Here is a 221,533-nt window from a genome sequence, read left to right as displayed (position 1 = left end):
TTTATAATAAAACAGGGAATTTTTATGTTAAGCTTGATTTAGCTAGAGCTTTAAAGAAATATAAACTAGATGATGATTATAGTTCTAAAGCTTATGTAAGCTTTGGGAAGTATTTTTGAGTTTTAGCAAGAAGTTTTTCTTGCTAAGGGTGAATTTATAGAATTTAAAATAAATTCCATAAATTCATCACTATCATTAGGGCAACTTATCAAATCATAATCACATTTTGCTAAATGTTTATACTCCATACCTAGTTCAAAAATCGTTTCAGAACAATCAATGCAAAAAGAAATAGGATAAATCAAAGCTTTATCGTTTAAATTTGCCAAAACATCGCTTGTATTTGGTTCAAGCCATTTTACAGGGCCTAGTTTAGACTGATAAGCTAAAATAAATTCATCAAAATGATCTTTTAGTTTTTCTTTTAAAATTTCTACATGATCATTTACATGTTTTTCGTATAAATCACCTTTGTCAATAATGCTTTGTGGTAAAGAATGTGCTGAAAAAATCAAAATTTTGGCATCAAATTTACTTTTTTTAGCCAAAATGTGCGAAACTATCATCTCATTATAAAGCTCATTTTTGTAAAAAATATCTATAGTTTTTACTTTTGCTTGAATTTTTTGCTTTGAAATTTCATTTTGCAGAACTTCTAAAGATGAAGTTACTGTGGTGCAAGAATGGTGCGGATAAAGTGGAAAAAGAATGATTTCATCACTTTCATTTAAAGTGTATTTTTGCAAAATTTCTGTGGCAAAAGGAGGCACATAAAGATTTACAAAATCAAATTTAAATTCATCTTGTTTTAAATTAAGCTTGTTACACAGGCTTTGAGTAAGTTCATTTAAAGGGGATTTTCCACCCATTTTTCTATAGTTTTCTTGCATGGCTTTAACGCGAGCCTTTGTTATGATCCATGCTACAAATTTTCTTAAAAATCGATTTTTGATTCCTAAAATATAAGGATCATTAAACATATTTTTTAAAAAAACTTCACAATCTTGTAAATTCGTAGCTCCGCCCATATTTAAAAATAAAACTAATTTCACGCAAACCTTTCTAAAATTTCTTGAACTTTGTAAGCATCGCTTGTGCTGGCTAGATGATTGGGTTGATTATCGATAAGTTTTAACAAAGCTTCGTGTTCTGAAAAAAGTGGACTTTGTTGAGTAAGTTCTATAAAATTTCCATCTTTTAATAAAGAAAAGTCATTTAAATTGGCTTCATAAAAATGATTTTTAGTAATAAGATGAATTTTTCTTAGTTTTTGTGTGCTATTCCAACTTTGATGTATGCTAGCAATACATTTTTCAAGCTCACATAGAATAATGCTTTCACTTTCTCTTGTTTGATCTTGGGTGTATTTTTTAAGCAAATTGGTTTTTGTTATTTCTTGTTTGCTTAAAAAACAAAGCAAATCAAGATCATGCACAGCCAAATCTTGCAAAATCCCTACATCGCTGATTCTTTGCGGGTAGAGTGAAAATCTTTGTATGTTAATGCTGATAATTTCTTCATTTTCAAGCTCTTTTTTTAGGGCTAAAACCGCAGGATTAAATCTTTCACAAAAACCTACGCCTACTTTTACGCTGTATTCTTTAGCTAAATTTGAAATTTCGTCTATTTCTTTTAAATTTAGAGCTAAAGGCTTTTCGATTAAAACGCATTTGCATTGTTTAAAAACTTTTTTTGCTATTGCTAAATGTGAATTTGTAGGTGTTGCTATGATGATAATATCATTATTTTGATTTAAAAATTTATCCAAATCATCATAAAAAATATCATCAAAAATATTTAGATTTGGATTTTTGCAAAGATCAAAAAGTGCATTAAGTTTAAAATGAGAATTTTTACTAAGTTCATTTAAGTGGTTTTGCCCCATTTTTCCAAGGCCTATGATACCTATTTTCATGGAATTAATCTTTAAAAATACAAATAACTTGCTCTTGCTCTTCTTCACTTAAAAAAGGTGAAAAAGGCAAAGATAAGATGTGTTCGCTTGCGTATTCTGAATTTTTAAGTTCTAAATTTGAAAACTCACTAAAGCAAGGTTGTTTATGCAAAGGGGTTGGATAGTGTATAGCATAAGGTATATTAGTTTTTTCAAATTTTTGCAATACACTAGCTCTATCTTCAACTAAAACGCTGTATTGTGCATAAGCGCTAAAAGCATTTGGATCAATTTGCGGAATTTGGCAGTTTTTTAAATTTGCATTATAAATTTGTGCTAATTTTTGTCTTTTGTCTAATTCTTTTTCTAGGTATTTTAACTTAACATTTAAAATCGCCGCTTGCAAGGTATCAAGGCGTCCATTTATACCTATAAATTCATGTTTATAACGCTGAGTTTGTCCGTGATTGAGTAAAATTCTTATTTTTTTAGCAATTTCATCATCATGGCAAAAAATAGCCCCACCATCGCCATAAGCTCCCAAAGGTTTTGAAGGAAAAAAGCTCGTACATGAAATTTTAGCTATAGAGCATGATTTTTCTCCTTTGAAACTTGCACCAAAACTTTGTGCACCATCTTCGATCAAAGTGATATTTTTATCTTTTAAAATTTCTTCTAAAGCCCTTAAATCACTCATTTGTCCAAACATACTTACTGCTATAACAGCTTTAGTTTTTGGGGTTATTGCTTTTTGCACTGCTTCAAAATCAAGATTGTAATTTGATAAATTTATATCTACAAAAACAGGTTTTGCGCCTACTAAGGCCACAACTTCAGCTGTTGCTATGAAAGTAAAACTAGGCACTATAACTTCATCATCTTTGCCAATATCTAAGGCTCTTAAGGCAAGATATAAAGCACTGGTTCCACTTGAACAACCTATAGCGTGTTTAACACCTAAAAAATGAGCTAAATTTTGCTCAAATTCGTTAAGCTTTGCACCGCCTATAAAAGAAGAGCTTGATAAAACGCTTTCAATTTCAGCATTGATTTCATCTTTGTATGCGAGATATTGGGCTTGAAGATTGATAAAATTCATAAAAAACCTTAGAGAAATAAAATTAAATAAAAATGTTTATTGTATTTTAGTTTTACTTAATTTAAAGTAATTTTGGTATGATATGTTTTTATAAAAATTTCTTTAGGAAAATTCATGGATATTAGAAAAGCTTATTTGGATTTTTTTGCATCAAAAGGACATGAGATAACCCCGTCAAGTCCTTTAGTTCCTGATGATGCAACTTTACTTTTTACTAATGCGGGTATGGTGCCTTTTAAAAGCATATTTACAGGAGAAATTCCACGCCCAAACCCTCCACGCAAAACAAGCTGTCAAACTTGTATAAGAGCGGGTGGAAAGCACAATGACTTAGATAATGTAGGATATACCGCACGCCATCATACTTTTTTTGAAATGCTTGGGAATTTTAGTTTTGGAGATTATTTTAAAGAACAAGCCATAGCTTATGCTTGGGAATTTGTAACTGAAGTTTTAAAACTACCTAAAGACAGACTTTATGTAACCGTGCATGAAAACGATGATGAAGCTTTTAATCTATGGCAAAAACACATTCAAAAAGAAAGAATTTACAAATTCGGCGATAAAGATAACTTCTGGCAAATGGGTGATACTGGTCCTTGTGGTCCTTGTAGTGAGATTTTTTATGACCAAGGAGAAGAGCATTTTAACTCAAGCGAAGATTATATGGGCGGAGATGGAGATAGATTTTTAGAAATCTGGAATCTTGTTTTTATGCAATACGAAAGAAGTGCTGATGGAGTGCTTAGCCCACTGCCAAAGCCAAGCATTGATACGGGAATGGGACTTGAAAGAGTAACAGCGATTAAAGAAGGTAAATTTAGCAATTTTGATAGCTCGCTTTTTATGCCAATCATCAATGAAATTTCAAAACTTTGTAATAAAACTTATATTTATGAAAGCGGAGCAAGTTTTAGAGTCATAGCTGATCATATAAGATCAAGTGTATTTTTACTTGCGCAAGGGGTAAGTTTTGATAAAGAAGGTAGAGGTTATGTTTTGCGTCGTATTTTGCGTCGTGCTTTAAGACATGGATATTTGCTAGGTTTTAAACAAGCTTTTATGTATAAACTAGTTGATGTTGTATGCGATTTAATGGGCGGACATTATACCTATCTTAATGAGAAAAAAGATTTTATAAAAGAACAAATTCGCCTTGAAGAAGAAAGATTTTTAAGCACTATAGAAAATGGGATTGAAATTTTTAATGAAGAGCTTAAAAACACCAAAGAAATTTTTAGCGGAGAAGTAGCCTTTAAGCTTTATGATACTTATGGTTTTCCGCTTGATTTAACGGCTGATATGCTAAGAGAAAAAAATCTTAAAGTTGATGAAGAAAAATTTGAACTTTTAATGAATGAGCAAAAAGCACGCGCTAAGGCTTCTTGGAAAGGAAGTGGAGATAAAACTGCAAGCGGAGATTTTAAAAACTTGCTTGAAAAATTTGGAGAAAATCATTTCGTAGGTTATGAAAAAGCAGAATGCGAAAGTAAAATTTTAGCCCTTTTAGATGAAGATTTTAAAGAAGTTTCCACCCTTAAAGATGTGGGTTGGGTGATGCTTGAAAACACACCTTTTTATGCAACAAGTGGGGGGCAAAGTGCTGATAGTGGATTTATAGTTAAGCGTGAAGTTTTAGATACGCAAAAGTTTTTTAATCTCAATCTTAGCTTTGTAAAAGCAGGCGAAGAACTAAAAGTTGGCGATATAGTTCATGCAAGAATCGATACAGAAAAAAGAGAGCAAATCGCACGCCACCACTCAGCCACTCATCTTTTACATCATGCTTTAAGAGAAATTTTAGGTTCTCATGTAAGCCAAGCAGGATCTTTGGTTGAAAGCAATAAACTAAGATTTGATTTTACTCATCATAAAGCTTTAAGCAAAGAAGAGCTAGAAAGTATTGAAAAAAGAGTCAATGAAATGATTATAAACTCAAGCGAAGCTATCTTAGAAAATATGCCTTTAGAAGAAGCTAAAAAAAGCGGTGCTATAGCATTGTTTAATGAAAAATACCAAGGCAATGTGCGTGTTTTAACTCTAGGTGAAAGCAAAGAACTTTGCGGGGGGACTCATGTTAAAAATACTGCTCAAATAGGAAGTTTTTACATAGTTAAAGAAAGTGGTGTGAGTGCTGGAGTTAGACGCATTGAAGCTGTGGTTTCTAAAGCGGCTTTAGAATTTGTAAAAAATCAACTTGAAGAACTTTCTAAAGCAAAAGATGAACTTAAAAATAATGATATTTTAAGCGGGGTTAAAAAGCTTAAAAATGAAATTTTAAGTTTAAAAAATGAACTTAAAAATTCAAGTAAAACCGAGCTTGATTCTAAAAATATCCAAGGTGTTGAAATTTGTGTAAAACGCGTAGATAATGGCGATATTAAAGCTATGATTGATGATTTTAAAAACAAATTTGCTAAAGCGGTGATTTTACTTATCCAAGTAAAAGATGAAAAAATCACTTTAGCAGCTGGCGTTAAAGATGTGCCTTTAAAAGCAGGAGCTTTGGTTAAAGAAGCGGCGCAAATTTTAGGTGGAAATGGTGGCGGAAGAGATGATTTTGCTACTGCAGGTGGAAAAGATTTAAGCAAAATCAATGAAGCTTTAAAACAAAGCTTAGAAACGATAGAAAAAGCACTTTAATGTTAATTCTTGCTTCAAGTTCCATTTCAAGAGCTAACTTGCTTAAAACCGCAAAGATTGATTTTAGGCAAGTTAGTTTTGATTATGATGAAAATTTAAATAAAAATATTTCACCTTTTTTATATGTTCAAAAAATAGTTCTTGAAAAAGAAAGACAATTTTTAAGTACTTTAGGCAAAGATTTTCAAAACCAAAATTTGCTTTTTGCAGATAGTATAGTTTGTATAGATGAAAAAATTCTTACCAAAGCAAAGGATAAAAAAGAAGCTTATGAAATGCTTGCCTTGCAAAATGGCAAGTATGCAAGTATTTTATCGGCTTTTTTGCTTGTAAAACCTGAAAAAAGAGTTTTTTCTCTTTCAAAAACTACGCTTTATTTTAAAAATTTTGATGAAAATGCTTTAAGAGATTATGTAGAAAATGATCTTTATAAAGGCAAGGCGGGTTGTATTATGTGTGAGGGTTTTCATCAAAATTTCATCACCCAACAAGTAGGAAATCTAAGCACTGCTTTAGGGCTTGATATCCAAACTTTAAAGGCTTATTTATGAAAATATTAAAATATATTTTTTCATTTTTTACTCTTTTGTTTATAGCTGGATTTATTTATGTGGCTTATCTTTTCACAAGTGCTGATACTGAGGGTTATACTTTTAAAGAATACAAACCTCCTCTTACAACACAAATTTACGATAGAAATGGCAAGCTTGTGGCTAATATTTTTGAACAGCATCGTTTTTACGCTCCTTATGAAGAGCTTCCTCCACGCCTTATAGAAGCTTTAGTTGCTATAGAAGATACAAGCTTTTTTGAACATAATGGAGTTAATATCGATGCCATTTTTAGAGCTGCTGTAAAAATCATAAAAAGCGGTGGAAAAACCATGGAAGGAGCTTCCACTCTTACCCAGCAATTTATTAAAAACACAGAATTAACCCCAGAAAGAACTATTACGCGTAAAATTCGCGAAGCTTTGCTTGCTTATAAAATGGAAACCATTTTAACTAAAGAGCAAATTTTAGAAAGGTATTTAAATTTTATCTTTTTTGGACATGGGTATTATGGAGTAAAAACCGCAGCTTTGGGGTATTTTCATAAAAATTTAAATGAATTAAGCCTTAAAGAGATTGCTATGTTAGTAGGTATGCCAAAAGCACCTAGCAGTTATGATCCTACAAAGCATTTAGATCTTTCCATCTCAAGAGCAAATAATGTTATTTCAAGAATGTATAATCTAGGTTGGATTTCAAAAGCAGATTATGATACAGCCATTAAAGAAATTCCGCAAGTTTATGATGATACGCTTACTCAAAATGCTGCTCCTTATGTCGTAGATGAAGTGATTAAACAATTAAGCCCTAATATCAAAGACTTAAAAACAGGTGGATATAAAATCATTTTAAATATAGACTTAGATGTTCAAAATATGGCGCAGAATGCTTTGAAATTTGGTTATGATGAGATAGTAAAACGCGATAAAGATGCAAATTTAAGCACTTTAAACGGAGCTATGGTCGTGGTAAATCATCAAAGTGGCGATGTTTTAGCTTTGGTAGGTGGGGTTGATTATGAAAAAAGTAATTATAACCGTGCTACTCAAAGTATGCGTCAACCTGGAAGCTCTTTTAAACCTTTTGTGTATCAAGTGGCGATTAATTTAGGATATTCGCCTATGAGTGAAATTGCTGATATTTCTAGAATTTTTGAGGGTGGAGCGGGTAATAATGAGGATTGGAAACCTAAAAATGAAGGGGGTAAATTTTTAGGTTTAATTACCTTAAAAGAAGCTTTAACAAGATCAAGAAATTTAGCTACCATTAATCTCGCACTCGATATGGGGCTTGATGTTCTTTACTCTAAACTAATGGAATTTGGATTTAAAGATATACCGCCTAATTTATCAATCGTATTGGGAAGTTTTGGTATTTCTCCTTTGGAGTATTCGAAATTTTATACCATGTTTGGGAACTATGGTACGATTAAAGATCCTCAAATTATCAGACAAGTTCAGGATAAAACCGGTAAAACCATCATGGAATTTAACTCAAATGAGCGTAAAGTCAGCGATGAAGCGCAAAGTTTTCTGGTTTTAGATATGATGAGAAATGTTGTTGAAAAAGGCACAGGGCGTAATGCAAGAGTAAAAGATATAGAAATAGCAGGAAAAACAGGAACAACGAATAAAAGTGTTGATGCTTGGTTTTGTGGACTTACGCCTGAAATAGAAGCAATCATTTGGTATGGAAATGATAATAACAAGCCTATGCGTTATACAGAAGGTGGGGCTAGAACAGCTGCTCCTGTGTTTAGAGAATTTTTAACTCAATATATAGAAAAATTTCCTGATACAACTAGAAAATTTAGCATTCCTAATGGGGTTTATCGTGGAAATTATAAAGGAGAAAGTGCTTATTATACCACCAAATCACCATTACCAAAAGCAAATATGAAATTTAATGAAAGCGAGATTATATTTTGAAAGTAGAAAGATCTACTTTCAAAATGATTAAGCTTTTTTGATGATTATTTCGTCATCTTTTGCATCAATGATAATGCTATCATTTTCATGAAGTTCATCAGCAAGTATCATATCGCTTAATTTATCTTCTATAAGATCATAAATAGCTCTTCTTAAAGGTCTAGCACCAAAATCAGGGTCAAAACCATCTTTAGCGATTAAAAGGGCTGCATTTTCGCTTAAACTTGCTTTTATGCCTTTGTTTTCTAAGCTCATTTGTAAATCTTTAAATAAAAGCTTGACTATTTCATAAGCTTCATCTTTTCCAAGTGGATTAAAGGTGATAATATCATCTAAGCGGTTTAAAAACTCAGGTTTAAAGAAATTTTTTAACTCATTTTTTACCGCATCTTCTTGTTCTTTTCCGCTTAAATTCATAATAGCGCTTGAGGCAATATTAGAAGTTAAAATGATAATGGTATTTTTAAAATCCACTGTTACACCTTTGCTATCGGTTGCTCTACCATCATCTAAAATCCCTAAAAGCACATTAAATACATCTTTATGTGCTTTTTCAACTTCATCAAACAAAAGCACGCTATAAGGTTTTCTTCGCACAGCTTCAGTAAGCTCTCCACCTTCTTCATGTCCTATGTACCCTGGAGGTGCGCCTAAGAGTCTTGAAACACTATGTTTTTCCATAAATTCACTCATATCAAAGCGAATCATTGCTTTTTCATCGTCAAATAAAAATTTTGCCAAAGCTTTAGCTGATTGTGTTTTTCCTACCCCTGTTGGCCCTAAAAATAAAAAGCTTCCTATAGGTTTATTGTCCGCATTAAGTCCTGCTTTATTGCGTTTAATGGCTCTAGCTAAAGCACTTAAGGCCTTATCTTGTCCTATGACACTTTCTTTTAAATGTTTTTCCACTTCTAAGAATTTTTGTTTTTCAGAAGTTAACATTTTTTGCACGCTAATACCCGTCCATTTGCTTAAAATTCCAGCAACCAAATCCTCATCCACTTGATTTTTAAGTAAAACTCCATTTTCACTCATTTTTTTCCATTTATCTTCTAAAATTTCTACTTCTTTTTCAAGACTTGGAATTTTTCCATACTCTAGCTCGGCTGCTTTTTGAAATTCACCTCTAGCTTTAGCCAAAGAAGCTTCATTTTTAAGCAGATCAATTTCTTTTTTCTTAGCACTTATGCCATCAAAAACACTTTTTTCATTTTCAAACTGTGAATTTAAGGCATTTTGTTTTTCTTTTAAATTGGCTAGTTCTTTTGCGATTTCATCAAGTCTTTTTTGATTTTTCTCGTCATTTTCCATTTTTAAAGCTTCATTTTCAACTTCTAAAGTTTCTATATCTTTGCGTACTTTTCTTAAAGAACTTGGTTCGCTTTCAATTTGCATTTTCAGTTCAGCTGCAGCTTCATCGATTAAATCAATGGCCTTATCAGGTAAAAAACGATCCGCTATATAACGCTTTGAAAGTTTAGCTGCAGCTACTAAAGCGCTATCATTTATAGTTACATTATGATGAATTTCAAGCTTTTCTTTTATACCCCTTAACATAGCCAAAGCCTCATTAACACTTGGCTCACCTACATTTACAGGTTGAAAACGGCGTTGCAAGGCTGCATCTTTTTCAAAATATTTACGATATTCTTTTAAAGTAGTTGCGCCTATAGTATGGAGTTCACCTCTTGCAAGAGCGGGTTTTAAAATATTTGCCGCATCCATACTGCCTTCACTTGCTCCAGCTCCCACTATAGTGTGAATTTCATCGATAAAAAGAATGATATTTTCACTTTTTATCACTTCATTAACGACAGCTTTTAATCTGTCTTCAAATTCTCCTCTGTATTTTGCACCTGCAATTAAAGCACTCATGTCAAGAGCGATAACTTTTTTATTTTGCAAAGATTTTGGAACATCTTTTTTAATAATTCTTTGTGCTAAAGCTTCTACTATAGCTGTTTTTCCTACGCCTGGTTCACCTAAAAGTATAGGGTTATTTTTGGTTTTGCGTATTAAAATTTGCATTAAACGTTCGATTTCTTCTTCTCTGCCTATAACAGGATCAAGTTTACCTTCGCTTGCTTTTAAGGTTAAATCTATACCAAATTTATTTAAGCTGTCTAAGGTTTCATCGCTTGTTTTGCTATCGATTTTGCGTCCCGCTCTTAGACTTTCAAGCTCTTTTTGAAATTCTCTTAAATCTAAAAATTGCGCCAAAATTTCTTTAATAGGACTTTTTTGACTTTCACTTATAAGCCAAGTATCCACACTTAAATAACTATCTCCATTAGCACTCATTAATCCTTTAGCATTTTCTAATGAATTTATAAGTTCATTGGAAAAGCGTATATTTTCACGGTTTACATTTGAACTCGTTGCAAGTTTTGAAATTCTGCTTTTAATTTCAAGTTCTAAGGCTTCTTTGGAAATATTTAATTTATTTAAAATTTGATTTAAAATACTTGTACTATCTACGCTTAAAGCCCATAAAAGATGTAAAGGTACAACTTCATTATTTTTAGAATGTATAGCTAAAGATGCTGCACTTTCAAGGTTTGAAAGCATATTATCAGTTAAAAAATCTTGTATATTTGTCATGTTTTATCCTTTATTTAGTTTATATACTTGCTATTATATAACTTTAGTCATATAATGTCAAGTTAATTGAGTAAAATTTTTTAAATAATAGGACAAATGACTAATTTTAGATTATTTCATAAACATATCTATAGCCTTGTTTAATTCTTCTATACTTTGAATATCATTTTCTTCTACAGCATGTACCATACAATGAGCTAAATGTTCTTTTAAAACTACTTTTGCAGTATTGTTAACTTCGGCTTTTACGGCAGCAAGCTGGATTAAAATTTCACTACAGTCTTTGTCATTTTCAACCATTCTTTTAATAGCGCTTAAATGCCCTATGGTTCTACTTAGACGATTGCAAACTGCTTTAAGATGTTTTTGAGAATGTGTATGAGTATGTTTTTCTTGGCACATTGTATTAACTTTCTTTTTGGAATTTTTAGTCTATTTTAACATATTTTTAAGAATTTAAATTTATTTACGAAGTTTTAAGCAATTTTTATTAAAATTTACTCTTTAAACTAAAACTCAATGATGGAGCTTATTTTGAAAACAAAACGATTTTTTGCGGGTCTTGCAGGCTTTGCCACTACTTTTATTTTATGTCTATTTTTAACAAGTCATTTACAAGCTAAAGTTGATCAAAAAGAAGAGCAGGTTCAAAAACGCCTAGAAGCTTTAGATAAGCTTACAAAAACTCTTGCCATAGTAGAGCAATACTATGTGGATGATCAAAATATCAGCGATTTGGTGGATAAATCTTTATCAGGACTTTTAAGCAATCTTGATGCGCATTCTTCTTTTTTAAATGAAAAAGATTTTAATGATATGAAAATTCAAACCAATGGCGAATTTGGTGGCCTTGGTATAACCGTAGGTATGAAAGATGGCGCTTTAACAGTTGTTTCTCCTATAGAAGGAACACCAGCAGATAAAGCAGGGATAAAATCAGGAGATATTATTTTAAAAATTAATGATGAGGCCACTTTAGGAATTAATCTCAATGATGCTGTAGATAAAATGCGTGGTAAGCCAAAAACTCAAATCACTTTAACCATTTTTAGAAAAGGTGCAACAAAACCTTTTGATGTTACACTTACAAGAGAAATTATTAAGATAGAAAGTGTTTATGCAAAAATGATAGAAAATGAAAACATTCTTTATCTTAGGGTTACAAATTTTGATAAAAATGTTGTAGATGTGGCAAGTAAAGAACTTAAAAAATATCCTAATGTTAAAGGAGTTATTTTAGATCTTAGAAATAATCCTGGTGGACTTTTAAATCAAGCCATAGGACTTGTAAATTTATTTGTAGATAAAGGTGTTATTGTTTCTCAAAAAGGACGCATCGCAAGTGAAAATCAAGAATATAAAGCCGATCCTAAAAACAAAATTTCTAATGCTTCTTTGGTTGTGCTTGTAAATGGTGGAAGTGCTAGTGCAAGTGAAATTGTAAGTGGAGCTTTACAAGATCTTAAACGCGGTGTTATTGTGGGTGAAAATACTTTTGGAAAAGGTAGTGTTCAGCAAATCATACCTATTAATAAAACTGAAGCTTTAAGGCTTACTATTGCAAGATATTATCTTCCAAGCGGGCGTACTATTCAAGCAGTGGGTGTAAAACCTGATATTGAAGTTTTTCCAGGTAAAGTAAATACTCAAGAAGATGGTTTTTCTATAAAAGAAAGCGACTTAAAACAACATTTAGAAAGTGAGCTTGAAAAAATAGATAAAAATAAAAAAGAAGATAAACAAGAAAATAAAGACAATAAAAATCTAATCAGTCAAAAACAAATCAATGATGACGCACAGTTAAAATCAGCTATTGATACTATTAAAATTTTAAATATCAAACAAGGACAATAAAATGACAAAAAAAGAAATGCTCTACGAAGGAAAAGGTAAAAAACTTTTCAAAACTGATGATGAAAATTTACTAATTAGTGAGTTTAAAGATGATTTAACTGCTTTTAATGCAGAAAAAAGAGGCAATGAAAGTGGAAAAGGTGCATTAAACTGTAAAATCAGTACTGAAATTTTTCATTTGCTCGAAAAAAATGGGATTAAAACCCATTTGGTAGAAACTATAAGCGATACAGAACAAGTGGTTAAAAAATGTAAAATTGTTCCTATTGAAGTTATAGTACGCAATGTTGCAACAGGTTCTCTTACAAAAAGACTGGGTATTAAAGATGGTACTGTGCTACCTTTTGCTTTGGTGGAATTTTGTCTTAAAGATGATGCCTTAGGCGATCCTTTTATCAATGATGAGCATTGTTTGATTTTAAATTTAGTGCAAAATGAAGCTCAAATTAGTGAAATTAAAAATATGGCTAGAAAGATTAACTCTATTTTAACTCCATTTTTTGATAATAAAAATTTAAGGCTGATTGACTTTAAAATCGAACTAGGTTTAACTAAAGATAATGAACTTGTTTTAGCTGATGAAATAAGCCCTGATAGTTGTAGATTTTGGGATAAATTTAGTAATGAAAAATTAGATAAAGATAGATTTCGTCAAGATCTAGGTAATGTAAAAATGGCTTATGAAGAAGTTTTAAAAAGAATATTAAATTAAGGAAAAATATGGAAGTTATTGTAAATATTTCTTTAAAAAATGGGGTTTTAGATCCACAAGGCAAAGCGGTGGAAAAAGCTTTGCATTCTTTAAATTTTAATAGTGTTAAAGAAGTAAAAATAGCAAAACAAATCAAAATTTCTCTTGATGAGAAAGATGAAAAATTAGCCAAAGAACAAGTAAAAAAAATGTGTGAAGAGTTGTTGGTAAATGGCGTCATTGAAGATTATGAGCTTGTAATTGAGAAAGAGTAAAATGAAAGTTGCTATTATTAGATTTCCAGGGACAAATTGTGAATTTGATACAGCTTATGCCTTTGAAAAACTTGGAGTAAAAACGCAGATTGTTTGGCATGAAGAAAAAGAATTTGATGCAGATTTAGTTGTTTTGCCAGGCGGATTTTCTTATGGAGATTATCTAAGATGTGCAGCTATTGCAAAACTTGCTCCTGCTATGCAAGGTGTTTTTAATCATGCAAAAAAGGGAGGATATATCTTAGGTATTTGCAATGGTTTTCAAATTTTACTTGAAAGCGGTCTTTTAAAAGGTGCAATGAAGCATAACAACAATCTTAGCTTTATCTCAAAAAACCAAAATTTAAGAGTAGTTTCTAATGATAATGCCTTTTTGAAAAATTTCAAAAAAGATGAAATTATTAATTTACCAATTGCTCATGGAGAGGGAAATTATTACGCTGATGAGACTACTTTAAAAGAATTACAAGATAAAGATCTTATTACTCTAAAATACGAGCCAAATCCAAATGGTTCTGTATTTGATATCGCAGGAATTTGTGATGAAAACAAAAAAATCTTTGGACTCATGCCACATCCTGAGCGTGCTTGTGAAAAAGTCCTAGGTAATGATGTAGGTTTAAAAATGCTTAAAGGCTTTTTATTTTGAAAATTTTATTAACTTTAATTTTTAGTGTTGTTGTATTATTTGGCAGGGGTGAAATTTCTGTATTTGGCGGCCAAGATGAAAATATGCAAAAAGAATTACAAAAATTACCCCAAGAAGAACAAAAAATTTATCAAAATATTCCGCCAAGTGATGAAAACAATGACTTTGAAAGCAATGTAGATGATCCTTTTGTAGCTAAAGGGAGTTTGGTTCTTACAAATGATGAATATCCAAGCAGGGTATATGTTGGAGAAGTTTTTCCTATTACGATCTATGCTCGCACTACGGAAAATACAAAATTTGATTTTAACATAAGCGTAGAAAAAACTAATTTATCTTTTTTAAATCCAGATGCAAAATGGGAATTTATCAATAACGAATATAAAACAACTTTATGGTTTGAAGCCAAAAATTCAAATGCTAGTTTGAGTAAAATTTCTATCAAACTTCTTAGAAATAATGAAGCTTTTCAAGAGGCCGATATCAATCTTAATCCTATCAAATTTGAAAATACTTTATCCAATAAAGATTTTTCACACCTTGTGGCAAGTTCTTTGGAAATTAAAAAAGTTAAAGCGAGTTATTTTGATGATGCTAATATCATTATGATGGTAGAACTAAACGCAACCAATACAAATCTTAAAAGCTTTTTTATAGAAGGAATTCAAAAGCAAGGTATTGAAAATTTAAAAGGGGATTTTAATGCTTCTAGTGCTTTTTATTATGCTATTTTGCCATTAAGTAAAACAAATTTTGAATTTTCGTATTTCAATAAGGACAGTAAAAAGCTTGAAAATATAAATTTAAAACTAAAAATTAGTGACGATGAGATCAGCACTCAGAGTGATTTAAATCCTGTAAATAAAGACTTAAATATTTATAAACAATATACCTTATGGTTTTTAGCGGTTTTATTTGGAGCTTTATTTGTATGGAGAAAAAATTACATTATTCTGGCTTTGGCAGTTGTTTGTTTTGCACTTAGTTTTCTTGTAGATACCAATACTCAAAATGCAATTATCAAGGCTGGTTCTAGGGCTAAAATTTTACCTACAGAGCCTTCAACTTATTTTTATACGGCAAATGCAGATGAAAAAGTAGAAGTTTTAGGCAAACGACAAAATTATATTAAAGTACTGTTTTCCGATGGAAAAATAGGTTGGGTTAATAAAGATGATTTACAAAAAAATTAAAGCTCTTTATTTTTGGATTTTTTTTGTTTTAAGCGTTGCTTTGGTGGTTTTTTGTTTTTGCTTTACAAAATCTCAAAACACACTTTGGAAAATCCGCAAAATTTGGGCTAAATTTCAAAGATATACCATCTCTTATAAACAAGAAATCATTGGCGCTTTTAATCCGCAAGCTCAGATGATTTTAATGAATCATCAAAGTGCTTTAGATATCATCGCTTTAGAAGAATTATATCCAAAAAATTTATGCTGGATTGCCAAAAAAGAATTAGGAGAAATTCCTATTTTCAAAGTTGCTATGAAAAAACCAAAACTTCTTTGTATAGATAGAAAAAATCCGCGTGATTTGGTACGAGTTTTAAAAGAAGCAAAAGAAAGAATTAGTGAAGACAGGGTTTTGGCTATTTTTCCAGAAGGAACTAGATCTAAAAATGAAAAAATGCTTAAATTTCAAAGTGGAGCAAAAATTTTAAGTGAAAAATTAAATCTTAAAGTTCAACCCATTTTAATTGTGGATTCTGCAAAAATTTTAGATACTAAAAGTTTTAGCGCAAAAAGTGGAACACTTAAGATTATTTGCATGGAATTAGTCGATACAAATGATGACAAATGGCTTGAAAACACCAGAAAAAAAATGCAAGAATTACTCGATCAAGAAAGAGCTAAGCTTTGCTAAATACCCTTTTAGTTGTTGGTTTTGGGGGATTTATAGGAGCAATCTTAAGAATGCTTTCTATAAATTTAGTGAATAAATTTTTTCCTTATTCTATCAGCCTTGGAACTCTTTTTGTTAATGTTTTGGGTTCTTTTATCATAGGACTTTTGTTTTCTTATGCACAAAATAAAGGTTTATCTCCTTTACTTAAAAGCTTTATAAGCACAGGATTTTTAGGGGCTTTTACAACTTTTTCTACTTTTTCTTATGAAAATTTACTTCTTTTGCAAAGTGGAAATTATCTTCATTTTGTGTTAAATATTATCTTAAATGTCTTTCTTTGCTTATTTGCCGCATGGCTTGGTTTTATAATTTTCAAATAAATCTTTAAATTTACTTTAGAATTTGTATTTTTTGCTAAAATACCACTTTAAAAAATTACAAAGGAAATTAAAATGCAATTTCAAACCGAAGTCAATCAGCTTTTACAGCTTATGATACATTCTTTATATTCTAATAAAGAAATTTTTTTAAGAGAGCTTATTTCAAACGCAAGCGATGCTTTAGATAAGCTTAATTTTTTGAGCGTAAGTGATGATAAATATAAAAGCTTAAAATTCGAACCTAAAATTGAAATCAAAATCGACAAAGATAAAAAAACTTTAAGCATTAGTGATAATGGTATAGGTATGGATAAAGATGATCTTATTAACAACCTTGGAACCATAGCAAAAAGCGGTACTAAAAGTTTTTTAGAAAATTTGAGTGGTGATGCTAAAAAAGATTCTCAACTCATAGGACAATTTGGAGTAGGTTTTTATTCTGCTTTTATGGTGGCTAGTAAAATCGAAGTTTTAAGCAAAAAAGCTTTAGATGATAAAGCTTATCTTTGGAGTTCTGATGCAAATGGTTATGAGATTGATGACGCAAACAAAGAAGAACAAGGAACAAGCATTACTTTATACTTAAAAGATGATGAGTTTGCTAATACTTATAAAATCGAAAGCATTATAGAAAAATATTCTAATCATATTCAATTTCCAATTTTCATGGAAAAAGAAGAATTTACTCCTGCTAAAGAAGGCGAAGAAGAAGGAAAAACTGAACTTAAAATTTCTCAAATCAATAAAGCCAACGCTTTATGGAGAATGCAAAAATCAAGCCTTAAAGTAGAAGATTATGAAAGATTTTATGAGCAAAATTTTCATGATTCAAACAAACCTTTACTTTATCTTCACACTAAAAGTGAAGGAAAATTAGAATACAATTCTTTATTTTTCATACCACAAAATGCACCTTTTGATTTATTCCGTGTGGATTATCAAAGTGGCTTAAAACTTTATGTAAAACGCGTATTTATCAGCGATGACGATAAAGAACTTTTACCAACTTATTTGCGTTTTGTGCGTGGGATTATCGATGTAGAAGATTTACCACTTAATGTAAGTCGTGAAATTTTACAAGAAAATCAAATTTTAAAAGGCGTTAAAGAAGCTAGCGTTAAAAAGATTTTAGGCGAACTTGAAAAACTCAAAAACAATGATAAAGAAAAATACTTATCTTTCTTTAAAACCTTTGGTAAGGTATTAAAAGAAGGACTTTATGGTTTTGGCGGAGAAAAAGATAGTCTTTTAAAACTTATGCTTTATAAAAGCACTAAAGGTGAAAATTTACGCTCTTTAGAGGAGTATAAAAATGACCTTCAAGGCGAACAAAAGGAAATTTTTTATATAGCAGGAAATAATGAAAGTTTATTAAGAACCTCTCCTTTGCTTGAAGAGTATAAACAAAAAAATATAGAAGTTTTACTCATGGATGATGAGATTGATTCTTTAGTAACTCCTATGCTAGAATTTGAAGGTTTGAAATTTGTAGCCATTAATCAAGTAGAAGATAAAAATGAACTAAGTGATGAAGAAAAAAATACTTTTGCTCCACTTGTAGCTAAATTTAAAGAACTTCTAAAAGATCAAGTTGAAGATGTAAGACTAACCAGTCGTTTGAAAGATAGCCCAAGTTGTATAGTTTATGATAAAAATAAACCTGATTTTGCTATGCAACAACTCTTAAAACAAATGGGTCAAGAGCAAAATTTCAAACCTATTTTAGAAATCAATCCAAAACACGCTATTTTTACAGGTCTTAAAAACAACGAAAGTTTTAGTGCAGATATAGCAACCCTAGTTTTAAATATGGCAAAACTAAGCGAAGGTATGGGAGTGGATAATCCTGCTGAATTTAATGCAAGCCTTACAAAAATTATCAATAAGGCTTTTTCATGATAGAAAATATCCCTGCAAGTCTTTGGACAAAGCAAGATTTAAACGCATATCAAATTTTTGATGTGCGTACTCCTTTAGAATGGGAAGAAGGTATTTTACCTAATGCGCAATGTGTGGCTTTATATGATAATCAAGGGCTTTTAAATGCTAAATTTTTAGATGAATTTCAAAGCAAAAGAGATGAAAGTAAAAAACTTGCTTTTATTTGTCGTAGTGGCCATAGAAGCATGGTTGCAGCTGAATTTATAGCTGAAAGATTGGGACTTGAAAGTATCAATTTAGATGGCGGAATGCTAGCCCTTAAGGGTTATTAATGCTAGGAATTTATTTACTCATAGCAGCTTTGTCTTTTTTAGCTCTTTATTTTGCTGTTAAAAAGCTTACTTTAAATATAGATGAGCAAACCCTTTTAGAGCCTATTAAAATGGATATTTATCCGAAATTTTGCGATTTAATCGATGAAAAAATCAGAGAATTTAAAGAAAATGTCCAAAATGCTAATTTAGCATTAAAAAATTCTGATCAAAAAGATGAATTTTTAGAAAAACTTGGGGATTTAAGCAGAGAGTTGACTTTCATACAAACCATGAATTTAAGCAATAAAAACGATAGTATCTGGCAAAATGAACTTTTTTCTTTTTTAAAGGAATTAGAAAATTTATTGCTTGAGTATCTAGAAAAAGGCGAAGAAGAAGCCGAAAATTTAAGAGAATTTCTGATGAATGAATTTGAAAAACTAAAAGGTTAGGCATTGCAAGAGGAAAGAAATTCTTTAAAATATTTTAAATTTATTTCATGGAGTATTTTTACTTTAGTTCTGATTTTTATTTTAATTCGTTATGACGAGCTTGCCAATCTTTTAGCAGGAGTGGCAATACTTCTTATTGGAATGACTAATTTAGGTATAGGTTTTAAAGCTTTTAGTGGTGGTTTGCTTGAAAAAATTTTAGCGAAGTCAACCGATACAAAGATAAAAAGTATACTTTTTGGTACTTTAAGTACTTTAATTATGCAATCTTCAACTTTAGTTTCTATTATTACGATTTCTTTTTTGAGCGCAGGGCTTATTTCTTTGGGTGCGGGCATAGGGATTATTTTTGGAGCAAATTTAGGAAATACGGCAAGTTCTTGGCTGATTGTTGGTTTGACAAATATTAAAATTTCAATGCTAGCTATCCCACTTTTGATTATTGGAGTATTATTTTTCTTTCAAAAAGATAGTGTTTTAAAAGGTTTAGGTAATATTTTTATTGGTATAGGATTTTTCTTTTTGGGTGTGGATTATATTAAAAGTGGTTTTGAAAATTTTAAACATATAATTGATCTTTCTCGTTTTGATTTTGCTGGGTTTAAAGGAGTTTTTGTTTTTTTAGGATTAGGTGCTTTGCTTACAGGAGTTATACAATCAAGCACAGCTACAATGGCTATTATTGTCGCTGCTTTACTTGCAGGACAAATCAGTTTGGAAAATTCCTTAGCAGCAACTTTAGGTACTAGTGTTGGAGGAGTTGTAACGGCTGTTTTAGCTTCTTTAAGTACCAATATTGAAGGAAAGAAATTAGCGTTTGCAAATTGTATTTTTAATTTTGGTATAGCTTTTTTAATAGTGCTTATTTTTCCTTATTTTATACATTTTCTTAATTTTTTATCCATTGTATTAAACATAGAAGATATAGCTTTGAAAGTAGCATTATTTCACACTTTGTTTAATTTAATTGGTGTTGTGCTTTTTTCATTCTTTACTCCTCAAATTGTTCTTTTTTTAAATAAGATAGTAAAAGCTCCTAAAGATAAGAATAAAGACAAGCCTTTATATCTTGATAGTAGTTTGGTTAAGTTTAGTGACACAGCCATCGAAGCTTTAAGGAAAGAAAGCGAGCATCTTTATAACAATACCTATGCAATTGTTGCTCATGCTATAGGTTTTAGTCGTAAAGATATACAAAGTGATAAAAGTTTTAAAGAAATTTTAGAAAATAAAAAGTGGTTTAGTAAAAATGTGGATTTGGACTATTTGTATCAAACTAGGATAAAGGTTCTTTTTGAAGCTATTATCGATTTTTCAACTAAAGCACAAGTTTATATTAACGATGAAACAAAGAATCATAAAATTTTTACCTTTAAGATGGCAGCTAAAAATTTAGCCGAAACAACTAAAAATTTAAAAATTATCCAAGCAAATATTAAGAAATATTCTAGTTCTTCTAATGAATTTTTGGCTTTAGAGTACAATAAAATTAGATCGAATTTAGGAGAGCTTTTAAGAAGTATAGAAGAGCTTAGAGTGGTTGAAGATCGTGAAAAGCTTTATTTGATTATTAAAAATCTTCAAAAAGGAAAAGAAATTTTAAAAGAAATCGATACTTTAACCTTGAGCAATGTTGAACATCTTATTTCAGTAAGAAAAATCACAACAGCTGAAGGAATTTCAATACTTAATGATACAACTTTTGCTGCTAAGATTGCTGAAGAACTTATAGGTGCTGTTGAGGTGATATTTTCTAAAGATATATCAAACTAGTTGTTTGTGCTAGTTTGGTTATTGTCTTGTATAGGCGTTAGAAATTCTTCATTGATTAAAATATCAACAACATCTTTAAACATAGGCAAAGCACTTTGTGCAGCATAATAACTATAAGGTTTAGTAGGATGTCTTACGAGAACTCCTATGGTATAGGCGTGATTTAAATCATTTGCAAAACCAAAAAAGGATGCATTGTAGCGATTTGAGGTGTAACCTTGTCTTTCGGCTATTCTTGCCGTTCCTGTTTTACCTCCTGCAATAATACCTTGCGTAATTGCCTTTTTTCCTGTTCCTTTTTCTATAACATTTATAAGAACATTTTGCATCGTTTTAGCGGCTTCGCTAGAAAGAATTTTTTCTTTTTTTACATCATCATCAAGATTTGTAAAGCGTCCATTTTGATAGAATTTTTCAGCTAAACGTGGTGTGATATAAAACCCATCATTGTTGAAAACATTATAAGCTGCAAGGAGTTGTATAAAGGTTGTTTTAAGTCCATAACCATAACTTAAAACAGATTTTTCTATATCTCTTAAGCGCTTAGGATTTGGAATTTCTCCTTTTTGTTCATAGGGTAGATCAATACCACTTTTTTCGCCAAATTTAAATATTTTAAGTCCTGATACGATTTCTATATTGTTAAGTCTTTTGGCAATTTGTATCATGCCTATATTTGAAGAATATCTTATAACTTCCTCCATAGTCATTTTGTCCATTTTGTGATCGTCTTTGATGGTAAAACGTCCTAGCTTGTAAGAACCGCCATAAGTATTAATCACTTCATCCATTTTTATTTTACCAAGTCTTAAGGCTGTTGTAAAGATAAAAGGTTTGATAACAGAACCTGCTTCATAACCGTATTCTATAGCGCTTGCATTAAGAACTGATAGATCTTTTCCACGATTTTGCGGATCATAGCGCCTTGAGCTTGCTAGAGCTAAAATTCTTCCTGTTTTGCTTTCCATTACTCCAACTATGATTTCATTGGCTTTTAAATCCTCATTTCTTTGATCTATAGCTTTCTCTATACTTTTTTGCAGTTTTAAAGAAAGATTTAAATATAAATCACAACCATTGATCTTTTTTTGTTGTAGTGAATTTAGATTTAAAATAATATTTCCACCTATATCTTTAAGTCCTTGAATTTTTTCATTTTGAACAGGGCTTAGACATTCATCGTAGTATTTTTCTAAACCTTTAACTCCTATATTTTTTAAAATTCCACTTTCTGGATCTAATATCATTTTGGTATAACCGATAATAGGAGTAAAAGAATCTTTTGACATGTAAATTCTATCTTCTTCATGTTCGATGATATTTAATCCTCTTGTTTCAACTCTTCCAGAGTTGTTTGTAAAAGCTTTGAAAAAACCTTGTATATAAAGTTTTTTAGCAAGGTCTTTAAGATAGCTTGCTTGCTTGGAATCTAAGTTTTGCAAAAGAACAAAATTATAAGAGCGTTTTTTTTGATTTTGCATTCTTTTTTTAATATCTGCTACTTGATCGTTACTTATTCCACTATAAATTTGAAAAAGCTTTAAAAATAGATCAAATTTATCTTTGTTAATACTTCTAAGATCAATTTCAGCGCGATAAATTTGTTTAGAACTTGTGATAGTAAAATTATCTTTGGTTATAATCGATCCTCTTAGAGCAAGAGCGTATTGATCTTTTTCAGTGTTAGGTATATGACGTTTTGATGTAAGAAAAAAAGTAGAGCTGATAAAAATAATCATAAACAAAAGTGCCATGCAGTAGGCAAAGGCAACTTTTGAAACCCTATTTTTTTTATATTCTTGCATTAGGGTTTAAATTTGAGTTCTTGTGATTTCTTTATAAGCACTGATCGCTTTATTTCTTACTTCTAGCATAAATTTCATACTGCTTTCAGCTTTAGTGATAGCTATAGCTGCTTGATGTAAATCTTTTACTTGTCCTGTGGCAATGTCTGTCATTGCAGCTTCTCCACTTTCTTGTGCTTTATTTAAATCATCGATTTCATTTTTAAGCATCTTGGCAAATTCATCACCAATTCCTGTGGAATTTTGACTTTTGTTGGTATTTGAAATATTATTATTTAATCTTAAATCATTAATATTGTTCATTTTTTATTATCCTCTTAATAAATCAATCGCACTTTGAGCTATAGTTTTTGCACTTGTAAAAGCGCTTACATTGGCTTGATAAGCTCTTGTAGCTTCAATCAAATCTGCCATTTCAATGACAGGGTTTACATTTGGATACGCTACATAACCTTCAGCATTTGCATCAGGATGGCTTGGATCATACTTCATACGAAAATCTTTGTCATCTCTGACCACTTTATCCACTACAACACTTTGAATAGCAGGTTTAGCTTCTTCTGGCGAACTTGGATCATTTAAAGGATTTTCATATTTTAAAAAATTATTATCTTTGTTAATTTGCTCATTTAAAAGTTTATCAAAATCTGTTGCTTTAAAGATCACTTCGCGTCTTCTATAAGGCCCACCTTCAGCTGTTCTTGTAGTATTTGCATTAGCTATATTAGAGCTAATAACATTCATTCTAAAACGTTGAGCACTTAAACCATAACCACTAATATCAAAATCACTTAAGTATGCCATAATTTACCTTTAACTTAATTTAGAGCTTGCATCAAGTATAGAACTAAAGATATTGCTTTGTCTTCTTAAAACTCCATCAAGAGCTGTTATCATAACTGTATTTTTACTCATTTCTGTGGTTTCTACATCTAGATCAACAGTATTTGCATCATTTCTTGCTAAATGACCATCTCTTAAGTAAATAGTAGATTTACTAGGATCAGGGAATTTCCAAGGTTTTTGATGCCCTTCTTCAGTTACGGCTAATTGCAATTCTTTATTATCATTTTTTTTGAAAATTTCATTTGCACGATTTACCAAAGCTGTTTCAAATTCAATATCTCTTGCTTTATAAAAAGGAGTATCAACATTTGCAAGATTGGCATTGATGAGTTGATTTCTTAGATTTCTACCCGCTAAAGCACCAGTGACCAGTTCTTTTGATTTAAATGGGTTAATCATTTTTTATCCTTTTTATAATTTTTTAATATTAACAAGCAAATACTGTTCCAATTTAACTATTTTGTATAAAAATATCAAAATTATTTTCCTTTTTGTAAATTTATGGCTTTATTGTGATCATCTATATTTGTGCTAAAAATATGAACTCCAGTATTTTTATCACGCACAAAATATAAATAATCTGTCTTTAAAGGAAAAATAGCTGCACGAATAGCAGCTAAAGAAACATTACAAACCGCTTCTTTAGGCAATCCTGTAAATTTATAGGTATTATAAGAGCTATTATCTTGTCTTATTCTTTGTGGGGTAACTTTTACATGGGAGTAAATTCCATAATTTAAAGTTCCATCCATTTGAAGCTTCATACCTTTTTTAAGTCGATTATAAATTACGCTTGCAACTATAGGCATTTCATTGTCATTAGCAGCTTCTTTTTGTATTACAGAAGCGATGATGATATATTGGTGCCATTTTTTTGGATTATAATCACCAAAAATTTTCTCAGAAGTTTTTTTATTGGAAATTTCAGCATGGTTTAAAAGCATTTGAATGAGTAGATTTTCTGTAATGCCTTTTGGGATTTTATAAGTTTCTGGTAAAAAAACTCCTTCATCATAAGGAGCTTGAGCTTGAAATTCTTTTAAAAGCATATCTTTATCAAGTTCAAGTTGTTTGGCTGCTTGTTCTAAAAAGATTACGCTTGTTTCTCCTGGGATAAGAGTAATGGTTTGAAGTGCTGCTTTAGCAATAGTGAGTTTATGTAGAAATTCAGCCCTATTTAAATCTTTTGTGCCTATGTTGATCCAGCCTGATTGAGGGTGTCCTAAAAAAAATAAAATATATTTATCAATACTACTCATCTGATATTTATTTTGCTTTAAATATGTTATAATTTGAGAAATTGAACCTTGGGGAATAAATACCACAGAATTGCTTTTTAAAGGCTGAGTTAGATAATAAAAAATCCCCAAAATAAATATCAAAAAGAAGTTGCGTATGAAAAAGAAAATTTTATATATTGTTGTATTTTTTGTTGTGCTTATATTAGCTTTGTTTATAGTGCTTAAAAATGGGATTGTCATCTCTAGTATCCAATTTGATTTTTTAAAATTGGAACAATTATATATTAAATTAGATAAAAAATTAATTGTACGAGCAAAAAATATCACTATAAATGAGACTCAAAATTCCGAAATTTCATCACAAACTCACTCTTCTGATAATGCTTCAACAGAGATTTTAAAAATAACAAAAAATTTAAAATATCTATATACTTTTGTTGAAGAGATTGATATACAAAATTTAAATATAAAAGATAATCATGTGAGTATTTTATTTAGAGATAATGAATTTTTTATAGATAATGATTTATTATTTTTAAAATTAACATTACAGCGTCAAAATAAAGAACTTATAGCTGATATTAAAAAACTTTTATTAAAAGATTATGATTTAAATATTGATGGAAATTTAAGTATCAATACTAAGAGCGAGTTTTATTATTTTCAAGGTAGAGCAAGTGGAGAATTGCTTGACTTTAACGCAAGTATCTCTTATAAAGATAAAAATTTAGCTTATAAAATAGAAGATTTAAATATTAGAAATATTACGGAAATTTTTAAAAGAGTTAATAAAAGAATAGAACTTCCGCAGAGTTTAAATCTTTGGGTAGCATATAGGGCTAAGGGAGAATTTTATCATTTAGATTATTTGCAGGGCTTTATAGATTTTGCTAAAGATAATTATTATTTAGACAATATTAGTGCATCAGGTTATGTTAATAATGTCAAAGTTCGCTTGGATGATAAAATGAATGCTATTGAAATTCCAAAGCTTGATTTAAATTTAAACAAACAAAAGCTTGATTTTGTCTTTAATAAAGCTTTCTATAATGGTGCTGATTTAAGTTCTAGTAAGGTTTATCTATATGATTTATTTGATGAAAAAAAAGCTGGGATTTATTTGCGCATTAAATCTGATAATCTAAAATTTGACGAAAAACTTGCTAAAGCTTTAGAGGATTATCATTTTTCATTACCTTTTTATCAAAAAAGCGGAAAAATTAAAAGTGATTTAGAGCTTAAAATTGATTTTCATGATAAGGGTGAAATTTCTTATAGTGGTATTTTAGCTTTAGAGAATGCTAGTATTTCTTTGGCTGATTTTAATATTACAAAAGCATTTGTAAAATTAAATCAAAATGATTTAAATATAGAAAATGCTAGTGTTAAAAATGGCTTTTTAGAGGCTGATTTTAATGCTAAATTTGACTTGCAAAAACAACAAGGAAATTTCAATACTCAGATTTCAAGGCTTTATTTTGACAATGGGGAGCTTTTAGATTTAAAAAATCAAAATGTAGAAGTAAAATTAGATTATTCGCAAAATGTTAACATTAGCATTCCTCAGTGGAATTTGATTTTAAATTTTAAAGATGGGCTTGAGGCTAATCTTAATAATCCTAAGATATTATTTTCATTTTCTCCATTACTTAAAAAGTTTGGGTTTATCGATGCTAAAAATGTTTATTATAAAACTTTAAATTTCGAAGATTTTAATGCAAGCGTTAATGATGCTTATTTTAAAAATAATTTACTTATCAACGGTCAAACTCCTTATGAAAATGATAGCTTTGATATTGTAAAAAATAAGGGCATTATGGAAATTCATACTCAAAGTGATATTGCAAGTGCTAAAATAAGTTCTGATAATAAAGAAATTCATTTGAAAAATTTAAGTTATATTTATAGAAAAGATTCCAACTCTTCAAATTCAACATTTGATATTTCTACTAATACCCAAAATATTAGTTTTGGTGGAGCAAATGTAGCTTTAATTTTGCCAGATTCTAATAAAACTTTGGCTTTTGATAGGGTAGAGGCTGATTTAAAAGGCAATGCTTTGGATCTTAAAGGTTCTAGAGGAAATGCAAAATTTGATCTTTATTATTCTTCTAATGATTTAAATTTAAACGTTAGCAATATTGATGATAATTATTTAAATGAGTTTTTACAAAAACAAGCTGTTCAAGATGGAGTGTTTAACTTAAGTATAAAAGGAAGTGGATTGGAGTATTTTGATGGACAGATCGATTTTAAAAATACTTATGTGAAGGATTTAAGAGGTATAAATCAGCTTATTTCCTTTATCGATACTGTACCAAGTTTATTGATGTTTAAATCTCCAACTTTTAATCAAAAAGGTTTAAGCCTACATGATGGAAAGATTATTTTTAATAGAAAAAAAGATCTTTTAAGTGTTTCAGCTATTAATTTAAATGGCGATAGTGTAGATATATATGGTTTAGGATCAGCAAATTTAAGATTAAATACAGTGGATTTTAGTTTAGAGCTTAAAACTTTAAAATCAGCTTCAGAAGCTATATCCAAGGTTCCAATTTTAAATTATGTAATTTTAGGTAAAAATCAAGAAATTAGCACAAACTTAAAAATAGATGGAAGTATAGATGACCCTAAATTTCATACCGAAATTTTAACAGATACTCTAAAAACCCCTTTTAATCTTATTAAAAATATCATACAACTTCCTGCTAATTTACTTAATTAAAAATATTTAAAGTTTGTTTGAAAACTAAAACAAACTTTAAACTTACTCTTGCATTTTTTTTTATTTGTAATATACTTAAAAATGAAAATAAAAATAAGTATTTTAAAGGACTAAAAATGCAAATTACTTATACCTTAACAGATGAGTCCCCAGCTCTTGCGACTTATTCGTTTTTGCCTATAGTGAAAGCTTTTTTAAGTAGGGCACATATAGGAGTAAAAACCTCGGATATTTCTTTGTCTGGAAGGATTTTAGCTACTTTTAGTGAGTATTTAAAAGAGGAACAAAGATGTGAAGATGCTTTAGAGCTTTTAGGCGAGCTTGTCAAAAGATCGGATGCAAATCTTATTAAAACCCCAAATATTTCAGCTTCTATTCCTCAGCTTAAGGCGGCGATTAAAGAATTGCAAGATAAGGGTTATATGTTACCAAATTACCCAGATGAGCCAAAAAATGATGAAGAATTGCAAATTAAAACAAAATATCAAAAAGTTTTAGGTTCAGCGGTTAATCCTGTATTAAGACAAGGAAATTCGGATCGTCGTTCAACAAAAGCGGTAAAAGACTATGCAAAAAACAATCCTTATCGTGTGGTTGAGTTTAATCCAAACTCAAAAACTCGTGTTTCTTACATGAAAGAAGGGGATTTTTTCTCTAATGAAAAAGCGGTTTTAATCGATCAAGATTGTGTGGCTAATATAGAATTTACAAGCGTTGATGGTAAAAAAGAAATTTTAAAAGAGGGCTTAAAACTTGAAAAAAATGAAATTTTAGACGCTACTTTTATGGATGTGCAAAAACTTCAGGAATTTTATGCAAAAGAAATTAAAGCAAGCAAAGATGATGATGTGCTTTTTTCTTTGCATTTAAAAGCTACAATGATGAAAGTAAGTGATCCTATACTTTTTGGTTATGCGGTAAAAGTATTTTTTAAAGAATTATTTATCGAATTTCAAGATGAATTTGAAAAATTAGGTATTAATCCAAATAATGGTTTAAGTGAGCTTTTAAGTAAGATCGAAAATTCAAGCAAAAAAGATGAAATTTTAAAAAAATACAATGAAATTTTAGCTAAATCTGCAGATATTTCTATGGTAAATTCAGATAAAGGCATCACAAATCTTCATGTTCCAAGCGATGTTATCGTTGATGCTTCTATGCCTGCAATGCTTAAAAATGGCGCAAGATTGTGGGATAAGGAAGGTAAGGAAAAGGACACAAATGCCGTAATTCCTGATCAAACTTACGCAACTATTTATGAGGCGGTTATTGAAGATTTGCATAAAAATGGTACTTTAAATCCTTCAAAACTTGGCAGTGTATCTAATGTAGGTTTAATGGCTAAAAAAGCTCAAGAATATGGATCGCACGATAAAACCTTTGTGGCTAAGGAGGAGGGGACTTTTAAAATAGTTTCTAACGGTAAAGTTTTATTAGAACATAAGGTTAGAAAAGGTGATATTTATAGAGCTAATCAGGCTAAATTTGATGCGGTGTTAAATTGGATTGATTTAGGTATAGAAAGATCAGAACTTAGTGGAGCCGAAGCTATTTTTTGGTTAGATAGCAAAAGAGCTAGTAATAAAATCATGATAACTTTGGTACAAAATCGTTTAAAAGAAAAGGGTAAAAATATAGCCATTTTAACTCCAAAAGAAGCTTGTTTAAGAAGTTTAGAGTTAATCCGAGAAGGTAAAGATGTTATTTCTATCACGGGTAATGTTTTAAGGGATTATTTAACCGATCTTTTTCCTATTTTAGAGCTTGGAACAAGTGCAAAAATGCTTTCTGTTGTGCCTATGTTAAATGGTGGAGCTATGTTTGAAACAGGAGCAGGGGGTTCAGCACCTAAACAAGTAGAACAATTAGTCGAAGAAAATCATCTGCGTTGGGATAGTTTGGGTGAATTTTTGGCTTTGCAAGCAAGTTTGGAATTTTATGCAAATAAGTGTAGCAATCATAAAGCTAAGGTTTTAGCAGAATGTCTTGATGAGGCTATAGGCGAATGGCTTGAAAATAATAAAGCTCCATCAAGAAAAGTTAAAGAAGATGACAATAGAACAAGTCATTTTTACTTAGCAATGTATTTTGCAAATCATTTAGCAAGACAGGCAAGTGATATGGAGCTTCAAAGCTTTTTTAAAGATATTGCCCTAGAGCTTTCTTCTAATCAAGAAAAAATCAGAGCCGAATTTAACGATGCGCAAGGTGTGAAAGTGGATTTGGGTGGGTATTATAAATTTGATGATGAAAAAGCAAATAAAATCATGCGTCCAAGTGCAACTTTTAACGCTATTTTAGAAAAAATAGGACAAAGATGAAAATCACTGTTATAGGGGCTGGCAATGTAGGCTCAAGCGTAGCTTATGCTTTGATTTTAAGAGAAATAGCAAATGAAATTGTTTTAGTAGATATCAATGAGGATTTGCTTTACGCAAAAGAACTAGAGCTTACTCAAAGCATAGCTGCTTTAAATTTAAATATAGATTTACTTTGCACTAAAGATTATACTCATACCAAAAATTCAGATATAGTGCTTTTTAGTGCAGGTTTTGCTAGAAAAGATGGGCAAAGTAGAGAAGAATTGCTTCAGTTAAATACAAGCATTATGCTTGATTGCGCTAAAAAAATTAAAGATTTTACAGAAGATCCGCTTTTTATTATTTTAACTAATCCTGTGGATTTTCTACTTAATACTCTTTATGAAAGCGGAATTTTTTCATCAAAGAAAATTATAGCCATGGCAGGAGTTTTAGACAATGCAAGATTTAAGTATGAGCTTGCCAAAAAACTTAATGTCAAAATGTCAAGCGTGGATACAAGACTTATTGGTTTTCATAATGATGATATGGTTTTGGTAAAATCTTACGCAAGTGTTAAAAATAAAAATATAAGCGAATTTTTAAATGAAGAAGAATTTGAGGATTTAGAAAATGAAGTTAAAACAGGTGGAGCTAAAGTAATCAAACATCTTAAAACTTCAGCTTATTTAGCCCCTGCTAGTGCTTGTATAAGAATGCTTGAGTCCATAAGAAGTGGCGAGTTTTTACCCATGAGTGTGATTTTACATGGGGAATTTGGAGTGCAAAACAAAGCCTTAGGAGTTATGGCAAGATTAGGACTTGAAGGTGTAATTGAAATCATGAAAATGGATCTTAGTTTGCAAGAAAAAGACAAATTAGAAAAATCTTTAATCAAATATCAATATAAAGGAGAATAAATGAACATACATGAGTATCAAGCAAAAGCAATTTTTGCAGACAATGGCATCCCTACCTTAAAGGGAAAAGTTGCATTTAGCGTAGATGAAGCTGTATCTAATGCTAAAGAATTAGGCGGTAGTGTTTGGGCAGTTAAAGCTCAAATTCACGCAGGAGGCCGTGGTCTTGGTGGTGGTGTTAAAATCGCTAAGAATTTAGATGAGGTAAAAGATTACGCAAGTAAAATTTTAGGAATGAATTTAGTAACTCATCAAACAGGACCTGAAGGTAAGCTCGTGCAAAAACTTTATATAGAAAGTGGCGCTAATATAGTAAAAGAGTATTATTTGGCTATTTTATTTAATAGAATGGCAGAGCAAATTACCATTATCGCTTCAAGTGAAGGAGGGATGGATATAGAAAAAGTAGCCAAAGAAAGCCCTGAAAAAATTGCAAAAGTAGGTATTGATCCACAAATTGGATTTAAAATGTTTCATGGACTTGAAGTAGCGAGAGTTTTAGGACTTGATAAAGATGAAGGCAAAAAACTCATTTCTATGATAGCTAAACTTTATAAGCTTTACATGGATAAAGATATGAATATGCTTGAAATCAATCCTTTAATTAAAACTGCAGAAGGGGATTTTTATGCCCTTGATGCAAAATGCAGTTTTGATGATAGTGCGCTTTATCGTCATCCTGAGATTGCTGAACTTAGAGATATTACTGAAGAAAATCCTGCTGAAAGAGAAGCGGCTGAATTTGGCTTAAGCTATGTGAAATTAGATGGAGATGTAGCTTGTATGGTAAATGGTGCGGGTCTAGCAATGGCAACTATGGATATTATTAATTATAGTGGTGCAAAACCTGCAAATTTCTTAGATGTAGGTGGGGGAGCTTCTCCTGAAACTGTTGCAAAGGCTTTTGAAATCATTTTAAGAGATAAGAATGTAAAAGTTATATTTATCAATATCTTTGGTGGTATTGTTCGTTGTGATAGGATAGCAAATGGAATTTTAGAAGCTACTAAGAATGTTGAGGTAAATATTCCAATTGTAGTGCGTCTTGATGGCACTAACGCAGCAGAAGCAAAGACAATTTTAGATAATTCAAATCTTAAAAATATCAAAGCAGCAACCAATCTTAAAAACGGTGCAGAGCTTGTAAAAAGTTTAGTAGGATAAGGATAGAAAATGAGTATATTGGTTAATAAAAATACAAAAGTAATAGTTCAAGGTTTTACGGGTAAAGAAGCAACTTTTCACGCTGAGCAATGCATGGCTTATGGTACAAATATAGTTGGAGGTGTCACCCCTCATAAAGGCGGACAAACTCATTTAGGTAAACCAGTTTTTGATACCGTTGCAGATGCGGTTAAAGCAACAAAGGCTGATGTGAGCTTGATCTTTGTACCTGCTTTTGCTGTGGGTGATAGCGTGATTGAAGCAGCTGATGCGGGTATTAAGCTTGCAGTTGTAATCACAGAGCATACGCCTGTAAAGGATATGATGTTTGCTAAGCAATATGCTAATAAAAAGGGTATGAAAATCATTGGACCAAATTGTCCAGGTATTATCACTTCTGAAGAATGTAAGTTAGGTATTATGCCAGGTTTTATTTTTAAAAAAGGTTGCGTGGGGCTTATTTCAAAAAGTGGAACTTTAACTTATGAAGCTGCTAATCAGGTAGTTCAAGGTGGTTATGGAATTTCTACTGCAGTAGGAATTGGTGGTGATCCTATCATAGGTCTTGCTTATAAAGAACTTTTAAGTGAATTCCAAAAAGATGATGAAACTAAAGCTATTGTAATGATAGGTGAAATTGGTGGTAGTTTGGAAGTGGAAGCGGCTAAATTTATTAAAGAAAATATTAGCAAACCTGTGGTAGCATTCATTGCAGGTGCAACTGCTCCAAAAGGTAAAAGAATGGGGCATGCAGGTGCCATAGTAGGAAGTGCTGATGAAAGCGCTGCAGCTAAAAAAGAAGCTTTGAAAAGTTATGGAATTCATGTGGTGGATTCTCCGGCTTTAATTGGTGAAGAAATTCAAAAAATATTAGGTTAATAAAGGAAAAAACATGAGTATGACAGCTCCAAAAGATACCCCTGTTTGGGTAGATGAGCATAGATGTAAAGCATGTAATATTTGTGTTAGCTATTGCCCCGCTGGGGTTTTAGCTATGCGTGATGATGTGCATGCGGTTTTAGGACAAATGATAGAGGTGGTACACCCTGAATCCTGTATAGGCTGTACTGAGTGTGAGACACATTGCCCTGATTTTGCTATTATGGTGGCAAAAAGAGATGAATTTAAATTTGCCAAACTTACTGCTGAGGCTAAAGATAGAGCCGTAGCCGTAAAAAATAACAAATACAAAAAATTAGCATAGGAAAAATAATGAGAGAAGTTATAGCAACAGGTAATGTTTTAATCGCCAAAGCTGCGATTGATTGTGGATGTAAATTTTTTGGAGGTTATCCTATTACTCCTAGTAGTGAGATAGCTCATGAATTAAGCCATATGCTTCCTGCAAATGATGGAACTTTTATACAAATGGAAGATGAAATTTCAGGTATTAGCGTGGCTATTGGTGCGGCAATGAGTGGCGTAAAATCCATGACTGCAAGTAGTGGTCCTGGAATTTCTTTAAAGGCAGAGCAAATAGGACTTGCATTTATTGCTGAAATTCCACTTGTGATTGTAAATGTTATGAGAGGTGGTCCTTCGACAGGTCTTCCAACTCGTGTAGCACAAGGAGATTTGTTTCAAGCTAAAGCACCAACTCATGGGGATTTTGCAAGTATTGCTATTGCTCCTGCAAGTCTTGAAGAAGCTTATACAGAAACCATTAGAGCATTTAATTTAGCTGAAAAATATATGACTCCAGTATTTTTACTTATGGATGAAACTGTAGGGCACATGAATGGTAAAGCAGTTTTACCTGATTTAAAAGATATTAAAATTTATAACCGCAAAAAATTTGAAGGAGATAAAAAGGATTACAAGCCTTATGCAGCAGGAGAAAATGAGCCTGCAACTTTAAATCCTTTCTTTACAGGTTATCGTTATCATGTTACGGGACTTCATCATGGAGACATAGGTTTTCCAACTGAAGATGGAGTCATAGTGAAAAAAAATATAGAAAGACTCATAGGTAAAATTAAAAACAATCAAGAAGATATTTGCACTTATGAAGAATATATGCTTGATGATGCTGAATTTTTAATCATTGCTTATGGAAGCGTAAGTCGTTCAGCAAAAGAAGCTATACAAAGATTAAGAGAGCAAGGGATTAAAGTGGGACTTTTCCGTCCAATTACTCTTTATCCAGTGGCTGAGAAAAAAATTGCTGAAGTTGTAAGCAAATTTAAAAAAGTAATGGTAAGCGAGCTTAATATGGGACAATATCTTGAAGAGATTGAAAGAGTAACTTCGCGTCGCGATTTTATTAGCTTGCACCGTGCAAATGGTCGTCCTATCACTCCAAGTGAAATTATTGCTAAGGTAAAGGAGAATATATAAATGGCTTTTAATTATGATGAATATCTAAGAGTAGATAAAATGCCTACTCAGTGGTGCTGGGGATGTGGCGATGGTGTTGTTTTAAAATGTATTATCCGTGCAATAGAAAAACTTGGTTGGAATATGGATGATGTTTGTCTTGTTTCGGGTATAGGTTGTAGTGGTAGAATGAGTTCTTATGTAAATTGTAATACAGTTCATACAACTCATGGTAGAGCAATAGCTTATGCAACAGGTATTAAATTAGCCAATCCTAGTAAACATGTTATTGTAGTAAGCGGAGATGGGGATACTTTAGCAATTGGTGGAAATCATACTATACATGGTTGTCGTAGAAATATTGATTTAACCCACATTGTGATCAATAACTTTATCTATGGACTTACGAATTCTCAAACAAGCCCAACCACCCCAAAAGGTTTTTATACAGTAACAGCTCAATTTGGAAATATTGACCCTAATTTTGATGCGTGTGAATTAACTAAAGCTGCAGGGGCTTCTTTTGTGGCAAGGGGTAATGTGATCGAAGCTAATAAGCTTGAAAATTTAATTTATAAGGCTTTAGCGCATAAGGGTTATAGTTTTGTAGATGTTTTTTCAAATTGTCATATCAATCTAGGTAGAAAAAACAAAATGGGTGAAGCTGTAGCTATGCTTGATTGGATTAAAAATCGTGTTGTGGATAAAGCTAAATTTGAAAGCATGGATTTTAAAGAAAGAAAAGATAAATTTCCAACAGGAATTTTACATGAAGATAATTCTCAGCCAGAATACTGCCATGCTTATGAAGAAGTGCGTCGTGCGGCTAAAGAAAAAAGAATGGTGGATTTAGGAGCTTTAAAATGAAATATCAATTAAGATTTGGTGGTGAAGGCGGACAAGGTGTTATCACCGCAGGAGAAATTTTGGCAGAAGCAGCCATTAAAGAAGGTCGTCAAGCTTTTAAGGCTTCTACTTACACTTCACAAGTGCGTGGCGGTCCTACTAAGGTGGATATTATCATCGATGATAAAGAAATTTTATTTCCTTATGCTGTAGAAGGGGAAGTAGATTTTATGCTTTCGACTGCAGATAAGGGTTATAAAGGTTTTCGTGGGGGTGTAAAAGAAGGAGGTATCATAGTTGTAGAGCCAAATTTAGTACATCCTGAAAGCGAAGATTATAAAAAATGGCAAATTTTTGAAATTCCTATTATTACCATAGCTAAAGATGAGGTAGGAAATGTGGCTACTCAATCAGTTGTAGCACTTGCAATTGCTGCTTATATGAGTAAATGTATAGATTTAGATGTTTTAAAAGACACTATGCTTCATATGGTTCCTGCAAAAACTCGTGATGCAAATGCTAAAGCTTTTGATCTGGGTGTAAAATACGCTACTCAAGCAAAACCACATTCATAATAAATTCCGCACCATGCGGAATTTAACTTCAAAATTTTACACATTGCAAATAAAATTTAAATTTTAATTATTTTAATTTAGCTACTTTTAACGATTAAAATTTTATAATCAAAAACTTATATTTTCAAGGAAAATTAATGGATTTTTTTGATGAAATGTTTAATAAAACTCCAAAAGAAAAATTTATAGAAATTATACAAAATGGAAATTTAGGAGCCTTAGAAAAAGTTTTTGAGGAATTTTTTGCTGATCATATTGCTATGGTGGAACTTTTGGAAAAACAAGGTCTAACAGAAATGGATGTAAAAAATTTCATATTAGAAAATGGTGATTTCATAGAAGAAAGGCAAAATGATATTTATATAGAATTAGGTGCAAAAATTTTAGGACACGAAGGCTAAAATTGTTTAAAATAAGCCCCTATTTAATTTGTATTTTTTTTATTTTTAGTAATGTTTTAGCATCTGAACCAACTTTTGATTATACTTATAAATTTATACTTAAAAAAGATGAGAGAGCTAGTGTGCAGATTAAAGAAATAGGCTATGAAGATAAGGTACAAAATTTTGATTTTTATTGGACTTTGTTTGATAATACTAATATCATCGTACATTCGAAATTTCGCAAATATCCGCGTCAATTTGTGATGAGTTTAAGAAGAAATTTAGATTGGGTAACTCAAACTTTAATACCTGATTATACTAATCCACATATTGATAGAGCAAGGCTTATTTTAGAATTTAGTGGTTATAATAAAGGTTTGGCAACTTTTACGGTTTATATAGAAGATAAGGAATCTCGCTTAATGGTAGAATTTTTAGATCCGAGAAAAAAAGCTTTACAAAATCCACCTCAAAATAATCAGGTTGTTCCTATGATTAATTTTAACGAACCTCAGGTAAAACCATTAACAAACAAAGAAAATAATAATAGCAATTAACAAGGAAAAGATAGTGCAAAAAATAGATGAATTAATAAAACAGTTTTTACAAGAGCTTGGCTATGAACCTATTTTAAATATGCTTTCAAATGTAAAATCAGGAAAGAAATTACGTTCTAAATTATTATTAGCTATCGCAGATGAGAGTGAGATTGCTTTTAAAATTTGTGCAGCTATAGAATTGATACATCTTGCTAGTTTGTTACATGATGATATTATCGATGAGAGTGAATTAAGGCGTGGGGCAAGATCTGTTAATGCTGAATTTGGTACAAAAAATGCTCTTATGTTGGGCGATATTTTGTATTCAAAAGCCTTTTATGAATTAAGCAAAATGGATGCTAGATTTGCAAGTATTATTTCAGATGCTGTTGTAAAGCTTGCTATAGGCGAACTTATGGATGTTGATTTGGGAGAGAAATTTAATATCAATAAAGAAGCTTATTTGAAAATGATCTATAATAAAACAGCTGTTTTGATCGAAGCAAGTGCGAGATGCGGAGCTATTTTGGCTGGATTATATGAAAGAGATTTTGCAGAATATGGAAAAAATTTAGGACTCGCTTTTCAGATGATTGATGATATTTTAGATATTAAGAGTGATGAAAAAATTCTTGGAAAACCTGCTATGAATGATTTTAAAGAGGGTAAGACTACCTTACCTTATATTTATCTTTATGAAAATTTACAAGAACAAGATAGGATATATTTGCAGACTTTATTTAAAAAAGATTTAAATGAAAATGAAAAAGAGTGGGTAAAAATTAAATTTGAAGAACAAAAAGCTTTAGAAAAAGCTATTTTAGAAGCTAAAACTTATGCAAAAAAGGCTAGTAAAGCGATTGAAAAATATGATAATAACAAGCTTAATGATATTATTAAAGCTATGATAGATAGGGAATTTTAATGTATTATTGTATATCTTTTACTCATAAAAATACAGATATTGCCTTAAGGGAAAAGTTAAGCTTTTCCAATGAAGCTAAAAAAAGTGAGTTTTTAAAAATCATTAGCACTCATGAAAATATTGAAGAATGTTTGGTTATAAGTACTTGCAATCGTGTTGAAATTGTTGCTTTTGTAAAAATGGCCTGTGCGGAGTTTATTGTTAAATCTTTGGCTTTGCTTTGTGATGTGGATAAAGATATTTTACTTGAAAAAGCTGATATTTTTGAAGATAGTGGAGCAATCCATCATCTTTTTTCCGTAGCAAGTTCTTTGGATAGTTTGGTGGTTGGAGAAACTCAGATAGCGGGGCAATTAAAAGATGCCTTTGCTTTTGCCGTAAAAAATAATTTTTGCGGAGTACATCTTTCAAGAGCAGTGCATAGTGCTTTTAAATGTGCTGCTAAGGTACGCAATGAAACTCAAATTTCTAAAAATCCTATTTCTGTAGCTAGCGTTGCCGTGGCAAAAGCAAAAGAACTTGCAGATTTAACGCAAAAAAAAGCTGTTGTTATTGGAGCTGGAGAGATGGGAGAACTTGCGGCAAAACATTTAATTGCTGCGGGTGCTAAAGTGATTATTTTAAATCGTGATTTACAAAAAGCTAAAGATTTGTGTGAGAGACTTGGTGTTTTAAGCGAATATGATAGTTTAGAAAATTTAAAAAAATATTTAAATCAATACGAGTTTTTTTTCTCAGCTACCAATGCACCAAATGCTATTATTACAAATTCTCTAATAGAAGAACTTCCTTATAAGAGGTATTTTTTTGATATTGCAGTTCCAAGGGATATTGATATCAATGAAAATGAAAATATATCTGTTTTTGCCGTAGATGATCTTGAGATTGTGGTTCAAAAAAATTTAGCGCTAAGAGAACAAGAAGCTCGTATGGCTTATGGGATAATAGGTCGTGAAACAAGTGAATTTTTTAGATATTTAAACGATTTGGCTTTGATGCCTATTATCAAAGCTATACGCTTGCAAGCTAAAGAATATGCAGATAAACAACTTGAAATTGCGTTAAAAAAAGGATATTTGAAAAAATCTGATAAAGAAGAAGCTAGAAAGTTGATTCATCAAGTTTTTAAGGCTTTTTTACACACACCTACTGTGAATTTGAAACATTTACAAGGTAAAATGCAAAGCGATACAGTGATTAATGCTATGCGTTATGTTTTTGATTTGCAAAATAATCTTGAAGGTTTAAATCAATATAAATGTGAATTTGATATGGAGAATAATGATGAGATTTACTAAATTTTATGCACCAAGTTTAAAAGAAGCGCCAAAAGATGCGAGTTTGCCTAGTCATATTTTTTTAACGCGTGCGGGTTTTGTAGAACAAATTGGTAGCGGACTTTATAATTTCTTGCCTTTAGGAAAAAGAGTTTTAGACAAGATTAAAAATATAGTTAAAGAAGAAATGGATAAGGCTGGAGCACAAGAAGTAAATCTTAGTTTTATCACTCCTGCAAGTTTGTGGCAAGAAAGTGGGCGTTATAATGTTTTTGGAAAAGAGCTTTTGCGTTTTAAAGACAGAAAAGAAAATGAATTTGTTTTAGGTCCAACACATGAAGAAGCTATGCTTTCTTTGGTAAAAAACAAAATCACAAGCTATAAACAACTTCCTTTGCATTTATATCAAATTGGACTTAAATTTCGTGATGAAGCAAGACCTAGATTTGGGCTTTTAAGATGTCGTGAATTTTTAATGAAAGATGGATATAGTTTTCATGCCAATGAAGAAGATTTAGGGCGTGAGTTTGAGCTTATGTATAAAACTTATTCTCAAATTTTACAAAGAATGGGGCTTGATTTTAGAGCAGTTGAAGCTGATAGTGGGGCTATTGGTGGAAGTGGTTCTAAGGAATTTATGGTTTTGGCAAAAAATGGGGAAGATGATATTTTAATTTGTGAAAATTGTGATTATGCGGCCAATGTTGAAGCTGCAAAAAGAGCTAAAAAAACTTGTCAAGATGAGCGTCCTGAAGCAAATTATGCAAGTAAATTTCACACTCCAAATATTAAAACTATAGATTCTTTAGCACAATTTTTTAAAATCAATGCTTTTTATACGATTAAAGCAGTGGTAAAAAAAGCTATTTATGAAAATGAAAGCAAATTAGTTGTGTTTTTTATAAGAGGAAGTGATGATTTACAAGAAATCAAGGCACAAAATGCTTGTAGTGCCCTTGAACTAGTCGATGCGAGCGAAGAAGAATTGGAAAAAGCTGGTTTAGCAGCTGGTTTTATAGGTTTTGTGGGATTAAAAGATATAGATTTTTATATAGATTTTGAGCTTGAAAATGAAAAGCAAATGATTATGGGTGCGAATGAAAAAGATTATCATTTAATCGGTATTGATGTTGTAAATTTAAACAAAGATCGTTTTAAAGATTTGATTGAAGTTAAAGAAGGGGATTGCTGTGCTAAATGTGGAGCAAAATTAAAACAAAGCAAAGGTATAGAAGTAGGGCATATTTTTAAACTAGGACAAAAATATTCTAAAGCGATGAATGCAAATTTTTTAGATGAAAATGGCAAAAGTCAGCCTTTTTACATGGGATGTTATGGCATAGGTGTTTCACGCTTATTGGCTGTAGCTATTGAAGCAAGTCATGATGAAAAAGGATGTATTTGGAATAAAACTTTAGCTCCTTTTGTGCTTGAAATTATTGTTTCAAATCTCAAAGATGAAAAGGCTTTAGAGTTTGCTAATAAGCTTTATGAGGATTTAATTAATCTTGGATTAGAAGTATTGCTTGATGATAGAAATGAGCGTTTTGGGGTTAAAATGAATGATTTTGAACTTATGGGCTTTCCTTATGCGTTAGTTATTGGTAAAGGATTAGAAAATAATGAAATAGAGCTTATCCAAAGAGAAGGTTTGATAAAAGAACTTATAAAAACTGATGAACTTATGGAAATTCTTAAAAAGAAAGTGTTATGAATTATAAATTAAGTTTAAGTCCTTTATTTGTACTTGAAATTATTGCAAGTATACTTTTTATAGTGTTTTTTGGTTTTGGTAATTTTTTATTTTTCATACTTTTGAGTATGATTTTTGGGGTGGTTTTATTGGGAATTTTTTGGAAAAATATGCTTGAATTTCAAATGGGTGGCTTAAAGGATATGTTAACACAATTTTCTTTTGTTATCGCAGGGTTTTTGCTTATTTTTCCAGGGATTATTACAAGTGTTTTTGGAATTTTTGTATTTTTCTTTGGTATTGCTTTAAAATTAATAACTAAATCAAAATATCAATACACTAAGCAAGAGTATCAAAATTCTAATGAAGAAATCATTGATGTTGAAATTATAGAGGATAGAAAATGAAGCTTATTATCGCAACAAGAAAAAGTCAATTAGCTCTTTGGCAAAGTGAACATGTAGCCCAAATTTTAAAAAATACACATCAAATTGAAGTGCTTTTAGAAGGTTTTAAAACAAAAGGTGATGTTTTGCTTGATTCTCCTTTGGCAAAAATTGGTGGTAAAGGACTTTTTACAAAAGAACTTGAAGAAAGTATGTTAAGAAAAGAAGCACATTTAGCGGTGCATAGTTTAAAAGATGTACCTAGTTTTTTTCCTCAAGGTTTAGTTTTGGCAGCGGTAAGTAAAAGAGAGCAAAGCAATGATGCCATGCTAAGTCAAAATTATAAAGATTTTCTTTCTTTGCCAAAAGGTGCAAAAATAGGCACTACTAGTCTTAGACGCAAGATGCAGCTTTTATTATTAAGACCTGATTTAGAGATTATTTCTTTGCGTGGTAATGTTAATTCTCGTATAGAGAAATTAAAAAATAATGATTTTGATGCGATTATTTTAGCTATGGCGGGAATTAAACGCTTAAATTTAGATAAGCAAGTGAATTTTGTTTATGAATTTAGCAAGGATGAGCTTATTCCTGCGGCTTCTCAAGGAGCTTTAGGTATAGAAAGCATAAATGATGAAAAAATTTTAGAACTTTTAAAATGTTTAAATGATGAAAATGCTTTGATTGAAACAAGCATTGAAAGAGAATTTATTGCTACTTTAGAAGGGGGTTGTCAAGTTCCTATAGGTATTAATGCAGAGCTTTTAGGAGACGAAATTTGTGTGCGTGCGGTACTTGGACTACCCGATGGAAGTGAAATTTTAAAAGATAAAAGAATGATTAAAAAGAATGATTTTAAAGGTTTTGGAGAGAGTTTGGCTAAAGAATTTATTACTAAAGGTGCTAAAGAACTTTTAAAAAAAGCTGAGAGTATGATATGAAAGAATTTATTCAAATTTTAAAAGAAAATGATCTTTTAAGGGTAATTGAAGAGCCTGTAGATGTAGATCTTGAAATCGCTCATTTAGCTTATATAGAAGCCAAAAAAGGAGAAAAAGGTAAGGCTTTATTGTTCAAAAACCCTATAGATAAAAAATTAAACAAACAATATAAATTTCCTGTTCTGATGAATACTTTTTGTAGTGAAAAGGCTTTAAATTTGGCTTTTGGGCGTGATTATGAAGAGGTGGCTGAAGAAATTTCAAAACTCACCAAGCTTCACATTCCTACAAGTTTTAAAGCAAAAATGGATTTTTTTATGAATTTGTTAAGTTTTAAAAATGTTCCTCCTAAAAGACTGAAAAAAAATAAAGCCTTGTATGATTATGAAATTTTAAACTCACTTGAAGAACTTCCAGTGCTTAAAACTTGGGAAGATGATGCGGGTAAATTTATCACCATGGGGCAAGTTTATACACAAAATTTAGATAAAACTCAAAATAATCTTGGAATGTATCGTTTGCAAATGAGTGATAAAAATGAACTTTTAATGCATTGGCAAATTCATAAAGATGGAGCAAATTTTTATCACGAATACAAAAATGCTGGTTTTAAAAAAATGCCTGTAAGTATAGCCATAGGTGGAGATCCGCTTTATATTTGGTGTTCTCAAGCACCTTTACCTAAGGGAATTTTTGAACTTTTGCTTTATGGTTTTATTAAAAAAACTCCTGTAAAACTTACTCCTTGTGAAAATGGTATTTTTGTACCTTATGATAGTGATGTGGTTATTGAAGGTTATGTGGATTTAGAAGAGTTTAAAATCGAAGGTCCTTTTGGAGATCATACAGGTTTTTATACTCCTGCTGAACTTTTTCCTGTAATGAAAGTAGAAAAAATTTATGCTAAAAAAGATGCGATATATCAAGCAACGGTTGTAGGAAAGCCTCCTTTAGAAGATAAGATTATGGGGCTTGGTACCGAAAGAATTTTTTTACCCTTGCTTCAAACTTCGGTGCCTGATTTACTTGATTATAATATGCCCGAAAACGGAGTTTTTCATAATCTTATCTTAGCAAAAATCGATGCAAAATATCCTGCTCATGCGCAACAAATCATGCATGCATTTTGGGGAGTGGGACAAATGAGTTTTGTTAAACATGCAATTTTTGTGGATAAAAATGCACCTTCTTTGAAAGATTATGATGCTTTAATTCCTTATATTTTAGATCGTTTTAATACAAATAAAATTTTAATTTCAGAAGGAATTTGTGATCAATTAGATCATGCTTCACCTAATTCTTGTTTTGGAGGTAAAGCAGGACTTGATGCTTGTAAAGAAACACAAGTGGAAGAGCTTGAAATTTTAGAAGATGAAAAATTACTAGAGCTTTTTAAAACTAAGGTAGAGCTTTTAAATTTAAAGCAATTTTATAAAGAAAGTAAAAGTCCTATAGTTTGTATTTTGCTTGATAAAAAAGAAAAAATCGAACAAAGTTTTGATAAACTTTTAGAATTTAAAAAACATTTTAGGATTTTAGTATTTTTAGATGCTGAAAATAGGCTTGAAAATCCTTATATGCTTGTTTGGCGTGTGGTAAATAACATAGATGCTAAAAGAGATATTTTTATCAAAGAAGAAAGACTTGGAGTAGATGCAAGTGCTAAGGGTGAGGCTGAGGGTTATTTAAGAGCTTGGCCTAAGCAAACAGATTGCACTAAAAGCGTGATAGAAGATTTAATCTTGCGTAATATTTTAGAAAACAATCCAGATCTTTTTAATAAATTTGAAATTTTTTAAGATAATTGAGATTTTTTTAAAATTTTGGCACAGTTTTTGCTTATTGTTTTTTATATTGAAAAATAAATTTTTCTTTATAGGGTGTTCATAATTTTATAAATTTGTCGATATAAGCTTTTAACTAGCAATAGGAAATTTTAAAAAGGATTTTAAAATGGAAATATCGAAGGCAAATGGACAAATGGATACAACTTTGACAAATATCAGTCAAAGATCAAATGGGGCGCAGGCTAGTTCAAACATTCAAACCGATAGAAGTCAAGGCCAAGGAGGCGATGATGGACAACAACAAGGTATGGGTGAAAAGTTAGCTGATATTGCAAAAAAACTAAATGAGCAAATGGACTCTTTAGATACTAATGTTCGTTTTGGTTATAGCGATAAAATTGGTTCTATGTATATTAGCGTGACTGAAAAAAGTACTGGAAGGGAAATTCGTCAAATTCCTAGTGAAGAAGCTATGAGATTAGCTGAATATTTTAGGGATGTGATAGGAATGATATTTGATAAGGAGAGTTAAAAATGGCATTTGGTAGTCTATCTAGTTTAGGATTTGGTTCTGGGGTTTTAACTCAGGATACTATAGATAAATTAAAAGAAGCAGAGCAAAAAGCTCGTATAGATCCTTATACTAAAAAAATTGAAGAAAATACAACCAAACAAAAAGATTTAACAGAAATTAAAACTAAACTTTCCACTTTTCAAACAGCTGTATCATCTTTAGGGGATTCTACAGCTTTTGCTAAAAGAAAGGTTATAGCGAGTATTACTGATAATCCTCCTGCAAGTCTTACGGCAACTTCAGGTGTTGCTTTGCAAAGTATGAATATCAATGTAACTCAACTTGCTCAAAAAGATGTGTATCAAAGCAAGGGTTTGGCAAATGATACAGGTATAATTAATGCAAATTTGCAAAATCCTACTAATTTAACTTTTTTTTCTAATGGGAAAGAATATACAGTTACTATAGATAAAAATACAACCTACAGTGATTTAGTTGATAAGATCAATGATGCTTCGGGTGGAGAAATTGTCGCTAAGATGGTAAATACAGGTGAAAAAGATGCACCTTATCGTTTAACTTTAACTAGCAAGGAAACAGGTGAAGACAGTGCCATAAGTTTTTATCCAGGTAAAAAGGATGCTGATGGGAAATATCAAGTTGATGAAAATGCTAAAGGTGTTTTTGAAAGTCTTGGTTGGAAACTCGATGATAAAGCCTTAGGTGCTGAAGGCTTTGATCCTGCTAAAAGTAAAAAAGGCGTTGGTATTATTGATGACGAAGAAAACCCTTTGCATATTCAAACAGCGCAGGATGCTAAATTTACCATGGATGGTATTAAGATGACAAGATCGAGTAATACTATAACCGATCTTGGTGTTGGTATGACCCTGACTTTAAACAAAACAGGTGAAATTAATTTTAACATTGAACAGGATACTGAATCTATTACTAAAGCTATGCAAGATATGGTTGATGCTTATAATGATTTAGTGTTAAATCTTAATGCCGCTACAGATTATAACAGTGAAACAGGAACTAAAGGTTCTTTACAAGGCGTAACTGAAGTAAATTCTATACGTTCAAGTATTATTTCAAAACTTTTTGAATCTCAATCTGTTGATGGTACTGTTGAAGATGATAATGGAAATAAAGTAAGTGCTAAAGTAATGCTTTCTTTACAAGATTATGGTTTAAGCATGACTGAGTCAGGAACTTTAAATTTTGATTCTTCGGCTTTTGAAAGTAAAATGAAAGAAGATCCGGATATAGCCGAGAGCTTTTTTTCAGGTGTTACTCAATATAAAGATATAAATTATACTGGTGATTTGATTAAAGAAGGTAGTCTTAATAAATATTTAGGCACAGAAGAGGAAGAAGGTAAGGGTATAAGTTTTTCTTCGGGAAAATTTCAAATAGTTACAAATTTTGAAACTTATGATTTATCTAAAAATGCCGATGGAACTGATTTTAAATTAACAGGAAAAACCGAACAAGAGATGCTCCAAAATCTAGCTGATCATATCAATAGTAAAGGCATTGAAGGTTTAACGGTTAAAGTTGAAACCTATAATCAAAATGGTGAAAAGGGATATAAGCTTAATTTTAAAACAGATGGAAGTTCTGATTTTGCTATTAAAGGGGATAATGAATTTCTTAAACAATTTGGCTTAAGTCAAACAAATATCACAGCTGAAGCAGTTGAAGGTGTAGGTGTTTTTGCTCAGCTTAAAACAACCTTGCAAGGCATAACAGGCACAGATGGCTCCTTAACAAAATATGATGAGAGTTTGACCAATGATACTAAATCTTTAAATGAAACTAAGGATTCAACTCAAGCTATGATTGATACAAGATATGAAACCATGGCAAATCAATGGTTGCAATATGAGAGTATCTTAAATAAACTCAATCAACAGTTATCAACTGTAACTAATATGATCAATGCAGCAAATAATTCAAGCAATAGTTAAGGATAAAAAAGATGCAAAATAGTTTAGCTTACAATGCTTATTCTCAAAATCAAGCGGGGATAGAATCTCCGCAAAAACTTATTGAAATGCTTTATGAAGGGATTTTGCGTTTTTGTGCAAGAGCTAAAGTGGCAATAAGAAATGAGGATATAGAGCAAAGAGTGTATTTTGTAAAAAGAACCACAGCTATTTTTATAGAGCTCATTAATACTTTAGATTATGAAAAAGGCGGAGAAGTGGCGCATTATTTAAGCGGACTTTATACAAGAGAAATTCAACTTTTATCTTTGGCAAATTTAGAAAATAACGAAGAGAGAATCAATGAAGTTATAAATGTAACCAAAGGTTTACTAGAAGCTTGGAGAGAAGTGCATAGCAATGAAACAGTGGCTCAGTGATTTTAAACTTGCATTAATCCAAGAAGATGTCAATAAACTTGAAAATTTACTTGATGAACTTGATATGAAAGCTTTTATTAAAAATTTAGCCAAAAAATCGCCTTCAGAAGATTTTTTAAAAGAAAATGCAAATGATGTATTTTATCAAGTTCAAGCTCTTTTGCAAGAAGCTGTTATACTGATTGAACAAAAGAAAAAAACAAAAGCCGTTGAAATTCAAAAATTTCAAAAAGCGTTGACATATTTTAAATCTTAAAAAAGCATAGCGATAAGCCGAGTTCTGTCTTGAATGCTCATTTATCTAGTTTTGTTTTTGCAAACAAAATCAAGCGAAGGGTTAAAACAAAGACGCTAACCATCCCTTCTTGCTGCACATTGGGTTTACATAGCCGAAATTGTTACCAAAATCGCTGGTGGGCTTTTACCCCGCCGTTTCACCTTTTCCACTTGCGTGGTAGTTTTCTTTCTGTTGCACTATCCCTTAGGTTACCCTAGCCATCTGTTAGATGGAATGTTTGTCTTTAGCAGCCCGGACTTTCCTCTTCTAAAAAGAAGCGAGCATTTACTATGCTTTAAATTTGGATTTTAACGTAATTTTACTTATTTTTTCATCAAATAAAATAATTTTATTGTGATATCAATCAAAATTTGATAAAATTATTTTTTATTTTTTAACAAAGGAAATTTATGGCATCTTATTCAATGGGTGATTTAAAAAAGGGACTTAAAATAGAAATCGATGGAATTCCTTTTAAAATAGTTGAGTATCAACATGTAAAACCAGGCAAAGGTCCTGCTTTTGTGCGTATTAAAATCAAATCTTTTATTGATGGTAAAGTACTTGAAAAAACTTTCCATGCAGGTGATAAATGTGAAGCTCCAAATTTAGAAGATAAAACTATGCAGTATCTTTATGATGATGGTGAAAATTGCCAATTTATGGATACACAAACATATGAACAAGTAGCTATCAGTGATGATGATGTAGGTGAGGCAAAAAAATGGATGCTTGATGGTATGATGGTAGATGTGCTTTTCCACAATGGTAAAGCTATCGGCGTAGAAGTTCCACAAGTTGTTGAACTCAAAATCATCGAAACAGCTCCAAATTTTAAGGGTGATACTCAAGGATCAAATAAAAAACCAGCTACATTAGAAACAGGTGCAGTAGTGCAAATTCCTTTTCACGTGCTAGAAGGTGAAGTTATACGCGTTGATACTGTGCGTGGTGAGTATATAGAAAGAGCGAACAAGTAATACAAAAAAGCTTTTGGACTATTCCAAGGCTTTTTTAAATTTATATAAAATTTATTTTGTTACTTAATTTCTCATTCCATTCTTAAAAATATTTTTTTAAACTTTTCTTCAATTTAAAATTTCTATAATATTTCTAATTTATATTGTGGAGATGGTTGATGGAATGGTTACTTCTTGCTTCTATACCTTTGATTGTTTTAGGTTTTGCTTTAAAGATTAACCCCTTTTTAGTGGTAACTTCAGTTGGAATTTATGCTGGACTTGTTTCAGGTTTTGATTTTGTTAAGGTTGTTAGTGATATAGGAAAATCTTTTGTAGATAATCGCTATGTTGCTATAATTTGGCTTATTTTACCTTTACTTGCTGTTTTGGAACGCAAAGGCTTAAGAGAGCAGGCTAAAAATTTAATATCCAAAATAAAAGTTGCCAGTACAGGACGAATTTTAATGTGTTATTTTGTTTTTAGACAAGTTACTGCAGCTTTAGGGCTTTTATCTTTAGGTGGACATGCGCAGATGATAAGACCTTTAATAGCCCCTATGGCGGAAGCTGCAGCTAAGCTTAAATTTAAAAACTTAACACATAAAGATAGTCAAAAAATCAAAGCTTTTTCTGCGGGAACGGATAATGTTGCTGTATTTTTTGGAGAGGATATTTTTATAGCCGTGCATTCTATTTTATTTATTAAAGCTTTTTATGAGAGCAATGGTATTATTGTTGAGCCATTGCATTTATCAGTTTGGGCTATACCAACTGGAATTTTGGCTTTAATTATCCATTGTTCTAGACTTTATTTATTTGATAAAAGATTAGAAAAAACTTATAAAGGGTTGAGTGATGATAAGTCTTGATTTGCTTTATTATATTGTAGGAATTTTATTTTTAGTTTTTGGAATTTTAAGTTTTTCTAATCAAGCTAAAGATATAAAATCAAGAATAAGCGGCGGGGTATTCTGGATAAGTTATAGTTTTACTTTTTTACTAGCAGGAGTTTTGCCTCATTTTGTGATGGGTTGTATAGTGATTTTACTAGCACTTATAGCAGGATTTAATTTATTAAAACCAGCAAAGATTGAAGTTAGCAAAGAAGAAAAAGAATATGAGATAAAACATGCAAATATTTATAAAAATAAACTTTTTATTCCTGCTTTAATGGTTCCTTTGATTACACTTATTGGGACTTTTTTATTTCCCTATTTGAGTTTTTTTGAAAATAAAAATGCTACATTGATGGCTTTGATTATAGGTATAATTATTTCTTCAGTGGTTGCTTGTTTTATGTTTAAGGCTTCTCCTAAAAGAGCCGTTAAGGATGCAGCACATACTATGGATCACATTAGTTGGGCGGCGCTTTTGCCGCAAATTTTGGCTACACTTGGAGTAGTTTTTGTTTCTACGGGAATGGGCGATCAAGTATCTAAACTTTTATCTAGTTATATTAGTTTAGATAATGCTTTTATTGCAGTAGCTGTGTATTGTATTGCTATGGCGCTTTTTACTATAGTAATGGGCAATGCTTTTGCAGCCTTTCCTGTGATTACTGCTGCTATTGCTTTGCCGATTTTAATCATACAAATGCATGCAAATCCTGCTATTATAGGTGCGATTGGAATGCTTAGTGGATTTTGCGGAACTTTAATGACGCCTATGGCTGCAAATTTTAATATAGTTCCTGCGGCACTTTTAAATTTAGATGATAAAAATGGCGTAATTAAAGCCCAGTTTATGTCAGGACTTGTTTTGCTTGTAGCTAATATCTTTTTAATGTATTTTTTAGCTTTTAGATTTTAAGGAGAAACAATGGAAAAATTTATAAAACAATTTAGCTTTATTGCACTAGAAAATATTTTTAGAGAATTGCCAAATAAAATCACACATTCTTTTAATGATATCAATGATATTAAACCGCCAAAACTTATGTATCCTATATTTTATGGTTCTTATGATTGGCATTCTAGCGTGCATTCTCACTGGCTTTTGGTGAAAATTTTAAAAGATTTTTCTCATTTTGCCCCAAAGGATGAAATCATCAAAGCCTTAGATTCTCAATTTAGCAAAGAAAAAGCAGAAGGAGAGCTTAAGTATCTTCAAAACCCTGCGCACAAAGGTTTTGAAAGACCTTATGGATGGGGATGGTTTTTAAAACTGGCTTTGGAGATAAATTTACTTGCTAAGGAAAATGACAAAGCTGAAATTTGGGCTAAAAATTTAGAAGGCATAGCTGATTTTTTTGTTAAAGAATTTAAGGAGTTTTTGCCTAAGATGGATTATCCTATACGAGTTGGAACTCATTTTAATAGCTCTTTTGCTTTGTATTTTGCTTTAGAATATGCAAGATTTAAAAAAGATCAAGAATTGGAGTATTGCATCATCCAAAGTGCTAAAAAGTGGTTTTTAAATGATAAAAATATGCAAGCTTTAGAGCCTTGTGGAGATGAGTTTTTATCTCCTGTTTTGATGGAAGCAGTGCTTTTAAGTGCTGTTTTACCTAAAAATGATTTTGTAAAATTTTTTAAAGCATATTTGCCAAATTTAGAAGCAAAAGAGCCTGCAACTTTATTTACTCCTGTGAGTGTGAGTGATAGGAGCGATGGTAAAATAGCACATCTAGATGGGCTAAATTTAAGTCGTGCTTGGTGTTTTAAAATACTTTCAAATTTTTGCGATGAAAATTTAAAAATTCTTTTAAGAAGTAATGCTACAGAGCATTTTGATAAAGCCATAGCTCATATAGAAGATGATTATCTTGGGTCGCATTGGCTAGGAAGCTTTGCTTTGCTTGCTATGGATGTGGATATTTTATAAAAATTTCATAAGATGAGTAAATTTGTTACTAAATAGATATTTTTTAAATTTAGATTTTGTTTTTATGCTTTGAAAAATATATTTTTTGATATTATAAGCCCTATAATATTTTAAAGGATGATAATGGTTTTTTTAATCATCTCTAGTATTATAGTGGCTATTATTTTGGGCTATATTACTAGACATAATGTTGGAATTTTTGCTATGATTTTTGCTTATATTATAGGAGCTTTTTTTATGGATTTAGCTCCTAAAAAAATCATAGCTTTTTGGCCTATTTCTATATTTTTTGTTATTTTTGCTGTTTCATTGTTTTATAATTTTGCAACCGTAAATGGAACTCTTGAAAAATTAGCTGGACATTTGATGTATCGTTTTGCTAATCATCCTTATTTGCTTCCTTTTGTTATTTTTGTGGTTAGTGCTATTATAGCTGCTTTAGGAGCAGGTTTTTATACGGTTTTGGCTTTTATGGCACCACTTACTTTTTTACTTTGTGATAAAATCGGTTTAAGCAAAATTGCTGGAGCTATGGCTATAAACTATGGTGCTTTGGGAGGAGCAAATTTTATGACTTCTCAAAGTGGGATTATTTTTCGAGGATTAATGGAAAATTCAGGCATTGAAGCAAATGAAGCTTTTGTAAATTCTAGTATTATTTTTGCTTTTACTATAATTTTGCCTATTGTGGTATTATCTTTTTTTGTGTTTAATGCTTTTAAAAATAATATAAAAATCAGTGTTATTTCAAAACCTGATTCATTTGATTATAAACAAAAAACTACTTTAATTCTTATGTTTATAATGATTGTTGTTGTTTTAATCTTTCCTGTGCTAAATATTATTTTTCCACATAATGAGACAATTAGTTATTTTAATAAAAAAATAGATATAGCTATGATAGCCATGATTTTTGTTGCCATTGCTTTATTTTTAAAATTGGCCGATGAGAAACAAGTTGTTGCTTTAATTCCTTGGGGAACCTTGATAATGATTTGTGGAGTAGGGATGTTAATTAGCATAGCGGTTGAAGCAGGGGCTATAAAATTATTTTCAGATCTTGTAGAAAATGAGATTAATGTAATTTTTATTCCGTTAATAATGTGCGCTATTGCAGCTTTTATGTCGCTTTTTTCAAGTACTTTGGGCGTGGTTACTCCAGCGCTTTTTCCTATAGTTCCAAGCATTGCTGCAAGCAGTGGGTTAAGCGAGGTATTGCTTTTTTCTTGTATTGTTGTAGGGGCTCAAGCTTCTGCTATTTCTCCTTTTTCTTCTGGAGGAAGTTTAATTTTAGGATCTTGTCCTGATAAATATAAGGAAAAATTATTTAAAGATTTGCTTATTAAGGCTGTGCCTATAGGATTTATAGCGGCGATTTTAGCTACTATTATAATGAGTTTTATTTTATAAGGATAATTTAATGAAGATTGATACTCACGCACATATATTTTTGAAAAAGTTAAATACGGTTGCAAATGCAAGATATAAGCCTGATTATGACGCTAGTTTTAAAGATTATAAAGCAAATTTAGATCATTATGATTTTGATAAAGGGGTTTTAGTTCAGCCAAGTTTTTTAGGTGTTGATAATGAATTTTTGCTTCAGAGTATCGAAAAAGATGAAAATATAAAAGCTATAGTTGTAGTTGATGAAGGTATTAAATTTGATGAGCTTAAAAAACTAAAAGAAAGAAAAGCTTGTGGAGTTAGATTAAATTTAATTGGCAAAGAATTGCCAAATTTTAAAAGTATGGTTTGGACTCAATTTTTTGAAAATTTAAGTAAGCTTAAAATGCAAATAGAAATTCAAAGAGATTTAGATAATAATCTTGTTGATATTGTTGAAAATTTAATTCCTTATGGTTGTAATATCGTTATCGATCATTTAGCAAGAGCTAATGCAAACTTAACAAATTTAGAGGATCTAATTTGTTTAAAAAACTCTAGAATATTTTTTAAAATTAGCGGTTTTTATAGAGCAAAAATAGACTATGTTAATAATGAACAAGCTGTAAAATTTGCAAAGAAAATATATGAAATTTTAAAAGAACATTTTCCACTTAGCAATTTTGTTTTTGGAAGCGATTGGCCACATACAAATTTTGAATCAAATGTTAATTTTTTATCGGCTCTAGTAGCTTTTAATGAAGTTGTCGTATCTAAAAAAGAACAAGAGCAAATTTTAGGGGATAATGCTTGTGCTTTATTTGACTTTTAAGCTTTTTGTTTTATCCTAAAGATGTATTTTGCAATGCGTTCAAAATGCACTCTTAGATAAGGTTTGTAAATTACAAAACCACCTAAAAGTCCTAAAATGCTTCCTATTACGACATCAATTAAACGAGCGAGTATTAATGTATCTGCATTTTCACTCATAAAATTAGCTGCTTCTGAAAGATAAGTAGCATAAGGAGTAAAGAAAATCATAGCCAAAGCATAGTTTCGATTGACTAAAAATTGTCCTATAAAAAACAAAGACATCATAAGTAAAACAAGCTCTATATCGTGAAATTGTTTAGATAAAAGCCACCATGCAAAACATACTCCTAAGGCCGTTCCTATGATGCGTTGAATTTGTTTAATCCATATAGAATTTAAAGTTACACCTTGCATAATAGCTGTGCAAGAAATGGCTATCCAATAACTTCTTTCAAGTTCTAAAAAAGTTCCTATAAATATAGAAAAAGCCACAAAAGAACCCATGATCAAAGAATCCACAAAAACTGCATCAAAACCTATGTATTCTCTAGGTGGAATTTCGCTAGGTAAAGCATTTTTAAATCCATAAATCACAACGATAGAATATAACAAAGCCATTAAATTAGCTACCATTGCCCCAAGAAAAACAAGACCCACTAAAAAGATAAAATCCTTAGCTTCAAAAGGAGAATAAGCTCCTAAAACACAAGAAAATACAAAGAAAAAATATCCAGGTGCACCAATGTTATAATATCTAATTAAAATAGAACTTCCCATGGCCACAAGTCCTATAGGGATGAAGACAAAAATTGCAGGCAAAAAATGGGTTAAAATTCCTAAGAAAAAACTAGAAACTATGCCAAAAGAACAGCACATCACAACAGCCATTCTATGATATAAAGGAGTGTTTGGAACATATAAAAAAGACAAAGCTCCTATCATGGCAATGAGTCCATAGTTTAATTTTCCAAAAAATACACTAAGCCCTAAAACTATACCCACGCCTAAAGCCGCAAAAAAAGGCATTTGCCAAACTTGTTCGCTTGAATTTAATTTAGCAATTTCTTTAAAGTGTTGCTTTAGCATTTCTATTTTATTCACTCTCGAATTTGTCCTTCCCCACTGATTATATATTTATAAGTGCAAATATCTTCAACTCCCATAGGACCTCTTGCATGCAATTTGCTGGTTGAAATTCCAACTTCTCCACCAAAGCCAAATTCTCCTCCATCGCTAAAACGCGTTGAAGTATTAGCATAAATACAAGATGAGTTTATAAGGCGTTGAAATTTAGCGATATTTGAAGCATCATTTGAGATAATGGTTTCAGAATGCAAGGAGCTGTGTTTATTGATATGCTCTATAGCTTCATCGCAATCTTTTACTAATTTTACACTTAAAGCAAAATCAAGCCATTCTGTATCAAAGGTATTTTCATCTGCTTTAAAAACTTCTAAATTTGAGTTGTTAAAATAAGCCAAAGCGTTTTCATGGGCGTGAATTTTTACCTTAAATTTTTCAAATTCAGGGATTAAAAGACTTATAAAATTTTTAGCAATTTTTTCATGGATTAAAAGCGTTTCTAAAGCGTTACAAACACTTACTCTTTGACACTTTGCATTAAGGATTATTTTTAAAGCCATATCTAAGTTAGCACTTTGATCTACAAAAGCATGGCACAAGCCTTTATCTTGCCTTATGAGAGGAATTTTAGTATTGTTTGCAATTTCTTGTATCATGTTTGAACTTCCGCGAGGTATGATCACATCGATTAAATCATCAAAAGCTAGAATTTGCAAGATCTCATCTCTTTGAGTAAACATAGCAAAACAATCTTGCAAATCAAATTCCTTAAGTACTTTATTAATAAGAGTAAATATAGCTTCATTTGTAAATTTTGCTTCACTTCCACCTTTAAATACACAAGCATTGGAACTTTTTATCATTAAAGCTGCGATTTCAGCACTAAGACTAGGTCTTGCTTCATAAATAACACAAATGAGTCCTAAAGGAATGCTTATTTTTTGTATGCTCAAACCTGCATAATTTTTCCAGCCTTTAGAAATTTTGCCTATAGGATCTTCGATGTGAGCGATTTTTTCTAGGCCTTCACAAAGAGCTAAAATACGTTTTTCATCTAATAAAAGCCTATCTTTCATTGCTCCGCTTTTTGTGAAATTTGCCATATCTTTTTTATTTGCTTCTAGGATAATTTTGAAATTATCTCTTAAAATTTGAGCTAATTTTAGAATAATTTTTTCTTTATCTTTGGGTGTTAAGTTAAGTAGTTTTTGAGAATTTTTCTTAATATTTTCAAGCAAATTTCGCATTTTTAATCCTTTATTTACAAAAAACTTGATAAATTATACAAAAAAATTTAGAATTGAAAGGTAAATATAAATGAAAAAAATAGATTTAATTGTAGTAGGTGCAGGTCCAACAGGGATAGGCTGTGCAGTTGAAGCCAAGCTTAAAAACAAAGAAGTTTTGATACTAGAAAAATCAAATAACATTTGCCAAACTTTAATGCAATTTTATAAAGATGGCAAAAGAGTAGATAAAGCTTATAAGGGATGTGAAGGAACCAATCACGGACATGTTCCTTTTGAAGATGGCACCAAAGAAAGCACTATAGAAACTTTTCAAAACGCTTTAAAAGAGCGCAATATAGAAGTTGAATTTGGCTCTGAAGTTGAGAGCGTTAAAAATGAAAATGGAGTTTTTTTAGTAAGCACAGCTAAAGGTGTTTATGAGTGTAAAAACATTATTGTTGCTATAGGTAGAATGGGTAAACCTAATAAACCTGATTACAAACTTCCTATGACTTTAACAAAAATTATTAATTTTAATGCCAATTCAGTTTTAGCAAATGAAAAAATTCTTGTTGTAGGTGGTGGAAATTCAGCAGCAGAATACGCTGTGGGTTTGGCTAATTCAAATCAAGTTAGCCTTTGTTATCGTAAAAAAGAATTTACAAGATTAAATGATATAAATCTTAAAGATATTCACGAAGCTGGAAATTTGGGTAAGGTAGAGTTAAAACTAGGAATTGACATTAATGAAGTAGAAGATGATAATGGCAAAGCTAAAGTAAATTTTACCGATGGTACAAGCGATATTTATGATAGAATCATTTATGCTATTGGTGGTTCTACTCCACTTGATTTTTTACAAAAATGTGGGATTAATGTTGATGATAAAGGCGTGCCTTTAATGGATGAAAATAAACAAAGCAATGTTAAAGGCATCTTTGTAGCAGGAGATATTGCTACTAAAAATGGAGCAAGTATAGTTACAGGGTTAAATGACGCTGTGAAAATTCTTTCTGTGCTTTAAAATTTAGCCTTTGGGCTAAATTTTTATTTTAGTTTAATCTAGAAAATTCATATGCAAAATAAAATAAATATTAATAAACTTATTGCGAAATTACTTTATTTAAATTCTTACATACTAGGACTTTTGGCATTTTATTAGCGGTTTAAAATATTTTTAATTTTAAATATTTTAAGGATTATCATGTCAAGTATTTTTAGCACCTTAAGCCCTTTTAGGCTTTTTGTAAAATGTGCCGTGCCAAATGTTATAAGCATGGCTTTTATTTCTTTTTATTATATAGTTGATGGAATTTTTGTTGGAAAATATCTAGGAAGTGATGCTTTAGCGGCACTAGCTTTGATTATTCCCTTTATCATGATGTCTTTTGCTTTGGCTGATATGATAGCTATAGGATCAGCAGTGCAAATTTCGATGCATTTAGGTTTAGGCAAGAAGAATTTAGCTAGAAAGATATTTAGCTCAAGTATGTTGATTATTTTTATAATCTCTTGTTTTATTGGAATTTTGGAGTATTTTTTAGGTCCTGTTTTGATTGATTGTTTAAATGTTAGCAATGAGATTAAAACGATGGCTAAAGAATGTATGTTTGTTTTTGCTTTGTTTGCACCCTTTACTATGCTTTCTTTTGCTTTGGATAATTATTTAAGAATTTGTGGAAAAACTGCTTATAGTATGGTAATGAATGTGATTATAGCATTGAGCAATATAGTGCTTGATTTTATTTTTATAGTCGAGTTGGGTTGGGGCTTATTTTCAGCTGCTCTTGCAACTTGTTTGGGACTTGTTTTAGGTGGTATTTTTGGAATTTTTCCTTTCTTGTTTCAAAATTTAGAGCTTAAAATTTCGAGCCTATATATGAATTTAAAAATTTTTAAAAATATTCTTTATAACGGAAGCAGTGAGTTTTTTGGCAATATTTCAGGATCTTTATATAGTATTTTTGCAAATTTTGTTTTATTAAAAATTTCTAATACTCAAGCCGTGGCAGCCTTTTCTATAGTTTTATATATTGATAGTTTTATTATAATGCTTATTATTGCTATGGGTGATGCAATGCAGCCTGCGCTTAGTTACAACTATGCTAAAAAAGATTTTTCAAGAATCAAAGCTATTATAAAAGTGGTATTTTTTGCAGGGGGATTTTTATCTTTATTCTCTATAGTGCTTATATTGATATTTGGAGAAAATTTAATCACGCTTTTTACAAAAGAAAACAATCAAGAATTTAAAACTTTTGCTTATACAGCTTTGATGCTTTTTGCTTTTAATTATTTTTTTGCATGGTTTAATGTTTTAAGTGGTTCTTTTTTGACAGCTTTTAATAAGGCAAGCTTTTCTTTGGTTTTAAGTTTGGCGCAAAATTTATTTATACCTTTGTTTTTTCTTTTGTTTTTATCTTATTTTATAGGTTTAAATGGAGTATGGCTAAGTCCATTTTTTGCTGAATTTTGTGTTTTGATTTTAGCTTGGATTTTTCTTAAAAGAATTTTTAAAGATCTATCTTTATAGGAGATAGATCTTTTTTAAATTTTATCAAAGGAGCTTTTTTATAATTTTTAGAATTTATATCCTATACCAGTTAGGACAATTTGATAGGTTTCATCATAAAATCCTATATCACTATTTCTTTTTTCTATGCCATAATTTGCAAAACCATAAAGTCCGTTATAACCCAAAAATTGATTTTTAACAACTTTTAGATTAAGCTTAACTATATTACCATCTTGTTTTTTATGGAAGATAGGATCAGTTCCTACTGCTTCATATTTACTAAGATTTAAATTTGGAGTGAAGATGTAATCATTAGCAAAAGCCAAATTTGTCCCTATGCTAAAACCATATCTTGAATAGCTTTGAGCTTTTCCGTCTGCATCATTGTAATCATAATTTAACCCTAGGTTTAATAAGCTATAATTATAGTTTAATTCAAATTCGTGATAATACCCCTCCCTTTTTAAAGAGCTTTGTGCGATAGTATCTTTATCATATTTGTTTTTGCTAAATAAATATGAAGTGGTAAATTTCCCAAAATCACTTTCATAAAGTTGAGAGATTTTAAAACCATATCTATCAACATCAGTTTCTTCTCTATTTCCTTCATGATAAGGATTTGCATAAGCTTTTTCTCTTAAAGAGGAAATCACAGAAAAAGAAGTGCTAAAACGCTCTAAATAAGCTCTTTCGTAGCCTAAAGCTATACCGCTGATATCTCTTCCATTGTAGTTTTTAATAAAAATTCTATCATTATCTATAAGGTTGCCATAGTAAAGTTCTACACCGATAAAAGGAATGAAAGAGGAGTCTGAATTATCAGCATTGTAACTGCTTAGATAATCACTGTTTGTCAAGGTTGAAATATTACTTTTAATATCCCTTGCACCCACACCTATGCTTAAATTTCCACTAAAACCTTCTTGAAATTCTACAGCCGTAGCTGATTGGGTTAAAATGGAGGCTAAAACACAGGAAAATAAATATTTTTTCAAATGTTCTCCTTGAAATGTTTGTTGTTTGTAATTAAATTACATTTATAATTGTAACTAATATTACATTAAATATTTATAAAAAAATTAAGTTTTATAATTTAAGTTTTTTTAGATAGAATTTTTAGAATTAATTTATACTTATAAGGAAATTTAGTGCAGCAAGAGTATTATGACTTGGATTTAGAACGAGCTATTTTAAGCAGTTGTATCATGAGTGAAGAAGCTTATGCTAGTATAGCAGGCGATATTAGCCCAAAAGATTTTAGTCTTAAAGCTCACCAAGATATTTTTAAAGCGGTTATAGCTTGTAGCAATAACAAAGAGCCCATTTCTGTAAGTTTTTTAAGAAAACATAAAAAAATAGATGAGCAAATTTTAGCAGAAATTCTTGCTACTCCTTCTATGATAGATTTACCTGCTTATGTAAATGAACTTCGCGAAAAGTCTGTAAAAAGACAGCTCTTGAGTTTTGCGCATCTTTTGCCAACTCGTATCAATGAAGATCGTGCTGTAAGTGAAATCGCAGATGAAATTGGTAAAGAAATTTTTAGCATTACAAATCGTGTGAATTCTAGGGATATTAAAGATGTTGATATGGTAATATCAGAACTTTTTGAAGAATTTAAAAAGCAAAAAACTTTAGAAAATAAAGGTATTATAGGGCTTGATACAGGTTTTGAAGGTCTAAATAAAATGACAAAAGGTTTTAAAGGGGGTGAACTTATAATAATCGCTGCGCGCCCAGGTATGGGAAAGACAACTCTTTGTTTAAATTTCATTGACAAGATTTTAAGACAAAAAAAAGGCGTGGCTTTGTTTTCTCTTGAAATGCCTGCAACTCAAATTATGCAAAGAATGCTATCTTCCAAAACTTCCATTCCTTTGCAAAAAATTTTAACTGCAGATTTAAACGATGATGAATGGGAGCGTTTAGGAGATGCTTGTAATGATTATAGTCAAAAGAAATTATATATTTACGATAGTGGTTATGCAACTATCGCTGATGTAAGGGCTATTTTAAGGCGTTTAAAATCTCAAGATGAAAGTATAGGACTTTGTGTGATTGACTATATAGGACTTATGATGAGTAATTCAAATTTTAATGATAGACATTTGCAAGTTAGTGAAATTTCAAGAGGACTTAAGCTTTTGGCTAGGGAGCTTGATATGCCTATTATCGCACTTTCACAACTTAATCGTGGCTTAGAGCAAAGGGCAAATAAGCGTCCTTTGATGAGTGATTTGCGAGAAAGTGGAGCTATAGAGCAAGATGCGGATGCTATTTTGTTTGTATATCGCGATGAGGTTTATAGAGAACAAGAAGAAAAAGAAAGAGAGAATAAAGCTAAAGCTGAAGGCAAAGCTTATCAAAGGCTTTTTATACCAAATCCTATGCAAGAAAATGCTGAAATTATTGTTGGAAAAAATAGAAATGGGCCTGTTGGAACTATAGAAGTTGTATTTTTAAAAGAAAAATCTTGTTTTGTAGATAAACCTATAGGCTATGAAACTACTGAATTTACAGGCTAGCTTTAATAAAATAAGTTTTTAATATTTTAAAGTTATTTTTTACGACACAACCTGTCGCAAGGGTGTTTTATACTTTCTTTGTTATTTTAAAACAAGGAGAGAAAATGTTAAAACAAATCGCATTTGGTGGTATAGCTCTTACAGCTACAGGATATGGCATAAAAAAATTATACGAAAAATTATCCAAGCCAGAAAGAAAATTTGATACACATGCTATTGTTCCAAGCTGTAAGGATGTAATCAATACCGAAGAATACAAACTCAAAAGAGAGCTTGAAGTCGAACAAAAGAAAAATCAAATTCAAGAATTTCTTTGCGAATGCATGGAGTGTTATAGCGGCTTTTCAAAATATTTTAATTCTAAGGAATTTTTAGAATTTGAGCAAAATTTTACCTCTAAAAATAATCATAAAACAGAATTTCTTTTGTCGTCTTATAAAGATCAAATGATAAAAGTGATCGACTATGCTAAAAAATTTGAATGCTTGAGTGCTTTTTTGGAAACACAAAGCGAAAAAAATGACTTAGTGGTTGTAAAAATGATAAGTGAAAGTATGGAGAGAAAAACACAGAGATTTTATCTGCAAACAAAATTTCAAACTTTTCCTCAGTATATTTTTCCTTCTGTGTGGAGTTCTCCTATGTGGAATAAACAATGGGAATAATACTTGGAATTTTAAGTCTTATAGCCGGCTTTGTTGCTATAGTGTTGATGTGTAGTTTGTATTTTATAGTGTTTATGGTTTTTGTTGGCATAGCGATACTTATTTTTCTTTCTATGCAACCTTATCCTTACAATATAATATTTTGTGCTATATATTTAATCACAATTTTAGCGCTAGTGCTATGGCGTAAATATTAAAAATTTATTTAATATTATTGATAATTATATAAAATTTTTGATAGAATATAAATAAAATTACAAAGGAGGAAAAATAAAAACTAATAATTTTCCTTGTACTATTTGTGGAGTTTGTTGTAAAAGTATTGATGGTATACCGGAATTACAAAAATTTAACAATGGCGGAATTTGCATCCATCTCACAAAAAATAATACTTGCGCAATTTACGATACAAGACCTTTAATTTGCAGAATTGATGAAATGTATAACATGTATTTTGCACAATATTATACAAAAAATCAATTTTACAATGAAAATATAAAAATATGCAACAAATTGCAAAAAAAATTAAAATTAAATAAACGATTTAGAATTAAATTAATACAGGAGGATTAATATGCCAGTACCATTTATTTTAGGAGGAATTGCATTAGCAGCAGGTGCTTTTGGAGCAAAAAAAGTCTACGATGGTCATCAAGACAAGAATAAAGCTAAAAAAAATCAACCATACAGCTGATTATGTTTATAACAATGCAAGAGAAGAGCTTGAAATTTCCAAAGAACAAGCTCAACAAAATTTGGAAAATTTTGGTCGAGCAAAACTTCACATACATGAAAATTCATTAAAAGAATTTATAGAAATTTTTTCAAAAATTAAAAATGTTCAAATTAATGATTTTGCAAAAGATGATTTTAAATTTAATATTAAAGAATTCATAAAAACGTTAGATTCGGTTTGTATTGATTTTGCTAAATTAACAGGAGGTGGAATTGCATCTCTTGGAGCTGGAGCTTTGGCAGGCATTGGAGCTTATGGAAGTGTGGGATTACTAGCTAGCGCATCAACAGGAACAGCAATAGCATCTTTAAGCGGTGCAGCAGCTACAAATGCAACTCTAGCTTGGCTTGGAGGAGGTAGTCTAGCAGCCGGTGGTTTTGGTATGGCTGGAGGAATGGCGGTTTCAGGAGGCATTGTCGCGGCTCCAGTTTTGGCAGTTGGAGGATTTTTATATGCAAAAAACGCTGAAAAAACCTTACATGACGCAAACAGTAACTTAAGCAAAGCGCAAACAATAGCTAAAGAATTTCAAACTGCAAAAATCGTTACTGACGCAATTAGTGAAATTTTAACACATACTTTGCAAATTATCGAACAAATTGATGAAAAACTTATCAAAGAATTGCAAACACTTAAACTAATAGTTATTAGAGAAAATGATTATAATAAATACTCAACAGGTGAAAAAGAATATCTACTTTTTATTGTTAATCTTGTAAAAGTTTTAACAGGAATTTGCAAATTAAATGTCTTAACAGAAGACGGTGTAGTAAATCAAGAATTTAAAAAAGCAATTGAATTTGCACAGCAACAAACAAATGAATTAATTAATAAATAAATTTAGATGGCATTATCGCCATCTAAACTAAGGAGTGTGTAATGAATAATCGGGCTTTATTTGACGAATTAATGGACGAGTTAAATACTCAAAGTTTGGCAAGATTTAATTTTAATATTTTTAATTTAAATACATATGCTGCAATGGTTGAAAGCGCAAAGTTAACAACAAACATGCAAAAAGATATCAAACAACACGGCAAAAATCCAAATGGTTTTGGGCAATTTTTTGAAACCCTAGAAGTTGGAAAAAAAATATAAAATCTGCTTATTTTCAAACCGGAGAACAAACTTACACCACAGACGAATTAGCAGCAATTAACCACTTTCAACAAAATAAAAATTTTAACACTTTAAATGACGAAAAAACGCAAACAATTATGGCAAATTATAGCGATGAAGAAATTCAAAATATCGCAAAAAATCAAAATTTATTTCAAGAAGCAAAAACAAATCATCCTTTGATTGATATTATTACCATAGATGAAAATGGAAAAGTTACCCAAAGTTCCCAATTAAAAGCAATTGGACATAGTATTTTTTCTAGCAAATATAATAAATATTACGATGGAATAAAAAATAATCAACTAACCTCTATTATTGTTGATGAACAAACCTATAACAATGCAGAGCTAGAAATCCAAAATTTAAAAGATAGAATCAAAAATGCACCAAAAGAAAAGCAAGAAATTTTAAGAAAACAATTGCAAGAAAAAGAATGGAAATTTAAATGTCTAGAAAAAGGTAGTAATAAAGAAAAAGCGGGATATCAAAAAAATACAAACCATACAAATACTAAAAGCCCTATAAATGAAACCATAAAAACACAAGCAATGCAAACAGGTATCCATATAGCACAAACAGGAATTAGCGAAGCAACTATTGTAGCGCTAAGTACATTTGCAAGTGGTGTCATTTATGAAATGCATTCAGAGTTTATCAAAAAAAATCACGAAAACATTGAAATCAGAATTAAAAGAATATTAAATATAGTTATACAAAAATCACTCGATGCCTTTCAAAGAGGAGCTAGCTTTGGCGTTTTAGATAGCATAATAACAATTATAAGTCAGATTTTTAAAAAAATAGGCGGCCATCTCAAATCTCTATGGAGCAATATACGAAAATCCTTAAAATCAATATGGAATGCCATTTGGGATTTTATAAATGGAAAAATTAAATCAAAAAAAGATTTAATTAAAATAATATTAAAATCCTTATTTTCTGCAATAATAATTACCTTTAGTATTACAGTAGAAGAGCAAATTTCAGCATTATTAAGCCCAATTTTAACACCTTTAATTGCATCACCATTAGCAATCGCTGTTTCAATATTTCTTTGTTCTTTTGCTGTTGTTGCATTTGCTCACACCATTGATGTTACCTTGGATGCTTTTTTTAGTATCTGTGCCTCTGTCGAAATGGCTAAAAAACGCAAAGAAGAAATTGAAGCGATTTATAATTGCATTATGCCCAAGATGATAGAAAATCAAAACAAGCTTGAAAAATTTATTTCTAATTATCTTGACAAATTAAAAATAAATAGTCATTCAAATTTCAAAGCAATATGCGAATCTATGCAAAAACACAACTACGCTCTAGCTAATCAATATATATTGCTTTTAGCAAAAGAATTTGATATCACAAATCTCTTTAAAACTCAAAAAGAATTTGATCATTTTATGCTAAGTAATGAAACTTTAAAATTTTAAATTAAAGGAATTAATATGGGAATTTTTAATACATTAAAAACATTAGCATTAAGCGCAAAATGTGCAACTGGATGGCATGGAGGAGAATTTAAAAATGAAGATGACAAGCCTAAATGTTTTTTTCAAAAATATGTCCAGATTGCAACAAATATATACAAAAAATAGAACATAAATTTGGAGATTATATTATCACAAATCATAGAAATTGTGAAGGATATAAAGAGTGCGAATACTGCAATTTAAAAGAATATGGCACTTATCATCAATACGAAGAAATTGGCGTAAATGCATCTTGTCAAATTATAAAAAAATGTCGACAATGTGGAGATGAACAACTAGGTGCCACCAAACATTCTTGGATTACAATTCCATTTACCGACAAAGAATTCTCCGTAAATGGAAAAAGGAAATGTAAAGATTGTGGTTTCATTGGATAACAATGAAAGAATACGACAAATTAAGCATACGCTTGGTGCAGATTTTATCAAAATTTAACAATGGGGAAAGTCTAAGCGCCCAAGAGCTTGCGCAAGAGTTTAATGTCGATACAAGAACCATACAAAGAGATCTTAACGAAAGGCTTACTTTTATGCCTATTAAAAAAGAAAATGGAAGATATGTTTTAGAAAGCTTTGCTTTGGGAAAATTAAGCTTTAAAGATATACAGAATTTCGCCACCTTAAGTGGTATTGCTGAGCTTTATCCAAAACTCGATCAAGGCTTTATAGTCGATCTTTTAAGCCATAGGGTAAATAAAGTTTTGATGGTAAAAAATGAAGGTTTTCAAAAGGTGGATTATGAGCTTTTTAAAGATCTTAGTGTAGCTATACTCAAACACAATGTATTGAATTTTTTCTACAAGGAAAAAGAACGCCAAATCAAACCTTACAAACTTGTAAATTACAAAGGAATTTGGTATCTTTTAGGGGATGAAAACGATAAATTAAAACATTTTAATTTAGATAAAATTTCAAAATTACACACTAAAAATGAAAATTTTATCCCCGATGAAAAACTTGAGGAACAAATCCAAAATGATCCTAATATCTGGCTTGGAGAAAGCAAAGAAGTGATTTTAAAACTTGATAAAAATGCTAAGGAATATTTTTTTAGAAAAGAAATACTAAGCAATTATCAAATCATTGATGAAGATGAAACAAGCTATACTTTAAGTACTCAAGTTTCCTATGAAGATGAAATTTTGCATTTGGTTAAGCAGTGGATTCCTTATATAAAAATTCTAGCCCCTATAGAACTGAAAACACGGCTGGAGAATATTTTAAAAAGTTATTTAAACAATCTATCTAAATAAAATTTATTTTAAATCCATAACTGGTTGCGAAGGGGAGATTTGAACTCCCGACCTTCGGGTTATGAGCCCGACGAGCTAACCACTGCTCTACTTCGCGGCATATAAAATACTTTGAAATATAAAATAAGAAGTGGATGGGGTAAAGGGATTCGAACCCCTGAATGACAGGACCAAAACCTGTTGCCTTACCGCTTGGCGATACCCCAATAAATATTTTTTAAAAGTGTGATTATAATGAATTTTAATTTATTTGTCAAGCAATTTAAGTTATAATTTTAAAAATTTTAAGGAAATAAAAATGAAATTTGTTAGCGTAGAACAAGCGATTAAGGATTTACAAGCAGGAAAAATGCTTGTTATGGTAGATGCAGAAGATAGAGAAAATGAAGGTGATTTAATCTTTCCTGCGCAATTTAGCACTCAAGAAAAAGTAAATTTCATGATAAAAGAAGCTCGTGGTGTGGTTTGTGTAGCCTTAGATGAAACTTTGGCAAAAAAATTTGAACTTCCTTTAATGGTGCCTAAAAATACTTCAAACCACGAAACTGCTTTTACTATAACCGTAGATGCAAAAGATGCTACAACAGGAGTTAGCGCCTATGAAAGAAATATGACTATACAAATTTTTGCCGATGATAATGCTAAAGCGAGTGATTTTGTAAGACCAGGGCATATCAATCCTTTAATCGCAAAAAAAGGTGGGGTTTTAGAACGCACAGGTCATACAGAAGGCACGGTTGATCTTTGTAAATTAGCAGGATTAAAAGGTGCTTGTGTGATTTGTGAAATCGTAAAAGATAATGGAGATATGGCAAGAAGAGAAGATCTAGAAATTTTTTGCCAAAAACATGATTTAAACATGATAGCCGTAAGCGATCTTATAGAATATCGCCTAAAACATGAAAGCCTTATTAAGCTTGAAGAAAAAAGTCAAAGTGTTTTAGCAGGCTTTAAAGCAGAAAAATTTATCTTTAGCGATCATAATCAAACCCAACACATAGCTTTTTGCTTTAAAGATATTAAAAAATGTGAAAATGTTAAATTTCATATCAGTGGCAGTGATTTTGAGCTTTTAACTTCAGATAAATTTTCAAAACTTTTAGAGCAAATCAAATTTCTTAGTGAAAATGGTGGCGTTATAGTTTTCATGCAAGGAGAAAAATCCAGTACCACTCAATACAAAAATTATGGCATAGGAGCACAGATTTTAAGATATTTTGGTATAGAAGAAATTAAACTTTTATCTCAAAGTTGTGATAAAGACTATATAGGCTTAGAAGGTTTTGGTTTAAACCTTAAAGCTTGTAATTTTAACTAAAAAGGAAAAAAATGACTTTAAAAGAACAAATTTTAAACGATATCAAAGAGGCAATGAAACAAAAAGATGATTTTAAAAGAGATAGTTTAAGAACTCTAAATGCAGCTTTTAAGCAAATAGAAGTGGATGAAAGAATAGAATTAGATAATGAAAGAATTTATAAAATCATTGCAAGTGAAATCAAAAAACGCAAAGACGCAATCGAACTTTATCTTAAGGCAAATCGTGAAGATTTAGCACAAAAAGAACAAAATGAAATAAGTCTTTTTGAAATTTATTTGCCTAAACAACTAAGTGATGAGGAGTTAACTTTAGCCTTAAAACAACTTATAGAAGAATTGGGTGTAAGTTCACTAAAAGAACAAGGTTTGGTAATGAAAGAAGCTAAAATAAAATTAGGTGCGAGTGTTGATGGCAAAAGACTTAATTTAGCACTTAAAGAGCTTTTACAATAATTTTTTGGAGTGTTATTATGAAAGAGTTAAGCGGTTCAGCAATGATTTGCGAGGCTTTAAAAGAAGAAAATGTTAAAATTGTTTTTGGCTATCCTGGAGGCGCTGCGCTTAATATTTATGATGAAATTTATAATCAAAAGTATTTTAAACATATTTTAGTGCGTCATGAACAAGCGGCTTTGCATGCTGCTGATGCTTACGCAAGAATGAGTGGAGAAGTGGGCGTAGCTATAGTTACAAGCGGACCAGGTTTTACAAATACTATTACAGGCCTAGCTACGGCTTATAGTGATTCTATCCCTTTGGTGTTGATTTCAGGACAGGTGGCAAATTCTCTTATTGGTACAGATGCTTTTCAAGAAATTGATGCAGTAGGCATTTCAAGACCTTGTGTAAAGCATAATTATTTAGTTACTTGCATAGAAGAGTTTCCACGCATTTTAAAAGAGGCTTTTTATATAGCAAGAAGTGGTAGACCTGGGCCTGTGCATATAGATGTGCCAAAAGATGTAAGTGCAACTTTGGGACTTTGGGAATATCCTAAAGAAATTTCTATGAAAACTTATAAGCCCGTTTATAAGGGTAACTCAAAGCAAATTAAAAAATTTGCAGAGCTTTTAAAAGAAGCAAAAAGACCTTTATTTTACTTGGGTGGAGGATGTATCAGTTCTAATGCAAGCGAGCAAATCAGAGAGCTTGTAAAATTTACAAAAATTCCAGCAGTTGAAACCTTAATGGCGCTTGGAACTTTAAGAAGTGATGATGTTTTTAATCTTAAAATGGCAGGCATGCATGGAAGCTATGCTGCTAATATGGCTTTAAGTGAGTGTGATTTGCTTGTGAGTGTAGGAGCGAGATTTGATGATAGGATTACAGGAAAAACAAGTGAATTTGCTAAACATGCGACTATAGTTCATGTTGATATTGATCCTAGTTCTATTTCAAAGATTATCAATGCGCATTATCCTATAGTAGGAGATATTAAAGAAGTTCTTAAAGAGCTTTTAGAAGAGCTTAAAAAGGAAAATTTCAACACAACTTTTAAAGAATGGCACGAAACTTTAAAGCGTTATAATGAACTTTATCCGCTTTCTTATGAAGATAGCAATGAGATTTTAAAACCGCAATGGGTGATTGAAGAATGTGCGAAAATGGCTCCAGATGCAAGGATTATTACTGATGTGGGTCAGCATCAAATGTGGGTAGCGCAGTTTTATCCTTTTAATTATCCAAGACAACTTGCAACAAGTGGAGGGCAAGGAACTATGGGATATTCTTTACCTGCTGCTTTGGGTGCAAAGCTTGCTGTGGGTGAAGAAGTGGTGATTAATTTCGTAGGCGATGGATCGGTTTTGATGAATATCCAAGAGCTTATGACTGCTTATGAGTATGGTATAAAAACTATAAATATTATTTTAAATAATGCCTTTTTAGGTATGGTAAGACAATGGCAAAGTATGTTTTATAAAGAGCATTTTTCACAAACTGATTTAAGCACTCAGCCTGATTTTATCAAAATAGCTCAAGGTTTTGGTTGTGAAGGTTATGAAATTTCAAGCAAAGAAGAATTCATTCAAGCTTTTAGCCAAGCTTTAAAAAGTGATAAAACCTCTCTTTTAAATGTAAAAATTGATCGCTTTGAAGATGTTTTACCTATGGTGCCTGCAGGAGGTGCGATTTATAATATGATTTTACCAAAGGCAAAGGATAGACAATGAGAAGGGTTTTATCGGTAATTGTTTTAAATGAGCATGGGGTTTTATCTCGTATAGTAGGACTTTTTTCAGGAAGAGGTTATAATATTGACTCGCTTACAGTAGCACCTTTGGAAAATAAAGAATTTTCTCGTATTAATATAGTCACTTCAGGAAGTGAAAGAACTTTTGAGCAGATAGTCAAACAACTTCATAAGCTCATTCCTACTTATAAAGTGATAGAAAGTGAAGAATTTATTGACAAAGAAATGGCTTTGGTGAAAATTCCTTTAAATGAAAATTTAGGTGGACTTGATGCCGTTTTGAAAGCTTATAATGGTACTATTGCAAATAGCAATGAGAATTTTTTGTTTTTAATAGTTGCTGATGATGCAAATCGCATTGATAATTTTTTAAAAACAATTAAAAAATACAATCCTAGTGATATAGTTCGCAGTGGATCTGTTTTGATGGAGATTAAATGAAATTAAGTGAAATAGCAGAATTTTTAAGCTTGGAATATAAAGGCGAGGATATAGAAATCAGTGCTTTAAATTCTTTATTGAAAGCAAATTTTACAGAGCTTACTTATTGTGATGGTGAGAAAAATACCAAAGATATACCTCACACAGGAGCTGCTGCTATTTTAGTATCTAAAGAATATGAAAATTTAGTACCTAAAGATACTAAAGCTTTGATTACTCAAAGCCCACATTTGAGTTTTGCTTTTTTAAGCAAGCTTTTTGCTAAACCTTTGATAAGCACAGCTAAAGAAAAAGTACAAAATATCGCAAAAAGCGCAAGAATCATGCCTAATGTCTATATAGGCGATAATGTAAATATCGGTGAAAATGTAATCATTATGGCAGGAGCTTATATAGGCGATAATGTCAGCATTGGTGATGAGAGTATTATCCATCCTAATGTAGTTATTTATAATGACACTAAAATCGGTAAAAAATGTCATTTACTTGCCAATTGTGTAATAGGAAGTGACGGTTTTGGTTATGCGCACAATAAAAACGGCGAACATTATAAAATTTATCATAATGGCAACGTGGTTTTAGAAGATTTTGTAGAAGTGGGGGCTTGTACAACTATAGATAGAGCAGTTTTTGATAGTACTATTATCAAAGCAGGTACTAAGGTAGACAATCTAGTTCAAATCGGACATAATTGCAATATAGGTCAAAATTGTATTATTGTGGCGCAAACTGGAATTTCAGGTTCAAGTGAGTTAGGACGCAATGTTATTATGGGTGGTCAAAGTGCAACGAGTGGACATTTAAAAATAGGCGATTTTAGTACTATAGCTGCAAGAGGCGGTGTGAGTAAAAATTTAGAAGGCGGGCGTGTTTATGGAGGTTTTCCTATCATGCTTCAAAAAGATTGGCTAAAACTTCAAGCTAAAATAGCAATAAATTTTAAAGAAAAATCACAAGATTAGCATCGCATCGCCATAAGAGTAAAAGCGATATTTTTCTTTTATGGCGAGTTCATAAAGTTTTAAACACTGTTCTCTACCGATAAAAGCTGAAACTAGCATGATAAGAGTAGATTTTGGTAAATGAAAATTGGTTAAAAGATGATTTTGTCTTATAGGTGGATTTTGCGGGTGTAAAAAAAGATCACAAAAACCATTTTTTGTTTTAGTTCTTGTATAATATTCTATGGTTCTTGTTACCGTTGTTCCTACGCCTAAAATAGCTTGTTTAGAATCTATAATTTCACATGCTTGCTGCGGAATATTAAAAAATTCACTATGCATTTTATGCTCTTGTATATTTTCACATTCCACGCTTTTAAAGGTTCCAGCTCCTACATGTAAGGTTAAATGATAAATTTCGTGTTTTTTTCTTAAATTTTCAAGCATAGTCTCACTAAAATGTAAACTTGCAGTCGGAGCAGCCACTGCGCCTAAATTTTTTGCAAAGATACTTTGATAATCTTTCAAATCGCTTTTTTCATCTTCCCTTTTAATATAAGGAGGCAAGGGTATATGTCCTATCTTGTCAAGCAGGTTGTAAAGATTTGAGGTGTCTAAGGTTTTATCATTTTGAAAAAATTGAACCTTTCGAAGACCATCATCTAAAAGTTCTACAACGCGCGCTTTTAAATCCTCTTTAAAATATAAGATTTCATCTTTTTTAACCCGCCCTTTAATTTGAGCTAGAAAAAGCGGATTGTGAGAATTTAAAAAAGGCTGATGTAAGAAAAGCTCTATTTTTCCTCCGCTTGCTTTATTGCCATAAATTCTTGCTTTAATAACTTTGGTATCATTGAAAAAAATCGCGCAGTCGGGTAAAAAGTCTTTTAAATTTTTAAAAGTAGTGTGAAAAATTTCTTTGTTTTTGCGATCAAAAACCAAAAGCCTAGCATCTTCTTTTGGATTTGCAGGATAGTTGGCTATGAGTTCATTAGCTAGAGTGTAATCATAGCTTGAAAGAAGTAAGTCTTTATTCATCACTTTCTTTATCTTTTGGGGCAGGATTTACCTTTTGAACAATTAAAATAGAAAGTCCATAAAGTCCGCAAAGTGGTCCTGCCATTAAAAATTGAGATAAAACATCAGGTGGAGTCATAAAGGCTGAAAAAACAAAAATAACTAAAACAGCTATGCGAAAATGGCGTTTTAAAAAACTATCATCTATAAGTCCGATTTTAGCAAAGAAAAAGGCAATTACAGGCATTTCAAAAGCTAAGCCAAAAGCCACAACAACTTTCGTAAAAAAATCTACATAAGTTCCTATGGTAATCACAGGATTAAAATCTTCATTTAAACCAAAATTAATCAAAAATTTAAAAGCCAAAGGCACTACAACAAAATAGCAAAAACAAGCCCCCAAGGCAAACATAATGCTTGCAAAGCTAACAAAAGGCACCACAAGGCGTTTTTCATTATCATAAAGTCCTGGAGCTACAAATTTCCAAAATTGCCAAAAAATCACAGGTAGAGAAAAGATAAAGGCCGCAAAAAAACTAACCTTCATTGCGGTAAATAAGGCTTCTTGTACTTCAATTACATTCACATGTTTGGCTACTTCGGGTAAAACAGCTATAAGTGGAGCTTTTAAAATATCTAAGATATAGCTTCGTAGAGCAAAACATACAATAAACATAACTACAATGCAAGCAACGCTTATAAAAAGGCGTTTTCTAAGTTCTATTAAATGAGGTCTTAATTCTTCAAACATTTATTTTTCCGTTTTATCTTGTGTTTCTAATTTGCTAAGATTTGGTTTTTCTTCTGTATTTAAATTTTGTCCGCTAAGGTTATTTTTTGTGTTATCATCTCTGCTATCAAAGGTTAAATCTACCTTTGTTTTATCTAAAATATCTCTTTTAAGGTCATCAAATTCTTCAAAACTGAGTTTTTTGCGTATATTTTCATTAGTGCTTGAAAATTCATCTTTGTATTTCTTAGCCTCTTCTTTTAAGTCATTGATGCGTATTTCTTTTTCTATGCTTGATTTTGCATCATCTATGTTGCGTTTTACAGCCTTTAGAATTTTTGCTATTTGTACTATAGCTTCTGGAAGTTTATCAGGCCCTAAGACTAAAATCGCTACAACTAAAATAACTATAATTTCACCAAAACTCATTAATCGTTACTCTTTGATTTGATATTTTAAATAAATATTTTACTTAAAAAACTTAAATTTAAGATGAGAGATATAAAGCAAGTTCGTCGCTAATGAGAAAATTAGGATTAAAATATCTTTTATTTTTGTAAAAAAGTTTTTTTTCTTTTAATAATATATTTATTTTGTCTTTTTGCCATTGATTGAGTTTTGTTTCATCAATCCCTACTATACTTCTAAGTCCTAAAAATAGATGTTCTAAATTCAAGTCTTTGGAGCTTAGTTGCTCTATAGATCTAAAAGTAGGATTTTCTATGTAATTTTTTAAATTTTTTGCTGTATAAAAACGCTTATTTTCATAAAATCCTACTGCACTTAATCCACAAGCTAGGTAGTTTTTTCCTTGCCAATAAGCAAGATTATGTTTGCAAATTTGGGCTTTGGTTTTTGAAAAATTACTGATTTCATATTGAAAAAAGTCAAGCTCTAGAAGTTGTTTGATGAAAAATTTCATTAAATTAGGAGCATTTTTTTTGAAATGTTCTTTTTTGGCAAAGGCTGTGTTTGATTCTATGGTTAAATTATAAGCACTAAGGTGTGTGATTAAAGCCTTGATTTGTTTTAAGTGTAAGAGTTCAAATTCAAGCATTTTTTTATTGTCTAATTTTGTATCATAAATAAGATCTAAATTGATATTTTTAAAACCTACTTTATTTGCATTTTCTAATGCTTTGATAATCATTTCTTGATTGTGAATTCTTCCAAGAAAGTGAAGTTTTTTAGGATGAAAACTTTGAGCTCCAAAAGAAATGCGATTAACTCCTAAATTTTTCATATTTTTAAGCCAATTTAATGTTGCTGAGTTGGGATTAGCTTCGCATGAAATTTCTACATTTTTATCTAGCAAGGGATATAAAATTTTAAAAATATTTTCATAATTATACGCATCAACACAACTTGGTGTTCCTCCGCCTATGAATAAGGTTTTAATTTGATTTGATTGAATGTTAAATTGTTTTAATTGAAAAACAATATCTTCTTTTAAAGCCTGAAAATAAGCTTTTTCATAATCATTTTTTTTCAAACTTGTAAAAGCACAATAATTACATTTGCTTTCACAAAATGGAATATGGATATAAAAATGCATAAAAACCCTAAAATATTTTATTAAATTTTTAATGTATTTTAATAAAAATTTGATTTGATTTAGGTTAAAATTATATTCTTGAGATTTAAGGAAAAATATTGTGGAAAACGAGAAAAATTATAGACCAAATGTTGCAGCTATTGTTTTATCAAGTTCTTATCCTTTTGAGTGTAAGATTTTCATAGCTAAAAGAAGCGATATGGATAATATTTGGCAATTTCCACAAGGAGGTATTGATAAAGGTGAAAGTGTCAAAAACGCTTTATTTAGAGAACTAAAAGAAGAAATAGGCACTGATGAGGTTGAAATCATTGCTGAGTATCCAGAATGGTTGAGTTATGATTTTCCGAGTAAAATTGTTAAAAAAATGTATCCTTATGATGGACAGATTCAAAAATATTTTTTAGTGCGTTTAAAACACGGTGCTACAATCAATATCAATACCAAGCATCCTGAATTTGATGATTATCAATTTGTGAGTGTTAAACAAATTTTTGAAATGATTAATCATTTCAAAAAAAATATTTATGTTAAAGTGATCAAATATTTTGAAGAGAAAGGTTATATCTAAAATGCTTATAGTTCAAAAATATGGTGGAACAAGCGTTGGAACACTTGAGCGTATTGAAGCAGTAGCCAATAGGGTTATCCAAAGTGCGCAACAGGGTAATCAACTTGTTGTTGTAGTATCTGCAATGAGTGGGGTGACAAATACTCTTATCGAGCAAGCTGAATATTTTAGTAAAACTCCTAATGGTAAAGATATGGATATGCTTTTAAGCAGTGGAGAGCGTGTAACAAGCGCTTTACTTTCCATCGCTTTAAATGAAAAGGGTTATCCTGCTATATCATTTTCTGGGAGAAAAGCGGGAATTATTACAGATAGTGTTTTTACAAAGGCAAGAATTCATCATATTGATACAAAAGCGATAAAATCAGAACTTCAAAATGGTAAAATAGTTGTTATAGCAGGTTTTCAAGGTGTAGATGAGGAAGGTAATGTAACTACCTTAGGGCGTGGTGGAAGCGACTTAAGTGCTGTGGCGGTAGCAGGTGCCTTAAATGCGGATTTGTGTGAAATTTATACCGATGTTGATGGGGTTTATACAACAGATCCAAGAATTGAACCAAAGGCAAAGAAATTGGATAAAATTTCTTATGAAGAAATGCTTGAACTTGCAAGTTTGGGTGCAAAAGTTTTGCAAAATCGCTCTGTAGAGCTTGCAAAAAAATTAAATGTTAACTTAGTAACTAGAAGTAGTTTTAACAATAACGAAGGAACAATGATAACAAAGGAAGATGGAATGGAACAAGCTTTAGTAAGTGGTATTGCTTTGGATAAAAATCAAGCAAGAGTGACTTTAAGAAATGTAGAAGATAAGCCTGGAATCGCAGCTGAAATTTTTTCTGTTTTAGCAAATGAAAATATTAATGTAGATATGATTATACAAAATGTTGGAGTTGATGGCGCTACAAATTTGGGTTTTACGGTTCCTCAAAATGAACTTGAATTAGCTAAAAATGCTATGCAAAAAATTTTAAGCTCAAAAACAACTATAGAAAGTGATAGTGCTGTAGTAAAAGTTTCTATAGTCGGCGTAGGCATGAAATCACATTCAGGAGTGGCAAGTAAAGCTTTTAAAGCTTTAGCTGATGAGGGGATTAATATCGGTATGATTTCTACTAGCGAAATTAAAATTTCGATGATAGTTCATGAAAAATACGGAGAACTTGCAGTTAGAGCACTACATGAGTGCTACGGACTTGATAAATAAATGAGTGATTTTTTAAGTTTTACTCTTGAAAATATCCGCAATGGCGGAGCTTTTATGGCATGGTTGGAGTCGCGTCGTTTAGAATGGGCTCCTTTGATGGCCGCAAGACTTAAATATCTTTTAGAAGGACGTACTTTTGTCTTAATGTGCGATGAACAAAGATCTTGGTATGAAGAGTATTTTTTAAAAAATATAAATTCAAAAGCCGCTCGTCCCATGCTTCCTTTTGTGTCGTTAAATTCTTTATGCAAGAAGAAAGTACAAAGTTCAGAAGATATAGCTTTACTTAATGACTTGCTTGACATTTCTTTTCCTAATGGTTATGTGTATTTTTATATAGGAAGTGCTTCTGATAATAAATCTTTAATCGCTAAATCAAGAGATGATAGTTTATTGTGGCTTTTTGATGAGCAGTTACAAGATAGTTTTTATTTAAATTCTAAAGATAAAGACTTGGATATCAAGCTTATTAGTTTATATCAACTTTTTGATGTAAGTTTGGATGCAATATTATTTTCCAAGGTGCAATTAGGATAAATATTTTGTTTATTAGTAAGATTATTATCAGTGAAGATTTTTTAGGTATTAAAGAAGAAATGATTAATAATTTTGGTATTAAAAAATTAAGATTTTTTATGCCACAAAATGAATTTTTACTTGATGATGCAAGAGCAGTTGAAAAAGAAAGCTATATCGCAGAAACCGAAGAAAAAATTATTGTTTTAATGGCGGATTCTTATAGGATAGAAGCACAAAATTTTTTACTTAAACTTCTTGAAGAACCTCCAAAAAATATTAAATTTCTTATTGTGGTACCTTCTAAAAATTTACTTTTACCTACTATAAAATCACGTCTTATTTGTGAAAAAAGAAAAGTTGAAAAGGAAGTTAAAAAACTTGATTTAGATCTTAAAAGAATGGATTTAAGAATGCTTTTTGATTTTTTGCAAAAAAATGAAAATTTAGATAAAAATGAACTTATGGATCAAATCGCATTGCTTGCTAAAGAATGTGTGAAATATAAAGATTTTAACGCTGAAGAATTAGAGTTTTTTTATGAAAGTTATGAGCTTGCAAAATTAAATTCTAAAAGCGGGGTGCTTTTGGCTACTCTTTTGCTAAATTACTATACAAAGAAATAAAATGAAATTTTTTAAAATCAATCCAAACACCGATTTTAATTTGCTTTGTTCTTTCATAAATCCCCATAAAATGGGACAAAAGATTATGAGTGAAAAAACAAAAATTCATTTTATTTTTATTAAAGATATTTCTACTCCTGCGGCAAATATTTTAAAACAAGATGCTTTAAGAGTAGGAGCTGAACTTATTACTCATAAAGAAGTAATTACTGCAAAAATCACTCATTCAAATGCACTTTTAATGGCAAGTAAAGAGCAAATTCAAAAGCTTATTGTCAAAGAAAAACTTCAAGATTTTGGACTTAAAAATTTGGCTCTTTTTTTGCAAAAAGATTTTTTAAAACCAAAAAAAGCTGAGCTTATGGCAGTGATTAATGTCAATGAAGACAGTTTTAATGCAAAAAGTCGTGTGAGTGAAGAAGACTTTGAAAAAAGGCTTAATGACTTTCTTGCTTTAAAGCCTGAGTATATCGATATAGGTGCAGTTAGTTCAAGACCTGGGAGTGAGTATTGTGGCAAGGAAGAGGAATTTAAAAGACTGAAAAAAGTACTTGACTTAATTTATGAGAAAAATTATTACGAACAAGCAATTTTTAGCTTAGATAGTTTTGATGAATATTGTCTAGAATATGCTTTAAATAAGGGTTTTAAACTCATTAATGATATTACAAGTTTAAGAAATCTTAATCTAGCCAAACTTGCAAGTAAATATGAGGCAAAATATTGCTTAATGCACATGCAAAACAATCCAAATAACATGCAAGAAAATCCTTTTTATGAAGATTTGCTTGATGAAATGACTTTGTTTTTTAAAGAAAAACTTGAACTTTTAGAAAGTTGTGGGGTAAAAGAAAGTATTTTAGATGTAGGTATTGGTTTTGGAAAGAGTGCGGGGCATAATATGATTTTAATCAAACACTTAGAACATTTTTTACAATTTAATAAGCCTTTGCTTATAGGTGCGAGTCGCAAAAGTGTGATTAATGCGTATTTTCAAAGCGAGATTAAAGATCGTTTAGCAGGAACTTTGTATTTGCATTTAAAGGCTTTTGAAAATGGTGCTAGTATTATAAGAGTGCATGATTTATATGAGCACAAACAACTTTTTGCTTTAGCGCAGGCAATGGATAATATAGGAGTTTAGATGAAAAAAGAAGAGTATTTAGAAAAAGTTGCTTTAGCCAATTTGTGGATGAGGGCATATTATGAAAAAGATGAACCCTTGGCTAGCGATGAAGAATACGATGCTTTAATCAGAGAATTAAGAGTTTTTGAAGAACAAAATAAAGATGAAATTTCAAAAGACTCTCCAACACAAAAAATAGCTCCTACTATACAAAGCGAGTTTAAAAAAATAGCTCATTTAAAGCGTATGTGGTCGATGGAAGATGTGTTTGATGAGAGTGAGCTTAGGGCTTGGGCAAAACGCGCAAAATGTGAAAAAAACTTTTTTATAGAGCCTAAATTTGATGGAGCGAGTTTAAATTTGCTTTATGAAAATGGTAAATTAGTAAGCGGCGCCACTAGGGGTGATGGCGAAGTGGGCGAGGATATAACGCTTAATGTTTTTGAGATAGAAAATATACCTAAAAATATAGCCTATAAAGAAAGGATAGAAATTCGTGGAGAAGTGGTGATTTTAAAAGATGATTTTGAGAAAATCAACGAAAAAAGAGCCCTTTTAAATCAGAGTTTATTTGCCAATCCACGCAATGCTGCAAGCGGAAGTTTAAGGCAGCTTGATACAAGCATCACTAAAGAAAGAAATTTGAAATTTTATCCTTGGGGAGTAGGGGAAAATACCTTAAATTTCACCAAGCATAGCGAGGTGATGCAATTTATCAGAGAGCTTGGTTTTTTAAAAGATGATTTTATTAAGCTTTGTGCTAATTTAGATGAGGTTTTAAAAGCTTATGATGAGCTTTTAGTTCTAAGAGAAAAAAAGCCTATGATGATGGACGGTATGGTGGTAAGAATTGATGATCTTGCACTTTGTGAAGAGCTAGGCTATACGGTAAAATTTCCAAAATTTATGGCAGCTTTTAAATTTCCTGCACTTGAAAAAACTACGCGTTTAATAGGTGTAAATTTACAAGTGGGAAGAAGTGGAGTGATCACTCCTGTGGCGGTTTTAGAACCTGTAAATTTAGATGGGGTTGTAGTAAAATCAGCCACACTTCATAATTTTGATGAAATTGCAAGACTTGATGTTAAAATCAATGATTTTGTAAGCGTGATAAGAAGTGGCGATGTTATCCCTAAAATCACTAAGGTTTTTAAAGAGCGTAGAGAAGGTTTAGAGATGGAAATTTCACGCCCTAAGCTTTGTCCTACTTGCCAAAGTGAGCTTTTAGATGAAGGAACTTTAATAAAATGTCAAAATATAGACTGTGAAGATAGACTTGTAAATTCCATCATTCATTTTGTTTCTAAAAAATGTCTTAATATCGACGGACTTGGAGAAAATATAGTAGAGCTTTTATACAAACACAAAAAAATCACTACGCTTGAGAGCATTTTTCATTTAAAATTTAGTGATTTTGAAGGTTTGGAAGGCTTTAAGGAAAAGAAAATTAACAATCTTTTAAATGCTATAGAACAAGCAAGAGAATGTGAGCTTTTTCGTTTTATCACAGCTTTAGGGATAGAGCATATTGGCGAGGTTGCGGCTAAAAAATTAAGTTTAAGTTTTGGTAAAGAGTGGCACAAGCAAAGCTTTGAAGCTTATGCCAATTTAGAAGGTTTTGGAGAGCAAATGGCTTTAAGTCTTTGCGAATTTACGCGTGTTAATCGTACAAGAATTGATGAGTTTTACAAGCTTTTAAATTTGAAAATAGAAAAACTTGAAATCAAAAGTGATGGTGTGATTTTTGGTAAAACTTTTGTAATTACAGGTACTCTTTCACGCTCAAGAGATGAGTTTAAGGCTTTGATAGAAAAGCTTGGGGGTAAGGTAAGTGGCTCAGTTTCTAAAAAGACTGACTATGTGCTTTTTGGAGAAGAGGCAGGTTCTAAGCTGATTAAGGCTAAAGAGCTTGAAGTAAAATGTATAGATGAAAGTGCTTTTAATGAGCTTGTTAAAGAATAGTTCTTATATTTTAACGCTTTTAAGCCTTTTTGGCTTTTTACTAACTTGGCAAAGGACTGTTTTTTCTTTATTTTTTTTAATTCCTATTTTTTTAACACTTTTTTGGGAATTCTTTTTATTTTTAAAGCTTAGAAAAAATATTATAAAAGAAGCTACTTTGATTAAGGGAAGTTTGTTTTATCGTATTAGTATGGGGGATTTTTATCTTTATATTTTTAGTTTTTTCTTGGCGATTTTTGGACTTATTTCTTTATTTTTAAATTTTTTAAATCTTGAAAAAATTGATTTTGTTTTTATATTTATAATTTTGCCTTTATTGATGATATTTTTAAAAAAAGAATTACATTTGCAATTTGTAGATAATGCTTATAATGATTTTAGAATAGTTGTTATCGCTAGTTTTTTTACTGCTTTATTTTATGCATTTTATGGGCTTTTTTTTACTTACAATGAACTTTTAAATTTAGAACTTTTTTCTGGGAAAATCATTGCCTATAAGAGTGCTTCTTTTGTTTATTTTGATTTTTTATCTGAATTTTTGTATTTTGTTTCAAATTTAAAATTTTTTATTTTTTCTTATTTTGGATATTTGGGATTTAGGGCTTTAAATTTTATTTTTGATTTTTTTAATTTTTTTATGTTTTGTTCTCTTTTGGCTTTTGTTTTTAATTTTGTTTTGAAAATAAAGATAAAAATAATTGTTTTATTTTTGTGTTTTATCATGGTTTTAGGAAGTTATTTTTTAAAAGAGCAAAGAAATAATGCCTTAAAATCCGAACAAGAACAAATACTTTTATGGATGAATAATTTTGATTTTTTAAAAGATAATAACTTAAGTTTAATTCAAAAAGAAAAAGATCTTTTTGAAAAAGATCTTAAAGATCTTAGAGAAATTTTTAAAAAAAATGCTTTTGAAATAGGCATTTGGTGGTTTTCTAAAGAAAAAGAAGACTTGGAAAAAAGAATAAATGAGAGTTTAAAATGAGATTTGATTTTTTTGTTTCAAAGCGTTTAAATATCAGTAGAAATAAAGCCTTAGAGCTTATAGAAAATGAAGAGGTTTTGCTTAATGGTAAAAGTTTTAAAGCTTCTTTTGATGTGAAAAATTTTTTAGAAAATTTAAAAAAAACGCAAGATTTAAATCCTGAAGATATACTTTTAACTGATGGGTTAAAATTGGATCTTTTAAGTGAAATTTATGTTTCAAGGGCGGCTTTAAAATTAAAAAATTTTTTAGAAGAAAATGGTATTGAAATAAAACATAAAAATTGTCTTGATATAGGATCTAGTACGGGTGGTTTTGTGCAAATTTTACTTGAAAATCAGGCTTTAAAAATCACTGCTCTTGATGTAGGTAACAATCAACTCCATCTAAGTTTAAGAACAAATGAAAAAATTATCTTGCATGAAAATACAGATCTTAGAACCTTTAAAAGTGAAGAAAAATTTGAACTTATTACTTGCGATGTGAGTTTTATTTCTCTTATTAATTTACTTTATTATATCGATAATTTAGCTTTAAAGGAAATTATCTTACTTTTTAAGCCTCAGTTTGAAGTAGGGAAAAATATCAAAAGAGATAAAAAGGGTGTTTTAAAAGATGATAAGGCAATCTTAAAGGCAAGAATGGATTTTGAAAAAGAATGTGCTAAATTGGGTTGGCTTTTAAAAAATACGCAAAAATCAAGCATTAAAGGAAAGGAAGGTAATGTTGAATATTTTTACTACTATATCAAAAATTAATATTACTTCTTTAGCCATAGGTTGTTTTGATGGTATGCATTTAGGACATCTAAAACTTGTAAAATGTTTAGATGAGAATGGGGCTTTGTTAGTTATTAATAAATTTAAGGGTCAATTTCTTTGTTCAAATCGTCAAAAAGAAGAAATTTCAGGAAAAAAAGTTATAGAAGTGGATTTTGAAAGTATAAAATCTTTAGATGGTAAAGATTTTTTAAGCTTTTTGAAAAAAGAATTTGTCAATTTAAAATTTATAGTAGTGGGATATGATTTTTCTTTTGGGAAAAATAGGGCTTATAATGCTAAAGATATTGAGTTTTTAAGTGGGATAAAAACTATAATAGTTGATGAATTTAACATAGGCGGAGTAGGTGTTCATGCAAGTTTAATTAAGGATTTTTTATCAAAAGCAAATTTGCAAAAAGCAAAAGAATTTTTAGGAAGAGATTATAGTATCAAAGGGAAGATGATTAAAGGACAAGGTTTGGGCTCTAAAGAACTTTTTGCGACTATAAATTTAGATTGTGAAGGTTATTTTTTACCTCAAAATGGTGTTTATGCTACTTTGTTAAAAAGTCAAAGAAAAATTTATAAAAGTGTGAGTTTTTTAGGTATAAGGTCAAGCGATGAAAATTTTGCTATAGAAAGTCATATTTTAGAAGAATTGGGTGAAAAATTCACACAAGGGGAGTTTTTCGAACTTGAGTTTATATCTTTTCTAAGAGAGAATCAAAAATTTCAAGATCTAAAAAAACTTAAAAATCAAATTGCCAAAGACATAGAGCAAGCTAGAGAATTATTAAGGAAAAATGATGAAAGATGAACTTTTTAAACAAAGCCCTAAAAAACAATTTGAATTTGATAAAAGCGTGGCTAGTGTTTTTGATGATATGATCAATCGTTCTGTACCATTTTATAGAGAAAATTTAGAACTTTGTGGTAATTTATTGGCTAAAATTTTATCTACAAATGCAAGTGTTTGTGATTTGGGCTGCTCAAGTGCTAATTTTTTGATTTTTTTGGCAAATCTAAGAAAGGATTTTAAACTTTTTGGCGTGGATAATTCCGCTTCTATGCTCGAAGTTGCAAAGTCAAAAGCTAAAGCTTATGGGCTTGATATAAGTTTTTTTGAAGCTAATTTATGCGAATTTGATTTTTTTGTTTGTGATGTTTTTGTGTCAAATTATACCATGCAGTTTATTCGCCCTCCTAAAAGACAAGAATTGCTTGATAAAATTTATAAAAATTTAAACTCTAAAGGCATTTTGATTATGAGTGAAAAAATCCTTTATGAAGATGCTTTTTTGTCTAAAAATATCATAGAGCTTTATGCTGATTATAAAGAAAAACAAGGCTATTCTAAATTTGAAATTGCAGCTAAAAGAGAAGCTTTAGAAAATGTTTTAATTCCTTATAGTCAAAAAGAAAATTTAAACATGCTAGAAAAGGCAGGTTTTAAGAAAATAGAAAGTATTTTTAAATGGGCAAATTTTGAAACTTTTATAGCTTTTAAGGATTAGAAATATTTTCATCTTCCCATTCATCTTTTGGAAAACCTACCTTATACGCATTAACACAATCTTGACTGATGATAGCTTTGTGTCTGCATTCTAAACTTCTTTTTTTCGCTTCTTCAGGGTGATTTTGATAATATTCTACACTTTTGGTTTGTTCGCATGCTGCAAAAAATATACCAATAAGGCTTAAAAAAAGAGTTATTTTCATGGTAATTTTTCCTGTGTTATATTAACATCATCGCTAAAGATAGAACTTTGATTGTTTTCTGTTGTTTTGGAAGGATAAATTTCAGAAGGTGTTTCTGTTATAGGTGGTATTATAATACTTTCATTATTTTCTGAACTTTGGTTAATATCTTTTGCGGTTTTTTCTTTTTTTAAATCATTTTGTTTTAAAGTTTCTAATATCTGATTATCAGATTTTTTTGGTGTGTTTGGACTGTATTTACTCTCTTCATTTGTTGGTTTAACACCAACTTTTAATGCATTAATACAATCTTCGCTAAGAGTTCCGCTTTCTTTGCATTCTTTTGCTTTTTCTTTTGCTTCGCTAGGATGATTTTTGTAGTAATTTTCTGTTTTGCTATCGCAAGCTGTTATATTAATAACTATTAAAATCGTAAGTAAAATACTTAGTCTTCGCATTTATCAATCTCCTAAAATTTTTAATATCTTAGCAAACTTGTATAAAGCAACGATAAATTATTTTTCTTCATTGTAAGAAAAAATAGGTAAAGACCATTGATATTTGATAGCTAAAAGCCTTGCAAAAACTCCTATAAAAAGAGTTAAAAGTGTGCAAACTAGAGCATTAAGCTCAAGCCAAATTATTAGAGAATAATAGATTGCTCCTGCAATTATGGCAATTCCTGCATAAATTTCTTTTTGAAACACCAAGGGGATTCTCATACATAAAATATCTCTTAAAATTCCACCAAAAACACCGGTGATTACAGCAGCAGCAACAGCGATGATAAAACCATGATTTTGATCTATGGCTATTTGAGCTCCAAGTATGCTAAAAACAACAAGTCCTATAGCATCAAGAGTTAGAAATAAAGTTTCAAGTTTGGTTACTACACGTGGAATTTTTGTTGCTACAAGGGCGCAAAAACAGATTAAAATAATATATTCAGGATGTTTAACCCAAGTTAAAGGATAATGTCCTAAAAGCACATCTCTTATGCTTCCGCCTCCAATTGCTGTTACGAGAGCAATAAAAATAACTCCAAAAAGATCCATTTTATGGCGTCCTGCAGCTAAAGCCCCTGTCATTCCTTCTGTGGAAATACCTATGATATAAAGAGTGGTTATCGTAAGAGCATTTATCTCCATAATTTATACCTTAAAATTTATCACAATTTATTTGATACTGTTTAATATTTTCATCATTTACTTCATGGTTTGGTACTTGATAGCATTCTTTAAATTTCGGAGTTTTAATAATTTTTACATAAAAACTTGGTATAGCAATACGGTTTTTAATGTATAGTGGTTCTTTATCGTAAAGTACTAAATTTAAAACTTCGATACTTTGAAATTTGAAAGCCAAATTTCTTTCTCTTTGCTCGATTTCATTCCAAATTTTATTATTTATTTGAGCAATTTGTGGGGTAATATTACTCATTAAAAATACTGAATTTTGAGCAGCTTTACTAAAACTAAAAGAAGCATTAGGCGCAGTGTGTCCTCGTGTGTAACCACTGTTTTTATAATCACTCCAAGTAGTGCGGTATTTTTTAGGAATATTTGTATCATCTTCAAAGCGAGGGCGTTTTTTGATTTGTTTATCTTTTAAATTTGAAGCTTCTACTTTATAAGCAACGGCTTTTGTGCCTTTGAGTTTATAATCATAGCAATTTAGATAAAAAAACTTATCTAAGATTTGCGAGCAATTTATATTGTTAAAATAAGAAGAAAAATCAGCACTAGGTTTGTAAGATTCTAAGGCAAAAATATTAAGAGATATAGCGAGTAAAAAGATGAAAATTTTCATTTAAGTTCCTTATCTTTACTTTTGCAAAGATGATTTAAAAAACATTCTTTACATAAAGGTTTTTTAGCTTTACAGGTGTAGCGTCCAAAAAGAACCATGGCTTGATGAAGATAGTTAAGATTGTCTTTAAAAATACGTGTTAAATCTTCTTCTGTAGCTTCTGGAGTTTTTGCTTTGCTAAGTCCTAAGCGGTGAGAAACTCTAAAAACATGAGTATCTACAGCCATGAAATTTGCTCCGCACCATTCTATTAAAACTACATGAGCGGTTTTTTGTCCTACGCCTGCTAAGGATTTTAATTTCTCTTCTTCAAGGGGAATTTCTCCGTCAAAATTTTCACAAACTGCTTTTGCCATTTTTATAAGATTTTGTGCTTTATTATTAAAAAATGAACAAGTTTGTATATAGGTTTTAAGACTTGATAAATTTGCATTTGCAAGGGATTTGATATCAGGATAAGCTTTAAAAAGATCAGGAGTGATGAGGTTAACTCTTTTATCAGTGCATTGGGCTGAAAGCATTACGCAGACTAAAAGCTCATATAAATTTGAAAATTTAAGCTCTGTTACAGGCTTGTCAAAATGTTTTAAAAAAAGTTCTTTGATTTCTAAATTTCTTTTCATTTTTTAATTTTAGTTAATTAGCTTTAAACCAAGTTTAGATATAATTGATTTTATATACATTTTATTAAAAAGGAAACCTAATGAAAAAATTTTCTTTAGTCGCAGCAGCTTTGATTGCAGGTGTAGCTTTAAATGTAAATGCAGCTACAGTAGCCACTGTTAATGGCAAGAGCATTAGTGATACAGAAGTAAGTGAATTTTTTGCCCCTATGCTTAGAGGACAGGATTTTAAAACTTTGCCAGATAATCAAAAAAAAGCTCTTATTCAGCAATATATTATGCAAGATTTAATTTTGCAAGATGCTAAAAAACAAAATTTAGAAAAAGATCCTTTATACACAAAAGAACTTGATCGTGCAAAAGATGCAATACTTGTTAATGTTTATCAAGAAAAAATTTTAAATACTATTAAAATTGATGCGGCTAAAGTTAAAGCTTTTTATGATCAAAATAAAGACAAATATGTAAAACCTGCAAGAGTGCAAGCAAAACATATCTTAGTAGCGACAGAAAAAGAAGCTAAGGATATTATTAACGAACTTAAAGGTTTAAAAGGTAAAGAACTAGATGCTAAATTTAGTGAGCTTGCTAAAGAGAAATCAATTGATCCAGGTTCAAAAAACCAAGGTGGTGAGCTTGGTTGGTTTGATCAATCAACTATGGTAAAGCCTTTTACAGATGCTGCTTTCGCACTTAAAAATGGTACTATTACTACAACTCCAGTAAAAACGAATTTTGGTTATCATGTAATCTTAAAAGAAAATTCGCAGGCTAAAGGTCAAATCAAATTTGATGAAGTAAAACAAGGTATTGAAAACGGACTTAAATTTGAAGAATTTAAAAAAGTTATCAATCAAAAAGGCCAAGATCTTTTAAATAGTGCTAAAGTGGAATATAAATAATGGGTGTTTTAGACATTGTAAAAGCAGGGGTGATTAGCGGAGATGAGCTTAATAAAGTTTATGACTATGCTAAAGCAGAGGGTTTTGCTATCCCTGCTGTTAATGTTGTAGGAACTGATTCTATTAATGCAGTTTTAGAAGCTGCAAAAAAAGTTAACTCTCCAGTTATTATCCAGTTTTCAAATGGTGGGGCAAAATTTTATGCAGGAAAAAATTGTCCTAATGGAGAAGTTTTAGGTGCAATTAGTGGGGCTAAACATGTGCATTTACTTGCTAAAGCTTATGGTGTACCTGTGATTTTACACACTGATCATGCTGCAAGAAAACTTTTGCCTTGGATTGATGGGCTTATTGAGGCAAATGCACAATATAAAAAAACCCATGGACAAGCTTTATTTAGTTCTCATATGCTTGATCTTAGCGAAGAAAGTTTAGAAGAAAATCTTAGCACTTGTGAAGTTTATCTTCAAAAACTTGATGCTTTAGGTGTTGCGCTTGAAATAGAACTGGGTTGTACAGGTGGCGAAGAAGATGGAGTGGATAATACAGGTATTGATAATTCCAAGCTTTATACCCAACCAGAAGATGTAGCACTTGCATATGAAAGACTTGGAAAAATTAGTGATAAATTTTCAATCGCAGCAAGCTTTGGAAATGTACATGGAGTTTACAAGCCAGGAAATGTTAGTTTACAACCTGAAATTTTAAAAAATTCGCAAAAATTTGTAAAAGATAAATTTGCTTTAAAAAATGATAAACCTATAAATTTTGTATTTCATGGTGGTAGCGGTAGCGAGCTAAAAGATATTAAAGATGCAGTAAGCTATGGCGTAATCAAGATGAATATTGACACGGATACCCAGTGGGCTTTTTGGGATGGGGTGCGTGAATATGAACTTAAAAATAGGGCTTATTTGCAAGGACAAATTGGAAATCCAGAAGGTGATGACAAGCCAAATAAAAAATACTATGATCCGCGTGTTTGGTTAAGAAGCGGTGAAGAAAGTATGGTAAAGCGTCTTGAAATCGCTTTTGAAGATTTAAACTGTATAAACAAAAACTAAGCATTTTAAAGGCTTAGTTTTATTTTGTTTTAAAAATTTTTATCAAATTAAGTAGCAATCTTTAAAATAAAATTTTTAATGAGGTATTGGTTTCATGGATATTAAATCAGATGAAATTTCAGAACTTGTTTTGCCTGAAGGCAAAGACGCAAGAGGTTCTTTGGTTTATTTTAAAATTATTTTTATTCCAGCTTTTCTTTATATTTTGATTTTATTGGGTTATTTTAATGTAATTGACTTTAAGGTTGAATTACATACGGTTATTATGACAGGTGTGATTTTTTTTACAGCATTGATTTTTGCTAGACATAGTGCTGAGTATGCGTATAGTATTTTTGAACAACAAAAAGATGAATTTAAACAGGCTTTAAAAAGACATATTATGAGGCATTTTCTTGCCATAGGGAAAGACACGAAATCAAATGCCAATTTTGATGACTTTGCTTATACATATATTAAAGGTGCAAGAAATGAGAATTTTGCTAGTATAGGTTCGGCAATTTTTCCAATGATGGGAATTTTAGGAACTTTTATCAGCATAGCTTTTTCAATGCCAAATTTTAGCTCTAGTGATACAGCCGCTTTAGAACAAGAAATTGCAGATTTGTTAAGTGGAGTAGGAACTGCTTTTTATGTTTCAATTTATGGAATTTTTCTTGCATTATGGTGGATGTTTTTTGAAAAATATGGTAAAAGTAAAATAGATCGTTTGCTAAATCGTCAAAAAAACGCTACAAGTGGATTTTTTTGGACAAAAGAAGAGCTTGATCAAAGATATTTAACCGAGAGTTTGCAACATTTTGAAAAAATTGGAGCAATTTTTAAACAAGTTAGTAATGATGATTTTTTTGCAGAGCTTGATCATGCTATTGATAGAAAATTTGGTATTTTCCAAGATATGCTAAATGTAGAAGAAAAGGCTATTAGATTAAGTAGTGAACACATCAAACAAACCATGGGTGAGCTTAGTAAAGCACAAAGAGATCAACGCGATCTTGGAAAGCTTTATAGTGAAATGTTAAATGGTATAGGTTTGCTCAATCAAAATTTAAAAGAAATCAATACAAGAATGTCAGAACAATATAATCGCTTGCTCGATATCAGTAGTGATAAAATTCATCATCTTGATAAGACGCTAAGTGCATTCGATGAAAAAGTAGAGCGTTTTGGTAAAAATTTTGAACTTTATGAAAAAGCAATGTTGGAAAGTCAAGAAAAGGTTTTTGAGGGATTTAAAGCAAGCTTGTTTGAAGGTATGCATAAATTTAAAGAAGTATATGAAGAAGAAAAAAGTATCGATGCTAAAATCAAAATGATGGATGAGCTTAAAAAAGAAATGAAAGCACTTGATGAAGAAACAAGTCAAATGATGAGCAAGCTTTCTGGGGATGAAAATCAGAATAAAGAAAATGAAACCAAACAAATAGAAGATTTTTCAGAGTCTAAGACTGAAGAAAATCAAGATGAAATTCAAGCAGAAATATCTAAGCAAGAAAGCAATGATGAGTTAAAAAATGAAGATAAAGAAAATAAATGAAAAATGAGTCAAAAGAAGATAGCAATTTTTGGATAGCTTATGCTGATTTAATGGCAGGATTGCTGTTTGTTTTTATTTTGCTAATAGGTGCTATTGTTGTAAAATATGTTTTAACTCAAAGTGATTTAAAAGAAATCAAAGATAATCTCAATAAACAAGAGGCACGCTTAGAGGAGAGTAAAGAAGAGCTTAGAAATAAAGAAGCCATAGTGTTTAAACTAAGTTCTGATTTAAACAATGCTTCTAGTGCTTTAAATCTTGCTAATTCTCAAAAAGCAGAATTAGAGGCTAATATTACAAATTACAAGCAGTTAAGTAAAGATTTAAACTCAACTTTAGATAATAAAGATAAGCAAATTTTGATTTTACTAGGTCAACTAGAGAAAAAAGATGAAGAGCTTAAAAATTTACAAGAAGATTTTCAAAAAGCTAAAGAAAAGGTGCAAAATCTTGGTTTGATTCGTGAAAATTTAAGCAAGGAATTACAAAGTAAGCTTGATAATAATATCACTATAGATGAAAAGACAGGATCTATTTCTTTGCCTGCTGAAGTACTTTTTGATAAAGATTCTTATGTGTTAAAAAATGAGGCAAAGGCAAGTTTGAGAAAAATCTTAAGCGAATATTTTGATGCTATTCTTGAAGATCCAAAAATTTTTTCTAACATTGAAAATATCATTATTGAAGGACATACTGATAGTGATGGATCTTATATTTATAATTTAGATTTGTCGCAAAAAAGAGCTTATGAGGTGATGAATTTTATCTATACTTTTTATAAGAGTGATAAGCTTCAAAAGCTTTTAATGGCAAGTGGACGTTCTTTTTCAGATCCTGTGTTTGTCAACGGAGTTGAAGATAAGGATAAGAGTCGTCGCATAGAAATAAAATTTAGCATTAAAAATGATAATGCTTTAAAAGATGTAGAAAAATTCTTTGAATTTCATTAAAACAATTAGTCCTATACAAAAAATCAATTTTAACGGATTTGAATTTTATATTAAAAGAGATGATTTATTAGGGGAAATTAATGGAAATAAAGCTAGGAAACTTGCTTTTTATATCCATCAAAGATATCCTAAAAATCAATCTTTTGTAAGTTATGGAGGAAGCCAAAGTAATGCTTTGGCGGCATTAAGTATTTTTGCTAAACAAAGATCATATAAGCTTGTTTTTGCTTGTGAAAAAATTTCTACTTTTCTTAAGAATAATCCTTGTGGAAACTATGCTTTAGCTTTAGAAAATGGTGTTGATTTTGTAGAAAATATCCATTCTTTATCCTTAAAGCAATTTGCTTTGTCTTTGTGTAAAAAAGATGATATTTTTATAGAACAAGGCATAGCTAATTTAGAAGCTCAATATGGCTATATGGAACTTGCTCAAGAAATTCAAATGCAAAGTCAAAGTTTAAAGCTTGATTTTGATATTTTTTTACCTTCGGGTACAGGCACTTCGGCAGCTTTTTTGGCAAAGTATTCTAAATTTAAAGTATTTACTTGCGCTTGTGTAGGTGATATTAAATATCTTAAAAAACAAATTTTAACATTAGATCCAAGCTATGATTTTTCAAATTTAGAATTTTTAACAAGTGATAAAAAATATCACTTTGCTAAGCCGTATAAAGAATTTTATGAGCTTTATATGGATTTAAAGTTAAAGTGCAATATAGAATTTGACTTGTTGTATGATATTTTAGGATTAAGTATAGCATTAAAACAAGAGTGGAAAAAACCATTGCTTTATATACATCAAGGTGGAATTTTAGGAAATTCCACTATGTTAGAGAGATATAAATTTAAAAAATTAGTTTAAAATTCCATAGATAAAAATGATTAAAATAATCAAAGGTACTATATATTTTACATAATAAAACCAAATTCCAAACCATGAACTTTTAAGTGTATTGTTATTGCTAAGTTCTTTTAGACTTTCTTGTTTGCCTAAAATCCAACCTACGTAAATGCAGCAAAAAAATGCAGTTAAAACAAACAAAATATTTCCACTAATGAAATCAAAACTATCAAAAATGTTTTTTCCTTTGATGATAACAATATCACGCCAAGGCCCATAAGTTAGAATACAAGGAAGATTACCAAGTATGAAGATAAATCCTAGAGTTAGGTTAATAGAAAGATTTTTAGAATATTTAAATTTTTCTTCTAATACGCTAATAATAACTTGATAAATTGGTAAGCTTGTGGTTAAAGCTGCAATCAAGAGTAAGACAAAAAATAAAATACACACAATGGTGCCAAAATGGATATGAGAAAATGCTATAGGTAAAGTTTCAAAAACCAAAGAAGGCCCGCTATCTGGAGCAAGTCCCGCTGAGAAAAGTGCTGGAAAAATCATAAAACCAGCCAAAACAGCTATGATAGTATTTAAAACCCCTGTATAAATAGCGGTTTTTGCCATATTTTCATTTTTATTAAGATGAGATGAAAGTGTTATCATTACCCCAAAACCTAGGGATAAAGCAAAAAAGACTTGTCCTAAAACATCGATTAAAAGTTTTGGTGATAAAATTTTACTAAAATCAGGTTCAAGATAAAATTTAACTCCAGCCATAGCTCCATCAAGGGTTAAATTGCGTCCTACAACAATAATAAGACAGATAAATAACAAAGGCATTAAAAATTTTACGGATTTTTCTATACCATCTATAATGCCTCTTTTTAAAATAATATAATTAATAATTACAAAAACAGTGGTAAAAATACCAACTCCTAAAGGATTGAAGGCTATTTTGTCGTTAAAAAACTGATGAGTAAATTCTTTGCTTACTACATTGGCAAGACTAAAATTCCCTAGGGTTAATTCCCAAATATAAACTAAAACCCATCCTCCAAGTACCATGTAGTAAGCCATTATGCCAAAGCTTCCTAAAAGTCCCATATATCCAATACTTTGCCATTTTTGTTTGAAAGCATCTACGCTATTTGTCATCGCTTTTCTGCCTATGACATTTTCAACTAAAATAACAGGAATGCCTATGATAATCATAGCTATACAAAAAACTAATACATAAGCACCGCCACCATTTTCTCCTACAAGATAGGGAAAACGCCAAGTTGCTCCAAATCCTATGGTTGCTCCAGCAACTGTTAGAATATAAGTTAGTGTGCTACTCCATGTTTGTCTTTGCATGATTATCCTTTCAAAAAAGAATTATTTTACCTAAAAATAACTTTAAAAACTTATAAGCTATCCATATAGCTTATATCGTAAGTATTTTTTAAGCGTTTGTGTATCGTTTCGTGCCAATTTTGAGATATGAGAGAGTTTAATTTTTCTAATTTATCTAATAAATTCGGATTTTTCTTAAGAATTTGATGTGGGGAATAAAAAAGTTGATTGAGTTCAAATACACTAAGTGAAGTAGAATTTTTTTCTAAAATTTTAATGTTTTCATGCTTTCGTATTTGTCCAACTTGTAAAACTTTATAATACCATCCACTCAAGCCCGTTTTAAAAATTTCATGTGTAAAATTTGGATTATTGTGAATTTTAGAAATTTTTACACAAGGTTTTCTAGGTTCGCTTACTTGCAGTATTGCATTTGAAATTTGATGTATATCACCTATGCAAACATTTTGTTCACAAAGCCCATCGATGCTCAAATTTTCACCCATTGAGCCAAAATTTAGCTTTTTATTAAGAAATCTTTCCCATATAGGATAGTTTTGACAAGAGTTGGCAAAAATAGCCTTATGGTAGCCTCCATGATGAATTTTATCAGCTATTTGATCATCTAAAATACCTAGAAAATCAATTTGTGTTTCTTCTAGGTAAGTATCTTTAATAAATGCGCTTTGGAAATTTTTATAGTTTTTAATTTTCCCTATTTGCAAACTTTGAATTTTCATGGTTCTAGTTTTTTTAATAAATCATCAGCACTGATAAAACCCGTGATTTTTAATTTTTCTTTTCCATTTTCAAAGAAAATTAAAACAGGTGGGCCAAAAACATTAAATTCTTTCATGGTTTTAATTTGTTCATTATTATTTTCGCTTACATCAACTTTGATAAGTTTGTAATTTTGCATTTTTTGTATGATTCTTTCATCGCTAAAGGTTAATTCATCTAAAAGTTTGCAATTTTCACACCAAGATGCAGTAAAATCAAGCATTATGGGCTTTGTATTTGTTTGTATTTCTTGCTTTAATTGTTCAAAATTGTTGATATAATCATAGCTTAAAGCAGGTTTTGAGGCAGATATAGTATTGAAATTTAAAGGATTTAAGAAATTTTTAGCCCCAAAAAGTCCCCCTAGGAAAATACTTAGAGAATAAGCTAAAATAAGAATTAAAATACTTTTTTTAATTTTAGAAATTATTGTAAAACTTTTTTCAAAAATTCCCATAAAAACACTAAAAAATACACCTAAAATTCCATAGGCAATTAAAATGTAATTTTCTTCAATAATTCTAGAAAGTATCCAAATAGCCATAGCCAACATAACAAAACCAAAGAAAATTTTTACTTTTTCCATCCAAAAACCAGGTTTAATAAAACCTAATCCTAAGCCTATGAAAAGCAAAGGTATACCCATACCAAAACTCATGATAAAAAGTGCACTACCACCTAATAAAGCATTGCCTGTATTGGCTATATAAATTAAAGCACCTGCTAAAGGAGCTGCTACGCAAGGACCTACTATTAAAGCAGATAAAAATCCCATGATGGCTATACCTACAACTCCCTTCCCTTTTTCGCTTTTTTTATGTATAAAGGTTTGAAATCTTAATGGCAATTCAAAACGAAAAGCTCCAAACATAGCAAAAGCAAAAGCTATGAAAATTAGAGCAAAAAGAATTAAAATAATAGGTTTTTGTAAAATTCCTTGAATACTTGCTCCTAGAAAACTTGCTATAACTCCAGCAATAGCATAGGCTAAAGACATGAAAAAAACATAGATAAAAGAGAGAAAAAAACTATATTTTTTTGAAAATTTAGCATTACTTTTTGCTACAATAAGAGAAGATAAAATCGGAATCATAGGTAAAATACAAGGTGTTAAGGAGAGTAAAAGTCCATAGCCAAAAAAACTTAGCAAAATCCAAAAAAAGTTATCTGTTGCTAAAAAATTTGCTATAGAGTTTTCTTCGGATTCAATTTTAGTTTTTTTATCTGTTTTTTGAGCTTTGTAAGGTTTTGAAATTTCAAAAGCATCTTTTTTAGAAATGAGATCAAAGTACCAAGTTTGAGGATTATAACACAAGCCTTGTTCAGAACAGCCTTGAAATTCGAGTTTGATTAAATTTGTGGTATTTTTTGCAAAGCGCTCTAGTAATAAATTTGGCAAAGCTAAATTTAATTTTTGATAATAAACATTTTCATTACCTCTTGTAGAACTTTGAGGTAGATTAATCAAAGAACTTATATCTTTTTCATTTATATATAATTTAAGTTTATTAGAATAAAGATAAATATCTTTTCCAAGTTCAATATCAATTGAGATAGAGTTATTATAAGAGTTTGATTTTACATTAAAAGCTTCATTTAAAGACAATATAGAAGCAAAACATAAACAAAAACTTAATAAAATAATACCAAAAATACGCATAAATTTCCTAAAAACTTATTTTTTCCTTTATTTTTAGCTTCAATTATAATTTATTATGGTAAATTTGCTTTAAATACTTTATAAAGGTTTGAAAATGCAAGAAAATAATTCTCCAAAAACGCAAGCGGCTGTTAAAAAGAATGAAATTTATGTTTCTGTTAAAAGAAAGAAAAGTACAATAGAATATGAAAAAGATTTAAAGAATTTGCAAATTGAGCTTTTGAAATTTCAAAATCATGTTAAAGCCAAAGGTTTAAAGGTTCTTATACTTATAGAAGGGCGTGATGCGGCTGGAAAAGGTGGAGCGATTAAACGTTTGATTGAGCATTTAAATCCGCGTGGTTGCCGCGTTGTGGCTCTTGAAAAACCTAGTGATGTGGAAAAAACACAGTGGTATTTTCAGCGTTATATAGCACATTTGCCCTCGGCCGGTGAGATTGTGATTTTTGACAGATCTTGGTATAATCGTGCAGGAGTAGAACCGGTTATGGGTTTTTGTACACCGCAACAACATAAGGATTTTTTAAGAGAGGTGCCTTTATTTGAAAATATGATTTCAAATAGTGATATTATTTTTTTTAAATTTTATTTTTCAGTATCAAAAGATGAGCAAAAAAAACGTTTTGAAAAACGCCGAAGTGATCCACTTAAACAATATAAATTATCTCCTGTGGATCAAAAATCACAAGAATTATGGGATAAATATACTTTAGCTAAATACTCTATGCTTTTAGCATCTAATACTCCAACTTGTCCTTGGACTATTATTTCTTCTGATGATAAGAAAAAAGCAAGATTAAATTTATTGCGTTTTATACTTTCTAAGGTAGAATATCCAAATAAAAAAACTGGAGATTTTTCCAAAATTGATACCAAATTAGTGCGTAGTGGAGAAGAAGAAATACGAAAAATGGAGGCGAATTTGGAAAAACTTGACAGTAAAAAAGCAGATGAGAAAATAAAAGATTTAGATTAAGGAAAAGAATGCAAAAGCTGGTTGAAAATTTAGTACTAAAGTACTATGATAAAGTAGTTGATTTAAGACATCAAATTCATATGCATCCTGAGCTTGAATTTGAAGAAGAAAACACAGCTCATTTAGTGTGTAAAATTTTAGATGAGTTTGGCATTAAATATCAAAAAAATATTGCAAAAACAGGAATTTTAGCTACTATAGAAGGAAAAAAGAAGAGTCAGAAAAAACCAAAATGCGTTCTTTTAAGAGCGGATATGGATGCTTTGCCTGTGCAAGAAAAAACTAATCTAAGTTATGCTTCAAAAATTGATGGTAAGATGCATGCATGTGGACATGATGGACATACAGCAGGACTTTTAGGAGCTGCTTTGATATTAAATGAGCTCAAAGATGAATTTTGTGGCACGATTAAATTTATGTTTCAGCCCGCAGAAGAGGGAAGCGGTGGAGCTAAACCTATGATAGAATCAGGTGTATTGGAAAATCCTTATGTTGATGCAGTTTTTGGTTGTCATTTATGGGGGCCTTTGCTTGAAAATACTGCTCAAATTGTAAGTGGCGAAATGATGGCTGGAACGGATATTTTTGATTTGGAATTTATTGGCAGAGGAGGGCATGGAGCTCATCCGCACACTTGTATAGATCCTATAATTATGGCAACGCAATTTGTAAATAATATACAAAGTGTTGTTTCTAGGCGTTTAGCCCCTTATGAAGCAGGGGTGATTACCGTAGGTCAAATTTGTGCAGGAACTACTTATAATGTTATTCCTGCAAATGCTTATTTAAAAGGAACTGTGCGCTTTTTAAATGATAAAACACAAGATATTTTACAAAGTTCTCTAGAAGAAGTGGCTGCTGCTACAGCAAAATCTAATGGTGGAGATTATAAGCTTAAATATACTAAAGAATTTCCTCCATTGATTAATGATGAAAAAGCTGCTTTGATAGCAAGAAAAGCTTTTGCAAAGGTCTTAGGAGAAGAAAATATCATTGTTTCTTCTAAACCTGACATGGGGGCTGAAGATTTTGCTTTTTTAACACGAGAAAGAATGGGAGCTTATGTGTTTGTTGGAATTTCAAAGGATTTAAATCATCCAGCTTTGCATCATAGTTCTACTTTTTGTTGGGATGATGAAAATTTAAAAGTCTTAATGCAAGGTGATGTGATGATGGCTTTAGAATTTTTAAATTTATAAAATAGAATTAAAAATTCACAAAAAATTCACAAAAAATGAGTAAAATTTAATCTTGATTTTTCTTTAGGATTTGTTATTATGAAAAAGAAGGTTATTTTAATCGTTTTAATTGCAATACTTGGAAGTGTTGGGGCTTATTTTATTTTTTTTAATAATGATGAAAAAATCAGCTATTTAACTCAAAAAATACAAAAAAAAGATATATCTCAAACCATAGAGGCAGTAGGAAAGGTATATGCCAAAGATCAAGTCGATGTAGGTGCTCAAGTTAGCGGACAAATTATAAAACTTTATGTTGATGTAGGAACCCATGTAAAGCAAGGTGATTTGATCGCTCAAATTGACAAAGATAAACAACAAAACGATTTAGATATTACAAAAGCTCAGCTTGAAAGCGCTAAGGCTAATTTAGAGAGTAAAAAAGTTGCCCTTGAGATTGCGAATAAGCAATATCAAAGAGAGCAAAAACTTTATGCAGCTAAAGCAAGTTCTCTTGAAAATTTAGAAACTCAAAAAAATAATTATTATACTTTAAAAGCCAATGTTGCAGAGCTTAATGCTCAAGTAGTTCAGCTTGAAATCACTCTTAAAAATGCACAAAAAGATTTAGGTTATACAACCATTACTGCTCCTATGGATGGTGTTGTGATTAATGTAGCTGTAGATGAAGGACAAACAGTTAATGCTAATCAAAACACTCCTACTATAGTCCGTATAGCTAATTTAGACGAAATGGAAGTAAGAATGGAAATAGCAGAGGCTGATGTGAGTAAGATAAAAGTAGGAACAGAGCTTGATTTTTCTTTGCTTAATGATCCTCAAAAAGCTTATCATGCTACTATTGCAAGTATAGATCCAGCTGATACTGAAGTGAGTGATTCTAGCACAAGCTCAAGCTCATCAAGTTCGAGTTCTTCAAGCTCAAGCTCATCAAATGCTATTTATTATTACGCAAAATTTTATGTAGCCAATAAAGATGATTTTTTGCGTATTGGTATGAGTATACAAAATGAAATTGTTGTAGCAAGTGCAAAGGCTGTTTTAGCAGTGCCAACTTATGCAATTAAAAGTGATCCAAAAGGCTATTATGTTGAAATTTTGGAAAATCAAAAAGCTGTTAAAAAATATGTCAAACTTGGCATTAAAGATTCTATCAATACTCAAATTTTAGAAGGTGTAAATGAAAATGAAGAATTGATAGTAAGCTCAAGTGCTGATGGCTTAGCTCCTAAAATGAAGTTGAGATTTTAATGATTTTTCTTAAAAATATTTGCAAGAATATAGGCGAAAATGCCATTTTAAAAAATGTAAGTTTAAGTATAGAAAAAGGTGAATTTGTTGCCATTATAGGACAAAGTGGAAGTGGTAAAACTTCACTTTTGAATATCATAGGAACATTAGATACACCAAGTAGTGGAACTTATGTTTTTAATGAGTATGAAGTCACTAAACTTAATAATGATGAAAAAGCAAGATTAAGGCGTGAAAAAATAGGCTTTATATTTCAAAGATACAATCTTTTAAGCTTGCTGAGTGCTAAAGAAAATGTCTCTTTACCTGCAGTTTATGCGGGAAAAAATTTACAAGAAAGAAGTCAAAACGCTAAAAAACTTTTAAATGATTTGGAACTAGCTCATAAGTTAGATTCTAAACCGAATGAATTAAGCGGAGGACAGCAACAACGCGTTTCTATAGCAAGAGCTTTGATGAATGGCGGAGAGCTTATTTTGGCTGATGAGCCAACGGGAGCTTTGGATAGTAAAAGTGGTATTATGGTGCTTGAAATTTTACAAAAACTTAACGCACAAGGTCATACTATAGTCTTAGTAACTCACGATCCAAAAATTGCAGCACAAGCTAAAAGGGTTATAGAGATTAAAGATGGAGAAATTTTAAGTGATACTAAAAAGGAAAAAGCTCAAGAAAAACTCACTTTAAAAACAATGCCCAAAGAGAAAAAAACACTTACTTTGCTTAAAAATCAAGCCTTTGAGTGTTTTAAGATAGCTTATTCTTCCATACTTGCACACAAACTTCGTTCTATTTTAACTATGCTTGGAATCATCATAGGTATTGCTTCTGTAGTTTGTGTTGTAGCTTTGGGATTGGGTTCTCAAGCTAAGGTGCTTGAGTCCATTGCAAGACTTGGAACAAATACTATTGAAATTCGTCCTGGAAGGGGTTTTGGAGATTTGCGTTCAGGTAAAACAAGGCTTAATTTTAGTGATTTAGAAACGCTAAGATCCCTAGAATATTTAGAAGCAGTTGATGCTCATTCAAATACTTCAGGTGTGGCAACTTATACCAATATTTCTTTAAGCGCAAGAGCTGAAGGAGTGGGGGTAAATAATTTTGCTATAGAAGGTTTAAGGATAGATGCGGGAAGAATTTTAAATAATGATGATGTAAAAAATAGTACCAATGTTGCTGTGTTAGATTTTAACGCTAAAAAAAATCTTTTTCCTGATGAAAAAAGTGAAAATATTTTAGGTCGTGTGGTGCTTTTTAATTCTCAACCTTTTAAGATTATAGGAGTTTTGCAAAAAGATACAGACAAGCCTATAGAAGATAATGTAGTGCGTCTTTATATACCCTATACAACACTGATGAATAAGCTTACAGGAGATAGAAATTTGCGTGAAATCATAGTTAAGGTTAAAGATGATGTGAGTTCAACTTTGGCTGAAAATGCTATTATAAGAATTTTAGAAATTAAACGCGGACAAAAGGATTTTTTTACTTTTAATTCTGACACCTTTAAGCAAGCTATTACAGCAAATAAACGCACTACAACGATACTTACCGCTTGTGTGGCTATGATTGCTTTGATTGTTGGGGGTATAGGAGTGATGAATATCATGCTTGTTTCTGTAAGTGAAAGAACAAGAGAAATAGGCATACGCATGGCTATAGGGGCTAGAAGAGAAGATATTATGATGCAGTTTTTAATCGAAGCGGTTATGATTTGTACTATAGGGGCGATTTTAGGTGTGATTTTATCGATTTTTGTTATTTTTGCTTTTAATACTTTAAGTACAGATTTTCCTATGATTTTAAATGCTTATTCTGTGCTTTTGGGACTTTTAAGTTCTATGTTTATCGGTGTGGTTTTTGGTTTTTTCCCTGCAAGAAATGCAGCAAATTTAAATCCTATTAGTGCATTATCAAAGGAATGATATGAAAATAATACTTAGCATTTTTTTAGCATTTTTCTTGAGTGCTTGTGGTGCAAAACTTAGCTTGCCTAAAGAAGTTGATTTAACTCAAGAACAAATGAAAGATTTAAATCTCACTTATGATTGGTATAAATCCTATGATAATGCAAAATTAAATGAATTTCTAAATTTTGTTTTATTGAATAATAGTGATATTAATATTGCTAGAAAAACTTTGCTTTCAGCTTTAGCTAGAGCTGATTTGATTGATTATGATTTATATCCGACTTTAAGTGGAAATTTGGGTTTTGGTGGAGATAAAGATTTAAATTCAGGCAAACAAAGTAAAAATTTCAATCATTCTTTAAATTTAAGCTATGAGCTTGATATTTATGGAAAATTAAGAGATAGTGCAAGTGCGAGTGAATTTAGTGCAAAAGCAAGTGCTTATGATCTTGAAAATTTAAAAATAAGCATGATCAATACAGCTTTAAATGATGTTTTTGAGCTGGCTTATTTTAACGATGTAGATAAATTACTTCAAACTTATCTTTCAAATTTAGAACAAATGAAAGAGCTTTATAGCTATAAATACAAGTTTGGAAAAATAGAAGAATTAGATCTTTTAAACATAGAGCAAAGCTTATTAAGAGCTAAACAAAATTTATTAAGCAATGATCAAAATCGTAATTTACTCATAAAAAATTTACAAGATTTATTGGCAAAGCAAGAAGGTTTTATTTATATAGAGTATTTTAAAACTTTATCTTTAAACGATTTTAAAACCTTAAGTCCTGATTTTAATATACCTTTAAAAGCTTTAGCCTACCGTGCAGATGTGAGATCTAAACTCAATAGTTTAAAATCTGCCTTTAAAGATTATTCTTCTATGCAAAAATCTTTTTTGCCTAGTATTTCTTTAGGTGGAGCATTAAGCGGGAGTGATAAAAAAATCGATGATAGTTTTAAATTTGAAATTTTAAGTGGCAATGTTAAGATTTCTTTACCTTTCTTAGATTATGGTAGAGTAAAGCAAAATATCAAAATTTCACAATTTACTTATGAGCAACTTTTAATTTCTTATGAGCAAGTCTTGCAAAGTGCGATGAATGAATTTGCGTTAAATTATAAAGATTATCAAAGTAACACCTTGCTTTTGCAAAATTTGCAAAATATTAACATTAAACAAGAGCTTATCACTAAGGCGTATTATGAAAAATATATTTTAGGAAAAAGTGAATTAAAAGATTATTTGGATGCAAACAATACTTTAAATTCTACCCAGCAAGAATTTTTAAGAGCTAGATTTAATCTTTTAAAAACCATTAATTCTTACTATCAAATCACAGCTTTAAGTTTTAATGATGAAAACTTAGAATTTCCTAAGTATTAAATTTAATAATCAATGATATTTTTTAAATCCTCGAGTAACTTTTTAGCCATCAGCTCATAGCCTTTTATAGTAAGATGTACATCATTGAGCGAAAGCTTTTGTTCTATCCATTTGTTTTTTCCTCCACTATCTTGCATAAACTGATGCATATCAAAAATAAGAGTTTTTTCTTCTTTAGCAACTTCATATAATGCTTTGCGTATGGTAAAAAAATCAGGAGCAAGCTTGTAGTTTTTACCTTGTTTTTGAACTACAGTTGGTGGAGAGATTAGCATGATAACAGCGTTTTTATTGTAAGTTTTTAAAATACTAATCCATTTTTTTAAATTATTTTTAAATTTTTGTTTTTCAAACCCTTTAAAGAGTGCATCATTAGAACCATAGGCAAGAATAATTAAATCATTGTGTAAAAGTCCTAGTTCTTTTTTTACAACTGTTTGATTCCAAGAGAGCCATAAATCACTTTTGGCACCATTGATTGCAATGGTATCTAAGAAAATATTATTATCTTTATTTGTGATGAAATATCCTCCTAGCTCAGCATCCTTTTGCAAGGCTGAAATTTGCAAAGGAAGATCAAGTTCTAGTTCTTTATAAGACCATTTATTAATTTGTGTAGTTCTTAACTCATAGCTTTGGTTTTTTGCATCTTTGATGCTAAAAGCATTGGTATTTTGCTTGGCTTTAAATAAAAATCCTATCTTGAATTTTTTTTTATCTAAGGTTGTATCAAGGTTGATTTTTGCGCCTTTGATTTTTGCTTTGGCTATTATCCCACCTAGTGGAAAATTATGTCCAGTATTAGCAGGATTTCTTGAGTTTAAAATTTCAAAGTTTTTATAAGAATAAACAAGATTAAGATTTTGTTGATATTTGGGCTGTAGAGGATAGGCAAAACCTATAGAGTTAGAGCGGATTAAATATCCTCTTATGACACGCGGAAAGAAATCAGCCGCCATATGAGAATCTCCATAAATTCTAATTCCTATGTTTTGATTTTTTTCTAATTTTTTTTCTAGATTTTTAAGATCTTTTTTTGATACATAACTTGTTAAAGCAGAGTGATTTTTGTTTTGATTGAGTATGGAATCTATTGTGTCATTTGTATTTAAATTTTGTGCATAAGAGCTAGTAAAAATAATAAAAAACAATAAGATAATTTTAAATTTATTTACTAGCATTTTCTTCCTTAAGTTTTATGTGTTCTAATAAAAGTTTAGACATTTCTCTTGCGCCACTTGGAGTAAAATGAACCCCATCATCTGTTCTTACTTTTATACTTCTATTGTTTTCATCTTTTATATAAGCTGAGTATTCATCATTGACACTAAAAAATAGCTTAGTGTTGATAAAAATTTCTTTATTTTTAAGAATTTCATCGCTGTAAATTTTATTGAGCACTTGTATTTTTTTGTTCAAATCTTCTTTTTTTACAGGAGGGATTTCAAACCAAAAAACTTTGGCTTTATGTTTTTTAGCGATTTTAATGATTTCATCTACACGATTTGTATAAATATCTATCCAAGAAGGGGAGCCAAAACGATGGTAATTTCCTCCTTTTTTAATATCCCAAGGATCATTAGCGCCAAGAAGAACAACAAGATATTTAATATTTGAGTTTTTAACAAAAGCTTCATTGGTGGCTTTTGACCAGTCAAAATAGGATTTATAAGAAAGGCCTGTATTTTGTTTACTAAGATCGGTTACCTTAAGATTTAAATTTCTTAAATCTCTATTTAAGGCTATTGCAACACCTTGCATTAAAGAATCTCCGATAAATAAAAACTCATCTCCATTTTGTAGCTCTAATTTGGTATTGTCGATAAAACTAATATTTGCATCTTGGATTAAGGTTAGATTTGTTTCTTTATGAGAAGTGTTTTCATCATTTTCTAAAGCGTTTAGAACTTTATTTATTTTACTTAAGTTTTCATCTGTTGATTTACTTTCTTGATTTGTAGTTTCTTTATTGGTTTGAGGCAAGGGTTCGTTGCTTAAAATTGCACGAATTTGTTCTAATTTAATTTTGAAGCCATTGGCTTCTTTTAAAAGATCATTATGAGGATAGAATGCAAAGTGATATTTTTGTTCTATATAAGAGCTAATACTCTGATTCATAACTACAACAACCAAGCCAAGCACTATAATCAAAATGAAGAAAAATCTAACTACACTCATCTAAAAACTCGAATAAATAAAATCAGGAATTCCATCTGGCATAAAAGCAAAAACCAAAAGTAAAATAAAAGCTATGATAAAAGGTTTTAGCAAAAATGGAGTAAGATTTAAAATCTTAATGCAATATTCTTTAAAATTAATAAATAAAGGATAGACCATAAAAAGAACCCCAAAAGCAACCAACATATAAATATCGTTATAAGATGGAATTTGGAAGAAATTATAATAACAAGCTTTAAAATATTCTATTGCATCTTCTAGATTTTTGCTATAGTAAAAGAAAATCCAAGTAAAACATACAAATTGAAAGGTTAAAAATCTTCCTAAAGCTGGAATTTTTTGTAAACTAAATTTGCTTAAAGCTAGCAAATGTATAAAAACTATGCCAATGCCATGCAATAAACCCCAAACAATAAAAGCAAGTGTATTGCCATGCCACATACCTGAAAGTATAAAAGCGATGAGTATGTTAACTATAGTGCGTGGCATTCCTTTTCTATTGCCCCCTAAAGGTATATAGATATAATCTCTTATAAAGGTTGAAAGACTGATATGCCATCTAGCCCAAAAATCTTTTAGGTTTTTTGCAAGATAAGGCATGTTAAAGTTAGGCGGAAGGGTAAAACCTAACATTAAAGCAAAAGCACAAACTAAATCAACATATCCGCTAAAATCGCAGTATATTTGAATCGCATAGGCGTAAATTGCGCTTAAAAGTTGTATGAAATTATAAGATTGTGGAAAGTCTAAAATACTTTTAGCATAAATTCCAAGGTAATTGGCTATTAAAACTTTTTTAACTATACCAAAAACAAGCAAGATGATGATTAAATTTGCATGTTTAAATTCGCGTTTTTGATAGGCCTGCTCAAAGAAAAAAGAACTTCGCATAATAGGCCCTGAAAGTAGTGTTGGAAAAAATGATAAGAAGGTTGCTAAATTTAAAAAACTTTCTAAACGGCGTTTTTGATAAACTTCCACAAGATAAGTGATAGAAGTAAAAGTATAAAAACTAATTCCTATTGGTAATACTAAATCAATATTTAAAAATTCTAAACCGAAAAAATTTAATATCTCATCAACACTTCCTTTGATACTAGGAAAGTATTTAAAAAAACATAAATTTAAAATAATAAAAGCCATGCAAGTAGCGAAAATATAACGCTTGCGACGCACAAAAATTAGCAAGGCAAAATAGTGTATAAAAAAGGTATATATAAATAAAACCAAGGCGAAATAAGGATTGATTAAAATATAAATAATATAAGAGAAAATTAAAATTAAAATATTTTGTATTTTGTAATCATTTTTAAAAGTCCAATAAATAGCAAAAAAAGCTATCATTAAAATACTAAATTCTAGAGAAAAATAAGTCATACCTTCAATCCAAAGCGAGATTTGCCCATAGTAGGGCAAAGATTATTTTTTTCTGCTTAATGCAATATTTTTGATGTATTGATCAGCTAAATAAAGTCCATTTCCATGTTCTCCGATTAACTTAATCTTGTCAACTATACCGCGGAAAAGTGCTTCTTCTTCGTGTTGTTCGCTTACATACCATTGTAAGAAATTAAAAGTAGAATAGTCTTTATGTGTTAGCATGTGTTCAACTAAAGTATTGATTGACTTTGTGATAAATTGCTCATGTTCATAGGTTTTTTCAAAAACATCAAGTAAAGATTTGAAATTTTGTTCAGGCTGTTTTACTTCTTGAAGCTCTACATGAGAATCTGTCTCATTAAGATAAGTGATAAGCTTTTTAGCATGATCGCTTTCTTCGCTTGCATGTGCAAACAAGAAGGCTCCAGCTCCATCAAGACTGTTTTCATAGCACCAAGAACTCATACTAAGATATAAGTTTGCTGCATACATTTCTTTGTTTATTTGTTCATTGAGTAATTTTACAACTTCTTTAGAAAGCATTCTTATCTCCTTATTAAAATTTAAAATGTTTTATAATGATATATTATTTTTTTAAAAACAAGCTAAATTTTTTGATAGTTAAAAATTATATTTAAGAAAAATACAAAATAAAAAATGTTTCCAAAATGTTTCCAAGTTTTTTTAAACTTCCATTACTTTTTTAAAGTTAAGGAGAAAAAATGAAAAAAATTCTATCTTTAAGTGTGGCAAGTCTTGCACTTTGTGGTGCTTTAAATGCAGCAGATTTAAAAATCGCAGGTTCATCGACTGTGTATCCTTTTACTTCTTTTGTAGCTGAAGAATACGCTTCGATTAAAAATACAAAAACTCCTATAGTAGAGAGCTTGGGAACAGGGGGTGGATTTAAGGTATTTTGCGAAGGAACTACTGATATTTCTAATGCTTCAAGACCTATGAAATTAAGCGAATTTGAAACTTGCAAAAAAGCAGGAGTAACTGACATAGTAGGGATTATGATAGGCTATGATGGTATAGTTTTAGCTCAAAATAAAACCAATGCTCCATTAAATATCACAAAAAAAGAACTTTTCTTAGCATTAGCAAAAGAAATTCCACAAAATGGAAAACTTATACCAAATCCTTATACAAACTGGAATCAAATCAATAAAAATTTACCAAATCGTAAAATTAGTGTTTATGGTCCACCATCAAGTTCAGGAACAAGAGATACTATAGAAGAGCTTGTAATGAGTGATGTGTCTAAAAAAATTCCTGAGTATAAAGGTGAGTATAAAACCATACGCCAAGATGGTGCTTATATCCCAAGTGGCGAAAATGACAATCTAATCGTTTCAAAACTTACTATTGATAAAGATGCTTTTGGAATTTTTGGTTATAGCTTTTTGGTAAGCAATTCAGACAAAATCAATGCTGCTAATATCGATGGTGTTACGCCAAGCGAAGAAAGCATCGCAGATGAAAAATACGAACTTGCAAGAAGTTTGTTTATTTATATCAATGCTAAGAAAAATCCAAAAGAAGCCTTTGAATTTGCAAAAATTTATATGAGTGATGATTTGGCAAAAAGTGGTGGAGAGCTTGAAAAAATAGGACTTGTTCCTTTAAGTGATGATAAATTAAAAGCTTCTCAAAAACATGTAGAAGATAGAAAAATTTTAAATGATGAGCTTGTAAAAGCTGGAAAAGTTTTTTAAGGAAAAACTTTGCTAAAAGAAAAAATAATCAAATTTGCACTTTTTTTATGTGCTTTTGTAAGCGTGATAGTAAGCTTTGCTATCATGCTTACAATTTTAATTGAAGCTTTAAAATTCTTTCAAAAAGAAAGCGTTGTTACCTTTTTATTCTCAAGTCAGTGGGCAGCTGATGCAGCTTTTATGAATGCAGATGGCACGAGTAAACAAGGTGTTTTTGGGGCGCTATCGCTTTTTTGGGGAACTTTTTATATTTCATTGATTGCTATGCTAACGGCTTTACCTTTAGGGGTTATGTGTGCTATATATTTAGGTGTTTTTGCTGGCAAAAAATCTAAAAATTACTTAAAACCTATTTTAGAAATCATTGCAGGGATTCCTACTGTTGTTTTTGGATTTTTTGCGGCTATAGTCGTAGCGCCTTTTATAGTGTGGTTTTTTTCTTTATTTGGGATACAGGCAAGTTTTCAAAGTGCTTTAGGCGCAGGTTTTATCATGGGGATCATGATAGTACCTATAGTGGCTTCTTTATCTCAAGATTGTATCGAAGCAGTAAGCGAGAAAAGGATTAATGGCGCTTATGCTTTAGGTATGACAAAAAAAGAAGTGGTTTTTGCTGTGATTTTACCTGAGGCTATTCCTGGTATAGTTGCAGCTTGTCTTTTAGGACTTTCAAGAGCCTTAGGCGAAACTATGATAGTGGTAATGGCAGCTTCTTTGCGTCCAAATTTAACGATGAATTTTTTAGAAGATATGACAACAGTAACGGTAAAAATCGTAGAAGCTTTAAGTGGAGATCAAGCTTTTGATAGTTCTTTGGCTTTGAGTGCTTTTTCTTTAGGTTTGGTGCTTTTTATCATCACTTTAATCATCAATATGTTTAGCGTTTATCTCATCAATCGCTTTCACAAAAGGAAAAATTTATGAAAAAACTTTTTAAAAAAAGACAAAAAGCTTCAAAGTCTTTTAAAAGACTTTGTAAAATGGGGCTTTATATTAATTTAATTTTTCTTTGTATCTTTTTAGGAAGTGTGGCTTATCTTGGATTTCCTGCTTTTAAGCAAACCTATATTTTTGTAGAGGCTAATAGAAATTCTCCTGCTTATGATCTTTTATCTCGCGCTGAGCAAAGAAAGATAAGAACAGGGCAAATCACTGAAAAAACTTGGCTTTTGGCAAATTCAGAAGCGGATCAATATATGAAGCAAAAATATAATCGCCTTAGTGAAAAACAAAGAACTTTAGTCGATGATCTTGTGCAAAAAGGCGAGATAGAGCTTAAATTTAATAGCAATTTCTTTTTAAATGGGGACTCAAAATCTCCTGAAAATTCAGGAATTTTATCTTCAGTTGTAGGGACTTTGCTTGTTATGCTTGTTTGTATGGTTGCGAGTGTTCCTATAGGCGTTGCAGCGGCAATTTACTTAGAGGAATTTGCGCCACAAAATATCCTTACACATTTTATAGAAGTGTGCATTAACAACCTTGCAAGTATTCCAAGTATCTTGTTTGGACTTTTAGGACTTGGAGTGTTTATCAATCTTTTTGGAATGCCTCGCTCAAGTGCTTTAGTGGGTGGGCTTACTTTGGCGATTATGAGTTTGCCTATTATCATTGTTTCAACCAAAGCAGCTTTAAAAAGTGTGGACATTAACATGAAAAATGCCGCTTATGCCTTAGGCATGACAAAGGTTCAAATGGTAAAAGGCATTATGTTGCCTTTGGCTATGCCTATGATTTTAACAGGTTCTATTTTGACTTTAGCGCAAGCTATAGGAGAGACTGCACCTTTGATGATTATCGGTATGATAGCCTTTATCCCTGATGTAGCTAGTTCTATTTTTGATCCAACTAGCGTTTTACCTGCTCAAATTTACTCATGGTCGGCTATGCCAGAGCGTGCATTTTTAGAAAGAACAGCAGCGGGTATTATTGTGCTTTTAGGACTTTTAGTCGTGTTAAATCTTAGTGCGATATTATTAAGAAAATATTTTCAAGGAAAATTAAAGTGATAGCAAAAACAACAAATTTAAATTTATTTTATGGAAAAAAACAAGCTTTATTTGATATCAATATGCAAATAGAACAAAACAAAATTACCGCACTCATCGGTGCTTCTGGATGTGGTAAATCCACTTTTTTGCGTTGTTTTAACAGAATGAATGATAAAATCGCAAAAATCGATGGTTTAGTGGAAATTGAAGGAAAAGATGTTAAAAATCAAGATGTAGTAGCCTTGCGTAAAAATGTAGGCATGGTTTTTCAACAACCTAATGTTTTTGTAAAAAGCATTTATGAAAACATTTCTTATGCACCAAAACTTCACGGTATGATTAAAAACAAAGATGAAGAAGAAGCTTTGGTGGTGGATTGTTTGCAAAAAGTAGGGCTTTTTGAAGAGGTTAAAGATAAATTAAAGCAAAATGCCCTAGCTCTTTCAGGCGGACAACAACAACGCCTTTGTATTGCAAGAGCTTTAGCAATAAAACCTAAGCTCTTGCTTTTAGATGAGCCAACTTCCGCACTTGATCCTATTAGCTCAGGTGTTATAGAAGAGCTTTTAAAAGAATTAAGTCATAATCTTTCCATGATTATGGTAACGCACAACATGCAACAAGGCAAACGCGTGGCTGATTATACTGCATTTTTTCACCTAGGTGAGCTTATAGAATTTGGTGAAAGTAAAGAATTTTTTGAAAATCCAAAACAAGAAAAAACCAAGGCTTACTTAAGCGGTGCTTTTGGATAATAAAACCGCTATTTTTAGCGGTTTTATTTTAAGAAAAATTTGTTAAAATTTGCCTTTTATCTTTTAAGGCATTAATCATGGCAAAAAAACAACTCTCTTTAACAAGACTTAGTTTTCCTATATTTTGGGATTTGCTTTCTAAGTATTTAACCGTGATTATCAATACCGCTATGGTGTCGCATTATTCTAATTTTCTTGTCGGTGCTATGGGTGCTGGAAATCAAATTTTAGATCTTTTTATCACTATTTTTTCATTTTTAAGTGTGGGTTGTAGTGTGGTGATCGCACAAGCAATTGGTGCAAAAGATCATGTTTTAGCAAGAAAAGTGATTCATCAAAGTTTGTTCTTAAATGCACTTTTAGGCTTTGTATGCGGTGTGCTTATTTTATGGCACGGGGAGTATTTGCTTTATCTTTTAAAAATCCCACAAGAATTGCTCAAAGATAGCGAAATTTACTTACATATGCTTGCAATTTGTTTGTTTTTTGATGCCATAGGAATTGTTTTAGCGGCTATTGTAAGGGTTTATAATATGGCTTATTGGGTCATGCTTATAGGCTTTTTGATGGATATAGTGGTGATTTGTGGAAATTATTATGTTTTGCATTATACAAAATCAGAATTTTTTGGAGTAGGGCTTAGCAATATTTTTGCTCGTATTGTTGCTATAGTGGCTTTACTTGTGATACTTTTTTATAAACTTAAAATTCATCTTAAAATCAAAGAAATGATAAAACTTGAAAAAGAGGTATTAAAAAAGGTTTTAAATATAGGTGGATTTTCAGCAGGGGAAAATCTTTTGTGGATAGTCCAATACACTATAGCCTTTGCTTTTGTAGCAAGCTTAGGCGAGGCGAGTTTGAGTGTGCAAACGATTTATTTTCAAATTTCAATGCTTATCATGCTTATAGGACAAGCTACAAGCATAGCTAATGAAATTATAGTAGGTAAATTAGTCGGCGCTAGATATGAAAATATCGCTTATAAACATGCTTGGCGTGCTTTGTATTTTAGTGTGGTGGCAAGTGCTTTAGTAGCGCTTTTGAATTATCTTTGTCAAGATTTTACTATGCAAATTTTAGGGCTTAAAGAAGAGTTAAAAAATTTAATGATACCTTTATTTGCTCTTTCAATCTTTCTTGAAATTTCACGAACTTTTAATATAGTTATGGTTAATTCCTTGCGTGCAAGTGGCGATGCTAAGTTTCCATTTTTTAGCGGACTTGTTTTTATGATGGGGGTATCTTTGCCTGTGGGTTATGTGCTTTGTTTTCATTTTAATCTTGGAATTTTAGGGGTTTGGATAGGGTTTTGCGCAGATGAGTTTTTGCGTGGAATGGTAAATTCATACAGATGGAAAAGCAAAAAATGGCAAGGCAAAGCTCTAGTTTAAAATCATTTATTTATAAAGATGAGTGCTATTTTTATTCTAAAAAACGCATAAAAACTTTAAGATTAAGGCTTAATGAAAGGGGTGAATTTGTTCTTAGCATTCCTTATTTTTGCACCTTTAAAAGCGTTTATGAGTTTTTAGATAAATCAAGTTCTTGGATGAATGAAGCAAAAAAAAGATTTGAAAAAAAAGCCTTAAAAGATGATGAATTAATCTTTTTAGCTAAAAAATATAAAATTATTTTTGATGAAAATGCCAAAAAAACTTATTTTGATAAAGATAAAATTCTTTGTCAAAATAAAGCAAAATTAGATTTATTTTTAAGACAAAATGCTAAAAAGATTTTTACTTTTTATCTTAAAAAATGGAGTAAAAAAACAGGCTTATTTTACACGCATTTAAGCATTAAAAATATGAAAACGCGTTGGGGTTCATGCAATCATAATAAAGCTTATATTAATTTAAATTTAAAACTCATTCAAAAGAATTTAAGAGCTATCGAATATGTGATTTTGCATGAAATCAGCCACTTAAAATTCCCCAATCACAGCAAAGAATTTTATACTTTTATAGAGCATTTTATGAGTGATTTTAGGCAAAGAGAGAAAGAATTTTTAAGTTAAAAATGTTATATTTATAGTTTATTTTTCAAAAAAGGCATAATATGACTTTGGATTTTGATTTTATTTATAATGCAGATAATGATATTTTTGAATATTTATTGCGTTTTTATGCGAAAAATTACAATTATATCCTTAGCAAAGAAGAAAATATTTATCATTTTTCTATTGATGCAGATGAAGAAAATTTAAAGACTTTTTGTGATTCTTTGAATTTCATGAGTCATAGTGTTTTTTTGAAAAAATTTGATGTAAAAGCAGGGCAGGGTTTTAACCCTTGTATACCAGAAGATAAAGAATTTTCGAAATTTTCTTATATTACGCATTTAAATTCTAATGCTTATCAAGAAAAAAAACTTTTAAACAAAAACGAATGGGGCGTGTTTTGTGAGTGTGAATTTTCAAGCAATTTATCAGAATTTGAAAAAATCAATGAAGAAAATTTCAATATTTTTTTAAATCTTGCTTTTGATTTGTTAAGTCAAGAAAAAAAGATTTATTTAAAAGATAAAAATGGTATTTATGAATTTTCTTTGTTTAAGAACAAATTTATAGGAGATTTTTTACTTCCTTGTGATATTAAAGCTATAAATTCAGTTTTTGTTTGTTCAAATGAAAATTTAAAACTTCTTGCAAGTTTCGAAAAACCTTTGATGAAGCTAAGGCTTAATGCTATGTTTAGAAAAAATCACAATCTTGATTTTAATGATTTTAAAATCAGACTTGCTAGGGATTTGTTTTGCTTTGCTTTAGGTTTAAAACTTTTTGAAAATGAATATAAATTTTTAAGCGTAAAAAAGATAGAAGAATATCAAAAAGATTTTTATATCAGTGCTTTAGATGAGCAAGTGGTGGTTTTGGAAGGCTTTGAATTTATCAATGCTAAGGCAAGAGAGCTTATTTTTTCTAAAAAAGATAAAAATATGGCAAGAATTTCTTATCTTGTAAGCCGTTATAAAGAAAAAGCTTTTATTTTAGAGCTTAGTAAGGATTATGAAGATATTTTACTTATCAATAAAGAGCTTAATTTGCTTAAACTTTGCTTACCAAAGCACAGCAAAGAGCTTTATGATGAGATTAAAAAAGATGAAATTGGTGCAAGGCTTTTAGAAAATTTTAGCAAGGAATTTCCTCTTTTAGATGAAAATTTTGAGCTTCAAAATAATTTTTATTCCTTGCTTGGCTTGGTAGGAAGAGTGCTAAATTTGGGTAAAAATTTACAAGAGAGTGCTAATGAGCTTTTAAAAATCGCTGATGAATCAAAAATGCCTCGCGGAGTAAAGATTGATTATCGTTTGAAAGAAGATAAAAGTTTTGATTATACAAGAACTTTAAGATCTACTATGAGTTTTATGTTAGCAGGTGTGGATAGTGCTAATATCGCTTATGGAGCGGTTGAGAGTTTGGCTTATTTCTTGCGTGATACCTATGATGAATTAAGAGAGAAAAAGCAAAGTGATTTAGCACTTATAAGCGGATCTTTGTTTGAACATAAATCTTTGCTTAAAAATACTTTAAAACATCTTAAAAATTGTCAATTAAGCGATGTGCCACTTAGGGTATAAGATTAAAATCTCAGGTCTAGTTCAAGGGGTGGGTTTTCGTCCCTTAGTTTATGAACTAGCTTTAAAATCAAAGCTTTTTGGAGAGGTAAGAAATGATGGTTTTGGGGTAGAAATCATCCTTGCTTGCACTCAAAAAGAATGTGAAAATTTCATAGAAAATTTAAAAAATCATCTCCCACCTTTAGCAAGAATAGATAAGCTTATAATGACGCAAATTTCTATTTCAAACTATGAGAATTTTAGCATTACTCCTTCTTTAAAGAACACAAAAAGCACGCCTATGTTAAGTGATTTTGCGCTTTGTAAGGAGTGTAAAAAAGAATTTTTTGATGAAAAAAATCCACGCTTTTTATATCCTTTTATCACTTGTACGTATTGTGGGCCACGCTTTAGTATTATAAAAAGTCTTCCTTATGATAGATTTAATACTTCCATGCAAGAATTATTGATGTGTGAGTTTTGCAAAAGTGAATACGAAGATCCTAAAAATAGGCGTTTTCATGCCCAGCCCATTAGTTGCCCTAAGTGTAAAATCAATGTTTTTCTTAAAAATCCAAAGGGTGAAATTTTAGCCAAAGATCAAGAAGCTTTTATGCAAAGTGCGAAGTTTTTAAAGGAAGGTAAAATTTTAGCCATAAAAGGCATGGGCGGTTTTCATCTCATGTGCGATGCTTTTAATGAAGAAGCTTTAAAAACTCTAAGACTTAGAAAAAATCGCCCCAAAAAACCCTTTGCTTTGATGTGTAAAGATTTACAAGGCGCTAAAGAACTTGCCTTTATAGATGAAAAAGAAGAAGCTTTGCTTGGTGGGGTTTTAGCTCCTATTGTGATTTTAAAGGCAAAAAAAGCATTTTCTTTAATCGCACCTGATGTTGATAAAATCGGCATTATGCTAGCTTATACACCTTTACACCTTTTGCTTTTTGAGTATTTTAAAGGAAGTCTTGTAGCAACAAGTGCAAATTTAAGCGGAGAAAGTATCATTAAGGATGAGTTTAATTTGTGTCAAAAACTTGATAAAGTTTTTGATTTTTATCTAGATTATGATAGGGAAATTGTCAATGCAAGTGATGATAGCATAGCTCAAGTGGTAAATGGTAAAACTATGTTTTTGCGTACTTCAAGGGGTTTAAATCCTTTTTATTTGGAAAGAAAATTTGATAAAAAAGGCACTTTTTTAGCTTTGGGTGCGGAGCTTAAAAATGAATTTGTGATTTTTTATGAAAATAAACTTTTAATTTCTCCTTATATAGGGGATTTGAAAAGCTTAGATGTGCATGAGAGATTTTTTAAACTTTTAGAATTTTTTAAACAAAATTATGATTTAAAATTTGATGCGATTTTGTGCGATAAACACCCGCATTTTAGCTATGCAAAAGAATTTAAAGAAAGGATTAAAATTTCTCATCATTATGCGCATTTTTGTGCGGCTTATTTTGAATATGAAGAAAATTTTGCAAAAGATGAAAAGGCTTTAGCTTTTATTTGTGATGGAACAGGCTATGGAGAAGATGGTAAAATTTGGGGTGGAGAAGTTTTTATAGGAAATTTAAAAGAATATGAAAGAATTGCACATTTTGAAAATTTCACTCTTATAAATAGTGATATTAAAAATATACAAAATTTAGCCCTAAGTCTTATTTTTCATTATGATTTAGAAGATAAGGCTCAGGAGTTTTTAGCAAAAATTCCAAAAATTAAACTTGAAAATCTTAAAAAAATTTATTCACATTCTAACTTACAAACAAGCTCTTTAGGACGCATTATCGATGCTTTTGGAAGTATTGTTTTTAACTTAGAAAAAAGTTCTTATGAAGCTCAAGTTGGCTTAATGTGTGAGGCTTTTTATGATAAAAATCTTGATTTTTCTTACAAGCTTTTTGTAGAAAAAGGGCAGGTTAATTTTAAAAATTTAATCCTAGGGGCTTTACAAGATGAAAAAACTAAGGCAATTACAGGTATGTTTAATGCCTTGGCAAATTTTATCATAGATTTTAGTAAAGATTATGATTTAAAAGTGCTTTTAAGCGGAGGAGTTTTTCAAAACAAAACCTTACTTGAAATTTTAAAAGCTAAAAATTTTGATTTTTTTGTACCTTTAAAATACCCTTGCAATGATAGCTCTATAGCTTTAGGACAAATGGTACATTTTTTAAAAAAAGAGTGATTTTATCTTTAAACTCATAATTTTTTAATGCTTTTAAGGTTAAAATGAAACAAAAAATATAAAAGGAAAGAAAATGTGTAAAGATTGCGGCTGTTCTATAAATTCAAGCCATACGCATGATCATCATCACGATCACCACCATGAAAATCCAAGTTTAAAAGAAAGTAAAACCATAGAAGTGATTTCTAAAATTTTAAGCAAAAATGATGAAGAAGCTAAACACAATAGAGCGCATTTTAATGAGGCTAACACGCTTTGTATCAATTTAATGAGTTCTCCAGGTAGCGGAAAAACCACGCTTTTAGAAAGCACGATCAAGGCTTTGAAAAATGAACTTAAAATTGCTGTGATTGAAGGGGATTTAGAAACCAATAATGACGCTATAAGAGTAAAAAATGCTGGAGCTTTGGCGTATCAAATCACTACAGGGCAAAGCTGTCATTTGGATGCTTTTATGGTGCATGAGGCTTTGCATCATTTAGCCATTGATGATGTGGATTTGCTTTTTATAGAAAATGTTGGAAATTTGGTTTGTCCTGCAAGTTATGATTTAGGAGAGCATTTAAATGTAGTTTTGCTTTCAGTAACCGAAGGAAGTGATAAACCGCAAAAATATCCTGTGATGTTTAAAAAGGCTGATATAGTTTTAATCACAAAGGCAGATTTGGCTCATCATTTTGATTTTGATGTTAAAGAGGCGACTAAGTTGATTAAAGAATTAAATCCTAGAGCAGATATTATCACTCTTGATGCAAAAAATGGCACCAATATGGAGCTTTGGTATAAGGTGCTTAAACTTAAAAAGGAGCTTTTTTAATGTGTTTATCTATACCTTCTGAAATTTTAGAAATCGATGAGTTAAATAATGCTTTAGTGCAAACTTTAGGTGTGAAAAGAAAAGTTAATTTGGATTTGATTGATGAGCCTTTAAAACAAGGCGATTATGTATTAATCCATGTAGGCGTTGCTATGGAAAAAATCGACAAAGAAGCTGCGCTAGAAAGCATTAAAACCTATCAAGAAATAGTAGAAAAAATGAATAGTGGAGAGATAAAAAGTGATGAAGGAGATTTGGGTTTAAATGAATTTCATCGATGAATTTAGAGATAAAGAAAGCATTTTAGCTTTAAAAAAACTCATAGAACAAGAACTTAAAAATCCTATCAATATCATGGAAATTTGTGGTGGGCATACGCATAGTATCATGAAATATGCCCTACCTTCTATTTTGCCAAAGGAAATTAACTTTATCCATGGGCCAGGATGTCCTGTTTGTGTTATGCCAAGAGTTCGCATTGATACAGCTATCAAGTTAGCCTCCATGAAAGATACGATTTTTTGTACTTTAGGGGATCTTTTAAGGGTGCCTGGAAGTGAAATTTCTCTGCTTGATTTAAGAGCTAAAGGGGCTGATGTTAGAGCGCTTTATTCTCCGCTTGAGGTTTTAGAAATTGCTAAGCAAAATTTAAACAAAAATATCATCTTTTTTGCTATAGGTTTTGAAACTACTACGCCTATGAGTGCTTTGCTTCTTCAAAAGGTTATAGAAGAAAAAATAAATAATGTCTTTTTTCATATCAATCATATCACAGTTCCAGCACCTGTAGAAGCGATCATGAATGATGAAAATGTAAAAATCAATGCTTTTTTAGGCCCTTCTCATGTGAGTGTGATTACAGGTTATGGTATTTATGAGCCTTTAGCAGCAAAGTTTAAAACCCCTATAGCAGTGAGTGGTTTTGAACCAGTTGATATTTTAGAAAGTGTGTTAAATATCATAAAACAAAGCAATGAAGGTACTTTTAAAGTGTATAATCAATACAAAAGAGCCGTAAGTAAAGAGGGCAATGTTAAAGCACAAAATTTAGTAAAAAAATACTTTAAGGTGTGTGATTTTGAATTTCGTGGCTTAGGACTTATTAAAGATGGGGGCTTGGAACTAAAAGAAGAATTTAGCGCCTATGATGCGAGTAAAAAATTTGATTGTACGGTGCAAAGTAAAAATGAAAGCAAAGCCTGTATTTGTGGGCAAATTTTAAGAGGTTTGGCTAAGCCTTATGATTGTAAAGTTTTTGGCAAGGCTTGTACGCCAAGAAGTCCTATAGGAAGTTGTATGGTTTCTGGCGAGGGTGCTTGTGCAGCGTATTATAAATACTCAAAGGTGAATGCATGAAAAATATTTCCTTGGCTCACGGAGGCGGTGGAGAAGAGATGAACGAGCTTTTAACTAAGCTTTTTAAGATCTTTGATAATGAAATTTTAAACGCAAATAATGATGCAGCGATTTTGGGAAATTTGGCTTTAAGCACGGATTCTTTTGTTTTAAGTCCGATTTTTTTAGATGAAGAGGTTAATATAGGTAAACTTTGTGTTTGTGGTTCTATTAACGATGTTTTGATGGTGGGTGCTAAGCCAAAATATCTAAGTTTAGGGCTTATCTTAGAAGAAGGTTTTGAGCTAGAAAAACTAGAACGCATTTTAAAAAGCATTAAAGAAGAATGTGAAAAATGTGGAGTTATGTTAGTTTGTGGCGATACTAAAGTCGTTCCTAAGGGTAAGGCAGATGAAATTTATATCAACACTACAGCCTTAGGTGAAATTATTTCTAAAAAAGAAAGTAAAAATATCAAAGCAGGGCTTAGCATACTTCTTTCAGGCGATATAGGAAGGCATGGAGCTAGTGTTTTAATCAAAAGAAATGAGTTAGAAGCTGATATTAAAAGCGATTGTAAGGCTTTAGATAAAGAGGTTTTAGAGCTTTTAGAAAAAGATATAAAGGTTGTAGCCATGAGAGATGCTACTCGTGGGGGGCTTAGTGCGGTTTTAAATGAGTGGGCAAAGCAAAGCGGAAATGATCTTTTGATCTTTGAAGAAAAAATCATCGTTCAAGATGAGGTTTTAGGACTTTGTGAGCTTTTTGGTTATGAAGCTTATGAGCTTGCAAATGAAGGCACTTTTATACTTTGCGTGGAAAAAGAAGATGAGTTAAAAGCCTTGGAAATTCTAAAAAAATACAATGTAAATGCGAGTATTATAGGAGAAGTTTTAGAAGAGAAAAAAGCACGCGTGATCTTAAAAAACGCTTATGGGGCAAAACGCTTTTTAGAAAGCCCTAAAGGCGAACTTTTACCAAGAATTTGCTAATGCACGAATTAAGTATAGTAGAATCTTTAATCGAACTTTGTGAAGAAAATGCCTTAAACAATAAGGCTTGCAATGTGCAAGAAATTTATGTAAAAATCGGGCGTTTAAGCGGTATAGAAGTGGATCTTTTTAAGCGTTGTTTTGAAACTTTTAAAGAAAACTCAAATATTTGTAAAAATGCTAAACTTTTTGTAGAACTTGCCCCACTTGAAATTTTATGCTTAAAATGCGATCAAACAAGCATTTTAGAAGAAAATGTTTTTAAGTGTCCTAAATGCGAAAGTATAGAATATAAAATCACACAAGGTGAGGACTTACATCTTATGCGACTTGTGATGGAGTGAGTTAGCTTTTCAAAATCCTTGCAAGTTTAAGCAAATTTGAAATTAAAAATTCTTTTTTTACGAGTTTAGAATTGGTTTTAAGCTCGTATTCGCATTTAAGTAAAAGAGTGAAAATTTCTTTATATTGTTCGATTTTTAAACTAAAGGCTTGAGAGCTTAAATTTTGTCCCACTTGAGGAGGTGGAGTATAGCCTAAAAGATCTTTAAAGTCAATTTTACCATTGACTTTAGCATAAAGTGCGATTTTAAATAAACGATAAAAAGAATTATACAAAGAGTTGATTAAAGCAATTTCATTAAAATTATCTAAAATTTTTTCAAGTTCGCTTTTAAAGTCTTGTTTTTTTAAAATTTTCTCAAAAAAGCTTTCAAAACTTCCTGTATTCAAACTATAGCAGTATTGTTCTATGGTTTTTTCATCTACTCTTAAACCGCTAAATTTATTAAGCTCACTCGCAGCAAGATATAAATTTTCATCAAAACTTGTAAAAAGGGTAAATAAAGCATTTTGAGTGATTTCAACCCCTAGTTGTTTTGCTTTTATACTTAAAAGCTCCACGCCTTCTTTAGCTCCGTTAGCTTTAAAAAATCTTGCAAAATGAGGAGAGAAAATTTTTTCTATGTCGCTTTGCTTTGAGTTTTCATCATAAAGCTCTAAAAGAAAGAAATTGTCCGTATTGTTTTTACAAAGATCTACTAAAATTTTAAGATCTTTTGTTGGAATTTTTTTAGAAGTTTTGATTTCTAGTAATTTTTTTTCGCTAAAAAGCGATCCTGCGCTTAAAAAATCACTCGCACGAGTGAAGTTGTATTCTTCAAAAAAAAGTTTTAAGGTCTCATCAGCATTCCATTTTTTCTTGATAAAGTTAGCATAAAGTTCGCTTTGAAAATTATCTGCTCCATAAAGAAAGAAAAAATTAGGTATTGAATCTTTAGAAAGTAGGGTTTGAAGCTCTTTTCTATACATTTTCTTCCTTTATAAGTCTTTGGGTGATTTTAGCATAAATTTTTGCCATAACTATATCCGCTTCCATGATTTGCACTTCAACACTTTCTAGCAAATTTACACGCGTATCATAAAGGATTATATCCGCTCCTTTGATTTCATCATCTAGTTTAGCTATGCAAACTCCATCATTTTGAACAACTAAAGCTTTAAATTTTTTGCCTATATTTTTAGCTGCCCATCTAGCAAATTTTCTATCCATAAAATCAAAAGCAACTTTATCCGCCTCTCTTTCAAGTGTGCTAAGATTCTCGCAAGTGCTTTCTATGTTTAAAAGTAGATAATTAAAAAGTTTTTCATCGTTTTTTTGTTTGGCTTTTAAAAGTCTGTGCAAAATAAGATCAGAATACCTTCTTATAGGGCTTGTAAAATGTGAATATTTATCAAAACCTAAGCCAAAATGTCCTGCATTGACGCTAGAATATTCTGCTTTTTTTTGTGCTTTGATGATGAGTTTATCTACTTCTGCTCTTAAATTTAACTCATCGGCTAAAGCTTGTATGTCGCGTATGAGTTCAGGAAGATTGGGTTTAAAATTTACATCGATGCCTAGTTCGCGTAATTCATTTAAAAGCTTATCGATTTTTCTTGCATCAGCACTTAAGTGATTCCTAAAAACACCTATATCTATGAGTTTTGCTGCGGCTTTATTAGCTAAAAGCATACAATCTTCGATTAAATTATGCGAAGGCGTGTCTTTTTCAAAAACTGTGCTTTTTAGACTTAAATTTTCATCTAAATTCATTCTTAATTCTTCGGTGCGAAATTCAAAGGCATTTTTAAGACGCATTTTGCGTAAATTTTTTGTGATTTCAAAAAGCTCATAAAGCCATGAAAGCTCTTTTAAATCAGGTTTTTGTATCAAAATTTCATCAACTTCATCGTAATTAAAACGGCGTTTTGAATTGATAATACCTTCAAAAAGTTCTTCTTTTATGACTTTATTTTCATGATCGAGTGTGATTTTAAAACAATACGCTAAGCGATCTAAATGAGGTTTTAAAGAACAGATATTTTCACTTAAAGGACGCGGTAGCATAGGTATAGCAATATGTGGAAAATAAATAGAAAATCCACGATTTCTTGCTTCTTTATCTATAGCACTATAAGCATAAACATATTCGCTAACATCAGCAATAGCTACATAAATTTCTCGTTTTTGGATGTCAAAATAAATCGCATCATCAAAATCTTTTGCATGTATAGGATCTATGGTGCAAAAAGGCAAGGCTCTTAAATCCATGCGATTTTCATACATACTCGCATCAACACTATCGCCGTTTGCTAGAGCTTCTTTGATACAAGCGTCGCTAAATTCGTTATTTTTATTAAAAAGAGCTAAGGAGATTTTTTCATCTACGCTTTCATCATCGATATGTCCTAAAACTTCTATGATATTGTTATTTTCATTTTCTATTTTTAAAATTGTCCCTAAAGGTAGTGCTTTTAAGGATTTTTGAGAAGCTTTTAAGGCAGTGCTTAATCCTGTTTTGATATTCATTCCAAGCACGGCTTCGCCGTACCTTTTGGTGATTACTAAAGAGGTTTCATTGGCTCTTTTTAGAACTAAAATCACCTTTGCACTAGGGCGTTTTTTCTTTAAAGGTAGAAGTTTTACTGCGACTATATCTTTATAGTTTGCACCTTTTAGGTTTTTGTTTTCTATCAAAAGATCTTTTTTGAAACTTTCATCAAAGCATTGTAAAAAACCTGTGCCTTTGCTTGAAATATCAAGCACTCCAAAGGCAAAACCATTGTTAAGATAGTATTTGTTTTTGTGTTCTTTGATGATATGATTAGCTAAAAGCTCTCTTAAAATTTGTTTAAATTCATTGCTTACTTCATGAGAGTTAATGCCATAACTAAGATTGTTTAAAAATTCTTTCACTTTTGATACTTTATGATTTTTTGTAAAATTCTTACATAAAGTTTATAAAAAAAATATGAAATTTATACTTTAATTGCTATAATAATACCTTTAATTTTTGAATTTTTAAGGAGTGAATATGGCTATTACAGTATATTATGATAAAGATTGTGATTTAAATTTAATCAAATCAAAAAAAGTAGCAATTATAGGCTTTGGCTCTCAAGGACACGCTCATGCAATGAATTTAAGAGATAATGGCGTAAATGTAATTATCGGACTTCGTGAAGGTAGTGTAAGTGCTGTTAAAGCAAAAAATGCTGGTTTTGAAGTAATGAGTGTAAGCGAGGCTTCTAAGACAGCAGATGTGGTTATGATTTTAGCTCCTGATGAAATTCAAGCAGATATTTTTAATGTCGAAATAAAACCAAATTTAAGTGAAGGCAAGGCTATAGCTTTTGCGCACGGTTTTAATATCCACTATGGTCAAATTGTTGCTCCAAAAGGTATAGATGTTATCATGATAGCACCTAAAGCACCAGGACACACAGTAAGAAATGAATTTACTTTAGGAGGTGGAACTCCTTGTTTAATAGCCATCCATCAAGATGAAAGTAAAAATGCTAAAAATTTAGCCTTAAGTTATGCAAGTGCGATTGGGGGCGGACGCACAGGTATTATAGAAACAACCTTTAAAGCCGAAACAGAAACAGATCTTTTTGGTGAACAAGCTGTGCTTTGTGGTGGGCTTAGTGCTTTGATTCAAGCAGGTTTTGAGACTTTGGTTGAAGCAGGTTATGAACCTGAAATGGCTTATTTTGAGTGTTTGCATGAAATGAAACTCATTGTGGATTTGATTTATCAAGGTGGTATTGCAGATATGCGTTATTCTATCTCAAATACTGCAGAATACGGCGATTATATTACAGGGCCAAAGATTATTACTGAAGAGACTAAAAAAGCGATGAAAGGTGTTTTAAAAGATATACAAAATGGTGTTTTTGCAAAAGATTTTATCTTAGAACGCCGTGCAGGTTTTGCTAGAATGCATGCAGAACGCAAAAATATGAATGATTCTTTGATAGAAAAAACAGGGCGTAATTTGCGTGCTATGATGCCTTGGATCAGTGCTAAAAAATTAGTAGATAAAGATAAGAACTAAACATTGTCAAAGAAAAAATTAGTTCAAATTCAGCGTTATTTAATCATAGCTATACTTTTTTTACTTTGTATAGCTTTAGCTTTGGGAATTTTAGTAAAATATCAAAATTCCCAAGATGTTTCTTCTGTTAAGCCGGATTATTTTATTGATAAACAAGAAGATTTAATTTCATCAAATAAAGATCATTATGAAATTGGTATTTTTCAAGAGAATGAGTTTGATAATAATAAATCTGTAAGTATTTTAGAGCAAAAAATTCAAGAAATCGATGATTTAAACACAAGTTTAAATGAGCAAAATTTAAGCAGTGTGGAGCAGAATTTAAGTTTAGAGCAAAATCAGAGTTTAGAACAAAATTTTATTCCAAAAGATACAAATTTAACCCAAGATCAAAATTTAACTTTTGATGAAGATATTCATTTAAATAAAATTTCTAAAAAACCAAAACTTGCCATTATTATCGATGATATGGCAAATGCAAGTCAGGTTAGAGGTTTAAAAGCTTTAAATTTAAAGTTAAATCCTTCTTTTTTTCCGCCAGATAAAAACCATATCGAAACGCCAAAACTTGCTTTAAAATTTGATTTTTATATGGTGCATTTACCTTTAGCAGCAATTAATTACAATAAACCCGAGCTTGATACTTTAAATCCAAATGATAGCAAAGAAAGAATTTTTAAAAAAATCAAGCAAATTAAAAAAGATTTTAAGGATTTAAGATATATCAATAATCACACAGGAAGTTTATTTACAAGCAATGAAGAAGCTATGAGAAAGCTTTATGAGGCTTTAAAAAATCAAAATATATTTTTTGTAGATTCTAAAACTATAGGAAATTCTAAGGCAAATAAAATCGCTAAAGAACTCAGTATGCCTTATATACAAAGAGATGTGTTTTTGGATAATGAAGATGATGTTAATTATGTTAAAAAACAACTCGAAAGCGCAGTAAAACTCGCACAAAAAAAAGGTTTTGTTATAGCCATAGGACATCCTAGGAAAAATACTTTTAAAGCTTTAGAGCAAAGTAAGGATTTGTTAAAAGGCGTTGATCTTGTGTATTTGAGTGAAATTTATGGCAAGTGAAATTTTGCCTGATGAATTTTTAGAACTTTTTAAAGATTTAAAAAAGCCTCCTAAAAAATTACACTATAAAGGAAATTTATCTTTATTAAAACAAGATAAAATTGCTATTATAGGTTCAAGGCGTATGAGTGTTTATACGAAAAATTGTGTTTTTTCTTTAGCGAGTATGCTTAAAAATGCTCATCTTTGTGTGGTAAGTGGCGGTGCTTTGGGTGTGGATATCACCGCAAGTGTGGCGGCTATGCCAAATACTATAGGTATTTTTGCTAATGGTTTAGATCAAATTTATCCAAGAACTAATGAAAAAATCATTAAACAAATTTATGAAAATGCTTTGGCTTTAAGTGAATATGAAGATGATTATTTGCCAAAAAATTATGACTTTTTACTAAGAAATCGTTTGGTTATTGCTTTAAGTAAGGCTGTTGTAGTTGCGCAAGCAGATATAAAAAGTGGTTCTATGCAAAGTGCAAAACTTGCTTTAGAACTCAATAAACCTTTATATGTTTTACCGCAAAGACTAGGAGAAAGCACAGCAACTAATTTACTTTTAAAGGAAAATAAAGCAAAATTGATTTGTGATTTTAAAGAATTTGTAAGTGAGTTTGCATGTATAGATACAAATCAAGATGAATTTTTAGAGTTTTGTAAAAAAGGTGTGAGTGTTGATGAGACTTTAAAAATTTATGGACAAAAAGTTTATGAATACGAACTTGAGGGAAAAATTTCCATAGAAGGGCTTTTTATAAGGGTTTTAGTATGAGAGCTTTGGCTTTAGATGTAGGTTTAAAACGCATAGGTGTAGCGCTTTGCATAGATAAAAAGATCGCTTTGCCTTTAGATGCAGTTTTAAGAAAAAATCGCAATCAAGCCGCTAATGAAATCAAAAATTTACTTAAAATACATGAAATTTCTTTACTCATTGTAGGCATTCCTAAGGGTGGATCAAGCGAAGAAGAAATGACAAGACGCATTAAGCATTTTGTATCTTTGCTTGAATTTGATAAAGAAATTTGCTTTGTAGATGAAAGTGGAACAAGTAAAGAAGCTTTAGGATACGGCGTAGCCAATACACGCAAAAAAGATGGTAAATTAGACTCTTTATCCGCTTTTATCATGATAAAGGATTATTTTGCTCTCTAGAATAGAAAAACTTTATACTAAAGATGAAATGCAAAATATTTTATCTTCTTTTGCTCAAGAAAAAAATGTTTGTGTATTTGCAAATACTTTAAAAACTAGCATTGAAGAATTAGAAAAAGAATTTTTAAAACAAAATTTAAAATTTAAAAAGATCAACGCTTATTGTTATTTGTTTGACGCCAAAGATAAAGCCATCTTAAGCTCTATGAAAGCTTTTAACGAGGCGCACTTTTATATACAAAATTATTCTTCTTATTTGTGTGCTTTAAATTTAGAGGTCAAAGCAGGGCAAAGTGTTCTTGATATGTGTGCAGCTCCGGGTGGCAAAAGTATCAATCTTGCAAATTTTATGCAAAATACAGGTTATTTAGCTTGCAATGAGATGAGTAGGGATAGATTTTTTATTTTGCAAAAAAATCTTAAAAATTACGGCGTGAATGCTAAAGTTTTTATGAAAGATGGTAAAAATATAGGCAATTTATGTCCTTTAAAATTTGATAAAATTTTACTCGATGCACCTTGTTCAACTTTTGCTAAAATAGGTTTTGATTTGGAAAAAAGTTATAAAGAAATCAAAAATATTGCAAAAACTCAAAAAAAACTTCTACATTCTGCTTTAAAGGCATTAAAAATAGGCGGAGAGCTTGTATATAGTACTTGCACCTTTACCAAGGAAGAAAATGAAGAAGTGATAGAGAATGCTTTAAAAAGCGAGTTTAAATTAGAGCTTTTAGATATTGATTTGGAAAATGTTGAGGCTAAAGCAGGGCAAAGTGAAGAATTTGCTGAAATTTCAAAATGCAGACGGATTTTACCAAGCTTAGACTATGATGGATTTTTTATAGCTAAGCTTAGGAAATTATGTTAATTAATAAAATTATTCACATTTAAATACAAATTCATAAAAAAACTTAAAAAACAATAAATAATTTTTTCTTTATTTTAAAGCTTAAAGTTCTATTTTTAAGTACTTTGAAAAGAAAATCACAGCGTGAAAAGACTGTGAATAAAGTTGAATTTTTTTTAACCTTAAAAAGATGAAATTAGTCTGATTGTATTTTTTGCAGTTTTGGAACTATTACAGCTTGACAATATCCTTGATTGGGATTATTTATAAAATAATGTTGATGATAGTTTTCAGCTTTGTAGTAAGTTTGCAATCTTGAAATTTTAGTAACTATTTTTTTGCTAAATATTTTTTGTTGTTCTTCGATGAAATTTTGAGCTAAAATTTTATCTTCTTCATTTTCGTAAAAGATTATTGAGCGATATTGTATACCAATATCTCCACCTTGTTTATCTATACTTGTTGGATCATGAATTTTAAAAAAGAGTGTTAAGATTTCAAGAAGAGAGATTTGTTTTTCATCGTAATTTATTTTGACAACTTCTATGTTACCATCACCATTACACACGCTTTCATAGCTAGGATTTGGATTTCCTCCGCTATATCCAACTTCAGTATCGATTACACCTTTTAGGCGTTCAAATACGGCTTCAACACACCAAAAACAACCACCACCTAAAACGATATTTTTCATTGCGAGTTTTCCTTGAGTTTAGCCCTTTGAAGGGCTAAGATTATTTGTAGTTTTTGATTGCTTTTTCTAAAATTTCAATTGCAGCTTTTTCATCTTTAAAATCTTGTACTTTAACCCATTTGTTTGGCTCTAAAATTTTATAAGTTTCAAAGAAATTTTTGATTTTATTTAAAGTTGCTTGTGGTAAATCTGTGTAAGTTTTTATATTGTCATATCTTGCATCTATTTTTGAATTTGGAACTGCAAGAAGTTTTTCATCCATTCCGCTTTCATCTTCCATGATTAAAACACCGATTAAGCGGCAAGGAATCACGGCTCCAGCTTGGATAGGATATTCATTAAGCACTAAAATATCCACAGGATCACCATCATCAGCCAAAGTATTGGCAACAAAACCATAGTTTGCTGGGTAAAACATCGCACTAGCCATAACGCGATCTACCATGATAGCACCACTATCTTTATCGATTTCGTATTTGATGCTTGAGCCGTATGGAATTTCGATTACGGCATTGATTTTATTTGGAATATCTCCGATTTTGATTTTGCTTAAATCCATTTTTTCTCCTTATATACTTTGAATTTTTTTAATCAGTTCTTTCATGTCTGCAACGATAGGTTCGATAGTGCGTTCCCCATCGATAATAAAATGAAGTTTTTTCTTTTGATAAAAATCTAAAATTTCATTTAAAGGTTCTGTATAAACTTTCATTCTATTGTAAAATACTTCTTCATTATCATCTGCACCACGATTTCTGCCTAAAACTCTTTCTTTGGCAACTTCTTCGCTTACTCTTACTTCTATGACGCCTTTAAGACAAATTTCATTTTGCTCACTTAAAACCTTATCAAATTCCATCATTTGCTCTACACTTCTTGGATAACCATCGATGATAATAGTTTTAGTTGGAGCAGCTTTTAGTGCGCAAACTATAGTATTTACAACAACATCTAAAGGAACAAGATTGCCTTTGGATATAAAACTATCTATAGTTTTTCCAAGCTCACTCCCACTTGCTACTTCAGCTCTTAAAAGATCTCCTGTTGAATAGTGTGTGATATTTGTCGCATCTGCTTGTGCGATTAAACTAGCATCGGTAGTTTTTCCACTACCTGGTGCACCTATGATTAAAAACAATTCTTTCATTTTATATTCTCCCTTAATTTGATTCCTAATTCTCTCATTGCTTCATTGCTAGCAGGCGATGGTGCATCTGTCATTAAGCATTGCGCTCTTTGGGTTTTTGGAAAGGCTATAACCTCTCTTATGCTGTTTGCTCCTGTAACTAGCATGATGAGTCTATCAAGTCCTATAGCGATACCTCCATGTGGTGGAGCACCAAAACTTAAAGCATCAAGTAAGAAGCCAAATTTTTCTTTTTGTTGTTCTTCATCTATATTTAAAAGTTTAAATACTTTTTGTTGAATATCGTTTTTATGGATTCTTATGCTACCTCCACCTAGCTCAACGCCATTTAACACTACATCATAAGCAATAGATGAAATTTCTTCTAAATCAGTCTCATCGATATTTTTTGGCATGGTAAAAGGATGGTGCATCGCAGAATAACTTCCATCATCATTTTGTTCAAACATAGGAAAATCAACAACCCATAAGAATTCTAAGGCATTTGGATCTATAAGATTTAACTCGTTGGCTAAGAAAATTCTAAATCTTCCCATATAATCAAGCACGGTTTTTTTAGCTCCTGCACCGAAAAATACCACATCTCCTACTTCAAGTTCACAGCGTTTGCTTAGCTCATTTAAATCTTCTTCGCTAAAGAATTTGCAAAGCGGACCTTTAAGCCCATCTTCTTTAACTTGTATAAAAGCTAAGCCTTGAGCACCAAATTTACGCACAAATTCTTCAAATCTTTGCATTTGTCTTTTTGAAAAAATAGTATCACCTTTTGGAACACGTATGGCTTTGATGCGATTTTTCTTTGTATCTTTGGCAATATTTGCAAAAATTTCATTATTTGACTTAGCAAAAATATCAATAACATCAATAAATTTAAGATCAAATCTTAAATCCGGCTTATCAGAGCCATAATTCTCCATAGCGTCTTTGTATTGCATTTGTCTAAAAGGGGTTTGAATTTCTTTGCCGCAAGCTTTGAAAATATCTTTTAAAAAAGTTTCAGCTACATTGATTACATCTTTTTGTTCGCAAAAACTCATTTCAACATCAATTTGTGTGAATTCAGGTTGGCGATCGGCTCTTAAATCTTCATCTCTAAAACATTTTGCGATTTGAAAATAACGATCAAAACCGCTACACATTAAAAGTTGTTTGAAAAGCTGAGGGCTTTGTGGAAGAGCATAAAATTCACCCTGATGCACACGAGAAGGCACGAGATAATCTCTTGCGCCTTCGGGAGTAGCTTTGGTAAGAATAGGGGTTTCAACTTCTAAAAATCCCATATTTGCCAAAGAATTTCTAGCTGCTATACAAGCTTTGGAACGCAAGGCAAAATTTTCATAAAGTTTAGGATTTCTTAAATCTAAAAAGCGATATTTTAAGCGTAATTCTTCATTTACACTTTCATCAGCGATAGCAAAAGGAGGCACGGCACTTTCATTTTCTATGGTAAGTTTAGAAACAACTACTTCGATTTCTCCTGTTTTTAATTTAGGATTTACAAGTCCTTCGCCACGCGGACGAATAGTACCTTCTGCAATAAGTACAAATTCATTTCTTGCATTGGAAGCGATTTCATGAGCTTCTTTGCTATCATTTGGATCGCAAACAAGTTGGATAATACCACTTCTATCTCTTAAATCTATAAAAATAACTCCACCATGATCGCGGTAGCTATTTACCCAACCGCAAAGTTTAACGCTTTGACCAACATGGGAAATTCCCAAGTCTGTATTATAATGACTTCGCAAATTTATTCCTTGAAAAAGATTTTTTAAGATAATGAGCAAAATTATAGTATTTTTATTCTTTTGCTTTGCTAAGATTTGATATAATTTTTTATGCAAAATAAAATAGATTATAAAAATATTAAAAAAATCGGACTTGTTACACGACCCAATGTGAGTTTAGATAAGGAAATTTTAAAACTTCAATCGATTTTATCTATATATAAAGTTGAGCTTGTATTGTTTAAAGAAAGTTCTGAAATTTTAGATTTGCCAAAGTATGGATTGGATGATTTGTTTAAAATATCTGATTTTGTTATTTCTTTAGGTGGAGATGGAACTTTGATTTCTTTATGTCGTAAAGCTTGTGAATATGATAAAGCAGTTTTAGGAATTCATGCTGGACATTTAGGTTTTTTAACAGATTTTAAAGTTGATGAATCTGAAAATTTTTTTCAAGCTTTTTTTCAAGGAGAATTTAGAATAGAAAAGCCTTATTTGTTAAGTGTTTTTTTAGAAGATAAGCAAGGAAAAATCTTAGAAAAATTGGCTTTTAATGATGTGGTTATCAGTAAAAACAATCAAGCTTCTATGGCTCATATAGAAGTTTTTAGAAAAGAAAAGAAATTTAATGAATATTTTGGAGATGGGCTTATTGTTGCAACTCCTGCGGGTTCAACAGCTTATAATTTAAGTGCAAATGGGCCCATAGTTTATACTTTAGCTCAAGCTTTTATCTTAACTCCTGTTTGTTCTCATTCTTTAACACAACGCCCTATTGTTTTGCCAAAAGGTTTTGAAATAGAGATTATGGCAAAGGATTGTATACTTTGTATTGATGGGCAAGAAAATTATAAAATGAATGATTTTAAAAGTATAAAAGTGGGTTTAAGTGATAAAAATGTGGCTTTAATTCACCCAAAAAATAGGGATTATTTTCAAATTTTAAAAGAAAAATTACACTGGGGAAATTGATGATAAATAGAATTTTTATGAAAGAAAATCTTGGTTTTAAAAAGGCTGAGCTTGAAATTTCTAAAGGACTTACCGTTTTTACAGGCCTAAGTGGAGCTGGAAAATCAGTTTTGTTTAAAGGAATTTTATCTGCATTTTCCTTGAGTGAAAGTGAGGCTAAAATTGTCGAAATAGAACTAGATGATAAGTTAGATTTAGAAAGTTTTGGCATAGAAAGTGAAGAGGAGAATGTTTTTAAGCTTTTAAAAGAAAAAAACACAAAATATTTTATTAACAATCAAAGCATAGCGAAAAAAAGTTTGCAAAATTTAAGTAAAACTTTTATTAAGTATTTAAGCGCAAAGGAAAATAACGAATTTGGAAATGAAAAATTTTTAAATCTCTTAGATGCCTTGGAGATGCAAGAAAATACAAATTTTATTTCCTTTTTAGAAGATTTTAAAAAAGATTTTAATGCTTATAGTCAAATTTCTAATGAGCTTAATGCAATTTTAGAAGAAGAAAAAAAAGTAGAAGAATTAAAAGAATTAGCTAGAGTGCAAATTGAAAAAATTTCAAGCATTAATCCTAAAATAGGTGAGTATGAAGAGCTTTTAATACTTAAAAAAAAGCTTTCTAAAAAAGATAAATTAGAAGAAGCTTGGAGTAAGGCAGAGGGTATTTTTGAGCTTGAAAAAGTTGTTATTGAAGCTTTAAATTTAAGCGAAGTTGATGCAAGTTTTTTTAGTGAATGTTTAAATGAATTACGCGTGATTTGTGAAAATCAAAAAATGGAAGATTTGGATTTTGATGTGGAGACGCTTTTAGATCGCATTGAAAATTTATCCTATCTCATCAAGCGTTATGAAAGCATAGAAAATGCTTTAGAGGTTTTAAAACAAAAAAAACATGAACTAGAACATTATGAAAATTTAAGTTTTGAAAAAAAAGAACTTGAAAAAAAATTTCAAGAATTAAAACAAAAATTGGAAGAAAAAGCACAAATTTTAACTCAAACAAGAAAGAAAAACCTTAAAAAATTAGAAAAATGTTTAAATAATTATCTTAAAGATCTTTATATGAAAGACGCAAGTTTGACACTTAAAGAAAATGAAAAAATTTCAATTTTAGGCAAAGATGAGATAATACTAGATATTAATTTAGCTAATTTGAAAAATTTAAGTTCGGGTGAATTAAATCGCTTAAGACTTGCTTTTATAGCCACAGAATGTAAAATTTTAAATGCAGGTAAAGGGATATTATTTTTAGATGAAATCGATGCAAATTTAAGCGGAAAAGAGGCTATGAGTATAGCCAAGGTTTTAGAGGAGCTTTCTAAGTTTTATCAAATTTTTGCTATTTCTCATTTGCCTCAACTTTCCTCTAAGGCGCATAATCATTTTTTAGTTGAAAAAAATGGCGAAGAAAGCAAGGTAAAAAAGCTTGATCAAGAAGAAAGAATTAAAGAGCTTGCTAGGATGGTAAGTGGAGAGCTTGTTAGTGATGAAGCAATTGAATTTGCTAAGACCTTGTTTAAGGATTAAGCGGATTTTTTATTTTACTATGTTAGAATATATAACTATAAAATTTCCTTTCTTTGAAACAAATATATTAAAAATTTTAGATATAAAGGTATTTTACACACTATGAATAAGAAAATTTTAATTATTGATGACAATAAAATGCTCGGCAAACTTTTAGCTAAAAAAATTCAAATGACTTTAGATTATGAGGTAGATATTGCTTTTGGTTTTGCCGAAGCTAAGGAATTAATGAATAATGATTATTTTTTAGCTTTTGTGGATTTATGTTTGCCAGATGCCCCAAATGGTGAAGTTGTGGATTATGTTATAGAAAAGAAAATTCCTGCTATTGTTCTTACGGCTAGTGGTGATAAGGCTACTAAAGAAAAATTTATGGATAAAGATATATTAGATTATATTTTTAAAGAAAGTGAAACTTGCATTGATGAGATTATTAGTTCTATTGTAAAACTTAATCAATATGCAAAAACTAAAGTGATTTTAGCTATGAGCAAGCTACCTGAACGTAATGAAATTAAAAAAATACTTACTCAAAGACAATTTAATGTTTTAGCTGCAGCTCATGGTGAAGAAGCAATGAGTTATTTAAATGATAATAATGATGTTAAGCTTATTATAGCAGATGTCAATATGCCAGTAATTAGCGGTTTTGAGCTTTTGACTCAAGTAAGAGAACGTTTTGGTGATGATGAATTAGGTGTGATTCTTTTGGGGGATCATAATGATTCATTTGAAGCGAATTCTTTTAAAAATGGAGTTAATGAGTATTTGTTTAAGCCTTTAAGCAAAGAAAGTTTTAATTGTCGCTTAGATCGTTGTTTATCTTACATGGATGATAAAAAATTTTTAAGCACTTATAATGTTTTAGATCCTGTATCTGGGGTTAAAAATTATAATGCTTTAATCGATGGAATAGATGATTATTTTAACGAAATAGCAACAAAAGACGAGGAATTTGCTTTTGCTTTCTTAGATATAGATAATCTTCAAATGATTAACGATGAATACGGCCGTGAAGTTGGTGATGAAGTAATTAAAATCTGCGCCAATGAAATAGTTAATGAAACTAAAGGAAGAGATCTTGTAGGTAGATATAGTGCAGAAAAAATTTGTATTTTACTTAAAAATATATCCCAAGAAAGAGCGATTAAAATCTTTTCTCGTATACGAGTAAATATAAAAAAAGCTGGTGTTTTAGTTAATTTAGATGAAGTCTTTTTTACAGCTTCTATAGGCGTGGTTTTTGGAAAAAGTGGAGATAAGATTGATTCTTTGGTTGATAAAGCAAGTAAAATATTGTCTCAAGCAAAAGATAATGGCAAGGATAGAGTTGAAGTATGTTCTTAAATCTTGATTTTCAAGATGGTTTAAGGATTGTTGATACGCATTGCCATCTAGACAGTGAAGCATTTAAAGATGATTTAGATGAAACTTTAAATCGTGCTTTTAAAAATGGTATAGAGAAAATCATCATACCTGGTGCTGATATAAAAGACTTGCCTTATGCAGCTACAATTGCTCATAAATATAAAAATATTTTTTTTGCAGCAGGGGTGCATCCTTATGAAATTGATAATTATGATGAGAAAATTTTAAGACAGTATTTATGCGATGAAAAGTGTGTAGCTGTAGGTGAATGTGGGCTTGATTATTTCCGTTTTAAAAGTGATCTTGCTGAAGAAATTCAAAAAGAAAAAGAAAATCAAAAAAAGATTTTTATTGCACAGCTTGAGCTTGCTATTGAATTTAAAAAACCTGTTATCATTCACTCAAGAGAAGCAAATCATGATACTTATGAGATTTTACATGGGTATTCTAAGGATCTTGTAGGAGGAGTTTTACACTGCTTTAATGCAAGTGAACATTTGCTAACTCTTTTTGAAGAGGGATTTTATTTTGGTATTGGGGGAGTTTTAACTTTTAAAAATGCTAAGAAATTAGTTGAGATTTTGCCTAAAATTCCAAAAGATAAACTACTACTTGAAACTGATGCTCCATATCTTACTCCAGAGCCTTATCGCGGTAAAAGAAATGAACCTTTGTTAACTCAATTTGTAGCAAACAAAATGTGTGAAGTATTGAATTTATCAAGAAAAGAGCTTCTAGAAATTTGTTTTAACAATTCTGAAAAATTATTTTTTAAAGGTTATTAATGAAAAAAATTTTATTGTGTTTTTTAATATGTTTTAATTTTCTTTTTGCACAAATTAATACTCCTGAATTTTATGAAAGACAAATGAATGTTTTAAGAAATTTAGATATTAATCCAAGTTTTATTAGTGATTTGATTTTTGTGCAAACTCAACAAGATATAAAATCAAAACATGCTCAAACTTTAATAGATAGTATGCAAAATTTTTCAAAAGTTACTCCTATGATAAGAAAAATTTTAGCCCAGCAGGAAGTTCCTGATGAGATTTTGTATCTAGCTATGGTTGAATCAGGCTTGAAAACTCATAGTGTTTCTAATGCCAAGGCTGTAGGGGTTTGGCAATTTATGCAACCAACAGCTAGAAATTTGGGTTTAAGAATCGATGCTTATGTTGATGAAAGGCGTGATCCGGTCAAGTCAACTTATGCCGCTACAAATTATTTAAAAGAGTTAAAAGAAGAATTTGGCAAATGGTATTTAGCACTTTTAGCTTATAATTGCGGAAATGGCAAGCTAAGACAAGCTATCAAGCAAGCAGGAAGTGATGATTTAAGTGTTTTATTGAACCCTGATAAGAAATATCTTTCTTTAGAAACTAGAAATTTTATAAGAAAGATTTTAACGCTTGCTTTTTTAGCTAATGATAGGGATTTTTTACTAGATAAAGATGCGTCTTTAATGAATTATGCTTTAAGCAATGAATTTGCAAAAGTTGATGTGCCTTCTTCTGCATCTTTAAAAGAAATAGCTAAAAATTTAAATATGGATCTTGCAACTTTTAAGAAATATAATCCACAATTTAAACATAATTTTACGCCTCCTGGTAAAGGGTATTATATGTATATACCACTTAATAAAGTAGCATTTTTTGATAAAAATTTTAAAGCAGAAAAACTTGCGAAGGTTGATACAACTATACCTATGACAAGAACTTATACCGTTAAGTCTGGTGACTCTTTATATAAAATAGCAAAAAATTATAATATAAGTGTTGATGAAATTCGAGAATTCAATAAAATAGCAAAAAATCATCTTAGTATTAATCAAAAATTAATTATACCAATCAAGGAGAATAAAAATGCAAATAAAAACAATTACACTAAAGTTGTCAGCCGTTAGTCTAGGGGCTTTATTTTTTAGTGGTTGTTTAGGCACTAGTTTTTTTTCTAGCTTGGATAATGCTCAAGTGTATTATCCTTCAAATGATTTTAAAAGCAGTCCTAGTTCTTCAGGGACTAAAGGAACGATGAAGCCTTATACTATCAATGGTAAAACTTATTATCCTACTGTTGTAGCAGTAGGCGAAACTGCTGATGGTATTGCGAGTTGGTATGGGCCAGGCTTTCACGGCAAGAAAACCTCTAATGGCGAAACCTATAATCAAAATGCTTTAACCGCGGCTCATAAAACTTTACCTATGAATACCATCTTAAAAGTAACCAATCTAAATAACAATCGTCAAGTTACCGTTCGTGTGAATGATAGAGGTCCTTTTGTAAATAATCGTATTATAGATTTATCAAAAGGAGCTGCTAGTCAAATTGATATGATTGCTTCAGGAACAGCTCCAGTAAGGCTTGAGGTTATAGGGTTTGGATCAAGTAATTCGGGTAATAATATTGTACATTCTAATGTAAACTATGGAAATAGTGGAGAGATTGCGAATAATGGACAAATTTATGAAGGTGGAAATTTCATGGTTCAAATTGGAGCCTTTAAAAACCCAGCTGGAGCACAAACGATAGCAGCAAGATATAAAACTTATAGAACTTATAGCTCTACTATACGCACAAGCTCAGTGGATGGGTTAAATCGCGTTTTCTTAACAGGCTTTAGAAGTGAAGATGAAGCAAGGGATTTTGCTGCAAGTGGTGCATTTGCAGGTGCATTTGTTGTAAGAGAGTAGAAATTATGACAGAATTGATTTTTTTGGATGTAGATGGCTGTTTAACTGATGGGAAGATTATTTATACTTCTAATGGAGAATTTATTAAAGAATTTGATGTAAAAGATGGAGCGGCTATCGAGGCTTGGCTAAAGCTTGGTAAAAAAATTGCTATTATTACAGGTAGAAATTGTCCTTGTGTTGAAAAAAGAGCTAAAGATTTAAAAATAGAAATTTTATATCAAGGCATCAAGGATAAGTTAGCTTGTGCAAAAGAAATTTTACAAAAACTTAATTTAGATTTTTCTCAGTGTGCGGCTATTGGGGATTATTTTAACGATAAGGCTTTGCTTGAAAGTGTAGGGCTTAGTTTTAAACCAAAAGATGGTCATAAAGATTTAAATGTAGACATAGTGCTTAGCAAAAAAGGTGGTAAGGCTGCTGTAGCACAGATGATAGAAATTTTAGTAGAAAAAAATCATCTAGAAGAAGAATGGAATAAGCTTTGGCTATAAAAATTTTTGGAATTTTAATTGCTCTTTTTACAATTACTTTTACGATTTTAAGTTTGCAAGATCCGTATTCTTTGAATTTGCAAACTAATGCTTTAAATTTTAAAAATATTGAGGCTAAAAATTTGAAAGCTTATGAGAGTAATACTAGTACAATTAAGGCATATTATAAGGCAAATTCTTGGGTGAGATATGCAGATAGAGATGAATTTAATGATTTTATTACTTTAAATTTAGATTTTAATCTTAGCGCGAATCGTTTAGAATTTTTTAATAAAGATATGAGCAAGGTTTTGTTTGAAGGAAATGTTACTTATATAGGTTCTAATAATGTCAAAATTATTTCTCAAGAGGTAGAATACCAACCTAAGGATAAAATTTTACACACAAATACTAATTTTAAAGCTCTGATCAATGGAAGTATTATTAACGGAAATACTTTAAACTATGATGTAAAAAACAAAATTTTAAATATCCAAGGAGTAAATGCGTGGTTGCAAGACAAATAATTTTATTGTTAGCTTGTGTAAGTGTAACTTGGGCAACTCAAATTGAAGTAAAAGCTTTAAATTTTTATTCAGATGAAAATAAGGGTGAAAGTATTCTTAGTGGAAATGTAGAAGTAATTAGGGGTGATGATATTTTAAATTCTGAAAAATTGATTATTTATACGGATAAAAATCGCAAACCTATTCGTTATGAAGCAATGCAAAACGCTAGGTTTAAGATTGTTTTAAAAGGTAAAACTTATAAAGGTAGTGGAGATAAATTTATTTATAATGTTATTAAAGATACTTACGAGATTAATGGTCATGCTTATATAAATGAGCTTGGAAGCAATCAAAAACTTTTTGGTGATAAAATAATAGTCGATAGAAAAGCTAATATTTATCGAGTAGAGAGCAAGGATCAAAAACCTGCTCGTTTTGTATTTGATCTTAAAGACAAATGATAATTAGTGCTAAATTTATCACTTCTTTAGTGAAATTTGATGAGAATTTGAGCTCAAATTTTAGCGAAGTAGCATTTTTGGGGCGTTCTAATGTCGGAAAAAGTTCTTTAATCAATTCTTTGTGTAAACAAAAAAATTTAGCCAAAAGTTCGGCAACTCCTGGAAAAACTCAGCTTATAAATTTTTTCGAAGTAACTTGCAAAAGAAATGAAGAAAAATTTAATATCAATTTTATCGATTTGCCAGGGTTTGGTTATGCAAAGGTTTCTAAAAATTTAAAAGAAATATGGAATCAAAACTTAGATGAATTTTTAAAATTAAGAACCTCGATAAAGTTATTTATACATTTAATCGATTCAAGACATACTCATTTAGAGATCGATGTAAATTTAAATGACTATTTGAAAAGATTTTTACGACCTGATCAAAAAATTTTAAAAGTTTTTACCAAATGCGATAAATTAAATCAAAGTGAAAAAGCTAAGTTAAAAAATGAATTTAAAGACTCTATTTTAGTTTCAAATTTGAATAAATTTGGCCTTGATTCTTTAGAAGATATTATTATCAATCAAACTTTAGGTCTTGATAAATGAGAAGAAATTTAAGTGCTTATAAAGCAAAATTTAATGGAGCTTATGTCTTTTTAGGATTTTTTTTTCTAATCTATCAGATTCTTGGTTCGACTTTTATATATGCTCCGTTACTTTATGGGATTTTTTTCTGTTATATGTTTTGCTTACTAGAAGAGAGAGAAAGAACTTTTTCAAAGCTTGATTTTAGATGGTATTTTTCTTTATTTTTTTTATTTTTTACTGATATAACTTATAATTTTTTTATTTTTTCATCTTGGTTGGCATTTTTTATTTTTTATTATCTTGGTGCAGATTGGATTAAGACAAATTTAAAAATTGGTAAATTTATCCCTGTTGTTTTTGTGCTTTGTGCTTACGGCATTATTTTGTTTTTGGATATGATATTGTCTTATATTGGAGATGAAAAAATTAAAATTTTAGGATGGGCGTATATTGTTTCAGTTTTTATAGAATGTTGTTTAGCTTATGTGTTTTTTAAAGGTAAAATTTAAATGAGAATGCGTTTAGTTGTTGGATTTATACTATTGTTTTTTATATTTTTATTAAGTCGTGTGTATTATTTGAGTATAAAATCAAATGTATATTATGAAGAACTTGCCAAACAAAATGCCATAAAAACTGAATTTTTACCACCTGTTAGGGGTCAAATTACAGATAGAAATGGAACTTTATTGGCTATTAATGATTTGGGTTTTAGTATTTCTATTAAACCTTATTTGAGTATTAAAAAGTCAAATAAAGGAATTTTAGATAAAGAATTATCTGAACTTACAAATTTATTTCCCGATTTAAATGCTAGTAAATTAGCAGAAATTTATAAGAGAAATGATTCTTACTATAATCAAGATTTTATTAAAGTTGTAGATTTTATACCCTATGATGAGATTATTCCGCATTATTCAGAGTTAAATCTTAATAAAACAATAAAAATAGATCCTGTTGTAAAAAGAAAATATCCTTTTGGAAAATTGGCTTCGCATATTATTGGGTATGTAGGTAAGGCAAATTTGCAAGATGTTCAAGAAAATGAAATAGCAAAACTTTCTAATTATACAGGAAAAAGTGGTATAGAACGCTATTATAATGATATTTTACAAGGAGAAAAAGGAACTAGGGTTTATAAGGTTAATGCCTTAAATCAAGAAGTAGAACAGCTTTCTTACACTCCTGCTATGTCTAATGATATAGAACTTACGATAGATATAGAGCTTCAGTCTTATTTAACTTCATTGTTTGAAGGGAATGCTGGAGCTGCTATAATTATGAATGTAAATGATGGATCTATTTTAGCTGCAGGGAGTTTCCCTGAATATGATCTTAATCCTTTTGTAACAGGGATTTCTTTTAAGGATTGGGATGAGCTTTCAAATAGTCTTGACCATCCTTTTACAAATAAACTTATAAATGGATATTATCCTCCAGGTTCTGTTGTAAAAATGGGAGTAGGGCTTTCTTTTTTAAATTCTAAAAATATTAGTCCATCAACTCAATATGTTTGCAATGGAAGCATTGAGCTTGGAGGTAGGTTTTTTAGATGTTGGAATCGATCAGGCCATGGACCTGTGGATTTAAAACATGCGATAAAATATAGTTGTGATGTTTATTTTTATAATGGCAGTTTGCAAGTTGGAATCGATCAAATAAGTGAAACTTTATCTCGCATTGGCTTTGGAGCGAAAACAGGGGTAGATTTACCTAGTGAATTTGTAGGAACTTTACCAAGCAAAGAATGGAAGATGCAAAGATATAGACAATCTTGGTTTCAAGGTGATACTTTAAATACAGCTATAGGTCAAGGTAATTTTCTTGCAACACCTATGCAAATTGCTAGATATACAGCTCAAATCGCAAAAGGTGGAGAGGTTATACCTCATTTTTTAAAAAGCATAGAAAATAATAATACAACTATAGAAAATCAAATGGATGAAAATAAAAAAGAAATTTTTACTTTATTTGAAAAGAGTCAATTGCCTTATATAAGAGATGCAATGTATGCTGTTGCTAATGAGCAAGGAGGAACCTCTTATCGTTATTTGCATAATCTTGATGTGAAAGTTGCAGCAAAAACAGGAACTGCTCAGGTTGTGGGATTTTCACAAACAGATAAAAATAGGGTCGATGAAAAACAATTTGAGTATTATACTAGATCTCATGCGTGGCTTACTTCTTATGCTCCTTATTCTAAGCCAAAATATGTAGTTACCGTTCTTTTGGAACATGGTGGGAGAAATATTACTTCAGGGGCAACTGTAGCTAAAATTTATCAAAAAATGATTGAACTTGGATATTTTAAATAATTTTTAGTTGTAAATTGAGTTTTTCAAAAAAACTTTTTTAGCAATTGGTTTAAAAACCTTGTATTAAACAAATTATAAGTTTAATACAAGGAAAATTTATCTATGTTAATAAAAGTATCTTAAAAGATAGCTTTTGTTCTTTTTTCAAGCCAAACTAGAGCTTTTGGATAATCACCTAGCTTAGGAGAAAGTTTTTCAAATACTTCTTTGTGATAATTGTTTAACCATTCTTTTTCTTTTTCATCTAACATTTTTGTATCAATACAAGATATTTCAAAAGGACAAAGAGTAACAGGTTTAAAGTATAAAAACTCTCCAAAATCTTTATTTTTAGGATTTTCTACTTTGGTATGAATAACTAAATTTTCAAGTCTTATACCCCATTTACCTACTTTATAAATACCTGGTTCTATGGAGGTTAGCATACCTTCTTTGGCTTTTGTTTTTTCAAGCACAGGGGATAGATAAGATAAAACTTGTGGACCTTCATGGACATTTAAAAAATATCCCACGCCATGTCCTGTGCCGTGTATATAGTCAATTTGTTCTTTCCATAAAGGTGCGCGTGTGATTGCATCAAGTAAGGGCATAGCTATATCTTTTGGAAAAATTGCACTGGAAATGGCAATATGTGCTTTTAAAACCAAGGTATAGTCATGAATTTGTTCTGCATTAGCCTTTCCTATTGGTACAACGCGTGTAATATCTGTTGTGCCGTTTTTATATTGTCCACCAGAATCAATAAGTAAAAGCCCATCTTTTTTAAGATAAGCAAAACTCTCTTTTGTGGCTTTATAATGTGGATATGCTGCATTTTCGTTAAAGCCTGCTATAGTGGCAAAACTATCACTTATGTAGTACTTGCTTTGTGCTCTAAATTCTCTTGCTTTAACATCTATGTCTAATTCGCTTATTAATTCTTTATTTTCTATCGCTTCTTCAAGCCAGGCAAAAAATTTACATAAAGCCACTCCATCTTCTATCATAGCATCTTGTATATGCGCTATTTCTTTTGTATTTTTAGCTGCTTTTAAGTGGGTGCTTGGATTAATTTCTTGAATGATTTTTACGCTTTTATCTAAAGAATTTATGAGTAAAGTGGTCATTTTTGAAGGTTCAATAAGCAAATTTGTATTTGCAAGTTTTTCAAGCTCCATGATGATTTCATCATAATTTTTAAGCCAAAACCCATCTAAATTTAATTTTTTTTCAAGTTCTGAATTTACTTTTTTCTGATCAACAAAAAGCAAGGCTTTGTCTTCCAAGATTAGCAAATGACTTAAAAATACAGGATTATAATTTACATCATTCCCTCTTAAATTTGTAAGCCAAGCTATATCATCAAGGCTGGAGATTAAATGAGAAGTAGCATTTAAATTTTTCATTTTTTGACGCACTAATGCTAATTTTTCTTTTCTTGAGTAAGAGCAGTATTCTAGTTCGTGTTCATAAATTTTTTCTTGTGGTAAAGTGGGACGATCTTTCCAAAGTGGACTTATCAAATCTATATGTTTTAAATTTGCCTTGCAATTAATCTGTAAATCTTTTTGCAAAGATAAAGGTAAAAGTGCAAAATCGATGCCTAAAATTTGATCTTCGCTTAAATTTTTTTCCAACCATTTGGTAAAAGTATTTTTAGCATCTTGCTTTTGTAAAAGTATGCCACTACCTTCTAATTCCTTTTGTGCTTGAAGCCAATATCTTCCATCTACCCACAAAAAGCCCTCTTTTTGTGTGATAAGAACTGTTCCAACAGAACCCTTAAAGCCACTGATAAAGACTCTGTTTTTGTAATATTCTGGTAAATATTCGCTCAAATGCGGATCCGCGCTTAAGATGAGATAGGCGTCAATATTATTTTCTTTCATTAATCTTCTAAGTTCTAATACTCTTTGTTTGTAAATACTCATATTTTCTCCTTAATATTAATTTTTTAGTATTTTATTGATAGGTTTTTTGAGTATAAGTAAAATTATAACAGCACCAAGTAATATCCACATACATTGGTAAAATAAATTTGGCAAATAAGCTATATTTTCTTCACTTGCTTTACCACCTATGAATCCAGCTAAAGCATTGCCTAATGCACTTGCTACAAACCAAAGTCCCATGACTTGAGATTTAATTAAATTAGGTGCAATTTTTGTCATTATAGAAAGTCCCACAGGGGAAAGGCAAAGCTCTCCTAAAACCATAAGTAAAAAGCTACTGACAAGCCACCAAGGTGAAACTAAAATAATTTGTGATGAATTTTCTAAATTTTCTCTTAATGTATTAGCATCGCCATTTAAACTAATTGCATGATTTGAAGCTAAAGCCATTATTAAAAATGCTAAAGCTGCACCCAAAAGTCCTAATGCAAATTTAATAATAGATGAAATTTCTTTATTATTTTTGGCACATATAGTCCATATAAAAGCACTAAAAGGTGCAAAAAGTATAACAAATAAACCTCCAAGAGATTGAAACCATATTGTAGGAATTTCATAATTTAATATGGTTTTATCTGTTAATTTTTCTGCAAAAAAATTAAAAGAAGTGTATTGTTGCTCATATACTGACCAAAATAACGCAGCCGCTAAAAATAAAACAATAAAAATAATTAAATTTCTTTTTTCTTCTATTTTTAAAGAAGTAAAAGCGAAAAGATATAAAAAATAAATTCCAGCACAAGCTAAGATAGTTAGAATAATATTTTTATTAATAACTTGTGCATCTAATTTTATAAAACCACCAAGGATTAAAAATATTGCTCCAAGTAAAACAATACCTGATACAATGATGATGTAAAATGCATTTTTGCTTTTTTTGCTTGGTCTATCCCAAGTAGCGTCTATGCCAACTTTTTCATCAAATTCTTTTAAATCAGGCATAGTTTTTAGGTAGAAAATAATTACCGCTAAAAGCATACCAATCCCACCTGCACCAAAACCAAAATGCCATCCGTATTCTTTTTGTAAAAAGCCGCAAATTAAAGGAGCTACAAAAGCACCAAAATTAAAGCACATATAAAAAAGAGTAAAACCAGAGTCACGCCTTGCATCATTTTTTTTATAAAGCATTCCAACCATTACAGAAGCACAAGTTTTAAAAAGTCCTGTACCTATAACCAAAAAAACCATACCAACAAAAATTATTTTATTGTTAAAATAAGAAAAGGCTATGCACAAATGTCCAAATGCTATAGTTAAAGCACCTAGCAAAATTGCTCTTTTTTGTCCTAAGTAATTATCCGCAAGCCATCCACCTGGCAAAGCAGCAAGATATAAACAACTTGCAAAAATTCCCATAATTGCACTTGCTTCTTCAGGTTTTAAGTTCATTCCGCTTTTTTCAAAACTTGCTATCATAAAAAGGTAAAGCAAGGGACGAATTCCGTAAAAAGAAAATCTTTCCCAAAGCTCAGTAAGTGAAAGAGATAAAAGTGGTTTTGGATGTCCAAAAAATGAAGTATCTAAATTTTTTACATTTTTACTCAATTTATATCCTTTGTGTATTTTTATTTATAAATTATAGACAAGAAATTAAAAAATATGTATAACTTTGTAATATTTTTAAATGATTTATATCATAATGTTACTTTTTTGCAAATATAAAAAAAGAAATATTAAGATCAATTTTCAACTTTGGTGTATTTTGTATTTTAAGTTTAGTTAGATAATTGCTTATTTTTTTCGTTAAGAATTTTATAAATTGGTTTTTTGGCAATAAAAAGTAAAAGCGCTACAACAAAAAGCATCCACATGCATTGTCCAAAAATACTGGGAAGTTGATCGATGTTTTTAATATTGACATTTCCCCCTATAAGTCCTGCAACAAAATTTCCAAGTGCACTTGCTACAAACCAAAGTCCCATGATTTGATTTTTGATTAAATCAGGGGCAACCTTAGCCATTATAGAGAGTCCAATAGGAGACACGCATAATTCCCCAAGTGTTAAAAAGAATATACTTATGATAATCCAAGCCATGGATATTGGCAAACCATTGTTGTTTATTAGATTTTGTGAAGCAAAGGTCATCATCATAAAACCAATACCGGCAAATAATATTCCTAAAGTAAATTTTCCAATGGAAGAAAAATATATATTTTTTTTCTCTAAAAATATCCAAATATAACTTGCTATAGGAGCAAGTATGATGATAAAAATTGGATTAAAAGATTGAAACCAGTTTGTTGGAATTTTCCAATCAAAAATATTTCTATTTGTAAAATCTTGCGCAAAAAGATTATAAGCGGTAGGTTTTTGTTCAAAAGTACTCCAAAAAAAAGTGGCTGCAAAGAATAAAACAATTAAAATTGTTAATTGCTGTTTTTCTCTTTTATTTAAGGTTTTAAAAACAAAAAGATATATGAAATAAATTACCAAACATAGTAAAATTACAATTAGAAGTTTTTTTGATAGTATTATGGGATTAATATCTGCAAGATTAATAAAAATTAGAAAAAATCCAATAATACTTAACAAGCTTATACTTAGTATAAGAGTTAAATTTTTACTTTTTTTAAATGGTTGTTCCCAGTTTTGCTTTAAAGTACAATTTTTATGAAATTCTTCAAGTTCAGGGGTAGCTTTAAAATATAAAATAAGCAAAGAGATTAGCATACCTAAACCTCCTATGCCAAATCCTAAATGATAATTCCATTTTGCTTGAACAAAACCACATATAAGAGGAGCAATGAATGCTCCAATGTTAATTCCTATATAAAAAATCGTATAGCCAGTATCGCATCTTGTATCATTTTGTTTATACAACATTCCAACTGTTACAGAAGCGCTAGTTTTAAAAAATCCAGTACCAATAACGATAAAAGTAAGTCCTAGGAAAAATATAGGTGTGCTTAGAATAGATAAGGCTATGCTAATATGTCCTAAAGCTATAATAAAAGAACCTAGAAATAAAGCCTTTTTTTGCCCTAAATAATTATCAGTAATCCAGCCTCCAGGAAGTGCTGCTAAATACAAGCATCCTGCAAAAATGCCATAAATTGCCGAGGCGTATTCAGTGCTTATTCCAAGTCCACCTTTGCTTATGGTTGTTGCCATGAAAAGCACAAGTAAAGATCGTATGCCATAAAAAGCAAATCTTTCCCAAAGTTCTACCATTGATAGAGAGAATAAAGGCTTGGGATGACCTAGGAAATTTGTATCGAGTTTTTGTATTTCTTGTTTAGTCACTTCCCAATACCTTTCTTTTTTATACTTAAAATATTTTAACTAATAGTAATAGAAAAATAATTAAATTACAATATTTTTAAATATTTTTTTTATAATAATATTTAAAAATATAACATTTTAATATTATTATAAATTAACAAATTTAAATATTAAATCAAGCTTTAATTTTAAACCCTGTGCATTGTATAGTTTTATTTTATCAATTTTTAAAGCTATAGGAAGATTTTCTAAATTTTGTATAAAATTGAGCAAGTCTTTAAAGTTGCCATTTAAACTTAGAGAAACATAATTATAGTGGATAAAATTTTTGTTTTCTTGGGAAAATTTTATTTCATTAATGGTTAAATTTTTGGATAAATTATTGATTTTTTTATTGAAAAAATCTTTATCATAAGAAAATAAATGCAATTTTTCTTTATAGTATTTTAATTTTTCTTCCTCTGTTTTTATCTGTTTTGTTAGCTTTGTTTCTATTTCTTTAAGATGTGAATTTTCTATTTTTGCTTCATTTAATGCAAGGTAATTATGTTCTACTAATGTTTTTTGAAAAATATCTTCCAAAAAGTGATCGTGAATTTTAAAAGCTAAAAACAAAGCACAAAGACAGATAAAAGAAATAAAAAGAAATTTTTCCCTAGGATTTAAATTCTGCAAAAATACTTCTATTTTATTCATGTATGACTTCTAATATGATATTCAATGTTTCTTCATTTTTATCAAGAATTTTAAAAGCAGAATTTAGATTTTCTAATGCTCTTTTAAAGTGGTTTTCATCGATAAAAGAAAGAATGATTTTTGTTTGTTCAAATTCAAGATTTGTGATTTTAAGTTCATTGGAGTTAAGCCATGATATGATTTGATTTAGAATGATTGCCTTATTTTTGTCTAAATTGATTTCTTTTGTTATGGTGGATAAAATATGAAATTGTTGTTGTGTAGATGATATTTTATTGGAAAGAGTAAAGTTTAAATCTTGTATGTTTGTTAATAATTTTTGCTTATCTTGTTTTAGTTTAGAAATTTCTTCTTGTATGATAAAATTTTTATTTTGAATTTCCTTATTTTGTTTGTACTCTATAAAATCTTTAAATAATAAAATCATCATGCTAAGACTAAAGCTAAAAATAAATATTAATATAATTTTAAAAGAAATAGATATTTTTATTTTATTATGCTTGATAAAATTACAATTTTGATCTAGATTTTTTATACTATATGAACTTAATTTCAATAAACTATTTTTATCAAGAATATCATTTAGATTTAAACATTTTATTTGAGATGAGAAGTAATGTTTGATTGTATCCAAATCCTGATAAAGTAGCAATTTGCTTTCATAGTGTTTTAAAAGTTCTGTAAATCGATTTTGTTTAAAAAATAAATCCATATTACCTGGGTTGAAATTTTCGATTTTTTTAAGATTGATAAATTTTCCCTCTTGGTAAAAATATAAATATAAAGTTTGATCATATAAATTTAAAACACAATAATCACTTTCCTCAATAAATCTTTCATCAAACAAAGCTTGAAAAATTAAAGGCTCAGGAAAGCAAAAACGACTTTTTTTCAATTTGTAAACAGGCGCTAAAAAACAATGATAAATTTCATTATGTTTAAAAAAAGCTATTTGGTAGTCAAAGGGTTTGCTTAGCTTAAAATCTGCAGTTAAATTGTTAAAAAGTTCATCTTCTTTGGATATTCCTGTTCTTTGAGCATAAAGCAAATCTGTAGATTTTATAAAATTTATTTTATTTAATGAATTAATTTTCATCATTTAAAAGTTTTTTTAAAAATTCTTCATCTTTTTGCCAGTTTTTTTTCACTGTTACGAAAAGCTTTAAAAGTACCTTTTTTTGTGCAAGTTTTGAAATTTTAAAGCGTGCATCTTTGCCTATTCTTTTTAAAGTTGCCCCTTCTTTTCCTATAAGCATACCCTTGTGAGAGTTTGTATCGGTGATGATATTGGCTTCTAGGATTAAAAGATTAGGTGTGTCTTTGGTGCGATGGATAAGCACTTCGCTACTATAAGGAAGCTCATCACTTAAATTTTCATAAATACTTTCAAGTATGAAATCTCTATAAAGTTCTTTTTCGCTACTCGCACTTAAAAATTCAGGATCATAAAAATACTCATGTTTATCAAGGTATTTTACTATTTCATCTAATAAGCCTTTTTTATAGCTTTTTTTCTTAGAAGAATAAGGAATGATAGCTTTAAAATGTTGGCTAAATTTTGCATATTCGCTAAGTTTTTTTAAAAGCGTAGCATTGTCGGTTAAATCTACTTTATTTAAAGCGATGATATGTGGTACTTGTGGGTTTAGACTAAGAAAATTTTCATAGTCTTTTGTACTATCAAAAACACTCGCCACAAATAAAATCACATCACAATCCCCCATGGATTTAATAGCACTTTGGACAAGCAGTTGATTAAGCGTAGCACCGCTTTCGTGAAGTCCTGGGGTATCGATGAAAATGATTTGATTTTTTTCATGCATCACTATGGCTTTAATTTTACGTCTTGTGGCGTTTTGTTTGTGAGAAACTAGGGCGATTTTTTCTTCTAATAAGGAATTGATTAAAGTACTTTTTCCTGCATTAGTACGCCCTATGATGCTAACAAAGCCACTTTTCACAAAATATACCTTGCAAGATCTTTATTTTCTATGATATCTCCGAGTTTTTCTTCTACCATTTTTTTATCCACTACGAATTTTTTACCCGCATACTCATCAGCTTCAAAGCTTAGATCTTCAAGTAATTTTTCTATCACAGTATGTAAGCGTCTAGCACCTATATCTTGCATTTCTTCATTGGCTCTTGAAGCTATTTTCGCTATTTCTTTAATAGCTTCATCATCAAATTCAAGTTCTAAATTTTCAGTTTTTAAAAGCTGAGAGTATTGTTTTAAAAGTGAATTTTTAGGGCGTGTTAAAATTTCATAAAGAGCTTTATCATCAAGACTATCTAATTCCACTCTTAAAGGAAAGCGTCCTTGAAGTTCAGGGATAAGATCACTTGGTTTGCTAAGATGAAAAGCCCCTGCAGCGATAAAAAGAATATGATCGGTTTTTAAAGTACCTATTTTTGTTTGTATATTTGATCCCTCGACTATAGGAAGTAAGTCTCTTTGCACCCCTTCTTTACTTGGATCTTGGCGATTTGAATTTCCGCTTGAAACAGCGATTTTATCGATTTCATCAATAAAAATAATCCCTTCATTTTCCGCTCTTTTTAAGGCTTCGCTTTTGATACTTTCTTGATCTAGGATTTTTTCTCCTGCTTCGTTTTTTAAAGCATTTTTAGCGTCTTTGATTTTCATTTCTTTTTTGACTTTTTTACTGCCAACACCTATAACCTTAACTATATCTTGCATTGCACCCATTTCAGGAGGTAGGTTAGGATTGGTATCGAACATATTTTGCGAAATTTCTATCTCTATAGTGCTTTCATCAAGATCGCCATTTCTTAGTTTAGTTCTCATTTTTTCAAGACTGTTTTTATATTCTTCTTGTTTTTCATCGCTGATACCCTTTGGTAAAGGTGGCAAAAGTTTTTCTAAAATTTTATTTTCTATAAATTCATCGATTTTATCTTTGTTTTTTTCTCTTTGCTCATTTTTTACTAAATTTAAAGCCGCATTGGCAAGATCTCTTACCATACTTTCTACATCACGACCTACAAAACCTACTTCAGTATATTTGCTCGCTTCGATTTTGATAAAAGGAAAGCCCATCATTTTAGCTAAACGCCTAGCGATTTCTGTTTTTCCTACGCCTGTAGAACCTATCATCAAGATATTTTTTGGCACTATATCATCTTGCAACTCAGGGCTAAGTTGCATTCTGCGGTAGCGATTTCTTAAAGCTATAGCTATGATTTTTTTAGCTTTTTTTTGTCCTATGACATAATCATCTAAAAATTTAACAATTTCTTTTGGAGTTAGATTCATTTCTCATCCTCGATCACATAAGTTTTGATATTAGTATTGGTATAAATGCAAATTTCACCCGCGATTTGAAGGCTTGATTTTACAAGCTCTTCTTCATCTAAACTTGCATGTTTTGCTAAGGCTCTAGCAGCTGAAAGTGCATAGTTTCCACCACTTCCTATGGCTGCGATTTGTCCATCTTCGGGTTCGACCACATCGCCTGTACCAGAAAGTAAAAAAATGTGATTTCTATCAAGTACAAGCATCATGGCTTCAAGTTTTCTTAGGTATTTGTCCTTTCTCCATTCTTTAGAAAAGTCAATCGCTGCTTTTAAAAGATCGCCTTTAGAACTTTGAAGGAGATTTTCAAACATATCAAAAAGATTAAAAGCATCAGCTGTTGAGCCTGCAAAACCGGCTAAAACTTTACCATTATTAAGTTTTCTTATTTTTACGGCATTGCCTTTTAATACTGTGTTTCCAAAGCTTACTTGTCCATCTCCACCGATTACGGATTTGTTTTTGCCTTTGTAAGCTAAAATCGTTGTTGCGTGAAACATTATTCCGCCTTTATATTTATATTAAATTTAGCGTGGATTGCGTGTCCGAGCTTTACGCTTACTTCATGAAGTCCAAGACTTTTAAAAGTGTCACATTCTAAACTTTTTTTATCGATTTCTATGTGACTTTGCTCTTTTAGGGCGTGAGCGATTTCATCTTTGGTTACTCCACCAAACAAACTTCCATTTGCACCTACGGGTTTTGAAATTTCAAGAGTGATTTTGCTAAGTTCTTCTTTGAGTTTTTCTAAATTTGCGATTTCAAAGCGTAAATTTTCAGCCTCTTTTTTCTTGTCGCTTTCGTATTTTCTTAAAACTTCATTAGTAGCTGCTTTAGCAAAGCCTTTAGCGATTAAGAAATTTTGTCCGTAGCCGTCTTTTACTTCTTTTATTTCTCCTGCTTTTCCAAGTGCTTTTACATCTTTGATTAATAATACTTTCATTTTATTCCTTTATTAAAATTTTCTTCCATTTTTTCCTGCGATGATAAAACGCAAAGCATTAAGCTTGATAAAGCCTGCTGCGTCTTTTTGATTATACACTTCATCTTCTTCAAAAGTACAATAAGCTGCGTTAAACAAGCTATCATTTGCACTTTCGCGTCCTATAATCATCACATTGCCTTTGTAAAGCTCGAGTTTTACTCTGCCATTGGCATGAATTTGTGACTCGTCGATTAAGGCTTGAAGCATCATTCTTTCAGGCGAGAACCAATAGCCATTATAAATTAAACTTGCGTATTTTGGCATGAGTTCATCTTTTAAGTGCGCTGCTTCTCTATCAAGCGTGATGCTTTCAAGTGCTCTGTGTGCTTTTAAAAGTATAGTACCGCCTGGAGTTTCGTAACAACCACGGCTTTTCATGCCTACATAGCGATTTTCTACTATATCAAGGCGTCCTATACCGTGTTTGCAGCCTAGTTCGTTAAGTTTGGTTAAAAGTCCTGCGGGACTTAGTTTTTCTCCATTTATCGCTACTAAATCTCCTTTTTGGAAATCAAGTTCTATAATTTCACTTTCATTTGGAGCGTCTTTTGGGCTTTTACTCCATCTCCACATATCTTCTTCAGGTGCGTGTGCAGGATCTTCTAAAACAAGTCCTTCGTAAGAAATATGAAGTAAATTTGCGTCCATAGAATAAGGGGATTTTCCTTTTTTCTTAGAAATATCAATACCGTGTTTTTGCGCATAAGCAAGAAGTTTTTCACGACTGTTTAAATCCCACTCACGCCATGGAGCGATGATTTTTAAATCGGGATTAAAAGCAAGATAACCAAGTTCAAAACGCACTTGATCATTTCCTTTACCTGTGGCGCCATGGCTTACCGCATCAGCACCTGTTTGCAGGGCGATTTGTGCTTGAGTTTTTGCTATAAGTGGTCTTGCTATACTTGTTCCTAAAAGATATTCTCCTTCATAAATCGCATTGGCTCTAAACATAGGAAATACATAATCTTTAACAAATTCATCTCTTAAATCTTTAATGAAAATATTTTCTTCTTTTATGCCTAAAGAAAGGGCTTTTTTTCTTGCAGGTTCGAGTTCTTCACCTTGACCAATATCTGCTGTAAAAGTTACAACTTCACAATTATACTCATCTTGAAGCCATTTTAAAATGATGCTCGTATCAAGCCCTCCAGAATACGCTAAAACTACTTTTTTTACTTCATTTTTCATAAGATATCCTTTGTTAAAATAGATTTGAAAATTGTAAAATTGTATCCAAATTTCATTAAAGAAAAGTTTTTACTTGCTATTTTCTTAAAAAATAAAGCAAAGGCGTAAGCAAATTTTGTTCTAAAAATTGATTTTTTTTGCTAAAATTGCTTTTATGAGAGTAGATAAATTTTTAAATGTAGTTAATATCACGAAAAGAAGAGCTATTTCTGAGGATATGTGTAAAAGTGGTGTAGTGGGGATTAATGGCGTTATTGTTAAGGCGAGTAAAGAGGTTAAGGTGGGTGATATCATCACTTTGCATTTTACTGAATACACTCAAAAATATAAAGTCCTAGCTATACCTAGCACGAAAAGCATTCCTAAAAACGCACAAAATGAATATGTGGTAAAATTATGAAAGAATTTATTTTAGCAAAAGATGAGATCAAAACGATGCTTCAAATAATGCCTAAAGAAGGTGTTGTTTTGCTTCAAGGAGATTTGGCTAGCGGAAAAACAAGCTTAGTACAAGCTTGGGTTAAATTTCTTGGTCTTGATGCAAGGGTAGATTCTCCAACTTTTTCCACTATGCAAAAATATGAAAATCATGATATTTGCATTTATCATTATGATATTTATCAAGAAGGTTTAGAAGGACTTTTAGCGAATGGTTTATTTGAAAATTTTTTTGAAAAAGGTTTGCATTTGGTTGAATGGGGCGGTGAAAATTTGAAAAAAACTTTAATGAAATTTGGAATTTCTACTATCCAGATTAAAATTAGCATTAAAGACGACAAAAGAAAGTATGAAATTTATGAGTAAATTAGAAATTGTAAATTTAGAAAAAATTATTAAAAAAACTAAGATTATACATGGAATTTCTTTAGAGGTTAATAGCGGAGAAGTTGTAGGACTTTTAGGGCCAAATGGTGCAGGAAAAACGACAACTTTTTATATGATATGTGGACTTATTTCCCCAAGTAGTGGAAAAGTTCTTTTAGATGGTTTAGATGTGACAAAAGATCCTTTAAATAAAAGAGCTAGATCAGGGATAGGTTATTTACCTCAAGAAAGTAGTATTTTTAAGGATTTAAGCGTAGAAGATAACCTGCTTTTAGCGGCTCAGATTTTTTATAAAGATAAAAAAATTTTACATGATAAAGTTGAGCAAATGCTTGAACTCTTAAGTATAGAGCCTATTCGTTTAAGGAAAGGTTTAAGTTTAAGTGGAGGTGAAAGAAGGCGTTGCGAGATCGCTAGAAGCTTGATGTGCGAACCTAAGTTTTTACTTCTTGATGAGCCTTTTGCAGGTGTTGATCCTATAGCAGTGGCTGAAATTCAAACTTTAATTAAAGAGCTTAAAAGATTGGGGATTGGGGTTTTAATTACCGATCATAATGTGCGTGAGACTTTGGCTATTTGTGATAGAGCTTATGTTATAAGATCAGGTTCTTTGCTTGCTAGTGGGAATGCTGATGAAATTGCAACCAATAAAGACGTGAAAAAGTATTATTTAGGAGCGGAGTTTAAACTCCTTGATTGATGTTAAAGCAAAAAATCACCCAAGCGCCCAAGACTAAAATTTCTCAAACTTTACGCTCTTGGTTGCCGATTTTACAAGCAAATATAGAGGATTTAAAAGAAAATTTAGATAAATTTGCTGAGGATAATCCTTTCTTAAATGTTCAAGATTCGATACAAACTCATGATAAGGGTAAGAATTATTTTGATTCATTTTATAAACATAATATAAATTCGGCTTTTGTGGATAGTAAAGGACTTGCCAAAAAAAGTGTTTATGAGCTTTTAAATGAACAGATTCTTCCTCCTTTATTTCCTACAAACAAATCTCAAGAACTTGCAAAAAAAATTATAGAATGCTTAAATGAGGAAGGATATTTTGAATACGATGAAGAATTTTTAAAAGAGTATTCCTTAGAAGAAATTGAGCGAGTAAGAGCAAGATTTAAATTTTTAGATCCTGTAGGAGTGGGAGCTAAAGATTATAAAGAAGCATTTTTATTTGCTCTTGAAAATATGGAATTAGATGAAGATATTGATGAGTTTTGTAGAATGTTAATTATGGATTTTGAAAATATACAAAACTATACCAAAGAGCCTTTATATAAAGAAGCATTAGCTGTACTTAAGCGCTTTAGCACTCCCCCTTTTTTGGAATATTTTGAAGATTCTCGTATAATTGTTCCTGATATTTTTGTTTATAAAGAAAATGGTGAAATTAAAGTAAAAATCAATGATGATTATTATCCTGAAATTTCAATCCAAACTGATGGTTTAGAGCATGATTTTTTAAGTCATTACATCAAAGAAGCAAAAAATTTAGTTGATGCTTTAGCGATGAGAAAAGCTACTCTTTATAAAATAGGGCTTATGATAGTAGAATATCAATATGATTTTTTCATGGGAAAAGAGATAAAACCTATGACTTTTAAGGATTTAGCACTTGATTTAGAACGCAATGCTTCGACTATATCAAGAGCTGTGGCAAATAAATATTTAAGTTGTGAAAGAGGACTTATCCCCTTGCGTGATTTTTTTGCTTTTGCTCTTGATGAAGAGGGAGAGACTTCAAATGTAGGTGTTAAAGAATTTGTGGCAAATTTAGTAAAGAATGAAGATCGCAATAAACCTTTAAGCGATAGTAAAATTTTAGAATTAATCAAAGAAGAATTTAAAGTCGATATAGGGCGAAGAACTATTACAAAATATCGCAAACATCTTAATATAGCAAGCTCTACAGATAGAAAAAAATTATATGAACTTGAAGGATAAAATTCTATCAATCTATCAAACCCATTACGCTTTTGTTTTATATTTAAATTTAATTTAAATAATATAAAAAATTATTGTTTTATTTTTAGAAATATTATTCTTTAATTTAAAAATGTGATACAATAATAACTGTTTTTAAATATCAATTTTCAAAGGAGTTAAAATGGACTTTTTAACAAGCCTTAGTGAGGGAGGGCAATTTGCAATCCAAATCATTATCGTTTTAATTTGTCTTTTTTACGGTGCAAAAAAAGGCGGCATAGCGCTTGGTTTACTTGGTGGTATAGGTATTTTAATGCTTGTATTTGCTTTTCATATAAAGCCTGGAAAACCAGCCATAGATGTTATGCTTACAATTTTAGCGGTAGTGGTTGCGAGTGCAACTTTGCAAGCAAGTGGTGGTTTGGATGTTATGCTTCAAATAGCAGAAAGAATTTTAAGACGCAATCCTAAGTTTTTGACAATATTAGCGCCTTTTGTAACCTGCTTTTTGACCATACTTTGTGGAACAGGACATGTGGTTTATACTATTATGCCTATTATTTATGATATAGCGATTAAAAATGGTATTCGTCCTGAGCGTCCAATGGCGGCAGCTTCTATATCATCACAAATGGGTATTATTGCATCTCCTGTATCTGTGGCTGTTGTAAGTTTGACTGCTTTGCTTTTAAATGCTAATCATAAATTAGCAGGTTTTGATGGTTATATTAATCTTCTTCAAATTACCATACCTAGTACATTATTTGGTGTATTGTGTATAGGAATTTTTTCTTGGTTTAGAGGAAAAGATTTGGATAAAGATGAAGTATTTCAAGAAAAACTTAAAGATCCTGAATTTAAAAAATATGTTTATGGTGATTCTAAAACACTTTTAGGTGTTAAACTTCCAAAAAGCAATTGGGTTGCAATGTGGATTTTCTTAGGAGCTATTGCTTTAGTGGCTTTATTAGGTGTATTTGATTTCTTGCGTCCAAACTGGGGGCAAGTTGTAAAAAATGGCATTCCTCAAGTAGATGCTTTAGGCAATCCTAAAATGGATGTTTTATCCATGGTTTCGGTTATTCAGATGTTTATGCTTTTAGCAGGTTCTTTGATTATCATCTTTACTAAAACAGATGCAAAGAAAATCGGCTCTAATGAAATTTTTAAATCAGGTATGATAGCACTTGTTGCGGTATTTGGAATTTCTTGGATGGCTGATACTATGTTTGCAGTCCACACTCCTATGATGAAAGCAGCGCTTGGAGATATAGTAAAAGAGCATCCTTGGACTTATGCTGTAATGCTTCTTTTAATTTCAAAATTTGTAAACTCTCAAGCAGCAGCTATTTCGGCTTTTGTTCCTTTGGCTTTAGGAATTGGTGTTGAACCTGGTGTAATTGTTGCCTTTGCGGCTGCTTGTTATGGGTATTATATTTTACCAACTTATCCAAGCGATTTAGCTACTATACAATTTGATAGATCAGGTACTACTCATATCGGTAAATTTGTTATCAATCATAGTTTTATTTTACCAGGTCTTATAGGTGTAATCACTTCTTGTATAGCAGGATATTTTATTGCTATGGCAGCGGGTTATCTTTAACAATTTTTAGCAGGATTTTTCCTGCTAAATTCTTCATTTGTCTTTTTATTTAATATAGATAAAAATTATAAATAAATCATAAAATTAGTATTAATCAAAATATAAGCTTAACAAGGATAGAATAAATCCTATTTTGAATCAATGAGAAAGGGCTATCCTATGGATGTTATCTTTGCTTTGCTTCTGCTTTTAGCTTTTGGTAGTTTATGGTTTTTTATCCGTTTTTGTGAAATTCAAACTAGGACACGCGGATGATATTTTTACTAGTTTTAAGCTTAATACTTGCTCTTTATTTATTTTATGCTCTATTATATCCTGAAAAATTTTAAAGGAAAAATATGCTAGAAATTTTAATAACACTGATTATAGCTTTTATATTGGCTTTAATTTTTGGAAATTATCTTTATAAAATTGCAAGCTGTAAAAAAACTATTTTTGATTTTATTTTTAATCCAATTGACAACTTAATTTATAAAATTTGTGCAATTGATAGAAAAAATATGACTTGGCAAAAATATTCTTTGCATTTAATTGCTTTTAATGCCTTAGTGGCTATTTTTTCTTTCGTGATTTTTTATTTGCAAGATAAACTTTTTTTAAATCCCAATTCGATAAATTCTATGAAAGGGGATTTGAATTTAAATACTGTAATTAGTTTTATTACAAATACAAACCTCCAGCATTATAGTGGAGAGAGTGCTTTAAGCTTGCTTTCGCAAAATACAGGCATTTTACTTGCTATGTTTGTTTCAAGTGCAAGTGGATATTCTGCTTGTATGGCTTTTTGTCGTGCTTTATGTGGTATGCAAATGGGAAATTTTTATGAAGATTTTACGCGTATTATTACGCGTTTGATGTTGCCTTTAAGTTTTATTTTGGCTGTAATTTTTATCTCTGAAGGCGTAGTGCAAAACTATCACGCAAATTTTAGCGTGCTTACTTTAGAAAATAAATTTCAAAGCATTGCCACAGGTCCTGTTGCAGCTCTTGAGTCTATAAAACATTTAGGGACAAATGGGGGTGGTTTTTTTGGTGCTAATTCAAGCATGCCTTTTGAAAATCCTACTTCACTTACAAATTTTTTACAAATTTTATCCATGATGCTTATTCCTAGTGCCTGTGTTGTAGCTTTTGGATTGATGGTTTATCATAGAAAAGAAAGACAAGGTTTTGCTCTTATGGGAAAAGAAGGGGGAGTTATTTTTGGTGCAATGGGGATTATTTTTATCATTTCTTTGCTTTTAATTTATTTTAGCGAAAAAATGTCAAATCCAAATTTGGATTCTTTGGGTTTAAATGCAAATTTGGGAAATTTGGAAGGTAAAGAAATAAGATTTGGCACAGATGGTTCGAGTTTATTTAGTGCTGTAACTACTGCTTTTACTACAGGAAGCGTCAATAATATGCACGATAGTTTAAATCCTTTAAGCATCAGTGCTACTTTGCTAAATATGATGTTAAATGTGGCTTTTGGTGGAGAAGGAGTAGGGCTTATGAATATGATTATTTATGTGCTTTTAACCGTGTTTATTTGTGCATTGATGATAGGCAGAACTCCAGAATTCTTGGGTAAAAAAATAGAAAGCGCACAAATGAAGCTTATAGCTTTGGTAATTCTTATCCATCCTTTATTAATCCTTGTTTTAAGTGCATTAGCTGTTGTTTTTGCAAAAGATAGTATAAGCAATCCTAGCTTCCATGGTTTGGCTCAAATTTTGTATGAATTTAGTTCTTCGGCAGCAAATAATGGTTCAGGACTTGAAGGTTTAAAAGATGATAATTTGTTTTGGAATTTAAGTACAGCTTTTGCTATGTTTTGTGGGCGTTATTTGGTTTTAATAGCTCAGCTTGCTATAGCTGGATCGCTTTTGGCTAAAAATACACAAGAAAATACTGCAAATTCTTTAAAAACGGATAATTTAACTTTTATGTTTGTGCTTGTTTGTATTATATATATTTTTGCTGCACTTACTTTTTTTCCAGTGCTTACTTTATCAAGCGTTGCAGAATATTTATCTTTATGGCATTAAGGAGAGTCAATGTCTAAAAAACAAAATAAACTCATTACAAAAGAAATTTTAAATAATGCCATAAAAGGAGCATTTTTAAAATTTGATCCACGCTTTATGGTAAAAAATCCTGTTATGTTTATGGTGGAAGTTGGATTGATTCTTACTTTGATTTTAAGTATTTTTCCTACTTTGTTTAATGGAAATTCTGATGAAAGAATTTATAACATCTTAATCACTTTTATTTTATTTATAACCTTGCTTTTTGCAAATTTTGCAGAAAGTATTGCAGAAGGAAGGGGTAAAGCCCAAGCAGCTACCTTAAGACAAAGCAAAAAGGATTCTAAAGCTAGACGCATAAAAAGTGATGGCAGTGAAGAAATGCTTAATTCTAGCGAGTTAAAAATAGGTGATATAGTTTTAGTTAAAGCAGGTGAACTTATACCTAATGATGGAGAAATTATAGAAGGTGCTGCAAGTGTTGATGAATCAGCTATTACAGGTGAAAGTGCTCCTGTTATGCGTGAAGTGGGCGGTGATTTTTCTTCTGTTACAGGTGGGACTACGGTTTTAACTGATTTTTTAAAGATTAAAATTTTAGTTGGAGCTGGGGAAAGTTTTTTAGATAAAATGATCAATCTTGTAGAAGGTGCTGCGCGTCAAAAAACTCCAAATGAAATTGCTCTTAATACTCTTTTAATTGTTCTTAGTTTGAGTTTTTTGGTGGTGGTTGTAAGTTTATATCCTTTTATGCAATTTTTAGGCGTGAGTTTGCCTATTTCGTGGTTAGTAGCATTGCTTGTATGTCTTATTCCTACAACTATAGGGGGGCTTTTATCAGCTATAGGAATAGCAGGTATGGACAGGGTAACGCGTTTTAATGTGATCGCACTTTCAGGCAAGGCTGTTGAAAGTTGTGGTGATGTTGATACTATGATTTTGGATAAAACAGGAACGATTACTTTTGGAAACCGTTTGGCAAATGAATTTTATGAAGTCCAAGGTATAAGTAAAGAAGAAATGATTAAAGCTTGTGTTTTATCCTCTTTAAAAGATGAAACTCCAGAAGGTAAAAGCATAGTTGCATTGGCTCAAAAAATGGGTTATGAATTAGAAGGTAATGATATTAAAGAATTTATCGAATTTAGCGCTCAAAATAGAATGAGTGGTGTGGATTTACAAGATAATACAAAAATTCGCAAAGGTGCTTTTGATGCTATAAGAGCTTATATAAGCGAAATGAATGGAAAAATTCCTAGCGATTTAGAAACTAAGGTAATGGAAATTTCAAATCTTGGTGGTACTCCTTTGGTAGTGTGTAAAAATGAAAAAATTTTAGGAGTAATTTATCTAAAGGATACAGTAAAACCAGGACTTAAAGAGCGCTTTGATGAGCTTAGAAAAATGGGCATAAAAACTTTAATGTGTACTGGAGACAATCCTTTAACAGCAGCTACTATAGCCAAAGAAGCAGGTCTTGATGGATTTATAGCAGAATGCAAGCCTGAAGATAAAATAGAAGCCATTAAAAAAGAACAAGCCCAAGGTAAGATAGTAGCCATGACAGGAGATGGAACCAATGATGCTCCAGCTCTTGCACAAGCTGATGTAGGTATAGCTATGAACTCAGGAACTCAAGCGGCCAAAGAAGCAGCTAATATGATAGATCTTGATTCTAATCCTACTAAAATTTTAGAAGTGGTTGAAATAGGAAAAGGTTTGCTTATTACTAGAGGTAGTCTTACAACTTTTAGTATGGCAAATGATATTGCTAAGTATTTTGCTATTTTACCTGCTATGTTTAGTGTGGTTTTACCTCAAATGCAAATTTTAAACATTATGCATTTGGCTACTCCGCAAAGCGCTATTTTATCAGCACTTATTTTTAATGCTATTATTATACCTTTGCTCATACCTATTGCTATGCGTGGAGTTAAATTTAAGCCTATGAAAAGTGAGCATTTGCTTTTAAGAAATTTGAGTATTTATGGTTTAGGTGGTATGATAGCACCTTTTATAGGGATAAAAATAATTGATATTCCTACAGCTTGGATACTTAGAATTTTAGGAGTGTGATATGCTTAGAACTTTGCTTAGTTTTTTTGTGGTAATGCTAATATTGTGTACCCTTGTTTATCCTTTTGCTTTAAATACAGTTGCAAAATTTATTTTTCCTTATCAATCAAGTGGAAGTTTAGTGGATAAAGAAGGTCGTCCGACTTTGGATATAAGCAAAGCGGTAGGTTCAAAGCTTTTGGGTCAAGATTTTAATAAGCCTTATTTTCTACATTCAAGAGCATCTGTATCAAATTACAATACAAGTGATACAAATGAAAGCAGTGTAAGTTCAGGTGGATTTAATTATGCTATGTCAAATCCTGCTTTAAAAGAGCGTGTGCAAAAAGATTTGCAAAAATTTTTAGATGAAAATCCGCAAATTACAAAAGAACAAATTCCTTTGGATTTGTTAAGTGCTTCAGGATCAGGACTTGATCCTCATATCAGTCTTCAAGCAGCCCTAGTGCAAATTCCTAGGATAAGTCAATCTTCAAAAATTACCAAAGAAGAACTAGAAAAAATCATTCAAGAAAATACCGAGTCTAAATTTTTAGGGATTTTTGGGGAAGAAAAGGTTAATGTTTTAGCTGTTAATATAGCTATTGCTAAAGCCATGAAAAAAGAATAAACATGCAAAGACAAAGTCCTGAACAAATTCTTAAAAAACTTGAGGTTAAAGCCAAGGAAGAAGAAAAAAACAAACTTGCAAAATTAAAAATCTTCTTAGGTTATGCTGCAGGTTCTGGAAAAACTTATGCTATGTTAAGTGAAGCTAGAACTTTAAGGGATAATGGAGTTGATGTTGTTTTAGGCTATATAGAGCCTCACGATAGACCTGAAACAATGGCTTTAACACAAGGTTTTGAAAGTATAGCTAATCTTGAAATTCCTTATAAAAATATAGTATTAAAAGAATTTGATTTAGACGCTACCCTTAAGAGAAAACCTGCTTTGGTTTTAGTAGATGAGCTTGCACACACTAATGCTAAAGGCTTGCGTAATGAAAAGCGTTTTCAAGATATAGAAGAACTTCTAAAAGCAGGGATTGATGTTTATACTACTTTAAATATACAACATTTAGAAAGTTTAAATGATTTAGTCGCTAATATCAGTAAGATAGAAGTTAAAGAGCGTATTCCTGATCGTATTTTTGATGAGGCTGATCAGGTTGAACTTGTTGATATTGAACCTAATAAGCTTTTAAAAAGAATGCAAGATGGTAAAATTTATAAGGAAAAACAAGCTAAACTAGCACTTGAAAATTTCTTTCGTCAAGAAAGACTTATAGCTTTGCGTGAGATTGCCTTAAGAAGACTTGCTTCAAGAGTGAATTTAAGAGCAAGTGAACAAAGGCTTATTAATGATGATTTAGCTTATCATACTGGAGAGCATATTTTAGTTTGTATTAATGCTTCAAATGCAAAGGTTATTCGTGCAGCTGCAAGACTTGCTTTAGCTTTTCATGCTAAATTGAGTGCGCTTTATATAAAAAATCCCAATATTAAAGAAGAAAAAGCCTTAGAAGAAAATATAGAACTAGCTAAAAGTTTTGATGCTGAAATCATTAGCGTATATGATGATGATATAGCAAGACAAATTGCAGAGTATTCAAGCCTTAGCAATGTTTCTAAAATTGTTTTAGGTAAAAATAAAGATAAAAAAAAGTTTAAAGAAGAGATTTTTGAAGCTGTTGCTAAAAAAGCACCTAATATTGATTTATATCTTGTTAATGAAAATCAAATTTCTACTCCTAAAATACGAAGTAAAAAAGGTTTTGATTTTTTAGGTTTTTTAAAAATCACAGGAGTTTTGCTTTTAGCAACTTTTATAGCTTTTGTATTTCATAAATTTAATACTCAGCCAAGTAATATAGTTATGATTTTTATTTTAGCAGTTTTTGCTTCTTCTTTTATTTCTGATAATAAAATTTTCGCCTTTTATTCTTCTTTGGTAAGTGTTTTGATTTATAATTTTTTCTTTTTAGAACCTATTTTTAGTCTTAAAGTTCATGATAGTGGAAATATTATTACTTTTACAACTATGTTTATAGTTGGATTTTTAACAGCTGTTTTTACTAGAAGATTAAAATTGCAATCTAAAGAACTCACTAAAAGAGCTTATAGAACGGCTATTTTGCTTGAAAATAGTGAAAAGTTAGCAAGAGTGAAAAGCAAACAAGAGCTTTGGGAACAACTTGGAAATCAAGCTTTAAAATTATTAAATTTACCTATTATTATTTATCCTATAAATAAAAACAATATTTTATCGAAACCTTTGTTGTTTTTTAACGATGATAAGCAAATGTTAAAAAATTGTTTTAGTGCTGATGAGATTGCTATTGCTCAATGGGTTGCAACAAATAAAGAAAGAGCAGGTGTTTGTACAAATACCCTGCCTAATGCTAATGCTATGTATTTACCTATAGAAGATGGGGAAAAAACTAAAGGGGTTATAGGTATAGTTTTAAAAGAAAAACGTCCCTTGCAAGACTTTCAGTATGAAATTTTAAGTGCTTTACTTAATGAGGCAGGAGTTAGAACAAGGGATATATTTTTATTATAAATCCCTTAATTTATTAATCTCATCTCTAATTGCGGCAGCTTTTTCAAACTCAAGTGCTTTGGCTGCTTCAAGCATTTGCTTTCTTAACTCTTTGACAAGCTTTGCTCTTTCGCTAGCAGGCATTTTTTCTAGTTTTTTACCTTTGCAATAAATTTCGCCTAAATCCTCTTCATTTTTTAAACTCTCTTCAATATGGCGTTTGACTGAAGTTGGTGTGATATTGTATTTTTTATTATAAGCCATTTGAAGTTTGCGGCGTTCATTGGTGGTATCCATAGCTTCTTGCATGGATTTTGTGATTTTTTTGCAAAAAAGCAAAACCTTACCATTGACATTTCTAGCTGCTCTTCCCATGGTTTGGATTAAACTTGTAGTACTTCTTAAAAAGCCTTCCTTATCTGCATCCATAATGGCAATGAGTGAAACTTCAGGTAGGTCTAGTCCTTCTCTAAGTAAGTTAATGCCAATTAGCATATCAAAAGCACCACTTCTTAAACCTCTTATGATTTCATTGCGTTCTATAGCATCGATATCTGAGTGCATGTATTTGACTTTTATACCAAGCTCTAAATAATACCTTGTAAGCTCTTCAGCGAGTTTTTTAGTTAGCACGGTTACTAAAACCCGTTCGTTTCTTTGTATGACTTTTTTAGCCTCATCAAATAAAATTTCAACCTGATTATCGCTATCTTTTAACTCTATTAAAGGATCAAGCAGTCCCGTAGGACGCATGATTTGATGAAAGATATTTTCTTTGCTAAGTTCAAGTTCTAAAGGTGCAGGTGTAGCTGAAACAAAAAGAAATTGACAATTTTTATGGATAAATTCATCAAACATTAAAGGACGGTTATCCAAGGCTGAAGGCAAACGAAAACCATAATCCACCAAGGTTTGTTTTCTGCTTCTATCTCCTGCAAACATACCACGAAATTGAGGTAAAGATACATGACTTTCATCGACTATGACAAGAAATTTTCTATCTTTAATCGCAAAATAATCAAAAAGCGTATAAGGAGTATCACCTTCTTTAAGTCCTGTTAAATGCCTTGCATAGTTTTCAACTCCTTTACACATTCCTGTGCTTGTAAGCATTTCAAGATCAAATTCAACCCTTTGTTTAAGGCGTTGATATTCTACGAGTTTATTTTCATGTTCAAAATAAGCAAGGCGTTCGTTAAGTTCTGCTTTGATATCTTTTATCGCTTGTTTTAATCTTGTTTCGCCCACGCTAAACTGGCTTGTAGGATAGAGTATAAAGCGTTTTAAATCTTTGCCTTTTTTATTTTCTAAAACATTGTAATGATACATAGCATCAAGCTCATCGCCAAAAAATTCAAGTCTTACCACTTCATCTTCATAATAAGCTGGATAAATGTCTATAATATCTCCTTGAACTCTAAAATCCGCACGATCAAAAAAATTATCATTTCTTTTATAACCCATATCTACAAGTTTTTTTAAAAGTTCTTTTTGTGAAATTTGCATACCTAGTTCAAAGATTAAAACCATGCCTATGTATTCATTTGGATTACCAAGTCCATAATTTGCTGAAACACTAGCTATGCAAACTACATCTTCATAACTTAAAAGTGAAGCAGTAGCACTCAGTCTTAAACGCTCTAAGTCTTCATTAGTCGAGCTGTCTTTTTCTATGAAAACATCAGTGCGTGGGATATAGGCTTCAGGTTGATAATAATCATAATAAGATATAAAATATTCCACATGATTTTTAGAAAAAAAGCCTTTAAATTCGCTATAAAGTTGAGCGCAAAGGCTTTTGTTGTGACTCATGATAAGAGTAGGTATATTAAGTTCTTTAATGACATTTGCCATGGTAAAGGTTTTTCCACTTCCTGTAACGCCTAGTAAAGTTTGATATTTGTTGCCTTTTTTTATACTTTTTACTATGCCTTTTATGGCTTCTTGTTGATCGGGACTGGGTTTAAATTCGCTGGTAAGTTCTAACATTTTTCTACTTTATTTTTATTTTTGAAAAAATTTTAAAAGAAAATGCTTTAATTAAAAATTAATTGACAATAAAAACCTAAATTTAAATTTTTTTCTGCTACAATATCAAATAATATTTTCCATAAATTACAAATTTCTTAAGAAGGCAAAAATATGTTTGATGAAAAAATAATCAATACTATGACAGATAAAGTAAATGAATTAATTGAAAAGTATAACGAAGTTTGCGAAGCCAATGAGGCTTTAAGAAATGAGCTTGTAAGCGTTAAAGCACAAAATGAAGCGAAAAGTAATCAAATCATGCGTTTAGAAGAAGAACTTAAATCTCGCAATATAGAAAGCGAAGATATTTATAAGAAAATAGAGGCTGTTCTTGGCAGATAATCTAAAACAAGTCATTGTTAATGTCAATGCAAAAGATTTCATTGTTAAGTGCAGTGAAGAATTTGCAAATTTTTTAGAAGATGATATCGCTTTGATTTCTGGCGGTACTAAAAAAATAGAACTTAAACGCTTTGTAGATGCGTTTGTTAAAAAGAGTTATGAAAATTATATTTTAGAAAGAGAACTTAAGAAACTAATAAAAGCAATCAATGAAGAACTCCCGACAAAATGAATAAAGCTTTTACTCTGCTTGAGCTTGTTTTTGTGATTTTGATTTTGGGAATTTTATCAAGCTTATCTTTATCTTTTATCAATACTACAAAAGATGAGGTTAAAATTTTAAAATTAAAAATGGACTATGAAATGCTAAGCTCAGCTCTTGCTTTAATGCGTAGTCAAATGAGACTTAAAAATTTAAATTTTCCAGAAATTTTAGATAATGCGCAAAACAATCAAGCCAAAGAAAAACTCTTTTATTGTTTAAATGATTGTGATTATTCTTTGCTTGATACACCTATTTATTCTGATTTTAAATCTTGGATAAAAATAGGTAAAAATCACTATAGATTTGCATTAAACGCCAAAGAGATGGTTGAATTTATTTATGATTCTAAAGAAGGCTTGTTAAAGTGTATAGGAAGTTCTAGATGCAAAGATCTGATATAAGATATTATGAACTTGCAATTTGTGGTTTGTATTTGGATAATTTAACTTTTCATAGTTTTGATGAAATCAAACCTTTAACACAAGTATTAGTGGATTTAAAAACTAAAAAAAACCTTAAAGCTATCGTGCTTAAAGAATGTCAAAAACCTGATTTTAAAACCGTAGAAATTAAAGAAATTACAAAGTATTTTTTAACTCCTTTGCAATTTGAATTGGCAAATTTTATTGTTTATTATTATGCTTCAAAACTTGGTTTTGTTTTGGGCTTTTTTGAAACCAGTCCTAAATATGAATGTCAAAAAATGTTTTTTAAAGATACCCCTAAACTAAGCAATCAACAACAAAATGCCTTAAGTTTTCTTCAAAAAGAAAATAATTCCTTACTTTTTGCTGATACAGGTAGTGGCAAGACTGAAATTTATATTTCTTTGATAAAAGAGTGTTTAGAACAGGGTAAGCAAGCTTTACTTTTAATGCCAGAAATCGCACTTACTCCACAAATGAAAAAGCGTTTAGAAGTGTATTTTAAGGATAATTTTTTCCTGTGGCATTCTAAAATTTCAAAGAAAAAAAAGCAAGAATATTTAGAGCGTTTTTGCAAGGGAGAAGTACTTTTAGTAGCGGGTGCAAGATCGGCTTTGTTTTTGCCTTTTAGAAATTTAGGACTTATTGTAGTAGATGAAGAACATGATAATTCTTATAAGGCTTCTAATCAGCCTTTTATCAATGCAAGAGATTTAGCGCTTTTTTTGGGTCAAAAAAATAATATTAAAGTGGTTTTAGGTTCTGCAACCCCATCTTTGACGAGTTTTTACAAACAAAAAAGTTTTAGACTAAAAGGAACTTTTTTTGAGAGCAAAAAACATTTTTTATATGATGAAAATGAGCTTGGTATAACGCCTATGCTTTTAAGCGAATTAGAAAAAAGTTTAAAACATCAAAAACAAGCTATAGTGTTTTTACCTACAAGGGCTAATTTTAGGCAAATCATTTGCAAGGATTGCGGAGAAACGATAAAATGTCCTTTTTGTTCTATCGCCATGAGTATGCATAAAAAGAAAAATGTTTTAAAATGTCATTATTGTAATTATACTTCTTTAATAGAGCAAAATTGTCCAAGTTGCAAAGGAGAAATATTAGAAGCTAGAAAAATGGGGACTGCTGAACTTTTAGAGCTTTTGCAAAATGCTTTGCCTTTAGCAAAAATAGCAAAATTTGATAGCGATGAAATCACAAGCGTTAAAAAGCTTAATACTATTTTAAAAGACTTTAATGAAAATAAGATCGATATACTTATTGGCACCTCTATGCTTGCTAAAGGGCATGATTATCATAGCGTGGATTTGAGTGTGATTTTAGGGCTTGATGAGTATTTGTTGCGTCCTAGTTTTAGAGCGAGTGAAGAAACTTTAGCTTTAGCTATGCAAGTTGCTGGTAGGGCAGGGCGTAAAGGCGAAGCAAGAGTGCTTTTACAAACAAAAAATAGAGCTTTTTTTGAAAGGTATATAGAGGATTATGATGCTTTTTTAAAAGATGAGTTAGAAAATAGAAAAGATCTTTATCCTCCATTTAAACGCCTTTTAAGAGTTCTTATGGAAGATAAAGATCAAAAAAATGCACAAAAACTTTGTGAAAAACTTGCCTATCAATTTAAAAATATCAAACAAGTAGAATTAGTAGGCTATGGAATTTGTGGAGTTGAAATGCTGCATGGAAAATATCGTTTTTATTTATTACTTAGAAGTGAAAATTATAAAGCTTTAGTGGCAATTGAAAATTATATTTTGCAATTTAAAAATGTAAGCGCGGATATTGACCCTATTGATTTTGTGTAAGTGATATAATTATTTGTCTTTATATATTTTTTCAAATTCTTTATAGTATGTCCAAGAGTTGATTATATTGGGAAATTTTTGCTTTAAATGATTTAGATCATTTTCAAAAATATTAAAAAAAGTGTAAACAAGTGATTTATTTTTTATAAAATAATCTATTACATCTTTTTCTTTCATCATTTTTGATTCTGTTTCATCTATGGTTATTTTAATTTGATATAAAAAATCATACAAATAATGTTTAATTGTTGAAAATAAAAGATTGTTTTGTTCTAATTGTTTAAAATCATTTTTATCAATATATACACCCATATCATTACATAGATCGTTTTTTATAATTTCTTGTATTATGTCTATTTTTTCATGATTGATATGTTTTCTGTCTAAAATTATGGGAATGCTAGAAGTTTTATCAATATTGAAATTTTTATTATTTTTAGGAGTATTAAGATAAAAGGTGTTATTAATATCTTTAGAATTTGCATAGAGTGTGATAGGAAAAAGATAGCGAATATAACCTCTAAATTCTTTAATTTTAAATAAATCTAATTTATCTTTATGGGGGGGGGTAAAATTAAAATTTATAGCAAGTAAATTCATGGTATCGAAGGCCTTTGATTGGCGGATTTCTTCCATATCAAGATAGTATACATTGTCTTTGTTAAAATATTTTAATAAATAAGAGATGATAAAAACTCCTTGTTGTAGTTCGTTTATATCGATTTTAATTTTATGATTTTGATGAGTAAGATAGTCAATATAATAACGCCAATCATAAGTTAGATTAAATTCAGAGGGATAGTTTCTTAAAACTTTACTCCAATCTCTTCCCCAGTTATGCTTTAAAATTCCTATTGGATCGCGAACTCCGCAAATAATTTTAGAGTTAAAATCCAATAAAGATAGATATTTATCAAAATAAGGTAGATTAATTTCTGATATATTAATAGCATATTGAGTAATCGTATTGTCATTTAGACACATGTAATTAAGACAATATCTTTCTTTGGCATCAGGCGGTAAAACCCAGGAGGCAAAACAAGTTACATCGCAACATTGATTAAGGTATCTTAAAAATGCTGCTGCTCCAACGCCATGTGGAGAAATATAGATAAATTTATAGTGTTTAGGTAGGGGTAAATTTAAATCCCAAGCTAATTCTGCACAATGTCGACTAGCATCTATTTCTATAAAATTAGGATTGATTAAAGGTGGATAAGGATGTTTTATTGATAAATATCTATTCTTAAATTCGCTAGAATTGAGCCAAGTGCAAATTGTTTCAATATTTTCCAAAACAAAGGTAAAAAATTTTTCATTATTCGAATTTTTTAAAGCTTGTAAAAGAATTTGAGCTAGGGTTGGAGTTAGGTTATTTTTTATATAGAGTAAAAGATTTTGCATATAACCTCTTTTAATTGTATTTAATTTATATATAATTCATAAATATTTAAATATCATGAAATTTAAATATATTATCAAAAATAAACTTTAATTAAAGCAATAAAAAGTTAAAATTTGATATTAAAATTTTTCAAAGAGTGAAGTTATGGAGTATAAAAGATTTAAAACCAGACAAATCAAAGTAGGAAATGTTTTAATAGGCGGTGATGCACCCATTTCAGTTCAATCTATGCTTTTTACTAAGACAAGAGATATAGAAGGTTCTTTAGAGCAAATCAATCGTCTTTATTTTGCAGGAGCAAATATAGTACGTTTGGCGTGCTTGGATATGGCTGATGCAAGGGCTTTAAAAGAGATTAAAACTAAAAGTCCTTTGCCTTTAATCGTAGATATTCATTTTAATCATAATTTGGCTGTATATTGTGCTGAATTTATCGATGGAGTGCGTATAAATCCTGGCAATATAGGCTCTAAAGAAAATATCAAAGAAGTGGTAAAAGCATGTAAAGAACGGGGTATCCCTATACGTATCGGTGTAAATCACGGCTCCATAGAAAAACAATTTAGCGATAAATTTGGCTATGGTGTCGATGCTATGCTAGAAAGTGCGATGTATAATATCAAGCTTTTAGAGGATTTAGACTTTTTTGATATTAAAATTTCCATGAAGACTTCAGATGCTCAAAAAACTATAGAAGCTTATGAGAGATTAAGACCGCTTTGTGATTATCCTTTTCACTTAGGGGTAACTGAAGCAGGAACTAAATTTCATAGCACTGTAAAAAGTTCTATAGCTTTAGGAAATTTACTTCTTAAAGGTATAGGCGATACTATGCGTGTTTCTATGACGGGTGAGCTTGAAGAAGAAATTCGTGTAGCAAGAGCGATTTTGCAAGATAGTGGAGTGCAAAAAAGCGGAGTAAATATCATCTCATGTCCAACTTGCGGTAGGATTCAAAGTGATTTGTTAAGCGCGATTAAAATCATAGAAGAAAAAACCAAGCATATAAAAGAACCTTTAAATATCAGTGTCATGGGTTGTGTGGTAAATGCTTTAGGTGAAGCTAAGGGGGCTGATGTGGCTATAGCCTTTGGGAAAAATCAAGGACTTGTCATAAGACATGGTGAAGTTGTAGCTAAATTAAAAGAAAGTGAACTTGTAGATAGATTTTTAGCTGAAGTTGAAGATGAGGTTAAAAGTAGGACTGTAAAAGAATAAAAGCCAAGAAGCAAGGTTTAACCTTGCTTTTAGAATGGCCATATCGCTTCTATAACTTTGCTACCCCAAGGTTTTCTTGTGCTTCTATCCACTTCACCTTCTGTTTTATAAAGAATTTTAGCATCTGCTATATATTTACTATCTATAGTATTGTCTTGACCGATGTCATAAGGACGAATAACACCGCTTAATTGTATGATTTGTTTCTCTCCATTGATTAAAAGCTCTCTTGAGCCTTCGATAAAATAATTACCATTTGATAAAATTTTAATTACACGCGTTGAAATTGTAGTATTGAAACTTTCATTTCTGCTTTGTGAGCCTGTTCCTGTGTAGTTGTTTGAACTATTGGTTTGAAAGCCTATATTAGAATAAGCGTTGACTTTATTAAGAGCATTAGCTACCACTCCTGAACTTCCTGTTAAAGCACCTCCGCCTAAATTTGAGGTATTAGTTCTACTTGTTGCTTTATTAGCTTGTGTGCTTTGAGTGGTACTTTCTTGTATAACAACTGTAACTAAATCATTTACATTCATAGCTTTTTTATCCGAAAATAAAGGATTATCTCCTTTGCCAAAAAGCGATCCTGGTGCACTTTCTACATTATTACTTTGTTTTGGTGCAAGTTCTTCTACATAAGCAGGTGGTTTCATTGAAATTTGCGGATCAACTGTTGCAGAACAACCAAAAAATGCAAACGGTAACACATAAAATAAAACTTTTTTCATTTTCGTCCTTTAAAATATGAATTTTTATTTTTCTTTGTTAAAATTAGAAAAAGCAAAGAGTGTTCCACATTTATAAATTCAAGGAGAAAATGATGGCAAATCTTTATTTGATGAGATCTAGAAGTGATGAGTTAAATACTATTATTAGTACAAATTTGCTTAAAAATTATAGCAAAATTTACAAAAATATCGCAATTTATTGCCCTGTAATATACATACATCGCGTCCCTGTTTTGCAAGGTTGGTTAGAAGAATTTAATATCAATCAAACTGTAAAAAGCGCTTATGGTTTTACCTTTAGAGAGGCAATGGAGGAATTTAGCAAAGATCCTCATAATTTTTTTAATGTTATTTTAGAAGAATACGAAGAGTTAAAACGCAAATACGATTTTGTGCTTGTAAATAGCTTTTGCGAATTTGGAATACTTGATGGATTTGATCTTAGTATAAAATTGGCTAAAAATCTTAATACCCCTATCGCTGCTATTATTAACGATGAGGATAAACTTATAGCTCAAAAATATTTCGATCATGCCCTAGATGGTCGTAATTATGTTTTGATTAATGAAAATTTTAATTTTGAAGAAGTGCAAAAGCTTGAAGAGTATGATTTTATAACTCCGCATCGTTTTAAATATGAATTGATTAAACAAAGCGTAAAAAATAAAAAAACTGTTGTTTTGCCAGAAAGTAATGATGAGAGAATTTTAAAAGCTGCTGAAATTTTATTAAAAAGTAAAGTTGTTGATCTTATTTTATTGGGTGATGAGGAAAAAATCAAACAAGATGCTGCTAGATTAAGTCTTGATTTAAGTACTATACAAATTATGAATCCGCTCAATTCAGAATATAATCAAGAATTTACTTCCATTCTTTATGAGGCAAGAAAATCTAAAGGAATGAGTTTAGAAGAGGCTAAGATGCTAGTTCAGGATAAAACTTATTTTGGAACTTTGCTTATACATACTGGAAAAGCTGATGCTATGGTTAGTGGAGCATCAACTACTACAGCTGAAACGATTCGCCCTGCATTGCAGCTTATTAAAACCAAAGAAGGTATTAGTTCTGTTTCGGGAATTTTCTTTATGGGGCTTGAAGATCAAGTTTTAGCTTTTGCTGATTGTGCTGTAAACCCAAGTCCAACTGCTGAACAGCTTGCAACTAGTGCTTATGTAAGTGCTATGACTGCTAAATCTTTTGGACTTGAACCAAGAATAGCTTTGCTTTCTTATTCTAGTGGTGATAGCGGTAAAGGGGAAAGTGTAGATCTTGTAAAAGAAGCATTAAAGATTGCTAAAGAAAAATACCCTGAGTTAAATATAGATGGTCCTATGCAGTTTGATTGCGCTTATGATCCAAAGACTGCAGCAAAGAAAATGCCAAATTCTAAGATAGCAGGCCATGCAAATGTGTATATTTTTCCTGATCTTAATGCAGCAAATATTTGTTACAAAGCAGTTCAAAGAACTGCTAATGCTTTAGCAATCGGTCCTATTTTGCAAGGTCTTAAAAAACCTGTTAATGATTTAAGTCGTGGATGTTTGGTAGATGATATTGTAGATACTGTTATTTTAAGTGCTATACAAGCTCAATAGAAAGGAATAATAAATGAAAATTTTAGTTTTAAATTCGGGTTCTTCATCGATTAAATTTAAATTTTTTGATAATAAAGTCGTTAAAGCGAGTGGCTTAGTAGAGAAAATCGGAGAGCAAAATTCAAAAGTTATATTAAAAAATGTTTTAAATAATGAAAGTTTTGAAAGAGAATTAACGATAAATAATCACGAAGAAGGACTTAGTATAGTCAATGAGCTTTTTAAAGAATCAGGAATTTTAGCAGATTTAAATGCTCTTGATGGCTGCGGTCATCGTATAGTTCACGGGGGAAGAAATTTAAGTGAGCATTGTTTAGTAGATGACTATGTTCTTAAAGAGATAGATAGGGTTAGTATTTTTGCTCCTTTGCATAATCCTGCCCATTTAGCAGGTATAAAAACAATGATTAAAGCTGCACCTAGTGTTGCAAATGTGGCTATTTTCGATACAGCTTTTCATCGCACTATGCCTGATTTTGCTTATATGTATGCTTTGCCTTATGATTTTTATGATAAGCATAATATTAGAAGATATGGTTTTCATGGGACTTCTCATGCTTTTGTTAGTTCTAGAGCGGCAAGTTTGCTTGAAAAAGATAAAAGTGAACTAAATGTTATCTCTGCTCATCTTGGAAATGGTGCAAGTGTATGTGCCATAGAAAAAGGTAAGAGTGTAGATACTTCTATGGGATTTACTCCGCTTGAGGGGCTTGTTATGGGAACGCGTTGTGGAGATTTAGATCCTGCTATTTTACCTTTTATTAGTCATCTTAAGGGTTTAACTATAGAAGAAATAGATACACTGATGAATAAAAAAAGTGGAGTATATGGAATTTGCGGTTATAATGATTTTAGAGATATAGAAAGAGAGATAGAACAAGGTAATGATAAAGCACGCTTGGCTCTTGATATGTTTTGTTATCGTCTTGTTAAATATATAGGATCCTACTTTGCTGTGTTGCCAAAAACCGATGCTATTATTTTTACAGGTGGCATAGGAGAAAATGATAGTTTGGTTCGACAAAAAGTATGTGAGAGATTAGCTCATCTTGGTATCGAGTTAGATTTTGAACTTAACAAACAAAGGATTTCGGGCGAAAGAATGATAAATCATGCAAATTCTAAAGTTAAAGTGCTTGTTATTCCTACAGATGAAGAATTAGAAATCGCTAGAATCACAGAAGAATTAATAAGCAATTGAAAGAGGATTATATTTAGTAAAAATTAATTTTGTTTAGATAAAATTTTAATTAAAAAATAAAGCGTGGATTATGAAAAAATTTAAAGAATTTAGCCTTCGTTTTTTATTTAAAGTATCAGAACAACCTGTTTTAGTGAAGGATTTATTAGAGGCAAATGCACTTTTTAATGACGGTATGCTTGTAGATCCTTCTAAGCTAAATTTTAATTTCAAAATTTTAAATTCTTACATTTATTTTGGTGTTTTTTGTGCTGTGGTTTTGTTGCCGTTGCTTTTAATTACTCATTATTTTTTAACAAAACTTGACTTTCATATAAGCATAGTGAGTGCTGTTATGGTTACTGCTTGTGTATTTATAGGATATGATATTTTTAAAGTTTATACTCGCAAAATAATCTCAAAAAAAATAATACAAAAAGCTTGGGCTTTGCATTTCCCTTATTTTGCTTATGAAAAATACTCTATAATGGCAGGTGAAATTTATAAGGAAGCCTTAAAAGAAGAAATTCCAAAAGCAAATTTAGAGCAGTATGTTTTAGATAAGATTATTCATTCTAAATAATCTAAAATTTGATTTTGGAATCGCATATTTTCAAGTCTTCTTTTTAAGTCTTTATTTTCTTCGTTTAAAACACTTTCTTCTGTTCTTAATGTAGCAATTTCTCTACTAAGATAATAAATTTGATTTCTAATATAAATTTGTGGAGCAAATAAAAATAACGCAAAACTAACAAGCAAAGCCGCAAAAAGAAGATGATTGAAATTTAGGTTTCTATCTTCTTTGGTGGCATTAGAGAAGCCTTCTAGTAAAACATTTTTTGCCTTTTGAGCATCTTCATCATTTTGTTGTTTTTCTTGAGCTTGATTAGATGGTTTTGGAAGTTCTTGTTTATTTTCTTGTGGTGTTATTTTTTTTTGTAAATTTTCCAAACTTTGTTTAATATCGGGTTGTTTTTTAATATCAGGTCGTTTTTCTATAGTTTGGGAATTTTGTATTTTAGGTTCAGTTTTTTGAATTTTTTCTATAGATTTTATAGATTCTTTTTTTTCTTTTTTATCTTGGATAGGATTTTGATCATTTTTTGTTTGAAATTTTGGTTTGGTTTGAATATTTTTTATTTCGTTTGTTTTTTTTCTTCCAAATGAAAAAATTTTTTTAGTTTTTTTATTTTCTTCTTTTTTCCTTTCTTTCATTTTGGAAAAAATTTTTTTAGCAAGAGATTGCTTTTCTTCTAATTTAACATTGATCAGATCTTCTTTTAAATATATATTTGATTTTTTAGTATGTTTTGACTCATACTCTTCATCGAGTTCTTCTAAGAATTTATTAGGAGTCTTTTTTTTAAAACGACGTCTTAAAATATCATCGCTAGAAATTTCATCTCTTAAATCATCATCAAGCGGTTTGCCTTGATTTATGGCGCGAGAAAATTTCAGCATTTTTTGGCGTATGTTTTGGCGTTCTTTTATAAAATCATCTTCTAGCATTATTTATTGTCCAAATTATTAAAATAAAAAGCCCGCATTTTAGCACAACTAGAGCGAGAATTTTTTAAAAGTTCTTCCTTGCTTGCACTTATAGCTTTTTTGGTTATTATTTGCCCTAGGCTATGGTTATTTCCACATTCGCAACGCATTATTTTTTCATCACAAATGCAGTTTTTTGACCATTTTTTGAAAAAATTTTTTACTATTCTATCTTCCAAAGAATGAAAACTAATGATTGCTAAAATGCAACTTTTTGGTTTTAAATTTTCTAAATGCCCAAGAAAATCTTTAAGCACTTTAAGTTCTTGATTTACTTCTATTCTAATGGCTTGAAATGCTAAAGTGGCTTTGGAAATTTTTCTATGATTTTGTTTGCCTTTTCCTATGATTTGATAAAGTTCCTTGGCGCTTTTGATTGGATTTTTACTTCTTTCTAGGCAAATTTTTTCAGCAATAAAATGTGCATCGTGCAATTCTCCATAATCTTTAAAAATGGAAGTTAATTGCTCTTTTGTATAAGTATTAATAATCTCATAAGCCGATATTTTGGAGTTTTGATTCATTCTCATATCCAAAAAGTCAGAATTTACACTAAAACCTCTTTCGTTATTATCAAGTTGAAATGAAGAAATTCCAATGTCTGCTAAAATACCTCTTAATTCTTCTTTATGTGAAATTTTTTCTAAAACTTCACTAAAATTACTTTGTATAAAAGTTATCCTATTGTGAAAATCTTTAAGACGTTTTTTAGAAAATTCTAAAGCTTGTTGATCTTGATCACAAGCAATGAATTTAAGATCAGGATGATTTTTAAGCAAAGCTTCACTATGTCCGCCAAATCCTAAAGTGCAGTCTAAAAAATAACCTGTTTTAAGATTTTTAAAAATCTCTTGAACTTCATTAAGCAAAACTGGGATATGAGGAATTTCCAAAATCAATCCTAATAAATTTTTATAAACTATAATTATAACTAAATTTCATTGTAAAAATCATAAAATTTAAAGAACAAATATTTTTTGGTAAAAATTTTATAATTAAACTCCACTTAAACACTTCTACGATACAATATCTAGTTTAAATTTAATCAAGGAATGATATGCTTACTTGGATGCAACATCACAAAAAATATCTTGTTGTTACTATATGGGTTAGTACTATAGCTTTTGTTGGCGCCGGCTTTTTAGGTTGGGGTGCTTATGATTTTAATCTCAATAGAAGTTCGAGTGTTGCAACCGTAGGAAATGAAAAGATAGGTTTTAGCGAATTTGATACTAGATATAGACAAATTTTAAGTTATTATAATCAAATTAGCAATGGTGCTTTAACTCCAGAAAATGCTGAGCAACTAGGCATTAAAAATATAGCTTTAAGCTCTCTTGTTGAAGATAAGCTTTTGTTAAATTTTGCTAAAGATTTGGGTGTTGGCGTAAACGAGAATGAAATTTTACAAAAACTTGCAAATACTAGAGAATTTCAAGATCCTACAGGGGATTTTAACAAAACAATTTATTATGAACTTTTAAATGCCAATAATTTAACTCCAAAAGATTATGAAACACAACTTGCAAATGAAGTAATTACCGATAAACTTAATCAAATTTTTAATATTCCTAGCAAAGATGAAGAATTAAAAATGTTAGCTTCTAGTTATTTCATGCAAGATGCTTTAAGTATTGCAAAAATTGATTATGACAAAAAAAATATTAAGATTAATGAAGAGGATTTAAAAAAGCTTTGGAATGAACATAAAGAAGATTATAAAACTAAAAAAATATATGAAATTTCAACTTATTTTTTGCCAGTTAGCAATGAGAAAATTGACGACAAAGAATTAGAAAAATTTTATAATCAAGATGAAAATAAACTAAAATATAAAGATTTTGCAGGTAAAGTGATGGATTTTCAGTCTGCTAAAAATGAAGTTGCTAAAGATTATGCTTTAATGCAACTAAAGAATGTGGCTAATGCTAAATTTTTAGATTTAAAAAATGGGAAAGATAATTTTCAAAAAGATCAAAATATTAGTGAATCTGATGTTTATTATCCAATTGATCTTTTGAATAAAGCTAAAAATGGAGATGTTTTACGACCAGCACCTTATAATAGCGGATATATCATAGTTAAACTAAATAAAGTAGATCCTATAAGAAATAAAACTTTTGAAGAAGCTAGAGAAGAAGTTTTACCTATGTATTTAAGCGAACAAGCTAGAAAAAATTTAGAAGAAAAAGCTAAAAATAGTTTAGTAAATTTTAAAGGCGATGATATAGGCTTTGTAAGTCGAGATAGTTCTCGCGAGAGTGTAAAGCTTAGTGATAAGATATTAAATGACTCTGAATTTGCTTATTTTTTAATGAATGTATTTAATACCGATAAAAATAGTTCTTATGTGATTATTAATGATAATAAAGCAATATTATATAAAATAAATAAACAAAAATTAGATATGAACTCCGATAAATTTGAACAATACAAAACTATGCTTAAGCAAAATTTGCAAAATTTAAAAGCAAATGAGCTTAAGCAAGAACTTGTTGATGAACTTAAAAAGATATATCCGATAAAAATTTATTATAAAGGGAATTGATTTTGAATATATTAGGAATTGACTTAGGCTCAACCCAGACTTGTGCCATTATTGCTCAAAAAGATGAAGATGGATTAAAAATTATTGGTTTTTCCAAGTCGAAAACCAACGGGGTTAAAAAAGGTGCCATTACCAATATAGAGCTTGCTTCTAAATCTATTGAAGAAGCTGTTAGAAGTGCTGAGATGATGAGTGGAGTTCATTATGATAAGGTTGTGGTGTCTATATCAGGTGCTTATACTAAAAGCGTTGATAGCATAGGTGTTGTTAATATTCCAAATCATGAAATAGGCATTAAAGAAATTCATCGTGCTGTAAGTACAGCTAAGCATACTGCCAATCTACCAAGTGGTTATGAAATTATCCATGTTTTGCCTTATAATTTTAAGGTTAATGATCTTGAACATGTTGATGATCCTTTGGGAATGAGCGGCAATCGTTTAGAAGTTTCAACCCATATAGTGATTTCACAAGAATCTCATATTAAAAATCTTAAGAAAGCAGTTGAATTAGCTGATTTAAGAGTGGATAATATAGTTCTTTCAGGATATGCTTCAGCTATAGCTTGTTTAGATGATAGTGAAAAGGAATTAGGTGCTGTTTTGATTGATATGGGTGGAGCGATTTGTGATATGGTTGTTCATACTGGAAATTCAATTAGATATAATGATTGTTTGCAAATTGGCTCGATTAATATTACCCAAGATTTATCAATGGCATTGCATACACCTTTAAAAGAAGCAGAAAAAATCAAGCTTAATTATGCAGCTCTTTCACAACAGCCTAATACCCTTATACAAATTCCTTCAATGGGTGATGAAAGAAAGGTTAATGAAGTTTCTTTGGATATTATTTCAAACGTAATTTATGCAAGAGCGGAAGAAACTTTGATGATTTTGGCAAAAATCTTAAGTGATAATCGTTATGCCAATGCTATAGGCGGTGGAGTTGTTTTAACAGGTGGAATGACTAAGTTAGCAGGTATTGATGAGCTAGCTCCTGCAACATTTGATAATCGCTCAGTTAGACTAGCTACTGCAAGAAAAGATTTGATTACTGGTTTTAGTGAAATTTTTAATGATCCTGAAAATACTTGTGCTATAGGACTTTGTTTATATGGAGCGGGGTATTTTACGCCTTATGAACTTGATTCTAATGAAAAATTAAGATATAAAGGGGAAATTGAAAATTTTAATCGTCAAATTAAACAAGATATTGTTTTGCAAAAAGATGCAGAAAGTGAAATAAAATCTGATTTTTTTGATGAAAATTTGCAAGAAAATGATACAATTGCAATACAAGAACAATTAGATTTTAAAGAGCCAAAAGAAAAAAAACCTAGCGTTTTTTCAAATATCTGGCATAAAATTATGAATCAATTTTAACAAGGAGAAATTTTTATGAGTGAATTTTTAGTAGAAGAAATGCAACATAATAAAGGTGCAAAAATTAAGGTTATAGGCTGCGGTGGCGGTGGCGGTAATATGATCAACCATATGGTTAAAATGGGATTAAATGATCTTGATTTAATTGCAGCAAATACTGATGCACAAGCTATTTCAATTTCATTAGCAAAAACTAAAATTCAACTTGGCGAGAAAAAAACTAAAGGTTTAGGTGCTGGTATGCTTCCTGAAGTAGGTGCAGAAAGTGCTAGAGAAAGTTTTGAAGAAATAAAAGCAAGTCTTAGTCAAAGTGATATTGTATTTATTGCTTCAGGTTTTGGTGGAGGTACTGGAACGGGTGCCACTCCAGTTATTGCACAAGCAGCTAAAGAGATTGGAGCTTTAACTGTTTCTGTTGTAACTATGCCTTTTGCATTCGAAGGAAAACAAAGAAAAAAACTTGCTGAAAGCGGTCTCCTTGAGCTTAAAAAAGAAAGTGATTCTATTCTTGTAATTCAAAATGAAAAATTATTGAGCATTATTGATAAAAAAGCAGGCATTAAAGATGCTTTTAGATTGGTTGATGATATTTTAGCTCGTGCTGTAAAAGGTATGGTGTCTATCTTGCTTGATAATGGAGATATTAATGTTGACTTTGCAGATGTAAGAACCATCATGAGTCATCGCGGACTCGCACTTATGGGCGTTGGTAGTGCTAGTGGTGAAAATGCTATAGAAGAGGCTCTTTCAAACGCTATAGAATCTCCTTTGCTTGATGGAATGGATATTAAAGGTGCCAAGGGAGTTATTTTACATTTTAAAACAAGTTCTAATTGCTCTTTGTTTGAAATTTCAGCAGCAGCAAATAGTATACAAGAAATTGTTGATGAAAATGCTAAGATTATTTTTGGTTCTACCACAGATGATAGTATGGAAGATAGAGTTGAAGTGACTATTATTGCGACAGGGTTTGAAGACAAAGATACAGTAGCTAAAAAATCTACCGAAGAAGCTCAAGCTTCTAAGAAAAATCCTTATTTAAGTCTTAAAAAGGTAAGCGGTGGTTACGATGAAGAGATAATGGCGCAAATTGAAACACCGACTTTCTTGCGTCGTCAAATGGATTAAAATTGATTTTAAAGCAAGATTGAGTCAAATCTTGCTTTTTATAGTTTAAAATTCTCTCCTAATAATCTTTCAAATATTTATTTTTCTTTGTTTTTAAAAGTTGGAACACTCTTTGCTTTTATAGCTATAAAATCTTAATTTTATAGGTGAAAATATGCAAAATGGATATTATCAAGCAACTGGCGGAATGGTAACTCAGTTTAATAAACTTGATGTGATTACTAATAATCTTGCCAATATTAATACAAGTGGATACAAAAGAGATGATGTGGTTATTGCAGATTTTAAAAGGATTTTTAAAGAAACTCAGGATGAGTTGCCTATAGAAAATCACACAAGAGATGCATCTCGTTTTGTAAATACTACAATAGATGGAATCCCACAAGTTTCTCAAGAATATACGGATTTTAGCCTAGGTTCTTTAAAGGCCACAAACAATCCTTTGGATTTGGCAATGACTAGAGAAGATGCTTTTTATTTGGTTCAAACCAAAGATGGAGAAGTAAGATTAACTAAAGATGGAAATTTTCAACTTGATGATGAGGGTTATTTGGTAAATAAGCAAGGATACAAGGTATTAAGTAGTGATTATTTTAATAATCCTCAGAATGCTGGCATACGCATTCCTAATGGTGCTGTTCAAATTAGCGTTGATAAAAACGGAAGCATTGAGGTTGATGGAGCTCAAAATGCAAGATTATTTGTAGCACAAGTAGATGATATAAGAGCTTTGCAAAAAGATGGGGATAATGTCTATAAAATAGATGATCTAACCCGCATTAGAGATTTGGAAAACTCCAATGCTATTCGCCAAGGTTTTTCTCAGGGATCAAATGTTAATCCAGTTACTGAAATGGTAGGACTGATTGAAGCAAACAGAATGGTAGAAATGTATCAAAAAGTTATGACAGCTCATATGGATGACTTAAATCAAGAAGCTATCAATAAGCTTGCAGCTGTTAAATAATTTAAAATAAAATAAAAAAGGATTAAAAATGATGAGATCACTTCATACTGCTGCTACGGGAATGGTAGCGCAGCAAACACAAATTGATGTTACTTCAAATAACATCGCCAATGTTAATACAGCAGGTTTTAAGAAAAGTCGCGCAGAATTTGCTGATCTTATGTATCAAGTTATGAAGTATGCAGGAACTTCAACTTCAGCTACTACTCTTTCTCCTTCGGGTATAGAAGTGGGTGTGGGTGTGCGTCCAACAGCGGTAACTAAAGTTTTTACTGAAGGAAATTTAAAATCAACAAGTACCGATGGTCTTGATATGGCTATTGCAGGTAATGGGTTTTTTCAAATACAACTTCCTGATGGCACTATAGGATATACTAGAAATGGGCAATTTACAAAAGATAATGAAGGTAATATTGTAAATTCAGATGGTTATAGACTTTTACCTGAAATGACAATACCTGAAGGCGCAACAGCAATTAATGTTGCTACAGATGGAACCGTTTCTGTAATGCTACCAGGGGAGCAACAAGAAACTCAAATTGGCCAAGTGGAGCTAGTTCAGTTTATAAATCCAGCGGGTCTTCATTCTATGGGTGATAATCTTTATCTCGAAACAGGAGCAAGTGGTGCACCTGTTGCGGGTATAGCAGGACAAGATGGGCTTGGAACAATAAGACATGGATTTATAGAACTTAGTAATGTTCAGCTTGTTGAAGAAATGACAGATCTTATCACAGGACAAAGAGCTTATGAAGCGGGTTCTAAGGCAATTACAACAAGTGATGATATGCTAGGAATTGTAAATCAGCTTAAGCGATAGTTGATATAAAATAAATAATTTTTAATTCTTTTTTGTGTTTAATGGCGTGTTAAACGCCATTAAATTTTTAGCAAGAGTAGCAAGTTTTAAATTCATAAGCAGTTGGACGAGCTTCTACTGGCCAAACTTGTGTTTCAAATTTTAAATGCTGATAGTCATCGATAAAAATATCGCTCATTACAGGTTTTAAATAAGAATTATGTCGGATTAAAGCTTCTAAACTTCCTCTTAGAGTATGTGGTAATTGCTCTATCCCTTTTTCACGTATTTCATCCAAAGTAAGATCAAATAAATTTTCATCCATAGGACCCACAGGAATAGTTTTATTTTTGATTCCATCAAGACCTGCCATTAAAAGACTAACAAAAGCTAAATAAGGATTAGCAGTGCTATCAGGGAAGCGAATTTCTATACGAGCTGAATTTTTACCTATGCCATAAGGAACGCGACAACTTGCTGATCTGTTTTGACAAGAATAAGTTAAAATACAAGGAGCTTCAAAGCCAGGAACTATTCTTTTGTAAGAGTTGGAACTTGGATTTGTAAAAGCTGCGACACTTCTAGCATTTTTTAAAATTCCACCTATATAATTTATAGCAGTTTGACTAAGTCCACTGTATCCATCTTTATCGTAAAATAAATTTACCCCATCTTTCCATAAGCTCATATGAACATGCATACCATTGCCATTATCTCCGTATAAAGGTTTTGGCATAAAAGTGGCAGTTTTGCCATTTAAATGAGCTACCATTTTTACAACATATTTATAAATTTGAACATTGTCAGCTGCTTCTACAAGCGTGCCAAAATTTACTCCTATTTCAGCTTGTCCTTGTGCAACTTCATGATGATGAACAAAAGTTTTAAGACCTACTTTTTCAAGGGTTTGAACCATTTCAGAACGAATATCTACTAAAGAATCAATTGGCTGAACTGGAAAATATCCACCTTTGTTTCTCGGTCTGTGTCCAGTATTGTAGCTATCGGTAAATTCTCTATCATCATTCCACTCTCCTTCTTCGGTATCAACTTCATACTTAGAACAATGAGTAGTATCAACTATTTTTACACTATCAAAAACAAAGAATTCATTTTCTGGTCCAAAGTAAGCAGTATCAGCTATGCCACTATTTTTAAGGTGTTCCATTGCTTTTTTTGCTATGCTTCTTGGACATTTTTCATACATTTGTCCTTTGTAAATATCATACACATCACAAAATACTATGATAGTAGGATCAGCCGTAAAAGGATCTAAAAAAGCACTTTGAGCATCAGGTTTTAAAATCATATCTGATTTTTCTATAGGTTGCCATCCATGGATTGAGCTTCCATCAAATGGAATGCCAGTTTGAAATGTTTCTTCATTGATTGCATGAAGATTGTAGGTAATATGATGCCAAGTTCCTATCATATCTGTAAAACGAAAATCAACAAAAAGCACTTCATTTTGTTTGCAAAATTTGAAAAAATCATCTATATTATTAACAAATTTTCCCATATTTTTACTCCTTTATGTAATTAAATTTATAAAATTATATCATAAAATTTTTAATTAAGATTTAATTAATATATTTTTTTTATAAATTTAAAAATTTAATTTAAAAAGATTAAAAAAATAAAAATTTATATTTTTGTTTTAGATAAAATTGATTATAATTTTAAGCAATTATTGAAAATCTAGATTTAAAAAAGGGAAAAAAATGACTCAAGAAGAGCTTGATGCTTTGATGAATGGTGATGTTGATCTTGATTCAGAGACAGAAGCAGAGGTAAAAACCGAAGAATCGAATACCGAAGAAGATGCTTTGATGTTAGAAGATGTCAAAATAGCTGATTACAAACCTAATCCTAGTGTAGTATGGCCACCACCCCCACCAAATCAGGAGCATAAAGTTGTACATCAGTTAGATGATGTTACAAAAGATAGCGAGCTTAAAGCAACGGAAATGATGGATAAGCTTGAAAGTATTAATAATTTTTTTGCGGATTCTGAAAGTTTACTCAAAGAAATAAATAAAGCAATAGAAAAAAATATTGATATTTTTTCTAAACTTAATGAAAAATTTCCTAATGTGGAAAGTTTCAGTGAAGCTTTAGAATTAAACAATCAAGCTAAAAAAAGTTCTAAGGAGATTGTCGGAAATCTTCAAAGCGGACAAGATGAAGTGATGATGGCAATGGATGCAATGCAGTATCAAGATATACATCGTCAAAAAATCGAACGTGTTATTAATGTAATGCGTGCTTTAAGCCGTTATATGAGTTCTTTATTTGAAGGTAAAATTGATGATAAAAAACGTGTAAGTTCTGCAGTGCATATTGAAGGTGATAGTACTGCTGATGTTGTAAGTAATGATGATATAGAAGCTTTAATTGCAAGTTTAGGGCAAAAATGATCATTCCTGAAATAGTAGCTCCTGCAGGAAATTTCACAAAATTAAAAATTGCTTTAGCTTATGGCGCAGATGCGGTTTATGCAGGTGTGAATAATTTTTCTTTAAGATCACGCACTGCAAGAGAATTTAATTATGAAAGTTTTGAAGAAGCTATCAAATATACTCATGAGCGTGGTAAGAAAATTTATGTTACTTTAAATGGTTTTCATTTAAGCTCTCAAATTGAAGGTTTAAAAAGACATATATTAAAATTACGTGAGATGAAACCCGATGCTTTTATTGTAGCTTCTGTTGGAGCTATGCGTCTTGTTAAAGAACTTGCACCTGAAATTTCTTTACATGTTTCTACTCAGGCAAATATTTTAAATTATTTAGATGCTCAAGTTTATAAGGATATGGGTGCTAAAAGGGTTGTAATTGCCAGAGAATTAGGGCTTAAAGACGCTAAAGCTTTAAAGGAAAATTGCGATATTGAACTTGAAGCTTTTGTGCATGGTTCTATGTGTTTTGCTTATTCAGGGCGTTGTTTAATAAGCTCTGTGCAAAGTGGAAGAATGAGCAATCGTGGATCTTGTGCAAATGATTGTAGATTTAATTATGAGCTTTATGCTAAAAATCCAGAAAATGGCACTTTATTTCGCTTAGAAGAAGATGAAAATGGTACTCATATTTTTAATTCTAAAGATTTAAATCTTTGTTCTTATATAGAAAAAATCATGCAAGAAAATTGTATCAGTGCTTTTAAAATAGAAGGGCGTACTAAAAGCGAATATTATGTTGCGCTTACAACAAGGACTTATAAAATGGCCATACAAGATGCTTTAGAGGGTAAATTTGAGTTAAGTAAGTATGAAAAAGAGATTGCTACACTTAAAAATCGTGGTTTTACAGATGGCTATCTTGTTTCGCGTCCTTTGGAAAAAACCGACACGCAAAATCATAATACAAGCATAGAAGAAGGTTCTCATCAAGTGCATGCTATAAGCGAAGATGGAAGCTTTTTTAAATGCAAAGGAAAAATCATTTTAAACACGCCTTATGAAATTTTAGCCCCTTTAGGCGATGTGATTCAAACTTGCGATAATGAACTAGGTAAAATTTATCAAAAAGAGGATAAATATTTTATAGAGTTTAAAAAACTCATTGCTAAAAACAATAAAGAATTTAGCGAAATTCATAGTGGCAATGAACATGAAATCCAATTACCAAATAAAATCAGTGCATTAAGTTTTTTAAGAAAGGAAATATAGATGAATTTTGTTTCTATTTTAATGGGAAGCAAGAGTGATTATGAGACTATGAAAGAGGCTGCTAAAACTTTAGAAAGTTTTGGGGTAAAGTATGAATTTATTATCTCATCAGCTCATCGTAGTCCAAAAAGAACAAAAGAGTATATTGCAAATGCTGAAGAAAAAGGTGCGAAAGTTTTTATAGCAGCAGCTGGAATGGCAGCACATTTAGCTGGAGCTGTTGCAGCTTATACAACAAAACCTGTTTTGGGAGTGCCTATGTCAGGAAGCAATCTTGCAAGTATGGATTCTTTGTTTTCTACGGTGCAAATGCCTAGTGGAATTCCTGTAGGAACTTTAGCTATTGGTAAGGCTGGAGCGATCAATGCTGCTTATTTGGCTATGCAAATTTTAGCTATTTATGATGTTGATTTAGCACAAAAGCTTAAAGAAGATCGTCTTGAAAAAGAAAAAAAACTTGTATCTGATTCAAAAGAAGTAGAAGTTTTATTATAAGGGATAAAAATGCAAACCTATCTTGAACTTGAAGAATTTTGTAAACTTGTGCATTTAAATGAAGATGTGGTTAAGGGTATGATGGCCAATGGGGCTTTAAATTTTAAAGAAGAAGAGGGTAAAATTTACATCGAAGCTCATCAAGGTACTTTTAGTGTAGTACCTAGTTCTGCAAAATCTCAAACTGCAATGGTAAATTCAATGACTTTAGCAGGAGAAAGTTTTGTTGAAAAAACAATAGGAACTATTTTAAATTTGCATGAAAAAGTTTTAGATGCTAAAGATGAAACACTTGAAGCATTAAAAAATGAGAATAAATTTTTAAAAGACGCCCTTTATTCTATGCAAGAACTTTATGATGAAGATAGAAAAACTATAGAAACCTTAAACAATGAGCTAAAACATGCACGTGAAGAGATAGAATTTCTCAAGCGTAAATATAAATTAATGTGGAGTAAAACCGCAGAAATTTTTGGAGCTAAGACAGAGCCTGATTTGGAAATGAATAAAAATTTAGAAAAACCTATTGAAAATATGGAACAATAAAGAGAGATACAATGACTTTTTCACAAATGATACTTAATTTGCAAAATTATTGGCAAGAGCAAGGTTGTGCGATTATGCAACCTTATGATATGCCAGCAGGTGCAGGAACCTTTCATCCAGCAACTTTTTTAAGAAGTTTAGGAAAAAAACCTTGGGCAGCTGCTTATGTGGCTCCAAGTAGAAGGCCTACTGATGGACGTTATGGTGAAAATCCTAATCGCTTAGGTGCTTATTATCAATTTCAAGTTTTGATTAAACCTAGTCCTGATAATATTCAAGAATTATATCTTAAAAGTCTTGAAAATTTGGGTTTTGATTTAAAAAGCCATGATATTCGTTTTGTTGAAGATAATTGGGAGAGTCCAAGTTTGGGTGCTTGGGGTTTAGGCTGGGAAGTATGGCTTGATGGTATGGAAGTCACTCAATTTACTTATTTTCAGCAAGTTGGCGGTATAGCAGTAGATTTAGTAAGTGCTGAAATTACCTATGGTCTTGAAAGAATAGCTATGTATCTTCAAAATGTTGATAATGTTTATGATATAGTTTGGAGTGAATTTAATGGAGAAAAAATTAAATACGCAGATGTGCATAAGCAAAGTGAATATGAATTTAGTAAATACAATTTTGAAGTAAGTGATGTTAAGATCTTAAATGAGCAGTTTGAAAATTCTTACAAAGAATGTAAAAATATTTTAGAACAAGGACTAGCTTTACCTGCTTATGATTATTGTATGCTTGCTGCACATACTTTTAATCTTTTAGATGCAAGAGGAGCAATTTCTGTAGCACAAAGACAAGATTATATGTTAAAAATTCGTGAGCTTTCGAAAAATTGTGCTGAAATTTATAAGAAAAATTTAAATGAAACTGAGTGAAATTTATAATTTTTTAGATCAATTAAGTCCCTTTGATATCCAAGAATCATGGGATAATAGTGGAATTTTGCTTGGAGATAGGGATAGTGAAATTTCAACTGTTTATTTAAGCTTAGATATTGATGAAAATATTATTAAAGAAGCGAGTGAAAATTCTTTAATTATCACACACCATCCTTTGATATTTAAAGGTTTAAAAGATTTATATGACAAGACTTATCCTAGAGCTTTTATTAAAGAAATGATTTGTAAAAATATTTCTTTAATCAGTATGCATACAAATTACGATTTAAGTCATTTAAACACTTATTTTACGGAAGAAATTTTAGGTTTTAAAATTTCTTTTAAAGACGAATTTTTAATTTATGTGGAAAATTCTATGTCTTTTGAAGCTTTGTGTGACTGGGTGAAAAAAAAGTTAAATTTACAAATTTTACGTGTAAGCAATTGTGGTAAAAAAGACATTAAGCGTATTGCTATATGTACTGGAAGTGGTGGGGATTTAATTTCTAAAGTAGATGCGGATTGTTTTTTAAGCGGAGATTTTAAATATCATCAAGCTTTAGAGGCACTTAGTAATCAAATCAGTCTTATTGATTTGGGTCATTTTGAAAGTGAGAGATATTTTTCTCAATGTTTAGCAAAAGACTTGAAAAATTTGCCGCTACAAGTTATAATAACAGTTTCAAAAAATCCATTTCAATATTTTTAAGGAAAATAAATGAATAAATATCTCGAACAATTAGTGCTTTTATCAAAAATAGATCAAGAAATTGATAGTTATGAACCAAAAATAGACAGTATTAATAAGACTTTAAAAGATGCTGAGTTAAAAATAGGAAAAATCAACACAGATTTAGAAAAAATCGATGAAGAAATTAAAGATATAGAAAATCAAAAAGTGCAAAATAATGCTCATATTTCTGAGTTTTCGGCAAAAATTAAAGAGCTTTCTAAAAAAAGTGGTGCAGTAAAAACAGAAAAAGAAGCTAATGCTTTAAAAATTGAAGAAGATATTGCAAAAGAGCAATTAGACGCTGCAAATGATGAAATTGTAAGACTAGATAAAATTTTAGAGAATAAAGAAACTTATAAAAAAGAACTTGAAGAAGAAAAAATCAAACAAGAGCAAAATATTAATGAGATTAGAGTAAGCATTAAATCTGAAATGGAAGTTCTTGAAAAAGATAGAATGAGTGTTTATGATAAAAAAACCAAACTTGTGGGCGAGATGAATCAAAAAGTTTTAAGTTTTTATGAAAAAATTCGCAAATGGGCAAAAAATACTGCTGTAGTTCCTGTTAAAAAACAAGCATGCTATGGATGTTTTATGAAAATTTACGATAAGACCTATCTATCTGTTGTAAAAGGTGAAGAGATTATAACTTGTCCTCATTGTGGAAGAATTCTTTATAAAGAGCAAGAAGAACAAAATTGATCTTTTTTTATTATTTTTTAACTTGGGCGGCATTTTTATTTTGTGCCGTCTTTATTCTTTTGCTTTCTTTTTTAAAATCCAAATACAAAACTAGTTTAAAATCCCGATTTTTTCTTTATAAAAATTTACATCAAGAAAAAGCTGATGTACATTTTCATGCTTGTTCTTACGGGGAGGTAAGAAGTATTAAAACTTTGGTTTTGAAATTTGATTCAAGAATAACTACTATTACTCAAACAGGTTTTGAGTGTGCAAAAGAATTTTGTAAAAAGGTAAATTATCTTGCTTTTGAAAATTTTTTGCCTTTTTGGTTTAAGCCTTGTAAGGTTTTGGTAATTTTTGAAGCAGAATATTGGCTTATGCTTGTTTTTATGGCACGTATTTATAAGGCTAAGATTATTTTGCTTAATGCGAGAATATCTGATAAATCTTATCATTCTTATCAAAGATTTTCTTTTTTTTATAAAAAAAATTTTTCTTATATTGATGAAGTTTTTGCTCAAAGTGAATTAGATAAAGTAAGACTTGAAAGTTTGGGAGCTAAAAATGTTAAAATTTTTAAAAATATTAAGGCAAATTTAGAAATTAAAAATAATAAAATTTATGCCAAACCTAAGGAAAAGCTTATCATTTTTGCTAGTACGCATAAAGATGAAGAAGAGCTTTTGCTTGATCATTTTAAACTAGAAGAAAATGAAAAACTCATTATCGCCCCACGACACCCTGAGCGTTTTAAAGAAGTTGAAAATTTGCTTTTAAACAAAGGTTTGGAATTTGAAAAATTTAGTTCTTTAAAAGATGAAAATAAGAAATTTGCTAAAAAAATTTTGCTTTTAGATGCTTTAGGAGAGCTTGTAAATTTTTATGCAATTTCTGATGTTGTTGTGCTTGGAGGTTCTTTCATAGAAGGCATAGGAGGACACAATCCTATAGAAGTGGCATATTTTGACAATGTATTAATCAGTGGGAAATTTATTCATAATCAAAAGGCTTTATTTGAAGAAGTAGAAAATGTATATTTTTGCGAAAATTTAAAAGATTTAAATGATAAAATTCATTATTTAAATTTAAAAGTTAAAATTTCCAAAAAAGAAAATTTAGATCTTATTATACAGACCATACAAAAGGGAATTGATGCAAGAAAAAGCTTATAAACTCTTAGCTTTGCAAGAAAAAATTTCAAATCGTGAAGCTAAAGATTTGATTGATAAGGGTTGTGTTTTTTCACATGGAAAAAAAGTTGTGGTTGCTAGAGCTTTGATGAGCGATAAGGCAAGATTTAATGTGATAAAAACCAAAAATCCTCAAATTATTTTTGAAGATGATAAGATTATTGCTATTAATAAACCTTATGCTTATGTGAGTGAAGACTTGGAGAAAAAATTTAATGCCAAGCTTTTAAATCGTTTAGACAAAGAAACAAGCGGTGTGATTTTGCTTTGCAAAGATGAAGATTTTAGAAAGCTTTGTATAGAAGAATTTAAAAAACATAGAGTTTATAAAAGTTATATTGCGGTTTTAGATGGGGTTTTGGCTGAAGAGGTTGAAGTGAATGAGCCTATTTTTACCATAAAAGCAAAAGGCGGGGCGTTAAGTAAAGTTTCAAAAGATGGTTTAAGTGCCTTAAGCATCATTACTCCTATTATGATGCAGTCAAAAAAAACCTTAGCAAAAATAGTCATTCAAACAGGTAGAACTCATCAAATCAGAGTGCATGCTAAATTTATAAAACATGGCGTTGTAGGTGATGAAAAATATGCTAAAATTTCAAGCGATAGAATGTATTTACATAGTTATGAAATTAAAATTTTTGATTATTATTTTAAGGCTGAGCTAGATAATAGTTTTGCAAAAGTTGGCTTTGAGATAAAAAATTTAGATTTTTAAAGCCATTTAAGAAAAAATTTTGTATAATGCAAGGTTTAATTTAAAAATTTTATAGAAAGGTGATAAAGTGTTTGAGTTAGTTAGCGAATCTTTTAAATCAGCGATTAATAAATTACGTTTTGTTGATGATGAAAAAGCACTTAAGAACGCTTTAGAAACCTTAAAAAAAGCTCTTTTAAAAGCAGATGTTCACCATAAGGTAACTAAAGAGCTTTTGACTTTGATAGAAGAAGATGTAAAGCAAAACGGAATAGGTCAAAAACAATTTTTAAATGCCATTAAAGTAAATTTAGAAAATATTTTAAGTGTCAATGGCAAAAATCAAGGTTTTGTTTTTGCTTCTAAACCCCCAACAGTAGTTCTAATGGCAGGTTTACAAGGGGGCGGTAAGACTACAAGCACTATTAAACTTGCAAATTATTTAAAATTACGCAATAAAAAAGTTTTAGTTGCAGCTTGTGATTTACAGCGTTTAGCAGCAGTGGAGCAGCTAAGACAACTTTGTGAAGCTAATGAAATTGAACTTTTCTTCATAGAAAATGAAAAAGATCCTATTAGAGTTGCTAAAGAGGCTTTAAAAAAGGCTGAAAGTTCTATGGTGGATGTTTTGCTTGTGGATACTGCTGGACGTTTGGCTATAGATGAAGCTTTGATGAATGAATTAAAAGCAGTTAAGGATGTTTTAAATCCTGATGAGATTTTCTATGTTGCTGATGCAATGAGTGGTCAAGATGGGGTCAAGACTGCGGCTAGTTTTAATGAAGTTTTAGGTATCAGCGGGGTAATTTTATCAAAATTTGATGCAGATACTAAAGGTGGAGTAGCCTTAGGTATAGCAAAACAAATCGGTATTCCTTTAAGATTTATTGGTGTGGGTGAAAAAGTAGCAGATTTAGAAGTTTTTATACCAGATCGTATAGTAAGTCGTATTATGGGTGAGGGTGATTTGGCAACTTTAGCTGAAAAAACTGCTGCGATTATTGATGAAAAAGAGGCTAAAAAACTCAATCAAAAAATTAAAAAAGGTGAATTTAATTTTAATGATTTTCTTAATCAAATGGAAAGTATTAAAAAATTAGGAAGCATGAAGTCTTTAATCGGCATGATACCAGGACTTGGCGGAATGGCAAATGCGGTAAAAGATATAGATTTGGATAATTCTAAAGAAATCATACACATTAAAGCAATGATTTCTTCAATGACTCCAAAAGAAAGAGAAAATCCTGATTTATTAAATAATGCTAGAAAGCGTCGTATAGCAGAGGGAGCAGGTCTTTCTCAGGTAGAAGTCAATCGTTTTTTAAAACAATTTAGCAATGCAGCAAAGCTTGCAAAAAGATTTTCAGGTAAAAAAGGAATGGAAAGTTTAACACAGATGATGAGTCAAGCTAGAAGGCAATTTTAAATTTTATTTATAAATACTTTTTATAGTATCTATAAATAAAATTTTTAATTTTTAAGGAGTATAAATGACAGTTATTAGACTTACAAGAATGGGTAGAACTAAAAGACCATTTTATCGTATTGTAGTTACAGACAGTAGAAAACGTCGTGATGGTGGTTGGATAGAAAGTATTGGGTATTATAATCCTATGGTAGAACCTGAGGTAATTAAAGTTGATGCAGAGCGTTTAGCTTATTGGAAAAGTGTTGGTGCAAAACTTAGCGATAAAGTTGCTTCTATCACTAGCAAATAATCATGGTAGAGAATTTTCTTAGAGAATACGCAAAATTAATTGCAGATTATCCTGAACAGATTGATACTCAAAAAATTGAATTAAGTGAAAATTTTTTTGAGATTGTTCTTTTTGCACATAAGGTTGATACAGGTAAGCTTATAGGTAAAAATGGAAAAATGATCAATGCTATAAAAACCGTAATCTCTGCTTATAAGAGCAAGGATGCAAGTTCTTATAGAGTAACGGTAAAAGCACTTGAGTGAAAAAGATTTTGTTCAAGTTGCAAAACTTGGTAAAACTGTGGGTCTTAAGGGTTATGTAAAATTGCATAACCTGAGCGACTTTTCTTCTCAATTTAAAAAAGATGCTACTTTTTTTATAAAAAACACCAAAGAAATGTTAAAGATTAAGCATTATAATGCAAGCAATTCTACTGTTTTATTTGAAAATTATGAAGATATAGAAAAGGCCAAAGAATTAATTAATCTTATTCTTTTTCAGAGTATCGAGAAAAGCAGACAAACTTGTAAATTAAAAAAAGATGAGTTTTTTTATTTTGATATTTTAGAGTGTGAAGTTTTTGAAGAAGATAAAAGATTAGGTAAAGTGATTGATATCTTGGAAACTGGAGCTTCTTATTTATTTGAAATTCAAAGTGATGAAAAATGGGTTGAAAAAAAATATCCTAAAATATTTTTTATTCCATATTTAGATAAATTTGTTAAAAATATAGATATAGAAAAACGACAGATTTTTTGCACGCAAGATGCTTTTTTAATTTTAGAAAATTCATGAAATTTAGCTTCGTTTCTTTGTTCCCTAATCTTATGGAATTTTACTTTCAAGATTCTATACTTGCAAGAGCAAAAGAAAAAAAACTTTTCAAACTTAATTTTTATAATCCAAGAGATTTTTCTAAAAATTCTTATCATAAAGTCGATGATTATAAAATAGGTGGTGGAGCTGGACTTTTGATGCAAGCTGAACCTATGTATGAGGTGCTAAGAAGTATTCAAGAAAAAAAAGAAAATCCCTATTTTATTTTTTTAAATCCAAGTGGTAAAACCTTTAATCAAAAAGACGCCAAACGCTTAAGTAAAAAAGAACATATAGTTTTTGTATGCGGGCGCTATGAAGGTGTAGATGAAAGAGTGCTTGAAATTTTTGCGAATGAAGTTTTTAGCATAGGGGATTTTATTTTAACAGGAGGAGAATTACCTGCGCTTGTAATGTGTGATGCGATTTTAAGAAATGTTAACGGGGTTTTAGGAAATATGGAAAGTTTGGAAGAAGAAAGCTTTGAAAATAATTTACTCGAAGCGCCTGCTTTTTCAAAACCTTTTATTTTTGAGAAAAAAAATAAAAAATTTTATACTCCTTCAGAGTTTTTAAAGGGTAATCACGCTAGAATTGCAAGTTTAAAAACTACTTTGGCGTCTTGCAAAACGAAATTTTTTCGTCCAGATTTATTTTTAGAGCATGAACGCAAAAAATAAGGGATTTTTTATGAAAAATAAATATATAGAACAATTTGAAGCAAAACAAATTGAAGGTAAAAATGTTCCAGATTTTCGTGCTGGTGATACTTTAAAGCTTGCAATTCGCATCAAAGAAGGGGATAAAACAAGAATCCAAAATTTTGAGGGTATTTGTATTGCTAGAAGAGGTAATGGAGTAAGTGAAACTTTTATCGTGCGTAAAATGGGCGCTAATAATGTTGGCGTTGAGAGAATTTTCCCTATTTATAGTGAAAGTTTAGAAAGTATTACTGTTTTGCGTCGTGGTCGTGTACGCCGTGCAAGATTATTCTACTTAAGAGATAGACGCGGTAAAGCAGCGCGTATTAAAGAGCTTAAAAAATAATTTATAATTATTTTTTATTATAAGCCTAACAATTAAATAATTATAATTAATTTATAATTTTTATTATTTGATTTTAATTATTAATAATACTCTTGTATAATATTCCTTGTAAATATTATACAAGGAGAGAAAATGTTTTCTATTAAAAAAACTTTATTAATACTAGCAAGCGTGCCAATGTTTTTGAGTGCTACTGAATATCAATTAAGTACTCATGTCTTGGATATTACTTCTGGACAACCTGCTCCTAAAGTAAAAGTTGAGCTTTATAAGTTGGAAGCAAATCAACAGTGGAAAAAAGTAAGTGAAGAATTTACCGAAGAAAATGGTAGAATAGGAGATTTATTACCATATGAAAAAGCTGAAAATAGGGCTTTTGGAATTTATAAGCTTAAATTTTTCACAAAAGACTATTACACATCACACAAAATAAATACTTTTTATCCTTTTGTAGAGGTAAGTTTTGAGCTTTCTAAAGATCAAAAACATTATCATGTTCCAATAACCCTTTCTCCTTTTGGTTATTCAACTTATAGAGGAAGCTGATAAATAAAACGAAAGAAAAAACCATGTGGACTAAGAATTCTTGGAAAAACTATCCTATAAAACAGCAACCTATCTATCCAGATCAAGAGGAAATGAATAGAGTTTTAGCAAGACTTGAGAAGCTTCCTCCTTTGGTTTTTGCTGGAGAAGTGAGAAATCTTCAAAAGTCTTTAGCAAGAGTTTGTAAAAAAGAAGCTTTTTTACTTCAAGGTGGAGATTGTGCTGAAAGCTTTGAAAATTTTGGCGCTGTAAATATCCGTGATATGTTTAAAATTTTACTTCAAATGGCTATAGTGCTTACATTTGCCGGTGGATGTCCTGTTGTAAAAATTGGTCGTATTGCAGGGCAGTTTGCCAAGCCAAGAAGTAGTGATTTTGAAGAGTTAAATGGTATAAGTCTTCCTAGTTATCGTGGTGATATTATTAATGGTTTTGAATTTAGCGAACAAGCACGCATTCCTGATCCACATAGAATGCTTGAAGCTTATTATCAAAGTGCAACAACGCTAAATTTGTTGCGTGGATTTGCTAAGGGTGGTTTAGCAGATTTGCATGAAGTACATCGTTGGAATTTGGGCTTTTTAAAAAAGAGTGAACTCCATAAGCAATATACTGATATCAGTGAAAAAATTTCACAAGCTTTAGCTTTTATGGAAGCTTGTGGAATTAATACAAGTAATACGCCGAGTCTAAGAGAAGTTAGTGTTTATACTTCACATGAAGCTTTGCTTTTGCCTTATGAAGAAGCTTTAACTAGAGTGGATAGTTTAAGTGGGGAAATTTACGGTTGTTCAGCTCATATGCTTTGGATAGGCGAAAGAACAAGGGCGCTTGATGAAGCTCATGTACATTTTTTAAGAGGAGTAAAAAATCCTTTAGGGGTTAAAATAGGACCTAGTGCAAGTGCTGATGATATCATAGCTTTAGCAAATGTTTTAAATCCAAATAATGAAGAAGGAAGATTAAATATTATTATCCGCATGGGTGCAGATAAAATTATCAATAATTTGCCAAAAATTTTCTCTAAACTTAAAAGTGAAGGTTTAAATTTAGTATATAGCATAGATCCTATGCATGGAAATACAGTAAAAGCAGGTAATTTTAAAACACGTGAGTTTGATAAAATCATGCAAGAAGTGAGATCTTTTTTTGAGATTGCAATAAGCGAAGGAGTTTATCCAGGTGGGGTGCATCTTGAAATGACTGGGAAAGATGTAACAGAATGTACAGGTGGTGCAAGCAATGTTACTGCTCAAAGCTTGGAAGATCGTTATGAGACTCAATGCGATCCAAGACTTAATGCGGATCAAGCATTAGAACTTGCTTTTTTAATCGCAGATTTGGTAAAAAAGGCTAGAAAATGAAACTTTATGGTATTAAAAATTGCAATTCTGTAAAAAAAGCTATGGATGCTTTAACACAAAAAGGCATTGTGTTTGATTTTATGGATATTAAAAAGATTAATCAAGATATTTTATACACATGGTTAAAACAAAAATCTTTTGAAGAACTTATCAATACTGCTGGATTAACTTCTAAAAAACTTGGTTTAAACAAAGAAAAAGTTAAAAATTTAAATGAAAAAGAACTTGAAAAAATTGTATTGGAAAATCCAAGTTGTATTAAGCGTCCTATTATCGAGTATGAGCAAAACATATATATTGGTAAGGAATATGAGAAAATGTTATGATAGAGTGTTTGATTACACTCTATTTTTTATTAATTGATTAATTTCATTTTGATATGGAAATCTTTCGCTTTCGCAATTAATAAGTTGTGTTTTAGAGAAGATAACTTTTCCGTCTACTTCAACGATAAAATCACCTCTGCGGCCAATTTCAAATTCTACTTCAACATCTTTGAAATCGCTTTGTAGTTCTTCTGCAACCCTTGCAGCTTGTGGGCGATAATTTCAAAGATTGCAATAAGCAATTTTTACTTTCATCATTTCATCCTTTGAGAAGTTCTTTTTATTAAGATTAAAATCTTAGATTTTATTATAGTTTATTTTGGCTGAATTTTTGCCTTTTTGTAAAATTTAAGTTGAAATTTAGGACCAATTTCTTTCAAATTCAGCGAGAAAAATTTATAATTTTTATCAAAATTAAAATAAGCCTTAAAAAACTAAAGGAAGAAAATGAGTCAATTTACACACTTGCATTTACATACAGAATATTCTTTGCTTGATGGAGCCAATAAGCTTAAAGAATTAGCTTTGACTTTAAAAGAGCAGGGTGCTACAAGTGTGGCTATGACAGATCATGGAAATATGTTTGGGGCAATTGATTTTTATCAAACAATGAAAGCACAAGGTTTAAAACCTATCATTGGTATGGAAGCATATTTGCATAATCACGATGAATTAGATGATAAAAGTTCTCGTCAGCGTTTTCACCTTTGTTTGTATGCAAAAAATGAGATCGGATATCAAAATTTAATGTATTTAAGTTCTCAAAGTTATATTAAAGGTTTGTATTATTATCCACGTATCAATAAAAAGCTTTTGGAAGATCATAGCGAAGGTCTTATTTGCTCTTCTGCTTGCTTGCAAGGTGAAGTAAATTGGCACTTAAATACTTATAGTGAAAGAAATGTGCGTTTTGGTGCAAAAGGCTATGAAGCAGCAAAAGAAGCGGCATCATGGTATAAAAAAGTTTTTAAAGATGATTTTTATTTTGAAATCATGCGTCATGGTATAGGCGATCAAAGAATGATAGATGATGATATTATCAGACTTTCTAAAGAATTAAATATAAAAATTATTGCTACAAATGATACGCATTATACTTTCAAAGAAAGAGCGGCTGCCCATGAGGTTTTTATGTGTATAGCTATGGGAAAAAAACTTAATGATCCTGATAGAATGCGTCATAGTGTGCATGAATTTTATGTTAAAAGCCCTGAGCAAATGAGTGAGCTTTTTGCAGATATTCCAGAAGCTATAGAAAATACACAAGAAATCGCGCAAAAATGTAATTTAGAGCTTAATCTTGGCAATCCCACTCCACCGAATTTTAAATTTACAAGAGAATATGCTAAAGATCATAATATTATCTTACCTGAAGAAACAAAAGAATTTAGCTTTGATAATGATGATATAGTTTTTGAAGAACTTTGTAAAAAAGGACTTGAAGAGAGATTAAAATTTATCGATGAAAGTAAGCATGAAGAATACAAACAAAGACTTGAAGTAGAAATTAACATCATTAAAAATATGAAATTTTCAGGTTATATGCTTATTGTTCATGATTTTATTAAAGTGGCTAAGGATAAAGGTATTCCAGTAGGCCCTGGAAGAGGATCAGCTGCAGGAAGTTTGGTTTCTTATTGTTTAAGGATTACGGATTTAGATCCTATTCCTTATAGTCTACTTTTTGAGCGTTTTTTAAATCCTGAGCGTGTGAGCATGCCTGATATTGATGTGGATTTTTGTCAAGACAGACGTGCTGAAGTGATTGATTATGTGATTGATAAATATGGAGCGGATAAGGTTGCACAGGTGATTACCTTTGGTAAACTTTTGGCTAAAGGGGTGATTCGTGATGTGGCTAGAGTTTGTGATATGAGTATTCAAGATGCTGATGAGCTTGCTAAACTTGTGCCTGAAGAGCTTAAAATCACTCTTGATGCTGCTTATGAAAAAGAACCTAAAATCAAAGAATTTATCGATCGTCATCCTAAAGGTCCTGAAGTTTGGGAGTATGCAAGAGCTTTAGAAGGATTAAATCGCAATGCGGGTATGCACGCAGCAGGTGTTGTAATTTCTAATGAAAGTTTATGGAAGAAAACTCCGCTTTTTAGACAAAGTAAAAATGATGAAAGACATTTGGTAACGCAGTATTCTAAAGATCATTTAGAAGATGTGGATTTGATAAAATTTGACTTTTTAGGTCTTAAAACCTTAACAGTAATCAATAATGCGATCAAGCTTATTAAAAAGCGTTACAATAAAGACATTATTTGGGAAACTATAGATGTAAATGATAGCAAAGTTTATAAAACCATACAAAGTGGAAATACTTTGGGAATTTTTCAAATCGAATCAGGCGGTATGCAAAGTTTAAATGCACGCTTAAAACCAGAGCGTTTTGAAGATATCATTGCGGTTCTTGCGCTTTATCGTCCAGGCCCTATGGAATCAGGAATGCTTGATGATTTTATCGACAGAAAGCATGGTTTAAAAAGTATAGAATATCCTTTTGACAGTTTAGAAAAGGTTTTAGAACCTACTTATGGGGTTATTGTTTATCAAGAACAGGTTATGCAAATTGTTCAAATTATAGGTGGCTTTTCTTTAGGAGGTGCTGATGTAGTGCGTCGTGCTATGGGTAAAAAAGATCCTGAGAAGATGAAAAAGCTTAAAACTGATTTTGCAGATGGAGCAGAAAAACAAGGATATGATAGAGCAAAAGCTGAGGATTTATGGGAGCTTATCGTAAAATTTGCAGGATATGGTTTTAATAAATCTCACTCTGCGGCTTATGCGTTGATTACTTTTCAAACAGCTTATTTAAAAACTTATTATCCTAGTGAATTTATGGCAGCGCTTTTAACAAGCGAAGAAAACAATGTGGATAAAATTGCTGTTTATATTGATGAGATGAAAAAAATGAATATTAAACTTTTACCTCCATCGATTAACAAAGCGATCCGTGAATTTAGTGCTTTAGAGCAAGATGGCAAGGATGCTATTATATACGGACTTGGGGCTATAAAAAGTGTGGGTATTCCTGCAGTTGAAAATTTACTTGAAGCAAGACAAGATGGAGAATTTAAGGATATTAATGATTTCTTAGGTAAGATAGATCCTACCAAAATAAACCGTAGAACATTAGAAAGTCTTATTAAGGCAGGGGCTTTTGATGAGTTTGGTTTTACTAGAAAAGCTTTGTTTGATAATATGGAAAATCTTAGCGAAGCATCGCGTAAAATGGCTGAAGTAAGAAAAAATGCTGCAAGTTCTCTTTTTGGTGAAGAGGAATTAACTTCAGGTGTTCAAGTAAATTTTACTCCCAAAAATGAAGAATTTGAAGTGATGGAAAAATTAGGATATGAAAAAGAAATTTTAGGAATTTATGTTTCAGGCCATCCTTTAGATCGATTTTATGAACAAATTAATGCCATAGATTATGTTAAAAGTTTAGATTTTGAAAGTTTAAAAAACAATGGAGAAATTTTAAGTATAGGTAAAATTGAAGATTTCAAATCCATGATGAGTAAAAATAATAAGCGTTATGGTAGAATTGAAATTTTGGATTATTATTCTTCGTTTGATGCTACTGTATTTGAAAGCAATGTAGAAGAAATAGAAAACATTATCAAAGATGAAAATTTAAAAAATAATGCCTATGGTTTTGTATTGGGATTTAAGGCTGAGGGAGGGGAGAAGCCTAGCTTTTTTTTAAAAGCAATTAAAGATTTACAAAGTCTTGAAGATGGTGAGATTAAAGCTATAAAAAAATTTGGAGCAAAAAAAGATTTCAAAAATAAAGAAGAAAATCATTTTACCGCAGAACCTAAGGAATTTGAAAAAAATATCATAGAGCTAGATTTGACAAGGTTAAATAGAGAATTAATCTATGAAATTCATGAAATTGCTAGAAATGCACATAATCCTAATGAAAAAAATAATAAAAAACTTGTTTTAAAAGTTATTAGCGCGGGATCTTGCTTGCTTTATCATACAGATTTTATTATCTCTGATAGTATAGTAGAGGAAATTTCTAATAAATATGCTTAAGTAAGATTGTTCTTACTTAAGATTTTTAAATAAAATGCTTCCAAGTCTTACTAAGTTGGATCCGCATTTTATAGCAATTTCAAAATCATTACTCATCCCCATAGAGCAAATTTTAGCCCCATGTTTTTGAAGAATTTCATAAATTTTAAATGTAGTTTCAAAGCTTTTGATAATACTTTCTTTATCTTGGCTGTGTGATCCTATGCTCATTACGCCACAAAGATTTAGATTAGAGCATTCTTCTTGTATTTGTAAATATTCTTCTACAGCTTGATTTGGATCTAGACCGCTTTTGCTATTTTCATTTGCACTATTGATTTCTAATAAAGTATTTAATTTATAATCAAGTCTTTTGTCCATAGCTTTAGCTATTTTAATACCATTGCAAGAGTGCCATAATATAGGTTTTTGTTTGATTAAGAGATTGATTTTGTTGCTTTGTAGCGTTCCTATAAAATGCCACTTTATGTCTAGTTTTTTTTCATCAAGATTTTCTTTTTTTTGTGCTAGAGCTTGGACTTGATTTTCTCCAAATTCTACTATACCTTGATCAAAAAGCTTTTCAATTATACTTGCATCGACATACTTGCTTGCGGCTACAAGACGAACGTTTTTGGTTTTTTCTAAAATTTGCTCTAAAGTCATTTTGATAAAGAAATAAGCCCTATTTAGGGCTTATATTATTGTAACAAATTAGCAATTTTGCTTTGAAGCTGTATGTTGGATTGCGCAGCAACAAAAGCAGCAGCATTTTCTTTTAGATAATTGGCATTAAAATCATTGACATTTTTTGCCATGTCATTATTGAGTAAATTATTTTCAGCTGCTTTTGAATTAATACTATTTTGAACACTTGCGTTAATATTTGATGTGATGGCATTGATACCTGAGCCTATTTCACTTCTTAAACTTCCAAGTTGATCCATAAAATTTGTAATACTATCTTGATTATCTATACTTAATCCACCTGTTGCTAATGGATTTAAATTTGTAGTTTCAGTTCCGCTACCTACTACAAAATTCATAGTTTGAAAGACATTTTTTCCATTATAAGTTGCATTATTAAAAGAATCATTGATGGATTCTTGTATGCGTGTTGCTTCTGTTCTTAGCATTCCTTTTTGAGAATCATTAAGTGCAGCATTGTTCATTTTTACTGAAAGTTCATTAAGTCTATCTGCGCTTTGAGAGATATTGGTAAGGCTAGCATCTGCAATTTGTAAAACCCCTATAGCATCATAAGCATTTGCGACACCTTGATCTATAGTGCTTGATTGAGATCTTAAAGAATCAGCAATAGCTAAATTAGCACTATCAACTCCACTTATTGCGCGAACAGCTGCAATATTTTCTAAAGCTTTATCGCTAGCTTTTTGTGCATTATTTAAATAATAATTTTGCTGCATCATAGTTGCATCAGAGATCATCATGGCCTACTCCTTCTCTTTCGGATTTATTTATATTTTATCATTTTTTTGCTATTTTAAAGCTTAAGAAATATAAAAAAACTTGCATTACCAAGATGATTTTAATCACCACTTCACTTGCATTATGGATACTGATAAATTCTTGAGTTTTTGTAGCGTTTTCGCCTAAGTTTTGGAGTTCAATTATGGTATTAGTAAAATAAAAAACAAATATTAAGCTTAAAATCAAAATAAGCAAACTCAGCATAAATTTTGAAAATTTTATTTGAAATTTCATTTCATCTTTTATAAGAGAATAAATTTCATATAAAAAATTAACCACTGAAACAAAAATCAGTAAATATCCCATTTTAATAAAAATTTGCGTCATCATTAAGCCACTTTGAAAATGGCTCAACACTCCTTCTCCTATAAGATTTTGAGGAAAAAAAATTGTTGGTGCAACAACTATTCCTAGTATGAGTTCAACCCCTATGATGGAGGCAAGTAAAAATAAATTAACAGCTTTCAAGAGTTTCTCCTTTTATTTTTTATCATAACGCATATTTGTAAATTTAGCTATAAAAGCACGATTATAACCTTGTTCATCTTTGAAAAAATCAACAATGAAATTATTTTGATATAAAATTTTTTCCAAAATTTCTTTTTGATCATAGCCAAATTCGCAAGCTAAAAATTTAACTTTTTTATCAAGGGAAAAATGTATGATTTCTTCTAGAATTTCATATCCTTTTTCTCCGCCAAATAAAGCCTCTTTGGGTTCTTTTTGCACCCAAATATCTATAGGATATGAATTTTTAATATAGGGTGGATTTGAAAAAATAAAATCATAATTTTCTTTAATTTGCTTAAAATTACAAAGTTTAAAGTCAATCAAGTGATCGACTTTGTGTAATTTAGCATTCTCTAAAGCTAATTCTAAGGCTTTGGGATTGATATCGCAGGCTGTGATTTTTAACCCAAGTTCTTTGGCTAAAACAATGCTTAAAATTCCGCTTCCAAATCCTATTTCTAAAATCCCATTAAAAGTATTTTTTTTGCATAAATTTAAAATTTGAAAAAGTAAAATTTCACTATCGTAGCGAGGGATTAGAACGCCTTTTTTTATCTTAAATTCTAATCCCCAAAAATCCACTTTTTCAAATATATATTCAAAAGGTTCCCCAGATTTAAAACGCCTTATAAGCTCAAAATAAGGTTCATGATCTATTTTTATATCTTGGTTTAAAAATAACCAAGCTTTATCTTTTTTTAGATATTCACAAAGTATAAATACTGCTTCATTTTCATAACCTTTTAAGCTAGATTTAGCTTCTATAAGAGCATTTTTTATAGTCAAGAAAGAGCCTTGATTCTATCACTAATACTTGGATGGCTGAGATAAAAAAATGTATATATTTTACTTGTTTTGATAAAAGCTTTATTTTCTCTTGCTAGAGCTATCAATGCATTTTTCATATCTTCTTTGCTTGTAACTTTAGCTCCGTGTTGATCAGCTGCAAATTCATTTTTTCTACTTAAGGCATTAAGCATAGGAGAGATTAAAAAGCTAAAAATATTTGCCAAGATAAATAAAAGAGCAAACACGCCACCATTTACTCCTTCTAGATGACTTTCTAAGTAAACAAATTCAGGTAAATTTGCAAAAACAAAAAAAAGTAAAAACATAGTTATAGCGCCGTTAAATAAAGCTTTGATAATATCCTTATGAACAAAATGTCCAAGCTCGTGTCCTAAAACAGCTAAAAGTTCTCTTTCATTTAAGGCTTTTAATAATGTATCAAAAAGCACCACTCTTTTGCTTTTAAAAAGTCCACCAAAATAAGCATTTAAACGCTTATCTCTTTTGCTTGCATCAATAACATAAACCCCATTTGCACTAAATCCGCATTGTTTCATTAAAGAGCTGATTTTTTTCAGCAAATTTTCATCGTTTAGTTTTTCCATTTTATTAAAAATAGGTGCTATCAAGGTAGGGTAGATGAGATTTATAATCACTATAATGCAAAAGGCAAAAATAAAGGCCGCAATCCACCAAAAAGTTCCAAAAAAATCATAACAAAAAAGCAAAGCATAAAGGATTAAAAATCCAAATATTAAAGTTAAAATAAGACTTTTCATAGTGTCTTTGATAAAAAGTTTTACAGTCATATTTGAAAAACCATGGGCTTTATCTTTGATAAAACTTTCATAAATACTTAAAGGTAGATTTAAAATACTTGTGATTATTAAAAAAGATAATAAAAATAAAGTATTTTCAAAACGAGTGTTGCTTGAGATAAGCAATTCTTTAAGATATAAAAATCCAAAACCTATCCATGCAATATTGATGATTAAATTATAAAAATTGGAAAATAGTTTAAATTTTTCATTTTCGATGGCAATATCTGCTGCATTTTGATAGTCTTTTTCGCTTAAAATTTGAGCTTGTTTGTCTTTTTCTCTTTCTAAGAAACGAATTTGAGCATAGGAAATCCAAGATAAAAGTGCTATGTAAAGACATAAAATTGCAATTAAAGTCATTATTTTTCCTTGATTGGTTTTTTGTGAATTCTAGCTTAAAATAATGAAATAAAGTTAATAGTTTAAAATCTAAAATAATATTCTTTTCAACTAAGTTGATGTATATTTATAAAAAAGGATTAAAGAATGTTTTTTAAGAAAAAGATTTCACAAAAGCAAAAAGAAAAGCCTAAAATTCCGATCAATGATGTGATTTTAGATGACAGGCTTTGTAAGTTTAAAAATAAAGTGCAAAAGATAAGTAAAGATGAGGCTTCAGCAAGTCTGCTTGCTAGACAATTAAGCAGACTTATCAGAGCTAATAAATTTTAATTTTGACATTTTTTCTTAGGACGAAAAACCTTAATAACTTCATCATTTGCTTCTATATAAGCACCTTCTATCAAATCGATACAGTAAGGTATAGCTGGAAAAACAGGCTCTAGGCATTCTTTTATAGCCTTAGGATTTCCTGGTAGATTAATGATAAAAGATTTATTGCGAATTCCTGCACTCTGTCTTGAAAGTATAGCTGTTGGGACATATTTTAAACTTTCTAAGCGCATAAGTTCTCCAAAACCTGGCATCATTTTATCACACACGGCTTCCGTGGCTTCTGGGGTTACATCACGAAGTGCTGGACCTGTACCTCCGCTTGTAACAATCAAATCGCATTTTTTTTCATCTGCTAGATAAAGTAATTTTTTAATGATTAAATCATAATCATCAGGGATTAATTCTTTATGATAAATAATATCATTTTTTATATATGAATTTAACACTCTTTCAATTTCAGCAGTGGCTTTATCTTCGTATATACCACTACTTGCTCTATCGCTTAGGGTTAAAATTCCTATGTTTATTGTATCCATTGTTTCTCCTTAATAAATTTTTATAACCATCCTTTTTTCTTGAAAACAACCAAAGGTAAAATGATAGAAATTACCATCACGCCAAGCACTATGGGATAAGCATAGTGAAGTTCAAGTTCGGGCATGAATTTAAAATTCATACCATAAACAGTTCCTATTAAAGTAGGTGGCATCATGGCAACAGTTGCAACGGTAAAAATTTTAATGATTTTATTTTGTTCTATATTGATTTGGCTGGCTAAAATGGTTTGGATATTATCTAAGATATTAAGTTGCGAAACGCTAAATTCAACCAAAGAATTTAAGTCTTTTAAAACTATAGTGAGATTTTGTTTTATGTCTTTATCGATTTTATCGCTTTTTAACAAAGAAGTCATAGCGCGACGCTTATCAAATAAAGAATCTCTTACGCGCATATTAAGCTCTTGCAAACTTGAAATATCCTTTAGCATTTCATCATAACTATATTCATCTTTTTTTTCTAAAACACTTGTTCTTAAGCGTCTTGCTTCTTTATCTATCCATTCTAGTAAATCCGCATCTTTTTCAACGCGCACTTCAAACATTTTATCAATAATATCAAAACCATCTTCAAAATTCTTCGGACTAGCTAAAATCCTTGCTTGAATTTCTTCAAAAGTGCTAAATTCGTTATATCTTATAGTAAATAAGATATTTTTAGCTGTAGCAAAAGTAACAATTTCTGTGCGAAGCTTGATTAAATTCCTATCTTCTTCATCGCTTTTAAGATCTCTTACTAAAAAATGAGCATTGATGGTTATTGTCGCATTATCTTCCCAATATTTTGCGCTAAGCTCTATTTCTTCCCTTTCTTCTTTTGTAGGAAACTCAAGATTAAATTCACTTGATATAAAAGCAATTTCTGCTGCACTTGGATGAAGTAAATCAATCCATAAAATATTTTGTGGTAGTTCTTGACTATCGAGATTAAAATTGATTCTTTGAACTAAAGCATTTTGAGTTTTGATATAAATATAAAGCATGATCGCTCCTTGTTTATGACTTTAAAATTATAACCTTGTTTGCTTAAAAATTAACTTGTTTCTAAAATGTTTCTAAAACTCATTAAATTTCCAAAATATTTTTTGAAAGGAAAAAAATGAGTAAGAAATTTTTCTTAAGTTTAGGTCTTGTTGCTTTATTGTTTTCAAATTCACAAGCTATTGATGAGAATTTGATTAAAGCTGCGCAAGCAGAAGGTGGGGTAAATTCTTTAGCTATGCCTGATACTTGGGCAAATTGGAAGGATACTTGGGCAGATCTTAAAAATCTTTATGGCATAGAACATAGTGATACAGATATGAGTTCAGCTCAAGAAATTGCTAAATTTAAAGCCGAAAAGAAAAATGCAAGCGGTGATATAGGGGATGTAGGAGCTTCTTTTGGAGAGATAGCGGTTAAACAAGGAGTAGCTCAGCCTTTTAAGACAAGCTACTGGGATCAAATTCCAACTTGGGCTAAAGATAAAGATGGAAATTGGCTTTTAGCTTATACAGGAACCATAGCTTTTATAGTCAATAAAGATGTAGTAAAAGATATACCTAAAACTTGGCAAGATTTGCTTAAGGGAAATTATAAAATTACCGTGGGTGATGTAAGTGTAGCAGCTCAAGCTGTGAGTGCAGTTTTGGCAGCTAATTATGCCTTAGGTGGGGATGAAAAAGATTTAAGTCCTGCTTTAGCTTTTTTTAATACTTTAGCCAAACAAGGAAGACTTGTAAATAATGATGTAAGTATAGCCAATCTTGAAAAAGGTGAAGTTGAAGTGGGTTTAGTTTGGGATTTTAATGGTTTAGGCTATAGAGATAAAGTGGGCAAAGATCGTTATGAAGTTTTAATCCCTGCTGATGGTAGTGTTATTTCGGGTTATACAACTATTATCAATAAATACGCAAAACATCCAAACGCAGCTAAATTAGCTCGTGAATTTATACTTTCTGATAAAGGACAAATCAATCTAGCAAAAGGTTATGCAAGGCCAATAAGAATTGATCATATTACCTTGCCAGATGATATAAAAGCTAAACTTTTACCAAGTGAGCAATACAAAAATGCAAGAGCAATCAAAGATCAAAAAGCTTGGGAAAAAAGCGCTAAAGAATTGCCACAACTTTGGCAAGAAAAAGTTATAGTGGATATGAAATAAAGGAGATTGGATGAAAAAGGTTATTTTAACAAGTGCTATGCTTTGCAGTGTTTTATTTGGAATTCAAGAGCATGAGGCCAATTTAGCAGGGCATATTATCATAGATTCTAAAAGTACAGTAAAACCTCCTAAGGATGCTCCTGATTTTTTTAAAACTTATGGGAAATTTGCAAATATCACTAGAGAAGAAAAAATTGGAACTTTTAAATCTAAGGGAAACAGGGAAACAGATTTTTATTTACCTTTTAAAAATCAACCTATACAAGGACATAGTGGGATAAAATATATTCCAAAAAAAGATGTTTTTTGGGTGATTAGTGATAATGGCTTGGGTAAAAAGTATAATTCTTATGATGCTATGCTTTATGCTCACGAGTTTAAATTTGATTTTAAAAACTCAAAATACGAACTTTTAAAAACAGTTTTTTTTAAAGATAGTGATAAAAAATACCCTTATCCTATAACCACCGAAACAACCAAAGAAAGGTATTTAAGTGGGGCTGATTTTGATACTGAGAGTATACAGCTTATCAATGATGAATTTTATATAGGTGATGAATTTGGTCCTTATTTGCTTCATTTTGATAAGAATGGGAATTTAAAAGAAGTTTTTGATGTGTATGTGGAAGGTAAAAAACTTATTTCTCCTGATAATCCAAATTTAAAATTTAGCGATAAGCCTGATGGAGAAAATGAGAAATTTAATATCAAGCGTTCTAAAGGCTTTGAAGCTATGGCAAGCTCTAAAGATGGTTCTAAACTTTATTTGCTTTTAGAAGGAAGCATTTACAATAACAACGCTTATGAGAATGAAAAAGGTAAAGAATATCTAAGAATCATAGAATTTGATGTAAAAAATAAAAAATTCACCGGAAAAACTTATAAATATTTCTTAGAAGATAAAAGCCATTCCATAGGTGATTTTAATATGATAGATGATAAATACGGCATCATCATAGAAAGAGATCAAAAAGAAGGCACTAAAGATAAGGCTTGCAAAGAAGGTGAAGATACTAAGCATTGTTTTAATAATGTAGCCCAATTTAAAAGAATTTACAAGGTTAAATTAGATGATAAAACCCATGAAGCTCAAAAAATTTCTTATATAGATCTTTTAAATATCAAGGATAAAAATAAAATTTCTAAAAAGCCTTTGATAAATGATAAATTTGTTTTTCCTTTTGAAACCATAGAAGGTGTGGATATAGTAGATGACTCTCATATAGTCGTAGAAAACGACAATAACTTTCCTTATTCTTCAAGCAGAGAACCTAATAAAACTGATGATAATGAATTTATTTTACTTGAAGTAAAAGATTTTTTAAAGAGTAAATGATGTCCAAAGTTATTTTAGTTGTGCTTGATGGCTTAAATTGTAAAAGCGCTAGTATAAATATGGGATATTTAAATGCGCTTTGCAAAGAGAATTTAGGCAAATTTTATTCTTTAGAATGCGAACTTCCTAGTATGTCTCGTCCTTTATACGAGTGCTTATTAACAGGCATAAAGCCTGTTTTAAGTGGGATAATTAATAATAAATTGAGTTTTTCAAAACAAACAAGCATTTTTGACCTTTGCAAAGAGCAAGGCTTAAAAGCTGGAGGCGCAGCTTATCATTGGGTTTTTGAGCTTTATAATAAAAAAGAATTTATTCCTTCTTTACATCGCCATATTGAAGATGAAAATTTAACTTTACCTTATGGACATTTTTATTATGAAGATGATTATTTAGATTCTCATTTATTTGCAGATGGGGAGCATTTAAGAAACAAATATAATCTAGATTTTACTCTTATACATTCTATGAATATAGATGATACAGGACATAAATTTGGCTCACACTCTATCGAGTATGCTAATAAAACCAAAAAAGTTGATATTTTGATTTCTGAGTATTTGCCTACTTGGTTAGAACAAGGTATTAATGTAATCATCACAAGCGATCATGGTATGACAGAGGGTAAAAGTCATGGAGGCTTAAGCGAAGATGAAATTTTAGTGCCTTTTTTCACTTTTGGTAATGCTTTTTCGTATGAAAATGCCAAGATAAAACAGGATGAAATTTGTGGCAGTATCTGTGAAATTTTAGGACTTAAACACGATAAGAGATATAATGATGAAATTTTAAAGGCCAGAAAATGAAAGAAAAATTTCTAGCCTTTTTAAGTATTTTACCTTTTTTTATAGTTTTTACTTTTTTTATGATAGCACCTTTGATTTGGATTGTTTTTAATGCTTTTTATGTAGAAGAGGATGAAATTTATTCTTTAGCCAATTTTATACATATTTTTGAGTCCAAATTCTATCTACAAAGCATTATAAATTCTTTACAAATCAGTTTTATTTCTAGTATTTTTGGACTTTTAATAGGGCTTTTGGCGAGCTATTCTTTATTTATTTTAGCTCCATCAAAAATATGTAAATTTCTTTTTTCTTTAAATACCATGATAAGTAATTTTTCAGGAGTTCCTTTAGCTTTTGCTTTCATTATAGTTCTTGGAAGCAATGGTGTAGTTAATGTGTTTTTGAAAAATTTAGGCATAGAGCCTTTTGTTAGTGTTTATGCTAATTTCGGGGTAAATATTGTTTATGTGTATTTTCAAATTCCTTTGGCAATCTTGCTTTTGCTTCCAGCTTTTAAAAGTCTTGAAAATTCACATTTAAATGCTTGTAAAATGTTAGGTGGAGGCAATTTTTTATATTGGTTAAAAATAGCTTTGCCTTTGCTCGCTCCTGCTTTGTTTGGTGTTTTTGTGATTTTATTTGCCAATGCTTTTGGAGCTTATGCGACTATTTATGCTTTAAGTTCGGGAAATTTTAATGTCGCTCCTGTAAGAATCGCTGCTTTAATCGCAGGCGATATCAATCTTGATCCTTATATGGCTAGTGCTTTAAGCATCATTATAACTATTATCATGCTTGTTGTTACCTTTATAGCCAATTTCCTTTCTAAAAAATATAATTTTAAGGTGCTTTAAATGAATGAAAATTTGAGTTTAAAAGCTAAAATTTATCATTATGCAGTTTTGTTTTTGGTTTTTTTATTTTTAGCTTTGCCTTTAATGGCTACTTTTTTATATTCTATTTCCACTTCTTGGGGTGTAAGTGTTTTGCCTGATGATCTTACGCTTAAATGGTATCAAGAACTCTTTCATGATGAAAGATTTTTACTTGCTCTTTGGCATTCTTTGCTTGTTTGTGTGGGCAGTATTTTACTTTCTGTGATTCTTGTTTTCCCTTTGGTTTTTGTGCTAAATTATTATTTTTTAAAATTAAAAGCCTTTGTAAATATACTTATTATCATGCCTTTTGCTGTACCTCCTATAGTTAGCTGCGTAGGGCTTTTGCAACTTTATGCTGACAATATAGGAGGCACAGCTTGGATACTCATTTTTACTTATTTTACTATAGCTTTGCCTTTTATATATAGGGCTTTAGATAATGCTATATCTAATGTCAATTTAAATGAACTCATCGCATCTAATGCTATGCTTGGAGGTTCTTTAATGGGAGCGATTTTTAAACTTGTCTTGCCTAATTTAAGAAATGGAATTTTGGTGGCAGTTTTTTTAAGTTTTTCTTTTTTAATAGGCGAATTTTTATACGCAAATATTCTTGTAGGAAGTGCTTATGAGACTTTGCAAGTTTATCTTTATAATATCAAAAATCAAAGTGGGCATTATTCTAGTGCTTTGGTAATAGTTTATTTTGTATTAATTTTTATAACAACTTTTATAGCTAGTTTGATTAAGGAGTGAAAAATGGCTTATTTAAAGATTAAAAATTTTAAAAAAGCTTATGGGGATAAAATTATTTTTGAAGATATTAATTTTAGTGCTAAAAAGGGTGAGTTTATAACCCTTTTAGGCCCAAGTGGCTGTGGAAAATCCACTCTTTTAAGGTGTATAGCAGGGCTTAGCCAAATTAATGGAGGAAAAATTTCTTTAAATGATAAAGATCTTACTAAATTAAGTCCTCAAAAAAGAAATATAGGTATGGTTTTTCAAAATTACGCTCTTTTTCCAAATCTTAACGTTTTTGAAAATGTAGCTTTTGGCTTAAAGATCAAAAAAATGGATAAAAAGGACATAGAAAAAAGAGTGAAAAAAATGTTAAAACTCGTCGAGCTTGAAGAATACGCTAAAACTTATCCACATAAGCTTTCAGGTGGACAAATGCAAAGAGTGGCTTTAGCAAGATCTTTGGTGACTAAACCTGATTTACTTTTACTTGATGAGCCTTTATCGGCACTTGATGCTAAAATTCGTAAGCATTTAAGGGTGCAAATTAAAGAAATTCAAAAAGAACTTGAACTCACCACTATTTTTGTAACGCACGATCAAGAAGAAGCTTTAGAATTATCCGATAGGATTATTTTAATGAATGAGGGTAAAATCATACAAAATTCCAACGCAAACAATCTTTATCTTTTGCCAGAATCTCATTTTGTGGCTAGCTTTATAGGAAATTACAATATTTTAAGCCCTAAAGAGCTTGATAGCTTGGGTTTAAAACACGATTTTAAAAAAGATATAGCCTTGCGTCCTGAAACCATAGAAATTTCTAACGAAGGCTTAGAGGCTAAGATCAAAGAAAAATCATTGCTAGGCAATATCATACGCTATAGGGTTAGAGTGCAAGAAATTGAATTTAAGGTAGATACTTTAAATTTTAGCACTCATAGTACTTATGAAGCAGGTGATAAAATCGCTTTAAAATTCAATCTTTCTTTAGCAAAAGAGTTAAAATGAAGCTTGTTTTATTTGATTTAGATGATACTTTAATACAAGGCGATAGTGCTAAACTTTGGCTTAAATTTTGTGTTGAAAAAGGTTTTTTACCTCAAGAATATTTAGAAAAAATCGTTTTTTATCAAAAACAATATCAAGAAAAAAAGCTTGATATGGATGAATTTATGACTTTTTTTCTTCAAAGTGTTAAGGGTAAAAATGAAGATAGAATTTCATCTTTAGTAGATGAATTTATAAAAATTTATATAAAACCTTATGAAAAAGCTAAAGAACTTATAATCAAATATCAAGATCAAAGGTGTATTATAATTTCAGCTACGGCTGAATTTTTAGTTAGAAAAATCGCCTCTTTTTTGGGAGTGAGAGAAAGCATAGCCATAAAATGCGAGCGTGTGGGCGATAAATTTAGTGGAAAAGCTTACGGGGTTTATAGCTTTAAAGAAGGCAAGGTTTTAAGACTTAAAGAGTATTTGGGTAAAGATTATGAAAAATGGATGAAAGATTCTTATTTTTTTAGTGATTCTATCAATGATTTACCTTTACTAGAGTCTGTTAGCAAAGCCTTTGTATGTAATGGTGATGAAAAAATTTTAAAAATTGCAAAAGAGAGAAAATATGAAATTTTAACTTTTTAAGCTATAAGCGTGAAAATTCACGCTTATTCTAATTCATATTTTTTAATTAAAGTATCATAAAATCCATCAGTTTTTGCTTCATCTATGCCTTTGTTAAATATTTCAATAATATCTTTTTGTTTATTTTTATCAAAAGCAAAACTAAAGCCTTCTCCTCCATCTGTTTCTTGGTAGAAACTTACCAATTCTGGATTTTCAGCTAAAAAACCTTTAGCAGTATCTTGATCAGCTACAATAGCATCGATTTTGTTGTTTTTTAGTGCTAAAACAGCTATGTTTAAATCTTTATTGCTTTGTACTTGTGCATTTTTGATAGCTTTTGCAGTATTTTCTTGTAAAGTTCCTAGTTGAACTCCTATTTTTTTACCTTCTAAATCATTTTTCGTTTGAAGAGAGTCGTTGTTTTTTAGCTTAAGATAAAGATTTTTACTCATATAGTAAGGTTTGGTAAAATCAACACTTTGTCTTCTTTCATCAGTTGCACTCATAGCTGAGGCAATCATATCGATTTTGCCAGCTTTTAAAGCAGGAATCAATCCATCGAAATTGGTTTCAACCCAAACAATTTTAATACCATTTTTTTTGGCAATCTCTTCAACCAAATCAGTATCAAAACCTGTAAGTTTTGAGTTTTCTTTATAATTAAAAGGTTTATAATTTGGAGCAGTTCCAACCTTTAATTCTACACTTGCATTTGATTCTTTATTTTTAGAATCACTACAAGCACCTAAAAATAAACCAACTAAAGCAACTAGGGCAATGCTTAATATTTTTTTCATTTTTTTCCTTTGATATAAAATGTTTTAAAATTATACTTATTTTAAATTTATATTTAATTAAGTCTGGATCAATTTTTAGAAAAGTTATATTAATGTTGTGCTTTTAGATAATATTTAAATAATTATAAAAGTATTTTTTTAATATTTAAAATAAAATTTTATTTAAGAATATATTAATATAAAATTTGTTAAATTTTCATTAAATTTAAATATTGAAAAATAAAATATCAAATTAATATTTTATTTTATAATCAACTCAGGACATACGGGATAGTGTTGCAAATAATCAATTTGCGATAAATCAAAGGGATTTTATTTTAGTGAGAAATGAGATGAAAAAATATTTTAATATTTTTAAAATTTTTACAAATAAGACAAATGCAAAATTTGGATTGGGCGTTTGTAGTGTGGTTTTATCTTCTTCGGTTTGTTTTGCGGCGGTTCAGGCTACAAGCAAGGATGGAAAAATTTTTTATATTTCTGAACATTCTTTTAAGGATAATCAAGTTTATGATTCTCAAGCAGAAATTTTTAAAAAAATTAATGGAAAAAATTTCTATGCTTCTAAGTCAAAATATCCTATATCAAATTTAACTATGATTTATAATAACCCTAAATCTGGAAATAAAAATTTATCCAAGCTTGAAATTTTAACTCCGGATACTTCAAAAGAAGAGATCATAACAGCTTTTAGCACTTTAGGAACCGTATCTTCAGATACTCAAGCCGTTCCTAGTTCTTTTATACCTTTTATTGTAACAGCTTATGCTCAAAATACAAATGCAACAAATAATAAACTTATATTAGAAAATGGAGAATTATCTTCTGTGTATTTTTGCAAACCAAGCATAGGGGATTGTGGAGTGCCTAATAATTCTCAAAAAGGCGATCGTTTTAAGTATTTAATTACTGCAGCGTTTACTGACAGGGGGGGGGGATTTAACAATCAAACCATTTTAAAAGAAAACTCCTATATCAATATGGGTGTAGAAAATATCTACACCTTGCCCTTAAATGGAGCTCCTTATATTTCAGGATCTGTAGCTTTTGATGGTGAAGCTAAGGACAATAAATTAATCTTAGAGTCAAATACAAAAATTGACCTTCATAATTCCCAGTATTTTTCAGATGAAGAAGGTAAGGATATTTATGATGAAAGAATTACTCGTTTAATGGGAGCTTTTGGCATAAATTCTAATTTACAAAACAATAAAGTTCTTATCGATTCAGCTAATATCGTCCTTCATGGGCCAGATGGTGAGTATACAGCTCGTTCAACCTTTGAAATTTTGGGTGCTTTAGCTGATGTAAATAATCTTAAAAAATACAATGTAAGTAAAAATTCTGTAATAATTAAAAATTTAAATTTAGATTTAATGGTAAATTCGCAAAATAAAATAACTTTTTATGATGCTGTTTTATTTGGAGAAATTTACGGTGGAAGAACATTACAGGGTAATGCAGAGAAAAATTCTATAGAAATTTATCATTTTAACTCATTAGATCATCTTAATAAAAACATTAAAACACATGCATCGTTAAACCTCTATGGTGGGTATTCTAACGATGGTGAAGCTAATGGAAATAAAATTGTATTTCGCCTTAAAAAACCTTTAAAAATCAGTGATAATTTTTATGGAAAAAATTATTACAATCTTTACGGAGGTTTTGCTACAGAGGGTGCGAATTTTAATGTTATTGATATACAAAATGATTTAACCTATGAAAAAGTTCCACAAAATTATTCTGATAAATTTACTGTATATGCGGCAAGAACTTTAAGCGGAAAAGCAAATAATAATACCTTAAGTATAAAAGATTCTGTTATTTCATTGCCTTTATATGCTTTTATTACAAGTGAAACTACGCTAGATGGTATAGACTATATCGCTGATGAATCAAACAATAATGAAGTAAATTTTGAAAATATTAAATCATCTAAAAATTTAAGTTTGATGATCAATGCTAAAAATGTTTCAAATAATAAAATAAATTATAATCTCATTCAGAGTTTAACCGAAGCGAGTTCTTTAGGAAAGGGCTCAAAAATTATTTTAAAAGCAACTCAAAATGCAAACAACAACCTTATAAAGCTTAAAGATTGTTCTTCGGCTGCCGTGGAAAGTTCGTGCATCATAAAAGCAGATAAAGAAAGTGCTTTTAATAAAATCATCATCAACAACACAGCTTTTAGCACTGCCTCAGATAAAAGACAAGGTTATGTGGGGTTGATAGCTGGAGTGTCTGCAAATTCTCATGATAATATCATGGAGCTTGTTAATTTAAACATAGATGAGTATAAAAATCAAGATGCTATATTTTTAGCTCCATCTGGAACTTCGGATATTTCAAATTTTAAATCTTATAACAATACTTTATATTTAGGCGGAGAGTTAAATTTCTTTAAAGATGTAAATATTGATTTGCTTTCTGGTTCTGTTTTTCATGAAGTAAATAAAAAAGGTAAAATAATCACTCAAATTCTACCGCATCAAGAAGATTTTTCTAAAAACAATCGTTTGATTATAGATACTCAAGATATCAAATCAGAAGTGGTAAATAACTTTGAAAATTTTACTTTTATTTTGCCAAATAAAATAAAAAATCCTATCTTAACTATAGAAAAACTTATCAATCTTCCTACAAATGGAAGTATGGAAATTCTTACTAAAAATAAACCAATAAAAGGAAAATATATTCTCATACAAAGTGATGTTGGAATTTATGATGGTGACAATAGATTGTTAAATCAACAAGAATTAGAAAATTTGTTAGAAAAAATGAAAAATAATAAAAATAAATTTAATTATAACAAGATAGAAAAGTTGGCTAAGAGCACATTGAAAAATGTAAATTTTAGCTTTGAAGTTTCAGATGATGCAAAAATTGTTTATGTAAATATACTTTAAGGAGGGAAATATGAAAAAGATGAGTAAACATATAGTTTTATCATTTGCGGTGAGTTCTTTGCTCTTTTCTCAAGCTTATGCTTTACCACAAGGAGGTAAATTTACTCATGGTACAAGTGGGACTATCCATACCTCCGGAAATACTGTAACAATTACAGGAAAAGGACAAAATCATGTTATCCAATGGGGTGGTGGTTTTAATATAGGACAAAATGAAAGTGTAAATTTTAACGGCAAAAATCAAAACTACCTAAACATTGCTTATCAAAAAGATGCTTCTAAGATAGACGGAGCTTTAAATGGCGGGAATAACAATATCTTTTTGGTTAATCCTATGGGAGTTTTGATCGGCAAAACAGGAACTATAACTGCGGGAAAATTTGTAGCTAGTACAACACCTTTAAATGATGAAAATGTTAAAACTTTTTTAAAGCAAGGAGTTAGTTTTTCTCCGGCATTTGATGTAAGCAAACAAGGAAATATAGTTAATCTTGGAACTATCAATGCAGATAATATTGTTTTAATAGGAAATAAGGTTGAAATAGGAGTAGGTGGTAGAATAAATGGAAAAGATGGAGCTAGCAATGCTAAAGAAGCTCGCCTTGTAGGTAATTATGTTTATGTGAATGTAGGAAAAGAAAATGGAAAAAATACTATAAATGCTAACTCTTTAAAAGGAACAGCCATTAAAGAAGGTTTTTTGCAAAGAGATATGACAAGTTTTGCTGGAGATAATTATCAATTTGGAGATTTTGGTACTATTTTAAAGTCTTCTTACAATGGAAAAGAGAGTCAAAATTTTTATAAAGCCATCACTATTGGTGGTTGGGAAAATGATAAAAATATTCAAGAATGGATTTTATTTTCAAATGGTTGGAATAAAGATGAATTAAATGGAATTTTTAAAGATGATTTAACAACTGTAAGATTGGTTAGTGATATAGATTTTGGATATAAAAATGCAGTGGATCCTGTGGGTGCAAGTAAATATGCCTTTAGTGGAATTTTTGATGGTGGAAATTATACTTTAAAAAATATACTTATCAATGCTCAAAATACAGACAAAGGATGGAATACTGGTATTTTTGGTAAAGTTGAAGGAAAAGATGGTAACAATAAGGCTAAAATTTATAATCTTAATGTCGATGGTTTGAAATTTAGCGGAAAAACAAATTCTGGAGGAGCTTTTGTTGGGCAAAGCTCTAACGCAGATTTTAGTAATATTCATTTAAAAAATATTGGAGATTTAATTTTCTTTGACCCAAATTCCAAAAATGGAACCGGTGGATTTCTTTATGGTGGCGGTTTTGTAGGTTATGCCAAAAGTGGTTCTAGTTTTAATCGTATTAGTTTAGATAATTTTTCTAAAATCGCACTACAGCCAGAGGGTAAATTTAGCAGTGCGTATATTGATATTTACTTAGGTGGTTTTGCTGGTTATTCAGAAGGTAGTAATTTTTCTAATATTTTATTAAACAATATTGGCGGAGTAACGATTTTAGGTTCAGAAACAGGTGGTAATATTTTTGCAGGTGGTTTTGTAGGTTATGCTGGAGATAAATCATATTTTTCTCAAATTGATTTAAAGAATATAGGCAGAATTTATGGTATCGTAGCTGAAGGAAATAAATTTGTTAAACATACTGCTGCAGGTGGTTTTGCTGGGGCTGTAAATGGAACTAATTCTTTTGAAAAAATTTCTTTAATAAATTTTGGAGATATTATTGCGAAAAGAGGATATGTTTGGACTCCTGATGGAATTGCTTCAGATAAGCTTTTTAATGTTGGATCTGGTGGATTTATTGGAATTTTAAATCCTCTGGATAAAGATATACTTTATGTTAGCTTTAAAAATATTTTAATTAATTTTGATCAAAAAATGCAAATTTATGCTAAAGCTGGAGATGGTGTCGGTGGCTGGTTTGGCAATGATTATAATAATTATGAATTTAATGCTGCAGGTGGATTCTTAGGGGGGCTTTTTAATTCTAGAGTTGGAGATGTAAATTTTAATAATATCCAAATGAAATTTGGAAAAGAAACAAAAATAAAAGTTCAAAAATATAGAACTAATAATAAAGAGATGTTCCAAGGTTTATTTATGGGATATTTTGTTAAAGATTGGTGGGATGGAATATTAAAAACAAACAATATTTTCGTATACTATGAAAAAAATTCTCGAGATACTTACGCTGGTTATTATGATGTTAAAGGTAAATTTTTTGGAGAGATTTTCAATGATTCTGCTCTTGCACATGGAAGAGGCTTTGAATTTTATGATTACAATATAAAAAATAAAGTTATTAATGAAGCAATGGTTGGATTTTTAGAGAATCAAGGAGGGGTAGTTAGTAAAGATTATAACAATGGATATGTTTCTTATTATGATGGTAATGCAAAAATTACTCCAGAAGTGCCTGATTTTAAAGATCCTGTATTATCCAAAGACGACTTTGATCCGAAATTGCTTCAAAGAATTTTAGATGATTTGATGAATGGAAAATACACTTATGATTTTGATACCAAAACTTGGACTTACACAGATAGTAAGGGTGTGGTAGGGGAAAATGAAGCTAGTGAGATCACTCAAAGTTTAAATTTCTTAAATGCGTTTAAAGATACCGGAGTAGAACAAGAATTTTTAAAGTTATGGCAAGGTTCGCAAGAACAAAGTTATAAGAATTACGCCAATCTTTATGAAAAATGGACGCAAAAGAAAACTGCTATGGATAAAATCAAAACCGGCGAAGGTTATTTCGCTAGTTTTAAAGAAGAATTACAAAAATACCAAGAAGCCTTAGCTCAACTTGACAAAGAAAATAAAAACTATGAAAAAATCAAAGAATCAGGCTTAGTTAGCGATGAAACATTAAGGGCTATATATGAAAAACTTTTAGAACAAAAAGAAGCTCTTGAAAAGCAGTTTGCGGATCTTAGTGGAAATGAAGGATTTCGCTATAAGCTTGAAAATGAAATTCTAAATTCTCAAGGTTTTTCTATAGAAGGTAAAGATGTAGATGATAAAGCATACACTGGAAATTTTAATTTTAAAGGAAAATTAGCCTTATTGCCAGAAAAACCAAATATATCTATCTATGAGCCAGATAAACAAGGGGGTGAAGATCCAGACAAACCTTCTGTATTGCCGCCTGAAATTCCTGAAAAGGTTGTAGAAGCTCCTATAAAAATTCAAACCGAAGTAGACACAAAAAAAGAAGAAGATGATGATCAAGTGGAAATAGGAGAAGCAGATGCTAGAAGTAGTGGTTTGCGTTGTATTGTAAGTGATAATTTTAAGACAATGAATATTTGTGTAAATGCAAAATAGGAAATAAAAATGAGAAAAATTTTAGTTGTTTTAGTCTTATTGCAAGTATTTTCACATGCTGAAGAGCTAAATAATAATAAAATAAGAGAGCTTATAGAAAGCTCTCCTGAAGCAAATGAACCACAAAATAAAAATTTAAAAAATACATTAAAAAATCAAAAAAGCCCTGTAAATTTTAAAGAGCAAAATACTACAAATATTACAAATTCACAAACTGATCAAAATGAAGCTAAGGTTTTTGTAAGAGAGTATGTTTTGCATATTGATAATAAAGATTTGACATTTAAAAAATTAAGAATTAGCGAAAAAGAAATTCAAGATGCAATAGCTGAATATCGCAACCAAGAGTTAAGCTTACAAAATTTAAAAGATATAACAAACATTATAGCTTATTATTGTCAAGTAAGTGGCTATCCTTCGGCAACTGCTTATATACCACCGCAAGATTTAAGTTCTAACAAAGTGCAAATTAACATAGCTTTTGGAACTTTAGGAAAAGTAATCATTAAAAACAACTCAGGTGTGAGGGATTATGCTTTAGAGAGTAAATTGAACAAAAATCTTAAAGGGAAAGTTATCACAACTAAAAATGTGGAAAATGAAATTTACAAAATCAATGAAATATACGGAATCCAAACCAATGCTAATTTACAATCAGGTGATGGTTATGGAGAAAGCGATGTTATTATAGAAGTAAACAAAGGTGATAGTGCAACTTTAACTTTATATTCTAACAACTATGGGACTAAAGAAACAGGTCGTTTTAGAGCAGGAATGAGTCAAAGTTTAAACAATATAGCAAGACAAGGGGATAACTTAAATTTTTATCTTCAAGATAGCGATGAAAATCAAATAGATTATGGGATTAATTATAGTACTTTTATAGGAAATTTAAAAATTACTCCATTTGCAACTCAAGGACATTATGTTCTTGGTGGAATTTATAGAAATCTTGGTTTTTATGGGGACTCTATGAATGTTGGAGTAAATTTTTCTTATCCTATGTTTTTATATACCGAGTATTCTTTATATCTTGTTTCGGGTTTTACTCATAAAAAGATTAAAGATTATTATCTTGATGGTTTAGTAAGTAATGAAAAAGCGAGCAATAGTGTAAATTTAGGCATAGAAGGAACTTATAAAGGTTTGGAGAATAATGTCCTAAGTTATACCTTAAATTTTACATATGGCAATGTTGAAAACGATGGTGATTCTTCTGGATTTAATGGAGTAAATTTAGGGAATTTTGGAAAAATGAATTTAAATTTAAGCAACGAATATCAATTCCAAGAACGCTTAACTCACATTTTTCAACTCAATTATCAAAAAGTTATCGGTGGTGCTGTTTTAGATAGTAGTGAATCCGTGTCTTTAGGTGGACCTTATGGTGTGCGTGCTTATTTAGAAGGCGAGGGGAGTGCGGATAATGTTGTTTCTGGCACCTTAGGAATAAGATTTCAAACACCTTTAGAAGGGCTTTACTTGACTCCTTTTTATGATATAGGATATTCTTGGTATGAAAATAAAGAATATCAAAGCGAAAATCATTATTTTATGGATGCAATGGGTATGCAAATACTCTATACAAGAAGTGCTAATTTTTATGTAAAAATGGATGCTGCAAGAGCTGTTCATCGGTTTAAACACGATGGAGAACATCGAGCAAGAGTTTATGTAAGCCTAGGAAAATACTTTTAACTTTGGGGTGATTGGAGAAATTTCTACCCCCCCCCCATTTTTCAACCCACCAAATACTTATATAAATACTTACACAAATATTTATA

218 protein-coding genes, 2 tRNA genes, 1 other RNA gene and 3 pseudogenes are annotated in these 221,533 nt (G+C 30.5%); 161 read left to right on the top strand and 63 right to left on the bottom strand.

Annotation, left to right across the window (positions count from 1 at the left end; translation table 11 throughout):
- Positions 1–122: 122 nt before the first annotated feature.
- From hemH to ELQ10_RS04550, 3 genes are read right to left on the bottom strand one after another with little or no spacing between them, the layout of a single operon-like run.
- Positions 123–1,052, bottom strand: coding sequence for a ferrochelatase (gene hemH, locus ELQ10_RS04560; RefSeq protein WP_070305319.1), 930 nt, complete (start codon positions 1,050–1,052; stop codon positions 123–125).
- Entirely contained in the window at positions 1,049–1,915 is an 867-nt protein-coding gene (locus ELQ10_RS04555; RefSeq protein ID WP_057100699.1) for a Gfo/Idh/MocA family oxidoreductase, read from the bottom strand. The genes hemH and ELQ10_RS04555 overlap by 4 nt, the downstream gene beginning before the upstream one ends.
- A 4-nt stretch (positions 1,916–1,919) precedes the next feature.
- Positions 1,920–2,993 (bottom strand): DegT/DnrJ/EryC1/StrS aminotransferase family protein, encoded by a 1,074-nt coding sequence (locus ELQ10_RS04550; protein WP_134250266.1) that lies wholly within the window; start codon positions 2,991–2,993, stop codon positions 1,920–1,922.
- Between the two features lie 114 nt (positions 2,994–3,107).
- Here ELQ10_RS04550 and alaS point away from each other — a divergent pair, with 114 nt between their 5' ends.
- From alaS to ELQ10_RS04535, 3 genes are read left to right on the top strand one after another with little or no spacing between them, the layout of a single operon-like run.
- Entirely contained in the window at positions 3,108–5,636 is a 2,529-nt protein-coding gene (alaS, locus tag ELQ10_RS04545) for an alanine--tRNA ligase (protein WP_134250265.1), read from the top strand.
- A complete protein-coding gene (maf, locus tag ELQ10_RS04540) occupies positions 5,636–6,187 on the top strand; it encodes a septum formation inhibitor Maf (protein ID WP_002855005.1) in 552 nt (183 codons plus the stop codon). The genes alaS and maf overlap by 1 nt, the downstream gene beginning before the upstream one ends.
- On the top strand, positions 6,184–8,115 hold the full coding sequence (locus ELQ10_RS04535; protein WP_002867666.1) for a penicillin-binding protein 1A: 1,932 nt from the start codon (positions 6,184–6,186) through the stop codon (positions 8,113–8,115). Before maf ends, ELQ10_RS04535 begins: the two co-directional genes overlap by 4 nt.
- Positions 8,116–8,142: 27 nt before the next feature.
- Here ELQ10_RS04535 and ELQ10_RS04530 read toward each other — a convergent pair whose 3' ends face one another.
- Positions 8,143–10,716 (bottom strand): AAA family ATPase, encoded by a 2,574-nt coding sequence (locus tag ELQ10_RS04530; RefSeq protein ID WP_134250264.1) that lies wholly within the window; start codon positions 10,714–10,716, stop codon positions 8,143–8,145.
- Between the two features lie 111 nt (positions 10,717–10,827).
- On the bottom strand, positions 10,828–11,118 hold the full coding sequence (locus ELQ10_RS04525; RefSeq protein WP_002855280.1) for a metal-sensing transcriptional repressor: 291 nt from the start codon (positions 11,116–11,118) through the stop codon (positions 10,828–10,830).
- 117 nt (positions 11,119–11,235) lie between these two features.
- Here ELQ10_RS04525 and ELQ10_RS04520 point away from each other — a divergent pair, with 117 nt between their 5' ends.
- From ELQ10_RS04520 to ELQ10_RS04470, 11 genes and pseudogenes are all read left to right on the top strand, one after another.
- Complete coding sequence (locus ELQ10_RS04520; RefSeq protein WP_002856815.1) at positions 11,236–12,570, top strand: S41 family peptidase; 1,335 nt, start codon at positions 11,236–11,238, stop codon at positions 12,568–12,570.
- A gap of 1 nt (position 12,571) precedes the next feature.
- Complete coding sequence (purC, locus tag ELQ10_RS04515; protein ID WP_002854922.1) at positions 12,572–13,282, top strand: phosphoribosylaminoimidazolesuccinocarboxamide synthase; 711 nt, start codon at positions 12,572–12,574, stop codon at positions 13,280–13,282.
- 8 nt (positions 13,283–13,290) lie between these two features.
- Positions 13,291–13,536, top strand: coding sequence for a phosphoribosylformylglycinamidine synthase subunit PurS (gene purS / locus ELQ10_RS04510; RefSeq protein WP_011990506.1), 246 nt, complete (start codon positions 13,291–13,293; stop codon positions 13,534–13,536).
- A gap of 1 nt (position 13,537) precedes the next feature.
- Positions 13,538–14,210 (top strand): annotated as a pseudogene (purQ, locus tag ELQ10_RS04505) (phosphoribosylformylglycinamidine synthase I).
- Complete coding sequence (locus ELQ10_RS04500) at positions 14,182–15,378, top strand: SH3 domain-containing protein (RefSeq protein WP_002877649.1); 1,197 nt, start codon at positions 14,182–14,184, stop codon at positions 15,376–15,378. The pseudogene purQ and the gene ELQ10_RS04500 overlap by 29 nt, the downstream one beginning before the upstream one ends.
- The gene (locus ELQ10_RS04495) at positions 15,359–16,051 is read left to right on the top strand and encodes a lysophospholipid acyltransferase family protein (RefSeq protein ID WP_086032024.1); all 693 of its coding nucleotides are present in this window, start codon (positions 15,359–15,361) and stop codon (positions 16,049–16,051) included. The genes ELQ10_RS04500 and ELQ10_RS04495 overlap by 20 nt, the downstream gene beginning before the upstream one ends.
- Complete coding sequence (gene crcB / locus ELQ10_RS04490) at positions 16,045–16,413, top strand: fluoride efflux transporter CrcB (protein WP_134250263.1); 369 nt, start codon at positions 16,045–16,047, stop codon at positions 16,411–16,413. Before ELQ10_RS04495 ends, crcB begins: the two co-directional genes overlap by 7 nt.
- Positions 16,414–16,485: 72 nt before the next feature.
- Positions 16,486–18,312, top strand: coding sequence for a molecular chaperone HtpG (gene htpG / locus ELQ10_RS04485; RefSeq protein WP_002872636.1), 1,827 nt, complete (start codon positions 16,486–16,488; stop codon positions 18,310–18,312).
- Positions 18,309–18,626 (top strand): rhodanese-like domain-containing protein, encoded by a 318-nt coding sequence (locus tag ELQ10_RS04480; RefSeq protein WP_002866409.1) that lies wholly within the window; start codon positions 18,309–18,311, stop codon positions 18,624–18,626. The genes htpG and ELQ10_RS04480 overlap by 4 nt, the downstream gene beginning before the upstream one ends.
- Positions 18,626–19,060: a hypothetical protein gene (locus ELQ10_RS04475; RefSeq protein WP_002866410.1), complete on the top strand. Its 435-nt coding sequence runs from the start codon at positions 18,626–18,628 to the stop codon at positions 19,058–19,060. The genes ELQ10_RS04480 and ELQ10_RS04475 overlap by 1 nt, the downstream gene beginning before the upstream one ends.
- Before the next feature lie 3 nt (positions 19,061–19,063).
- Entirely contained in the window at positions 19,064–20,833 is a 1,770-nt protein-coding gene (locus ELQ10_RS04470) for a Na/Pi cotransporter family protein (RefSeq protein ID WP_002880959.1), read from the top strand.
- Here the strand turns inward: ELQ10_RS04470 and ELQ10_RS04465 are convergent.
- From ELQ10_RS04465 to mltG, 5 genes are all read right to left on the bottom strand, one after another.
- Complete coding sequence (locus ELQ10_RS04465; RefSeq protein ID WP_002880961.1) at positions 20,830–22,638, bottom strand: penicillin-binding protein 2; 1,809 nt, start codon at positions 22,636–22,638, stop codon at positions 20,830–20,832. The two genes, ELQ10_RS04470 and ELQ10_RS04465, sit on opposite strands and share 4 nt — an antisense overlap.
- Positions 22,639–22,644: 6 nt before the next feature.
- On the bottom strand, positions 22,645–22,941 hold the full coding sequence (fliE, locus tag ELQ10_RS04460) for a flagellar hook-basal body complex protein FliE (RefSeq protein WP_002856884.1): 297 nt from the start codon (positions 22,939–22,941) through the stop codon (positions 22,645–22,647).
- Between the two features lie 6 nt (positions 22,942–22,947).
- On the bottom strand, positions 22,948–23,442 hold the full coding sequence (gene flgC / locus ELQ10_RS04455; RefSeq protein WP_002855235.1) for a flagellar basal body rod protein FlgC: 495 nt from the start codon (positions 23,440–23,442) through the stop codon (positions 22,948–22,950).
- A gap of 9 nt (positions 23,443–23,451) precedes the next feature.
- A complete protein-coding gene (flgB, locus tag ELQ10_RS04450; protein ID WP_002854879.1) occupies positions 23,452–23,883 on the bottom strand; it encodes a flagellar basal body rod protein FlgB in 432 nt (143 codons plus the stop codon).
- 80 nt (positions 23,884–23,963) lie between these two features.
- On the bottom strand, positions 23,964–24,965 hold the full coding sequence (mltG, locus tag ELQ10_RS04445) for an endolytic transglycosylase MltG (RefSeq protein ID WP_002880964.1): 1,002 nt from the start codon (positions 24,963–24,965) through the stop codon (positions 23,964–23,966).
- On the opposite strand from mltG, the gene ELQ10_RS04440 reads away from it, so the two are divergent.
- The 21 genes from ELQ10_RS04440 (at position 24,880) to ELQ10_RS04340 (ending at position 46,643) form a co-directional block, all read left to right on the top strand.
- Complete coding sequence (locus tag ELQ10_RS04440; RefSeq protein WP_134250262.1) at positions 24,880–27,450, top strand: DUF3971 domain-containing protein; 2,571 nt, start codon at positions 24,880–24,882, stop codon at positions 27,448–27,450. The genes mltG and ELQ10_RS04440 overlap by 86 nt on opposite strands.
- Before the next feature lie 116 nt (positions 27,451–27,566).
- On the top strand, positions 27,567–29,771 hold the full coding sequence (locus tag ELQ10_RS04435; RefSeq protein ID WP_134250261.1) for an NADP-dependent isocitrate dehydrogenase: 2,205 nt from the start codon (positions 27,567–27,569) through the stop codon (positions 29,769–29,771).
- Positions 29,768–30,670 carry a malate dehydrogenase gene (locus tag ELQ10_RS04430; protein ID WP_002873401.1) on the top strand — a complete coding sequence of 301 codons (903 nt, stop codon included), beginning with the start codon at positions 29,768–29,770 and terminating at the stop codon, positions 30,668–30,670. The genes ELQ10_RS04435 and ELQ10_RS04430 overlap by 4 nt, the downstream gene beginning before the upstream one ends.
- The gene (sucC, locus tag ELQ10_RS04425) at positions 30,671–31,834 is read left to right on the top strand and encodes an ADP-forming succinate--CoA ligase subunit beta (RefSeq protein WP_002880972.1); all 1,164 of its coding nucleotides are present in this window, start codon (positions 30,671–30,673) and stop codon (positions 31,832–31,834) included.
- Between the two features lie 9 nt (positions 31,835–31,843).
- Positions 31,844–32,713, top strand: a complete 870-nt coding sequence (sucD, locus tag ELQ10_RS04420) for a succinate--CoA ligase subunit alpha (RefSeq protein ID WP_002855278.1) — start codon at positions 31,844–31,846, stop codon at positions 32,711–32,713.
- Between the two features lie 13 nt (positions 32,714–32,726).
- On the top strand, positions 32,727–33,038 hold the full coding sequence (locus tag ELQ10_RS04415; protein WP_002854819.1) for a 4Fe-4S binding protein: 312 nt from the start codon (positions 32,727–32,729) through the stop codon (positions 33,036–33,038).
- Between the two features lie 8 nt (positions 33,039–33,046).
- Positions 33,047–34,171 (top strand): 2-oxoglutarate synthase subunit alpha, encoded by a 1,125-nt coding sequence (locus tag ELQ10_RS04410; protein WP_044305864.1) that lies wholly within the window; start codon positions 33,047–33,049, stop codon positions 34,169–34,171.
- Positions 34,172–35,017 (top strand): 2-oxoglutarate ferredoxin oxidoreductase subunit beta, encoded by an 846-nt coding sequence (locus ELQ10_RS04405; RefSeq protein WP_134250260.1) that lies wholly within the window; start codon positions 34,172–34,174, stop codon positions 35,015–35,017.
- Entirely contained in the window at positions 35,014–35,571 is a 558-nt protein-coding gene (locus ELQ10_RS04400) for a 2-oxoacid:acceptor oxidoreductase family protein (protein WP_002856866.1), read from the top strand. Before ELQ10_RS04405 ends, ELQ10_RS04400 begins: the two co-directional genes overlap by 4 nt.
- 137 nt (positions 35,572–35,708) lie before the next feature.
- On the top strand, positions 35,709–35,972 hold the full coding sequence (locus ELQ10_RS04395; protein WP_002854834.1) for a DUF2018 family protein: 264 nt from the start codon (positions 35,709–35,711) through the stop codon (positions 35,970–35,972).
- 2 nt (positions 35,973–35,974) lie between these two features.
- Positions 35,975–36,511, top strand: coding sequence for an exporting protein (locus ELQ10_RS04390; RefSeq protein ID WP_134250259.1), 537 nt, complete (start codon positions 35,975–35,977; stop codon positions 36,509–36,511).
- A gap of 13 nt (positions 36,512–36,524) precedes the next feature.
- Entirely contained in the window at positions 36,525–37,418 is an 894-nt protein-coding gene (locus tag ELQ10_RS04385) for a hexaprenyl-diphosphate synthase (protein ID WP_134250258.1), read from the top strand.
- The gene (gene hemA / locus ELQ10_RS04380) at positions 37,418–38,716 is read left to right on the top strand and encodes a glutamyl-tRNA reductase (protein WP_002861264.1); all 1,299 of its coding nucleotides are present in this window, start codon (positions 37,418–37,420) and stop codon (positions 38,714–38,716) included. Before ELQ10_RS04385 ends, hemA begins: the two co-directional genes overlap by 1 nt.
- Positions 38,700–40,409, top strand: coding sequence for a proline--tRNA ligase (locus ELQ10_RS04375; RefSeq protein WP_134250257.1), 1,710 nt, complete (start codon positions 38,700–38,702; stop codon positions 40,407–40,409). The genes hemA and ELQ10_RS04375 overlap by 17 nt, the downstream gene beginning before the upstream one ends.
- Positions 40,406–40,795, top strand: coding sequence for an FxsA family membrane protein (fxsA, locus tag ELQ10_RS04370; protein WP_134250256.1), 390 nt, complete (start codon positions 40,406–40,408; stop codon positions 40,793–40,795). The genes ELQ10_RS04375 and fxsA overlap by 4 nt, the downstream gene beginning before the upstream one ends.
- The gene (gene hemC, locus ELQ10_RS04365) at positions 40,792–41,715 is read left to right on the top strand and encodes a hydroxymethylbilane synthase (RefSeq protein WP_134250255.1); all 924 of its coding nucleotides are present in this window, start codon (positions 40,792–40,794) and stop codon (positions 41,713–41,715) included. The genes fxsA and hemC overlap by 4 nt, the downstream gene beginning before the upstream one ends.
- Positions 41,712–43,514 (top strand): menaquinone biosynthesis decarboxylase, encoded by a 1,803-nt coding sequence (locus ELQ10_RS04360; RefSeq protein WP_134250254.1) that lies wholly within the window; start codon positions 41,712–41,714, stop codon positions 43,512–43,514. Before hemC ends, ELQ10_RS04360 begins: the two co-directional genes overlap by 4 nt.
- Before the next feature lie 154 nt (positions 43,515–43,668).
- On the top strand, positions 43,669–44,034 hold the full coding sequence (locus tag ELQ10_RS04355; protein WP_134250253.1) for a FlaG family protein: 366 nt from the start codon (positions 43,669–43,671) through the stop codon (positions 44,032–44,034).
- A 2-nt stretch (positions 44,035–44,036) separates the two neighbouring features.
- The gene (fliD, locus tag ELQ10_RS04350; RefSeq protein ID WP_134250252.1) at positions 44,037–45,989 is read left to right on the top strand and encodes a flagellar filament capping protein FliD; all 1,953 of its coding nucleotides are present in this window, start codon (positions 44,037–44,039) and stop codon (positions 45,987–45,989) included.
- 11 nt (positions 45,990–46,000) lie between these two features.
- Complete coding sequence (gene fliS, locus ELQ10_RS04345) at positions 46,001–46,387, top strand: flagellar export chaperone FliS (protein ID WP_002862789.1); 387 nt, start codon at positions 46,001–46,003, stop codon at positions 46,385–46,387.
- Positions 46,368–46,643 (top strand): hypothetical protein, encoded by a 276-nt coding sequence (locus ELQ10_RS04340; protein WP_134250251.1) that lies wholly within the window; start codon positions 46,368–46,370, stop codon positions 46,641–46,643. The genes fliS and ELQ10_RS04340 overlap by 20 nt, the downstream gene beginning before the upstream one ends.
- Here ELQ10_RS04340 and rnpB read toward each other — a convergent pair.
- An RNA gene (gene rnpB, locus ELQ10_RS04335) (RNase P RNA component class A) lies at positions 46,641–46,961 on the bottom strand. The two genes, ELQ10_RS04340 and rnpB, sit on opposite strands and share 3 nt — an antisense overlap.
- A gap of 113 nt (positions 46,962–47,074) precedes the next feature.
- Here rnpB and efp point away from each other — a divergent pair.
- The 6 genes from efp to ELQ10_RS04305 all read left to right on the top strand — a co-directional run bounded on the left by efp (position 47,075) and on the right by ELQ10_RS04305 (position 52,667).
- On the top strand, positions 47,075–47,644 hold the full coding sequence (gene efp / locus ELQ10_RS04330; protein WP_002855210.1) for an elongation factor P: 570 nt from the start codon (positions 47,075–47,077) through the stop codon (positions 47,642–47,644).
- 158 nt (positions 47,645–47,802) lie between these two features.
- Positions 47,803–48,495: a DUF969 domain-containing protein gene (locus ELQ10_RS04325; RefSeq protein ID WP_002856730.1), complete on the top strand. Its 693-nt coding sequence runs from the start codon at positions 47,803–47,805 to the stop codon at positions 48,493–48,495.
- The gene (locus tag ELQ10_RS04320; RefSeq protein WP_002858607.1) at positions 48,482–49,435 is read left to right on the top strand and encodes a DUF979 domain-containing protein; all 954 of its coding nucleotides are present in this window, start codon (positions 48,482–48,484) and stop codon (positions 49,433–49,435) included. Before ELQ10_RS04325 ends, ELQ10_RS04320 begins: the two co-directional genes overlap by 14 nt.
- A 9-nt stretch (positions 49,436–49,444) precedes the next feature.
- Positions 49,445–50,449: a DUF2891 domain-containing protein gene (locus ELQ10_RS04315; RefSeq protein WP_134250250.1), complete on the top strand. Its 1,005-nt coding sequence runs from the start codon at positions 49,445–49,447 to the stop codon at positions 50,447–50,449.
- Between the two features lie 117 nt (positions 50,450–50,566).
- Positions 50,567–51,859, top strand: a complete 1,293-nt coding sequence (locus tag ELQ10_RS04310) for an SLC13 family permease (protein ID WP_134250249.1) — start codon at positions 50,567–50,569, stop codon at positions 51,857–51,859.
- Positions 51,860–51,869: 10 nt separating this feature from the next.
- Complete coding sequence (locus ELQ10_RS04305) at positions 51,870–52,667, top strand: amidohydrolase (protein WP_134250248.1); 798 nt, start codon at positions 51,870–51,872, stop codon at positions 52,665–52,667.
- Here the strand turns inward: ELQ10_RS04305 and ELQ10_RS04300 are convergent.
- Positions 52,664–53,749, bottom strand: a complete 1,086-nt coding sequence (locus ELQ10_RS04300; RefSeq protein WP_134250247.1) for an FUSC family protein — start codon at positions 53,747–53,749, stop codon at positions 52,664–52,666. The two genes, ELQ10_RS04305 and ELQ10_RS04300, sit on opposite strands and share 4 nt — an antisense overlap.
- A complete protein-coding gene (locus ELQ10_RS04295) occupies positions 53,746–54,978 on the bottom strand; it encodes a glutamate-5-semialdehyde dehydrogenase (RefSeq protein ID WP_134250246.1) in 1,233 nt (410 codons plus the stop codon). Before ELQ10_RS04295 ends, ELQ10_RS04300 begins: the two co-directional genes overlap by 4 nt.
- 70 nt (positions 54,979–55,048) lie before the next feature.
- On the opposite strand from ELQ10_RS04295, the gene ELQ10_RS04290 reads away from it, so the two are divergent.
- Positions 55,049–55,984, top strand: a complete 936-nt coding sequence (locus tag ELQ10_RS04290; RefSeq protein ID WP_134250245.1) for an NAD(P)-binding domain-containing protein — start codon at positions 55,049–55,051, stop codon at positions 55,982–55,984.
- A gap of 180 nt (positions 55,985–56,164) precedes the next feature.
- Entirely contained in the window at positions 56,165–57,493 is a 1,329-nt protein-coding gene (locus tag ELQ10_RS04285) for an MATE family efflux transporter (protein WP_134250244.1), read from the top strand.
- Positions 57,494–57,540: 47 nt separating this feature from the next.
- Here ELQ10_RS04285 and ELQ10_RS04280 read toward each other — a convergent pair whose 3' ends face one another.
- Positions 57,541–58,470: a DUF2860 family protein gene (locus tag ELQ10_RS04280; RefSeq protein WP_134250243.1), complete on the bottom strand. Its 930-nt coding sequence runs from the start codon at positions 58,468–58,470 to the stop codon at positions 57,541–57,543.
- 153 nt (positions 58,471–58,623) lie between these two features.
- Between ELQ10_RS04280 and ELQ10_RS04275 the strand changes: the two genes are divergently transcribed.
- The 9 genes from ELQ10_RS04275 to ELQ10_RS04240 all read left to right on the top strand — a co-directional run bounded on the left by ELQ10_RS04275 (position 58,624) and on the right by ELQ10_RS04240 (position 65,262).
- A complete protein-coding gene (locus tag ELQ10_RS04275; protein WP_002869960.1) occupies positions 58,624–60,000 on the top strand; it encodes a replicative DNA helicase in 1,377 nt (458 codons plus the stop codon).
- 62 nt (positions 60,001–60,062) lie between these two features.
- A complete protein-coding gene (locus ELQ10_RS04270; RefSeq protein ID WP_134250242.1) occupies positions 60,063–60,665 on the top strand; it encodes a hypothetical protein in 603 nt (200 codons plus the stop codon).
- The gene (locus ELQ10_RS04265) at positions 60,656–60,862 is read left to right on the top strand and encodes a hypothetical protein (RefSeq protein ID WP_002921573.1); all 207 of its coding nucleotides are present in this window, start codon (positions 60,656–60,658) and stop codon (positions 60,860–60,862) included. The genes ELQ10_RS04270 and ELQ10_RS04265 overlap by 10 nt, the downstream gene beginning before the upstream one ends.
- A gap of 73 nt (positions 60,863–60,935) precedes the next feature.
- A complete protein-coding gene (locus ELQ10_RS08725; RefSeq protein WP_074484164.1) occupies positions 60,936–61,238 on the top strand; it encodes a YkgJ family cysteine cluster protein in 303 nt (100 codons plus the stop codon).
- Positions 61,239–61,309: 71 nt separating this feature from the next.
- A complete protein-coding gene (locus ELQ10_RS04255) occupies positions 61,310–62,239 on the top strand; it encodes a hypothetical protein (protein ID WP_208379420.1) in 930 nt (309 codons plus the stop codon).
- Between the two features lie 41 nt (positions 62,240–62,280).
- Positions 62,281–62,499, top strand: coding sequence for a hypothetical protein (locus ELQ10_RS08575; protein WP_167843409.1), 219 nt, complete (start codon positions 62,281–62,283; stop codon positions 62,497–62,499).
- A gap of 119 nt (positions 62,500–62,618) precedes the next feature.
- The gene (locus ELQ10_RS04250; protein ID WP_186820581.1) at positions 62,619–63,950 is read left to right on the top strand and encodes a hypothetical protein; all 1,332 of its coding nucleotides are present in this window, start codon (positions 62,619–62,621) and stop codon (positions 63,948–63,950) included.
- Positions 63,951–63,965: 15 nt separating this feature from the next.
- Positions 63,966–64,115, top strand: coding sequence for a hypothetical protein (locus ELQ10_RS08570; protein ID WP_208379419.1), 150 nt, complete (start codon positions 63,966–63,968; stop codon positions 64,113–64,115).
- 274 nt (positions 64,116–64,389) lie between these two features.
- Complete coding sequence (locus ELQ10_RS04240; RefSeq protein WP_134250241.1) at positions 64,390–65,262, top strand: YafY family protein; 873 nt, start codon at positions 64,390–64,392, stop codon at positions 65,260–65,262.
- Positions 65,263–65,283: 21 nt separating this feature from the next.
- Here the strand turns inward: ELQ10_RS04240 and ELQ10_RS04235 are convergent.
- Both ELQ10_RS04235 and ELQ10_RS04230 read right to left on the bottom strand, forming a co-directional pair.
- Positions 65,284–65,359 (bottom strand) — tRNA-Met (locus ELQ10_RS04235).
- A gap of 34 nt (positions 65,360–65,393) precedes the next feature.
- Positions 65,394–65,468: transfer RNA gene (locus tag ELQ10_RS04230), tRNA-Gln, on the bottom strand.
- 92 nt (positions 65,469–65,560) lie between these two features.
- Between ELQ10_RS04230 and ELQ10_RS04225 the strand changes: the two genes are divergently transcribed.
- The 5 genes from ELQ10_RS04225 to lpxD are packed head-to-tail and all read left to right on the top strand — an operon-like array spanning position 65,561 to position 70,176.
- Positions 65,561–66,580, top strand: coding sequence for a bifunctional 3,4-dihydroxy-2-butanone 4-phosphate synthase/GTP cyclohydrolase II (locus ELQ10_RS04225; RefSeq protein WP_002852104.1), 1,020 nt, complete (start codon positions 65,561–65,563; stop codon positions 66,578–66,580).
- An 11-nt stretch (positions 66,581–66,591) separates the two neighbouring features.
- A complete protein-coding gene (locus ELQ10_RS04220; RefSeq protein ID WP_002852081.1) occupies positions 66,592–67,035 on the top strand; it encodes a GatB/YqeY domain-containing protein in 444 nt (147 codons plus the stop codon).
- Between the two features lie 17 nt (positions 67,036–67,052).
- Positions 67,053–68,753, top strand: coding sequence for an acetolactate synthase large subunit (locus ELQ10_RS04215; RefSeq protein WP_052857877.1), 1,701 nt, complete (start codon positions 67,053–67,055; stop codon positions 68,751–68,753).
- Positions 68,750–69,214, top strand: coding sequence for an acetolactate synthase small subunit (gene ilvN, locus ELQ10_RS04210; protein WP_134250240.1), 465 nt, complete (start codon positions 68,750–68,752; stop codon positions 69,212–69,214). Before ELQ10_RS04215 ends, ilvN begins: the two co-directional genes overlap by 4 nt.
- Positions 69,211–70,176 carry a UDP-3-O-(3-hydroxymyristoyl)glucosamine N-acyltransferase gene (gene lpxD / locus ELQ10_RS04205; RefSeq protein ID WP_002852180.1) on the top strand — a complete coding sequence of 322 codons (966 nt, stop codon included), beginning with the start codon at positions 69,211–69,213 and terminating at the stop codon, positions 70,174–70,176. The genes ilvN and lpxD overlap by 4 nt, the downstream gene beginning before the upstream one ends.
- Here lpxD and queA read toward each other — a convergent pair.
- From queA to hemW, 4 genes are read right to left on the bottom strand one after another with little or no spacing between them, the layout of a single operon-like run.
- Complete coding sequence (gene queA / locus ELQ10_RS04200; RefSeq protein ID WP_134250239.1) at positions 70,165–71,193, bottom strand: tRNA preQ1(34) S-adenosylmethionine ribosyltransferase-isomerase QueA; 1,029 nt, start codon at positions 71,191–71,193, stop codon at positions 70,165–70,167. The two genes, lpxD and queA, sit on opposite strands and share 12 nt — an antisense overlap.
- Positions 71,186–71,923 carry a twin-arginine translocase subunit TatC gene (gene tatC / locus ELQ10_RS04195; RefSeq protein WP_002856930.1) on the bottom strand — a complete coding sequence of 246 codons (738 nt, stop codon included), beginning with the start codon at positions 71,921–71,923 and terminating at the stop codon, positions 71,186–71,188. The genes queA and tatC overlap by 8 nt, the downstream gene beginning before the upstream one ends.
- Complete coding sequence (gene tatB, locus ELQ10_RS04190; RefSeq protein WP_002855100.1) at positions 71,924–72,331, bottom strand: Sec-independent protein translocase protein TatB; 408 nt, start codon at positions 72,329–72,331, stop codon at positions 71,924–71,926. It lies immediately after the preceding gene.
- A 58-nt stretch (positions 72,332–72,389) separates the two neighbouring features.
- The gene (gene hemW, locus ELQ10_RS04185; RefSeq protein WP_134250238.1) at positions 72,390–73,457 is read right to left on the bottom strand and encodes a radical SAM family heme chaperone HemW; all 1,068 of its coding nucleotides are present in this window, start codon (positions 73,455–73,457) and stop codon (positions 72,390–72,392) included.
- Between the two features lie 100 nt (positions 73,458–73,557).
- Here hemW and ELQ10_RS04180 point away from each other — a divergent pair, with 100 nt between their 5' ends.
- Genes ELQ10_RS04180 through cmoA form a run of 10 tightly spaced genes read left to right on the top strand, consistent with a single transcriptional unit; the run spans position 73,558 to position 82,722 of the window.
- Positions 73,558–74,028 carry an RNA pyrophosphohydrolase gene (locus ELQ10_RS04180; RefSeq protein ID WP_002854797.1) on the top strand — a complete coding sequence of 157 codons (471 nt, stop codon included), beginning with the start codon at positions 73,558–73,560 and terminating at the stop codon, positions 74,026–74,028.
- Between the two features lies 1 nt (position 74,029).
- Entirely contained in the window at positions 74,030–75,232 is a 1,203-nt protein-coding gene (locus ELQ10_RS04175; protein ID WP_002854935.1) for an aspartate kinase, read from the top strand.
- Complete coding sequence (locus tag ELQ10_RS04170; protein WP_002861289.1) at positions 75,233–75,769, top strand: HobA family DNA replication regulator; 537 nt, start codon at positions 75,233–75,235, stop codon at positions 75,767–75,769. It begins immediately after the preceding gene.
- Positions 75,770–75,774: 5 nt separating this feature from the next.
- A complete protein-coding gene (locus ELQ10_RS04165; protein WP_002921223.1) occupies positions 75,775–76,374 on the top strand; it encodes a DNA polymerase III subunit delta' in 600 nt (199 codons plus the stop codon).
- A gap of 1 nt (position 76,375) precedes the next feature.
- On the top strand, positions 76,376–77,518 hold the full coding sequence (gene folP, locus ELQ10_RS04160; protein WP_134250237.1) for a dihydropteroate synthase: 1,143 nt from the start codon (positions 76,376–76,378) through the stop codon (positions 77,516–77,518).
- Entirely contained in the window at positions 77,519–79,462 is a 1,944-nt protein-coding gene (gene ligA / locus ELQ10_RS04155; protein WP_134250236.1) for an NAD-dependent DNA ligase LigA, read from the top strand.
- The gene (locus ELQ10_RS04150; protein WP_079005345.1) at positions 79,443–80,447 is read left to right on the top strand and encodes a hypothetical protein; all 1,005 of its coding nucleotides are present in this window, start codon (positions 79,443–79,445) and stop codon (positions 80,445–80,447) included. Before ligA ends, ELQ10_RS04150 begins: the two co-directional genes overlap by 20 nt.
- On the top strand, positions 80,444–81,205 hold the full coding sequence (locus ELQ10_RS04145; protein WP_044305887.1) for a TlyA family RNA methyltransferase: 762 nt from the start codon (positions 80,444–80,446) through the stop codon (positions 81,203–81,205). The genes ELQ10_RS04150 and ELQ10_RS04145 overlap by 4 nt, the downstream gene beginning before the upstream one ends.
- Positions 81,171–82,025, top strand: coding sequence for a bifunctional riboflavin kinase/FAD synthetase (locus tag ELQ10_RS04140; RefSeq protein WP_134250235.1), 855 nt, complete (start codon positions 81,171–81,173; stop codon positions 82,023–82,025). The genes ELQ10_RS04145 and ELQ10_RS04140 overlap by 35 nt, the downstream gene beginning before the upstream one ends.
- Positions 82,012–82,722 (top strand): carboxy-S-adenosyl-L-methionine synthase CmoA, encoded by a 711-nt coding sequence (cmoA, locus tag ELQ10_RS04135; RefSeq protein WP_079005305.1) that lies wholly within the window; start codon positions 82,012–82,014, stop codon positions 82,720–82,722. Before ELQ10_RS04140 ends, cmoA begins: the two co-directional genes overlap by 14 nt.
- On the opposite strand, the gene ELQ10_RS04130 is transcribed toward cmoA, so the two are convergent.
- Genes ELQ10_RS04130 through nth form a run of 5 tightly spaced genes read right to left on the bottom strand, consistent with a single transcriptional unit; the run spans position 82,712 to position 85,338 of the window.
- The gene (locus ELQ10_RS04130; RefSeq protein WP_079005306.1) at positions 82,712–82,933 is read right to left on the bottom strand and encodes an EexN family lipoprotein; all 222 of its coding nucleotides are present in this window, start codon (positions 82,931–82,933) and stop codon (positions 82,712–82,714) included. The genes cmoA and ELQ10_RS04130 overlap by 11 nt on opposite strands.
- Positions 82,924–83,364, bottom strand: a complete 441-nt coding sequence (locus ELQ10_RS04125) for an EexN family lipoprotein (RefSeq protein WP_134250234.1) — start codon at positions 83,362–83,364, stop codon at positions 82,924–82,926. The genes ELQ10_RS04130 and ELQ10_RS04125 overlap by 10 nt, the downstream gene beginning before the upstream one ends.
- 57 nt (positions 83,365–83,421) lie before the next feature.
- A complete protein-coding gene (locus ELQ10_RS04120) occupies positions 83,422–84,054 on the bottom strand; it encodes a trimeric intracellular cation channel family protein (RefSeq protein ID WP_134250233.1) in 633 nt (210 codons plus the stop codon).
- Between the two features lie 10 nt (positions 84,055–84,064).
- Positions 84,065–84,715, bottom strand: a complete 651-nt coding sequence (locus ELQ10_RS04115; RefSeq protein WP_002866466.1) for a DNA/RNA non-specific endonuclease — start codon at positions 84,713–84,715, stop codon at positions 84,065–84,067.
- On the bottom strand, positions 84,712–85,338 hold the full coding sequence (gene nth, locus ELQ10_RS04110) for an endonuclease III (protein WP_002921198.1): 627 nt from the start codon (positions 85,336–85,338) through the stop codon (positions 84,712–84,714). The genes ELQ10_RS04115 and nth overlap by 4 nt, the downstream gene beginning before the upstream one ends.
- 80 nt (positions 85,339–85,418) lie before the next feature.
- Between nth and peb4 the strand changes: the two genes are divergently transcribed.
- The 5 genes from peb4 (at position 85,419) to ELQ10_RS04085 (ending at position 90,653) form a co-directional block, all read left to right on the top strand.
- A complete protein-coding gene (peb4, locus tag ELQ10_RS04105) occupies positions 85,419–86,240 on the top strand; it encodes a peptidylprolyl isomerase PEB4 (RefSeq protein ID WP_002892290.1) in 822 nt (273 codons plus the stop codon).
- Positions 86,240–87,304 (top strand): class II fructose-bisphosphate aldolase, encoded by a 1,065-nt coding sequence (gene fbaA / locus ELQ10_RS04100; RefSeq protein ID WP_002892292.1) that lies wholly within the window; start codon positions 86,240–86,242, stop codon positions 87,302–87,304. Before peb4 ends, fbaA begins: the two co-directional genes overlap by 1 nt.
- 94 nt (positions 87,305–87,398) lie before the next feature.
- Entirely contained in the window at positions 87,399–88,841 is a 1,443-nt protein-coding gene (locus tag ELQ10_RS04095) for a MotA/TolQ/ExbB proton channel family protein (RefSeq protein ID WP_002866471.1), read from the top strand.
- Complete coding sequence (locus ELQ10_RS04090) at positions 88,838–89,791, top strand: OmpA family protein (protein WP_002852313.1); 954 nt, start codon at positions 88,838–88,840, stop codon at positions 89,789–89,791. Before ELQ10_RS04095 ends, ELQ10_RS04090 begins: the two co-directional genes overlap by 4 nt.
- Positions 89,778–90,653, top strand: a complete 876-nt coding sequence (locus ELQ10_RS04085) for a 1-aminocyclopropane-1-carboxylate deaminase/D-cysteine desulfhydrase (protein WP_002855258.1) — start codon at positions 89,778–89,780, stop codon at positions 90,651–90,653. Before ELQ10_RS04090 ends, ELQ10_RS04085 begins: the two co-directional genes overlap by 14 nt.
- Here the strand turns inward: ELQ10_RS04085 and ELQ10_RS04080 are convergent.
- The 3 genes from ELQ10_RS04080 to ELQ10_RS04070 are packed head-to-tail and all read right to left on the bottom strand — an operon-like array spanning position 90,645 to position 94,407.
- Positions 90,645–91,988: a sodium-dependent transporter gene (locus ELQ10_RS04080; protein WP_002852070.1), complete on the bottom strand. Its 1,344-nt coding sequence runs from the start codon at positions 91,986–91,988 to the stop codon at positions 90,645–90,647. The genes ELQ10_RS04085 and ELQ10_RS04080 overlap by 9 nt on opposite strands.
- Before the next feature lie 50 nt (positions 91,989–92,038).
- Entirely contained in the window at positions 92,039–92,707 is a 669-nt protein-coding gene (locus tag ELQ10_RS04075; RefSeq protein WP_134250232.1) for an MOSC domain-containing protein, read from the bottom strand.
- Positions 92,704–94,407, bottom strand: coding sequence for a protein-disulfide reductase DsbD (locus tag ELQ10_RS04070; RefSeq protein ID WP_134250231.1), 1,704 nt, complete (start codon positions 94,405–94,407; stop codon positions 92,704–92,706). The genes ELQ10_RS04075 and ELQ10_RS04070 overlap by 4 nt, the downstream gene beginning before the upstream one ends.
- A 94-nt stretch (positions 94,408–94,501) precedes the next feature.
- Here ELQ10_RS04070 and ppk2 point away from each other — a divergent pair, with 94 nt between their 5' ends.
- The 5 genes from ppk2 (at position 94,502) to ELQ10_RS04045 (ending at position 101,130) form a co-directional block, all read left to right on the top strand.
- Positions 94,502–95,383, top strand: a complete 882-nt coding sequence (gene ppk2 / locus ELQ10_RS04065; protein ID WP_004316448.1) for a polyphosphate kinase 2 — start codon at positions 94,502–94,504, stop codon at positions 95,381–95,383.
- An 8-nt stretch (positions 95,384–95,391) separates the two neighbouring features.
- A complete protein-coding gene (locus ELQ10_RS04060) occupies positions 95,392–96,582 on the top strand; it encodes a M20 family metallopeptidase (protein WP_134250230.1) in 1,191 nt (396 codons plus the stop codon).
- A 78-nt stretch (positions 96,583–96,660) separates the two neighbouring features.
- Positions 96,661–97,833 (top strand): efflux RND transporter periplasmic adaptor subunit, encoded by a 1,173-nt coding sequence (locus ELQ10_RS04055; protein ID WP_134250229.1) that lies wholly within the window; start codon positions 96,661–96,663, stop codon positions 97,831–97,833.
- Positions 97,833–99,758 carry an ABC transporter permease gene (locus ELQ10_RS04050; protein WP_134250228.1) on the top strand — a complete coding sequence of 642 codons (1,926 nt, stop codon included), beginning with the start codon at positions 97,833–97,835 and terminating at the stop codon, positions 99,756–99,758. Before ELQ10_RS04055 ends, ELQ10_RS04050 begins: the two co-directional genes overlap by 1 nt.
- 1 nt (position 99,759) lies before the next feature.
- Positions 99,760–101,130, top strand: a complete 1,371-nt coding sequence (locus ELQ10_RS04045; protein ID WP_134250227.1) for a TolC family protein — start codon at positions 99,760–99,762, stop codon at positions 101,128–101,130.
- Positions 101,131–101,132: 2 nt separating this feature from the next.
- Here the strand turns inward: ELQ10_RS04045 and ELQ10_RS04040 are convergent, their stop codons facing one another.
- Genes ELQ10_RS04040 through ctf form a run of 4 tightly spaced genes read right to left on the bottom strand, consistent with a single transcriptional unit; the run spans position 101,133 to position 105,231 of the window.
- On the bottom strand, positions 101,133–102,311 hold the full coding sequence (locus ELQ10_RS04040) for an SGNH/GDSL hydrolase family protein (protein WP_133401628.1): 1,179 nt from the start codon (positions 102,309–102,311) through the stop codon (positions 101,133–101,135).
- Complete coding sequence (locus tag ELQ10_RS04035) at positions 102,298–103,308, bottom strand: GDSL-type esterase/lipase family protein (protein ID WP_134250226.1); 1,011 nt, start codon at positions 103,306–103,308, stop codon at positions 102,298–102,300. The genes ELQ10_RS04040 and ELQ10_RS04035 overlap by 14 nt, the downstream gene beginning before the upstream one ends.
- Entirely contained in the window at positions 103,309–104,685 is a 1,377-nt protein-coding gene (locus tag ELQ10_RS04030; RefSeq protein WP_002876670.1) for an MBOAT family protein, read from the bottom strand.
- 42 nt (positions 104,686–104,727) lie between these two features.
- Entirely contained in the window at positions 104,728–105,231 is a 504-nt protein-coding gene (gene ctf / locus ELQ10_RS04025; RefSeq protein ID WP_002852256.1) for a non-heme ferritin, read from the bottom strand.
- A gap of 179 nt (positions 105,232–105,410) precedes the next feature.
- Between ctf and ELQ10_RS04020 the strand changes: the two genes are divergently transcribed.
- From ELQ10_RS04020 to hypA, 13 genes are all read left to right on the top strand, one after another.
- The gene (locus ELQ10_RS04020; RefSeq protein WP_002825033.1) at positions 105,411–106,406 is read left to right on the top strand and encodes a substrate-binding domain-containing protein; all 996 of its coding nucleotides are present in this window, start codon (positions 105,411–105,413) and stop codon (positions 106,404–106,406) included.
- A gap of 9 nt (positions 106,407–106,415) precedes the next feature.
- Entirely contained in the window at positions 106,416–107,330 is a 915-nt protein-coding gene (pstC, locus tag ELQ10_RS04015; protein ID WP_002784291.1) for a phosphate ABC transporter permease subunit PstC, read from the top strand.
- Entirely contained in the window at positions 107,327–108,415 is a 1,089-nt protein-coding gene (pstA, locus tag ELQ10_RS04010) for a phosphate ABC transporter permease PstA (RefSeq protein ID WP_134250225.1), read from the top strand. Before pstC ends, pstA begins: the two co-directional genes overlap by 4 nt.
- Positions 108,412–109,152, top strand: a complete 741-nt coding sequence (gene pstB / locus ELQ10_RS04005) for a phosphate ABC transporter ATP-binding protein PstB (RefSeq protein WP_002776307.1) — start codon at positions 108,412–108,414, stop codon at positions 109,150–109,152. The genes pstA and pstB overlap by 4 nt, the downstream gene beginning before the upstream one ends.
- A gap of 77 nt (positions 109,153–109,229) precedes the next feature.
- Positions 109,230–110,546 (top strand): MATE family efflux transporter, encoded by a 1,317-nt coding sequence (locus ELQ10_RS04000; RefSeq protein WP_134250224.1) that lies wholly within the window; start codon positions 109,230–109,232, stop codon positions 110,544–110,546.
- Complete coding sequence (locus ELQ10_RS03995) at positions 110,522–111,169, top strand: M48 family metallopeptidase (RefSeq protein WP_134250267.1); 648 nt, start codon at positions 110,522–110,524, stop codon at positions 111,167–111,169. The genes ELQ10_RS04000 and ELQ10_RS03995 overlap by 25 nt, the downstream gene beginning before the upstream one ends.
- Before the next feature lie 41 nt (positions 111,170–111,210).
- Complete coding sequence (locus ELQ10_RS03990) at positions 111,211–112,731, top strand: hypothetical protein (protein WP_134250223.1); 1,521 nt, start codon at positions 111,211–111,213, stop codon at positions 112,729–112,731.
- A complete protein-coding gene (gene hypF, locus ELQ10_RS03985; protein WP_134250222.1) occupies positions 112,712–114,898 on the top strand; it encodes a carbamoyltransferase HypF in 2,187 nt (728 codons plus the stop codon). Before ELQ10_RS03990 ends, hypF begins: the two co-directional genes overlap by 20 nt.
- Before the next feature lie 73 nt (positions 114,899–114,971).
- Positions 114,972–115,715: a hydrogenase nickel incorporation protein HypB gene (gene hypB, locus ELQ10_RS03980; protein ID WP_134250221.1), complete on the top strand. Its 744-nt coding sequence runs from the start codon at positions 114,972–114,974 to the stop codon at positions 115,713–115,715.
- Positions 115,715–115,996 (top strand): HypC/HybG/HupF family hydrogenase formation chaperone, encoded by a 282-nt coding sequence (locus ELQ10_RS03975; protein WP_002776342.1) that lies wholly within the window; start codon positions 115,715–115,717, stop codon positions 115,994–115,996. Before hypB ends, ELQ10_RS03975 begins: the two co-directional genes overlap by 1 nt.
- Complete coding sequence (hypD, locus tag ELQ10_RS03970) at positions 115,980–117,071, top strand: hydrogenase formation protein HypD (protein ID WP_002859978.1); 1,092 nt, start codon at positions 115,980–115,982, stop codon at positions 117,069–117,071. The genes ELQ10_RS03975 and hypD overlap by 17 nt, the downstream gene beginning before the upstream one ends.
- Positions 117,068–118,042 (top strand): hydrogenase expression/formation protein HypE, encoded by a 975-nt coding sequence (gene hypE / locus ELQ10_RS03965; RefSeq protein ID WP_134250220.1) that lies wholly within the window; start codon positions 117,068–117,070, stop codon positions 118,040–118,042. Before hypD ends, hypE begins: the two co-directional genes overlap by 4 nt.
- Positions 118,042–118,386, top strand: a complete 345-nt coding sequence (hypA, locus tag ELQ10_RS03960) for a hydrogenase maturation nickel metallochaperone HypA (protein ID WP_134250219.1) — start codon at positions 118,042–118,044, stop codon at positions 118,384–118,386. The genes hypE and hypA overlap by 1 nt, the downstream gene beginning before the upstream one ends.
- 1 nt (position 118,387) lies before the next feature.
- Here hypA and holA read toward each other — a convergent pair whose 3' ends face one another.
- Positions 118,388–119,353, bottom strand: a complete 966-nt coding sequence (gene holA, locus ELQ10_RS03955; protein ID WP_134250218.1) for a DNA polymerase III subunit delta — start codon at positions 119,351–119,353, stop codon at positions 118,388–118,390.
- Positions 119,346–121,280 carry a ribonuclease R family protein gene (locus tag ELQ10_RS03950; protein WP_134250217.1) on the bottom strand — a complete coding sequence of 645 codons (1,935 nt, stop codon included), beginning with the start codon at positions 121,278–121,280 and terminating at the stop codon, positions 119,346–119,348. Before ELQ10_RS03950 ends, holA begins: the two co-directional genes overlap by 8 nt.
- 118 nt (positions 121,281–121,398) lie before the next feature.
- Here ELQ10_RS03950 and ilvC point away from each other — a divergent pair, with 118 nt between their 5' ends.
- The 5 genes from ilvC to ELQ10_RS03925 are packed head-to-tail and all read left to right on the top strand — an operon-like array spanning position 121,399 to position 125,518.
- The gene (gene ilvC, locus ELQ10_RS03945; RefSeq protein WP_002921147.1) at positions 121,399–122,421 is read left to right on the top strand and encodes a ketol-acid reductoisomerase; all 1,023 of its coding nucleotides are present in this window, start codon (positions 121,399–121,401) and stop codon (positions 122,419–122,421) included.
- 3 nt (positions 122,422–122,424) lie between these two features.
- Positions 122,425–123,507: a divergent polysaccharide deacetylase family protein gene (locus ELQ10_RS03940; RefSeq protein WP_004309026.1), complete on the top strand. Its 1,083-nt coding sequence runs from the start codon at positions 122,425–122,427 to the stop codon at positions 123,505–123,507.
- The gene (locus ELQ10_RS03935; protein ID WP_134250216.1) at positions 123,497–124,270 is read left to right on the top strand and encodes a DNA-processing protein DprA; all 774 of its coding nucleotides are present in this window, start codon (positions 123,497–123,499) and stop codon (positions 124,268–124,270) included. The genes ELQ10_RS03940 and ELQ10_RS03935 overlap by 11 nt, the downstream gene beginning before the upstream one ends.
- Positions 124,267–124,650: a Holliday junction resolvase RuvX gene (gene ruvX / locus ELQ10_RS03930; RefSeq protein WP_002852281.1), complete on the top strand. Its 384-nt coding sequence runs from the start codon at positions 124,267–124,269 to the stop codon at positions 124,648–124,650. The genes ELQ10_RS03935 and ruvX overlap by 4 nt, the downstream gene beginning before the upstream one ends.
- Positions 124,651–124,678: 28 nt before the next feature.
- Complete coding sequence (locus tag ELQ10_RS03925; RefSeq protein WP_011812724.1) at positions 124,679–125,518, top strand: RsmB/NOP family class I SAM-dependent RNA methyltransferase; 840 nt, start codon at positions 124,679–124,681, stop codon at positions 125,516–125,518.
- Between the two features lie 175 nt (positions 125,519–125,693).
- On the opposite strand, the gene msrA is transcribed toward ELQ10_RS03925, so the two are convergent.
- The 4 genes from msrA to aspS are packed head-to-tail and all read right to left on the bottom strand — an operon-like array spanning position 125,694 to position 129,086.
- Positions 125,694–126,191 (bottom strand): peptide-methionine (S)-S-oxide reductase MsrA, encoded by a 498-nt coding sequence (gene msrA / locus ELQ10_RS03920; protein ID WP_002876697.1) that lies wholly within the window; start codon positions 126,189–126,191, stop codon positions 125,694–125,696.
- Positions 126,192–126,231: 40 nt separating this feature from the next.
- On the bottom strand, positions 126,232–126,750 hold the full coding sequence (gene ppa, locus ELQ10_RS03915) for an inorganic diphosphatase (RefSeq protein ID WP_134250215.1): 519 nt from the start codon (positions 126,748–126,750) through the stop codon (positions 126,232–126,234).
- A gap of 9 nt (positions 126,751–126,759) precedes the next feature.
- Positions 126,760–127,338 (bottom strand): adenylate kinase, encoded by a 579-nt coding sequence (locus ELQ10_RS03910; protein WP_002855137.1) that lies wholly within the window; start codon positions 127,336–127,338, stop codon positions 126,760–126,762.
- Positions 127,335–129,086: an aspartate--tRNA ligase gene (gene aspS / locus ELQ10_RS03905; protein ID WP_012006668.1), complete on the bottom strand. Its 1,752-nt coding sequence runs from the start codon at positions 129,084–129,086 to the stop codon at positions 127,335–127,337. The genes ELQ10_RS03910 and aspS overlap by 4 nt, the downstream gene beginning before the upstream one ends.
- 90 nt (positions 129,087–129,176) lie before the next feature.
- Between aspS and ELQ10_RS03900 the strand changes: the two genes are divergently transcribed.
- The 12 genes from ELQ10_RS03900 (at position 129,177) to mrdA (ending at position 139,951) form a co-directional block, all read left to right on the top strand.
- Positions 129,177–130,037, top strand: coding sequence for an NAD(+) kinase (locus ELQ10_RS03900; RefSeq protein WP_044305916.1), 861 nt, complete (start codon positions 129,177–129,179; stop codon positions 130,035–130,037).
- The gene (locus tag ELQ10_RS03895) at positions 130,037–131,560 is read left to right on the top strand and encodes an AAA family ATPase (RefSeq protein WP_134250214.1); all 1,524 of its coding nucleotides are present in this window, start codon (positions 130,037–130,039) and stop codon (positions 131,558–131,560) included. Before ELQ10_RS03900 ends, ELQ10_RS03895 begins: the two co-directional genes overlap by 1 nt.
- A 102-nt stretch (positions 131,561–131,662) precedes the next feature.
- On the top strand, positions 131,663–132,907 hold the full coding sequence (gene cbrR, locus ELQ10_RS03890) for a bile resistance response regulator CbrR (RefSeq protein ID WP_134250213.1): 1,245 nt from the start codon (positions 131,663–131,665) through the stop codon (positions 132,905–132,907).
- Entirely contained in the window at positions 132,898–133,713 is an 816-nt protein-coding gene (locus ELQ10_RS03885; protein ID WP_002856820.1) for a TatD family hydrolase, read from the top strand. Before cbrR ends, ELQ10_RS03885 begins: the two co-directional genes overlap by 10 nt.
- On the top strand, positions 133,713–134,831 hold the full coding sequence (locus ELQ10_RS03880) for a lytic transglycosylase domain-containing protein (RefSeq protein WP_002852087.1): 1,119 nt from the start codon (positions 133,713–133,715) through the stop codon (positions 134,829–134,831). The genes ELQ10_RS03885 and ELQ10_RS03880 overlap by 1 nt, the downstream gene beginning before the upstream one ends.
- Positions 134,791–135,618, top strand: a complete 828-nt coding sequence (locus ELQ10_RS03875; protein WP_002852227.1) for a septal ring lytic transglycosylase RlpA family protein — start codon at positions 134,791–134,793, stop codon at positions 135,616–135,618. Before ELQ10_RS03880 ends, ELQ10_RS03875 begins: the two co-directional genes overlap by 41 nt.
- A gap of 5 nt (positions 135,619–135,623) precedes the next feature.
- Positions 135,624–136,112 carry an HAD-IIIA family hydrolase gene (locus tag ELQ10_RS03870; protein ID WP_002866504.1) on the top strand — a complete coding sequence of 163 codons (489 nt, stop codon included), beginning with the start codon at positions 135,624–135,626 and terminating at the stop codon, positions 136,110–136,112.
- Positions 136,103–136,618: a hypothetical protein gene (locus ELQ10_RS03865; protein ID WP_002921129.1), complete on the top strand. Its 516-nt coding sequence runs from the start codon at positions 136,103–136,105 to the stop codon at positions 136,616–136,618. Before ELQ10_RS03870 ends, ELQ10_RS03865 begins: the two co-directional genes overlap by 10 nt.
- Complete coding sequence (locus tag ELQ10_RS03860; RefSeq protein ID WP_002859586.1) at positions 136,600–137,061, top strand: LptA/OstA family protein; 462 nt, start codon at positions 136,600–136,602, stop codon at positions 137,059–137,061. The genes ELQ10_RS03865 and ELQ10_RS03860 overlap by 19 nt, the downstream gene beginning before the upstream one ends.
- The gene (gene yihA / locus ELQ10_RS03855) at positions 137,058–137,654 is read left to right on the top strand and encodes a ribosome biogenesis GTP-binding protein YihA/YsxC (protein ID WP_002893924.1); all 597 of its coding nucleotides are present in this window, start codon (positions 137,058–137,060) and stop codon (positions 137,652–137,654) included. The genes ELQ10_RS03860 and yihA overlap by 4 nt, the downstream gene beginning before the upstream one ends.
- Positions 137,651–138,145, top strand: a complete 495-nt coding sequence (locus tag ELQ10_RS03850; protein ID WP_134250212.1) for a hypothetical protein — start codon at positions 137,651–137,653, stop codon at positions 138,143–138,145. The genes yihA and ELQ10_RS03850 overlap by 4 nt, the downstream gene beginning before the upstream one ends.
- Positions 138,146–139,951, top strand: coding sequence for a penicillin-binding protein 2 (gene mrdA, locus ELQ10_RS03845; RefSeq protein ID WP_002859991.1), 1,806 nt, complete (start codon positions 138,146–138,148; stop codon positions 139,949–139,951).
- A 119-nt stretch (positions 139,952–140,070) separates the two neighbouring features.
- Here the strand turns inward: mrdA and ELQ10_RS03840 are convergent, their stop codons facing one another.
- From ELQ10_RS03840 to ELQ10_RS03795, 10 genes are all read right to left on the bottom strand, one after another.
- Positions 140,071–141,861, bottom strand: coding sequence for an aminopeptidase P family protein (locus tag ELQ10_RS03840; RefSeq protein ID WP_134250211.1), 1,791 nt, complete (start codon positions 141,859–141,861; stop codon positions 140,071–140,073).
- A 15-nt stretch (positions 141,862–141,876) separates the two neighbouring features.
- A complete protein-coding gene (locus ELQ10_RS03835; RefSeq protein ID WP_133401646.1) occupies positions 141,877–143,430 on the bottom strand; it encodes a peptide MFS transporter in 1,554 nt (517 codons plus the stop codon).
- Between the two features lie 170 nt (positions 143,431–143,600).
- A complete protein-coding gene (locus ELQ10_RS03830) occupies positions 143,601–145,130 on the bottom strand; it encodes a peptide MFS transporter (protein WP_044305923.1) in 1,530 nt (509 codons plus the stop codon).
- A 126-nt stretch (positions 145,131–145,256) separates the two neighbouring features.
- The gene (locus ELQ10_RS03825; RefSeq protein WP_134250210.1) at positions 145,257–145,805 is read right to left on the bottom strand and encodes a hypothetical protein; all 549 of its coding nucleotides are present in this window, start codon (positions 145,803–145,805) and stop codon (positions 145,257–145,259) included.
- Complete coding sequence (locus ELQ10_RS03820) at positions 145,798–146,904, bottom strand: hypothetical protein (protein ID WP_133401647.1); 1,107 nt, start codon at positions 146,902–146,904, stop codon at positions 145,798–145,800. The genes ELQ10_RS03825 and ELQ10_RS03820 overlap by 8 nt, the downstream gene beginning before the upstream one ends.
- Positions 146,891–147,766 (bottom strand): GTPase Era, encoded by an 876-nt coding sequence (gene era / locus ELQ10_RS03815; protein WP_002866516.1) that lies wholly within the window; start codon positions 147,764–147,766, stop codon positions 146,891–146,893. Before era ends, ELQ10_RS03820 begins: the two co-directional genes overlap by 14 nt.
- Positions 147,763–149,082 carry an ATP-dependent protease ATPase subunit HslU gene (gene hslU / locus ELQ10_RS03810; protein WP_002866517.1) on the bottom strand — a complete coding sequence of 440 codons (1,320 nt, stop codon included), beginning with the start codon at positions 149,080–149,082 and terminating at the stop codon, positions 147,763–147,765. The genes era and hslU overlap by 4 nt, the downstream gene beginning before the upstream one ends.
- On the bottom strand, positions 149,079–149,621 hold the full coding sequence (hslV, locus tag ELQ10_RS03805; RefSeq protein ID WP_002855129.1) for an ATP-dependent protease subunit HslV: 543 nt from the start codon (positions 149,619–149,621) through the stop codon (positions 149,079–149,081). The genes hslU and hslV overlap by 4 nt, the downstream gene beginning before the upstream one ends.
- On the bottom strand, positions 149,621–150,064 hold the full coding sequence (gene rplI / locus ELQ10_RS03800) for a 50S ribosomal protein L9 (protein WP_002866518.1): 444 nt from the start codon (positions 150,062–150,064) through the stop codon (positions 149,621–149,623). Before rplI ends, hslV begins: the two co-directional genes overlap by 1 nt.
- Positions 150,065–150,076: 12 nt before the next feature.
- The gene (locus ELQ10_RS03795) at positions 150,077–151,297 is read right to left on the bottom strand and encodes an argininosuccinate synthase (protein ID WP_002866519.1); all 1,221 of its coding nucleotides are present in this window, start codon (positions 151,295–151,297) and stop codon (positions 150,077–150,079) included.
- A gap of 154 nt (positions 151,298–151,451) precedes the next feature.
- Here ELQ10_RS03795 and ELQ10_RS03790 point away from each other — a divergent pair, with 154 nt between their 5' ends.
- From ELQ10_RS03790 to ELQ10_RS03745, 10 genes and pseudogenes are all read left to right on the top strand, one after another.
- Positions 151,452–151,697 carry an RNA-binding S4 domain-containing protein gene (locus tag ELQ10_RS03790; RefSeq protein WP_002860004.1) on the top strand — a complete coding sequence of 82 codons (246 nt, stop codon included), beginning with the start codon at positions 151,452–151,454 and terminating at the stop codon, positions 151,695–151,697.
- A complete protein-coding gene (tsaE, locus tag ELQ10_RS03785) occupies positions 151,694–152,101 on the top strand; it encodes a tRNA (adenosine(37)-N6)-threonylcarbamoyltransferase complex ATPase subunit type 1 TsaE (RefSeq protein ID WP_002854905.1) in 408 nt (135 codons plus the stop codon). The genes ELQ10_RS03790 and tsaE overlap by 4 nt, the downstream gene beginning before the upstream one ends.
- A complete protein-coding gene (gene lptB / locus ELQ10_RS03780) occupies positions 152,094–152,822 on the top strand; it encodes an LPS export ABC transporter ATP-binding protein (protein ID WP_002855252.1) in 729 nt (242 codons plus the stop codon). Before tsaE ends, lptB begins: the two co-directional genes overlap by 8 nt.
- Positions 152,822–154,072, top strand: coding sequence for an RNA polymerase factor sigma-54 (locus ELQ10_RS03775; protein WP_002866521.1), 1,251 nt, complete (start codon positions 152,822–152,824; stop codon positions 154,070–154,072). The genes lptB and ELQ10_RS03775 overlap by 1 nt, the downstream gene beginning before the upstream one ends.
- A 163-nt stretch (positions 154,073–154,235) precedes the next feature.
- Complete coding sequence (locus ELQ10_RS03770) at positions 154,236–155,660, top strand: anaerobic C4-dicarboxylate transporter (protein WP_002856715.1); 1,425 nt, start codon at positions 154,236–154,238, stop codon at positions 155,658–155,660.
- A 141-nt stretch (positions 155,661–155,801) separates the two neighbouring features.
- Positions 155,802–155,989 (top strand): annotated as a pseudogene (gene kdpF / locus ELQ10_RS03765) (K(+)-transporting ATPase subunit F).
- Positions 155,990–155,998: 9 nt separating this feature from the next.
- Positions 155,999–157,690 carry a potassium-transporting ATPase subunit KdpA gene (gene kdpA / locus ELQ10_RS03760; protein WP_002861365.1) on the top strand — a complete coding sequence of 564 codons (1,692 nt, stop codon included), beginning with the start codon at positions 155,999–156,001 and terminating at the stop codon, positions 157,688–157,690.
- 9 nt (positions 157,691–157,699) lie between these two features.
- On the top strand, positions 157,700–159,745 hold the full coding sequence (kdpB, locus tag ELQ10_RS03755) for a potassium-transporting ATPase subunit KdpB (RefSeq protein WP_133401649.1): 2,046 nt from the start codon (positions 157,700–157,702) through the stop codon (positions 159,743–159,745).
- Position 159,746: 1 nt separating this feature from the next.
- Entirely contained in the window at positions 159,747–160,355 is a 609-nt protein-coding gene (gene kdpC, locus ELQ10_RS03750; protein WP_052794050.1) for a potassium-transporting ATPase subunit KdpC, read from the top strand.
- A 2-nt stretch (positions 160,356–160,357) separates the two neighbouring features.
- Positions 160,358–162,289, top strand: coding sequence for a sensor histidine kinase KdpD (locus ELQ10_RS03745; RefSeq protein WP_002877682.1), 1,932 nt, complete (start codon positions 160,358–160,360; stop codon positions 162,287–162,289).
- Here ELQ10_RS03745 and uvrB read toward each other — a convergent pair.
- Positions 162,284–164,257, bottom strand: a complete 1,974-nt coding sequence (gene uvrB, locus ELQ10_RS03740; RefSeq protein ID WP_086032308.1) for an excinuclease ABC subunit UvrB — start codon at positions 164,255–164,257, stop codon at positions 162,284–162,286. The genes ELQ10_RS03745 and uvrB overlap by 6 nt on opposite strands.
- 153 nt (positions 164,258–164,410) lie before the next feature.
- On the opposite strand from uvrB, the gene ELQ10_RS03735 reads away from it, so the two are divergent.
- The 4 genes from ELQ10_RS03735 to ELQ10_RS03720 are packed head-to-tail and all read left to right on the top strand — an operon-like array spanning position 164,411 to position 167,142.
- Positions 164,411–164,641, top strand: a complete 231-nt coding sequence (locus ELQ10_RS03735) for a hypothetical protein (protein WP_002852327.1) — start codon at positions 164,411–164,413, stop codon at positions 164,639–164,641.
- Positions 164,631–164,873 carry a hypothetical protein gene (locus tag ELQ10_RS03730; RefSeq protein ID WP_002854947.1) on the top strand — a complete coding sequence of 81 codons (243 nt, stop codon included), beginning with the start codon at positions 164,631–164,633 and terminating at the stop codon, positions 164,871–164,873. The genes ELQ10_RS03735 and ELQ10_RS03730 overlap by 11 nt, the downstream gene beginning before the upstream one ends.
- Positions 164,870–165,307 (top strand): prepilin-type N-terminal cleavage/methylation domain-containing protein, encoded by a 438-nt coding sequence (locus ELQ10_RS03725; RefSeq protein WP_002852324.1) that lies wholly within the window; start codon positions 164,870–164,872, stop codon positions 165,305–165,307. Before ELQ10_RS03730 ends, ELQ10_RS03725 begins: the two co-directional genes overlap by 4 nt.
- Entirely contained in the window at positions 165,289–167,142 is a 1,854-nt protein-coding gene (locus ELQ10_RS03720; RefSeq protein WP_134250209.1) for a primosomal protein N', read from the top strand. Before ELQ10_RS03725 ends, ELQ10_RS03720 begins: the two co-directional genes overlap by 19 nt.
- Positions 167,143–167,151: 9 nt before the next feature.
- On the opposite strand, the gene ELQ10_RS03715 is transcribed toward ELQ10_RS03720, so the two are convergent.
- Positions 167,152–168,546, bottom strand: coding sequence for a DUF2972 domain-containing protein (locus ELQ10_RS03715; protein ID WP_057100498.1), 1,395 nt, complete (start codon positions 168,544–168,546; stop codon positions 167,152–167,154).
- A 145-nt stretch (positions 168,547–168,691) separates the two neighbouring features.
- On the opposite strand from ELQ10_RS03715, the gene ispG reads away from it, so the two are divergent.
- On the top strand, positions 168,692–169,765 hold the full coding sequence (gene ispG / locus ELQ10_RS03710; protein ID WP_134250208.1) for a flavodoxin-dependent (E)-4-hydroxy-3-methylbut-2-enyl-diphosphate synthase: 1,074 nt from the start codon (positions 168,692–168,694) through the stop codon (positions 169,763–169,765).
- A 29-nt stretch (positions 169,766–169,794) separates the two neighbouring features.
- On the opposite strand, the gene flgH is transcribed toward ispG, so the two are convergent.
- Positions 169,795–170,493, bottom strand: coding sequence for a flagellar basal body L-ring protein FlgH (flgH, locus tag ELQ10_RS03705; protein WP_002864738.1), 699 nt, complete (start codon positions 170,491–170,493; stop codon positions 169,795–169,797).
- Between the two features lie 89 nt (positions 170,494–170,582).
- Between flgH and pta the strand changes: the two genes are divergently transcribed.
- The 3 genes from pta (at position 170,583) to ELQ10_RS03690 (ending at position 173,851) form a co-directional block, all read left to right on the top strand.
- The gene (gene pta, locus ELQ10_RS03700; RefSeq protein WP_072238616.1) at positions 170,583–172,088 is read left to right on the top strand and encodes a phosphate acetyltransferase; all 1,506 of its coding nucleotides are present in this window, start codon (positions 170,583–170,585) and stop codon (positions 172,086–172,088) included.
- Between the two features lie 13 nt (positions 172,089–172,101).
- Complete coding sequence (locus ELQ10_RS03695; RefSeq protein ID WP_052802654.1) at positions 172,102–173,289, top strand: acetate kinase; 1,188 nt, start codon at positions 172,102–172,104, stop codon at positions 173,287–173,289.
- Positions 173,290–173,359: 70 nt separating this feature from the next.
- Entirely contained in the window at positions 173,360–173,851 is a 492-nt protein-coding gene (locus ELQ10_RS03690; protein WP_002855147.1) for a hypothetical protein, read from the top strand.
- Here the strand turns inward: ELQ10_RS03690 and ELQ10_RS03685 are convergent.
- Both ELQ10_RS03685 and rsmH read right to left on the bottom strand, forming a co-directional pair.
- A complete protein-coding gene (locus ELQ10_RS03685) occupies positions 173,839–174,777 on the bottom strand; it encodes a hypothetical protein (protein ID WP_134250207.1) in 939 nt (312 codons plus the stop codon). The two genes, ELQ10_RS03690 and ELQ10_RS03685, sit on opposite strands and share 13 nt — an antisense overlap.
- A complete protein-coding gene (rsmH, locus tag ELQ10_RS03680; RefSeq protein WP_134250206.1) occupies positions 174,777–175,715 on the bottom strand; it encodes a 16S rRNA (cytosine(1402)-N(4))-methyltransferase RsmH in 939 nt (312 codons plus the stop codon). Before rsmH ends, ELQ10_RS03685 begins: the two co-directional genes overlap by 1 nt.
- A 158-nt stretch (positions 175,716–175,873) precedes the next feature.
- Here rsmH and ELQ10_RS03675 point away from each other — a divergent pair, with 158 nt between their 5' ends.
- The 5 genes from ELQ10_RS03675 (at position 175,874) to flgG (ending at position 181,664) form a co-directional block, all read left to right on the top strand.
- A complete protein-coding gene (locus ELQ10_RS03675; protein WP_133401654.1) occupies positions 175,874–177,364 on the top strand; it encodes a peptidylprolyl isomerase in 1,491 nt (496 codons plus the stop codon).
- Complete coding sequence (ftsA, locus tag ELQ10_RS03670) at positions 177,361–178,749, top strand: cell division protein FtsA (RefSeq protein WP_074469321.1); 1,389 nt, start codon at positions 177,361–177,363, stop codon at positions 178,747–178,749. The genes ELQ10_RS03675 and ftsA overlap by 4 nt, the downstream gene beginning before the upstream one ends.
- A 15-nt stretch (positions 178,750–178,764) precedes the next feature.
- The gene (gene ftsZ / locus ELQ10_RS03665) at positions 178,765–179,877 is read left to right on the top strand and encodes a cell division protein FtsZ (protein ID WP_002852071.1); all 1,113 of its coding nucleotides are present in this window, start codon (positions 178,765–178,767) and stop codon (positions 179,875–179,877) included.
- Between the two features lie 154 nt (positions 179,878–180,031).
- Entirely contained in the window at positions 180,032–180,844 is an 813-nt protein-coding gene (locus tag ELQ10_RS03660; protein ID WP_002854829.1) for a flagellar hook-basal body protein, read from the top strand.
- Positions 180,845–180,872: 28 nt separating this feature from the next.
- A complete protein-coding gene (gene flgG, locus ELQ10_RS03655; RefSeq protein WP_002852142.1) occupies positions 180,873–181,664 on the top strand; it encodes a flagellar basal-body rod protein FlgG in 792 nt (263 codons plus the stop codon).
- A 67-nt stretch (positions 181,665–181,731) separates the two neighbouring features.
- Here flgG and glnA read toward each other — a convergent pair whose 3' ends face one another.
- Positions 181,732–183,162, bottom strand: a complete 1,431-nt coding sequence (glnA, locus tag ELQ10_RS03650; RefSeq protein WP_002854995.1) for a type I glutamate--ammonia ligase — start codon at positions 183,160–183,162, stop codon at positions 181,732–181,734.
- A 202-nt stretch (positions 183,163–183,364) separates the two neighbouring features.
- Between glnA and ELQ10_RS03645 the strand changes: the two genes are divergently transcribed.
- The 18 genes from ELQ10_RS03645 (at position 183,365) to ELQ10_RS03560 (ending at position 196,329) form a co-directional block, all read left to right on the top strand.
- Entirely contained in the window at positions 183,365–184,060 is a 696-nt protein-coding gene (locus tag ELQ10_RS03645; protein WP_002852254.1) for a chemotaxis protein, read from the top strand.
- Positions 184,057–185,310, top strand: coding sequence for a peptidase U32 family protein (locus tag ELQ10_RS03640; protein ID WP_133401655.1), 1,254 nt, complete (start codon positions 184,057–184,059; stop codon positions 185,308–185,310). Before ELQ10_RS03645 ends, ELQ10_RS03640 begins: the two co-directional genes overlap by 4 nt.
- Entirely contained in the window at positions 185,311–185,805 is a 495-nt protein-coding gene (purE, locus tag ELQ10_RS03635; protein ID WP_070305146.1) for a 5-(carboxyamino)imidazole ribonucleotide mutase, read from the top strand. It begins immediately after the preceding gene.
- A 9-nt stretch (positions 185,806–185,814) separates the two neighbouring features.
- On the top strand, positions 185,815–186,351 hold the full coding sequence (locus ELQ10_RS03630; RefSeq protein WP_002852251.1) for a DUF3972 domain-containing protein: 537 nt from the start codon (positions 185,815–185,817) through the stop codon (positions 186,349–186,351).
- A gap of 11 nt (positions 186,352–186,362) precedes the next feature.
- Positions 186,363–187,226 (top strand): glycine--tRNA ligase subunit alpha, encoded by an 864-nt coding sequence (gene glyQ, locus ELQ10_RS03625; protein WP_002861386.1) that lies wholly within the window; start codon positions 186,363–186,365, stop codon positions 187,224–187,226.
- Complete coding sequence (locus tag ELQ10_RS03620; RefSeq protein ID WP_133401657.1) at positions 187,213–187,938, top strand: Nif3-like dinuclear metal center hexameric protein; 726 nt, start codon at positions 187,213–187,215, stop codon at positions 187,936–187,938. Before glyQ ends, ELQ10_RS03620 begins: the two co-directional genes overlap by 14 nt.
- 9 nt (positions 187,939–187,947) lie before the next feature.
- Positions 187,948–188,664, top strand: coding sequence for a zinc ribbon domain-containing protein (locus tag ELQ10_RS03615; protein ID WP_133401658.1), 717 nt, complete (start codon positions 187,948–187,950; stop codon positions 188,662–188,664).
- Entirely contained in the window at positions 188,661–189,818 is a 1,158-nt protein-coding gene (gene waaA, locus ELQ10_RS03610) for a lipid IV(A) 3-deoxy-D-manno-octulosonic acid transferase (RefSeq protein WP_133401659.1), read from the top strand. Before ELQ10_RS03615 ends, waaA begins: the two co-directional genes overlap by 4 nt.
- Positions 189,799–190,551: an RluA family pseudouridine synthase gene (locus ELQ10_RS03605; protein ID WP_002866553.1), complete on the top strand. Its 753-nt coding sequence runs from the start codon at positions 189,799–189,801 to the stop codon at positions 190,549–190,551. The genes waaA and ELQ10_RS03605 overlap by 20 nt, the downstream gene beginning before the upstream one ends.
- 67 nt (positions 190,552–190,618) lie before the next feature.
- Entirely contained in the window at positions 190,619–191,956 is a 1,338-nt protein-coding gene (gene ffh, locus ELQ10_RS03600) for a signal recognition particle protein (protein WP_134250205.1), read from the top strand.
- 64 nt (positions 191,957–192,020) lie between these two features.
- Positions 192,021–192,248, top strand: coding sequence for a 30S ribosomal protein S16 (gene rpsP / locus ELQ10_RS03595; RefSeq protein WP_002852274.1), 228 nt, complete (start codon positions 192,021–192,023; stop codon positions 192,246–192,248).
- Between the two features lie 2 nt (positions 192,249–192,250).
- On the top strand, positions 192,251–192,493 hold the full coding sequence (locus ELQ10_RS03590; protein WP_002852144.1) for a KH domain-containing protein: 243 nt from the start codon (positions 192,251–192,253) through the stop codon (positions 192,491–192,493).
- Positions 192,486–193,025: a ribosome maturation factor RimM gene (gene rimM / locus ELQ10_RS03585; protein ID WP_002855099.1), complete on the top strand. Its 540-nt coding sequence runs from the start codon at positions 192,486–192,488 to the stop codon at positions 193,023–193,025. The genes ELQ10_RS03590 and rimM overlap by 8 nt, the downstream gene beginning before the upstream one ends.
- Positions 193,022–193,726, top strand: coding sequence for a tRNA (guanosine(37)-N1)-methyltransferase TrmD (gene trmD, locus ELQ10_RS03580; protein ID WP_134250204.1), 705 nt, complete (start codon positions 193,022–193,024; stop codon positions 193,724–193,726). Before rimM ends, trmD begins: the two co-directional genes overlap by 4 nt.
- 10 nt (positions 193,727–193,736) lie before the next feature.
- Positions 193,737–194,093, top strand: coding sequence for a 50S ribosomal protein L19 (gene rplS / locus ELQ10_RS03575; RefSeq protein WP_002854824.1), 357 nt, complete (start codon positions 193,737–193,739; stop codon positions 194,091–194,093).
- A 132-nt stretch (positions 194,094–194,225) separates the two neighbouring features.
- Positions 194,226–194,639 carry a hydroxyisourate hydrolase gene (gene uraH / locus ELQ10_RS03570; protein WP_002852246.1) on the top strand — a complete coding sequence of 138 codons (414 nt, stop codon included), beginning with the start codon at positions 194,226–194,228 and terminating at the stop codon, positions 194,637–194,639.
- A 23-nt stretch (positions 194,640–194,662) separates the two neighbouring features.
- Positions 194,663–196,003 carry a 3-deoxy-7-phosphoheptulonate synthase class II gene (locus ELQ10_RS03565; RefSeq protein ID WP_134250203.1) on the top strand — a complete coding sequence of 447 codons (1,341 nt, stop codon included), beginning with the start codon at positions 194,663–194,665 and terminating at the stop codon, positions 196,001–196,003.
- Complete coding sequence (locus ELQ10_RS03560) at positions 196,000–196,329, top strand: ArsC/Spx/MgsR family protein (RefSeq protein WP_002854966.1); 330 nt, start codon at positions 196,000–196,002, stop codon at positions 196,327–196,329. Before ELQ10_RS03565 ends, ELQ10_RS03560 begins: the two co-directional genes overlap by 4 nt.
- 12 nt (positions 196,330–196,341) lie before the next feature.
- Here ELQ10_RS03560 and ELQ10_RS08710 read toward each other — a convergent pair whose 3' ends face one another.
- Positions 196,342–196,584, bottom strand: a complete 243-nt coding sequence (locus tag ELQ10_RS08710; RefSeq protein WP_279586137.1) for a SelT/SelW/SelH family (seleno)protein — start codon at positions 196,582–196,584, stop codon at positions 196,342–196,344.
- Between the two features lie 192 nt (positions 196,585–196,776).
- Here ELQ10_RS08710 and dnaE point away from each other — a divergent pair, with 192 nt between their 5' ends.
- Entirely contained in the window at positions 196,777–200,379 is a 3,603-nt protein-coding gene (gene dnaE / locus ELQ10_RS03550; RefSeq protein ID WP_134250202.1) for a DNA polymerase III subunit alpha, read from the top strand.
- A gap of 12 nt (positions 200,380–200,391) precedes the next feature.
- On the opposite strand, the gene ELQ10_RS03545 is transcribed toward dnaE, so the two are convergent.
- Genes ELQ10_RS03545 through ELQ10_RS03525 form a run of 5 tightly spaced genes read right to left on the bottom strand, consistent with a single transcriptional unit; the run spans position 200,392 to position 204,329 of the window.
- Positions 200,392–201,024 (bottom strand): YggS family pyridoxal phosphate-dependent enzyme, encoded by a 633-nt coding sequence (locus ELQ10_RS03545; protein ID WP_002855231.1) that lies wholly within the window; start codon positions 201,022–201,024, stop codon positions 200,392–200,394.
- A gap of 35 nt (positions 201,025–201,059) precedes the next feature.
- Complete coding sequence (gene flaC, locus ELQ10_RS03540) at positions 201,060–201,809, bottom strand: flagellin C (RefSeq protein WP_044305946.1); 750 nt, start codon at positions 201,807–201,809, stop codon at positions 201,060–201,062.
- Positions 201,810–201,846: 37 nt separating this feature from the next.
- Positions 201,847–202,317 (bottom strand): DUF4149 domain-containing protein, encoded by a 471-nt coding sequence (locus ELQ10_RS03535; protein ID WP_052862129.1) that lies wholly within the window; start codon positions 202,315–202,317, stop codon positions 201,847–201,849.
- A 12-nt stretch (positions 202,318–202,329) separates the two neighbouring features.
- Positions 202,330–203,145 carry a HemK/PrmC family methyltransferase gene (locus ELQ10_RS03530; RefSeq protein ID WP_134250201.1) on the bottom strand — a complete coding sequence of 272 codons (816 nt, stop codon included), beginning with the start codon at positions 203,143–203,145 and terminating at the stop codon, positions 202,330–202,332.
- Positions 203,142–204,329, bottom strand: coding sequence for a M48 family metallopeptidase (locus ELQ10_RS03525; RefSeq protein ID WP_134250200.1), 1,188 nt, complete (start codon positions 204,327–204,329; stop codon positions 203,142–203,144). Before ELQ10_RS03525 ends, ELQ10_RS03530 begins: the two co-directional genes overlap by 4 nt.
- Before the next feature lie 126 nt (positions 204,330–204,455).
- On the opposite strand from ELQ10_RS03525, the gene ELQ10_RS03520 reads away from it, so the two are divergent.
- Positions 204,456–204,641 (top strand): hypothetical protein, encoded by a 186-nt coding sequence (locus ELQ10_RS03520; protein ID WP_002825403.1) that lies wholly within the window; start codon positions 204,456–204,458, stop codon positions 204,639–204,641.
- On the opposite strand, the gene mog is transcribed toward ELQ10_RS03520, so the two are convergent.
- Together mog and corA are read right to left on the bottom strand one after the other, a co-directional pair.
- Positions 204,638–205,180, bottom strand: coding sequence for a molybdopterin adenylyltransferase (gene mog, locus ELQ10_RS03515; RefSeq protein WP_002842823.1), 543 nt, complete (start codon positions 205,178–205,180; stop codon positions 204,638–204,640). The two genes, ELQ10_RS03520 and mog, sit on opposite strands and share 4 nt — an antisense overlap.
- 20 nt (positions 205,181–205,200) lie before the next feature.
- Positions 205,201–206,184 carry a magnesium/cobalt transporter CorA gene (gene corA / locus ELQ10_RS03510; RefSeq protein WP_002799370.1) on the bottom strand — a complete coding sequence of 328 codons (984 nt, stop codon included), beginning with the start codon at positions 206,182–206,184 and terminating at the stop codon, positions 205,201–205,203.
- A gap of 116 nt (positions 206,185–206,300) precedes the next feature.
- Here corA and ELQ10_RS03505 point away from each other — a divergent pair, with 116 nt between their 5' ends.
- From ELQ10_RS03505 to ELQ10_RS03475, 7 genes are read left to right on the top strand one after another with little or no spacing between them, the layout of a single operon-like run.
- A complete protein-coding gene (locus tag ELQ10_RS03505; protein ID WP_134250199.1) occupies positions 206,301–207,347 on the top strand; it encodes an extracellular solute-binding protein in 1,047 nt (348 codons plus the stop codon).
- A gap of 10 nt (positions 207,348–207,357) precedes the next feature.
- Positions 207,358–208,683: an esterase-like activity of phytase family protein gene (locus ELQ10_RS03500; RefSeq protein ID WP_134250198.1), complete on the top strand. Its 1,326-nt coding sequence runs from the start codon at positions 207,358–207,360 to the stop codon at positions 208,681–208,683.
- Positions 208,680–209,489, top strand: a complete 810-nt coding sequence (locus ELQ10_RS03495) for an alkaline phosphatase family protein (protein ID WP_134250197.1) — start codon at positions 208,680–208,682, stop codon at positions 209,487–209,489. The genes ELQ10_RS03500 and ELQ10_RS03495 overlap by 4 nt, the downstream gene beginning before the upstream one ends.
- Entirely contained in the window at positions 209,486–210,325 is an 840-nt protein-coding gene (locus ELQ10_RS03490) for an ABC transporter permease subunit (RefSeq protein WP_002854833.1), read from the top strand. The genes ELQ10_RS03495 and ELQ10_RS03490 overlap by 4 nt, the downstream gene beginning before the upstream one ends.
- Positions 210,326–211,105: an ABC transporter permease gene (locus ELQ10_RS03485; protein WP_002878002.1), complete on the top strand. Its 780-nt coding sequence runs from the start codon at positions 210,326–210,328 to the stop codon at positions 211,103–211,105.
- 3 nt (positions 211,106–211,108) lie between these two features.
- Positions 211,109–212,098, top strand: coding sequence for an ABC transporter ATP-binding protein (locus ELQ10_RS03480; RefSeq protein ID WP_002776579.1), 990 nt, complete (start codon positions 211,109–211,111; stop codon positions 212,096–212,098).
- Positions 212,095–212,733 (top strand): HAD family phosphatase, encoded by a 639-nt coding sequence (locus ELQ10_RS03475; protein WP_002854882.1) that lies wholly within the window; start codon positions 212,095–212,097, stop codon positions 212,731–212,733. Before ELQ10_RS03480 ends, ELQ10_RS03475 begins: the two co-directional genes overlap by 4 nt.
- A 23-nt stretch (positions 212,734–212,756) precedes the next feature.
- Here ELQ10_RS03475 and ELQ10_RS03470 read toward each other — a convergent pair whose 3' ends face one another.
- A complete protein-coding gene (locus ELQ10_RS03470) occupies positions 212,757–213,512 on the bottom strand; it encodes a basic amino acid ABC transporter substrate-binding protein (protein WP_002854837.1) in 756 nt (251 codons plus the stop codon).
- 596 nt (positions 213,513–214,108) lie between these two features.
- Between ELQ10_RS03470 and ELQ10_RS03460 the strand changes: the two genes are divergently transcribed.
- From ELQ10_RS03460 to ELQ10_RS03445, 4 genes and pseudogenes are all read left to right on the top strand, one after another.
- On the top strand, positions 214,109–216,421 hold the full coding sequence (locus tag ELQ10_RS03460) for a hypothetical protein (protein WP_347876301.1): 2,313 nt from the start codon (positions 214,109–214,111) through the stop codon (positions 216,419–216,421).
- Between the two features lie 10 nt (positions 216,422–216,431).
- Positions 216,432–217,082 (top strand): annotated as a pseudogene (locus ELQ10_RS08720) (filamentous hemagglutinin N-terminal domain-containing protein); the annotation flags it as partial.
- 1,653 nt (positions 217,083–218,735) lie between these two features.
- Positions 218,736–219,749 carry a hypothetical protein gene (locus tag ELQ10_RS08620; protein ID WP_243833027.1) on the top strand — a complete coding sequence of 338 codons (1,014 nt, stop codon included), beginning with the start codon at positions 218,736–218,738 and terminating at the stop codon, positions 219,747–219,749.
- Between the two features lie 9 nt (positions 219,750–219,758).
- Positions 219,759–221,447 (top strand): ShlB/FhaC/HecB family hemolysin secretion/activation protein, encoded by a 1,689-nt coding sequence (locus tag ELQ10_RS03445; protein ID WP_134250195.1) that lies wholly within the window; start codon positions 219,759–219,761, stop codon positions 221,445–221,447.
- Positions 221,448–221,533: the final 86 nt, after the last annotated feature.

The organism is Campylobacter sp. US42a (genome assembly GCF_004379055.1).
Classification (GTDB): Bacteria; Campylobacterota; Campylobacteria; order Campylobacterales; family Campylobacteraceae; genus Campylobacter_D; species Campylobacter_D jejuni.
This window is presented reverse-complemented; position numbering and strand designations above follow the sequence as displayed.

Coding starts and splice junctions, on each gene's coding strand:
- ELQ10_RS04150 (WP_079005345.1), top strand. CDS start 79,443: ATGAGCTTGTTAAAGAATAGTTCTTATATTTTAACGCTTTTAAGCCTT.
- maf (WP_002855005.1), top strand. CDS start 5,636: ATGTTAATTCTTGCTTCAAGTTCCATTTCAAGAGCTAACTTGCTTAAA.
- ELQ10_RS03615 (WP_133401658.1), top strand. CDS start 187,948: ATGAATAAATATCTCGAACAATTAGTGCTTTTATCAAAAATAGATCAA.
- ELQ10_RS04530 (WP_134250264.1), bottom strand. CDS start 10,716: ATGACAAATATACAAGATTTTTTAACTGATAATATGCTTTCAAACCTT.
- ELQ10_RS04255 (WP_208379420.1), top strand. CDS start 61,310: ATGGTCATCAAGACAAGAATAAAGCTAAAAAAAATCAACCATACAGCT.
- ELQ10_RS04415 (WP_002854819.1), top strand. CDS start 32,727: ATGAGTATGACAGCTCCAAAAGATACCCCTGTTTGGGTAGATGAGCAT.
- ELQ10_RS03770 (WP_002856715.1), top strand. CDS start 154,236: ATGGACTTTTTAACAAGCCTTAGTGAGGGAGGGCAATTTGCAATCCAA.
- ruvX (WP_002852281.1), top strand. CDS start 124,267: ATGAGAGCTTTGGCTTTAGATGTAGGTTTAAAACGCATAGGTGTAGCG.
- ELQ10_RS04020 (WP_002825033.1), top strand. CDS start 105,411: ATGAAAAAAATTCTATCTTTAAGTGTGGCAAGTCTTGCACTTTGTGGT.
- mog (WP_002842823.1), bottom strand. CDS start 205,180: ATGGATACAATAAACATAGGAATTTTAACCCTAAGCGATAGAGCAAGT.
- hemA (WP_002861264.1), top strand. CDS start 37,418: ATGTATTATTGTATATCTTTTACTCATAAAAATACAGATATTGCCTTA.
- ELQ10_RS03475 (WP_002854882.1), top strand. CDS start 212,095: ATGAAGCTTGTTTTATTTGATTTAGATGATACTTTAATACAAGGCGAT.
- msrA (WP_002876697.1), bottom strand. CDS start 126,191: ATGAAAAATATCGTTTTAGGTGGTGGTTGTTTTTGGTGTGTTGAAGCC.
- ELQ10_RS03715 (WP_057100498.1), bottom strand. CDS start 168,546: ATGCAAAATCTTTTACTCTATATAAAAAATAACCTAACTCCAACCCTA.
- ppa (WP_134250215.1), bottom strand. CDS start 126,750: ATGGATTTAAGCAAAATCAAAATCGGAGATATTCCAAATAAAATCAAT.
- ELQ10_RS03495 (WP_134250197.1), top strand. CDS start 208,680: ATGATGTCCAAAGTTATTTTAGTTGTGCTTGATGGCTTAAATTGTAAA.
- ELQ10_RS04285 (WP_134250244.1), top strand. CDS start 56,165: ATGTCAAGTATTTTTAGCACCTTAAGCCCTTTTAGGCTTTTTGTAAAA.
- ELQ10_RS08570 (WP_208379419.1), top strand. CDS start 63,966: ATGGGAATTTTTAATACATTAAAAACATTAGCATTAAGCGCAAAATGT.
- folP (WP_134250237.1), top strand. CDS start 76,376: ATGAAATTTTTTAAAATCAATCCAAACACCGATTTTAATTTGCTTTGT.
- hemW (WP_134250238.1), bottom strand. CDS start 73,457: ATGCATTTTTATATCCATATTCCATTTTGTGAAAGCAAATGTAATTAT.
- purC (WP_002854922.1), top strand. CDS start 12,572: ATGACAAAAAAAGAAATGCTCTACGAAGGAAAAGGTAAAAAACTTTTC.
- fbaA (WP_002892292.1), top strand. CDS start 86,240: ATGGGTGTTTTAGACATTGTAAAAGCAGGGGTGATTAGCGGAGATGAG.
- ELQ10_RS08575 (WP_167843409.1), top strand. CDS start 62,281: ATGAATAATCGGGCTTTATTTGACGAATTAATGGACGAGTTAAATACT.
- ELQ10_RS03690 (WP_002855147.1), top strand. CDS start 173,360: ATGAAAAAATTTAAAGAATTTAGCCTTCGTTTTTTATTTAAAGTATCA.
- ispG (WP_134250208.1), top strand. CDS start 168,692: ATGGAGTATAAAAGATTTAAAACCAGACAAATCAAAGTAGGAAATGTT.
- ELQ10_RS04535 (WP_002867666.1), top strand. CDS start 6,184: ATGAAAATATTAAAATATATTTTTTCATTTTTTACTCTTTTGTTTATA.
- ELQ10_RS04175 (WP_002854935.1), top strand. CDS start 74,030: ATGCTTATAGTTCAAAAATATGGTGGAACAAGCGTTGGAACACTTGAG.
- purS (WP_011990506.1), top strand. CDS start 13,291: ATGGAAGTTATTGTAAATATTTCTTTAAAAAATGGGGTTTTAGATCCA.
- ELQ10_RS04050 (WP_134250228.1), top strand. CDS start 97,833: ATGATTTTTCTTAAAAATATTTGCAAGAATATAGGCGAAAATGCCATT.
- ELQ10_RS04320 (WP_002858607.1), top strand. CDS start 48,482: ATGATAAGTCTTGATTTGCTTTATTATATTGTAGGAATTTTATTTTTA.
- ELQ10_RS04355 (WP_134250253.1), top strand. CDS start 43,669: ATGGAAATATCGAAGGCAAATGGACAAATGGATACAACTTTGACAAAT.
- flgG (WP_002852142.1), top strand. CDS start 180,873: ATGATGAGATCACTTCATACTGCTGCTACGGGAATGGTAGCGCAGCAA.
- trmD (WP_134250204.1), top strand. CDS start 193,022: ATGAAATTTAGCTTCGTTTCTTTGTTCCCTAATCTTATGGAATTTTAC.
- uvrB (WP_086032308.1), bottom strand. CDS start 164,257: ATGTTAGAACTTACCAGCGAATTTAAACCCAGTCCCGATCAACAAGAA.
- fliE (WP_002856884.1), bottom strand. CDS start 22,941: ATGAACAATATTAATGATTTAAGATTAAATAATAATATTTCAAATACC.
- ELQ10_RS03895 (WP_134250214.1), top strand. CDS start 130,037: ATGATAAATAGAATTTTTATGAAAGAAAATCTTGGTTTTAAAAAGGCT.
- ELQ10_RS04000 (WP_134250224.1), top strand. CDS start 109,230: ATGGCAAAAAAACAACTCTCTTTAACAAGACTTAGTTTTCCTATATTT.
- ELQ10_RS04215 (WP_052857877.1), top strand. CDS start 67,053: ATGAAAGAGTTAAGCGGTTCAGCAATGATTTGCGAGGCTTTAAAAGAA.
- cmoA (WP_079005305.1), top strand. CDS start 82,012: ATGATGAAAGATGAACTTTTTAAACAAAGCCCTAAAAAACAATTTGAA.
- ELQ10_RS03870 (WP_002866504.1), top strand. CDS start 135,624: ATGACAGAATTGATTTTTTTGGATGTAGATGGCTGTTTAACTGATGGG.
- ELQ10_RS03480 (WP_002776579.1), top strand. CDS start 211,109: ATGGCTTATTTAAAGATTAAAAATTTTAAAAAAGCTTATGGGGATAAA.
- ELQ10_RS03745 (WP_002877682.1), top strand. CDS start 160,358: ATGCAAAGACAAAGTCCTGAACAAATTCTTAAAAAACTTGAGGTTAAA.
- ELQ10_RS03640 (WP_133401655.1), top strand. CDS start 184,057: ATGATCATTCCTGAAATAGTAGCTCCTGCAGGAAATTTCACAAAATTA.
- rplS (WP_002854824.1), top strand. CDS start 193,737: ATGAAAAATAAATATATAGAACAATTTGAAGCAAAACAAATTGAAGGT.
- ftsZ (WP_002852071.1), top strand. CDS start 178,765: ATGAGTGAATTTTTAGTAGAAGAAATGCAACATAATAAAGGTGCAAAA.
- sucD (WP_002855278.1), top strand. CDS start 31,844: ATGAGTATATTGGTTAATAAAAATACAAAAGTAATAGTTCAAGGTTTT.
- tsaE (WP_002854905.1), top strand. CDS start 151,694: ATGAAAGAATTTATTTTAGCAAAAGATGAGATCAAAACGATGCTTCAA.
- ELQ10_RS03725 (WP_002852324.1), top strand. CDS start 164,870: ATGAATAAAGCTTTTACTCTGCTTGAGCTTGTTTTTGTGATTTTGATT.
- glyQ (WP_002861386.1), top strand. CDS start 186,363: ATGACTTTTTCACAAATGATACTTAATTTGCAAAATTATTGGCAAGAG.
- hslU (WP_002866517.1), bottom strand. CDS start 149,082: ATGAATCTAACTCCAAAAGAAATTGTTAAATTTTTAGATGATTATGTC.
- ELQ10_RS04325 (WP_002856730.1), top strand. CDS start 47,803: ATGGAATGGTTACTTCTTGCTTCTATACCTTTGATTGTTTTAGGTTTT.
- ELQ10_RS04395 (WP_002854834.1), top strand. CDS start 35,709: ATGGATTTTTTTGATGAAATGTTTAATAAAACTCCAAAAGAAAAATTT.
- ELQ10_RS03775 (WP_002866521.1), top strand. CDS start 152,822: ATGTTAAAGCAAAAAATCACCCAAGCGCCCAAGACTAAAATTTCTCAA.
- ELQ10_RS03620 (WP_133401657.1), top strand. CDS start 187,213: ATGAAACTGAGTGAAATTTATAATTTTTTAGATCAATTAAGTCCCTTT.
- ELQ10_RS04240 (WP_134250241.1), top strand. CDS start 64,390: ATGAAAGAATACGACAAATTAAGCATACGCTTGGTGCAGATTTTATCA.
- ELQ10_RS04340 (WP_134250251.1), top strand. CDS start 46,368: ATGAAACAGTGGCTCAGTGATTTTAAACTTGCATTAATCCAAGAAGAT.
- ELQ10_RS03470 (WP_002854837.1), bottom strand. CDS start 213,512: ATGAAAAAAATATTAAGCATTGCCCTAGTTGCTTTAGTTGGTTTATTT.
- lpxD (WP_002852180.1), top strand. CDS start 69,211: ATGAAATTAAGTGAAATAGCAGAATTTTTAAGCTTGGAATATAAAGGC.
- ELQ10_RS04400 (WP_002856866.1), top strand. CDS start 35,014: ATGAAATATCAATTAAGATTTGGTGGTGAAGGCGGACAAGGTGTTATC.
- ELQ10_RS04520 (WP_002856815.1), top strand. CDS start 11,236: ATGATGGAGCTTATTTTGAAAACAAAACGATTTTTTGCGGGTCTTGCA.
- ELQ10_RS03560 (WP_002854966.1), top strand. CDS start 196,000: ATGAAACTTTATGGTATTAAAAATTGCAATTCTGTAAAAAAAGCTATG.
- hslV (WP_002855129.1), bottom strand. CDS start 149,621: ATGTTTCACGCAACAACGATTTTAGCTTACAAAGGCAAAAACAAATCC.
- ELQ10_RS03485 (WP_002878002.1), top strand. CDS start 210,326: ATGAATGAAAATTTGAGTTTAAAAGCTAAAATTTATCATTATGCAGTT.
- ELQ10_RS04115 (WP_002866466.1), bottom strand. CDS start 84,715: ATGAAAATTTTCATCTTTTTACTCGCTATATCTCTTAATATTTTTGCC.
- rplI (WP_002866518.1), bottom strand. CDS start 150,064: ATGAAAGTATTATTAATCAAAGATGTAAAAGCACTTGGAAAAGCAGGA.
- ELQ10_RS04080 (WP_002852070.1), bottom strand. CDS start 91,988: ATGCAAAGACAAACATGGAGTAGCACACTAACTTATATTCTAACAGTT.
- ELQ10_RS03500 (WP_134250198.1), top strand. CDS start 207,358: ATGAAAAAGGTTATTTTAACAAGTGCTATGCTTTGCAGTGTTTTATTT.
- ELQ10_RS03520 (WP_002825403.1), top strand. CDS start 204,456: ATGTTTTTTAAGAAAAAGATTTCACAAAAGCAAAAAGAAAAGCCTAAA.
- ELQ10_RS03925 (WP_011812724.1), top strand. CDS start 124,679: ATGCAAAATATTTTATCTTCTTTTGCTCAAGAAAAAAATGTTTGTGTA.
- flgC (WP_002855235.1), bottom strand. CDS start 23,442: ATGGCATACTTAAGTGATTTTGATATTAGTGGTTATGGTTTAAGTGCT.
- ELQ10_RS04125 (WP_134250234.1), bottom strand. CDS start 83,364: ATGCGAAGACTAAGTATTTTACTTACGATTTTAATAGTTATTAATATA.
- ELQ10_RS04430 (WP_002873401.1), top strand. CDS start 29,768: ATGAAAATCACTGTTATAGGGGCTGGCAATGTAGGCTCAAGCGTAGCT.
- ELQ10_RS04495 (WP_086032024.1), top strand. CDS start 15,359: ATGATTTACAAAAAAATTAAAGCTCTTTATTTTTGGATTTTTTTTGTT.
- ilvC (WP_002921147.1), top strand. CDS start 121,399: ATGGCTATTACAGTATATTATGATAAAGATTGTGATTTAAATTTAATC.
- ELQ10_RS03460 (WP_347876301.1), top strand. CDS start 214,109: ATGATTTATAATAACCCTAAATCTGGAAATAAAAATTTATCCAAGCTT.
- hypB (WP_134250221.1), top strand. CDS start 114,972: ATGTGTAAAGATTGCGGCTGTTCTATAAATTCAAGCCATACGCATGAT.
- ELQ10_RS04145 (WP_044305887.1), top strand. CDS start 80,444: ATGAGATTTGATTTTTTTGTTTCAAAGCGTTTAAATATCAGTAGAAAT.
- ELQ10_RS03630 (WP_002852251.1), top strand. CDS start 185,815: ATGCAAACCTATCTTGAACTTGAAGAATTTTGTAAACTTGTGCATTTA.
- queA (WP_134250239.1), bottom strand. CDS start 71,193: ATGAATAAAGACTTACTTCTTTCAAGCTATGATTACACTCTAGCTAAT.
- ELQ10_RS04070 (WP_134250231.1), bottom strand. CDS start 94,407: ATGCGTATTTTTGGTATTATTTTATTAAGTTTTTGTTTATGTTTTGCT.
- hypA (WP_134250219.1), top strand. CDS start 118,042: ATGCACGAATTAAGTATAGTAGAATCTTTAATCGAACTTTGTGAAGAA.
- ELQ10_RS04035 (WP_134250226.1), bottom strand. CDS start 103,308: ATGAGTGTAGTTAGATTTTTCTTCATTTTGATTATAGTGCTTGGCTTG.
- yihA (WP_002893924.1), top strand. CDS start 137,058: ATGATAATTAGTGCTAAATTTATCACTTCTTTAGTGAAATTTGATGAG.
- ELQ10_RS04525 (WP_002855280.1), bottom strand. CDS start 11,118: ATGTGCCAAGAAAAACATACTCATACACATTCTCAAAAACATCTTAAA.
- tatC (WP_002856930.1), bottom strand. CDS start 71,923: ATGTTTGAAGAATTAAGACCTCATTTAATAGAACTTAGAAAACGCCTT.
- fliS (WP_002862789.1), top strand. CDS start 46,001: ATGCAAAATAGTTTAGCTTACAATGCTTATTCTCAAAATCAAGCGGGG.
- ELQ10_RS04055 (WP_134250229.1), top strand. CDS start 96,661: ATGAAAAAGAAGGTTATTTTAATCGTTTTAATTGCAATACTTGGAAGT.
- uraH (WP_002852246.1), top strand. CDS start 194,226: ATGTTTTCTATTAAAAAAACTTTATTAATACTAGCAAGCGTGCCAATG.
- tatB (WP_002855100.1), bottom strand. CDS start 72,331: ATGAGTTTTGGTGAAATTATAGTTATTTTAGTTGTAGCGATTTTAGTC.
- ELQ10_RS03875 (WP_002852227.1), top strand. CDS start 134,791: ATGCAAATAAAAACAATTACACTAAAGTTGTCAGCCGTTAGTCTAGGG.
- ELQ10_RS04120 (WP_134250233.1), bottom strand. CDS start 84,054: ATGGAGATAAATGCTCTTACGATAACCACTCTTTATATCATAGGTATT.
- holA (WP_134250218.1), bottom strand. CDS start 119,353: ATGTATAGAAAAGAGCTTCAAACCCTACTTTCTAAAGATTCAATACCT.
- corA (WP_002799370.1), bottom strand. CDS start 206,184: ATGCTTTATATTTATATCAAAACTCAAAATGCTTTAGTTCAAAGAATC.
- flaC (WP_044305946.1), bottom strand. CDS start 201,809: ATGATGATCTCTGATGCAACTATGATGCAGCAAAATTATTATTTAAAT.
- ELQ10_RS04095 (WP_002866471.1), top strand. CDS start 87,399: ATGGATATTAAATCAGATGAAATTTCAGAACTTGTTTTGCCTGAAGGC.
- ELQ10_RS03790 (WP_002860004.1), top strand. CDS start 151,452: ATGAGAGTAGATAAATTTTTAAATGTAGTTAATATCACGAAAAGAAGA.
- ELQ10_RS03910 (WP_002855137.1), bottom strand. CDS start 127,338: ATGAAAGAATTGTTTTTAATCATAGGTGCACCAGGTAGTGGAAAAACT.
- htpG (WP_002872636.1), top strand. CDS start 16,486: ATGCAATTTCAAACCGAAGTCAATCAGCTTTTACAGCTTATGATACAT.
- ELQ10_RS03525 (WP_134250200.1), bottom strand. CDS start 204,329: ATGACTTTAATTGCAATTTTATGTCTTTACATAGCACTTTTATCTTGG.
- ELQ10_RS03795 (WP_002866519.1), bottom strand. CDS start 151,297: ATGAAAAATGAAGTAAAAAAAGTAGTTTTAGCGTATTCTGGAGGGCTT.
- pta (WP_072238616.1), top strand. CDS start 170,583: ATGATGGCAAATCTTTATTTGATGAGATCTAGAAGTGATGAGTTAAAT.
- ELQ10_RS04290 (WP_134250245.1), top strand. CDS start 55,049: ATGAAAAAAATAGATTTAATTGTAGTAGGTGCAGGTCCAACAGGGATA.
- ppk2 (WP_004316448.1), top strand. CDS start 94,502: ATGCAAGAAAATAATTCTCCAAAAACGCAAGCGGCTGTTAAAAAGAAT.
- kdpB (WP_133401649.1), top strand. CDS start 157,700: ATGTCTAAAAAACAAAATAAACTCATTACAAAAGAAATTTTAAATAAT.
- ELQ10_RS04045 (WP_134250227.1), top strand. CDS start 99,760: ATGAAAATAATACTTAGCATTTTTTTAGCATTTTTCTTGAGTGCTTGT.
- rpsP (WP_002852274.1), top strand. CDS start 192,021: ATGACAGTTATTAGACTTACAAGAATGGGTAGAACTAAAAGACCATTT.
- ELQ10_RS04555 (WP_057100699.1), bottom strand. CDS start 1,915: ATGAAAATAGGTATCATAGGCCTTGGAAAAATGGGGCAAAACCACTTA.
- lptB (WP_002855252.1), top strand. CDS start 152,094: ATGAGTAAATTAGAAATTGTAAATTTAGAAAAAATTATTAAAAAAACT.
- ELQ10_RS04405 (WP_134250260.1), top strand. CDS start 34,172: ATGGCTTTTAATTATGATGAATATCTAAGAGTAGATAAAATGCCTACT.
- ELQ10_RS03995 (WP_134250267.1), top strand. CDS start 110,522: ATGGCAAGGCAAAGCTCTAGTTTAAAATCATTTATTTATAAAGATGAG.
- ELQ10_RS04140 (WP_134250235.1), top strand. CDS start 81,171: ATGTTGAATATTTTTACTACTATATCAAAAATTAATATTACTTCTTTA.
- ELQ10_RS04220 (WP_002852081.1), top strand. CDS start 66,592: ATGACTTTAAAAGAACAAATTTTAAACGATATCAAAGAGGCAATGAAA.
- sucC (WP_002880972.1), top strand. CDS start 30,671: ATGAACATACATGAGTATCAAGCAAAAGCAATTTTTGCAGACAATGGC.
- ELQ10_RS04310 (WP_134250249.1), top strand. CDS start 50,567: ATGATAATGGTTTTTTTAATCATCTCTAGTATTATAGTGGCTATTATT.
- ELQ10_RS03720 (WP_134250209.1), top strand. CDS start 165,289: ATGCAAAGATCTGATATAAGATATTATGAACTTGCAATTTGTGGTTTG.
- ilvN (WP_134250240.1), top strand. CDS start 68,750: ATGAGAAGGGTTTTATCGGTAATTGTTTTAAATGAGCATGGGGTTTTA.
- ELQ10_RS03820 (WP_133401647.1), bottom strand. CDS start 146,904: ATGATGAAAATTAATTCATTAAATAAAATAAATTTTATAAAATCTACA.
- ELQ10_RS04375 (WP_134250257.1), top strand. CDS start 38,700: ATGATGAGATTTACTAAATTTTATGCACCAAGTTTAAAAGAAGCGCCA.
- ELQ10_RS03840 (WP_134250211.1), bottom strand. CDS start 141,861: ATGAGTATTTACAAACAAAGAGTATTAGAACTTAGAAGATTAATGAAA.
- ELQ10_RS04440 (WP_134250262.1), top strand. CDS start 24,880: ATGAAAAAGAAAATTTTATATATTGTTGTATTTTTTGTTGTGCTTATA.
- ELQ10_RS03490 (WP_002854833.1), top strand. CDS start 209,486: ATGAAAGAAAAATTTCTAGCCTTTTTAAGTATTTTACCTTTTTTTATA.
- ELQ10_RS04075 (WP_134250232.1), bottom strand. CDS start 92,707: ATGAAAATTCAAAGTTTGCAAATAGGGAAAATTAAAAACTATAAAAAT.
- hypD (WP_002859978.1), top strand. CDS start 115,980: ATGAATTTCATCGATGAATTTAGAGATAAAGAAAGCATTTTAGCTTTA.
- fliD (WP_134250252.1), top strand. CDS start 44,037: ATGGCATTTGGTAGTCTATCTAGTTTAGGATTTGGTTCTGGGGTTTTA.
- ELQ10_RS04315 (WP_134250250.1), top strand. CDS start 49,445: ATGGAAAAATTTATAAAACAATTTAGCTTTATTGCACTAGAAAATATT.
- fxsA (WP_134250256.1), top strand. CDS start 40,406: ATGAATTATAAATTAAGTTTAAGTCCTTTATTTGTACTTGAAATTATT.
- ELQ10_RS04475 (WP_002866410.1), top strand. CDS start 18,626: ATGCTAGGAATTTATTTACTCATAGCAGCTTTGTCTTTTTTAGCTCTT.
- ELQ10_RS03545 (WP_002855231.1), bottom strand. CDS start 201,024: ATGACTTTAGAGCAAATTTTAGAAAAAACCAAAAACGTTCGTCTTGTA.
- ELQ10_RS03590 (WP_002852144.1), top strand. CDS start 192,251: ATGGTAGAGAATTTTCTTAGAGAATACGCAAAATTAATTGCAGATTAT.
- ELQ10_RS04040 (WP_133401628.1), bottom strand. CDS start 102,311: ATGCTAGTAAATAAATTTAAAATTATCTTATTGTTTTTTATTATTTTT.
- ELQ10_RS04465 (WP_002880961.1), bottom strand. CDS start 22,638: ATGCAAGAATATAAAAAAAATAGGGTTTCAAAAGTTGCCTTTGCCTAC.
- ctf (WP_002852256.1), bottom strand. CDS start 105,231: ATGCTTTCTAAAGAAGTTGTAAAATTACTCAATGAACAAATAAACAAA.
- ELQ10_RS04265 (WP_002921573.1), top strand. CDS start 60,656: ATGGGAATAATACTTGGAATTTTAAGTCTTATAGCCGGCTTTGTTGCT.
- ELQ10_RS04360 (WP_134250254.1), top strand. CDS start 41,712: ATGAAAGAATTTATTCAAATTTTAAAAGAAAATGATCTTTTAAGGGTA.
- pstA (WP_134250225.1), top strand. CDS start 107,327: ATGAAAAAACTTTTTAAAAAAAGACAAAAAGCTTCAAAGTCTTTTAAA.
- ELQ10_RS03695 (WP_052802654.1), top strand. CDS start 172,102: ATGAAAATTTTAGTTTTAAATTCGGGTTCTTCATCGATTAAATTTAAA.
- ELQ10_RS03850 (WP_134250212.1), top strand. CDS start 137,651: ATGAGAAGAAATTTAAGTGCTTATAAAGCAAAATTTAATGGAGCTTAT.
- flgH (WP_002864738.1), bottom strand. CDS start 170,493: ATGAAAAAAGTTTTATTTTATGTGTTACCGTTTGCATTTTTTGGTTGT.
- ELQ10_RS04030 (WP_002876670.1), bottom strand. CDS start 104,685: ATGACTTATTTTTCTCTAGAATTTAGTATTTTAATGATAGCTTTTTTT.
- dnaE (WP_134250202.1), top strand. CDS start 196,777: ATGAGTCAATTTACACACTTGCATTTACATACAGAATATTCTTTGCTT.
- ELQ10_RS03675 (WP_133401654.1), top strand. CDS start 175,874: ATGCTTACTTGGATGCAACATCACAAAAAATATCTTGTTGTTACTATA.
- cbrR (WP_134250213.1), top strand. CDS start 131,663: ATGAATAAGAAAATTTTAATTATTGATGACAATAAAATGCTCGGCAAA.
- ELQ10_RS03660 (WP_002854829.1), top strand. CDS start 180,032: ATGCAAAATGGATATTATCAAGCAACTGGCGGAATGGTAACTCAGTTT.
- ELQ10_RS04305 (WP_134250248.1), top strand. CDS start 51,870: ATGAAGATTGATACTCACGCACATATATTTTTGAAAAAGTTAAATACG.
- ELQ10_RS03645 (WP_002852254.1), top strand. CDS start 183,365: ATGACTCAAGAAGAGCTTGATGCTTTGATGAATGGTGATGTTGATCTT.
- efp (WP_002855210.1), top strand. CDS start 47,075: ATGGCATCTTATTCAATGGGTGATTTAAAAAAGGGACTTAAAATAGAA.
- ELQ10_RS04250 (WP_186820581.1), top strand. CDS start 62,619: ATGGCAAATTATAGCGATGAAGAAATTCAAAATATCGCAAAAAATCAA.
- ELQ10_RS03445 (WP_134250195.1), top strand. CDS start 219,759: ATGAGAAAAATTTTAGTTGTTTTAGTCTTATTGCAAGTATTTTCACAT.
- ELQ10_RS03900 (WP_044305916.1), top strand. CDS start 129,177: ATGCAAAATAAAATAGATTATAAAAATATTAAAAAAATCGGACTTGTT.
- kdpA (WP_002861365.1), top strand. CDS start 155,999: ATGCTAGAAATTTTAATAACACTGATTATAGCTTTTATATTGGCTTTA.
- hypF (WP_134250222.1), top strand. CDS start 112,712: ATGTGCCACTTAGGGTATAAGATTAAAATCTCAGGTCTAGTTCAAGGG.
- ELQ10_RS04225 (WP_002852104.1), top strand. CDS start 65,561: ATGAAATTTGTTAGCGTAGAACAAGCGATTAAGGATTTACAAGCAGGA.
- purE (WP_070305146.1), top strand. CDS start 185,311: ATGAATTTTGTTTCTATTTTAATGGGAAGCAAGAGTGATTATGAGACT.
- hypE (WP_134250220.1), top strand. CDS start 117,068: ATGAAAAATATTTCCTTGGCTCACGGAGGCGGTGGAGAAGAGATGAAC.
- ELQ10_RS03565 (WP_134250203.1), top strand. CDS start 194,663: ATGTGGACTAAGAATTCTTGGAAAAACTATCCTATAAAACAGCAACCT.
- kdpC (WP_052794050.1), top strand. CDS start 159,747: ATGCTTAGAACTTTGCTTAGTTTTTTTGTGGTAATGCTAATATTGTGT.
- peb4 (WP_002892290.1), top strand. CDS start 85,419: ATGAAAAAATTTTCTTTAGTCGCAGCAGCTTTGATTGCAGGTGTAGCT.
- ELQ10_RS04480 (WP_002866409.1), top strand. CDS start 18,309: ATGATAGAAAATATCCCTGCAAGTCTTTGGACAAAGCAAGATTTAAAC.
- ELQ10_RS04295 (WP_134250246.1), bottom strand. CDS start 54,978: ATGCGAAATTTGCTTGAAAATATTAAGAAAAATTCTCAAAAACTACTT.
- ELQ10_RS04550 (WP_134250266.1), bottom strand. CDS start 2,993: ATGAATTTTATCAATCTTCAAGCCCAATATCTCGCATACAAAGATGAA.
- nth (WP_002921198.1), bottom strand. CDS start 85,338: ATGAAAAGAAATTTAGAAATCAAAGAACTTTTTTTAAAACATTTTGAC.
- flgB (WP_002854879.1), bottom strand. CDS start 23,883: ATGATTAACCCATTTAAATCAAAAGAACTGGTCACTGGTGCTTTAGCG.
- ELQ10_RS03935 (WP_134250216.1), top strand. CDS start 123,497: ATGGCAAGTGAAATTTTGCCTGATGAATTTTTAGAACTTTTTAAAGAT.
- ELQ10_RS04170 (WP_002861289.1), top strand. CDS start 75,233: ATGAGTGATTTTTTAAGTTTTACTCTTGAAAATATCCGCAATGGCGGA.
- ELQ10_RS04090 (WP_002852313.1), top strand. CDS start 88,838: ATGAAAAATGAGTCAAAAGAAGATAGCAATTTTTGGATAGCTTATGCT.
- ELQ10_RS03990 (WP_134250223.1), top strand. CDS start 111,211: ATGACTTTGGATTTTGATTTTATTTATAATGCAGATAATGATATTTTT.
- hemC (WP_134250255.1), top strand. CDS start 40,792: ATGAAGCTTATTATCGCAACAAGAAAAAGTCAATTAGCTCTTTGGCAA.
- ligA (WP_134250236.1), top strand. CDS start 77,519: ATGAAAAAAGAAGAGTATTTAGAAAAAGTTGCTTTAGCCAATTTGTGG.
- mrdA (WP_002859991.1), top strand. CDS start 138,146: ATGAGAATGCGTTTAGTTGTTGGATTTATACTATTGTTTTTTATATTT.
- ELQ10_RS04060 (WP_134250230.1), top strand. CDS start 95,392: ATGCAAAAGCTGGTTGAAAATTTAGTACTAAAGTACTATGATAAAGTA.
- ELQ10_RS03735 (WP_002852327.1), top strand. CDS start 164,411: ATGTTTGATGAAAAAATAATCAATACTATGACAGATAAAGTAAATGAA.
- ELQ10_RS04410 (WP_044305864.1), top strand. CDS start 33,047: ATGAGAGAAGTTATAGCAACAGGTAATGTTTTAATCGCCAAAGCTGCG.
- ELQ10_RS08620 (WP_243833027.1), top strand. CDS start 218,736: ATGGTTGGATTTTTAGAGAATCAAGGAGGGGTAGTTAGTAAAGATTAT.
- ELQ10_RS03605 (WP_002866553.1), top strand. CDS start 189,799: ATGCAAGAAAAAGCTTATAAACTCTTAGCTTTGCAAGAAAAAATTTCA.
- ELQ10_RS03880 (WP_002852087.1), top strand. CDS start 133,713: ATGAAAAAAATTTTATTGTGTTTTTTAATATGTTTTAATTTTCTTTTT.
- ELQ10_RS03685 (WP_134250207.1), bottom strand. CDS start 174,777: ATGCTAGAAGATGATTTTATAAAAGAACGCCAAAACATACGCCAAAAA.
- ELQ10_RS03505 (WP_134250199.1), top strand. CDS start 206,301: ATGAGTAAGAAATTTTTCTTAAGTTTAGGTCTTGTTGCTTTATTGTTT.
- ELQ10_RS03825 (WP_134250210.1), bottom strand. CDS start 145,805: ATGAATAAAATAGAAGTATTTTTGCAGAATTTAAATCCTAGGGAAAAA.
- ELQ10_RS04435 (WP_134250261.1), top strand. CDS start 27,567: ATGCAAATTACTTATACCTTAACAGATGAGTCCCCAGCTCTTGCGACT.
- ELQ10_RS03885 (WP_002856820.1), top strand. CDS start 132,898: ATGTTCTTAAATCTTGATTTTCAAGATGGTTTAAGGATTGTTGATACG.
- alaS (WP_134250265.1), top strand. CDS start 3,108: ATGGATATTAGAAAAGCTTATTTGGATTTTTTTGCATCAAAAGGACAT.
- mltG (WP_002880964.1), bottom strand. CDS start 24,965: ATGACAATCCCATTTTTAAGCACTATAAACAAAGCTAATATAAGCACA.
- ELQ10_RS03975 (WP_002776342.1), top strand. CDS start 115,715: ATGTGTTTATCTATACCTTCTGAAATTTTAGAAATCGATGAGTTAAAT.
- glnA (WP_002854995.1), bottom strand. CDS start 183,162: ATGGGAAAATTTGTTAATAATATAGATGATTTTTTCAAATTTTGCAAA.